The organism is Amycolatopsis sp. NPDC114484 (genome assembly GCF_055633755.1).
This window is the reverse complement of the sequence record NZ_JBVKDQ010000002.1, coordinates 473,315-698,065: the sequence shown is the minus strand read 5'-3', so window position 1 is coordinate 698,065 and position 224,751 is coordinate 473,315. Positions and strand designations below refer to the sequence as shown.

The following is a 224,751-nucleotide window of genomic DNA, read 5'->3' as shown; positions in this document are numbered from 1 at the left end:
CCGTCCGGACCTCCCACGGTCACCCAGACCCTGTACCTGCGCGGGATGGACGGCGACACCTTGCCCGGGGGCGGCAAGCGGAGCGTGTCGATGACCGACAGCCTCGGCGAGACCATCCCCGACAGCAAGCCGGTGCCCGGTTTCAAGCGGGAATCCCAGACCTACCTCGACGGCAAGCTCATCGCCACCACGATCGACGACCCGTGGATCTCCGCGCCGAGCGCGACGAACGCCGACGGCACCCAAGCCTTCTACACCGGCACCGGAACCACCCGCACCCGCACGTGGATCGCCGCGGCCAACAACTGGCGCACCACCCGCACGAGCACCAGCTTCGGGAACTACGGGCTGGCCACCCAGGTCGAAAAAGACGGCGACATCGCCGATCCGAACCAGGCCACGTGCACCCGCAGCACCTACAGCCAGAACACCGCGGCGTGGCTGATCAACTACGTCAGCCAGGTCCAGACGAGCGCCGGCACCTGCGCCACGCCCGCCGGCAGCGCCACCATCGTGTCCGACACCCGGTCCTATTTCGACCGCCAGCCGTTCGGTGCCGTGCCCACGGCGGGCAACGTCACCCAGACCGACACGGTCGACTCCTGGCCGGCCGACGGCGCGGAACACTTCCTGTCCCCGGCCACTCGCACCGACTTCGATAATTACGGCCGCGCCGTGTCCGCGACCGACGCGCTGGGCCTGACCACCACGACGGCCTTCACTCCGGCCACCGGCGGCCCCGTCACCCAGATCGTGACCACCACCCCGCAGGTCAGCGGCACCGATACGACCAAGTTCACCTCGACCCGGTACCTGGACCCGATCACCGGCGCGATCGCCGCCGCGGTCGACCACAGCGGGCTGCGCACCGACGCGGCGTACGACGCTCTCGGCCGGCTCACCGGCGTGTGGCCGCCGGGACACAGCAAGAGCGCCAACGCTCCGGCCAAAACCACCTACGCCTACACGGTCAGCAACACCGGCCCCAGTGTCGTCGCCACGAACACGCTGCTGTCCAGCAGCAAATACGCGACGAGCTACGCGCTGGTCGACGGACTGGGCCGCACCGTGCAAACACAGGCCCCGACGTCGTATTCGCAAGGCGGGCGCGTCGTCACGGACTCCTACTATGGCTCGCACGGCCAGGTGTGGAAAACCCACGACGCCTACTGGAACGGCGATTCCGGGCCCGTCGGCACCCTGTTGACGGTCACGGACAACACCGTCCCGAGCACGACGGTGTCCACGTTCGACAGTGCCGGACGCGCGACAGCGTCGGCTTACCAGCTGTACGGCGTCGAGCAATGGCGCGCCACCACCGCCTACGACGGCGACCGCACCACCTCGATCCCGCCCCGCGGCGGCACGGCCAGCAGCGTCGTCACCAACGGCCTGGGGCAGAAAGTCCAGCTGGCGCAATACAAAGACCCCGCCCACACCAACCCCGGCGATCCGGCCGATGTCACCAGCTACGCCTACACTCCCTCCGGTCAACTGGCCTCGACCACCGACTCCACCGGGCACAACACCTGGAAGACCGGCTACGACCTGCTCGGCCGGAAAACGTCCGCCACGGACCCGGACACCGGCCTCAGCCAGTACACCTACGACAACGGCGGACGGATGCTGACCAGCACCGACGCCAGCGGCCGCACCCTGGCCTACACCTACGACAACCTCGGCCGCAAAACCGCCGAATACCAGGGTTCCCCCAGCGGAACCAAGCTGGCGTCGTGGACGTACGACACGCTGCTGAAGGACAAGCCCACCAGCTCCCGCCGCTACGCCGACGGCAAGACCTACACCAACACCATCGGCTCCTACGACAACGCCGGCCGGGTCGCCAGTTCCTGGTTCACCGTCCCGCTCGCCGAAACCGGATTCGGCGGCAACTACTCGTTCTCCTGGCGTTACGACCCGCTCAGCGATGTCCTGCGTTCCTTCGGCAGCCCGGCGCAAGGCGGTTTGCCCGACGAGTCCATGCTGACCGGCTACGACGCGCTGGACCAGCCCGTCACCTTGCAGGACGCGGCAGACAACGGCACCGGCACCCTGCTGGTCTCCGAGACCGACTACAACCCCTACGGGCAGGTGCTGCGCACCAACTACCAGGACCCGACCCTGCCCAACCAGATCGCGGTCACCCACACCTACGCCGACGGCACCAACCGGCTGGCTACGACCCTGGCCGAACGCGCGACCAAGACGAACTTCATGATCGCCAACCGGTTCTACGGCTACGACCCGGCCGGCAACAACACTTCCATCGCCGACACTCCCCAAGACGCCCAGTCCGACACCCAGTGCTTCAGCTACGACTATCTCCAGCGCCTCACCGAGGCGTTCACTCCCGCCGCGGGCGGCTGCGCCACCACCCCGAGCGCCACGGGCCTGGGCGGGGCCGCGCCGTACTGGACCTCGTGGACGTACGACTCCACCGGCAACCGCCTCACCCAAACCCAGCACGGCGCCGCCGGGGACACGACGTCGAAATCGACCTACCCCAACGCCGGACAGCCGCAACCGCACGCGATCCAGGCACTGGACACCACCGGCCCCAACGGCAGCAGCCACTCCGCCTACACCTACGACCCCTCCGGCCGCACCCTCACCCAAGGCCCCGCCGGCGCGGGACAGACCTTCACCTACGACGCCGAAGGCCACATCGCCACCGCCACCGACGCCAGCGGCAAGGTCTCCAGCTACACCTACGACGCCGACGGCAACCTCCTGCTCACCAAGGACCCGACCGGCACCACCCTGAAACTCAACGACCTGGAACTGTTCCGCGGCACCGGAACCTCCACCACGGTCGGGACCAGGTTCTACACGTTCAACGGCGCACCCGTCGCCGAACGCGACGCCAACGCCGGCCTGACGTGGTCGATGACCGACACCCAGAACACCGCCTACGCCACCGTCAAAGCCGACACCCTCGCCGTCACCCAACGCTGGCAGGACCCCTACGGCGTCTCCCGCGGCCCGGCCCCCTCCCTCTGGCCGGACAAACACGGCTACCTGGGCGGATACCGCAACACCACCGGCCTGACCCACCTCGGCGCCCGCGAGTACGACCCGGCGCTCGGCCGCTTCACCACCGTCGACCCGGTGCTCAAGACCGACGACCCGCAGCAGATGAACGGCTACTCCTACGCCAACGACAACCCGGTCGGACTGACCGACCCCTCCGGCCTCTGCCCCGGCGTCCCCGACGGCGCGTGCCGCCGGCCCGACGGCTCGATCGGCGGCGGCGACGCTTGCCGCAACGGCGGCTGGAGCTGCGACGTGCCAACCAACAACACTTGTGGTTGCCGGGCGGCCCAGCAGCACCCTGCCAACCACGGCGCTCCCGCGTCGTCCGGCGGGCACCGCCAGGCCGCGCCCAAGCAGCACGGCGCCTCAGGCGGCGGTGGGTCCGACGGCGGTGGCGAGAAGAAGAGCGAGGGAAACTGGTTCACGAACGCACTGAGTGACATCGGGGAAACCCTCTATGAGGCCTCCGGGTTGAAGGACGTCGTGGACGGCTGCTTCCGCGATCCCGAAGTCGTCGGGTGCATCAAGGGCGTGCTCGAGGTCGGGGTGGTGCTCGTCCCCGGCGGCGCCGCGGTCAGAGGCACCGAAGTCGCCGTCGCCGGCGGTGTTCGCCTCATCGAAGGCGAGGTCAGTGCGGAAAGCCGTGCTGTCGCCGAAGACCTCGTGGTGGGTTGCAACAGTTTCGCCGGATCCACCTCGGTCCTCATGGCGGACGGAACGATGAAACCGATCGAGCAGGTGAAGGTGGGCGACAAGGTCCGCAACGCCCAACCCGACAACTCCAAGACCGAGATCCACACCGTCACGGCCCTGCACATCACCGACACCGACCGCGACTTCGTCGACGTCGCCATCGCCACTCCCAGCGGCCCGAAGAAGATCACCAGCACCGCGCACCACCGCTGGTGGGACGCCACCACCCATAGCTGGACCGACGCCGCCGATCTCCGTCCAGGCGACCTCCTCGACGTGCCTGGCAACGGCCACGCCGCTGTCCAGACCATCAACCGCTATACCAGCAGTTTCCGCACCTACAACCTCACCATCGCCACCACCCACACCTACTACGTGCTCGCTGGCAACGTGCCGGTGCTCGTGCATAACTGCGGGGGACCGGTTACTCTTTCTGATGCGCAACGCGACTTGCATGTGGTTCCCCGGCACGCGCCCGGCTCGCCGGCCGACGGAAGTAAATTCAGCGAATCGATCGATACTGAAGACTACGAAGCGATCGCTAACGAGGCGGTCAGCGGCTCACCTCATCCCACTAGGTTCGACCCTAAGACTGGAAATCATGCACACGAACACGATTTCGGCCCGGAAAGAGTTGTCGGCGAGAACGGCGAGACCCGAGTTCGCGTGTGGGTGGATTCGGCCGGAAATGTCCAAACCGTGCACCCGATAAGGTGACTTATGGATATCTTTTATCATCTGGAAAGCGGACAACTAGGCTGGGAGCACAGATGTGACATAGAGAAGGCTGCCCGTGGCGAACTTCTGTGGTCCTACTTTCCTGGTTCCGTGGGAATGCGTGAAGGAGATTCATCCTGGGTGACGGAGTTTGCCTCAGTGCCGCTCCTGCATTTCGCGCTTTCCATCACGGGAATCTGTGAAGCTCTGTTGAAAGCCGAGGTTTCTGACGCGGAATATGTTTTCACGGAAACAGACGAAAGCTTGCGGTTTCAGCGGCAGAAAGGGTTGCTTGCGGTGACGGCCAGTTTTAGCGAATCGGTAATTTCTTGTTCTGTCGAGTCTTTTAGGTGTGCTGTTAAAGAATTTGCCGAAGCGGTACTCGAAGATTTGACTTCAAGGTATCCGGCATTGGCTCATGTCGGTGTCGGACGTGAATTGTTGAAAGAGGCTGGCGCGTTGTAGTGGAAGCGGGAGAGTGTGTTGCTTCATGTTTGGCGGGGCAGGCGATATGCCGGGATGCGAGTTTTTCCAGCGTGCCGGGGATGCTGCGTCCACTCGGTCAAGGCGAAGCTTCGGGATCATTGGGTAGCCGGATCGGAGGCGTCGACCTTGCGTAGCTGCCGCTAGCGCGTCCGCAGGTATTTCATCCCGTATCCGGGGGACCGGCTGCTCGGAGAGCCGAGCGACACGCAGCGGATTGTGGTCGAGGTGGCTCCTGGTCGTTTGTTGGTCTGGTTACGTTGCTGCTTGGTTGGTATGAGCAAGCCTACCGGCGAGCGGATTGCGCTGCCGCCGGATGCAACACTGATCCGGTGCAGGCTGCGGGTCCGCCGACGGCAGCGCAAAGGTGGAACAGGTCACCGTGCCGGTGCTTGGTGGGCACCGTGTGACCGAACGATCGGTATGCGGCACGAGCGGATGCTGACGGTTCAGCCGTGCGCGGATCGAAATCTTGTCTCCAAGAGACATGCAAGTGCGGTTCGCAGCGCTCAGGCTGCCAGCGTGCTTGCCCAGGTTCGACCTGACACTCCACAAAGCTTCCGACTCGGGGACCCGATACTGCCGTAGACGGCTTTCGGAAACGGGGGAAACTACTCAGTCATCGGCGATCGGGCACCGATAACCTGGGCACTGTGAAGGTTTCGCACGGTATGGTGCTGCTCGGTTGCGCGGCCTTGGTCGCGTCCTTCTGGCTCGTGCCCTCGGTCGAGGGCGACGCCGAGACGGACCGGCAGTCGGACACGCTCGCCGACGCGATCGGCTATCCGCGCCAGGCGGACGCCGCCGGGTTCGCCCGCGCCGCGCTCGCCACGCCGCTGGGGCGCAGCAACGGTTTCGGCGTCCTGGGGGCCACGGACCTGCCCCACGACCACCCCCGGGATCCGATGGCCCGGCTGGTCTGGAGGATCCACCACGAGACGCCGAACTCGGACTGGAACCTTGGCTCGACTGCCTTCGACGCCTGCTATCGCGTCGAGTTCGACTACTACGGGACGTCGTCGGGACCGTCGCGGATCACCTGCCCGGCGAACGCCGCCGCGATCACCCCGCCGCCGTTGCCGAGGCGGGACATCCCGCCGGGATTCGCTCCGGCGCTCGAGGCCTTCCTGGGGCACCTGCCGGCCGCAGCCAGCCCGCAGGAGGTCCGCGCGGCGCTGTCCTCCGGGATGCCCGCGCCCCCGGTGGATCCCGAGACCCACCTGGCCGGGATCCCGCCGGAGGTCTTCGTTCAGGTGCGCGGATCCGACGTCGGCGTGGCCCTGTTCGCCCGGACCGGCGCCGAGGGCACGGACTGCATGATGGGCCGCCGGGCCGGTGGCAAGGTGCGGGTGTGGGCGCTCAGCGCCCGGGATCAGCGGATGGAGCTTCCATGCAGCGCTGAAGCCGCTCTGGCCGCCTCCTAGCGGGCACCGCACGGCACAGCCCACGCATGATGACGCAGGCCGAGGTGATCGATTCGTCTCTGGCTGGTGCGTGTACCGCGTCAGAACTTGGTGACGGTGTGCTGACCTGCGGATTGGCCTGCCGGTCCATGTCCGGGATGATCGTCGACTATGCGTTTTCGGCTGATGTATCTGATCATGGTCCGGCTGGTCGGCTGGCTTGGCGTGATTACGCGTCGTGATGCGGCGGTGGCCGCTGAACTGCTGATACTTCGGCACGAAGTTGCGGTGTTGCGTCGGCAGGTCGGTCGGCCGCAGTTGATGTGGTCGGATCGGGCGCTGCTGGCCGCGCTGGCGCGGCTGCTGCCCAGAAACGTGAGGCTCCGCCGGATCGTCGCTCCGGCCACGTTGTTGGCTTGGCATCGCTGTCTGGTCGCGCGGAAGTGGCGGTATCCGAGTAGGGCTGGCCGTCCTGCAGTCAGCGAGGAGTTGCGCGAGATCGTGGTGAGGCTTGGGCGGGAGAATCCCCGCTGGGGCTATCGGCGGGTTCATGGCGAACTGGTGCGGCTGGGCTGTCGTCTCAGCGAGGCCACTGTTCGACGGATCTTGCGTGCACACCGGATCGGCCCGGCACCGCGTGAGGCCGATACCGCGTGGCGGGCCTTTCTGCGGGCACAGGCGAGTGGGCTGCTGGCCTGCGACTTCTTCCACGTCGACACGATTTTCTTGCGTCGGCTGTACGTACTGTTCGTGATGGAGATCCGGACCCGCAGGGTGCACGTTCTCGGCGTCACTGCCCATCCGGCCGGCGACTGGGTCGCGCAGGCCGCCCGCAACCTGGCCGGGGGCCTCGGAGAGCGGATCAGTGCGTTCCGATTCCTCATCCGGGACCGGGACACGAAGTTCACGGCGGCCTTCGACGGGGTGTTCCAGAGCGCGGGCGTGGAGATCGTCAGGACTCCGCCGCGGACGCCGAGGGCGAATTGTTATGCCGAGCGGTTCGTGCGTACCGCTCGTGCTGAGTGCACGGACCGGCTTTTGATCTACAACGAGCGGCACGCGCACGCTGTCCTGGCGGAGTACGTCGGCCACTACAACGGCCACCGCCCGCATCAGTCGCGGGCCCAACGAGCTCCCAACGACGACAAGTACCAGTCTGCGCTGCAGGACCTAAATGTTGAGATCCGCCGTCGGAGTGTGCTGGGCGGTGTGATCAACGAGTATCGAAGAGTTGCCTGAGCCAGCCGGTATTACCGCTGTTCATCGGCCCGCATCTGGTTTTGAAGCGGTGCAGGCACGCTGGACATTCAATCACCGAACCCGGACTTAGAGACGTTTGAAGATCGAGGTAGTCCGGTTGCTCAAGCTCTGTGAACTCGATGACTTCGGCTACCTTGCTCGAGTGAGCACACTCGGCGGCGAACTTTTTTAATTCAGAAGCATGAACGACTTGAACAAGCACTGCCTGTGATGCGGAGTCGAGTCTTACGGGGATTCTCGCCCGGCCGGTTGGCTGGATGCGCAACTCTCCAGATTCATCAGTGGAGCACATGTATAGTGGGTTTGTAGTTACCAGTACAGCGTACGCGCATGGATATTCGTAGCCAAACTTCTCCTGAATTTCGTCTGCGATGCCGCGCGCACTTGCTGCGGCTTGCCGAATTGAATCGTAGGCCCAGTCTTTTGAATTCTCCTTATCTCGCATGGCCTGCGTTATTCCGTAACCCCAAGTGCACGGTTTTCCGAATATGTCAGCTTGCACGCTGGAAGCTGCCTCTTGAATGGATGTCGCCCACTTCAGTTTGCGATTGGACTGAATTTTCGGTTCTGCGAGAAATGAGGTTAGTATTGTGTACGTGTCGTCGATTCGCTTTTCGTCGTCGGTGTCAAATTCCTCTGGTCGAACGAAGATAACCCATGGAGTAATTCCTTCTTTGCACTCTATTACATAATAGAGCCTCATGTGCACATCTTCAATTTGAAATGATTTCCAGGTTGCCACGACGTCCGCTTCGCGGACTTTGTGGTCCCAGCGGTCTACGTAGTTCATCCCCTGCTCGACGGTCGATGCATTGGCCCTACGAAGCGCCTCCGCGACCGTCATCTCAAGAGGATAGCCTTTCTTCTGTATCCACTTGAGTACGGCTTCTATCTCGGTGCTAGAAATGATGCCCCCTAAGGTTCGAAGGTATAAATCTTCGCGGACATAAGCGTGGGCGTAGTGGCTCCCCCGCGTTACTGGGTCCTGCGGCACCACCGATCAGGGGTTGGCCCACACAGCTGACCATGATCAACGTGTGGCGGCACCTGCCTTCGGGCAGCCCTCCAGCGACATCTAGACGTGATTTTGGCGGGTTCGGCTCCGCGGGGCCCGAGCGGAAGAATGGCTGGACCTGGTAGACGGCGGGACGTTTCTTGGCGTCTGTTCCCGGGAAGAGGCATTAAGGACTCGGCTTGCCGGAGATCCTGCGGAAAGCGGCCGCCTATTTCGCGCAGGAGATGGGTCGTTGACCCGCAGCTACCGGTTCATCTCCGCTCACCGCGACACGTATGGCGTCGCCCGGCTGTGCCGCGCCGGGTTCTACGAGTCGTCGGCCCGCGAGCAACGGGCCAGGCAGGACGAGCGGCTGGCTGGGGAGATCGCCGGGATCCCCGCGGCCAACCGGGGCGCTTACGGCAGCCCGCGGGTCACCGCCGAGCTGCGCCGACGCGGCGAGGCGGTCAACCACAAGCGCGTCGAACGGATCATGCGCGAGCGCGGGCTCGCCGGGCTCGCCCGACACCGGCCCCGTCGCTGACCAGACCGGACAAGGCCGCACCTGCACCGGAGCTGATCGGGCGCGCGTTCACCGCCGACGCGCCGGGCCGGCGGCTGGTCGGGGACATCACCTACCTGCCCACGCAGGAAGGCTGGCTCTATCTCGCGACCGTGCTCGACCTGCGCACTCGCGAAATCGTGGGCCACGCCCTCGCGCCGCACATGCGCGCCGACCTCGTCTGCGACGCGATCACCCTCGCCGCCCGTCATGGTTTGATCAATGCAGGAGCGGTGTTCCACTCCGACCGCGGCACCCAATACGCCTCGACAGAATTCCGCCGCACCCTGACCGCACACGGCATCTGGCCCTCCATGGGACGGACCGAATCCTGCTACGACAACGCCGCCGCCGAATCCTTCGTCGCCACCCTCAAAACCGAAATCGGCACTCGCTCCTGGACCACCCGCAACCACGCACGCGAAGCCGTTTTCGCCTACTACAACCACCACTGCCTGCACTCCACCCTCGGCTACCGCACACCCCGCGAAGCCCGCCTGAGCTATCGTCACCACCACTCCCACGCAGCATGAAAACCGGTGTCCGATCCCCGGGGGAAACCTCACCCGTCGGACTACCCCGGGATCCGCTCGCTTCAAAGCTGGAGTTTCGGCGGCGTTGCCGGTGCGCAGAGCTCCCTCCGAATGACCTGCTGGCAGAGGGGTGCCCCAGCAAGGCGGGAGTCCTCACGGCGTCCTAGAGGGGTCTTGGCGGGCTCTGGCCGCGAACCAGATTGCGAGGACCTGCGGATATGCTGAGCAAGACTCAAATGTTGATAACATATGAGCTTAACATGCGTGGCCTCGAAGATGTTTCGGACCCCCCTGAAAAAGGGGATCCGACCGTCGTATACTCTCTTCATCAGCAAGTCCGAGTGGCGGAATGGCAGACGCGCTAGCTTGAGGTGCTAGTGTCCTTAACGGACGTGGGGGTTCAAGTCCCCCCTCGGACACCAAAACGGTCACGTTTGAACCCCGGTCCCGGTTGGGTCCGGGGCCCGTCGTATCGGCGGGAAGTGGGCCGTTCGGGCGCTGTATGGCGTCCATGGGCCGCACCAGTTCCAGGTTGGCGCGCTGCGCGCCGGTAGATCGTCCTCGGCCTCTGGTGGGCCGTGAACGGGTTTCGATCTTCGCGTCTTCGCTGTCCTTTGGCTCGGCCAGCCATGCGGCAAGGTCGGGCGCGAGGAGGTGGGCGAAACCCTCGGTGAGGTCCGCACCATGCACCTGGTCATCAATGATCCAGAAGCGGGCGAAGACGGCTTGGTTGAGCTGTCGGCGTACATCGGGCGGAGCGCTGAGGTACAGCCGATGCGCGTTGGCGCAGAGCAGTAGCGCCTCCTCGACCACCTTCATGACGGCCTCAATCTCGGTCGAGCACTGGTCGATGATCTGCTGTGCCTGGGCAAGCTCGCGGATGATGCGTTCCTGCTCAGACTTCAGATGGTCGAGCGAGATCGCGTCGGCGTAACGCATCTCGATCAGCTTGAGCTGTTGGTTTTGGAGTTCCTTCTTGCGTTTCTCCTGTCGTTCGAGTTCGGTCCGGTTGCTGTGCTGCCGCCGCACCAGCTCAGCCATGACCTGTTCGCGGATGGCCGCGATGCGGGGTTCGGTGAGCTGGACGCGGGACCAGTAGTCCGCGACGGACACCTCTACGTCAGCGATCAGGACCGTTGACTGTGTGCAGTCCTCCTTCTTGGCGCGGCCGAGGCAGTAGAAGTACGGGTAGACCGTGCCCCAGCGATTCTTGGCGTTCATGACGCCGAACCGTCCATGGCATCGGCCGCAGAAGATCGAGCCCTTGAGGTAGTGCGGGTGCTTCTGGACCTTCTCCCGCGCCGCAGCGCGAGCGGTCCGGACGGCCTGCACCTGCTCGAAGGTCACCGTGTCAATGAGCGCCGGATGCCGGCCCTCGTACCAGACACCCTCGTACCTGACGAAGCCGGTGTAGTAGCGATTGACGAGCATCTTGTCGATGTGCTGGTAGCGCAGTGGGCGTTCCGCGAGCTTCTTCGTGGCCGGGATGCGGAGCCCTCGACGGTTGAGTTCGTCGGTGAGCTGGCGCATGGTCCAGTCCCCGGTGGCGTAGGCGCTGAACATCCATTGGATGAGCGGTGCACGCTCCGTATCGACGGCGACCGTGCGAATCTCGCGGCCGTCGATACGTTCACGGACGTTGCGGTAGCCGAGAGGCGCGTGGCCCGGCGTACCGCCGGACTTGGCCTTCTGTCGCATACCCTTCTTGGCTTCCGAGGCCAGATTGGCGGAGTAGAACTCGGCGATGCTGGCCATGATCCCGTGCAGAAGCTTGCCCGAGGGCGTCTCGTCGATGTTCTCCTTGGAAGAGACGAACTGTGCCCCGGCCTTACGAACGGCCATGTTGATGAGCACGTCGTCTTCTCGGTTGCGGGCGAGCCGGTCAACCTTGTCCACGATGACGTAGTTGATGACGCCCAGTTCGCGAATGAAGCTGAGCATCGCTTGTAGCTCGGGACGGTCGGTCGTCTTGGCGGACTCGGCGGCGTCTACGAACTCGGCCACGATGACCGCGCCGAGCTGTTCGGCCTTCCTCTCGTTGGCTTCGCGTTGGGCCGCGATGGACAGGCCCTCTTCGTCGTAGCCGGTTTCGGTCTGCGCCTTGGTCGAGACGCGCAGGTAGCTGACGGCGAACTTGGTGTCTTCTGGGAAGGGCTGAGTCGGGTCGAGGAGTATGCGCATAGCGCCGTCCCTTCACGGGTGGTTGGTGAGCTGAGATGAGCGGGTACAAGACCGGCTCCTTTCGGGTTGTCGAAATAGGGAGGAGCGCATCCGATGGACTGGAGGGCCGCGTTCACGGCGTTTGTGTTGGCGGGTCATGCGGCAAGCTCCATGTCGGAGTCTTTGACGGCAGCGCTGACGGCAATACAGCCGAGAATCCACGCTCTTGAGCGGTACTGAGCGATCTTTCGCACAGAGGTCAGGCGGTCGTTTTGCTGTGAAGAATCGAACTGTAAATCAGACGACTTATGTCTTCGGGGGTTCGACTCCCTCTCCCAGCACCATGAACTTACATCTGTTAGACGAGCGCGAAGGCGCTCGTTTGCTTTTTTAGTAAATTGCGATCGGGGCGCTTGACGGCAACTTTGACGGCAATACACCCCACCTTCGCCGAGCTTCAGCGAGTCGAAGAGGAGGCCCAATGCTGCCCGACGGTCTTCCGAATCGGCGTGCTGGTAGATTTCCTGCGTTACCGATATGTGGGAATGGCCTAGGACTGCTTGAATGTCGCGGTCTGGTACGCCTAGCTTTTTAAGGAGCGTTGCTGTGGTGTGGCGGGCATGGTGAATCTTGATCGGCCGCACCCCTGCGCGCTCGCAGAGGCGTAGAAAGGTACGGTATAGACGTTCTGGCCGTATGGGTTCACCATTATCGTCGGTGAAGACCAACTCATGCCGCCTCTCCGATTGCTTCAGCAGCAACTCGCGCGCCCAAGGAATGAGGGGCAGATTGCGTTCACCAGCGGTCGTTTTGACAGGACCAAACAGTAGCTTGCCACCCACTCGTTGGAGCTGTTGCCTGATACGAATCTCGTCTCTTTCAAAGTCAATATCTTGCCAGCGGAGCCCCAGTAGCTCACCACGCCGGAGGCCGAGTAGGAGCAAAAATGCGAACGCCGGAAAGAGCTGGTCTGAGCGAGCCGCTTCCAGGAATTTGGTTGCTTCGTCTGCGGTCCAGGGTTCGATCTTCTTACGGATGTCGGGGCGGAGTTCGACTAGCTGTGCGACGTTCCGCGCTACAAGCTCTTCGCGCATGGCCCGGCTCAATGCCGCGCTCAGCACGGCTCGCATAGAGTGGACTTTACGCCTGGACTGGCCTTGGCTTTCGACTAGCGCGAACTGGTCATTGATGAAGGTCTGAACTCGCGGTACCGACAGCTTTGATAGAAGGATGCCGCCGAGAGAAGGCTTGAGGTAGAGCCTCGAGACGGACTCGTACTGCTGGTAGGTCTTTGGGCGGCGATTTGGCTGGACTACTTCTTCAAGCCAGTAATCGAGGTAATCACCTAGATGCCACTGGCGATCAGGCAAGGAACTGCCACGGTCGGCTTGCGCCTTTGCCGCGATGAGCTTCCTGTGCACTTCCTGGCGGGTACGACCGTAGAAGCGCGCTCGCTTCCTTCTGCCGGTAATGGTATTGAGGGAGATAGCAGCCTCCCAGCGACCATCCTGTCGCTTGTAGATGCTGCCCTCTCCGTTGGCGCTACGGCGAGCCATCACGCCATCTCCGCAGCCTGGCGCTTTTCGATCAACTCTCGAATCGCGCTAGACGGAATCAGCCGACGTCTGCCGAGCTTGATACTTGCTAGTTCACGCGACCGAATGAGCTGGTTCAGCATCCATTTTCCGACTCGCAACTCGGCGCACGCTTCTGCAACGGTGAGCAGTTCGTCGGCACCATCGGCCGCGGTGCGGAAGTAGGTTGGTAGGTAACTGTTGGACATAGACATCCCTCCTTAGAATGTTGTTGGATAGAAATCGGACTGCATTGCCGGGCCATGCCTGAAGTAGCTACGAACGGGACGAGTCAGATTACTCAAGCTAACTGGGCGAGTTGGTGCGTCAATAAGCCGTAGGTGGCGGAGACGGATTTTCATGGCGACTTCGGAAACGTTGAACATCGCTGCGAGCGCTGCCGGACTCTGGATGCCGCTAGCCCAGGCTTGCTTAAGCCAGTTACGCGGCATCAAGAGGCAGGCGGCGAAGTAGTCGCAGATTTGCTCGGTCATGCGATGACGTTCCTCGTCGTTCGCGCTAAGCCCTTTGTAGATTTCCTTGATAAACGGGTGGTCGAGAACGTGCTTGAACTCGTGGCTCAACGTGAAGCGTCGGCGCTTCTCGCTTTCGTCGCGGTTGACGACGATCAGCCATCGGCCATGGCTCCATTGCGAGAAGCCAGAGATACCTCCAAGACTCATGTTTGGCTCTACTTTGACTTCGACACGTGGGAGTTCGGCGATGAGACCGACATCCACGGTCGGCTCGCGCTGGCCGAGAAGCTCCAGCAGTAGAATCGCTTGGCGCTCGGCGATGCTTCGCGCTTCGTGGATTTCGAGCGGGCGCATTGGCATGAGCGCGCGTAGTTGACGAATGATTGATGTGTGCATATGGTGTCCTTTCTTACTTGTCAGGCGGTAGGCCGTTGTACTTGTCTATGATGTTCTGAATCTGTTCGGTGGCTTCGTTTAGGTTTTCGCCTTTGAGCCCGGTCGTCGCGCGCAGGTATGGTGCGATACTCGGCAGGCCATTAGGAGGCGTTACGCCGATGTAAGCGAAGGCGTCAGCCTCATTGAGTTCCAGAACCCTCACAAGCCGCTGTACGTGATCCGCTTGCGGACTCTCGACATCATCCTTGAAAAGTCGAATCGCTGTTGTGAGCGGCATGTCTGCCGCAAGAGCGCATTGACGATAGCTGATACCGAGCGCCTGTCGCCCTTGTTCTAGGTATTGACCGAGCGTTGTCGGTCGATTTATTGATTCCATTCAGGTGCTCCCCTTATGAAAAATACTATAGTTCAAACGTACCGAATTCGGTACAGTTTAATTGACAACATCAACTACTTTTCGGCGCGTGTCTCTGGTAGCTCGCGTATATTTCGCAACAACTCGCTTGCTCGTCCCGTGCTGACGTGCAGCGCCTTCCGCAGCTGGTCGCGCGTGATCGGCTTGCCGTGTTCAGCGCGGTGAGCGTCGTCAGCCGCGAGAGCGGCTTCAAGGAGGTCGTCCCCGCCGGCCTCGGCCTCGTCCTGGTGCTCGTGCAGCTCGGTACCGGGTGACGGGGCTCCGTCCTCGTCGTCCTGGCCGTGCAGGACGGCCAGGTGCGAGAGCAGGCCGAGGACTGCGGGCGGGACGGCCCCGACGAGCACGACGATCGGCCACGTCACGGTGAGCACTTTGGCGGCGATCAGGTGCCAGGCAGCATTGCCGATGAGCGATAGCCCGATAGCCCCGATCGCGTTCCAGCGGGCGAAGCGGCGGGCCGCCGTTGAGCCGGTGGCTTTCGACAGCCACACGCGGGTGGCTGTCATGGCGTAGGCGTCGACCGTGAACGGCAACAGCGCCGCCAGCGCTCCCGGCCAGCCGGTCGCTGCCGCGAGCGAGCGCAGGCCCGAGAAGCTGCTGACGGCCGCAGCGCAGGCGGTCACGGCCATACCCGCGATCACCCACCAGTCGCGGGGACGTGACCTACTCATGAGCGGCCTCGCTGAGTTCCGCAGTGATCCAACCCACGGCTTCGTCGTGCAGCACCACGGCAAACAGCTCGTCGGCTGGTGCGGGGAGCTTGGCAATAACACTGGCCATCACATCGCGCCGTTCTGGGGTCGGCACCGTGACCAGGACGCGCGGCACGACATCGTCAGGGCCGAGCTGCCCAAGGGCTACGAAGTCGATGTAGGCGAGGAACTTGCCGCGCAAGGTCGGTACGGCCTCGGTGGCGAGATCGACCTCAACCCACCAGTGGTCGGTGAACTCGCCTGCGGAGACCGACAGGTAAGCGTCAGGCTTCATCCACCCGCCGGCCCCGTTCGGCCACCACGCGGCGGGCTCGGCCTGGAAGTCGTCAAGCGCGAAGCTCTCGCCTCGGGATCGCTCGACCAGTTGCACGTATAGCTCGCTCGTCATGAGCGTGTGCGCCACGAAGCGATCCCCGATCGGCCCCGGCCGTCGGATGCGCTCCTTGGTCTGCGACAGGTTGCGGCGCAGCCGAAGTAGCCGCTCGCCGGTGGTGTCCAGGGCGTAGGTGAGCTGTCCCGAACCGCGGAGGCTTCCACCAACGCGACGGGCAAGCGGCATGAGCGCCTGGGCGTCGACCAGCCGCTTGAGCACCCGCCACCGGACGACCGACCGACTCTTGCCGGTCAGGTCCGCAAAGTGCAGCCGTTCGATCTGGATGCCCGTCGCCAGCCGGAGCCGGTTAACCGTGCCGAGGATTGACCACTCGCGGTCGGTCAGCGATTCGGCCAAGGCCATGACGCGGGCCGTGCCGAGCCGCTGGTTCTGTGGGAGGCGAGGAGTAGTCATACCTCGTCCCCCGTGGGGACGAGGTGTTTCGCTGGCGCTGGAGAACGGAAACGGGGCTTTGACAGGGAGAAACGGGAAGTGAGGTGCAAGGCGAAACCAACAGCGATACCAACGGCACGAACCGCGCCCGCGAACCAACCGCGCCGCGCCATCATGACGTACCCCCGCGCCGGGTGCGCCCGATCTTGCCCGCCGCCGGAGTCTCGATGCGGGATCGGAGCGCGGCTTCCACGTCGGTCCGAGCCACGCCGAAGCGTTGGCGACTCTGCTGAGCGAGTACAGCCGGATCGTGGTTCGGCTCGCTGAGCGGATAGGTGAGCCCGGTCGTTGGCGGACGGGTCTGGCCGTTGATGCTCGGTCGGATGGCGATCTCGTGGGCAGACAGACCCATGAGGTCGGCAGCGGTGAGCGCCGGAGCGAAGCGCTTCTCCAGCGTCCGGGCGTCGTCGTGGTCGAGCTGGAACGTGACTTGCGAGCGGGCGGTGCCGAGCACGGCGGCTTGTACCTGGCGGGGAAGCTGGTCGAGGTATTGGTGCGCCAGCGTCAGCCCGAGGCCGAGCCCGCGCGCCTGGGCCAGCATGTCGGCCAACTCGCCGTCTGTGCCGAGCCGCAGCACGTCTTGGAACTCGTCCAGATAGGCCCACGCCGGTCGGCGCTTCTCGGCCGAGACAGCAGCACGGGCCAAGGTGGTTTGCCAGAGCGCGGCCATGAGCAGGGAACCGAGCAGGTGCGCGGTTTCAGTGCCGACCGTGCCCTTGCTGAGCGCGACCAGCACAACGCGGCGCTTGGTGAATACGTCGGTCAGGTCGATGCCGCTGCTCTGGCCGAGCATCAGACGGAGTGATGTGCGGGTGGTCAGGCTGCGGAGCTTGTTCATGCTGGGGCCGATCACCTGCGCGCGTTCGCCTTCGCTCATACGCTCGTAGGCCGCCCAGAAGGAGCGCACTGAGTCGGGCACGGTGGTCTGCGCGGTGACGAACTTGCGGAAGGTCGGATTGAGCAGCAGCTCGGGAACCTCGGTCAGCGCGAATGCCGAGCCGTCATGGGCACGGGTGTGGGTTAGCGTCAGCAGGCAAGTACGAAGTACGTCACTCGTCCTCGGTCCCCAGGACGAACGCCAGAGTTCCGAGAAGACGTGTACGACGTGATCGACAACTAGCTCCCGTTCCTGCTCGTTGTGGCCCACCTGGAGGACGTTGAACCCGATCGGGAAGTCGGTGGCGGACGGGTCGAGGACGATCACGTCCTTCGTCCTGGCGTCCGGTACGCGGGCCAAGACGTCAGCAACAAGATCACTCTTGGGGTCCATGAGCACCAGGCCGTCACCGCGCGCGATGTCCTGGAGCGTGGCATTGGCGATGAGCGTGGACTTGCCGACGCCGGTCGGCCCGATCAGGTGCAGGTGGCGAAGCCGGTCGCTGGTAGTGAGAGCCAAGGGGCGGTCCTGGACGCCGGGGAAGTTGCTGGCCGCGAGCACCAGCCCAGAGCGGGCCATGTCCTGTGGCGGTGGCAACTGCCGGGCGCGGCCGAGTTCCAGCCCCGGTAGATGCAGGTTACCGAGCGGGAAGCCGAGGAGTCCGGCGGTTTCCTCGGTATTGAGGCGCATCGGCCAGACGGTGAGCGGTACGGCCCGCCGGTAGAGGCGTTCGGTCACCGTGGACAGCGGCAACAGCCGCGGGAGGACCGAGACGCCCGGAGCGTCCAGCATCTTGAAGGCGTTGGTCACTCGAACAAGCAGATTCCCGGCCCGAGCGCGCGAGGGTGCCGACACGGCTACGCGAGCCACGGCGTTGAAGACCGGAGCGGCGTTCTTGGCGCGCACCGCGCGGGCCAACTCGCCCGCCTCCTCCTTGGTCGGCAGGGAGACGCGGCCACCCGACAGCAGCCATTGCACGCGCACCAATTCGCCATTTGCGAAGGGATGTAGACCGGAGAGCAGCGAGGTGACGGCAGCCTGAGCGCGGTCAGACGCCAAGGGGCGCTGCGAACTGGTCAGCTTGAACTCTCTCGCCGCGCGCACCGCCGGCCGCGCCGCGAGGTATTCAGGTGAGAGGTCGGCACGTACACCGGGAAGCGCGGAGCGGAGCCGGGCGAGCGTGCTCGTCTCGTGCGATCGGCTCGTAAGCAGGTAGAAGGCGATGCCGCCCCGTGTGGCTTCGATCTCGATGCCGATCGGCCAGTGCTGGGAGTCGGCCGCGACGGACCCGAGCCACCCACTGACCTGCTCGGCCGTGAGGCCGGAAGGCAGCCGCAGTTGGTAAGCGACCAGCCGACGACGCCACGTCAGGGCGTCGAGCCAGCGTGCGCCGATGATCAGGCCGAGGATCGAGAGGCCACCAGCAGCGGAGAGCAGGGCCAGCATCATGACGGCCGCTCCTGGTCAGCTTCTGCAGCCGGGGGCGCAGCAGAGTCTGCTTCGGTGATTGCGCTCAGGCGGTGCAGGGCGAAGGCAATGAGAGCGTCAGCGAAGCGCGCAACGTCGAGTTGGGCGCGGCGTTCGCCAATGACGCGAAGTTTCTTTCTTGGTTTGTTCATAGGGAGCCTTTCCGTTGGTTAGGGCTGCCGAAAGCAGCCGAGCTTGCGAAAACACGGATGCACTCCCTTCTTGTTGTTATGGAGCTGATGGGCGGCGCGGTCGAGCCGTCAAAATTACAGCCGCCGCGCCGCCAGATGGATAGCTGTCAATTCCGCAGCATGTGAGGTCGCAGTCAGCGGCGGCGGATACCGTGGAAGATGAACCAGTACACGGCTCCGAGAGCCACGAAGGTGATGAGGATGGGGACGAGCGGCGCGAGCAGTTCGTAGGCTGCTCGCGCCACCCCGGCCACCAGGAGCACCAGCAGCAGCGCACCGAACACGCCGGTCAGGAGCTTGCTGAACATCCCTGGACGGTGCATGGCCTCCCCTAGTACTCGTAGGTTTCGAGGTCGAGCGCGCGCAGCTCCTCAAGGAGATGCCGGCGGCGGGACCGGTGAGGAACTGTTGCCTCGGGTTCGGCGAAGCGCAGGCGCCGCCACGACTTCATCACGGCCTGGTAGCGGCGGCCGTGGGCTCCTCGGTAGGGCTGGTGGCGGCTCATCTGTTGCGCGCCTTGTGCCGCTGCACCAGAAGCAGGTCACGCTCTTCCTGCGTCAGTCCGTCGTCGGGTACGTCCCCGACCCACTTGCTCCAGGCCCAGCGACCCGCAATGCGGAACGCGATGACCAGCAGAATGAGCGCGCCGATCGTGAGCAGGTTCTGAAGCTGCTCCGGCGTCATCTGACCGCTCATGTCAGCTCCTTCGGGTCGGGCGGGTCGTCCGGCACGGCGGGGAGCTTGGCGGCTGCCAACTCACGGGCGGCGATTCGCTGCTTGGCCGCGTCCATTTCCCGTTCGCCCTGCGCGATGAGCCGGAAGAGCTTCACGACCGGCGGGGCGGCCAGCGCTGCCAGCACGATCAGGCCGAGCGTCAGGAGGGCGTCGTACATGGTGAAGGTCATGAGGTGATCCCCTTTCGGAGGTGGTGAAGGCGGGCAAGTTGCTCCATCTCGGCCCGCGATTGTTCGTAGTGGGCGGTGGTGCGCTGGATCGCCCTCGCCGCCGAGTTGCAGACCTGTCGCAGCTCCCACCAGTGGCAGAACCACGACCAAGCGGCCCCGGCGACGAGCGCCAGGACGACCAGGCCGAGAACGCCGAGGAGGACTTCGCCGGTCAGGACGATCAGAAGGTGGCCGTAGCGCTCCAGGAAGGCGGCGACGTAGGCGAGGATGACTGTCCCGATGAGAAGCACAGCGATGAACTGCATCAGCGCTCCTCGGAGTCGGGCGATTGCTCGGCGACGCCGGCCAGGCCGAGAGCCCACATCACGCAGGTGGCCTCGATGTCCGCCAGCAGGCCCGCGAGCTTGTCATCCAGCGCGGTGACTCGTTCGTCCAGCAGCTCCGGGTCGATATCGGCCACGTCAGTACCGCCTATACATGCCGCGCTGCTCGTTGATGACGCACATGACGTGACCGATCTCAACCTCCATGAGGAGGTTGTTCAGGGTCTCGTCGCCGCGCGCCAGCAACCGCCGCTGTCGGTCGAGGGCCGTCAGGTTGGTCATGGCCTGGTCGGCGAAGGCGGCGAGGCCGTCACCCTTCGCCAGCCCGATGCTGGTGGCTCGCCGCACGGCGGCGAGGTCGCGGGCCAGCGCCCGGCCGCCAGGCGTGAGCAAGGTCGGCGGGCTGCTGCCGTAGTAGTCGAGTTCGCTCATGGCTGCTCCCTTCGCGCCACCGGTCGGGCTGACCGGGGCTGGTGCAAGGAGGCTGCCTGAGCTGGGCGGTAAGAGTCTGTGGACAGAAGTGGCAGAGAGTTGGCATCATCGAGGTACGTACCGAGACACGAGGGTCCTCCGTCCGGTGCGGTACAGGTGGTCTGATTTCGCTCCGTAGACCCTCGCTTGACCGGGCCGGAGTCAGCCGCATCTGCGTTTGATACCGAGACCGGACCGCGCGCGGCCTCCCTGAACCACGGGGGACCGCCGTGAGGGACGCAGACGCCACCACCCCAGAGACCATCGCGCTCCAGCTTGATAGGGCGCTCAGAAAGCGTCGGGGCGTGCGCGCTATCGCGCTACATACCTATGCCAGCGAATTGGCGCTCCTGCTCTGCCCGGAGATTAATGACAGTGATCGAGCCAATGCAGCCGAAAAGCTGATTCGGCGTGCCTGCGCGACTCTCGGTCAGCCGGTCGGCCAGGTGCTCGAAATCCTCTGCGCTCTCGCTCCCGGTAGCGATTGGCAGACACTCAGTCTTCGCCGAGAAAAGGCAGGCGCACATCTAGGCAAGTACGGCGTTCAAGCCGACACGCTGCGACGCGGCTATATCTGGGATGATCTCATGCTTGAGCTGGCGATTGCAGTTCGTGGCCTCATGGGAGAACCAGCGGCGTACACCTTGAACCAAGGCTCTGACCTGCCGTCCGCCACTAGGAGCGATAAAGAAAGTAGCCCGGCGGCTTGATCTGCAATCCAGCCCTCGGGTTACTTGCCGACCTATTATTTCTCCGGGTCGGCGGGCGGATAGGCGAAGTCTTCACCTATGACTAGGGAATACCCTGAGCACCTTGTGGTTCGGGTGGCTTAGGCTTTCGATCTCGATCCCCAGCTTCTGTCTGATGTCTGCAGACACCACTCGCAGGGCCTTCTTCCCGTATTGGGGCAGGTCAGGAGCGTACACGCACTTCGGATTGCGCTGATGCCAATACCGCCATGCGCCACGGATCAGAAACGAGTGATACGCGCCTGCGGCCAGAAGAAACTCGGCCGCTGTCGTGTACTCCTTGGTGAGGTTAAGAGGTGCGTCCTTCCATCCGGTCCCTCCGACACGTCGGCGGATCGCGGCATCGCAGAACCAGTGGTCCAGCTTCTTCTCGACCAAGAGATACATGACCAAATCGGTATCGGTCGGAAGGAGCGCACGCAGTGTCTCTGCTGCCTGCTGAGCCATCGGCGTCACGCCGAACTCAAGGAGGCGTCGCCTGTAGTCATCGTCCATCTGCCGCTCACTTTCCGGGCAGACCATCCACCCTCGCGCGAGCAACAAAGAAGATTGCGGCTCAGGCGAGAGTGGAGGTTGCCTAAAACAATGAGCAGGCAAAGGGTATTAAAACATAAATGGGAAGTTTGATCAATGTTTGGACCATCGTAAAACATCCCACCTTGACTTCGCTATTCGTGCTTACTACCGCCGCATCTGCGCCAGAAGGCTAACCAGCTCCTCATACTCCCGGCTGCCGGTCAGCCTGCGTAGCTTCTCCCGATCCTCGGCGTTCCCGTGCCGCTGGATGTAGCGGCACATGGGCAGCGCTGCCGCGAGCAGCGACGCGGCCAAGAAGACGGCTCGGTCTTCGACCTGCGCCTTTGCCATACTGATCTCCTCAGTCTCGTTTGTCGTCGCCTGCGCGTATCTACAGCGCTTCCAAGCCCTGACGTACGCGCCGTAGAAGCTCCTGATCCACCTGCGGCGCCGGCGTCCGGTCGATTGGCGCAGCCTTCGACCGCACCCGCTTGGGGAGGCCGTGCTCGGTCAGCTCGTACACCGGTGGTTCCAGCTCGCACCACACCACCCGGCCGCCGTTCGTCGGGTAGGAGTTCCAGCGGGAACACAGCGCCGTCACGCCGTCGGCCCACGTCGGCGGCTGGTCATGGCGGTCAACCACCTCGACAATGACGCCGGTCTCCAGCAGGACCAGGCGCACCCGGATGAGGGCGAGGTCGGCCAGCTCTACCCAACGGGCCGACGGGTCGGGCACGCCGGTCAGCTTCACGGCCTGCGTGATCAGCTCAGTCAGCACCGCTTCGGCGGGCTCTATCAGCTCCGTACGCTGCCACTCCATCAGGGTGTAGTGGAGGAACATCACTCCGACGCTCGCCGCCGTGGACGTGGCGGCCAAGGTCAGATCGGCTATCGCCTGGGGCCGGGGCCGCTCAGTCATTGGCTGCGGGTCGGGGATGGTCGGTGCGTCCTTCGGTTGCGGCCGGGAGCGCAACTCGTCCGCCGTCACCGTCATGGAGAACGCCTCCTTCAACGACCATTGCGGCCGTACTCTGGGTTCGCTGTTGGATGTGTCCGGCCAGTCGCATCAGCCGCAGCGCGAAGGTGATTTGGTCTTCGCGGGAGATGTCGTCACAGAGAACCCCGGCGACGAAGGCCCCAGCGTCGCCCGTGATGTCCTTGAGCTGCCGGACGATGCCCATGTTCAGATCGCGGGGGTCCATCACGTCTCGCCCGGTGTCAGCACGAGCGCGTTGGCGTCCAATTCCAGGCGCTCGACCATGTGACTGCGAAGCAGCCGATGGGATGACAAATGATCCATAGACGGGACGACCACGTGCCGCGCCTCAGCCCGCTTGAGTTCCTGAATCAGCTCCTCGAACGCTGCGCGCGAGCCGTCCTGGTACTCGAAAAACGTCGTGGCGTAGCAGAAGCCCTCGGTCTCGGCGTAGCGCTTCATCTCCTCGACGGTGCACGCAAGGTCGTCGTCCGGCACGTCGTCAGGGGCGCGCAGGTAGCCGTACATCAAGGGCTTCACGGGTGTTCTCCGTACGCTTGATGAGCAGACCGGCGACGGGTTCGTACCTCGGCAGGCGTCCAGGCGTCGCCGGTCTGCTCGGCTTTCTCGGGGTCGCGTCAGAGCGCGAGGTTGTGCTCAGCGAGTACCGCTCGCTGGCAAGGGAAGGCGTAGCCGCACACGGCGCACAGGTCGCGGTCGTTGGTGTGCTCGTTCAGAACCACAGTGGCGAGCTGGCGAAGCGCCTCGATCTCACGACTAACGTCCGGGTCGGTGGCCGTTCCGACCATGCCGACTCACCCCGCCGCCGGAGCGAAGAACGTCAGCAGCCGGTCACGGATGAGTGCCGCGGACTGCTCGGGAGGCCGCTTGTTCACGTCCACCCGTAGCACGTCGAAGCCCGCTTGAATCAGCCGCTCGGTGGCCTGTCGGTAGAAGTGCGCCTCAGCGTGTGAGCTACCCGGCGAGAGCTGGAAGCGGTTATGCGGACCGCGCTCGCTGAGCCGCTCCGCGATGACCTCGGGGTCGGCTTCGAGGATGACGGCCAGGTCGGGCCGGTCAGCCTCGGCGTTCACTCGCCAGAGGAAGACCGGATCAATGCCGTCGAAGCGCTGCATCACCAGACCTGACGGGATGTACCGATCACTCAGCACGACGCGGCCGGCCTCGGTGTTGGGCCGGACTTCGGCCTCAACGTGGTGGTAGCGGTCGGCCGCGTACAAGCAGGCCAACGTGTGACCGGTGGTTGTCTCGGTCAGCTCGCGGCACAATGCGCCGATGGGGCCGGAGGACGGCTCAGCCGTCACGTGCACGTCTTCGCCAGCAGCAACGAGCAGTTGGGCGAGGTGCTGGACGATCGTGGATTTCCCGGCACCGCTCGGCCCGTCGACGCTGACGAACAGGCCGCGTTGATGATCAGAAAAGGGTCGGAGGTTCATTCCCGCCCCCTCTTCGTGGCCGCCAGCTCGATAGCTGTCATGTCCTCGGGGGTGAGCTTGATCCCCTGGGCGGCCAGGTTCTCGTGGAGGTGCGCGCTGCTGCTGGTGCCGGGGATCGGCGTGATGACCGGGGACTGATGCAGGAGCCAGGCAAGCGCCAGTTGGGCGGGTGTCGCGCCGTAGTCCGCTGCGACCTGACCCAGGGTGCCCGGTGTGGTGAGCGCTCCGGACGCGACCGGCGCGTACGGCACGAAGGTGATGCCAGCCGTCTCGCAGTGCCGGAGCACGTCTTCTGATGCCCGATCGGTGAGGTTGTACTTGTTACTCACCGCCGCGATGGCGGTAAGAGCGCCGGCCGCGCAGAGCTGTTCCAAGGTCACCTTAGACAGCCCGATGTGGCCGATCTTCCCCTCAGCCTGCATGTCCCGCAGCACGCCGAGCTGGTCTTCCAAAGGGACGGCGGGGTCGATGCGGTGGAGGTAGTACAGGTCGATCCGTTCGAGCTGGAGCCGCCGGAGACTCATCTCGACGCACTGGCGCAGGTACTCCGGCCGCCCACACGGTGCCCACCGGTTGGGACCTTGGCGAGTGAGACCGCCCTTGGTGGCGATGACCAAGCCGTCGGGGTAAGGATGCAACGCCTTCCGGATGTACTTCTCCGCAGTGAACGGACCGTAGGCGTCGGCGGTGTCGATGTGCGTCACGCCCGCGTCGACAGCATCGCGGAGTACCTGCATGGCCTGTTCCGGGTTGTCCGGTGCTGCCCAATGGCCAGGGCCGGTGAGTTGCATGGAGCCGAAGCCGATGCGCCTGCCGCTAGAAGAGAGCATCTTCATCGCCCCCTCCTGGTTTCTGGCCGCGCAGCTCTTCGAGCGTCGCGGCCTTGGTGGCCAGCAGCACGAACAACCGGGCCGCGACCAGCGCGTCATAGGTCGCGCGGTGCGGGCTCAGACCATCCGGCAGTCCCTCGGCCAACTTGAACGCCTCGACCAGGTTCCCGAGCCGGTAGCTGTCCATCCCCGGCACCAGCCGCCGCGCCAGCTTGAGCGTGTCGAAGACCTCGGGCGGCTCCCAGCCGGTCATCTTGCGCTGAAGAACCCCCACGTCAACGTGCGCGTTGTGCGCGACGATCGCCGGGTGGCTCAGCGCCATGAGGACATCGAGCTTGACGGCCTCGAACGTCGGGCACTCGGCCACGTCCTTGTTGGTCAGGCCGTGGATGCGGGTGGCGAAGTGCTTGATCGGCGCGTCCGGCTTGACCAGCCAGCTCACCGGCTCCCCGATGATGCCATCGACCACGGGCACGGCGGCCAGCTCCACCAGGTCGGGCGGCTGCTGGCCGTTGCCCTCGACGTCCACGACCACGAAGCTCAGGCTCGTCCAGTCAGTCATTGTGCTTCTCGCCCTTCCAGCCGATGTCGGCACGACCATGCCGACGTTCACGGTGCGGGTGGCGCACGTCGTGCACCTGGAAGCCGAGGGCGTGTTGCAGGTAGTAACGCGGCTGCTCGGTCGGAAGTCCCGACACCACGGCCGCCCGCTCGGTGATGTCCACGACCACAAGACCACGAGCCTCGGGCAGAGTTGCGGCGACCTCCCGCAACTGCTCGGGTGACGGCTGACGGTGCGCGTTGGCACAGAGTTCGAGCTGACTGAGCGGGCAGATGTCGCACAGCTCGCGCCCGATGCCGTAGTGCCCGTTGTAGTCGGGCAGACCGTGCGCGTAGGCGACCGCACAACTGGTCTTGCGGAACAGAGGTGTCGTGTTGTCGAACGCGGCCAAGACGCGCTGCTCCAGCGTCTCGGGCACAATCTTCCGGCGCGCGGTGTCGTCGTACGGCTCCGGCAGGCCGTTGGCCTTGTAGTACTCGGCGATCTCGCCCCGGTAGAACAGACCCGTGAACACCGTGGCGTCGGCGTGCTGGGCCAGCCGGTAGGCGGCGTCCAGGTGTTCCGCTGAGTCGTTGAGACCAGGAACCAACGGACGCCAGTAGAGAACTGTCCGGTACCGGCGACGCGCCGGCCTGCTCATGAGCTTGAGCGAGTCAGCCGCCACGTGCGACGGGTAAGGCTCGACGTCCTTATTGTCGATGCCGCTGTACGTGAACAGCAGCGTCAGCTTGATGTGCTGGAGCTGGTTCAGGCGCTCGACGTCCTCGGGCTTCATCTTGTGTCGTGTGATCACGAGCACGTGATTCGTCAGGCCCCGCGCGTCGAGGTCTTCCAGCACGGCGAAGGTATGCGGCCGGACAACCGGCAAGAACGGGTCGGTCGCCCTGTTGAAGACCTGCACCGGGGTCACGTGCGGCTGGAAGTACCGGTGAGTCACCAGCTCCTCGACGGCCTGGGCGTCGGACATGAGCGCCCGCGGCACCCGCTGATCCCAGAGGCCGTAGGTGTGTCGGATGCAGTACGCGCAGTCCAGCGGGCATCCCTGGATGTGGTTCAGGCTCAGCCCGCTCTTGCGGTACTCCACAACTTCGCGGGCACGTTCCGGAAGCTTGTCGATCTGATCCCTGCTCAGCAGGGCAACACGGGTCGCCACTGGCTACTCCCAAGTCCCTTGTGGGCGGACGCGGTTCGGCGTCCCCATCCGGAGAGTAGAGAGGAAAGACCGTGGTGAATAGAAAGTTTCTTGATATTTCTCGAAACGCCACGAACGGGTGATCGGCGCGGAAACTGCGAGACAGCCCTAGCGAGTCCTATTCATCAACATCCAGCCTGATGCCAGACCTCCTAACCTGGTCCATAAATGAGGCGTACCCGCTACTATTGCGTTTCGAGTTAACGAAGGAACGCATACTGGTTTGGCCGTTGCCGTGCGTGCGACCAAGGACGACTGCCTGATAGTGGAGCAATATGGCGGGTATATCTAATAGCTGAAGCTTGTTGTCCTGTAGCCAGATACGCTCTTTGTCCTTAATGAATGCGCGCATCGCTGAGACCATGTGTTCGTCAATGCTCTCCCAAAATTCTCTGTCGCTCATCAGGTTGCCCGGCGCAAGACCGTGCTGAGCGCTGTGTATGCTATTGGATATAGAAACGGCTACGATGCCATACTCGTCCGGGTGGGTTTCCAGTAAAAGCCGCAATTGCTCGCGAGCCTTCTTGAAGTTCCGCTTGAACTGGCTAGGTGACGAGATGCGCTTACATTCGATATTGTATATAGTTCCCTCTAAGCTGATCTGAAGATCAGGGTTAGGACCCTTCAATTGAGCATCTATCCCCGTGGCAAGGAAGTCGCACAAGAGGGATAGCTCGAACTGCGTATTCCTTGCATCATTGTTGAACGAGTCTTCTTTCAGTGGGTCCAGCGGCCCCTGGGAGATGGCCTTGATCTTCTCGGCCAGTAGGCGACCATTCATGTCCTTGATGTAATTGAATATCAAGTAGAGTTCGCCTAGCTCTGCCGCAATCGGATGGACGCTAGTGTAGGGCTTTGGCTTGTCGAGCCATTCGTGTAGTCGCGCCGCATCATCGGACACAGCAACCATCTCTTCAATGATTTCGTAAGCTTGAAACAATCTGTTGTGAGGGCTGATCGCCGCCTTGAGGCCCAACCGAGCAATCAAATCCTTATAGATCGCCCGGCCGCTCAACAGTGCTTCGTACTCCACTTTGAGTTGGCTTGCCATATCTGTAAATATAACACCTTTGTCCGTCTACTGGATATTCTCCGAGCGCTTGCCAATAACTACGCTATTCCTCGCTTGGAGCAAGATCATCAATCACGCGGTTAATGATCGCTCGTGCACTCCGGCCATAGCTGGCGACAGCAGCCAGGTTGTCGAAGATGCCGCCATACAGGGCCAGTTCCTGGGGCTGGGCAAGGTTCAGCTCAGCCGAGAAGGTCTCGACCATCACGCGGTCGGCGTCCAGAATCCAGAAGCCGTGAGCAGGCGCGACGACGTAGGCCGTCTCGAATCCGATGATTCCCAGCTTCACGTTCGGTAGGGCAGTCAGGGAGACGAGGCGGTCAAGCTGTCCGAGCATGATCTCCAGCGGGCACAGCCGGTAGCGCAGGGCGGCCTCAGTCAGCACGAAGTGAAACCGCTTGTCCGGCCGGTACAGAATGTCTTGGCGCTGCACACGGGCGGCGACCGCTTCGTCAATGTCGTTACGCACCTTGAACACGGTGATGCTCTGGGCGAAGCGGTACCGGGCATACTCGGCGGTCTGGAGCAGCCCGGGGATGAACGTGGACTCGAACGCCCGGAACAGCCGTGTCTTCGCGTCGAGGTCGGCAATCTCCTGCTGATGCGGCTTCAGGCCGACGCGGAGCTGACGTTGCCACTCGGCGTGCTGAACTTCGAGGGTGTGCAGCGAGGCAAGGAGTGCTTCGGCCTCGTCCTCGCTGTTCGTTCCTCGCGTCCAGTCACGGATGTCGTCATCGGTCGGCGTCTGCCTACCGTTCTCCAGCTTGCTGACCTTAGAAGGCGGCCACGACAACGACTCCGCGAGCTGTCGGCCGCTGAGACCAGCAGCCGAGCGCAGCTCGCGGAGTCGCTTGCCGAGCGCGTCACGCGCTTCGTGAACGCTAGTGACGCCTGTCGTTCGTTTCGGTGGCAAAGTCGTCCCGTCGTACGGCGAGGTGCCAGGCCGCATCTCGCCAGTAGTTGTGCTTCACGATCTCGGCGGGGTCTTCGATCAGTTCGCCGCCCAGGAAGTTCTCGTCGTCATCGAAGTGCATCCGCACCAGCTTGGACGAGTCGAACAACCAGTAGTCGTAGTCCGGCAGGTCTGCCGCGTCGTCGCGGGCCAGGTATCGAGTGACCTCCCCGACCGCGTTGGTGAAGCCCGAGCAGTAGATGCCGAACCGGCTGTAGTCGGTGAGCGGAAGGCTCACGACTCGGACCCGCGAGAACTGCCGGCCCGCCGCGGTGGCCTCCTGGATCATGCTCAGCCAGTTCTGGAACCAACCCATGTCGACCGGCACACCAGCTGTGAACTGGTCGAGTGCCTTGGCCTCGTTCGCGGACTTGTAGAGGTCGCGCGTCTCCAGCCGGTAGGCGGTGTGCTCGAACGTGCGGAAGAGCTTGCCGAACTCCGGGCCGGGCTCGATCATGCGGCTCAGCTCTGGCCCTCCTGCTCCAGGTAGCGACGGGCGTACATCTTGAGCACGTCCTCCGGGATCTCGATCAGGGTCTCGTGATCGGGCACGTCGCCGACGTCGGCGAGCGCCTGGCGGTCCGTGACCTTCCAGCCCTGGGCGATGTAGGTGACGCGGTCGGTGCGGTCCGTGGCGAACAGGGTAGGCGACTGCCCCTCCTGCGAGTTGGGGTCCTTACCGAGGAACCGAGCGCGCATGGTGACCTCCGTTGCGAGAAACTTGGCGAACCGTTCTCGACCATCGTGGCGTAGGGCGTGCCGACCGTCAACGGCGCGCAGAGGGCGAGCGCCGGGGCAGGGCACCGCGCTACTTCCCAATGCAACAAACGCGGCCAATCAGATGGACGCGCGTTGGCGTTGGTCACAGGAATCCCTATTCGCCGAATCGATTGCCGCTACTTGAATTGGGGGAGGCCGACACCAATCAGGATCGTAGTCGTATTGCGAGAAGGATTGGTTTGCTTTGTTGTTGTGCAATTCTGCTTATCTGCTGGAGCTATGAATGCACGAGTCTTGTAGACCAGTATTGAGAATTTTGCATCGCCGTCCTTGAGGTCCGCATGAGTACTATGCTTACTCGCTACGCCCAAGAAATATTGATCATATAGCGGGTTGGAATCTGTCTTGTCTGATAGGTTCAGTCCAGCTTTTTGCGCTGCGTTTCTAGCTATATCAGTTGCCGCAGCCCTATCGCCCGGTACGTCATAGATGGCGCTGTACCACGGGCTGTAATTGTCAGGGCCTCGCCCCGCATCCCCCGTGCTGCATTGTTTTGTAGCGCCCGCCGCCGTTAGCGCAGATTCAAGGGTCCCGGCATCGTCGTTAGCGTAGTTGTGAGTTAGCCAGAAGAATCCAATTCCAATGACTAGTGCCACAATCGCCAATACGGCGACGACGCCAATCACTACGCGCTTAACGCTAATCTTTTTGATTGGCTTGGTTTGAGCTGAGTTCAAAGTGGTTTCTCGCTTTTAGTTGATCTCACTATAAATCAGCCGCCAGTAAATGACAAGGAATTCGTACTAGATTAACAGTGGTAGAGATAGTGTCGGCCTTGATTTTAATTACAATTATGTTATTCTCCCCTGACGACCCGCCCCCTTATTTGAAAGGGATTGGCGGGTTCGCTCATTTCGGAACGAGAGAGAAGGTGATGGCCTATGCGTGTCCAAACGCATAGCCGAATCAGAGCGTTCTTGCTCTGCATGGCGATGCTGCTCAGCAGTGCTAGCCTCGCGGTCTTCGGGCCGGCGAGTCCCGCACACGCCGATGCGGACTGCATGACGCACGGCGGGGTCTACATGGTGTTCGTGCGAGGTTCCGGCGAGCACCTCAACGACCTGCGGGCTCACGAGTTCTACTTCGATGTCCGCAATACGCTGAACAGACCACCGCGACTGGTCAATACGAACTGGGCCGAACTCGGCAACGAAGACGGCGACGTGCTGATCGACATGGGCGTCGACCCGAGCAGCTACGGGGGCGCTCCGCCCAAGCCAAACGACAGCGGCGAATACCCTGCCGTAGGCTTTGCCGACTGGGGCATCTTCACCGGTATGGACGGCTATTACAGAAGCGTCTGGACCGGCGTCAACGAACTGACCGGATACCTCAACGACCGCGCAAGTCGTTGCCCGAAGGAGTCCATCGTTGTAGGCGGATACTCCCAGGGCGCTGAGGTCGTCGGTTACTCGATGATGAGTATCAGCGATTACACGCGAAGCCACATCGGTTACGTGGCGCTGTATGGCGACCCGCGGGCTACTGCCTGCAGCTCGGGCGACGGCGTCAACGTGCCATGGCGTCGCGGTAGCGCGAAGTGCGCTCTGGGATCGCTGGGTACACGAAACCCCTACGTGCCGAGTTCGCTCACCAGCCGGACGGGAAGTTGGTGCGATGCCGGGGATGGTGTATGCACGGGCAAGGTCGGGTACCTCCCGCCCAGTCCGGCAAGTACTCACGGCAGTGCTTACCAAGGCACCTGGATCGCGGACTCGGAAAACGAGATCGCTAACAAGGCGCTGGATCGGCTCAACGAGTTGAACCCGGATTCACCCCCGGTCTCACTGCCGAGCTACACCATCACACCCCCGGACGATTCGCCAGATTCACCGGCGGCAGCTCCGCCCCCGCCGACCATCACCAAGGTCAAGCGGACGCTCGCGCCCGACGGGACGACACACGAGGTGTACGCCGCCACCAACTCAACGGTGACGGAAGCCTGGTGGCATCCTGGCGGGGACGGCGTTCACACTGACGAGATCATCCATATCTCGCAGGAGAACATCGTCGGCTTCGACAAGGTGAATGAGCCGGACGGGGTGACTCAGTCGCTCTACACGGCGGTGCCTGATGGAGTCTGGGAGACGTGGTGGAGGCCAGGACAAGGAGCCCACCACAACAAGATCGTCACGGGCCTGAACGGTGTCCGGCAGGTCATCGCCAACCCGACCACGATCAATGGGCAATACACCCACCGCATCTACCTCCTAGCCCAAGACGGGCCGTACGAGGTCTGGTGGCGGGACGGTGGAGACGGCATCCACATCAGTCTGCTGAACAACATCGGCGGGCCGGTGACGATGACCAAATCCACCGGACCCGACGGTGTGGACCAGCTCTACGTGGCCACGCCGACGTGGGTGTACGAGCTATGGTGGTGGCCCGGTCAGGGCGTCCATAGCGGGACGATCATCAACATCACGCAGGGCGACATCCGCTCGCTGAGCAAGGGTGCGAACCTGAGCGATGGCGGGCAGTTGCTCTACACCGGCACCAGTACAATCGCCTGGCAGAGCTACTGGAACAGCACCAACGGCACGCCCGTGTCCCAGGGCACCATCGCAACAGGTCAGACCAACGCCATTCAGATCGAGAAGGACGTCTACAACGGCGTCCATGAGCTGTACCTGGCCACGTCCGACCACGTACAGGAGTACTGGTGGAACGGGCCGAACAGCGGTGGCGGTGAGCTGATTCGGATCACCCAGAACAACATCATGAGCTTCGACAAGAGCGACGACGGCGCAACCCAGCAGGTCTACACCGCGTCGGGCAACCTCGTGTACGAGACGTGGTGGGCTGCGGGCGTCAGCCCCAGCTCTAGTGTTCTGTTCAAGGTTGATCGCTAGAACGCCGCCTGCATGACAGGCTGAGTGCGCAGGCTGGCCGGGCGATACGTCGCCGCCAGCGACGACGCCCGGCCAGCGTGCCGAAACTTCTCCCGTGACTGGCCCGCTCTCCAAAGCCGCAATGCTGGCTTGTGAGGGTGGGCTTTTTGAATGCTCAAAATTATTAGATCAACAGTTGACCCGTACCCGCCGCCCTGAGCCTCAGCTCGGGCGACGGGTACTTTGCTCAGTAGGTCAGCGCCTGGCACTGCTCCTTGGAAGCGGTCAGGAGCCTACGAATGAGCGAAGCGAACCTTCCTTCCTCGACGCTCGGTTCCAACGTCATGGACTCGAACGAGATGCCGTGCCGGATGGTCAGCCACTCGTCACCACCCTCGACCTGGTTGATGAAGCACAGGTCGCGGTAGTAGAACGCGGTGCCAATCGCCCAGTTGCCGTGTCCGATGTTCTGTTCCAGCTCCTCGATGCTGTAGCAGCCGACGAAGCTGTTCCGAGTGAACGGCGGGTCGTCCGCGGAGCTGATCCACGGGTTCTCGATGCCGAGCTTGAACCACTGCTCGCGCAGCGCCTCGTCCAGTTCGGCGACGACGCGAACTTCCTGAGCACCCTCTTGCGTCTCAACCTGCTGCAAGGCGTAGCGGTACGCCTCCATCCAGTCGGTGAATACCTCCGGATCGCTCGTCCAGCGTGAAGCGCTGTCGGTCCAGAGCTGGACGCGGTAGCACTCGCTGTTGAACAGCAGGTCGGTGAGGTCCTGCGGGGCCGAGGTGTCGTCACCGTGGCGGTTCGGCGGCCCAACGATGAGCGCCGGTCCCACGATCACGTCGTGATTCCGGAACGCCGAGTTGTGCACCCACACGAGCGTCGTGGCTCGGTGGTTGACGCGCATCCGGTCGAGCTTGCCGGACTCGTTGAGGTACATCCCGGCCGGCGGCCGTTCGAGACCGACGATCTGGAGGTTGCCTCCCACGATCTGCTGGTAGGCGTCGATGTCGCTCGTTTCGAGCTGCTGGAGCCGGGCCGGTTGGCCCGGATCGACAGGTATGACGATGGCTGTTATCACTGCGCATCGCTCGCTTCTGGACCGTTGGGCTTTTGCCTGGTGGGCGGTCCGTTTCCACACCAGGCCGCTCCCCGCATGGGTCGGGGAAGGGTCTGGTGTGCAGGTGAGTTGTGGAGCGGAGGGCGGTCGAAGATGACCGCCGCTCCGCCCCGGTGCAGCGTGGGCTTCCGTCCTTACTTGGAAGCCTCACCACTACGTCGCCGCGTCGAGGTGGTCTCGGCGGCGGTGTCGGCCGTCGGGTCTTCCGACCCGAACAGGCCTTGAATTGCGCCGCGCCTGGCGGCTGCTTCGCGCTCGATCTCATCGAGAGCGGCCTTGGCGCGGGCGGCGAAGTCGGGCTCCGCCTTCTTGGTGGCGACGTACAGCTCGACCGCTCGGATAGCGGCGTCTCCCAGGGAGATGCCGTCGAGCTGCGCGACAAGGGCGAACTGCGCGTGCAGCGAGTCGGGCACCTTGATGCCCAGAGTCTTCACACTGCCGCCATTGCGGGGTTCCGTGGTCACGGAAGCCTCCTCGGTGTTGGTGCGACCGGCCATCCCCATATTTGGGATGACGACGACGGCCGCATGGCACCGGGGAGGTGTCACGGCTTACGCGGCGGGCCTGCGCTCCTTGGCTCGCTGTGCGCGAAGGCGCTGCTCGGCCATATCCGCGTACGACGGATTCAGCTCGACGCCGATCCAGTCGCGGCCGTGCTTCTCGGCCGCCAGTGCCGTCGTGCCGGTGCCCATGAACGGATCGAGCACGACACCGGGCACGCCCTCTGCACCGCACATGCAGGTTGGCTCCAACTCGCCAACGGCCAGTAGGCGGCCGTCCTGGCGCTCCAATGCGCGGTGCCATGGTTCGCCGCAGACGGAGCAAACCCGCTCCGGGCAGGTGGCCAGCAAGGGACGTTCGGCAAATGCGAGCGGGAAGGCCGCGAAGTGGCCGCCTCGGAATCCGGCGGTCGGCAGTGTCCAGACGTCGCCGGGGTTCTTGCCGAGCGGGTGCCCGGATAGGCCAGAGGCTTTCAGACGAGAGAGCCCGCGGTTGTCGTTGAGTGTCCAGCCCTTGCGGTTGGCTGCGCCGATGCCGGCGGGCGGGTAGGTACGGGATGGGCTACCTATCGACTGCCGTTTGCCGGTAACGAGAGGCTGGCGGATGGGGTCGAGGTCGAAGTAGTAGCGCGGTGACCGCGTGAAGAAGTAGACCCGCTCGTGCGTCGTGGTCAGCCGGTCGCTCACGCTGGACGGCATGGGGTTGGTCTTGGCCCAGATGACCTCATTGCGCAGTACCCATCCGTCGCGGACCAGAGCTAACGCGACGCGGGCCGGGCCAAGAAGCAAGCTCTTGGGCGTCGCACCCTCGGCCGGACGACGGGCGTAGCTGTCGCCCAGGTTGAGCCAGAGGGAGCCAGTTGGACGGAGAACGCGGGCCAGGTCGCGGGCGACGAGCCGAAGGCCGTTCACCCAACCCTCGACGTCTGGTTCGGCTCCGAGCTGCTGCTCGTGGCCGTAGTCGCGGACGCCGTAGTACGGCGGGCTGGTGATGATGGTGTCCACCGACGCGGCCGGTAGTTCGGCCAAGCGCTCTCGGACATCCCCGATGAGGATCGTGTTGCGAGGGAGATTCGTGGCGTCCGTTGACTGCGGGCCGCTTTGAAGATCACCTCCTTGTGTAGGTGGTTGCATGGGCGTGTTCTCTGTTTAGTTGTTGAGGGGTGCCCCGACGTCCCGATGAGGACGCCGGGGCGTGGCCGGGCCGCGAGGCCCTGGCCGTGGGTGCCGATACCGCTCTAGCCTTGAACAGCGTGTTCGCGGACGTACCTGGCGAGGACAGGGTTCAAGTTGAGTCCCCTTTGGGACACGCGCATTAACCCTACGGGGTGGGCGGATGGTCACAGCGACCATCCGCTCTTTTGCGTTATAGACCAGCTCCAGGCCGATCTCCTCGTACAACTCCTGCAGCCGGGCCGGGCTCGCGCTGATCACCTGCCGACCGGCATCCGCCAGCGAGTCGACCAGCGCCTCGACGTCCGCTCTCCCCAGTTCCGAACCGGCTGGTGTCCTCGCCAGCTCCTCTGCTGCCGCGTCGCGTTCCTCCCTCGCGCGGTTCAGCGGTTCGATCAGCGCTTCCAGGTCCGCACCGGCCTCGATCGCCTGCGTAAGCCTCGCCAATCGAGTCTTCGCTTGAGTCAGCCGCCGCTGAGCGTCCGCGGTGCGCTGCGGGTTGACGTTCACATCACCAGCAACACCGAGCATCGCCTCCACAGTTGCGTCACGCTGGTCTTCTGAGAACGCGTGATGGATGTAGCTGTTCAGCGGCTCCATCAACGCCGCTTCCGGCAGATAGATGTTCTTCGGGTGATCAACTAAAGCCGGTGATCCGGGAACGAGCGTCCGCGCAGCACACCGGTAGTAGATTCGCGTGTCCCGCGGCGTCCCCTCCATCTTGCGTTTGCAGTGATCGCACCGGACTCGCCCGCGAAACGCGTACGTCCACTTCGTGGTCTTCGGTCCTCGCTCCAGCTTCCGCCGCGCTTCGAGGCCGCCTGCCGCGCGAGACCGACGAGAGAGCTGGACCTCCGTGAAGTCCTCCACCGAGATGATCTCTGGATGCGCCGGTTTGCGTGACCGGACAACCCGATCGGCCGAAGCGCGCCGGAAGCGCGTCACGTGCCCAGCCGCGACGTCGTCCGGATCGAGCAGCATCTCCTGCCGCGCCCACCGACCGAAGAACGCGTACCCGGTGTACCGCGGATTCTCCAGAATCGACCGGATGGTGCTGCCCTGCCACCCGTCCGCGAGACGATGCCTGTTCTGCTCAGGCCGACGCGCTGAAGGACACGGAATCCCGTCGCGATTCAACCCGTTCGCGATCGCCCGGTCGCCGTTGCCGTTCAGGTACTCCGCAAAGATCCGCCGGACAACGGCGGCCGTCTCCTCTTCGATCGCGAGGACGCGCAGCCGGAAGCCCTCTGCCGCTTTGCGCGGGTTCGGGTGAGGACCGGCGTCGACCACGACATATCCGTAGGGAGCCCGCCCGCCCTGGTGGCGCCCCTCGTTGACCACCTGCGCATCCATCGCCGCACGCACCCGGGCTTGCACGTGCTGCCGCTCGGATTCGCTCATCCCGCCGAGCACGCTCATCAGCATCTTGTGCGACGGGTTCCGCGGATCGAACTTCCCGCCGAGTTCGGGCACCCACAGATCAACCCCATACGCCGCGAACCGTGGCGCGATCAGCGAGAACTGGTTCCCGAACCAGCACCGTGTCCCTTCGCCGACGACGACTGCGTTCCAGTCACGTCGCGGATCTTTCAGCGCCGCAAGCAGCTTGCTCGCTTCTCCGCGGCGCTCCCACGGCACTGAACGCGACTGACCGATGTCGAAGAACTCGGCGGTGACGTGCCCGCCCAGTGGCTCCACGAACTTCCGCGCGTTGCCGAGCTGCCACCCGAGCGACGTCTCCGGATCTTGATTGTCCTCAGTCGAGCAGCGGCCGTAGAACGCCAATCCTCCGATGCCTTCGTCGGGCGCGTCGGCGACCTGGACGCCCAGGATGTCATCCAACGTCGCCCACGGGTCTGTCACGAAATCAGCTGTCATGGTCGTCCCCCTGCCTCCGGTCCAGGACCGGGACCTCGTGAAATTCGATCAGTATCGCGAGCAGCACACGCGCTACGCCCGGCGTCACGTCCAGCGGTTTATTGGACAGTCTAACCCGGATCGGTGCATCATCCGGCACAGCGCGCTTCACGATTCCACCGTCCCGCGACCGCTGTCTCCACCTTGTGAGACCAGCTCGACGGATGCCCTGATTTCAGCTGTTTGGTACCCACGGACCTGCCTAACGCGCCCGTCCTCGGCTTGCACGCGCCCGCGCGTGCCCTGGCAACCAAGGTCTGCCATTAGCTGTGCGAACTCCTTCGCGTCCACCGCCAACGCCTCGACCAGCTCAGCTGTCGGGATGAACTCCCGCTCGTCGCCGTCCAGGTACCCAGCGAGAGACGCGAGCGGCTCCGGCAGCACGGCAGCCTCCGCCCGACCAAGAACCTTCAACGTGTTTTCCAGGGCCAAGTCCGCCCCAGCCGCGTGCCCGGTCAGCGTCCCTGCCGCCTCGCGCAACTCCCGACCACGGCGACAGATCGTCTGCCAATCCTCATTCGGCATGTAGTACGTCCGCACAGTCAGCGCCAGCACATCACCGCCAGCCTGCGCATCCCCGTCAGGCCGAAGAATCCCAACTCCCTTGTGCGACGCCAGCAACCGACTGCTGTCATACCCGCGCGTGTTCATCTGCTCGCCAAGCACGATGTTGCTGTCCCGCCAGTCCATCACCCGCAACGCAAACCGCGACCCAAGCACCGCGCGCAGCCCGGACGGAATCGTCTTCGAATCCGGCCGCTGCGTCGCCAAAACCAGCACAATCCCGGCCGCCGGTCCCTTCTTTGCCAGCCACGTCAACAACTCACCGACGTACTCACCAGCCGTCAACGTCTTGCCCTCGACCTTGACCGGCGTCCGGTCCTCCAGCGGAACCTGGACTTCGTCCACGAAAATCGCCGTAATCGGCATATCCAACGCCCGGTCCCGCGACATCGCCGGCGTCACCTTCGACTCCGGACACGTCTCGTCGTCCAGCTCCCGCATCCGCCGGAACCGCCCCTGCACCTCACTGACCAGCTCCACCAGCCACCCGACCAGTGCCAACACATGCTCCGGCTCATCACCCGACATGAACCGATGCGCCACACGCCCAGCCGCGTCCCAGTCCTTGCCAGCCTTGAAATCCGCCACATAGAGCCGCGTGAACGGGTCAAGCACCAGCCCCGCCGCAGCCAACCGCGCGGCGAATGTCTTGCCCTGCCTAGGAATCGCCCCAACCAGCAACGACGTCCACACCAACGGAAGATCCACCCGCCGGTCCCGAGCATCCCGTCCAAACGGGACCGGCCGCCACGCGTCCCACCGCGCCGCGTCGAGCAACGGCGTCCTCCGCGGAGCCGATGCGTACGGATCCTCATCGGCAACCCAGATCGCGACCCGGCCAGCGTGCCCGCCGTTCCCGCGCACCCGCTCCACGATCAGCTGCACCTCATCGACCGCAAGCGCCGAAGCCAACGCCTCACGGTTCTTGATCACATCTGCGGCCTTCCGCGTAGCCGGAAGATCCACGGTGATCGCCCAGCCGTCGCCCATCCCCGTAGCCCGCTCGACCAGCCGCAACGTCTCGTCCTTGCCGACCAGCTTCGCGTCCCGGAACGCGTCGACCAGCACCTGCGGATCCATCGTCCAGCGCAACGTCCGCGGCCCGGCCAGCACCGCTTTCCGCCCCGGACTTCCTTCGCGCTGCCTCCCGAGCACAGCCAGCGCCACTGCCAGAACTCCAGCAACAACCCAAAGAGCAACGGTGCCGTAGACCAGGTGAACCATCAGCGTGACCGCAGATGCACCGATCGCAACCGCACCGGTGACCTTCCACCGGAACAACGTCAGCGCCCGGATGTCGGCGAACTTGTCCGCCAGCTTCTCGGACTGCTCCGCCGCCTCCCGGAAGTCCCGAACGGTCACCCAAGCTCGCCACCACCGCGCAGCCGCGACCAGCCCACGCGCCACCGCGCCCAGGCAACGGAACGGCGAGCGCACAACTCCCGCGACGAAGTCCTTCGCCGCCTGCCGCGCCTGGTTCCGATCCTTCAACCAAGTCGGCACCCACCGGGATCGCAGCCACCAGGACTCGAACCGCTTCCGCGGCTGCGGCAACGTGTCATCCACCAGTTCGCCGTCGAGTATCGGATCCGCTTTGACCAGCGCGTCGTCAGCCATTGGCCACCTCCGCGCGCAACGTCCGAGCCAACCGCGGCGACAACCCGCGTGAACACCCGGTCTCCTGCCGAATCCACGCCGGCGTGATCTCCACACCCGGAGCCCAAGCCGCCCGCGCCTCGGCGAGGTAGTCCGCGAACAGCTTCCGCCGCCCGCCCTCGACCGGCCGAACGACTCGACGCTCACCAGCAGCCACCAGCACGGCATCGGTCAGCTTGTCCCGAAGATCAGTGACAGCCTCCACCGCCACGAACACCACCAACGGCGGAACGGAGTGCAACACGATCGCCGCAGCCTCACCGGCCATGAACGACGTCCAGGTGTTCATGACATACGTCGCCGCCAGCGTGAACCACTTCGCCCGCCGCACCCACGGCCCAGTCCTAACCTGGTACCGCGCCGTGACCTGCTCCGCCCGGAGAATCGCCAGCAGTACCAACGAAACCGTCGGATCCAGCACCCACGCCGCCAGCCACGGCAACGACCACACCGCCGTATCAGCCGACGCGAAGGTCTGCACGTTCGTCATCGTGAAGCCCAGCCCGAGCACAATCCCGGACCACGCCATCCAGTCGACCTGCCGCCGCACCCGCTCAATCCGCAGCGCTACAACGTCCGGATCCGTCTGATACGCCCGCACTTCCGCAGCCTCGGCCGCGTCCTGCGCAAGCTTCTGCGCCCTGCTCATCGCCGACCACCCCGCTTCGAGGTGTCGACCGTCGTCACGGTCAGCGCCCGAGTCAGCGCGTGCGCCGCAAATAGCGCAGGCAACCCCAACACCGCTAGCAGGACCCACGTCCCGCCCTGGTGAGCGATCACCACCCACTGAACCGCCACGATCAGCACCGCGTTGAACACGACCCGCCCGGCCAACGACACCAGCCGCGCCCCAGACCGCGCCTTCTCCGCCGCCGCCTTCGCCCGGCGGGCACCCGCACGCCACACCCAAAACAGCACCAGCAGCACGCCGACCCCGGCCACGACCTGCGTCGGCGTCACGGTCAGCCCGTTCATCGCGCACCCCCGGCCCGCTCGCCGCGGCGCAGCCAGTGCGGGTGCAACGCTCGCCGGTCGTCGTCGGCCATCCCGCCCCAGACTCCGACCGTCGCCTCCCCGGCAGTCCGCAACTCCAGCTCCAGACACATGTCCCGTACCGGGCAACCACCGCACATCCGGGTAGCGAGTTCCGCATCCGACGACGCGGGTGGCGGGTCACCGTCCGGTGGCCACATACAGAGTCCGTCCCTGGTCACGACGTCGTGTAGCACGTCGGACGGCACCCAACGGAGCGCGTCGAGCCGCCAAGCAATCCCGATCAAGGCGAGTTCGTCCATCACGCCGCACCTCCGCGAAGGACGCGCGTCAGCTCAGTCGACGGGATCCGCAGACCTTCCCGACGACGGACCGCCCGCAGCTTGCGACTCCGGATGGCCCGACCGACCGCGCCCCGCGAGACGCCGAGCAGCCAAGCCGCTTCATCCGGCGTGTGAAAAGTGACATTCGAGTTCATAAGAAAAGGCCAATCTGATGATTTCAATACTATATTGTTGATTTCAGCTGTCCGAAGGGCATAGATATCCGACGCGCCGCGGCACACCCGCTACGCGGCGCGAGAAAAGCGCAATGACGCGCTAATCTCGGCGCTGAGGCGGAGCGCGGAGGAATAGGTGTCGGAGGATTGGGCGGCGGTCGCGAAGGCGATCGACATGCGCGTGCACGAACTCGGCTGGCGACAGCGAGAGCTGGCGGAGCGGTCGCACGTGTCGCAGGCGATCGTGCGCGAGTTGCAGCACCACACGGTCGAGCGCCGACGGAGCGCGCGCACCCTCGAAGCACTGTCCACCACGCTCGGCTGGCACTCGCAGCATCTGCAGGCCGTACTGCAGAACCGCACACCGCCGCACCCCGACGAGCCGGCCGACGACGGCGGCGAACTCTCGACCCGTCTCGACGCGCTGGAGCAGCGCCTGGACGAGATCTTCGACCGGCTGGACGACGTCCAGACCAGCCTGGCGACGGTTGTCGACCACGTGCAGAAGAAGCGCTGACGGCTTGCGCTGTGGGCTGATGAACCAGGTGATTTCCATACCCCGAATTCAAGGCGGAAACGGCGACCGTTCCCATGCATCGCCAGTGCATGACCAGTGCACGACTAATGCAGCTTCCAATTCGGAAACCGCGCGCCGATGAATCCGGCCGACGAATGGACGGGCCGCACCGCATCAGCGCTGCAAGCCGCTCTCCGAATGAGCAATGAGGGTTTTGCCGCGCACCTTGGCGTCGGCGTACGGACCGTCGCGTCCTGGCACCAGAAGCCGGACCTGCGCCCGCGGTCAGAGATGCAACAGGTGCTCGACCGCGCCTACGAGCAAGTTGGTGACGCCGAGCGCGCCCGCTTCGCCGAACTGACCGGTGCCGCACCGGCCGAGACACCCGGAGATCCCCGCCTGGACGACGACCCGAACATCGCGTCCGCGCTCGAATGGATCGACCAGCACGCACACTGGTCGCCCGGAACCGCGCGCCGCGCAGTCGCCGCCAAAGCCGCGCAACTCGACACCCAAGCCCTGCGCGACCGCGCCACCCGCCGCAGCTGGGTCACCCAGCGCGATACCGCCGACGCGCTTGCTGCCTACTACGGCAGCCGAACCGGCGACCACGGCCCGTACACCGCGCGAGTCAGCACCGAACTCGTGAACACTAGCGTCCTGACCTGCGCGAACTGGCTGGATCTCGACTGCGAGCTACGCCCCGCATCGGACCGGTTCAAGGTCGCCACCGCGCAGCCCGAGGCAGACCTGGGTCTCGACGAGCGCGCCGCAACAGCAGCAGTTCACCGGCTCGCCGAGTCGCTGGCCATGAACACCCGCCTCGTGAACGGCCCTCTGTACCGCGCGCTCGCCCTGGACATCGCTGAACACCAACTCGCCGGATCCTTCGGCACCACGCACTTCGTCCACTACGCCCTTACGCTGGACCTCCTGGAAGGCGAGCTGGTCGACGCCATCATCGCCGGCGGACCGCTCAAGCTCCCTTTGCGAGACCGCTACCTCCCCAACCTGGCGTCCGTCCTCGACGTCGGGACCCGGCTCTGCGCCGGCGGCGCACTCGCCCTCACCGCCATTGCCCGTCCGGCCGACCCGTTCCGAGGCGATGCCGACTACGTCCTGCTGGTCCAAGAACGCTCAGGCAACGTCCTGAACGCGGCCCGCCGCCTAGCCGTCATCCCGAAGGGCTTCCACCAGCCCCTCACCGACGTCCGCCGCGACGCGCAGGTCGGCGCGACCCTCCGGCGCGAGATGGAAGAGGAACTGTTCGGCCGCCCAGACATCGACAACACCGTCACCGACTCGCTGACCGCGGACCCGATGCACCCGACGCTCATGTCCGAGCCGATGCGCTGGCTCATGCAAAAACCCGGCCGCCTCCGCATGGAGACGACCGGGTTCGGGCTGAACTTGGTGAGCGGCAACTTCGAGTTCGCCAGCCTAATCGTCATCGAAGACGAAGAGTTCTGGAACCAGTACGGCGGAGTCGTCGCCGCGAACTGGGAATCCTCGACGCTGCGCCAGTATTCGACCACGGACATCGAGCTTCTGACCGAACTGCTGACTGATGTAGCGTGGAGCAACGAAGGATTGTTCGCCATGACGCAAGGACTTCGACGCCTCGCGGAAATCGGCGGAGACCGGGTGCGCCTGCCAACGATCGAGTGGGAGATCAGCGAGTGACCGAGGGCTGGACCAGCGGCAACGCCAACGAAGACGCCGCAGGTAACCGCGGCTGGCTGGTCGGCCACTTCCTCGACCCCTCGCACGGAGTTCGAGCGACGAACGACGTGGAAGTCAAGTGGGCCAACCACCCCGCAGGAGACAAGCGTCCCGAGTGGACAGCCGACGACCAGCGCACCACGCTCGTCATGCTCATCTCCGGCGAGTTCCGCATCGACGTCACCGACGGCACGAAAACCATGGCACGCCAAGGCGATTACGTCATGTGGGGTCCAGGAATCGACCACTCTTGGGAAGCGCTCGCCGACTCCGTCGTGCTGACCGTCCGGTGGCCGTCAGCAACGTAGGTCGATCGGCGGCAGCGATACCCTTGCACCGCCGATCTCCGACAACCGTCGTAAGCCGAGTAAGAACGCGAACAGGCCCTCGTTCGTCCACTTCTCGTCCCTGATCAGCTCGCCGACCAGTTCGCGGTCGAGCGACGAGTACTGCCTCAGGCCAGAGACTTCCCAGTTCGCCTCGACCACGCCACCGAACCGCGGCCAGAACTCCTCGTCCTCGATCACGACGAGCGCCGCGAACTCGTAGTTGCCGCTGACCAGGTTGAACCCGAACCCGGTGCACTCCATCCGCATCCGACCCGGCTCGGCCGTCATCCACCGCATCGGCTCCGACATCCGCGCCGGGTGCATCGGGTCGGCCGCGCGGTGCGCATCAGTCGTGGTGTCGACGTCTTCCCGGCCGAACAACTCTTCTTCCAGCTCACGCCGCAGCGTTGCGCCGATTCGCGCGTCGCCACGGTGGTCCGCCAGCGGCCCGTGGAAGCCCTTCGGGATCACCGCAAGCCGCCCCGAGCCGTTGACCACTTGCCCGGATCGTTCCTGAACGAGCAGGAGATAGTCAGCCTCACCGCGCACGGGATCCGCAGGCCGCGCGATCGCCGTCAGAGCTAGGACTCCACCAGCACAAAGCCGACTGCGCGTGTCGAAAACACCAGCGAGGTCCGGCAGCAGTTCGTTCCGCAACTTGGTCTCACCAGCTGCTAGCTCCCGTTCGAGCAGGTCTGGTCCCAGCGCGTACTCCACGAACGACGCATTGCCGACTGTGCCACCGACACGATCGGCGCACACATCGACATCGAGCAGCCGATAGAGCGGCCGATCGGCAATCCGGACGTCCGCCGTCGCCCCTTCTGCCAGCCGGGCCAAGGCGACGTCCGTTGTCCCCGCTCGCTGCGCCGCGGTAACTCGCGCATCAAGCACGAGCACGTCCCCCTGTGCGTCCAGCGAACAGCGGAGATCCGTCCAGTCAGGTCTGGTCACCACGCTCGTGGTGACCAGACCGCTGCCGACCTCCGCAGTGAAGTAGCAGTGCCCGCCCTCGGGAGCGCCGTAAAACTGTCGAAGCACCTCGGCCTCCTCTGCCCGGCGACCGAGCTGACGCTCACGGCCCGGCTTCGGCCGCGCAGCGCGCCGAGCTGTCCCCATGGCCCAGCCCGCCGACTCGTCCAGCCACGCGAACGCCGACGCAAGCGCAGAGCCTTCCGCTTCGGGCAAGCCTTCCCCGAAGAATGCCCGGACGTCCGCTACCGGTCGCCCGAGCGCTCTTCCCAGTTCCGGCCACTGGTACGGCAACGGGCGATGCCCCCCGGATTCCCAGCGCGCGACTGTCGTCCGATATACGCCGAGCGCCGCAGCCAGCGTCTCTTGGGTGTAACCAGCGTCTTCGCGAGCCAAAATCAGCGCTTCACGTCGCTCCGCCATCGCCGCACCTCACCCCGTCCGACCAACCAAGTTGGACGATAGCAAATGCAGACGCAGGTTATCGGCACAAGTGCTACAGCCTTGCCACACGAGCGCCGTGGTCTCGCACCGACCGTACGCATTGAATGATTTCAACAGACCACATGATGTCGCGGAGAAGTTGGATGCCAGTTGACGCGGAACGTTGTGACACCGCATGCGGCGGTCGCCTCTGGCCTGAACGGGGCAACTTCGGCGGTCTAGTGAGCGCGAGTCTGGGACACGTCACAGCCGTCACAACCGTGATTCGCCCAGCTCAAAGCCGCTTTCGTGGCGTCACGCCGCTCAGCAGCCACTCGGCACTCCGTGACAGCTCTGAGATGCGCCAACCACAGGGACGGGGATCGTCATGCAAGCGCTGATCTTCATCGACCTCGATCACGTCCACCCGGTCGTCGACGGCGTGTGGCACCGCGCCCTCCTCGACGCTGTCCCCGACCCCGGAGAAGACGTGACCATGCTGTGCGGCCTCACCGCGCCGGCCGGTTTCAAGTCACGCGACAGCCGCGACCCCAACTGCGTTCTCGTCACGTGCGTCCACTGCGACTACCATTACCGCCGCGCCCACGGCTTCCCAATCCCGCCGAATCATCCTGCGCTGTCGCGGTAGCACCGGAGAGACCCGAACCGCGATGCCCCCGACTCCTCGAACGCGCATCCTCGGAGCCAGTCTCCGAAACGCGCGCATCGACGCCAACTTTGGACTCCGCGAGCTGGCACGCCGAATCGGGGTTGCGCCCGCGATGCTGTCCAGCTGGGAACAAGCGCGCCGCACACCAAGCCTCGCGGACGTCGCTGGCATCCTCGGCGCAATCGGAGCCGTAGGCGGAGTAAGGCGCGACATTCTCCGTATTGCCAAGGGAACAGCAGAACAGTGCTGGGTGGTCCGCGGCGCGCCGGGATCTCCGGCTCGGACGATAGCACTGGCGGCGCACACCGAGCCCGCACAGTCGATCGTTACGTGGGACCCATTCGCGATCCCGGAGGTGCTTCAAATCGTACATACGCGCCCGGATACACCGCCTGGTCTACTGGAGGTATTCGTAACCGACCAAGCTCTCTGTGACGGGAATAATAGCTCAAGCGAAGCCCTAGGTTCGTCAGCCCGCGCCACCAAAGCGTCACGATCATTCGCACTTCACGTAGTCCCTGCCGATCTCGCCTGGCAAGTCGGCCTCACGACGGCATTCGACCGATACTCCATGAAGAGCAAAGAAACGGTCGTCTACTGCGGGCTAAGAGGTCTTGGCATCTTCACAGTCGACCCGCGCGGGAACTCCAGTCCATTTGATGCAGACATCGAGCTGGTCCGGCAGATCGCGGCCAGCCATGGAAGGATCCTCAGCTTCCCGCCGACGCACGACTCAGCTCTAGCGTCCTAAGGTAGCCGCATCTTCAGCATCGACCTGCGAGGCTTGAGTTCTCGACCGGCACCATCCAGTAGATCAGCGAGCCACTGGCACCCCGGAAGGGGCTACGCAGCCAAGGCGCTTCACCAGCTCCTCTTTTGATCCTGCGCAGATCGTTGCAACCAAAGATTTGCCCGCTCCCGGGAGCCCACTGCACTCGCGACGCTCGCCCCAACTCGACGACCGGTCCCGCAGCGGAGTCGTGCGGCACCACGACCTTGCGAACCTCGAACTCGCGCGGCCCTGGGGCCACCCACTCCCGGAGGTGCTGCTCGCACCATGAGCACCTGCCAGACGGAATACGCGGCCACTCGGTCGCCCGCATAGACCCACAGCCTGTCGCCGCCCACCAGTTCGGCTTTCGTCCACTGCTCCAGCTCCACAACGACCGTCGCCAACACACCGTTCTGCCGCATGCCGACCAGCAGGACATCCGCAAGTCCAAACTCGCCGATCGGCCGCAGCCTGAGCTTCAGAGACATACAAACCCGCCGAGACCGGCCACGACAAGCGCCTTCAGCAACGGCGGTTCAATTCGAAACTTCAAAGTCATCAGGCGAGTATCCCAATAGTTTCGATATTACATAATCCGCATCACCGGCACTGTGCATATCAAAGTTCGACGGGTCAACCTGAAGGTCTTCCTTGAATATGTCCTCAACCGATCTTGCTGCTGAAACTCGACCCGAATCGTTCCCAGTCAGTCCAGCGGCAGCATCGACCACTTGAACATGCACTTGATCTTTCTTTTCGCCTTCGTCTAGCCTGCGTATTCCAACATAAGCAGTAGGCCTCTTAAGCCACTCATCACCTCCAGAATTAAGTACAACAACAATACATACAGCTTTCTTGGCAATCGGAACACGACTACCCGGAATAATTGTGGCGACGAGTTCCGCGTCCTCGATTTCTTGCGAAATCGCTCGAACTACCGCGTTCATGACGCCATCGCGACTAAGTTCTAGCTTGAATTTTGACTGGTACTTGTTATAATCCTCTGCCCCCTTGGCGGACGACAGCAGAAAATCATCAACCGAGAAATTTATCCCCGAAACTGAAGAGCGGAGACGTACGGTTCCAATTCGCTCCTGCGTTGACAGATTTAACTCACGCTCGATGTTAAAGTTACGGAACGGCGCACCCGAACCGAAAAGCGTTACCTTCTTATTAAGTGCATGCAAGTTGGCTTCCGCGGCTCCGTCGGTTCCTCCGTAGATATCCAATGTGACAAGATTATTGACGTCTGCCTGGTACAATACTCTTTTTCTTTCCACGAGATCAAATGCTCTCCTCTCTGCATCAGAGCATGCCCCTCGGATTATCCTGCGAAACTCCGCTTCGAGCCTGACATTACTTTCGACCCCTCCTTCGCCCATCATATTCATACCGACGACACTCCCGCTCTCGCGGATTTCTCGATTGAGCGCGCGCTCAGCTGCATTAATGAATCTTCTCGCGGGAACAGCAACTTCAGGCGTAACATAATAGGATACGAGTTCCACAGATTGGCCAAAGACTTTGTCGGGGATATTGCCTAACCTTGATATTGCGTCGTCACGGTCCGATGAGGTTTCAAATGCTATTCCTCCGTGAATCCTATCTGAGCCAATCAGAAGATCTAGGACTAACTTAGGCAACCGCTTCGTCGTCAACAGGCCTCGTGCCGCATTCTCCGCCCTTTCGTGCTGCAGCATTTCCCTGGCGCAGTTCACGGGAGCCCAGACGCCGACACCGAATCGCGCAAACCTGAACGACCCCAGGAGCGGCGCCATTACTCCGTGGAGCATTGCAGATGCAATCGCTGGAACAGGGAGGAATCCAAATGCTCTCGCAGTTCTTCCGAGCACCAGTAGAAGCGACTTTCTTTCGATTCTTGGAATAATAACCGAAGCTTGCTCATTAGATTTTTCAAACAACAAGCCTTTATTATGAAGTGATATCAATGCGGACTCGTCAAGTCCTTCGCAAGGACCGTACTTAAATCGGGCATGGGATAGCAACGCATCCCCCCATGCTGTACGGGCATTGTGAGGTCCGCCAGTTTCTGCAAGCTCAATCAATGAAGCAACAATCGCTAATTCGCAATCTGGAAGCAGAAGAACTTCTCGTGCCTGCGCTGGCTCTTCATCTAGAACGCTTGGCGTATCTTCCGCAATCTGAGCTAAGGCGAATAGGGTTTCCGAGCGAGTTGATCCATCTGTTTCAATATCGTTCATTAATTTTTGAAACGCTGCCTTTGAGGATTCTTCCCTCTCCAGAGGGCTCAACGACTTCCAGATCGCCCGCCGCGTTTGCTCGTGAAACCAGTGCTGACCACCCGATACCGTGTCAAAAATACCCGCACTTACCAGTATTCGGGATATGTGTGACCACGAATATACATCTAGACCAAGGTAGCGCACACATTGCTCCTCGGAAATCTTGAGAGGTAAAGATGCAAGTAGTGATACGTGCTTTGCGACTTCAACTGGAAGATTTGAGTGAGATAGTCGAATCTCCCGCTCAGCAATCTCTTGAATAGGGATGTCATAGAATGGTCGGTTCTGTTTAATTGCCCGAATCGCGCCTCTCACGTAAAGTGGATAACCCCCGGTTGCGCGATACACTCGATCCGAGTAAGAACTTTCAACGCCAGACATGGAAAGCCAACTGGAAACTGCATCGACAGTCAGGCCACCAAGGGCAAATTCTTGAACCGATGAGTTCAGCAGTTCAACCAGGCGTTCCCGCCCTGTACGCATCGTGGTCGACAGGCCAAACCTTATGCATACCGGTCCAGACGCAGTGCGCGTAGTGTCACAGAGCTGCCCGAAGTCTCCGCCCTGCAAGTCTTCCACATCATCCAAAAATATGTACAGCCGCCCGCCATCGCATATATCCGCAATCTCAGAAGCCACCGCAAGAAGAGCTTCGACCAGGTCTTTATCTGACGCGCCGTTGAGGCGCGTTTTTAAAGATTCTAGCTTAGTTTCAGACTCCTGAAATTTTTTAAAGTAGTCAGCAACCGATTTTCCAACATCGTCTCCCAGTCGCGCCTTAACGTAGTTGAAAGCCTCTTTTGCGAGAACCTCTCTCAACCCCGAGAAGTGCTCCTTGAGCATGCCGCGAGCCGAAGCAATAAGTCTCTCTTTAATTCGTTTGAAATTCCCCTCATCCTCCATGAGCACTGCGATCTGCATCTGCAACTGATCAAATAGGCAGCGCTGAAGAGAGCCTGGCGATTTTCCAAGCGACTCGACCTCGGGCGCAGAGAAACCCAGGGCAAGGACTTCTGATCTAGCAGCTTCGAGAAAAGTGGACTTACCTACGCCCGACCGACCGGTTATCACAATGACACTTGCATCAGAACGAGCAAGATTAGCTAAATCTTCGGAGCGTCCGAAAATTTCCAACTGTGCTCGACGGTTTTCGGCCGCCGACTGCCCGCTGGACGCATCATGCGAGGGGGCATCACCTGCGAATTGATCACCGTTCATGCTTAAGGATCGCCCCACGACGGCATGTCGTTTCACTGTGACAGGGCCCGGGAAGTGGGGCTCACGTCACAGGCGCAGCACTCTGTGATGCTTACCTTGTGGGAAGGGGGTCTCTAGCCTAAGAAAGCCTCGCAACCGACCAGTCGACCCGGTCGCCGGCGAAGGCACTCACCTGCGGAGGCAGTGCCCACTCCCGCTCGGGATCTAGATCGATGTCCCTGATGCGGAAGTACACGCTCGTTGCCTATTTTCGTGGTCGTACCCCAGGCCAAGAGCAAGGTCCTAGTAAAGCTGGGCTAGCTTCCCCGGCTGCAGTCCGGCGAGCGCAGCGCCGATCTCCCCGAGCGAGTCGATCAACGCCTAGGCCTCGGCCTCACACAGCCCGGCGGATTCTGCGGCGTTCGCCAACTGAGCTTGCGCCACCACTCTGTCCGCTTTGGGGCCCTGGTTGATGCTCTCCACAGCCGCCACAGGGCCGATTCCGGTTGCAATGGCAGCCAGCGATCGCAGCCGGAAACCGTCCGACGCCTTCCGCGGATTCGGATGCGGCCCGCCGTCGACCACCACGTACCCGTATGGTGCGCGGCCGCCTTGATGACGGCCCTCGTTGATCACCTGCGTGTCCATCGCCGCCCGAACCCGGGCTTGCACGTGCTGCCGCTCCGACTCGCTCATCAGCATCTTGCGCGATGGATTCCGATGACCAAACATTCCGCCCAGTTCCGGTGCTCACAGATCCACTTCGCACGCCGTGAACCGCGACGCGGCCAGCGCGAACACATCAGCAACCAAAGGTTATTTCCCGATTAGTTTTTTGGAACCGGAACTCGGATATATTCAGATGAATCGCACGTCCGAATTGGCCGCCTGCTCCAACGAGCGCGGAGCATTTCTTCCCATTTATCACCACCCCTTGAATCTAGCCTCTTCACTGCGAATTGCATATTTGTGATATTTTTATCGAAATCTCTCTCAAAAGATTTAGCCACAAGTAAATCGTAAACCGAACTGAAGAGGTGTCTAAATAGGTTATGCATCAACCTCAGCTCCCATAGGCTGAGATTCTTTAGTCGAGGCATTTTTTGTTCCGACACACTCTGGCGATCCTCTTTCAGCGGGTACTCCCAGCCGCCATGGGCAAGCGAGTTCCGTAGTTCAATAAAAGGAATCACATGATTTTCGATTGCTTCCCGCAGCTCTTTTCGACGCGCTCTGGCAGTAGGCGTCAACTCGCTGGGCACTAGACCTAAGCGAACACCTCCGCGATTAGCGAAGCCTTCATCAATGAGTCGATACCACATATTCTGCAGAGATGACTGCCCAAGTACGCGGGAACGAGATTCAAATGCGACGGAATCCTCATGGAAAACCAACTCCATGAGCCTACTCTCAAACAGTGCCGCTAGATTGCACGCGACCAGCTTCAGTTGCACTTTGGCCTCAACGTCATGGCCGCTCCTGATAAGCTCCCGACAGTATCGGCTAGAAATGGAAAAACCAACCTCCAGCGCACTGGAATTACTATGGTGATAGTTCCAAACTTTAAAGTTCTTACCCAACACTCACGCTCGCATAAAATTGCCCGGGTCGGCGCAAAATAGGAAGAAGCATGGTCCTATTCTCCGCCGACCCGGGAATCGAACCCGAGAACTCCCCGCTGCCGGGGCGTGTTTAACCTTTACACCAATCGGCCAACCATCGAGTCTCGTTTCGATAACCACTGATCAGGCGGTCATCCAGAAACCACGAAGGTCCTTGGATCATAGCAGTAGACAACGGGAAGTGCGACCGCAAAGCTCATAGCCCAGTACTTCATGGGCAAGCCCGACGGTGCCGCGAAGGCTTGCGGCGGCGGCGCCCGGCTTCAAAGCGCGCACGCGGGTCGGATGCTCCTCGCGATCGTAGCGCGGCTGGCCCCCGCGACGTCGGAGCATGCCACCGTCGACCGAGTGTCCGAAGGAGGCGCGGAACTCTGCAGCGGTCGAGGCGAGCACTACTCGCGGGCGGGTGCTGCGGCGCGTGGCTGTGACACGATCTTGATGCCTTGCTCAACTGGGTAACTGCAAGCGTGTGGACAGTGTGCAACTCGCCCCTCGGACACCAAACCTGGTGAATATTCTCCAAGTTTCGCAGCAGCCGATCACCCGGCACGAGGGTGGTCGGCTTGGCTCGTTGAACAGCCTGTTCCCGGTGTCGGGCGGGTGGTGGGCATGACCGCGGTTGTCCCGCCGCTCATCCCTGGAGCGGACGCCCACGGCCGCCTCGCGCGCCTGGCTCCGCCCGTTGAGCGGCTTCCCGCTGCCGACGGTCCCGGCTCCGTCGCGTCACGCGGATCTCGCCTATGCGCTGTCCCAGCTCGACGGGTCCGGGCGGCTTTCCGTGACTTCGGTGCTCGGTCAGCTCAGGTGGCGAACCTAGGTCCGGCTTGATGCCACCGTCGTCGGTACCTCGATCGTGTTCCGGCCCGGCAGGCACGGTCCGTTCGGACTCGACCCCAAACGTAAGGTCGTCGTTCCGCACCTCCTGCGCCGGCCCTGCCGTCTGCGTCCTGGCGACCAAGCGCTCCTCGTGGCTGACGTCCGGGAGAACGTCTTGGTCGTCCATCCGATGGCCGCGCTCGACAAGCTCGTCCTCGCCCGGCACGCCGCGCTGATCGGAGGCGACGGCGATGACGACTGGCCAAGCCGAACTCGACGCAGCCCGGATCCTGCTGGCGAAAATGGGCGTCACCCCCGCCGATCTGCTCGACGACCCGGCACCTGCGGCCGAGATGCCGACCGTCTCCGCCTACATCCCGATCGTTGCCCGCTCCGTCTCATCTACAACCGCGCGCTCCTACGCTCCCTACTGGGCTCAGGCGGAAGCGGCCTGGAGCGACCGGCGAATCGTCGAACCCACCCCTTTGGAGATCAAACAACTCGCCGAGGAGACGCGGGCGAACGCGCTGGTGCGGAGCAATTCCCGGGGCGGCCGCTCCGCGATGGAGAACTTCGTCGCCGCCACGCGATGCCTCTACCGGCACGCCGTCGACGACGGACTCCTCACCGAACTGCAGGACCCGGCACTCAAGGTCACGAAACCCCGGCGGCTGCCGTCTCCGCGGCGCGCGCTCATCCCAGGCGAGCTGACCGAGATCAACGCTGTGACCATCGAGACCGGCGACGACCCCGATCTCGACGGTGTCCTGCTGCGGCTGCACACCGAGACCGCTTCCCGTCGAGGCGGAGCGCTCGCGCTCCGCCCTCAAGACCTCGATCCCACGGAGTGCCTCGTCTACCTGCGAGAGAAAGAAGGCAGCAGCCGCTACCAGCCCATCTCCCCAACTCTGATGCGGCTGCTGCGCGAACACGCAGACGAACGAGGACCCACCCACCCCCATGGGCCGCTCCTGCGCTACCGCAACGGCACGCCCATCACCAAACGCCGTTACGACCATCTGTGGAAGCGCCTCGGCCGTCACCTTCCGTTCGTGCGCAGCCAGAACATCTCCGCCCACTGGCTGCGCCACACCACCCTCACCTGGGTCGAACGCCGCTTCGGCGTCGCCCACGCCTACACCGGGCATTTCGACTCCTCCGACAACTCCACCGTCACCTACATCAAAGCCGCCATCCACGACGTCGCCACAGCTCTGTCCGCGCCGACCGGTTAACCGCACATCCCCTGGAGCACCAGCACCTCCCGGGAGCCGCACAATGAGCCGCACGCCACGGTGGACCCCGTCGCTGGCGGTGCAAATGCGCCTGCGTCGCGCTCGGTGCCGCCTACGCCTCCTAGCGGCACGGCCGCACCTTCGCACTCCGCTTCGGAACCGACCCGACCACCGCAGCGATCTGGCCGTTGATCGTCGACGGCCTCCTCGTCATCGCGACAGTCGACCTCTGGAAACGCACCGCCGACGGACGGCGTGGGCTGCCTTCGCTTTCGGGATTTCGCTTTCGCTGTGCGCCAACATCGGCGCCGCCGAGACCCTCACCGTTCTCAGTGTCATCGTCGCTGCAAGCCCGCCTGTCGCGCTGCTCCTTGCTGTGGAGCTGTTCAACCAGGCCCTGCGACGCAGCTCCGCGCCGCAGGATGAGACATCCGAGACCACTGAGAACAGTCCGGACATCGAGTCCCAGGCCGCGCGGCCGACTGCGGAACAACGGATATGGCGAGGTGTCTCCGGTGTTGACCACCGTCTCGCACCAGTCGGCGGCGGCGCGCACTCGGGTGATGGCGTCGAGGATGGTGTTCTCGGCGGTGTCGTCGTACTCCACGACGTGCAGCCGCGGCACGGCGCGCTGCATCCGAGTGGAGAAGGAGGTGCAGATGCCCAGCAGTTCCAGGATTTCCCGTGGTGCCTCGGACGGAGTGGGGTGCCGGACGCGGCCCGCCCTGGCCGTGTCAAGTCGCTCGCGGTGCTCATCGCGTCGATCTTCGTAATGCGACAGTTCCGCGCGGTGGAGTGTGTGCCGGGTGGAGGGATTGCGCACCACTTGCATGGCGACTTCGGGGGTCCGCAGGATCGCGGTGACGGCCTCGGCCGCATCTTCGTTGGTCGGCAGCAGCTCGCGCACACGCTCCATTCGCTCCTGGGCGGTGACGGGCCGCTCCGGTTTGAGTGCGGTGGCGCGCAGTGCCTCGCTGGTGGTCCAATGGGCGGATCCGGAGGGCGGGTTCTTGATCTTGCGGAAGCGGTCGGGTTGCGGTGCGAGGATCTGGTGGATCTTCCAGGACTCGGTGAGCAGGCGTTTCTCGGCCGGCCACCGCGTGCGCGACCGCGCGATACCCCTTGAGTGTGGAGGATGCGAGCCCGAGTTCGTCGGCGTAGGCGTCCAGGACGATGTTGACGTGCCCGTCGCTTTTGCCGTGGTCGTAGGGAAGTTGCTCAGCAGCAGGTCGCCGAGTTCGAACTGCGCTGCAGTCTTTCGCCGGACCAGTTCGCGGCCCCTGGCGACGAACTGATTCCATGCACGTTGGGTGAATCCGCTGGACAGGGTCATATGCTTCGCCTCCCGCTGGCCACTTCGCCAGCGGGCGAAGACGTCACCCGGAGCCGTGCACGGTTCGCGGATGCCGCGCACCCGCACCAACGACAGGACCAGTTGTCGGCCCCGATCCACAGGCACCCGTTTGGCGGGGCCCGCTAAGTCTGTGGCCCTTTAGTGCCGCCGGACCGGACCCGATGGCAAGAGGATCGGCCACGTCCCCGACCCCAGTTATGTGGCTGCGCGCGCGGCTTGAGGATGCAGGGCCGTCCGTTCAGAGTCGGCACAATGTCGGTGATTTCTTCCGTCAGCTGTCCAAGACGCGGTGCTTGACGAAGTTTCGAGAGGTGCAGGCGCTCAGCACCAGTTGAGCTGGCGCGCTTCGGTGATGCGGAGTCCGTTGGTGTCGACCACGTATTCGGACTTGTTGCGGGCGAGGAGCCGGGCCGGTTTCACGAGTGCGGTCCATGTTCGTCCGCGTGGCCGGCCTCCGATCCGGTGCTCGGCGTAAGCACGGGCGATGTCGGGGTCGTCGGTCCAGGACCAGTCGGTGCGTCGTTCGGCGACGGTGCCGCGGTAGAGGCGTATCGGTTGTTCCGGCCGGGCAGCAGGATGCCCGGCGGAGGTGTATCCGGCGGAGGCGAACAGTGCTCGCCAGATGTCGTGTCCGAGTTGTCGGTCGGGGTACTCGGCCATGGCCCAGACTTCTCCGATGACGCGGGTGAGGTCTGTAGCGGCGAGCAGGTTGTGCACGTGTGCGAAGGCGATCAACATTGGGGCCTTCGCATCGGGGGAGTTGGATCAAGAGTGTGTCCAGCTCGGCAGAGGTGAGCTGCGTTCTGCGGTTGAGGAGTTCAGCGGCGAGCGTCTGTACGTCGAACGTGACGGGAATCGGCGAGGGCGGGCCGATGACGGCGCCGCGGGAATTCATGTGGGGATCATGGCTGATGCCGGGCCCTGGCCGAGCGCGGGGTGTCCGAAGGATCCTGCGCTCGCCCCGATCGTCGACTGTTCGCCAGCCGTCGAAACGCCGAGTGCGGACGATCCCCGCAGGTTGCGCCGGCCCGTCGTCGTGGCCGAGGCAGTGCACCCCACACGCACCGGAGTCACGACCGCGGTCTACAACAACTTCCGCACCCTGGGCGGCGCGGTCGCAGGTGCTCTGGCCGCCTCCATCCTCAGCGGCTTCACTCTCGCCGACCACAGCACGCCCGGCGCCGCGGCCTGCCGCACCCTGTGGATCGTCACCGCGCTGCTGTGCCTTGCCGCCGCTGCCGCCGCAGCCTGCGCCCGCCGCAGGGGAATGACACGACGGCCGTGCCAGGCAGGGATGCCTCGGGCACCGCACAGAGCGCGCGAGCGCGGGTGGTAGGCCTTCGGAATTCCCCGTGCACCCGACCGGCTGCCGGGCCTGCCCTCGGGTCGCGGACTCGCCGAGCCGGGATTTCTCCATCGTGAGGCCGCGGCCGTCTCTCGTAGACTCCGAACAGATGCCGCATCCCCCGACTGTCGCGGCCCGCGAAGACAGGAACGGAGTCCCGCGCATGACCGGCGAGCGCATCTACGACGCCTTCGACGAGACCGCCCGGCAGATCGCCGAGCAGGTGACCGCCTGGCGGCAGCACCTCCACCGGAACCCCGAACTGTCCAACCGGGAACTGCGCACCGCCGCGATGATCTCCGATCACCTGCGCTCGCTCGGTGTGGACGAAGTGCGCACCGGCATCGCCGGGCACGGTGTCGTCGGCGTTCTGCGCGGAGGCCGGCCCGGTGCGAACGTGATCGCACTGCGTGCCGACATCGACGCGCTGCCAGTCGCGGACGAGTCCGGCGTGCCGTTCGCCTCGACCGTCGTGGACAACGACTACCCCGGCGGCCCGTTCCCGGTTTCGCACGCCTGCGGACACGACTGCCACACCGCGGCGCTCATGGGAGCCGCCACGGTCCTGGCCACGCATCGCGACCGGCTTCCGGGCACTGCGCTGTTCGTGTTCCAGCCCGCCGAGGAAGGGCCGCCGGTCGACGAAACCGGCGGCGCCCGTGCCATGCTCGCCGCCGGAGCCTGCGACGACCCCGTGCCGACGATGGCCTTCGGTTTCCACGTCACGCCATTTCCGAAGGGCGTCATCGGCTACCGCACCGGCAACCAGTTCGGTGCTTCCTCTCTGCTCAAGATCACCCTCACCGGCCTGCAGGTGCACGGGTCGACCCCGTGGATGGGCATCGACACCATGCCCGCCGCCGGCGCGATCCTCACCGGCATCGGCCAGCTCTACCGCCAGGTCAGCGCCTTCGACCCGGTGACAGTGACGATCGGGCACATCGAGGACGTCGGGCGGTTCAACATTGTCGGCGAGACCACGACTCTGTGGGGCACTATCCGCTGTGCCGTCGAAACTGACATGCCGGACGTCCAGCAGCGCCTGACCATCCTCGCCGAGCACACCGCGCAGGCGTACAACTGCACCGCGACCGTCGAGTATCTCCAGGACGTGCCCGCTGTGCACAACACTCCGGAGTGGGTCGAAGCAGGCGTGCCCACCTTCGAAAGGGTCGTTGGCGCCGACAACGTCGTAGCCACCAGCGCCACCCTCGGCTATGACGACGTATCCGAATTCGTCAACCGCTTCGGCGGCCTCTACGTCACGCTCGGCGTCCAGGACGTCGAACTCGACGATGCGGGCAACCCCCGCCCGATCGAGGGAGGCCGCGGCCTGGCGATGAACCACAACCCGCGTTTCTACGCCGACGACGACACATTGGTCGACGGCGTCCGTCTGCACTGCCACGTTGCCTACGACCACCTCACCGGAATGCTGACACCGCAGCACATCGGCACGAAATGAATGCGCGGTCGAGACCGGCGGTGAGCCCCGGCCGCGGAAGTCTGCTCGGGTTCGACGAACCAGTCGTCGCCGTGAGTGCCCCGGCTTGTCTTCGCCGTCGATGCCGCCCGATTGCGATGCATCTTCGCTACCCGCGGGCGGTTGCGGTCGAGGGATGTCTTGCCGGCCGCGACGTTGTCTGAGCGCAGCTAGCCCGTGGGCCGGACGGAGAACGATCGACATCGACAGGTCGGCGGCAGCTAGCGCGATCGAGCCGATTCGGTGTCCCCGCAAGTCCCGTGTCCGCCGGGTTTTCGCAGCCAGTCTTCGCACCTGAGGCGACGGAGACGCTCACCGGACTGGCCAGGCCTCGGACAGTTGCAGATGGGCGAGGCTGGTCGAGGCGCGCGGCTTGCCCCGGACGACGACGGGCCGGCGGTGGGCGTCCAGTTCGCCGCCGACCTCGGGCAGGAAGCGCGCCTGCCGTCGTTCGCCGCGCAGTTCGAACATGCTGCGCCGTGGCCAGGTTCGGTGCCGCCGGCGTCGTCGAGTCGCGGGCGGTCAGCTGTTCCCGAGAGCGAGCCGGCCCGAGTTGTAGTCGTCGACCAGAGCCAGCACCGTTTCGCGGGCGCAGGCTTTGTTGGTGCCGAGGAATCCGTTCGGGCCGCGTTTGATCCAGCCGGCGACGTAGGTCGCGGGCAGCGGTTCGCCGCTCGACGGCTCTACGACGCGGCCGGCGGTGTTCGGGACGGTCCCGGAAGCCTGGTCGAACGGCAGGTCCGGGACCGGCTGGCCGCGGTAGCCGACGGCGGTGAGGACCAGCCCGGCGGCGACCGTCTCGAGTTCTCCGGTCGGTTTGCTCCGGGTGCTGCCGTCGGCCGCGACGACCAGTTCGGTGCGCTCGAACTCAACGCCTTCGACCTGGTTTTCGCCGATGATCCGGGTGGGGGAGAGCCGGTAGCGCAGGTGAATCCGGCGGGCCTGCGTCGCGGGCCGGTCGAGGGTGTGCAGCAACTGGAGCTTGCGGTCGCTGGCAGGTTCCAGTTCGTCGGGCCGGACGAGCACGTCGACGCCGGGGGTGCTGCGCAGCCCGAGCAATTCGGGCAGGGTGAATGCCGATTGCGCGGGGCCGCGGCGGGCGACGACGGAGACTTCGCCGATCCGGCTGTGCCGCAAGGCGTCGCGGGCGGCCGGGGCGAGGTCGGTGTCGGCGAGGGCGCCGGGGCCGACGGTGAGGATGCGGGCTACGTCGAGGGCGACGTTGCCGTTGCCGATCACGACGGCCTGTTCGCAGGAGAGATCGAAGGCGCGGTCGGCGAAATCGGGGTGGCCGTTGTACCAGGCGACGAACTCGGTGGCGGATGCCGTTCCCGGCAGGTCGGTGCCGGGAAGGTCCAGGCGCCGGTCGGTAGCCGCGCCGACAGCGTAGACGACCGCATGGTGGTGCTTCAGCAGGTCGGCGTGAGCGAGATCGGCGCCGATCTCGACGTCGAGCACCAGGGCAAGCCGGTCCTGGGCGAGGATGCGGTCGAACTGGTCGCTGATCCGGCGGGTCCGCCGGTGGTCGGGGGCGACGCCGTAGCGGGCCAGGCCGTAGGGCTGCGCGAGCCGCTCGAACATGGTCACCCTGGCACCGGGGACGGTGAGGAGACTCCACTCTTGACGAAGCGGGCATCGCCCGCATCAAGGCAGACGGCTCGGCCCGGTTCGACTTCTCCTCGGGCAGCCTCTGGCCCGGTACGCATAGCGCGGCTGGTTGGGTCCAGGGCGGAAGCAGTGCGCAGAACCCCACGACACCATGATCGCAGGGTTCTGCGCCTCGAACGCCGAGGACGAAGGCGCGGCGCCGATATCCGGAAGCGACGGGTGGGCAACTGACTCGTCAGGCTCGGTGCAGCTGCCGGACCTTGTCTGCGTGATCGCTTGCGATGTCCGGGTCGGCGTAGATGTGCACTGAGCAGATCAGAACACCGCGAAAGGTGAAGACGTTGCAGAATCGGCCGGTGGAGACTTGGCCGTCAGGCCAGGGCGTGCCGTCGGCGAGCGTGCCCCATTCGCGGCCTTCGACGATGACGCGGTCGTCCGCGACCATGATGTCCAAGCCGTCGACGTCGTGCTGGATGCTGCCCAGGCCGGTCCAGAGCCTGCGGGCGAACTCGCTCAGGTCGTCCTTGCCGTGTCCGTAACCGAACTTCGGGAAGAACAGCTCCACGTCCTCGGTGTAGAGGTCGAGCAGGGCTGGGTCGCAGTCGTCGACCATCTGGAAGTAGGTGCGGACGATGGCCGCTCGCTGGGCAGCCAGGTTTTCCTTTTCGGTCGGGGCGTGCGAGGCAGACGTAGCCATGGGAGCTCCTGAGCGTATTCAGCGGTCGATGGATTCGGTGCGGACGAGTCGCGGATGCTCCGAAGGCGTGGGCTGGTGATCGCGTGCGCCGCGGCGCAGGTACGGGCTGGCGAGGGCGGGCAGGATCGCGAGGATCGCCAGCCCGGCCAGGGCAGTGCCGAGGATGATCGGCGCGCGGAGGCCATGCTCGGGGATGAGCGCCGATCCGGACGCTGAGCCGATCATGACTCCGAGGGTGATGAAGGATCCGTGGACGGTGTTGACCAGTGGCGCTGTGCTGCCGGCTCGTTGGACGCGCACGGCCATCGCCGGGTTCATGGTGACCCCGACGAGGCCGATGCCCAGCATGAAGGCGAGCGCCGGCGCCGGGATGCCGGCGAAGATCGCGAACCCGGCTAGGAAGAGCGCGTTCAGGCCGGTTCCGACGAGCAGCGTGGAGATGGTGTGCTTGTCGGCCAGCCGTCCCACGACAACGTTCCCGACCAGAGTCGCGGCCCCGTAGGCGAGCAGGAGCAGCGGAACGACGTCTTCGGAGAATCCGGTGATCTGGGTGAGGGTCGGGGTGAAGAAGCTGAAAGCCGAGAACGTCGCGCCGATGATGAGGGTGCTGGAGACGAGCGCGAGGAGGAACTGCGGCCTGCGCAGTACTGCGACCTCCGAGCTCGGCGCAGCCTGGGTCAGGGCGTCGGCGCTGGCGGATGCCGCGGGTTTGCGCAGGACCGCGTGGGTCAGGGCGGTGGCGGCCAGAGTGATGAGCGAGATCGTCCAGAACGCGGACTGCCAGCCGAACCGACCTCCGACGAAGGTCGCCAGCGGCAGGGCGAGCAGGGTGCCGAGCATCAGTCCGTTCATCACGACTGCGACCGCCCGGCCGCGCGCCTGCTCGCCGACCAGCCGCACGCTCATCGACACGGCGATGCCGAAGAATGCCTGCGAGGCGGCCCCGCTGACGATCCGGGCGACCACCATCATCGGATAGCCAGAGGCCAGCGCGGCGATGACATTGCCGGCCAGGGACAGTGCGAAGACGATCATCAGCGCCGCCCTCGGAGGGACCTTCAGCAGGGCGATAGTGAGGATCGGTCCTCCGACGGCCATCGCCGCGGCGAAGACGGTCACTAGATAGCCGATCTGCTCGATCCCGGTGCCGAGTCCTTCCGCGAGTTGCGGCATGAGGCCCGCGACGGCGAACTCGCTGGTCACCATGGCGAAGACACCAGCGGCCAGGACGTACACCGCGAACGGGACCGTCTTCTCGGTGACGGTAGTGGTGGTGGGCACCAGACTGCCTTTCTGTACTTTAATATCCAAAATTAGCGCAGGAGAACCGCCCGCTGCGAGCGAACGGGTGGCGCGATCAGTGAAGGAGGGCGTGCAGCCCGGAAAGGGCTACCCTCCTCAGCGTTTCGGGGTCCGCGCCGGTCTGTGCGGTGACGCGCAGACCCGAGATCACAGTGCTGACGAGCATTGCCCCGTCGTTCGGGTCCAGGTCGTCGGCGATTGAGCCGTCGGTCTGTCCCGCGCGGATGGCTCCGGCTAGCAGAGAGGTCCTCTTGTGCAGGTCGTGGTTGAGAATGCGGGCGACGCGCTTGTCGCGTGTACGCAGGTCCGGACTCATGAAGCTCTGCACGACCATGCATCCGGCCGCGTGCCCGTGCTCCGATGCCTGCACTTCCTCGTCGATGACGACGTCGATCAACGCGTGAAGCCGTGCCGCACCTGACAATGCCTCGTCGGTGAGGATTGCCGCTTGGCGCTGCCCTGTCGCTTCGACGTAGTGCTCCAGGGTGCGGACGAAGAGTTCGTCCTTCGAGGTAAAGGCGTTGTAGAGACTGCTGCGCCGCAGGCCTGCCGCCTCGCAGAGTTGCTCGGTCGAGGTCTCGGCAAAGCCGTGCATTCGGAACTGGCGTGCCGCGGCGTCGAGTACTGCGGTCTCGTCGAACGTGCGCGGCCTGGCCATGCGGTGACCATAGCATGTTTTGGATTTACAAGTACAGAAGTCTGTCGCGCGCTGGCGGGAGGTTTTTTTGCTGGCGCGTGGTCGCTGATGCTGGGAGCGACGGAGGTCGCCGCGTCGTCGAGAGGCGGGTTCTCCGCAGCGTGGACGACGAGCATCGTGGCGGCTGAACCTTGCTTGGGCTGGAGGTTGAACGGGCCGCGGCCGGAGGCCCGTGTCGTGGCGAGGTCGGCGTCCTTCATGCACGGCTCGTCAACGAGTTCCGCCGGCTGTGCGTGTGGTGGGGGTGCTTCGCACTGATCCGCTGCAGATGTGCGACATGGGCGTGGGACTCGACGTGCCTGCCGCGTCTGTGTGGTCGGGCAACAGCGGCCTTGGCGGGGGACGGGCAGGTCTGCGGGTCACTCATGCCGAAAGGCGGGTGCGGGGTCAACGGTCCAGGGCCTGCGGCGTCCACGCGAGTGCATCGTTGCGTCGGACCAGCGGCACCGTTGGCTGAAGGCCGAGAGCATCCGGCATCGTCGGTGCTCGCGGGCGAGCGGGGGCTCAGGTCGGATGCGCCGGGCTGGCCCACCGGTGATGGCCTTGGCCAGGTAGAGCGGACCTTCGCTCGGTCCCCGGTCCGATAGCGGCAACGCGACGAGCCTGCATAGAGCTCGGCGATGACCGGAAACGTCATCTTCTCTTTCATTCCTGCGAAATCAACGCAAGGAGTAATGCGTAAGCCTGATGAAGGATGCCGCCAAAAAAAGCGACGAGATCTAGGGAGGGGGGATTGGTTGGATGCCTTTTTTGCTCGGAGTGCGGGAATGCTTGTAGTGGATCCCGAAGCGAGCGGCGAGGTCGTCGACCAGTTCGGAACCGAAGCCGGACTGCTCCCGTCGTTCGGCGTGCCGATCGCACGCGAGCGCGAGCACCCCGGCGGTGCCGCAGCACGAACCGTTGTTGTCCCAGAATCCCGGGCGGATCCGGCGCGGAAGGCCGGACTGGGTGACGGTGTGCCAGCACCGATCGGCGAGAGCGGCCCATGCCGGGTCGCCGGTGATCGCGCCGAGCAGCCGAAAGGCCTGGGCGTCGCCGGCGGGGCCGTTGCACCAGCCGTAGCTGTAGCGCTCGATCAGGTCCGGGCTGTAGCGCTCGATCAGGTCCGGCAGGTGCTGGGGGTGCGGAACGAGGAAACCGCTCGGTCCCGCCTCGTTGCGTGCCACCACGTCAGCGGCGCCGGCCAGTGCCAGGTCGATCAGATCGCGGCGGCCGGTGGCGCTCCCGATCGTGGCCAATGCGACGACGATGCCGAGAGTTCCGTGGGCCAGGTGGTGCGATCGCGCCGGGCTGGGCCGGACTGCCCAGTTCACGCCGCCGGGAGTCGGATCGGCGGAGCGGAGATAGGGTTCGACGGCGAGGACGGCCAAGTCGTGATCACCGCAGGGCAGTGCGCCCAGGCCGATGCCGGCGTTGCCCGCCAGCAGTTCGAACATGTCGCCCCACCGCTGCCCGTCGAAGCGGGAACGCACCCGGTGCAGTGCGCTCCTCGCGGCGGTCGTCGCGGAGGTGTCGTTCAGCAGAGTGCCGACGGCGTGGAGGGCGAATGCCATGCCGGTCAAGCCGAAGTAGAGGGAGCAGGCCTTTTCGCGATCGACCGCGGCCGCGAGGGCGCGCGAGCCTCGCTGGGCGGCGTCGCCGTAGCGGTCGTCGCCGAAGTGGCGCTGGGCTTCCAGCAATGCGAGCACGATTCCTGCCGCTCCGCTGCAGAGGAACGGGTCCAGTTCGTCATCGGTCGCGGTGGTTCCCCAGGCCAGGCCCGAATCGGTGGTCCGCGCGGTGCTCAGCAGCCAGTCCAGCGCGCCTGCGGCAAGGCCTTCGGCTACCGCGCCACGCGAGGCGCCGAGTGGCTCAATGTGCGCACGTCGCATCGTTGCACAGTAGCCTCGATCCACTGACGGCCCGAGTGTCTGCTGGTGATCGCAGGCGGGAGAGCGCCCTTGGGTCGCGGAAATTGTTGTCGGGGCGGCGGGTGACACGCACTGGAGCTTCCGCCACCGGACGGACAGTCTCGTGTCGCCGACGTCGACGGCGATCCTCCCGCTGCCTCGAGGAGTGCTTACCGGCTGCGGGCGGGCGGAATGTTCCGAAAGACCCTCGTCAGGGCTAGGTCGCGAGAAGCCGCGCCTCACCGGGTTTGGGCTGGACTGGTTGATCGAGCACGTGCGGGGCACTCGACAAAGATACGAACACAACTGCCGAAATTGTCGCCGCGCTGCGTGGTGCATCGCTGGCAAGCCAAGGACCGGCCCTGCCGAAATTGAAGGTTTTTGGCGTCACGCGGTTCGAAGTGCTCAGTATGGTCAGCTTGCGACTCGGATACGCATTAGTCCTGCGGGGCGGGCGGATGGTCGCAGAGACCATCCGCTATTGCGTTATAGGGGAGTTTCAGGCCGGTCTCCGCGTACAGCTCCTGAAACCGGGCCGGGCTCGCGCTGGCCACCTGCTGCTCGGGATCCGCCAGTGAGGCGAGTAGCGTTTCCGGTTGGAAGCGTTAAGCGGTCCGAGGCGGAGGGCCACACAGCCTGGGTCAGGCGCTGATCATCGTCACCACGCCGGACGTCACGATCAGGCCCACGATCGCCCGGTCGAACACCGCGCGCGGGACGCGGCCGATGAGGCGGCCGCCGAGGATGTTTCCGGCCAGGGCGGCTGCGACCAGGATCGGGAGCCGGGTGCTCAGGTCGGTGGTGTCGAACTGGCCCGCGGTGATCAGGAGGAGCAGGGACAGGCAGTTGGTCACCACGAAATAGCCCGCGAGGTCGCCGACGAAGGTTCTTGGTGGGACCTTCGCGGAGGCGAGCAGGACGGCTGGTGGAGCGCCGTTGAGGGAAGTCGTGGTCGAGAGGTAACCGCCTAATAGGCCGGCGATGGTTTGCTTGATTGTGGTCGCTGGGTGGGCTTCTCGGGTCGGGCGGAGCAGCAGGCGCAGGCCGGACAGTACGACCACGGTGCCTGCCAGGATGCGGAGGGCGTGCGGCTCTAGCAGGTGCAGGGTGAGTGCGCCGGCGGCGGCACCGGGGAGGCTCGCGGCGCCTAGAACGGCTACGCGGCGCCAGGCGATGTGGTGTCGTTCGCGGTGGAGCACTGCGAGCCTGGTGATCATGGTGGCGATCAGGTTGATCACGACCACTTGCGGCAGCGGGAATCCGATGAGCAGCAGCAGGGGAGTGCCGACCAGTGAGGCGCCGAATCCGGTCAGGCCGCCGATGAAGCCCGCGAAGGCGACGGCCAGTGCGCCGAGGATCATGTGGCCGCCTGGAGGGTGTCGGAGAGGGCTGGGTCGATAGATGTCGCCTGGAGGGTGTCGGAGAGGGTCACGCGACCACCGCCTGGCCTACCAACGCCAGGGACAGTACGGCGAGGATGCCGAGCACGATCCGGCGGACATCGCCGCGGCCGTGGCGGTACAGCCAGGTTCCGGCGGCGATCCCGGTCAGGGCGATGGGGAGGAAGAGCGCGGTTTGCCGGAGGACGTCGGTGGTGAGCAGGCCGCCCGCGCCGGCGGTGCCGACTGTCATCAGGTCGGCGGCCAGGAAGAAGACGACCAGGCTCGCGCGGTTGACCGCCATCGGCAGCGGGGACGCCAGGTACATCAGGACTACTGGCGGGCCGCCCATTCCGCAGGCGCCGTTCAGGACTCCGAAGGCGGTTCCCATGCCGGCGCAGGCGATGCGGCCGGGCATGCGCCGGGTTCGGTGGCTGAAGGCCAGGGCCAGCGCCGAAAGTCCGACTACCAGTCCGACGGTCAGTCTCGTCGCGCGTTCGGGCAGTGCGGCTAGGAACCAGATGCCGGTCGGCAGGCCAAGGAGCGCGCCAGTCAGGAGCCAGCGTATGGACGGGCGGTGGGCGTCCGGCCAGGCTTTCGGCAGCAGGGTCACGCTGGAGGCCACTTCCAGCAGGAGTGTGCTCGGGACCACGGCGGGCGGTGGGAGCACCAGGCAGAGGCAGCTCACCCAGACCAAGGAAGCGCCGAAACCGGAGTAGCCGCGGATCAGGCCTCCGGCCAGCAGGGCGGCGACGGCGAAGGCCATGGCCGCCGGGGGCAGCTGCCAGAAGGTCATCAACGGGCCGGGGGAACGAGGGCCCTGGACGGGTGCGGCATCAGACCTCCACGACGCGGGCGGATCGGTTTACCTTGCGGCACGTCTGGTCGTGGCGGTAGGTCCAGAATCGTGGCATCGCGAGGTGCCAGCCGGGCCGGGCTGGTCTGGACAGGCGACGACCGGCTCGTCGGAGTGCAGCTGGGTGGAAGTGCCGCCTGTCGAGGACCGGCTCGTCGGGGGTTGCGTGGTCGGGGGATCAGGTGTGGGGCGGCTGGGCGGAAGTGCGACCAGCCGAGGACCGGCTCGTCGGGCGCGGTGAGAGGAACCCGGCGCGGGCCAGCCGGGCGGGACTGCCGAGAACCGGCAGGCCAGCCGCCCGGGCTGGACCGACAAACGGGGGTCAGGGCGAAGCGACCCCGGCCTCGCCGCGGGAGGAGTCCGTCTCGGCGGTCGCCGCGGGTCCGGCGGGACGGCGTTTCCGGACCTGGTACGCGATCAGGATCAGCGCCAAGGTCACCGCGCTCAGCCAGAACTGCGAGCGGGTCGACGGGAGGAACGCCATGGCCAGGATGACCGCCGCCATCAAGGCGATCGTCGCGTAGCTGAGCCACGGGAACAGCCACATCTTCAGGCTCAGCGCGCCGGGATCGGTGTTCTGCAGCCGCTTCCGCAGCCGGACCTGGGCCAGTGCGATGGCGAGGTACACGAAGAGGGCGACCGCTCCGTAGGAGTTCACCAGGAACTGGAAGATCAGGTTCGGCGAGGTGTAGGCGGCGATGACCGACACGTAGCCGATGACCGTCCCGGCGATGATGGCTCGGCGGGGGACGCCGCTGCGGGACAGCTTCGTGAACATCTTCGGGGCGTCGCCGTTGCGGGTCAGGGCGAACAGCATCCGCGAGGACGTGTACAGCGCGGAGTTGAGGCAGGACAGCACCGCGGTCAGCACGATGGCGTTCATGATCGTTGCCACGGCGGGGATGCCCAGGACGTCCAACACCGCGGCGTACGGGCTGACGGCGGTGTCGGGGGCGTTCCAGGCCTTGACCGTGACCACCACGAAGACCGAGCCGACGTAGAAGAGCACCACGCGGAACACGATGGAGCGCATGGCCTTGGCGATCGCACGGCGAGGTTCGGCGGATTCGGCGGCGGCGATGGTGACGATCTCCGCGCCGGTGTAGAAGCCGACGCAGGGGACGACCGCCGCCAGCACCGCGCCGAAGCCCATGGGGGCGAAGCCGCCGTGGGAGACGAGGTTGCTGACGCCTCCGTGGGAACCCGGCCAGATCCCGAACAGGTACAGGGCGCCGACCACCAGGAAGACCAGGATCGCGATGACCTTGATGGACGAGAACCAGTACTCGAACTCGCCGTAGGACCGCGCGGAGACCAGGTTCGTGGCGGTCAGCAGCAGGAGCAGGCCGAGGCTGAGCACCCACAGGGGCACGTTCGGCAGCCACAGCTGCAGGATCCGGCCGCCCGCCACCGCTTCCACGGCCACGACGATCACGAAGAAGTACCAGTACATCCAGCCGACGGTGAAGCCCGCCCGGTTGCCCATCGCCTCCCTGGCGTAGACGTAGAACGAGCCGAGCGCGGGCCGCGCGACGGTCATTTCGGCCAGCATCCGCATGATGAGCACGGTGATCAGGCCGGCGATGAAGAACGAGACCACCGCCGCGGGCCCGGCCGACTGGATGACCACGCCGCTTCCGACGAACAGGCCGGCGCCGATCACGCCGCCCAGTGCGATCAGATTCATGTGGCGTTGCTTGAGGCCCGGTTTGAGACCGCTCTGGGCGGCGGTTTCCGGTGCAGAACCCACGTCTCCTCCTTCCGGCGGCGCCGGGGGGACCTCGATGTCCCCGCGCCGGCCGCCGCCGCGATGTCGCTGAGAGCTGCTGTGTGGTTCCCGTCACCGTAAGAAGGAACAGGCCCCGCCGCGAGAGCCAGATGCTAGCCATGCTCCGGTACCAGAACGGCCTGATCCCGGACAGCAGGACGGGCGCCGGGCCCCCTCGGAACAAAGGGGTACCCAGCGCCCGTCGAACCCATCCGTCAGGGCTGGATCGCCTTCTCCACGTCGGTGAGCATGCCGTCGACGCCGTGCAGCAGCTCGTCCAGCACGTCCGTGTCGGCCACCAGCGGCGGCGAGATCATCAGCATCGTCGCGCCCCGGTCGTCGCCGCGGAGGATGACTCCGGTGCGGCGGAACGACTCCGGCAGGACCTCCCGCAGGACCGTCAGCGACTCCTGGTCGGTCAGCTCGCGGCCGCCGTCGCGGTCGGCCGTCAGCTCGATCGCGTAGAAGAAACCGGTGCCCCGGACGTCCTTGACGCACCGGTGCGCGTCCTTCAGCGACTCCAAAGCCGCGCGCAGCTTCGGGCCCTCTTCCAGAACGTGCTCGGGCACCTTCTCGTCGCGCATCGCGCTGATGTTGGCGACCGCGATGGCCGTCGAGACCGGGTGGCCGCCCCAGGTCGCGCCGTGGGTGAAGACGCCGCCCTTCGGGGAGTCGTACAGCTCGGTGACCAGCTGCTCGCGCACGATCACGCCGCCGAGCGGGGCGTAGCCCGAGGTGGAGCCCTTGGCGAAGGTGATCAGGTCCGGGACTACGCCGGTCAGGCCGTGGCCGAAGAAGTGGCCGAGGCGGCCGAACGAGCAGATGACCTCGTCGGACACCAGCAGGATGCCGTACTTGTCGCACAGCGCCCGCAGCGCCGGCCAGTAGCCCTCCGGCGGGACCAGCGCGCCCCGGCCGTTCTGGACCGGCTCGGCGAAGACCGCGGCGACCGTCTCCGGGCCTTCCTCGAGGATGACCGCCTCGATGGCGCGGACGCAGTCCAGCTGGTCGGCAGGGCCGCAGTCGCCGGTGAAGCCGAGGGTGTTCGGCACGTGCCGGATGCCCGGCAGCAGCGGGCCGAACGGCTCCTTGATCTTGGGCAGGCCGGTGACCGACAACGCGCCCATGGTCGTTCCGTGGTAGGCCATTTCGCGGCTGATGATCTTCGTCCGCTCCGGGGCGCCCTGGCTGCGGTGGTACTGCCGGACGAACTTCAGCGCGGTCTCCACCGCCTCCGAACCGGAGTTCACGAAGAACGTGGTGCCGAGGTCGCCGGGGGCGAGGTCGGCGATGATCCGGGCGGCTTCGATCGACGGCGGGTGCGCCGAGCCCCAGTTGCTGGCGTAGGCGAGGGTGCCGACCTGCTCGGCCGCGGCCTTGGCGATGTCCGCGCGGCCGTGGCCCATGTTGACGCAGAACAGCCCGGCGAGACCGTCGAGGTGACGGCGGCCCTCGGTGTCGATCAGATAGCTGCCCTCGCCGCGGACGAACACCGGGAATTCGCTCTGCCAGGTGTCCTTGCGCGTGAAGTGCGGCCCGAGGTGTCGGCGGGCAGTGGCCCGCAGCTCCGTGACGTTCACCTGGCGACCTCCTGAGTGTGCGAGAACGGGAATGTGTCGACGATCGCAATCTTTCTGGCCCCCGCCCAGAGCCAGAAAGCGGCCGATCACCGGTGCCAGATCGGGAGCCGGACGCGAAAGAACCGGCCGGGCGCGGGGCCCGGCCGGTTCTCGGCTCGCGAGGAAGCGATTACACGTAGTCCTGGTACTTCTCCAGGAACCGCACCGGCTTCGACAGCGCGTCGCGGCGGAACGGGTCGCCCAGCTCGCGGGTGCACATGATCTCGACGACCGTGGTGCGGCCCTCGTTCATCTGCGCGTCCACGGCCTTCTTCAGCGCCGGGCCGACGTCCTCGAGCTTGTCCACGACGATGCCGTCCGCGCCCATCGCCTGCGCGATCCCGGCGAAGCTCTCGCTTTCCAGTTCGCCGGCGACGAAACGGCGGTCGTAGAAGTCGACCTGGTTCTTCTTTTCCGCGCCCCACTGGCGGTTGTGGAACACCACTGCGGTGACCGGGATGTCGTGCCGCACCGCGGTCATGACCTCGCCCATGCTCATGCCCCACGCGCCGTCACCGGCGTACGCGATCGCCGGACGGTCCATCGCGGCGGCCTTGGCGCCGATGATGGTCGGCAGCGCGTAACCGCAGTTGCCGAAGGACATCGGCGCGAAGAACGACCTGGGCTCCTCGAAGCGCAGGTAGCTGTGCGCCACCGAGTTGATGTTGCCGATGTCGGTGGAGACCATCACGCGCGGCGGCATGGCCTTCTCCAGTTCGCGCAAGACCTGGCGCGGGTGCAGCCAGTTGCCCTCCTCGCCCTCCTGCTCGGCGATCATGTCGAGGGAGTAGGGGTCCTTCTCGTGGGTCCACGCGGTGAGTTCCTCCTCCCACGCGTCCTTCTCGGCCTTGATGCGCCCGGCGCGTTCGTCGCGGGTGGCGTCGCTGGCGAGCGTGCGGTCGGCGAGGCGCTCGGTCAGCGCCGCGGCGGCGGCCTTCGCGTCGCCGCAGATGCCGACGGTGATCTTCTTGACCAGGCCGAGCATCTTGTGATCCGCGTCGATCTGGATGATCTTCGCGTTCTTGGGCCAGTAGTCCATGCCGTGCTGGGGCAGGGTGCCGAACGGCCCGAGCCGCGTGCCGAGCGCGATCACCACGTCCGCCTGCGAGATCAGCTTCATCGCGGCCTTGGAGCCCTGGTAGCCGAGCGGGCCGCACCACTGCGGGTGGCTGGCCGGGAAGCTGTCGTTGTGCTGGTAGCTGTTGACGACCGGCGCGCCGAGCCGCTCGGCGAGCGCCTTGGCCTCCTCGACGCCGTCGGACATGACGACCCCGCCGCCGGAGATGATCACCGGGAATTCGGCGGTGGCCAGCAGTTCGGCGGCCTGGGCGAGGCTCTTGTCGCCGCCGGGGCCGCGGTCGAGCCGCTGCGGCTCGGGGATCTCGGTCTCGATCTCGCCGTAGAAGTAGTCGCGCGGGATGTTCAGCTGGGTCGGGCCGATCTCCGCGAGCGCCCGGTCGAAGGCCCGCGCGGTGTACTCGGCCATCCGCTTCGGGTTGTTGACGTGCGCCTGGTACTTGGTGAACTCCTGGAACATCGGCAGCTGGTTGGCTTCCTGGAAGCCGCCGAGGCCGGTGCCCATCGTGCCCGCCTCCGGCGTGATCATCACGACCGGGCTGTGCGCCCAGAACGCCGCGGCGATCGCGGTCACGCAGTTGCTGATGCCCGGGCCGTTCTGCCCGATGACCACGCCGTGCCGTCCGCTGACCCGGGCGTAGCCGTCCGCCATGTGCGCGGCGCCCTGTTCGTGCACGACCGGGACGAGCCGGATGCCGGCCGGCGCGAAGATGTCCATCGCGTCCATGAACGCCGAGCCCATGATGCCGAAGATGTCGGTGACGCCGTTGGCCACCATCGTCTCGACGAAGGCCTCCGACGGGGTCATCTTCGCCGGCCCGCTGACGACGGTGCGGCCGTCGCCCGTCTTCCTCTCCGCCATGGTTGAACTCCTTCGACGCTGAAAGTCTTGGTTTTCGGTACGTGAGGTTCGTGAAAGCTGAACTTGATGGACGATAGGACGCCGCGTGCGGGAGGTCAACCGGCAGTTGATGGAAAACGAGACAGGATGTGCTAGTTTTCGGAACGTGAGTGAGTTGCGGAAGACCAGCGCCGTGGAACTCGTGCGCGAGCCGGACGGCGCGGGCCTCGACGGGGACACCCCGACCATGCGGCTGTTCTCGCTGCTCGAGCTGATCGCGGCGAAGGACCAGCTGGTGACGCTGCAGGGCCTGGTCGAGGAGACCGGCCTGCCGAAGCCGACCCTGCACCGGATGCTGCAGCAGCTGGAGGGCGCGGGGCTGCTCGTGCGCCAGGCCGACGGGCGGCATTACGGCACCGGCGACCGGCTGCGCCGCCTCGCGGAGAACCTGCTGCTCAACGCCACGCATCACGGCGCGCGGCGCGCGGTGCTCAACCACCTGGTCGACGAGCTGGGGGAGAGCTGCAACATCACCGCGCTGTCCGGCAGCGAGATCGTCTACCTCGACCGCGTAGAAACGCCCGAACCGCTGCGGTTCTACCTGCGGCCCGGTTCGCGCGTGCCGATCCACTGCTCGGCCAGCGGCAAGATCATCCTCTCCCAGATGAGCCCGGCGCAGCGGCGCAAGCTCCTGGCGCACGCTCCGCTCAAGCAGTACACGGCCAAGACGGTCACCGATCTCGACGCCCTGGAGGAGGAGTTCGCCCGCATCCGGCGCGACGGATTCGCCCTGGACGACGAGGAATTCCTGCCCGGGCTCGTGTGCGTGGCCGTGCTGGTGCCCAGCCGCACCGGCCGGTCCAACCTGGCGGTGGCGGTGCAGGCCCCGGTCATGCGGCTGACGGCCGACAAGGCTTTGCAGGCGCTCCCCGCGTTGCAGCGGGCCGCCGAAGCGATCAAGGAGGTCGAGGCCGAGGGGTCGGCCGACGACGCCGACAGCATCCCGTCCTGATGGAGGTCTCCCGATGAACCCGTTGAGCGGCAACGGTCCTGACGCCCGGATCGCCGTGCGCGACGCGTTCGGCCTCGATTCGAACCTGGTGGTCCCGGGCTTTTCCGCACCGGACGAGCACGTGCCCGAGGTCGACCCGGCCTACCGGTTCAACCCGGACGTGACGCTCGCGTTGCTGGCCGGGTTCGCGCACAACCGGCGGGTGCTCGTGCAGGGATTGCACGGCACCGGCAAGTCCACGCACATCGAACAGGTCGCGGCTCGGCTGAATTGGCCGTGCCTGCGGGTGAATCTCGACGGTCACATCAGCAGGCTCGACCTCGTCGGCAAGGACGCGGTGGTGCTGCGCGAAGGCAAGCAGGTCACCGAATTCCGCGAAGGGATCCTGCCGTGGTCGCTGCGGCGGCCGACCGCGCTGATCCTCGACGAGTACGACGCGGGACGGCCGGACGTCATGTTCGTCATCCAGCGGCTGCTCGAACGGGACGGCAAATTCACCCTGATCGACAGCAACACCGTGCTGCGCCCGCACCCGGGTTTCCGGCTGTTCGCCACCGCCAACACCGTGGGGCTGGGCAATCTCAACGGCCTCTACCACGGGGTGCAGCGGCTCAACCACGCGCAGATCGACCGGTGGAACATCGTCGCGGCGCTGGATTACCTCGCGCCGGAAGAGGAAGCGGCGATCGTGCGGGCGCGGGTGCCGCGAATGGACGGGCCGTTGGTCGAGGCGATGGTGGCGGTCGCCGGGCTGACCCGCGAAGGGTTCCGGGCGGGTGACCTGTCCGCGCTGATGTCTCCGCGCACGGTTATCACCTGGGCGGAGAACTGCGAGATCTTCGGCGATCCGGCGCTCGCGTTCCGGTTGACCTTCCTCAACAAATGCGACGAGGCTGAACGTCCGGTCGTCGCCGAGTGCTTCCAGCGTTGCTTCGACCAGGAGCTGGCCGCGGCGTGAGCACGCCCGAGACCCGGCGGCGCCAGCAGGTCGAGGAGTTGTCCGCGGCGGCGATCCGGGCGGTCAGCGGGTCGCCGGACGCGCGTTTCCGGGGCGGGCGCTTGCATCGCGGCGCCCGTCCGGTGCCGATGCCCGCCCCGCATTTGCGCGCCGACGACGAGGATTTGCCGTCCTTTCGCGGCGCGGCGGACGGGATGGCGTTGCACCTGAGCCGGTCCGATCGGGAGCTGCACCAGCGGTTGCGGCCGGACGGCGGCGTCGAGCGGCTGCTGTTCGAGCTGCTGGAGCAGTTCCGGGTGGAGTCCCTGGTCCCGGCCGGTTTTCCGGGCGTGACGGCGAATTTGCGGCGACGGCACGAACGGTGGTCGCTGTCGGCGCACCACAATGGACTGACCGAGACGGCGCGCGGCGTGTTGATTTACACCGTGGCGCAGGTGGCGCGGGCTCGGATCACCGGCGAGCCGGTCGTGGAGGAAACCGAGGATCTGATCGAGGCGACGCGGGCGGCGATCGCGCCGATGGTCGGTGCGCAATTGGCCGGGCTTCGGCGGAACCGGGCCGATCAGGCCGCGTTCGCCGAGCACGCGCGGGCGCTGGCCGAAGCGGTCGCCGCGTTGCTGGAGCCGAAGAAGTCCGAAGACCCGGAAGACGAAGCAGAAACTGCGGCGTACGCCTTGCTGCTGGATTTCGACGACGAAACCGGCAGTGAGGAAGGCGGTATCGCGGGCCTCGGTGACCACAAAGGACCGGTGGCGGCCGGGCAGTACCGGGTTTTCACCACCGCTTACGACCGCGAGGATCGGGCGGGACCGTTGGTGCGGCCGGAATTGCTGCGGGAACTGCGCGAACGGCTTGACGCGCGGGTGGCGAAGCAGGGCGTCAACGTGGCTCGGCTCGCGCGGGAACTCACGGCGGTGCTCGCGGAACCGGTGCGGTCCGGGTGGGACGGTGCGCAGGAAGAAGGCCAGATCGACGGCCGGGCCCTCGCGCGGTTGATCGCGACGCCCGCGGACCGTCGGGTGTTCCGGGTCGAGCGGACGGAGCCGGTCGCGGACGTGCTGGTGACGTTCCTGATCGATTGCTCGGGTTCGATGAAGGCGCACCGGGAAACCGTTGCGGTGCTGGTCGATCTCTTCGCTCGCGCGCTCGATCTCGCCGGTGCCAGTTGCGAAATCCTCGGCTTCACCACGGGTGCGTGGCACGGCGGCCGAGCCCGGCGGGACTGGATGCGCGCCGGGCGGCCGGAACAGCCGGGGCGGCTCAATGAGCGCCGGCATCTGGTGTTCAAGGACGCTGCGACCCCGTGGCGGCGCGCTCGGCGGGACGTCGCGGCGTTGCTGAAGGCCGATCTGTTCCGCGAGGGCATCGACGGCGAGGCGTTGGCGTGGGCGGCTGAACGGGCACGGGCGTGCGAGGCTCGTCGGCGGCTGGTTTTCGTGTTGTCGGACGGAAGCCCGATGGACGGCGCGACTGTACTGGCCAATGAGGAGCGTTACCTCGACCGCCATCTCGTTCAGGTGGCCGACGGACTGGAGCGGAGCGAGACGGAGGTGTACGGCATCGGGGTCGGGCTCGATCTCAGTGCGTACTACCGCCGCAGCGTGGCGCTGGACGCCGCGGAAGGCACGGGGTTCCGTGCCTTCCGCGAGATCCTCGATCTGATGGCGCGCCGCTAACCGGCTGGTTGAGCGACCGGCGAGACCGCCGGTTCGTTGGGCTCCCAAGCGATCGGAGAGCGTCGCTTGCCAGGTGCGAGCAGGCTCCAGCCGAACACGATCACCAGGTTCACGCCCATCGACACCAGGCCGGTGTTGAGGCCGCCGAGCGTGACGCCGGTGGCGTAGAGGACGACCGCGGTCACCACCCCGACCACCATGCCCGTCGCGATCGCGGCGGTGCGGACCCGCCGTGCGAACAGGATCGCCAGCCAGCCCGGCACGACCTGGGCCAGCAGGTTGTAGGTCAGGTTCAGCACGGTGAGCATGAGCGTCGAGGCGGTCAGCGTGAGCACGGCGGCGAGCACCAGGAACACCGCCACCGCCACGACCGTCCAGCGCCGTTGCGCGGCGGGGCGGACGTTCGGGGCGAGGTTCCGGCTGACCATGCCGCCGATCGCCAACGCCGTCGCCGACAGCACCAGGACTCCGGACAAAGCGGCGCCGGCGGCCACGAGACCCAGAACCGGTTCCGGCAGAAGGCCTTTCGCCGTCTCCATGAACACGGTGTTCGGGTTCTTCAGCCCGGGGTGCTGTTTCAGCCCGTAATAGGCGGCGAAGACGAGGAACGGGTAGATCAGCATGTACAGCGGCATCCACACCGTCGAACTCTTCACCGCCCGCTCCGAACGCGCCGGGAACACGTACGCGCCGCCGAAACCGAGGTAGAAGACCACACTCTGGAACAGGATCGTGGTCATCGCGAACCACAGATCCTGGCCGCCCATCGTGGTTTGCGCCCTGGCCAGCGCCTCCGGCCCGGTCACCCCGGAGGTCCCGCCTGCGACCAGCACCGCGGCGAGGCCGACGAGCACGACCCCGAGCAGCATGAACGCGTCCTTGAGGATCGACACGAACGCGGGGGAGCGGATGCCGGACACGGCGATGTAGGCGAACGCGATGATCCCGGCCAGCAGCACGCACTGCACGGGCGTGAGTTTCAGCCCGAGGTTGCTCAGCACCACCTGCAGGCCGATGAACTGGTACTGGCCCCACGGCACGAGCGCGATCAGCATCGTCACGCACGTGATCAGCTCCAGCGTCCGGCTGCCGTAGTGGCGGCCGAAGACGTCCGGGACGGTCATCGCGTCGTGTTTGCGCGCCGCGCGCCAGACCAGCGGGGCGAGGAAGTAGCCCAGCGAATAGGCGAGCAGGATGTAGCCGAGGAACCAGATTCCGTAGCTCGCGCCGTGCGCGTAGATCCCGCTCGGGAAGCCGATCATCGTGCCGATGCTGTACACCTCGCCGACGGCCAGGAAGTACAGCAGCCACGGCGGGAACGAGCGGCCGCCGACCAGGAACTCCGAGATCCCGCCGCCGCGCGACGAGCGGCCCGCCCACAGCGCGAGCAGGATCGACAGGCCCATGACGACGGTGACAATGAGAATCAGCATTTCTGGTCCTCTTTCGCGGCGGGCTTGTCGGCCGGGTAGTGCCGGCGGTCGAAGAAGCGCCAGCTGATCCACAGGCACAGAGTGGTCAGCGGGAAGCAGAGGAACATCCAGAAGAACACCAGCGGGAACCCGGCGACCGTCGCGGGCGAGCCCGCCACCAGCGGGATCCCGCCGAGGATCGCGACCGCGGGGATGCCGAGCCCGATGCACAGGCTCGGCCAGCTGCGGATCATCGGACGCCTCCGGTCGCCACGGGATCGCGTTGCCAGACGAGCCGTCCGCCGATCACGGTGGCGTCGACGGTCAGGTCGCGGATCCGGTTCGGGTCCACTGTGGTCGGATCCTCGGACAGCACGATGAGATCCGCGAGTTTGCCGATTTCGAGGCTGCCCTTGCTCTCTTCCTCGCCCGCCAGGTAGGCCGCGTCGATCGTGTAGCCGCGCAGCGCGGCTTCGACGTCGATCGCCTGTTCCGGGCCCAGCAGCTGGCCGCTGCTCGTTTGCCGGGCGACGGCGCACCAGATGCCCTCCAGCGGCGGCACCGGCGTGACCGGTGTGTCGGAGTGGAGTCCGAAGTGGATTCCGCGGGAGCGCGCCGACGCGAGCGGGCTGATCCGGCGGGCGCGTTCCGGGCCGAGGAAGACGTCCCGGTGCCGGTCGCCCCAGTAGTAGACGTGCTTGATGAAGAACGACGCGGCGATGTCGTTTTCGGCCATCCTGTCGAGCTGGTCCTCGCGGGCCGTCTGGCAGTGTTCGATCCGGTGGCGGCGTCCGGTGCCCTCGGGCGCGCCGAGGCGGGCGTAGCCGTCGATGATGGCGTCGATCGCCGCGTCGCCGTTGCCGTGCACGGCGACCTGCCAGCCCGCGGCGTCGAGCGCGGCGATGCGGCGGGAGAGCTCGTCCGGTTCGAGCAGCATCATGCCGTGGTCGTCGGGGTCGCAGGTGTAGCCCTCGGCCAGGCAGCCGGTGCGGCCCTGGATCGAACCGTCGGCGACGATCTTGATGCCGTTCATGGTGAAACCGTCCGGATTGGACGGATCCGGCGACTCAGGCGTGCCTTCGGCGAGGCCCGGCAGGAGGGTGTGGAAGAGGTAGCCGTGGATGCGGGTGCGCAGTTTTCCGGCGCGGGTCAGCATCCGGTACGCGGCGAGCTCCTGTTCGCCGCCGATCAAGCCGATTCCGGTGTCGTGCACCGAAGTCACGCCGTTGCGCAGGTACTCGGCGTCGGCCAGCTGGAGCGCGTTGGCCAGCTCGTCGGGGCCTTGCGAGGGCATCGCGGAGTTGACGAGGAAGGCCGCGGTCTCGATGAGGAGGCCGGTCGGTTCGCCGCGTTCGTCGCGGGCGATGACGCCGCCGGGCGGGTCGGGAGTGGCGGCGGTGATGCCGACGGCTCGCAGCGCGGCGGAATTCGCCACGGAGAAGTGGCCGGTCACGTGGGTGAGCAGGACCGGGTTGCGCGGCGAGGCCGGGTCCAGGTCGTGCCGGGTGGGGTGCCGGTTGTCGGCGAGAAGCGTGTCGTCGTACCGGAAACCCTTGATCCATTCGCCGGGGCCGAAATCGCGCGCGGCCTGCCGGACGCGGCCGGCGATGTCGCTGATCCGGTCGTTGGGCGGGCTTCCGGCGTCGACCGGGGCGGCCAGCGCCATCCCGAAGAACGACGGATGGTTGTGCGACTCCACGAAACCCGGGACGACCGTGCGGCCGGCCAGGTCGAGCACTGTCGTTTCGGGACCGGCGAGGGCGGCGATCGCGCGGTCGTCGCCGACCGCGGTGATCCGGCCGTCGCGGGCGGCGAGCGCGGACGCGCGCGTCCCGCCTCGGTCCAGGGTGAGCACCGTGCCCCCGAGCACCACCAGGTCGGGAGCCGGACGAGCGGATACCGCGGGTTCGCCCACGATGGGACCTCCTTGTCCACGTGTCCTGCCCCCAAGACAGTGCCGGGGGAGCTGGCCCGCGAACAGGTCCAGAAAGCTGCGCGCGAGTGGTGCCAGCGCAGGGCCGGCACCGGGCCGGCACCGGGCCGGTCAGGCGTCCAGCAGCTCCCGGCAGACGTCGCCGAGCAGCCGGATCCCGGGGTCGATCGCCGACGGCGGGGTGGCGGAGAAGCCGATGCGGAAGTGGTTGCGCGGCGGGTCTTCGCCGAGGAAGAAGATGTCGCCGGGTTCGATGAGGATTCCCAGTTCCTCCGCGCGCTCCACCAGGACCCGGCAGTCCAGTCCGGCCGGTCCGGTCATCCAGAGGCTGACGCCGCCGGGCGGGTACGGGCCTTGCGCCCACGGCAGGTATTCGGTGACCGCGGCGCAGGTGGCGGTCCATTTTCGCATCAGTTTCGTGCGGTAGCGGCGCAGGGAGCGGTGGTACTCGCCGCTTTCGATGAGCAGCGCCAGCGCCCGTTGCAGCTGGCCGGGCGGGTGGCGCAGGACGTACCGGCGGGCCTCTCGCAGCGCGCGCACCAGCTCGCGCGGGCCGACCAGGTAGCCGAGGCGGAGCCCGGGGGAGAGGAACTTGGAGAACGTGCCGAGGTAGACAGCGTCGCCGGTGTTGTCGAGTGCCTTCAGCGCCGGGGTGGGGCTGCCCTGGTAGCGGAATTCGCTGTCGTAGTCGTCTTCTACGACGACCGTGCCGGAAGCCGCGGCCTGGGCGAGGAGCTGGCGGCGGCGGCCGATGCTGAGTGTCGCGTTGGTCGGGTGCTGGTGGCTCGGGGTGAGGTAGAGAAGGTCGACGCCGTCCAGCGACTCCGGTGGTCGCAGGCCCCGGGAGTCGACGTCGATTCCGGCCACGCGGGCGCCGGTGCGGAGGAAGATGTGCCGGGCGTCGAGGTAGCCGGGGTTTTCGATGGCCACGACCTGGTCCGGGCCGAGCAGCACGCGGCCGAGCAGGTCGAGGCCCTGCTGCGAGCCGACGGTGATCAGCACTTCGTCCGGATCGGCTTCGATGCCCCGCGTGGTCAGCAGTTGGCGGCACACCATTTCGACCAGCATCGGGTCGTCAGAACCGACGCTGTCCTGCAGGCTATGGAACACGTGCGGCCGGTAGAGGGCGTCGCGGAGACAGCGCGTCCAGGACCGCGCCGGGAACGCGGTGATGTCGACCTGCCCGGCGAGGAACGGGTACGGATAGCTCGCCCAGTCGGTGCGTTTCTCGATGTGGGCGACGCCGGCGTCCGGGAACCGGCGGACGCGGCCGGCCCAGTCGATGCGCGATTCGGTGTCCCGTGCCTCGACGGCGCAGTGCGGGCGCATCTCGCCGTTGACGAACAATCCGCTGCGCTCGCGGCTTTCCACGTAGCCCTCGGCGACCAGCTCCTGGTAGGCGAGGTTGATCGTGTTCCGGGAAACGCCCAGTTCGACGGCCAGTTCCCGCGAGCTGGGCAGCCGGCGGGCCGGGTCGAACGTGCCGATGGCGATCCCGTGCTCGATCGCTCGCCGGACCTGGCGGTACAGCGGTTCGTCCGACGAGCGGTCGATCTCGATCAACGTGCGTGGCAAGTGCGCTCTCCCAAGTGGCCGGCGTGCAGCGGGGTGGGCTGAAACGTAACTCGCAGTGGCCGGTTTTCCCACCCCGCGCCACGCCGACGAGGCTCAGGCCAGCGCGTCGGCGACGTCGGTGACCGGGAGGCCGTGCGCCGTGGCCACCGGCTCGTACGTCAGCTTGCCGTCGACCGTGTTCACGCCGCCGCGGAGCTCGGGCGTGTCCTGCACGGCGGTGCGCAGGCCCTTGTTCGCGATCTCCAGCGCGTAGGGGAGCGTGACGTTGGTGAGCGCGTGCGTGGAGGTGTGCGGGACCGCGCCGGGCATGTTGGCCACGCAGTAGAACACCGATTCGTGCACCCGGAAGGTCGGGTCGGCGTGGGTCGTCGGGCGCGAGTCCTCGAAGCAGCCGCCCTGGTCGATCGAGATGTCCACCAGCACGCTGCCCGGCTTCATCCGGGAGACCGTCTCGTTGGAGACCAGGCTCGGGGCCTTCGCGCCGGGGACGAGCACCGCGCCGATCACCAGGTCGGCTTCCAGTACCGCCTGCTCGATCGCGTACGAGTTGGCGGCGGCGGTGCGGATGCGGCCCTGGTACATCCGGTCGGCGGCGCGGAGCTTGTCGACGTTCTTGTCGAACAGCACGACGTCGCCCCAGGTCCCGGCCGCGACGGCGACCGCGTTCATCCCGGCGACGCCCGCGCCCAGCACGACCACGCGGGCCGGCGGAACCCCGGAGACGCCGCCGATCAGCACGCCGCGCCCGCCGTTGACGCGCATCAACGTCTGCGCGCCGACCTGCGGGGCCAGCCGCCCGGCCACCTCGCTCATCGGGAACAGCAGGGGAAGGGAGCCGTTCGGCAGCTGGACGGTTTCGTAGGCCACCGACGTGGTGCCCGCGTCGAGCAGGGCCTTGGTGCAGGGCTCGCTCGCGGCGAGGTGCAGGTAGGTGAAGAGCAGCTGGTCCGAGCGCAGCCGGTGGTACTCCTCGGCGACCGGCTCCTTGACCTTCAGCACCATGTCCGCGGTGCCCCAGACGTCGTCCGCGTGGTCGAGCAGCTTCGCGCCGGCCGCGGCGTAGTCCTCGTCTCGGATGGACGAGCCCTCGCCCGCGCCGCGCTCCACGAAGACCTCGTGGCCGGCCGAGGTGAACTCGTGTACTCCGGCCGGCGTCGCCGCCACCCGGTATTCGTGGTTCTTGACCTCGCGAGGCACACCGATCTTCATCGCCCTGCTCCCATCTGCCGTGTGTGGTCCGACCGAGAGTGCGGGAGGACTGGCCACCGCGAAAGTGCCAGAAACCGCTCGGTCGGCGGGTCCAGGACGCGGGGCTTCTGGACCTGTCATCGGGGACTGTTCTGGCTCTGTCCCTTGGGGCCAGCGCTCGCCATCCTCACGGGGAGCACTGCCGTCCGCGAGGGAGTTTGCGAGATGACCATGGCCCCTCTGGCCGAGACCTGGCGGGAGCGCGTCGGCGATGCCCGCCCGCGGATCGCGCTCGCCGACGGCGCCGACCCGCGTGCCGTCACCGCGGCTGCGCGCCTGGTCGACCGCGGCGAGATCGAACCGGTGCTGGTCGGGTCTTCGGCGGAGATCGCTTCTGTCGCGGCAGAGCTTGGTTTTTCGGTACCGCCTTTTCTGGACACTGCTGAGCTGGCGGCCGACGACGCTGTCCTCGCGCGGCTGGCGACGGCGTTTCCCGGCCGGGCGGAGACAGTTCGCGACGATCCCGTCGCCCTCTCCGCCGCGCTTCTCGCGCTCGGCCGGGTGGACGCGTGCCTCGCCGGTGCGACGCGGCCGACGTCCGATGTCCTCCGGGCCGGGCTGCGGATCGTCGGCCTCGCTTCCGGCGTGCGGACTTTGAGCAGTTGTTTCCTGATGCTGTTGCAGGACGGCCGGTCGCTCACTTTCGCCGACTGCGCGGTGGTGCCGGAGCCGGATGCGGACGCGCTGGCCGACATCGCCGTCGGCGCGGCGTCGACGCACCGCGCGCTGACCGGAACCGAGCCGGTCGTGGCGATGCTGTCGTTCAGCACCCAAGGCAGCGCTAAGCATTCGGCGGTGGACAAGGTTCGGCAGGCCACTTCGCTGGTGCGGGAACGGTTGCCTGGCGTGGATGTCGACGGCGAATTGCAATTCGACGCTGCTGTCGTGGATGCCGTCGGGGTGGCTAAGGCGCCGTCGTCGACTGTCGCCGGGCGGGCGAATGTGTTGGTGTTCCCCAATCTCGACGCGGGGAACATCGCTTACAAGATCGCCGAACGGCTGGGCGGAGCGACCGCGCTGGGGCCGATTCTGCAAGGCGTCGCAGCGCCTCTGCACGACCTTTCGCGCGGTTGCAGCGCGGCCGACATCGAGACGATGGCCTTGATCAGCGCGGTGCACGCGGTGACCGGGCGGGAAGTGGAGGGGGTCCGATGACGCGAGGTGTGGAGCTGGTCGTGCTGGACATGGCTGGCACGACGGTCCGTGACGATGGTGCTGTCGAGGCAGCGTTTTCGGCGGCGTTGGAGGCGGTCGGGGTGCCTGCGGACTCGCCGGAGCGGGGAGACGTGGACGCCTACGTTCGCGACACGATGGGGCAGTCGAAGATCGAGGTCTTCCGGGCGCTGTTTCCTGCGGAGGGGGTTGCGGAGAAGGCGAATCGGGTGTTCGAGACTGCGTTTGCTGAGCAGGCTATTGAGGTTGCGGCGCCGCTTCCTGGTGCGGAGGAAGCGATCGACAAGTTGCGTGCGCAGGGGCGCCGGGTTTGCCTGAGCACGGGGTTCTCGGCGGTCACTCGCGATGCGCTGCTGCGGCGGCTCGGGTGGACGGAGCTGGCGGATCTGGTGGTGTGTCCGTCGGATGCTGGTGGCCGGGGGAGGCCGTTCCCGGACATGGTGCTGACTGCGGTGCTGCGGTTGGGGATCACCGATGTGCGCGCGGTCGCGGTGGCGGGGGATACCGGATTCGACATGCTGACCGGACGACGAGCGGGGGCCTCGGTGGCGGCTGGGGTGCTGACCGGGGCGCATGACGAGGCGACGTTGCGGGCGCATGGGGCTACGCATGTGCTGGGGTCGGTGGCTGAGTTGCCGGCGGTTCTTGAGCGGTAGAAATGCGAGGCCTCGCTGCAGTCAGGCGGGCGGAGCCACCGCGGTAGCGATCAACGCCCGAGCCGCGATCTCGATCCTCTCCTCGTCCCCAGTGACGATCCGGTCCAGGCACAGCCCCCTCAGGCCCGAGATCAGCAGACTCGCCCGCGCGGCCGCGTCCGGTTCGGCGTAGCCCAGTTTCCGGTACACCGGCACCAGCGGGTCCACCATCGCGGTGATCGTTTCCCGGGCGACTTCCAGGTACCGCTCCGGTTGCGTCGGGGCCAAAGCCAGCACCTGGAACAGGATGTGGATCGGCCGTTGCTGGCGGCCTCGGGTGATCGCTTGCCACAGGGCGTGCGCGGCGGCGGCGAGGGACTCTTCGTCGTGCACGGAGCGGAAGAGTTCGGTGACGTCCGGGCGGCTCGCGGCGATCGCTTCGGTGATCAGGTTTTCCCGGCTGCCGAAGTAGTACAGCAGCATGCGCTTGCTCGTCCCCAGCGCTTCGCCCATCGGGGCGAGCGACAGGTCCGCGATGCCGTGCGTCGCGAGGTAGCCGACGGCTTGCTGCAGGAGTTCGGCGCGGCGGCCGGTTCCGGAGTCCACCCCTTGACTGTACCGATCGGTACGCCGTACGGTCCATGTACCGATCGGTACAAGGCGGAGGAGGGGCGGATGGCGGGCAAGGTGGCGATCGTCGGCGGCGGGATCGGCGGGCTGACTTTCGCGCTCGCGTTGCGGCAGCGCGGGATCGGGGCGGAGGTGTACGAGCGGTCGCCCGAACTGCGGGAGGTCGGGGCGGCGGTGGCGCTGGCCGCCAACGGGTCCCGGGTGCTGGAGCGGCTCGGGTTGCGGGACGAGCTGGCGGCGTGTTCCGCGGTGCCGACGGAGCTGGTCTACCGGCATTGGCGGGACGGGCGGCGGGTGGTCGCGCATCCGATCGGGGACGGCTACGAAAAACGCTTCGCCGGGCCGTATTTCGGGGTGCACCGGGCGGATCTGCAGCGGATCCTGGCTGCCGCGTGCGGGAATGTCCATCTTGGACGGCAGGTGACCGGAGTGGTCTCGGACGGATCGCGGTATCGGCTCGAATTCGCGGACGGGGCCAGCGAAACCGCTGAGGTGGTGGTGGGCGCGGACGGCGTGCATTCGACGGTTCGCGCGCGGGTGGACGGCGCGCCGCTCGCCCGGTACTCGGGTTCGAGCGCGTTTCGCGGGCTGGTGCCGGTGGAGCGGCTGCCGTCGCTGCCGGACGCGGGGGCGATGCAGTTCTGGCTGGGACCGGGCGGGCATCTGCTGCACTACGCGATCGGCGACGGGTCGGTGGTGAATTTCCTTGCGGTGCTGGACGAACCGCGCGCTTGGGAAGGTGCGTCGTGGACGGAGGACATTCCCCGGGAGCGCATCGAGTCAGCCTTCGAGGGCTGGCATCCGGCGGTGCGCGAGATGGTCGGTGCGACGACGTTGTATCAGCGGTGGGGGTTGTTCGCCCAGCATCCGCTCAACCGCTGGCATCGCGGCGGGGTAGTGCTCCTCGGCGACGCCGCGCACGCGATGCTGCCGCACCACGGGCAGGGCGCGAACCAGACGATCGAGGACGCCGTGACGCTCGCGGAGTGCCTGGCGCGGGATTCCCGTGACGCGGCACTGGCCCGATACGAGAAGCTGCGGCGGCCGCGGACTCGGGCGGTTCAGCGGAGTTCCTGGGTGGCGAACGCGCTCTTGCATTTGCCGGACGGTCCGGCGGCGGACGCGAGGGATGCGGCGCTGGGGCGGATCGGGGAGACGGTGGAGTGGATCCATGGCCATGACGCGTTGGCGGCGGCGGGGCGCGGTTAGGCGGATCCCTTTTCCGCGAGGGCTTTGAATTCGGCGCTGGTCAGGACGTCCGCGGTGGACTGGGCGAGGACGACCAGCGTGGCGGCGTGCACCTCGGCGGCGGACATCGCGCCGTGGCCCAGGTCGGGGTGGTCGTAGGTGGCGCACGCGTCGGAGAGGACCGCCGTGCGGAAGTCGCGGAACATCGCGTCGCGGATGGTGGCGTGGACGCAGTCCCCGGTGGTGACTCCGGTGGCGATCAGAGTGTCCACGCCTCGTCCGCGGAGCTGCATTTCGAAATCGGTGCCGTAGAAGGCGCTGTAGCGGTGTTTGGGGATCAGCGGTTCGTCGGGACGGCGGTCCACTTCGGAGTACAAAGCGGCGCCGGGGGTTCCTTCGATGAGGGCTTGGCCTTGGGCGATCGGCGGGTACAGATCGGCGAACCGGCCCATGTCGGAGCCGTCGGGACGGTGGACGTGCGCGGTGAAGAACACCGCGACGCCGGCGTCGCGGCAGAACCGGACGGTGTCGTTGAGGACGGGGATCATCGCGCGTCCGGCCGGGGATTCCAGCGGGGCGCCCGGAGCCAGGAAGTCGTGCTGCAGGTCGATGACGACCAGCGCGGTGCGGGCCGGATCGACGGTGGACAAGCGGTAACCCATGGAACGCTCCCTCCGCGGAGGTCCATGAAGTATCACGGTTTAACGCCGGTCGTCAAGAAAACGACAGAAAGCTTCAGGCGTCTTCGATCTGCGCGGCGACGGTGCGCAGCGACGCGATCAGCGCCTGGGTGGCCGGGTTCAGCCTGCGCCCGGCGGCGAGCGTGAGGCCGACGCTGTGGCCGATGTTCTCCAGCGGCGTCGGCAGGGTGACCAGCCGCGGGTCGTCCATGCCGAGCAGGCCGGGCAGGGCGGCGACCATGGCGGTTTCGGTGAGCAGCTGCCGCACGGTCAAGAAGGACGTCGCCTCGACGCGGTTGGCGGGCAGGTCGAGGCCGTGCTGGGCGAACAGGCTTTCCAGCTCCTGGCGCAGCATCGTCTCGGTGCCGGGCACGATCCACGGGAAGCCGGCGAGATCCTCCAGCGAGACGTTCTCGCGCGCGGCGAGCGGGTGGTGCGCGCCGGCGACGACGCGGATCGACTCCTGGTACAGCGCCTGCCGCCGGGTGCCTTCCGTGCCGGGGCCGCTCAGCCTGCCGACGATCACGTCCACCCGGCCCGCGGTCAGCTCCACGAGCAGCGATTCGGGCGTTCCCTCCCGGACCACGACGGTGACCAGCGGGTGGTCTTCTTTCAGATGCGCGATGGCGCGTGGCAGCAACAGGTTCGAACCGGCGAGGTGGATGCCCGCGACGACCCGGCCGCGCGTCGCGTCGGCGATCTCGACGACGTGCCGGGCGGCGTGCGTGAGCTGGGCGAGCACGGCGCGCGCGTGCTCGGTGAACGCGGTCCCGAACTCGGTCGGCGTGATGCCGCGCGGGCCGCGTTCGTAGAGCGGCACGCCGAGGATGGCTTCGAGATCGTGCAGGCCGCGCGTGACGACCGGCTGCGTGACGTGCAGCGCGGCTGCCGCGCCGACGACGCTGCCCTGCTCGGTGAGGGTGTCCACCAGCACGAGGTGCCTGAGCTTGAGGCGGCCGTCGAGCAGGCGGGGCATCTCCATTCCGGCGACATTACTGTCCGGGATGGCTTCCGGCGTCACGAGAGGGCGAGCCGGACCAGGGCGCGGCTGAGCGCGGAGCCGGGGTCGGCCAGGTCGAGGAAGACGTCGAAATGGTTCCGGCCGGGCACGACGGTCGAAGAAGAGGCGACGGGCCAATGCGCGTGGAAAGCCTTGCTCTGCCGGTGGAATCCGGCGGCTTCGTGTTCGGCGACCGCCACGTGGACGGGCGCGGTGCCCGGCGGGGCCAAGATCGGGCTGAGGGCTTCCGCGCGGGTCGTGTCGAGGGTCAGCCAGGTGTTGGCGAAGGAGTCGACCAGCGGGCGGAGGTCGAAGAGGCCGCTGATCGCCATCGCGCCTTTGACCACGTCCTCGGGCAGTCCGGCGGCGCGTTGCCATCCGCCGACGGCGGTCATGGCTGTCAGGTGGCCTCCGGCCGAGCTGCCGACGACGTGGATGCGGTCCGGGTCGAGGCCGTGCTCGGCGCCGTGGCGGTGCACCCAGGTGACAGCGGCGCGGACCTGGCACACGATCTCTTCCAAGGGCGCGGCTGGAGCGAGCGTGTAGTCGGGCGCGACGGTGGCGATTCCGGCGTCGGCCAGAACCCTTGCCATGAACGCGGTGTCGTGCCGCGAGAGCATTCGCCAGTACCCGCCGTGGATAGCGAGGACGACGGGGCGCGACTGTCCTGGCGAGATGCCCCAGACGTCCAGCCGCTCGTCGCTGAGAGGGTCGAAAGCCAGACCGGCGTGGCCGTCCAGGCCGGCTGTCGCGGATTCGGAGGCGGAGCGGTAGCGGGCCATCACGGCGTCGAACTCGGCTTCGGTGACGGTGGCTTGGGCGCTGTAGTCCCGATCGATGTCCGGATGGCTCACGGGCCTTCCTTCCTGCGCGAACGGCTGAGTGATCCATTGTGGGCGGCAGCGGCCATGCCCGGCCAATGCTCATTCCGGCGGCAGCTATGCCGGTACAGGCATGGGCGACAGCTATGCCCGGCTGGTCATGGCAGCGGCGGCAAAGAGCATTGGCCAGGCATTCCTGGCGTCCCTACGGTCAGTTCCATGGCTGCGGAACTCCACAACGTCGTCGGCGGGACCCGGGTCGCCGGGCGGCGCACCTTCGAGAAGATCGACCCGGTCGACGGGTCGCTCGTCGCGCACGTCCACGAGGCCGGGCCGGACGTGGTCGACGCCGCGGTCGCTGCGGCGCGCGCCGCGCTGGACGGGCCGTGGGGACGCGCGTCGGTGGCGGAGCGCACCGCCTTGCTGCGCCGGATCGCCGACCGGATCGAGGAGCGGTTCGAGGATTTCGCCGCCGCCGAGGTCCGCGACACCGGAAAGCCGGAACACCTGGCTCGCGACCTGGACGTCGCGCGGGCGGCGACGAACTTCCGTTCCTTCGCCGACACCATCGCGGCGGCCGGTCTCGATTCCTTTCTGACCGACCTGCCGAACGGCCGGAAGGCGCTGAACTACGCGGTGCCCAAGCCGCTGGGCGTGGTCGCGGTGATCGTGCCGTGGAACCTGCCGCTGCTGCTGTTGACCTGGAAGGTCGCGCCCGCGCTGGCGTGCGGGAACGCGGTGGTGGTCAAACCGTCGGAGGAGACGCCGTCGACGGCGACGCTGCTTGCCGAGGTGATCGCGGAGGCGGGTGCGCCGACCGGGGTGTATAACGTCGTTCACGGCTTCGGACCGGACTCCGCCGGGGAGTACCTCACCACGCACCGCGGCATCGACGGCGTGACGTTCACCGGCGAATCCCGGACCGGCTCGGCGATCATGCGCGCGGTCGCCCCGTCGGTGCGGCCGGTTTCCTTTGAACTGGGAGGAAAGAACGCGGCGGTGGTGTTCGCGGACTGCGACCTCGAGAAGACTCTCGACGGCCTCGCCCGGTCGGTTTTCCTGAACACCGGGCAGGTGTGCCTGTGCACGGAGCGGGTTTACGTCGAGCGGTCCGTGTTCGACGCGGTCGCCGGCGGGCTCGCCGAGCGGGCGGCGGCGTTGCGGCTGGGCCGTCCGGACGCTCCTGACACCACGACCGGGCCGTTGATCTCCCAGCAGCACCGGAAGAAAGTCCAGTCCTATGTGGACCTCGCGGTCGCCGAAGGCGCGACGGTGCTGACCGGCGGTTCGGTCCCGGACCTCGGGCCGGAACTCGCGGGCGGTTCCTGGATCGAACCGACGTTGTGGACCGGGCTGGACAACTCCGCGCGGGTGGTGCGCGAGGAGGTCTTCGGCCCGGTCGCGGCGCTGATCCCGTTCGACACCGAGGACGAGGCTGTCCGGCTGGCGAACGACACCGACTACGGGCTCGCCGCCGCCGTGTGGACGTCGAACCTGGAGCGCGGCCACCGCGTCGCGCAGCAGATGCGGGTCGGGATGGCCTGGGTCAACACGTGGTACCTGCGCGATCTCCGCTCGCCGTTCGGCGGCGCCGGGCTTTCCGGCATCGGCCGGGAGGGCGGCCTGCACTCGATGCACTTCTACACCCAGCCGACGAATGTGAGCGTGCAGCTGTGACCATCGAGGACTCTGCGGCGCTGCTCGACCAGGCGACCGCCACCGGACAGGCGATTCCGCAGCTCACCAGCGAGGAGCCGATGAGCCTGGAGACCGCTTACGCCGTGCAGCACGCGGGAATCGCGTTGCGCGAGCGGCGCGGGGAGCGGCTGGCGGGCGTCAAACTGGGCTTCACGAGCAAGGCGAAGGCCGAGCAGATGGGCGTCTCCGACGTCATCATCGGTTCGCTGACCGACCGCATGCGGATCGAGGACGGCGGAACGTTCGACGTCAGCCGCGGCGTGCATCCGCGAGTCGAACCCGAGGTCGCGTTCCGGCTCGGTCCGGACGCGGAGTTGATCGCCGTCGCACCCGCGCTGGAGATCATCGACAGCCGGTACCGGGACTTCCGGTTCAGCCTGGCCGACGTCGTCGCCGACAACACCTCGGCGTCCGCCTTCGTGGTCGGGCCGTGGACGCCGATCGGCCAGGTGGAGGCGCTGGCTGTCGAGCTGCTCTTCGACGGCGAGGTCGTCGCGACCGGCTCGACCGCCGACATCCTCGGCGACCCGCTGCGGGCGCTCCCCGCGGCGCAGCGGATGGCTGCCGCGTACGGACACCGTCTTCTCGACGGGCAGGTGCTTCTGGCCGGGGCGGCGACCGCGGCCGTGGCGCTGAAAGCGGGAACGCATGTCGAGGCGCGGGTCGCCGGCCTCGGTTCGGTTTCCGTGCGGACTAAGGAGGATTGAGCGTGGCGCAAGCCCATGTCGTCGCCGGGAAGGCGGCGCCGCGCGGGCGGTTCCCGCACGTCAAGGTGGTCGGGGACCTGGTGTTCGTCTCCGGCACCAGCAGCAGGCGGCCGGACAACACCTTCGCCGGCGCGGAGGCCGACGAGTTCGGGGTGACCGCTTTGGACATCCGGGCGCAGACGCGCGCGGTGCTCGAGAACATCCGCGACATCCTGGCCGCGGCCGGCGCGGGGCTCGAAGATCTCGCGCAGCTGACCGTGTTCCTGGTCAACATGAACGACTTCGGCGGGTACAACGAGGTCTACGGCGAGTTCTTCGACGAGACCGGCCCGGCGCGCACGACCGTCGCGGTGCACCAGCTGCCGCATCCGCATCTGCTCATCGAGATCCAGGCGATCGCCCGGATCCCCGGCAAGGAGGAACGATGACCGCCATCCCGCCCGTGTTCGATTTCGCCGCGTGGATCACCGAACACGAGGACGAGCTGAAGCCGCCGGTCAACAACAAGCAGATGTGGGCCCCGATGGGCGATTTCATCGTGCAGGTCGTCGGCGGGCCGAACCAGCGCACCGACTACCACCTCGACCCGTACGAGGAGTGGTTCTACCAGTACAAGGGCGACATGCACGTCAACCTGATGACCGAGGACGGCCCGCGGCGGGTCGACATCCGCGAGGGCGAGATGTGGATGCTGCCGCGCAATGTGCACCACTCGCCGCAGCGTCCGCAGGAGGGGTCGATCGGGATCGTGATCGAGCGCATCCGGGAGGAAGGGACGCTCGAGAAGTTCGTGTGGTTCTGCCTGGAGTGCGACGCGAAGGTGCACGAGGTCGAGCTGCAGGTGCGCGACATCGTCGACGATCTGCCGCCGGTGTTCGAGCAGTTCTACGCGTCCGAGGAAGCCCGGACCTGCGGGGTGTGCGGGACGCTGCACCCGGGGAAGGGCTGAGCGTGCGCGCGATCGACGTCCACAGCCATTTCGTCCCGCACGGCTGGCCCGACCTCGGCGAGGGAATGCCGTGGCTGCGCGCGGAAACCGAGCGCGAGGCCATGATCATGGTCGGTTCGGAGGAGTTCCGCCGGATCCGGTCCGACTGCTGGGACGCGTCCGTGCGCCTGCGCGACATGGACGCCGACGGGGTCCAGGCGCAGGTCGTCTCGCCGACGCCGGTCTTCTTCGGCTACGAGACCAGCGCGGGCCACGGCGAGAAGATCGCGCGGGTCTTCAACGATCTCGCGCTGGAGATCTGCGCGCCCGCGCCGGACCGGCTGATCCCGTTCTGCCAGGTTCCGTTGCAGGACACCGACGCCGCCTGTCGCGAACTGGACCGCGCGATGGCGGCCGGGCACCGGGGCGTGGAGATCGGCAACCACGTCGGCGACCGCGACCTCGACGACGCGGGGGTCGTGACGTTCCTGCAGCACGCGGCGTCGCTCGGCGTGCCGGTGTTCGTGCACCCGTGGGACATGCCGCTCGCGCCGCGGCTGGACCGCTGGATGGCGCGGTGGCTGACCGGGATGCCCGCGGAGACGCACCTGTCGATCATCGCGATGATTCTGGGCGGGGTGTTCGACCGGGTGCCCGACAGCTTGCGGATCTGTTTCGCGCATGGCGGCGGGTCGTTCGCGTTCTGGCTGGGGCGGTTGGAGAACGCTTGGCATCAGCGGGCGGACATTATCGCCACCTCGGAATTGCCGCCGTCGGAGTATGTGGGGCGGTTCAGCGTCGATTCGGTGGTGTTCACTGAGGAGGCGCTGCGGAATCTGGTCGATACGCTGGGGGTGGGGCAGGTGATGGTGGGGAGCGATTACCCGTATCCGCTGGGGGAGCGTCCGGCCGGCGGGGTGGTGCGGCGGGCGGAGTTCCTCGACGAGACGGGGCGGGAGTTGTTGTTGCGGGGGAACGCGCAGCGGTTCCTGGGTTAGGGCAGCTGCTTGGCGAGATGACAATGAGTGCAAGTCGCTCCCTGTCCGCGAGGGTGTTTCCCGGTTCGGCATAATCCGCTGGCATGTCCGCGAAGAGCAAGCGAAGCGCCAGGAAACGCAGGCGAAGGAGTTGGTGTTCTGCTTGCCCGGCGACGAACCGGGTCTTCAGGGGAAACAGCAATCGGACAACTGGAAGGCGCGACGGAAGGCCGGACTGGAATCAGCTGGTCAGCCTGTTGTCCGTGATAGTGGCGACCGGTGCCGTTCTGACGAGTTATTTCTCGGCCCAAGCGAGCGACGAGTCCGCCAAGGCAAGTCAGCGGCAGGCTGACCTCGCGGAACGAGGTCAGCTCGAAGAGCGGTTCAATCATGCCGTCCAGCAGTTGGGAGACGCAGCCAGTATCGATGTCCGGCAAGGCGGAATCCACTCATTCGAGAGTCTTCCGCGGGATTCGCCGCGGCATCACGAGGCGATCATCAAGCAGCTCTCTTCGTTCGTGCGGGAACATTCGCCGGTGGCTGGCTGCGGCGGCAAACCCGTCCCGAACGACATCCGGGAGGCGGTCGGGGTGATCGGCAGGCACAACATCCCGCCCGGCACCAGCGCCTACGATTACTCGTTCGACCTCCGCTTCACCTGTCTCTCCGGGATCGATATAGTGGGATTGAACTTCGGGCGCGGCTATTTCGCCGGTTCCTACTTCCTGCAGGCAAATCTGGATGATTTGCTCGCGATGCAAGCTAATTTCACCTGCTCGGTTATTGTCGCATCTTCGCTGAAAGGTTCGGTCCTGGCCAGAACACGGTTCGCCGAAGCAATCTTGAAAGGCGACGACCTAACTGGAGCTGTTCTTCCTGTGGCTGACTTGAAGTATTCGCTTCGAGCCGGTAATCGGCTCGATCCGAGACAGCCGGAGGATGCTATTAACGTCACCGATCGGCCGGAGCCTTTCTGTGTGACCGCAGGGAAACATCCGGGCATTGCGCGGGGCTGACCCGGATCACAAACCGGGGCCGGCCAACCCGAGGTGGTCCCGCAGAGTAGTCCCGCTGTAGTCCTCCCGGAACACCCCTCGTTCCTGCAGCCGGGGCACCACCTGGTCGGCGAATTCGTCCAGCCCTCCCGGTGTCACGTGCGGGACCAGGATGAACCCGTCCGACGCGTCGGCCTGCACGAGTTCGTTCATCGTGGCCGCGACGGTCTCGGCGGAGCCGATGAAGTTCTGCCGTCCGGTGACCTCGATGATCAGCTCCCGGCTCGACAGCTGCTTCGCTTCCGCCAGCTGGCGCCATTCGTTCGCGGTCGCGATCGGGTCGCGGTGCATGCGGACGCTCGCGCGGCCCTTCGAGATCAGGTCGCCGACCGCCGGGTCGAAGGACGGGAGCGGGCCGTTCGGGTCGTGGTCGCTGAGGTCGGTGTTCCAGAGCTGTTCGAGGAACTTGATCGCGGTCTGTTCGCTGACCTGCTGCAACCGGACCTCGTGGGCGAGTTCGTGTGCTTCGGCGTCGGTGTCGCCCAGAACGAAGGTGGCGGCGGGCAGGATGACCAGCTCGTGCGGAGCGCGGCCGTATTTCGCCAGGCGGCCCTTAACATCTGAGTAGAAGGCTTGGCCTGCTTCGAGGGTGCCGTGGCGGGTGAAGATGGCGTCGGCGGTTGCGGCGGCGAATTCGCGGCCTTCTTCGGAGTCTCCGGCTTGGATGGTGACTGGGCGGCCCTGCGGGCTGCGCGGGACCGGGAAGCGGCCGGAGATGGCGAAGTGGTCGTCGTGGTGGGCGAAGTCGCCGCCGTCGGCCAGGAAGCGGCCGGATTCCTTGTCCGCGACGAGTTCGTCGCCGCGCCAGGAGTCGAAGAGTTCCCATGCCGTCCGGAGGAAGGTTTCGGCTCGGGAGTAGCGCTGGTCTTGCGGCAGGAAACCGCCCCGGCGGAAGTTTTCGCCGGTGAAGGCGTCCCAGGAGGTGACGACGTTCCACGCGGCCCGGCCGGCGGAAAGGTGGTCCAGCGAGGCGAATTGGCGGGCTACCTCGAACGGCTCGTTGAACGTGGAGTTGATGGTTCCGGCCAGGCCCAGGCGGTCGGTGACAGCGGCCAGCGCGGAAAGCACGGCGAAGGTGTCGGGGCGGCCGACGACGTCCAGGTCGTAGATCTCGCCGTTCTGTTCCCGCAGCCGCAGGCCTTCGGCGAGGAAGAAGAAGTCGAACTTCGCGCGTTCGGCGGTCTGGGCCAGCTTGACGAACGAGCTGAACTCGATGTGGCTGCCCGCTTCGGGATCGCTCCACACGGTGGTGTTGTTGACCCCGGGGAAATGCGCGGCGAGGTGGATTTGCTTGGCAGTCATGGAAATTCTCCCGGGAATCAGGCGGCGTAGCGGTTGGCCGGGCGGGGCAGGCCCAGCAGCCCGCGCAGGGTCGGGGCCTCGTATCCGGTGCGGAACGCGCCCCGGTCGCGCAGTTCGGGGACCACGGCGCGGGTGATGGCGGTCAGGTCGTGCGGCAGGGCGCCGGGGCGCAGCCGGAAACCGGTCAGGCCGGCGGTGTGCCAGTCGAGCAGGAGGTCGGCCAGCTGGGCCGGGGTGCCGGTGAAGACGTGCGCGTCCGAGGTGAACTCGGCGCGGTCGTCCAGACGGGCTTTGCGCTCGGCCGCGGCTCGCTCGGTTTCGTCCAGGAAGACCACGAGATCGGCGAAAACCTGAAGGGGCGCACCGATTTCGTCGATGATCGACGCCGCGTGCGCGCGGTCGTTCGGGGTCACGTACACGAGGTCGGCCTGCCGGGCGGCGAGGCGGTAGGCGTCGGGGCCGTGCGCCAGTGCGGCGACGATCGGCTGGCCCTGCGGCGGACGCGGAGTGATGGACGGGCCTTTGACAGAGAACCAGCGGCCCTCGAAATCGATGTAGTGCAGTTTGTTCCGGTCGATGAACCGGCCGGTGGCGACGTCGCGGATCTCGGCGTCGTCCTCCCAGCTGTCCCACAGCCGGCGCAGCACCTCGACGTAGTCGGCGGCTTCTTCGAACAGGTCGGCGACCTCGGGCGGCGTGCGGCGGCCGAAGTGCTGGAATTCCTCCGGGCTCCCGGAAACCTGCACGCGGACCCCGGCGCGGCCGGTGCTGACGTAGTCGAGCGTCGCGATCGCCTTCGACAGGTGGAACGGCTCCGTGTGGGTGACCACGGCGGTCGGGATCAGGCCGATGCGCGACGTCAGCGGCGCGATCCGCGAGGCGAGCAGCACGGCGTCCAGCCGGGTCTGGGCGCGGTCGGCGCGAGCGGCCGGTTCCGCGGGGTCGCGCAGGGAGAGGAAATCCTCGAAGGTGACGAAGTCCAGGTGCGCGGCTTCGGCTTCCTGGACCAGCCCGGTCCAGTACCCGGCGGTGAGCAGGTCGGCCGGGCGGGCGTCCGGTTCGCGCCACGCGGCCGGATGCCAGCCCGCGCCTTCCAGCGCGACGGCGAGCCGTGGTCCGGTGTGCCCTGTCATGCTGCGTCCTTTCCCCGTGGATGCCAGCAGTGTGGCGCGGGATCCGGGACTGGGTCGACGGTAACCAGCGTCTGGGACAGTCGGCGGGAGCGGGAATAAACCGGTTGCCCGCCGTCGCACCGACGCGGTTTGCTCGACATTGATGAAACGGATGCACGCGGACGAAGCGGAAATCGACGACCACCTGGTGCGCCGCCTCGTCTCGGCCCAGTTTCCGCGGTGGGCGGGGCTGACGGTCTCGCGGGTCGCCTCGTCGGGGACGGAAAACGCGATGTTCCGGCTCGGCGACGACTTGGTGGTCCGGTTGCCGCGGCTGGAACGCTGGGCCGCCGAGATCGGCCGCGAACAGCGTTGGCTGCGCTGGCTCGCGCCTCGGCTGCCGGTCGCGGTGCCGGAAGTGCTCGCCGAGGGGCGGCCTGGCGAGGGCTTCGAGTGGGACTGGTCGGTGCTGCGCTGGTTGCCCGGGGGCAACCCGGATTTCGGCGACGCTCAGGTGGCGCGCGACCTGGGCACGTTCGTGAAAGCGTTGCGCGGCCTGGATATTTCCGGTGCGCCGGAGGTCAGCCGGGGCCGTCCGCTGCGCACGCGCGACGCGCCGACCCGGGCGGCGATCGCGCAGCTCGGCGGTGACCCGGCGTATGTCGCGGCGTGGGAGAAGGCTCTGGCGGCACCGGAGCGGGCCGGGGGACCGGTGTGGCTGCACGCGGATCTGTCGCCGGGGAATGTGCTGGTCGACGGCAACGGGCTGAGCGCGGTGCTGGATTTCGCGGGGGTCGGGATCGGCGATCCGGCGGTGGACGTGATCCCGGCGTGGAACACGTTCGCGGCGGCTGAGCGGGAGGTGTTCCGCGAGGCGGTGGAGGTGGACGACGCGACGTGGGAGCGCGGTCGCGGCTGGGCGTTGTCGATCGCGCTGATCCAGCTGCCGTATTACCGGGAGACGAATCCGGTGCTGGCGGCCAATTCGCGGCGCACCATCGAGGCCGTGCTGTCCGACGGCTAGTCCAGGTCGATCCGGATCGTCAGCAAATCGGTGCCGAACGCCTGGACCGCGGTGCTGTTCAAGCGCGGCAACGACTTCAGCCGCGCCCGGGCGTCGTCGTCCGGGACCAGGTGCGCAGTCCCGCGCAGCCACCGGCCGCGCAGGCGCAACCGGACGCGCGGATCGGCCTGGATGTTGCGCACGTACTGCGACCGCTCGCCGAACTCGGACACCAGCCAGAATTCCTGTCCGACGCGGCGGCCGCCGATCGGGGTCTGCCGGGGGAGACCCGAGCTGCGGCCGGTGGTTTCGAGCAGCGTCTGGCCGGGCAGCCGCGACAGCACGGGGTTGCCGAGCTTGCGCTGGAACGTCGTCACGAGCTGGTGCTGGAGGTCGCCGGGCCGCGTCTGGCCCGCGACCTTCCGCAAGCGGGCGGGGATGACCAGCTCGTGGATCGGCACGGCCAGGGCCCACAGCTGGCGGGCCGGGAACCGGTCGTAGCTGACTTCGGTGGTCCAGCAGACCCGGTCCGCGTCGAGGTGCACGATGTTGCGCGTCGTCATCAGCGGCGACGGCGCTTCGAGCACCACCCGATCCGGCGTGGCCGAGGCGATCGTCCAGCCCAGCACCCGGTCGGGGGCCAGGCGAGTGGTCAGGCCCAGGCCGAGCCACCCAGTGCGCAGGAAGGCCCGCAGCGACGGCGGACCTTCCTCCCAGACCGCGCGGGCCCACTGCAGTGCGTCGCGCTGGTCTCCGTCAGGACGGGCAATGTCCACTGTGGACGTGAAATCCGGCACCCTGTCACGCTAGCACCCGGAGCGGTCAGGACGCCGGTTTCCAGCCCAGTTCCGGACCCAGCCGGGTGGCGAGATCGGTGAGAATCTGAACGTAGTCCTCGTGCTCGAAGGTGAACGGCAATGCGAAAGCGACCTCGTCGATCTCGCGGAAGGCGGGGTGCCGGTACAGCTGCTCGGCGATTTCGGCGGAAGTGCCGACGTAGTCGCGCGAGAACAGCAACCCGCCCGGGCCCTGCGGGGTTTTCGTGCGCGGCAGGCGTTTTGCCGCGTAATCCTCGTACTTCGCTCGCTGCTCCGCCGTGGCGCTGTCGGTCGGAATCACCACCAGGCCTTGCGAAACCCGGGCCCGTGCTCCGTCCGGATGGTGCGACCGGAACGCCCGCACGTGCGAGAGCTGGATCTTCTCGAAGTCTGTCGAACCCTCTTCGGCCCGGACGACGCTGCTGGTCAGGTAGTTCATCCCGGCTTGTCCGGCCCAGGTCGCCGAACGGGTGCTCGCCCCGCCGTACCACAGGCGGCCGGCCAGTCCGGGCGAATGCGGCTGCACGCGGTCGGAGAACGACTCGATGCCTTCGACGCCGCTGAAAGTCGAGGCGGGCTCGCCGCGGACCAGCGACAACAGCCGCGACACCCGGCCGTAGCCGAAGTCCTCGCGGTCGCCGGTGTCCGGGTAGAGCGCACCCCGCACGTCCTCGTAGTGCGTCGGCGGGCTGACGCTGACGCCCGGGTTGAGCCGTCCGCCGGACAGCACGTCGACGGTCGCGAGGTCCTCGGCGAGCCGCAGCGGGTTTTCCCAGCCGAGCGGGATCACCGCGGTGCCCAGCTCGATCCGGCTGGTGCGCTGGGTGGCCGCGGCGAGCACCGCGACCGGCGACGAGATGCCGTACTGCAGGTGCCGGTGGCGCACCCAGGCGCTGTCGAACCCGAGCTGCTCGCCGAGTTCGAGCACCCGCAGCGTGGATTCGTGGCCCGGCCGCGGGTCGTCGCCGTCGAACAGGCCGATCGTCAGGAAACCCAGTTTGCGCAGCGATTGCGTTTCGGTCGGCACGGCGAGTCCTTCCTCGGGTGAGCTAAGCCGGAATAACCGCGGACCGGCCCAGGTTGTTCCGGCTCGCTGATACGGTCGCGGCTCCGGTCGCACGACAATGGGGGAACTTCGCCATGCGCGCTTTGTCCATCACTCGCTACGGCGGTCCCGAGGTCCTCGAAGAGATCGAGGTGCCCGAGCCCGTCCCGGGTCCGGGCGAAGTGACCATCACGGTCTCGCACGCGTCCGTCGGGCTGATCGACGCGCTGATCCGGCGCGGCACGCTCGCGGAGTACGACTACGCGCCGAAGCCGCCGCTCGTGCCCGGGCTGGAGGTGGCGGGCACGATCCGCGCGGCCGGTCCGGACAGCGGCTTCTCGGTCGGGGACGAGGTCGTCACGCTCACGCTGCCCGGAATGGGCGGTTACGCCGACGTCAAGCTCGCGCCCGCCGGCCTCGTCGTTCCGCTGGCCGGCACCGGAGTGGAGCGTGCGCAGGCGGTCGCCGGCCTGGCGAACACCGTGACGGCCTACCTTTCGCTCACCGAGGCAGTGCGGCTGCCGAAGGACGCGCGGGTGCTCGTGCACGGTGCGCTCGGCGGCCTCGCCTCGGTGTATCCCGAGGTGGCGCGGCTGCTCGGCGCGCGCGAGGTCGTCGGCACGGTCCGGCGGCCCGAGCAGGTCGAGGCGGCGAAGCAGCTGGGCTTCGACCGCGTCGTGCTGTCCGGGGAGCTCGGCGAGCTGGGCGAGGAGCGGTTCGAGATCATCGTCGACCCGGTGGGCGGCGACCTGCGGATCGCGTCGCTGGACCTGCTCGCGCCGATGGGCCGGATGCTGGTCGTCGGCAGCGCGGGCAGCGAGACCGCGCCGCTGGTGGACTCGAACGCCGTGTGGGGCAAGAACATCGGCGTGATCGGCTTCAACGTGGGCGGTTTCCTGGCCGCGGACACCGCGCCCGCTCGCCCAGCTGCGGACGCCGTGCTGCCGCTGTACACCGACGGCCGGATCCGGCTGCCGGTCACCGTCTTGCCGATGGAGCAGGCGCGCGAGGCGCACCGCCGGATGGACGCGGGCGAAGCCGTCGGACGGCTGGTGCTCGCCAACTCCTGACCTCACGCCCGCACCTGCTCGCCGCCGGGAATCGCGGCCAGCAGGTCGCGGGTGTACTGCTCGCGCGGCCGCAGCAGGACGTCGTCGGCCGGGCCCAGTTCGAGCAGTTCGCCCTGGCGCATCACGCCGACCTGGTCGGCGATTTCCCGCACTACGGCCAGGTCGTGGGTGATGAACAGGTACGTCAGGCCGAGTTCGTCCTGCAGTTCCCCGAGCAGGTTCAGGATCTGCGCCTGCACCGAAACGTCCAAAGCGGACACCGGCTCGTCCAGCACGACGAGATCCGGGCGCAGCGCCAGCGCACGGGCGATCGCCGCGCGCTGGCGCTGGCCGCCGGACAGTTCGGCGGGCTTGCGGCGCAGCACCGACGACGGCAGCGCGACCTGGTCCGCCAGTTCGGCCACGCGTTCGGCCCGGCCGCCGGCGCGGAACGCGCGCAGCGGTTCGCCGATCACGTCGGCGATGGAAAACCGCGGGTTCAGCGAGGAGTACGGGTTCTGGTAGACGAGCTGGAACCGGCGCCGGAGCCTGCGCAGTTCGGCGGCGGACAGCCGGGTGACGTCCTGGCCGTCGAAGCTGACCGTGCCCGCGGTCGGGGTTTCCAGGCCGACCGCCATCCGCGCCGTGGTCGTCTTGCCGGAGCCGGATTCGCCGACCAGCGCCAGGGTCCGGCCGCGGGTGAGCTGGAACGACACGTCGTCCACGGCTCGCACCGAACCGGCCCGGGACGAGGCGAAGGTCTTCGAGACCGAATCGACGGACAGCAAGACTTCCGGGCCTTCCGCGCGGCGGGGCCGGAGCGGTTCACGGCTGAGGCTCGGTGCGGCCGCGAGAAGCCGTTGCGTGTACTCCTGCGTCGGGGCGGCGAGAAGTCCTCGGGTGGGTCCTTCCTCGACCAGTTGTCCCTCGGACAGCACGGCGATTCGAGCGGCCCGGTCCGCAGCGACCCCAAGGTCGTGCGTGATCAGCAGGATCGCGGTGCCGTCGTCGGCGGCCAGTTCCGCCAGGTGGTCGAGGATCTCCTTCTGCACGGTCACGTCGAGTGCGCTGGTCGGCTCGTCGGCGATGATCAGCCGCGGCTTCCCCGCCAGCGCGATAGCGATCAGCGCCCGTTGCCGGAGACCGCCGGACAACTCGTGCGGATACTGCCGCGCGCGCAGTTCCGGCCGGTCGACGCCAGCCCTCCGCAGCAGTTCCACCGCACGGGCGGCGGCCTCGCTGCGGGCGGCCAGGCGGTGGATCAGCAGCACCTCGGCCACCTGTTCGCCGATCCGCCGGACCGGGTTGAGCGACACCGTCGGATCCTGCGGCACGAGGGCGATCCCGGTGCCGCGCACCTGTCGCCAGTCCTTTTCGGACAGGGTGGTCAGGTCGCGTCCGTCGAAGGTGATCCGGCCGCGCCGCACCAGCCCGCCGCGCGGCAGCAGCCCGATCGCGGCGTGCGCGGTGGTGCTCTTCCCGGAACCCGATTCGCCGACCACCGCGACGATCTCGCCCGCGCCGACCCGCAGGCTCACGTCCCGCACGGCGGGCACCACACCGCCCGAGGTGCGGTACGACACCGCCAGCTCGCTGATCTCCAGCACTTGTCAGCTCCGTTCGCCGTCGAGAGCCCGGGACACGCGGTTCGCGGCCAGCACGACGGCCGCGACGGTCAACCCCGGGAAGGTGGTCATCCACCAAGCGGTGGCCAGGAAATTGCGTCCTCCCGCGACGAGCGCGCCCCATTCCGGCGTGGGCGGGCTCGCGCCGAACCCGAGGAAACTGAGCGCGGACACCTCGAGCACCGCGGTCCCGACCGTCACCGTGGCCAGCACCAGCACCGGCCCCAGCGCGTTGGGCAGCACGTGCCGCCCCAGCACTCCGGCCCAGCGCACGCCGGACGCCCGGGCGGCTTCCACGAACACGCCGGACCGCACCCGCAGCACCTCGGCGCGCATCAGCCGGGCGAACGCGGCGAGGTTCGCGACCCCGACCGCGATCGCGACGTTCGTGGTGCCGAACCCGAGCGCGGTCACCAGCGCCAGCGAGAGCAGGATCGCCGGAACCGCCTGGAGGACGTCGACGATCCGCATCACCACCGCGTCGAGCCAGCCGCCGCGGAACCCGGCGAGCAGCCCTAACGCGGACCCGGCGGCGAAGGCGACGAGCACCGCGAGCACGGTGGCGCGCAGGGACAACCCGGCCCCGTGCACGACGCGGGCGAACACGTCGCGGCCGGTCTCGTCGGTGCCGAACAGATGTCCCAGCGACGGACCCTGGAGCCGTTCGGACGGGACGCCGGTGATCGGGTCCTGGCCGGTGAACAGCGACGGCGCGAAGGCCGCGACCAGCACCGCGGCGAGCAGGAGCCCGGAGACGAGCAAGCCCGGCCGGCGCACGAGGAACCGTTGGGGCAGCACAGCTTCAGACATGCGCGGGCACCTCCTTGCGCACCGAGACCCGCGGGTCGAGCAGCGGGTACACGAGGTCGACGACCAGGTTGAGCACCACGAAGAAGAACGCGGCGAGCACGATCACCGCCTGTACCACCGGCACGTCCTGTGCGGTCACCGCCGACGCGGTGACCCGGCCGAGACCGTCGCGCGAGAACACGGTTTCGGTCACCACCGAACCGGCCAGCAGGTTGCCCGCGACCACGCCCACCAGCGTGAGCGCGGGCAGTCCGGCGTTGCGCAGAGCGTGTCCGAAGTGGACTCGACGGCGGCTCGCGCCCTTCGCCCGCACCACCTCGATGTACGGCTCGGCGAGCTGCGTTTGCAGGCTCTTCGCCAGCACCTGCCCGATGATCGCGCCGGTAGGCAGGGCGAGCGTGACCGCCGGGAGGACCAGCGACGCGAAACCGGTCGACCCGAGCGCCGGGAACAGCCTCAGCTGGAACGAGAACAGCTGGATCAGCAGCAGCCCGACCCAGAACGTCGGCAGCGAAGTGCCCAGCGGCGGCAGGGAAAGCAACAGCTGGCTCACCCAGCGGGTGCGGGCGAACGTGCCGAGCACCGCGATCCCGCCGCCGAAGACGATCGCGAGCACCAGCGCCAATCCGGAGACGGCGAGCGTCGGCGGCAGCGCGGCGAGGACCTGGTGCGTCGCGTCGTCGCCGGTGGCGACCGAGGTGCCGAAGTCGCCGTGCAGCGCGGCGAGGAGGTGCTTGCCGTACTGCACGAGGACCGGATCGTTCAGCCCGTACTCGGCGCGCAGGGCGGCGATCTGCTCCGGCGACGCGCTGGGACCGCCCTCGGCCGAGCCGAGTTTGGTCAGCACCGCGTCGCCGGGCAGCAGGTACAGAATGACGAACGACAGCGTGAACGCCGCCCACAGCACCACTACGGCCTGCAGGATGCGGCGAAGCAGCGGAAACCCTTTCACGAGCCGGAAACCCAGGCGTCGAACAGCTGCAGCCGCGAGGAAGCCTCGAAGCCGACGTCATGCGCGTTCGGGCCGACGCCGAGCACCTGCGTCAGCTCGAACACCGGGATCGAGTAAGCCTGCTCCACAATGGTCCGCTGGGCTTTTTCCGCTGCGGGCTTGCGCTTCGCGGCATCGACGGTGGCCGACTGCTCGGTCAGCGACGCGTCGAGAGGGTTGTCCGCGGGCAGCTTGCTCCGGTTGTTCGTCTTCGAGGAGAACTGCTGGCGAAGGATGTCCGGGTCGGCGCGGGTGACGTTGTACCAGAGGAAGTCGTAGTCACCGGCCTGCTGCAGGCGGGTCACCTCGGCGTTGGTGTGCAGCTCGATCTTCAGGTCGAAGCCGATCTTGCGCAGCTGCTGCTGGAGCAGCTCCAGCACGCTCTGGTTCTGGTTGAACACCGCGGAGAACAGCACGGACGCGGACAGCCGCTGCCCGTGCTTCGTCCGGATGCCGTCCGGTCCGGGGACCCAGCCGTCGGACTGCAGCAGCGCCTGCGCGCCGGACGGATCGTAGGCGAGTTCCTTCGACAGATCGGTGTACAGCGGCGTCGCGGAGCCGAGAATGCTGGTGGCGGGCTTGTAGTTCGGGGTGAGCACGGTGCTCGTGACCTCGGGCCGGTTCACGCCCTTCGACACCGCCTGGCGCACCTTCTGGTCGGTGAGGACGCCGCGGGTCACGTTCGCGTGCAGGTTGAACACGATGCCCGGGTTCGGCCGCACCGGTTCGGTGAACCCGCTGCCGGAGAACTGCGGTTCGTCCACCGGCTGCACGTCGGTGATCGCGTCGAGCTGGCCGGAGGTCAGGCTGCCGGACCGCACGCCCGGCTCCGGCACCACGCGGAAGTCGATCTTGTCGGCGTAGGCCTCGCCCTGGTGCCGCCACAACGGAGAACCCCAGCGGTAGCCGGTGCGCTTGCTGAGCACGATGTTCTGGTTCGGCTTCAGGCTGGTGAACACGAACGGACCGGAGCCGATCAGTCCGGTGCCCTGGCAGCGCTGCTCGGCGGTGTGCCGGAACGCCGCCGGCGCGAGCACGCCGAGCGACATCGTGGAGCTGGCCTGTAGGAACTGGGCGCTGGGCTGGCTGAAGTCGAGCCGGACGGTCGCCGGGTCGACGACCGTCGCGCCGCGGTAGGCGGCGAGGTAGCTGGACCCGAGCAGCGCCTTCGCGCCGAGCGCCTTGATGCCGTCGAAGCTGGTCTTCACCGCGGCGGCGTCCACTGGGGAGCCGTCGGAGAAGGTCGCGCCGGAACGGAGGTGGAAGGTGAAGCTCGTCGAATCGGGGCTGACCGTCCAGCGGTCGGCGAGCCAGGGCGTGATCGCACCGGTTTTCGGATCCTGGTCGGTGAGCGAATCGACCAGCTGACGGCCGACGTTGACCGAGGCGTTGGTGCTGACCTGCTGCGGGTCGACGCAGTCCGGATTGGACGAGATGCCCAGCCGCAGCGTGCCGCCCGGGCGCGGGGGACCGGCGTCCTGCGGGCTCGCGCCGCCCGCCGTGCCGCAGGCGGCGAGCAGCAGCGGCAGGGCCAGCGCGAGAGCGAAACGGGACCGCGCGCGGGCAGGACGGCCGGGTCTGTGCGGGGTGTGGCGGGGCACGGAGTTCCTCCAGCGGGGACGGATCGGATGCCTCCAGCTCAACCGTTCACGGCGGTTCGCTGAAGCCCGTCCCAGCAGGTGAACCGCTGTCCCGCGATCCGGCCGGGAGACCGGATTCCGGTTGACGCGCAAGGGAAAGCGTGGCCCGCGCCCGCGTGATAACCGGCGCGGTTTTGTTCGGCGAGCGAGTCCGGAGGGCGGGAGCGCGCGGCGGTGTGCTGCGGAAAACCGGTTGCGCCGCGGAGGACACTTGCGGACATGGCGGGGTGGGGTGGGAGCGGGCCGGCTTGGGTCCGCCTGCAAGCGGTGGCTGTGTCCGGTTCAACCTGTGAAGGGCTTTTGCTTGCCGCGCTGCCCTTGTTAGCCGTCTCGATCACCACCGATCCGCGTGCGGTGTCGTTGGTGAACGTCGCCGGGCAGGCGCCGTGGCTGCTGCTTTCGCTGTTCGCCGGAGTGGTGATCGACCGGGTCCGGCGGACGACCGTGCTGGCCTACGCGTACGCGGTGCAGATCGTCGCCGCGCTCGCCTTGGCGTTGCTGGGTTCCACCGGTTCGCTGAGCCTTCCCGCGTTGCTGGCGGTGGCTTTCGTGCTCACCACGGCACAGGTCTTCGGCGACGGCGCGGCGGGCTCGGTGGTCCCCGAGGTCGTCGGGCCGGATCAGCTCAACATGGCCAATTCCCGGCTGCAGGTGATCGATCGCGGCATGGTCCAGTTCGTGGTGCCGCCCGCGACCGGGCTGCTGATCGGGATCAGCGCGGGACTGCCCGCGTGGCTGGCGGCCGTCGCCGCGCTCGTCGCGTTGCTGCTCGCGCGCGGGATCCCGTCCGCGAAGCCGGTGCGCTCGCCCGCGCATCCGCTGAAGGACGTCACGGCGGGGCTGCGCTATCTGGTCGGGACGCCGTTGCTGCGGTCGATCACCGTCACGGTCGCGCTGGGGTCGTTCGCGGCGGCCGCGGGCAACTCGATGCTCGTCCTCTACGCCACGAAGGAACTGCACCTCGCGCCGTTCGGCTACGGCGTGCTGCTGGCCTGTCTAGCCGTCGGGTGGGTCGCGTCGTCGTTCTTCGTGGACCGGTTCGTCCGGCGGTTCGGCTACTCGACGTCGATGCGGATCGCCCAGGCCTGCGCGGTGCTGAGCCAGCTGCTGATCGCGATCGTGCCCCCGTGGCCGGTTCTGGTCGGCGCGGTGCTGATCTTCCTGACCGGGACGACGTTGATCTGGAACGTGTGCTCGCAGTCGAGCCGCCAGCGGTTCACGCCGTCGGAGCTGCTCGGCCGGGTGCTGACGAGCCATCGGGCGCTGGCCTGGGGATTGACTCCGTTGGGCGCCCTCGCCGGCGGGTCCGTGGCGGTGCATTGGAGCCTGCGCGGGGTGTGGGTGATGGCGGCGGCGGTGCAGTTTCTGGGGACGGCGTTCGTGTGGCGGCAGCTGTCCCCGGCGGCGTTCCGGGACGCCGAGGCCGCGATGGCGCGCTGAGCGTCAGGCGCGCTTCGGCAGTTTCCAGCCGGGGCGCGGGAAGTGGCAGGTGTACCCGTTGGGGTAGTGCTGCAGGTAGTCCTGGTGCTCGGGTTCCGCCTCCCAGAAGTCGCCGGCGGGGGTGACTTCGGTGACGACTTTGCCGGGCCAGAGGCCGGAGGCGTCGACGTCGGCGATGGTGTCTTCGGCGATCTGTTTCTGTTCGTCGGTGGTGTAGAAGATGGCGGAGCGGTAGCTGGCGCCGATGTCGTTGCCTTGGCGGTTTTTGGTGCTGGGGTCGTGGACCTGGAAGAAGAATTCGAGCAGGGCGCGGAAGTCGGTCTGTTCCGGGTCGTAGGTGACTTCGATGGTTTCGGCGTGGGTGCCGTGGTTGCGGTAGGTGGCGTGGGGGATGTCGCCGCCGCTGTAGCCGACGCGGGTGCCGGTCACGCCGGGCTGGTGGCGGAACAGCTCCTCCATGCCCCAGAAACACCCGCCGGCCAGAATCGCCTTTTCTTCCGCCATGTCGCCTCCTCCGTGCTCGAACCGCTTTGCCCGCCATGCTAGTCGCCGGGCAGCAGTCCCAGGACGAGGGCGAGCGGCGGCCACGCGTCCCGCCCGCGCCGGGTGCACGCGAAGGCCCGCAGCCGGACGTCGGGGCCGGTCAGCGGCAGGACGGTGACGTCGGGCCGGGTCGGCCACGATTCGGGCAGCAGGCCGACTCCGCCGCCCGCGGCGATCAGGTCCTGCACCAGGTCGAGGTTGTCCGCGCGGTGGGTGAACCGCGGCGAGAACCCGGCCATGGACGCCAGCGTCCCGACGACTGTCTCGTCCGCGCCGTTGCGGGAGTTGCCGATCCAGTCGTGCTCGCGGAACGCGGCGACCACGGCCAGGGCTCCGGTGCCCCGCACCCGGTTCGCCTCCGGGGTCGGCACGGCGAGACCCCACGGCTCGGCCCACAGCGGACGGACGGCGAGTGAGGGATCCGCGGTCGAGGGTGCGAGGTCGTAGTCGTAGGTGAGCGCGAGGTCGATGTCGTCGGTCCGGAGCTGCGCCAGCGCTTCCGCGGGCTCGTGCTCGCTGATCACCACGCGGACCCGCGGATGCCGCTGCGCGAGAAGGTCCGCGACGGGGAGCACGGCGTGGCGCACCCCGGTCCCGAACCCGGCGACGCGCACGGTTCCGGCCGGCTCGGCTTCGGGATCGAGATCGACGCGGGCGGCCTCGACCGCGGCCAGGACCGTCACGGCGTGCTCGGCGAGCCGCCGCCCGGCGGGAGTGAGCCGTACGCGACGGCCGTCCGGTTCGAGCAGCGCGACGCCGGTTTCCTTGGCCAGAACCGAGATCTGCTGCGAGACGGTCGACGTTGTGGTTTCGAGCACGTCGGCGACCGCGCGCATCGAGCCGAGCCGCGACAGTTCGAGAAGGAACTGCAGCCTGCGAGTCTCCATCCGCCTATTGTTCAGGATATCCGGACGGTACGTCCAGGATTGGCACGTGGACACGAACGGTCCCCATGAGTTTTCCTGGACCGCGTGCTTCCCTCCACTCCCCGCGCCGGGGTCGCCCTGGCCGTTGGTGCCATGCTGTCCGTCCAGCTCGGACTGGCGGTTTCGGTCAACATCGCGAACCAGATCGGGCCGACCGGCGTCGCGTGGCTGCGGCTCGCGTGGGCCGGAGTACTGCTTCTGGTGCTCGTGCGGCCCCGGCCGTCGGCGTTTCGTCGCCCGGCGTTGCTGACGTGCGTGGTGCTCGGCTTCGCCACGGCCGGGATGACGATCCTGTTCATGGTCGCTGCGACCCGGTTGCCGCTGGGCACGGCGAGCGCACTGGAATTCCTCGGCCCGCTGACCGTCGCGATCGTGCGCGGACGCGGCGGAAACCGGGTCTGGCCGGTGCTGGCGGCGGCCGGAGTGGTGCTGCTGACGCAACCGTGGCAGGGCGGGACCGACCTGATCGGTCTCGGGTGCGCGCTCGCGGCAGCGGTCTGCTGGGGTGCCTACATCGTGCTGACGCAACGAGTCGGCGACGAGGTGTCGGGCCTGCGCGGGCTGGCGGCGTCGATGCCGGTGGCCGGTCTGGTCGCCACCGTGGTGCACGCCCCGGCGGTGGCCGACCAGCTGTCGTGGCCGCTGGTGCTCGCCGGGCTCGGCCTCGCGGTGCTCGTGCCGGTGGTGCCGTTCAGCCTGGAAATGCTGGCGTTGCGGCGGTTGACGGCATCGGCGTTCGGGACGCTGATGAGCCTGGAACCGGCGATCGCGCTGGTGCTCGGGTTGATCGTGCTGCACCAGGTGCCGAATCCCGCCGCGGTGGCCGGGATCGCGTTCGTGGTGGCCGCGGGTGTCGGCGCGGAACGGACGGGGGCGCGGGAGCCGGTGAAGACCAGCGTTTAGGGGCGCGGCGTGCGTTCGACGATGTGCTGCAGCGCTTCGACGTGCCCGAGGAATCTTCGCCGCCCGTCGTCGGTGGCGCGGACGGACGTTTTCGGGACCCGGCCGAGGTATTTCCGCTGCTGCTCGACGTGGCCGTCGGTGCGGAGCGTCGCGAGTTGCTTGGACAGCGCCGAATCCGAGAGCGAGACGGCGTCCCGCAGGAAGGCGAAGTCGCACCAGTCCACAGCGGACAGCACGGACATGATGGCCAGCCGGGTGGGGTCGGACAGCAGCCGGTCGAGCCCCGGCGGGGGTGTGGCGGTCATCGATCCCCTCGGCGGCGGGCGACGGCGAGCAGCGCCTGCGAGAGCGCGAACAGCAGGGTGAACGCGATCCCGAAGAGCACCCCGGCGACTGTATACGGGTAGTCGCGCAGCCCGGCCGCGTCGGCGAGAGCGGCGGCCGCTTCGGCGCCGTAGCGGGAAATCAGCCAAGCCCCGACGCCGCCGAGCACCGCGACGACCCCGAAGACCCACGGCACGAACTCCTGCCGCTGCTGCACCCCGCGCGCGTGGCTGAGCGGGGCGGCGCGCAGCCGTGCCCCGAGCGCGAGCGCGATCACCAGCAGCCCGAGCACGAGCACCGCGACGAACTTGCCGTCGTCGAGGCCGGCGAAGTCGTTCACCGCGGTGAAACCCGCGGTGACAAGGAAAACCAGCAGGTAGACCCACCAGGGCAGCCGCGCGGCGCGGCGTGCGCGGTCCTGGTGGGACTGGACGGTGGCGAGCGCTTCGGCAGCGCGTTCTTCCTCGGTCATGAGCCCCTCCTCGACTACTTGCCTACTCGGAATGTAGCTACTTCTTTCCGGGGCGGCAAGTAGTCGGCCGCGGCCGCGTTCTACGCTGGCGGCATGCAGGTGGAGATCTGGAGCGATGTCGTGTGCCCGTGGTGCTACCTCGGGAAGGCGCGGTTCGAGAAGGCGCTGGCCGGGTTCGAGCACCGGGACGAGGTGACCGTGACGTACCGGTCGTTCGAACTGGACCCCGGGAAGACCGGGACCGAGCCGTTGCTGGACATGCTCACCGCGAAGTACGGGCCGCAGGCCGGCGAGATGGAGCAGCGGGTGGCCGGGCTCGCGGAGGCGGAAGGGCTCGGCTACCGGACGGACCGGGAAATCGGCAACACCTTCGACGCGCACCGTTTGCTGCACCTGGCGCGCGAGAAGGGGCTGGAGCACGAGATGGTGTCGGCGTTGTTCCGCGCGAATTTCGCCGAGGCCCGGGCGGTGTTCACTTCGGACGTGCTGGCCGATGTCGCCGAGGAGGCCGGATTGCCGCGCGCGGAGGCGGAAGCGGTGCTGGCCGATCCGGCGCGGTACGCGGACGCGGTCCGGGCCGAGGAGCGCGAGGCCGCGGAGCTGGGTGCGGGCGGGGTGCCGTTTTTCGTGCTGGGACGGCGGTTCGGGGTTTCCGGCGGGCAGTCGGTGGAGGTTTTCGCGCAGGCGCTGGAACAGGCTTGGGCGGCTTCTGCCGGGTGACGGCGGCTGCTACGGCTGCCTGGGTGCTTCGTCCGGCGGCCTGTTCGACTGCCAGGGCACTTCGTTCGGCGGCGACTACAGCTGCCTGGGTGCTTTGTTTGGCGGCTGGTTCGGCTGCCGGGGCGCTTCGGTTTCGGCGGCGTCCGGGCGAGCACCGCTGAGGCTGGGTTTCCCAGGCCGTTCGTCCTGCGGCCGGGCGGCGTCAGCGAGCCCGTTCGCCCAGCCCGGCAGCCGGGCGTGACCGGCTGCCGGGCCGGGCGACTACTCGGACCAGGTGCTGAGGCGGTTGAGCAGCCGTTCGAGGACCTGCGGGTCCGCGGTGACCGGTTCGCCGGAGACGGGCTCGTCCACCAGCGTGCGCCGGTCGCCCCGGCGCGGCAGGCGGACCTGGCCCGCCGAAATCCCGCCGGGCAGCGCCAGTTCGCACCACGTGGTGCGGCCGCCGCGTTCTCCTTGGCGCACGCCGATCCGCTCGTCGCGCGGCGGTGTCGGGGCGACGAGATCGTCGTCCACCTCGACGACGAGCCGGTCGCCGCGCAGCTGGAGCCGGACGGTCACGAAAGCGGGCGCGGACGGGCTGCTCTGGTCGACGACGTCGCCGACGAGCCGCACGGCGGCGTTCGTGACCTGGTCCAGCATCGGCATCAGGGACCAGTCGGTCAGGATCAGGCGGACGAACAGCTCGGTGCACGGGACCGCGCTCGGCTGCGCCACCAGCCGGAGGTCGTCCACCTGGGTAGTGCGCGTGCTCAAGCGTCACCTTCCTCCTCGGCGAGCGGTCCGATCGGCCGGGACCGTGCGGGCATCATGCCACCGCCGCCGGGCCGGGCTGCGGCGGGAGGGCGGTGTACGGGAGAACCGCAGGTCACAGGTCCGGGGCCAGTTTTCGGGCGCGAGCGGCGCTCTTGTCCCGCCGCTGTCCACTGTGGAACTCCTATGCTGGCCGGATGTCGGCAGACTCGGCCCGGTGGGCGATCCAGGACCTGATCATGACCTACGCGGCGTGCGTCGACGCGGGCGATCTGGCCGGAGTGGGCGAGTTGTTCCGCGAAGGAACTCTGCACAGCGGCGGCGGCCGGACCGGGCGGGAGGCCGTGGAGAGCTGGTTCCGCGACATCCTCATCCTGCATCCGGACGGCACCCCGAGGACGCGGCACGTGACGACGAACGTCCGGATCACGGCTGACGAGGACACTGCTTCGGCGCACAGCTACTTCACCGTTTTCCAAGCGGCGGCGGACTTTCCGCTGCAGCCCATCGCGGCCGGGCACTACGACGACCGGTTCGTCCGGCGCGGGGACGAGTGGCGGTTCGCGGAGCGGACGCCGGTGCTGCAGATGACCGGGGATCTGACGCGGCATCTCCGGCTGGACGTCGTGCGGGCGGCCAGTTCCGGGCGGTGACCGGCGATCGCCGGGCGACGGTGTGCGCGGTGCCCGGTGGTCCAGACCTAGGCTCCCGCAGCCGTCCGTGAGGGGAACCCTGAGGGAATCAGAGACCCTCACGGACCACGCTGAGGCGTCCTCGCCGGACCCGGCGGGTCAGTCCTGCTTGCTGAGCTTCCGCCGCAACCCCCGCCCGGCGGCCAGCGTCGGGAACGCCAGCAACGCGCCCGCCCCGAGCGGGATTCCCTGTTGCCACGCGGGCGCTCCCAGCGCGGCGGGCGCGGCCTGCGGGTCGTGGTCGCTGACGCCGCCCCACCGCGACGGCGGCAGGACGATCACCCGGGCCTTGCCGATGACGTCGTCCACCGGGACGGTCCCGTTCACCCCGCCGCCGCCCTGGCAGCGGGAGTCGCACGAGTTTTCGCGGTTGTCGCCCATCACCCAGAGGCTGCCCTTCGGGACGGTGACCGGAGGGAAGGTCTGCCGCACCGACGGCGGCTGGTCGAGCCAGTGGACGTAGGGCTCGTCGAGGGGTTTGCCGTCCACCAGGACGCGGCCCTTCGGATCGCAGCACTGGACGGTCTGCCCGCCGACGGCGATGACGCGTTTGACGAAGTCGCGCTCGTCCGGCGGCGCGAAGCCGACGAGCGAACCGAGGCCGCGCAACGCCTTCGTGAAGACGTTGCCCGATTCCTGCGGGGCGATCTCGTTCGCGGTCCACGGCCGCGGGCCGCGGAAGACGATGACGTCGCCGGGGGCGGGGTCGGTGAAATCGTAGATGACGCGGTCGACGACGACCCGGTCGCCGAAGCAGCCGTCGCAGCCGTGCAGCGTCGTCTCCATCGACGCCGACGGGATCAGGAACACCTTCGCGACGAACTGCTGGATCAGGATCGTCAGCACCAGCGCGATCCCGATCAGGATCGGCAGCTCCTGCCAGAACGGACGCTTGCGCCGGCCCTTCCTGGGCGGCTCGTCCGCGCCGGGACTCTCGGATCCGGGCTCGCCGGGGGCGGGGACTTGGGGGATCGGGTCGGCCACGTCGCCAGGCTACCCAGAACCGCCCGCCGGACGGCGGACCGCGGGCGGCCACGATCGGGGGGTCGTGCCGGTGACCGGGACGGCAACCGGAGGTTTCGCCCGCGGGGAAGGAAAACGGGCCGGAATCGGGGGAGCGGTCCGGAATCCGGCCGGGGAGGCGGCCCGGGGGCGGGATCCGGTGGGAGCCGCGGCACCGGGGGCGAGGTGAGGTGGGAGCTGCGGTGCCGGGGGCGAGGTGAGGTGGGAGACGCGGCGCCGGGGCGAGGTGAAGTGGGAACTGCGGCGCCGGGGCGAGGTGAAGAGGAGGTGAAGCGGCGCAGGGGGTTTGGTGCGTCAGGCAGGGCGCGCGGAGGTTCGGCGGACGTGACGCGGCATGCGGTGGGAGCCGGAGGCGCATCGCGGAGACCGGACAAGCTGCGGACCGGTCGTGGGTTCAGCGTCCTGGCTGCGATCGCGCGGCTGGCGCGAGGGACATCCGCGCGGAGGCAGCGGCGCGTCGTCGCAGCTGCCGCCGGAATTCTCCTTTCGCCTGTCCAGACGACCGCGACGGCAACGAATCGGTGACACCGCGGTGACGGTGCTTCTGCTAAACCCGCTTGATGGCAGAACACGCTCGTCCGCAACGCCGGGCTGCCCCCGAACCGCCGACCGCCGAAGCGGTCGACGGGGTCCTCCGCCAGCCTGGTGAATCGCTCGACCCGCGGATCCGGGCGTCGCTGGAGCCGCGTTTCGACCAGGATTTCAGCCGGGTGCGGGTGCACACCGACCACGCGGCCGCCGAATCCGCCGACGCCCTCGCGGCGCAGGCCTACACAGTGGGCGACCACATCGTCTTCAGCTCCGGCCAGTACGCCCCGGAAACCCTTGCGGGCCGCCGCCTCCTCGCGCACGAGCTGACCCACGTCGCGCAGCAATCCGGCTTGCCCGAGCCGGTGCGCCCGGTGCTCGGCGGTCCGCACGACCGCGCCGAGCACGAAGCGGCCTCCGTCGCGGCGGGAACCGGCGCACGGCTGACGGCGGATCGGGTCCCGGTGATCCGCCGTCAGCAGGCTTCCGCGCCGAAACAGCGGAAACCGACTCAGCAACAGTACGACGATCAGCTCGCCGCGAAATTCGAAGGAATGCTCGCGAAGGGGGCGGCCGAAGCTCAACAGGCGGTCGAAGAGCTGAACGGCTACAGCATGCGCGACATCGCCGCCGTCCTCAAACTGATGCGCGCGCACGGGAAAATCGCCGAACTCCGGAAATACGCCTCCGTCCGGCCGCTGATCGAGGTCGCGAGCAAAGCGACCGAGGACCCCGCCAGCGTCGCCGACGACGACATGGCCAAGATCGACAAACCGAGGTGGCTGGATTTCCGGCTTCATTTCCACACGGTGGAGAACAGTTTCCTGCCCGCGCTGGAATCCGCGTGCCGGGACGTGGGCTGCCGCCCGCTCGACCTGCTGTCCTGCATGATGGCCGAAGGAGGCGTCGGACCCGGCGGCGTGAACCCGGATTCGCATGCGGTCGGCTTGATCCAGTTCATGCCCGACACGCTGAAAAGGCTCGGCTACCCGGGAAGCTGGCGGGATTTCGCCGAGCTTTCGGCCACTGAGCAGATGGAATACGTCCGAAAGTTCCTGTTGCCCGGAAAGGGCGCCTTCACCAGCGCGGGCCGCATCTACCAGTTCATGTTCCTGCCGTCGACGATGGGTTCCGCGAAGGACCGCGGGGGTGTCATCGCGGCGGCCGACGACGCGGACGAAAAACTGAAGAGGGCTTACGCGAAAAACAAGGGACTCGACACGAACAACGACGGCACGATCACCATTGAGGAACTAGAGGCCCGCGCGCGGCAGCACCGGGGTGCCGCGCAACACTTGCTGGGCGCTCTCCAGGCTCGCCCCCAGCCTCAGCCCTGACCGGTCTTCGGCCGCTGCTTTCACTGCGAGGCGGGAGCGCCGCGCCGATCAACCGCTGTCAGCTGCTGAACGAACTCCGCGACCCGATGACTCCACGTATACCGGCTGCGCACAAGCTCATAAGCGTTTTCCTGGATCGTCTCCGCCAAAGCCGGACTGCTCTCCAGGCGGCGCAACTGTTCGGCCAGCGCTTCGGGAGAACGCGGCGCGGCAAGCAGCCCGTTGACCCCGTCGTGCACCAGCGCGGCGAGCGGGCCGACCGCGGTGGCGATGACGGGCACCCGGCTCGCCCACGCTTCGAGCAGGACCGTCGGGAAGGCGTCGTTCGGGCTGGTCGGGCACAGCACGAGCGATCTGGCGCTGCGCAGGGCCCGGAATTTCGCGTCGCCGCCGAGGTTCCCGGCGAAGGCGACGTGGTCCGCGATCCCGAGTTTCCGGGCGAGGGCTTCGTATCCGGGACGCGCGGCTCCGTCGCCGATCACCAGGAGACGGGCGCTAGGCGCGGATCGGGCGAGGTGGATGCGCAGGGCATACAGGAGTTGATCCAGGCCCTTCCACGCGTGGGCCGGGGCGAGGCGGGCCAGGAAAGCGGCGGTGTAAGGGCGGCCTGCCACGGCGAAATCGGCTAATGCTCCGGGGGCGATCGCGTTCTCCAGTACCCCCACTTTGCCGCCGTAGCGGGGACGGAAACCGTCGGCGACGTACTCGGACACGCCAAGGATCAGGTTCGCCCGCCGGAGCATGAAGCCCTCGGCGCCGGCATAGGCGCGGGCGACGGTGTTGAAGACCGGGTGACCGTCCTTGGCCAGGGCGGCAGCGTGATAGGTCACGACGACGGGGGTGCGTCCGGCGACCATCGTCGCGGCGTCGGCCAACCCGGGCACTGGGGTGTGCACGTTCAGGTAATCGGCCTGTTCGGTGCGCAGGATGCGGCGGATCTGCATCGGCCAGCGCGGGTCGAGCGGGGTGTTGGAGAGTTTGGCGAGCGCGGGGAGCCGGTAGACCGGGAAGCCGTCGCCGGAGAAGGCGCGGGTGCTGGCGGTGATGACGACGGGCCGCCATCCGGGGACTTCCCGCAGCGCGGCGGCGAGGCTGCGCACGTAGGTTTGCACACCGCCGACGTCCGGCGGGTAGTACGGCGTCACGAAGACGACGGTTCGTTCTCGGCTCACGGAGGCTCCTGTCCTCATTGGTCCGGTTGGCCCGGCGCGCGCGGATGTGATGGTGTGTGTCCGGGGACATGGGGGAATTCGAGGAGGCGCAGGATGTCCGGGATCCGGATGCCGTGGGCGGCGGCGCGGTGCCGCGCGTGCGGCCACGACCGCAGCGAGCACCGGCATTTGCGCGGCGGCACCGACTGCGGACGGTGCGGCTGCCGGCGGTTCAGGTGGCTGAGGAAGGGCTGACCCGGGTCAGGCGGCATGGAGCAGGGGGCTCAGGTCGCGGGCCCGGCGCGCGTAAGGGGGGAGTACTTCCCGCAGGTGCCGCCGGTAGTCCTCGCGGTGGCCGATGAGGCTGTCGAGGAGCGTGGGCAACGTGGTGTCCCGGATCTCGCCGATGCCGACGACCCACTGTTCCAGCCCGAGGTCGCGCATGATGCCCGCGGTTTTGTGCTCGTACTCGACCGCGAGGCACGGGACGTGCGCGGTGAGGGCGAAGATGACGGAGTGGAAGCGGGTGCCGACCACGAGGTCGGCCTCGGCGTAGAGGGCGCGGGCGTCGCGGTGGTCGAAGGTGTCGTCGCCGAGGACGCGCAGCCGGGGGTGGTCGAGGCCGGCGGCGAGGCGGGTGTTGACCCTGCGGTCGTCGTCGCCCTGGAATGCGCACGTCACTTGGGGGACCAGGACGACGTGGTAGCCGCGCCCGAGCAGGTGGCGGATGCCCGCGGTCAGGGCGTGTTCGTACCGGTTCTGCCCGGCCTCGTCGAGCCACTGGCGGGCGGTGACCATGGCGATCCGGGCGTCGGCGGGGATGCCGAGAACGGTCCGCCAATCGCGGTCGGAGCGGGTTTCGAAGGCGAACGCGCTGTCGACGCTCCTAGTGAGCAGACGCGACGGCAGCCCGATTTCGGTGAGCCGGTCCCAGCTGATGTCCTCGCGGACGAGGACCGCGTCGGCGCGGCCCAGGACGTGGCGGACCAGCACGCGCTGGACGAGGCGCGGGAACGGGCCGAAGGACTGCGGACCGGTCACGACCCGGACGCCGAACCGCTCGGCGAGCCACAGCGGCAGCAGCAGGAAGAGGATGTTCAGGTCGGAAGCGAAGTTCGGGCGTCCGTTGAGGTAACCACCGCCGAGGGAGACGACGAGGTCGGCGTTCACGAGGGCGTGCAGTTCGCGGCGAGGCTCGGCGGGCAGCAGCCGGGCGACGGCGAGCAGCGGCCGGCGCGGAAGCCGGGCGGCGGCGAGGACCGCGAGGACGACGACGGGCAACAGGCTCAGTTTGCGCAGGATCCGCCGGTGCCGGGGGATGTTCTCCTCGCCCGAGTAGCGGCGGAACGAACCGAGGTTGGGCACGCCCTCGAACTCCGGCCACCGCGCGGGGTGCTCGAACCCGGCGATCGCGATCCGCGCGCCGGGCAGTGCGCGGCGGATCTGGTCGAGCAGGACGCTGAGCAGGGCGGCGTCGCCGCGGTTGCCGCGTTCGAACGCGTTGACGACGAGGACGCGGGTCATCGGCGGGCCTCCTGGCGAGGGGTGCGGGGCGGGGAGGGTGCGGGGCATGAGCGGGCCTCCTGGCGGGGCCGTCCGGGTCGAGCGGAGAAGGTGCTGCGCCGCGGCGCCGGGGCGGCAGGAGGGGTTCACGGCTGAACCTCCTGGTAGTGCCGCTCGAGCCGGTCGAGGAAGGTGCTGAGGCTGTGGCAACAGGCGAGCCCGGCCGATCGCGCCCCCATGGCCCGGCGCAGTGCCGGGTCGCCGAGGAGCCGGGAGAGCGCGTCGGCGAGGGCGCGGCTTTCCCCCGGCGGGACGAGCACCCCGTTGTGGCCCTGGCGGACCAGTTCGGGGATGCCGCCGACGTCGGTGGCAGCGACCGCCCGCCCGACGCAGAGGGCTTCCAGCGCGACCGTCGGGAAGTTCTCCGGCCACACCGACGGGATCACCACCACCGAAGCGGCGCGGTAGGCCGCCGCCAGTTCGGGCCCGTCGAGCCATCCGGCGAACCGGACGCGGTCGGCCAAACCGTGTTCGCTGACGGACTTTTCCAATCCGGCCCGTTGCTTGCCGTCGCCGGCGAGCGTCAGCCGGGCGCCTGGCAGGCGGCGGGCGACGGTCGCGAACGCGTCCACGAGCACGTGCGGGCCTTTCACCGGTTCGAGCCGTCCGACGAACAGCGCGTGGGCGGCGTCGGGGACCGGTTCGGCTGCCCGCAGGGGCACGCCGTTCGGGACGACGTGGATCGGTGTCCGCGGCAGATCGTGGAGGATGGCGTCGGCGAGGAACCGGCTCGGGGTGAGCACGCGGTCGACGGTGCGCAGGCGGCGCAGGTAGGCGGGTCGTTGCAGGAACCGCAAATAAGCCAGCCGTGCAGTGTCCGTCATGGACAGTCGGGAGCGGCCTTCGGTGCGGCTGCGCAGGTTCCACGACAGCAGCTGTCCGGTCCAGTCCTCCGGGCCGTGCACGGTGAGCACTCGCGGGTAGGCCGCCGACGCGCTGAGCACGGCCGGGCTGAACTCGCCGATGGTGTGCAGGTGCACCACATCAGGCCCGAAAGACCGCAGCGCGGCGGTCACCTGCCGGTACGCGGGCCGATGCCAGAAGTAGCCGGCGAAGCGGCGGGCGGCGCCGCCGCGGATGGCGGGCACCAAAACGTCGGCGAAGACTTCCCGGTCGCTGACGGCGGGGTCGTCGAGCAGATGGTCGGTCGCCACGACGAGGACCTGGTGGCCGCGTTGGCGCAGCCCGTCGGCGACGAGGCGGACGCTACGCTCCGCGCCGCCGGCTTCGAAGCCGACGTTGACGATGTGCGCGATCTTCATCCGAACCTCCCTTGTCGTTCGGAGGCAAGCGGAACCCGCGCAGGGCCAGCGCGGCGACCGCGACGAGGCCGGACGCGAGATTGCCGACGCCCCAGGCCGCCGCGATCCAGACGAGGCTGTGCTGCGCCCCGAGCGCGGCGAGGCCGACGGTGACCGCCGCGTAGACCAGATTCGACAGGTTCATCGCCGGCAGCTGGCGGGTCACCTTGAGCAGAAACCCGGACCACGTGTTGAAAGCGACCGCGAAAGCGGAGACCGCGAGGACGACGAGGCAGTTCCGGGCGTCGGCGGCGTAGCTCGCGCCGAACAGCGTCAGCACGGGTTTCGCCAGGGCGGCGGTGATGCTGACGGCGGGCACCACGATCGCGAGGATGAGCAGCGCCGAGCGTTTCGCGAGATGCTTGAGGTCTTCCTGTTCGTGCGAGCCTTCGGCGAACAGCGCCTCGCCCACGGCGAACGGCACGGCGTTGACGAAGTTGGCGATCTGGAACGCCACGAAGTAGGCAGCCGACGCTTCCGGCCCGAGCGAACGCAGCACGAGCAGCGGAATCACCAGCAGGGGCACCAGATTCAGGCAGCTGGACGCGTAGTTGCCGAGCGAGTACGACAGCGTCGAGCGCAGCGTCGCCGGGTAGAGGCGAGGCCGCACCGGGATGCGCAGGCGCCGCCGGATCACGACGACGCTGGCGACGGCGGCGACCGCGGAGGCCACCGTGCTGGACAGGAAGATGCCGATCGCGCCCGCGCCGACGAAAACGACCGGCAGGCCGATTTTGACCACGCTCATCAGGACGCCGTTGAGGAGCATGTTGTACTTCGCCGCGCGCAGGGCGACGAACACCGAGTCGGTCAGCAGGTTCTGCGCGACGGCCATCGCCAGCAGCGCGAACAGCACGACCGCCGGGAACGACCCGCTGAGGAACGACAGCCCGGGCGAGACCAGCGGTGCGAGGAGAGCGAATCCGGCCCCGAGCACGGTGCCGGTGACGGCCACCGAGGTGAGCGCGGAGCTGACGTGCGCGGTGCGGGACGACGTCGTGGGCAGGTGCCGGACGAGGCTGGAGCTGAGCCCGAGCCCGCTGAAATAGCTCAGCAGGGTCACCGCCGAGAGCAGCGAACTCGCCCAGCCCACCTCGGCCGGCGGGTACAGCCGGGCCACGACGATCCAGAACACGAATCCGGACCCGGCGCCGAGCGCGGTCGTGGCCATGAGGAAGAACGAGTTGCGCACCAGCGGGTCGGATTTCAGCCGGGCGGCGAAGGACGGCACGGGACCGGCGAGTGCGGTCATGCCGGGACCTCGGCCTGGCCGAGTGCCGCGAGGTAGCGCTCTTCGAGGCGCTGGACGTGGTGCGGCCAGGAGAACTGTGCGGCGGCGAAACCGGTCGAGTAGCGGCCCATGGCTTCGCGGCGCGCGGGATCGGCAGCGAGGGAGCGCAGGGTCGTGCGCAGGATGTCCGCGTCGCGGGGGATCAGCGCGACCTGGGTCCGGTCGAGTCCGTAGGAGGCGTAGCCCGGGTCGTCGGTGGTGACGACCGGGAGGCCCGAGGCCATGGCTTCTTGGACAGTCAGGGGGAATCCTTCCGCGGTGGAGGGCAGGGCGAAGACGTCGCAAGCGCGGTAGAGGCCGCTGAGCTCGCCGGGGCTCAGCGCCCCGAGGTGGTGGACCGCGGGATCGGCGGGGACGTGCTGGGGCGGTTCGCCGGCGAAGACCAGGTCGTAGTCGTGGTGGCGGGCAGCGAGCAGCAGGTCGTATCCCTTCTTCGGCACCGGACGTCCGACGAACAGCACCAGGACCCGGTCGCCGGGCAGCCGCCAGCGTTTCCGCAACAGGCCGATTTCTCCCCTCGTAGCGGGGCGGTACCGGGTGGTGTCGACGCCGTTGGGGAGCAGTTCCGCGTCGCTGCCCCGAAACCGGCGGACGAAGGCACCGACCGAATCGTTGACCACGAAGACCTCTTGGCTGGCGCGGAACAGCCGCCGCCCGACGGTCCGGTACACCGCGTGCTGGACGGCCCGCACGAGCGCCGACGGGTGCTCGACGAGCGCGACGTGCTGGGTCAGGAAAAGCGGGGTGCCGGTCCGCGCGGCTCGCCGCCCCGCGCTCCAGGAGGACTGGTAAAGCGTGTCGTGAAGGTGGACGACATCCGCCCACCGCACCCATTCCCGGACGGCGCGCGACAGCCGGGGCCCGAACACCGGGAACGGCACCCCGGTCCGGTCTTCGACCCGGTTGAACGCGGGAACGCGCACGACGCGGACACCGTCGTCGGGGACCGGCGAAGCAGCGGGCACCGCGCTCGTCAGCACGGTGACTTCGGCGCCGCGCGCGGCCAGTGTCCGGGCCTGCTGGGCGGCGACGTTCTCGATTCCCCCGATGTGCGGCGGGTAGTAGTGCGAGACGAGAAGGATCCGGAGCGGATGGGAAGACGTCATCGGTACACACTCGTTCCGTTGCTGCTGTAGACCTTGTTTTTGGTGGCGTCGAGAAACCGCAGCGGATAGTTGTAGGTGACGAGATCGCCTTGGTAGAACACGGTGACCTCGTCTTTGCGGACAGTCGGATAGCCGAGCAGGACGAACGAGCCCGGCTGCACGAGCGTCGGATAGATGTCGTCGCCCGGGTGGCCGTCGATCAGCGTTTGGAGCCGGCTGAGCGTGTAGCGGTCGGATTGGATTCGCTGCGCGGCGGTGTGCTGTTCGAGCCAGGCGATGGCGGCGCGTTCCTGCGGGTGCGCGTAGTAGATGTCGTAGTACTGCCCGGCGTTGTCGAGGTGCAGCTGCGCGGGATAGCCGCCGAACAGCCGGGGCAGCGCGCCGGTGAGGTCGAGGAACAGCAGCAGCGCCACGACGGTCGCGGCGGGCGTTCGCCACCGTTTTCTGAGCCACGACAGCGCCCAGACCGACCCCATCGCGATGAAGGGGGCGAATCCGAACAGTCCTTGCTGGAACGTGCGCAGGAGCCCGTAGTCCACCGAGAGCTGCGGCACGACGATCTCGGCGGCGAGCACGCCCAAGCCGCCGGCGGCGAGCACGAACAGGTCGTGCGTCGGCCGGAACAGCGTCGCGGTGGCGATGAGCGTTCCGGCCAGCCCGAGGATCAACAGCACCTGCAGCGCATCCGCGCACAGGGTGCGGAGCAGGCCGTTGACGCGGGGGACGTCGAGGCCGAGCCGGTCGAGGGCGGAACCGGCCGCGGTGAGCGGCAGATTGTCTGCGGGGGCGACCTGGGTGGTCGCCGCGGACAACGCCGTGGGCGGTTCGCCGCCGGTACGCGCCCGGGTGGAATCGGCGTAGTCGCGCAGCCGTTGCTGCGGGCTGACCCGGGCGGAGCTGAAGATGCTGTAGGCGGTGTCGGAGGAACCGCGTTGCACCTGGTCTGGATGGAGCAGGTCCTGGGCGGTGGCCACGGCGGTGTGCTGGAGCTGATGCCAGGTGCCGGTGACCGGTCCGGTCCACAGCGCTGAGCAGAGGACCGCGATGGCGATCATCGGCCAGGCGACGAAGTCGGTCGCTTCCTTCGGCGCGCGTTCGGCGAGCCGGCGGCGCAACGGCGGGATCGCCCGGATGACGCCGCTGGCGAGCTTGCCCAGCGTCAGGACGCCGATCAGCACATAGGTGGTGGAGTAGTGCGACAGCACGATTCCGGCGAACAGGACGGTGAACGCGATCCGGCGTGCGCGGCGCGGCGTAGTGCGGTCGCTCAGCGCCAGGACCGCGCAGCCCAGCAGGAGGAACGCGATCTCCTGACGGCCGAGGAAGGGCATGTCGGTGAAAAACGTGGGGAACGCGAGGAAGTAGATCGCGGCGAGGAGCGCGACCCGTTTCGACGTGAGATTGCGCGTCGTGCGGTACACCGCGACCGGCGCCGCGGCGAACAGCGCCGGCAGCACGACCTTGAAGATCGCCAAGCCGGGCAACGCGGTCAGCTGGGCCAGCGACGTCGGCAGGAGAGTGATGCTCAGGCAGGCGTTGTACGCGTCGGGATAGCCGGAGATGTCCCAGTAGCCCTTGGTCGAGGTCAGCTGGAAGAGCAGGTACTCGCGCTGGATGTCGTGCCCGCTGACATACCAGCCGCGTAAAGACGTCAGCAGCAGCAAGGCCGTTGCCGCGCAAAGGATTCCGAACGCGATGACCCCGTCGCCGTAACGGCCCGCCTGGAGGACGAGGAGCCCGAGCAGCGCCGCGATGAGGACCAGCGCGATCAGGCTCGTCGCGCCGGTGAACCCGTTGTTCAGGCGGACGGCCCCGGCGATCGCGACCACCAGCGCAAGAACCCCGAGAACAGCGATGGGCGCGACGTCGCGCACCGGCATCAACCGCAGCGCGCGCACGGGAGGCGAGGCACCGGTGAGGCGTCGGTCCAAGAACGCGAGCGCCGCCGCGGTCAGGGCCTGGGCCACGGTGAGGGATACGGTCGTCAACGGGCGCGAGACGCCGAACCAGGGGAGCACGGTGTTGACGGCCAGCGCGGCCACCATCGCGGCCAGCACCGCGAAACCGAGGCCCAGCAACCATTGGGCTTCGCGGGTGGAGACGATCCTGGTGGAGATCCGGCGGCACAGCCAGGCCGGAGCGCCGAACAGCAGCCAGAAACCCGCGACGGCCGCCAGCACGGCCGGTCGCCACGGGCTCAGTTCCACGGCACCGGCGACGAGCACCGACGCGAGCACGACGGTGCGCTGACTGGGTCTCGTCACGGCAGTACCTCGGCATAGACGTCCTCGACCTGTTGTGCCACTTCGGCCCAGGCGAACTTCCGGGCTGCCGCCGCGCTGGCCGCGGCGGTCCGTTGCCGGAAGTCCTCGTCCGCGGCGAATTCGTCGATCGCCGCGGCCAAGGCGGCGGGATCGGCCGGGGCCAGGGCGCCGATGCCGCGCAGGAGTTCGGTGTTCCCCGGAACGTCGGTCGCGAGCACTGGCAACCCCGCGGCCATGGCTTCGAGCGCGGCGAGCGACATCCCTTCGCGATCCGAGGGCAGTACGAACAGATCGGCTTGTTCGTACCGCTGCAGCAGCGAAGCACCGTGCAGCCGGCCGTGGAACCGCACTCCCGGAATCCCTTGCTGCCGCACAGTTCCTTCGAGCTGCTGCCGCTGTTCCCCGTCCCCGGCGACGTCGAGTTCGACTGGCCGGCGCACCAGCGCCAGCGCGTGCAGGAGCCGGGCGAGGTTCTTCTGCGGGCTGAGCCGTCCGACGAACAGCAAGCGCAGCACCGGTTCCCGCCGCGCGCGTGGCGGCAGGAAGAACTCGGCGGACACTCCGTTCGGCACCGTGAAAATCCGCGCCGGGTCCACCCGGTAGGCGGCGCGGACGAATTCCCGCTGCGCCTCGGTCAGCACCAGCACCCCGGCCGCCGCCCGCAGAACGCGGCTGAAAACATGCCTTTTGTAGTGCGGCAACAGCCATCCCAGTTTCCCGGACTGGTCGACGTCCAGGTGGAAATGGAGCAGGAACGCTTGACGGCGCGCGGCCGCGGCGAGCGCGACCTGCTCGGGCAGCACCGCGTGTGCGGCATGCAGATGCCACACCGAAGTCTTCGGTGTGCGCAGCAACGCGGGAACGAGACTGGCGGACACCGGTGTGTGGGCGACGTCGAGCGCGGGAGTGCGGATGGTGTCGACGTTGTGCACCCGCTCGCGCCGAGGCGAGTCGCGGGCGCCGACGGTCGTGGTGAGCACGGTGACGTCGTGCTGGCGCGCCTGGTGCCGGGCCAGCTGCTGCACCACCGCTTCCATCCCGCCCAGATGCGGCGGGTAGTAGGGCGTGATCTGGACGATCCGGCGGGGCGTCACGGTCTGCCTCTGGTGGCGGAAGCGTTGCCCGGCAACCGGAAACGGAGGCTCTCCGTGCCGCCGGCGACGTTCACCGCGATCGCGTCCACGACGTGCCCCGGCGGGACCGGCAGGCGGAAGTCCAGCGTGGTGAACTGGCCGGGCTCGAGGGTCACGCGCCGCGACACCCCGGCGAGCCGGTCCGCGGACGAGGTCTCCAGCGCGGCCGCCACGGTGTAGTCCGCGTGCTCGGGACCGTGGCGCACGAGCGCGACCTCGGCGGTGACAGTTCCGTCCCGGAACGCGGGCGTGCCGACGAAATACAGCTCGGTGTAGGTCTCGGGCTGCTCGGTGAAGGATTGCCGGAACAGCACCCGCGCGGCGGGCCACACCAGGACCGTCACGACCCCGAGCACCACCACCGCCGAAACCGCGCCGGCGAACTTCAGCCAGCCGCGGCCGTTTCCCCGGTCTTCCCCCGCGGAGTCGTCCACGCTCAGTCCGCCATCGCCAGGACGCATTCGGCCTCGCCGGCGCAGAGCACGTTCGACGGCCCGCGGACGGTACGCGCCCGATGCGCGACCAGCTGCGACAGGTTGCGGAATCCGTCGCGCACGGCGTGCAGTTTCACTTCTCCGCCGCGGATCCGGTACTCGATCGGCGTTTCGCCGCAGCGGAAACCGCGGAGGTAGGCGTCGTTCTTGATCTCCTGCGAGAACGGCATCCCGCCGGACCGGATGTCGAGGTGCTGCCACACGTGCCGGCGGAACACCCACATCCCGGACTGCGAGTCCCGGAAGGGGGAACGGAAGAAGAGCCGGCTGATCAGCGTCAGCACCCGGTTGCCGATCCGGTGCGAGGGCTTCATCGCCTCGCGGTTGCCGAGGCCGAGCCGGTTGGTGGAAAGGAAATCGAGCCGCCGGTCCGCCATCGTGCACAGCAATCCGGGCAGGTGGTCGAACGGATAGGTGCAGTCCGCGTCGCCGGTCGCGATCACGTCGCCGGTCGCGGCGGCGAAACCGGCGTGATAGGCGTGCCCGTACCCGCGCAGCGGCTGCACGATCACCCGCGCGCCGAGCGCGGCGGCCACCTCCCCGGTCCCGTCGGTCGAGGCGTTGTCGACCACGATCACCTCGGTCTCGTAGCCGAGGGAAGCGAGCCCGGAACGGGGGATCGCGGCCAGCACGCGGGGCATGTTGACCCGTTCGTTCAGCGCGGGGATGACGATGGACAGCGTCCGCGGGCGCGGTCTTTCGCCGCAGGCGCCGCGGCTGGCGACCCGGAGGCGGCAGCAGGGCCCGGCGGCCGGGCGGGAAGCGATGTCGTCCGACGGCGAGGAGCTGGAACGCTCGATGTTCGACGTCATGGAAGAACCTCGGTTCTTGTCTTGTGCTCGGCGGGGGAAGAGAGCAGAAGAGCGGCGGGCGGGGTCCGAGGCGGGAAGCACCGATTGCCCGGCCTCGTCAGGCCGGGTGGTCGGCGTCCGCCGGCGGAGAGCCTGCCGGCGACGGGTCGGGGGGCGGGGTTCTGTTGTGGTGGAGGCGGGCGGTGCGAACGGCCTGGCGGCCGTGCGAGCGCGCTGCGGCGCCCGGCCTCGTATCTGTATCGATGCCGAGGGCCTGGGCGCTACGTGCGTTTAGCGAATTTTTCGTTCGCTCGATCGGACCAGCGCCGAATACGGCCGCGATAATAAACGGTCGTCGCAGGTAATGGTGACCGGCCCGGAAAAAACCGAAAGGGATTCGCGTGCGGTTTCACTCGTTCGGCGCAGTCCGGAAAATGCGGGTAACCGGGCCGGAAAGGCGGCCTTGAGCCGTATGCCCGCTATGTCCGCATGTCGTTCCCGCCTGTTTGGACGCGGGTATATGCCTTGCCGTGCAACGGTAATCGGACGCGACTAATTTCCGAACGACCCGTGCCTGCCCGCACCCTCGGCGAATCGCGCGGCCCCCGCTAGGGTATCCGCGTTCAGGGACTGAATCCCGTGCCGGAATTCGTTTTCCAATGCGGATTCCTCGGTCTTGGACTCGCTTTCCAGCAATGCCGCCCGGTCCTCCCGCAGGCAGGTCTGCGGAAACGCGGCGATTTCCCGCGCCAGTGCGATCGCGGCGGGCAGCGCCTGCCCGGAAGGCACGACGCGATTCGCCAGTCCGATCCGGTGCGCCTCTTCCGCGCCGACCGGCCGTCCGGTCAGCACGAGATCCATGGCGTGGCTCCGCCCGATCAGCCGCGGCAGCCGGACGGTGCCGCCGTCGATGAGCGGAACGCCCCAGCGGCGGCAGAACACGCCGAACACCGCGGTCTCGTCCGCGATCCGGAGGTCCGCCCAGATCGCCAGCTCCAGTCCGCCCGCGACGGCGTGCCCGGACACCGCCGCGAGCACCGGCTTGCGCAACCGCAGGCGCGTCGGGCCCATCGGGCCGTCGCCGTCCGGCTCGGTGCGGTTGCCGCGGCCTTCGCTCACCGCTTTGAGGTCCGCGCCCGCGCAGAAGGTCCCGCCGACGCCGTGGAGCACCGCGACCGAGGCGTCCGAAGCGTCGAATTCCCGGAAGGCGTCGGCCAGTGCCTCGGCAGTGGCGCGGTCGACGGCGTTGCGGCGCTCCGGCCGGTTGATGCCGATGGTGGTGACCGGACCGTCGTGCTCGACCAGCACAGTGCTCACGCGGGGCCTCCTGCGGAAGAAGCGGTTGTCCGGGCAGCATGCCACGCCCCGTAGGCTCCGGCACCGGGGTCGGCACGGAGACCGGCACGGGAAGGGAACCGCGGAATGGACGCCGAAAGCCTGGCCGCGTTCGGGTTCGAGCTGGGAGTGCTCAAGCGGGTCCGCCGCGCGGGCTGGTGGCAGGCGGGGGTCCGCGACCCCGAGTCGGTGGCCGAGCACAGCCTCCGGGCGGCACAGCTGGCCGCGCTGCTCGCCGCCGAGGAAGGCGCGGTCCCCGAGCGCGCGGCGTTTCTCGCGCTGTGGCACGACACCCAGGAGACCCGCACCGGCGACCTGCCGCACACGGCCGCGCCGTACTTGGCGAAGCCGGAACCCCGGGCGATCACGGCGGACCAGACCGCGGGCCTGCCGAGCGCCTCGGCGGAAACCGTGCAGGCGGCGGTAGACGAGTACGAAACTCGCGAGTCGCCCGAGGCACGGTGCGCGAAAGACGCCGACAAACTCGAGATGCTTTTCCAGGCCCTCGAATACCAGGCTGCCGGAGTCTCCACAGTGGACGAATGGCTCGCGTCGGCGCAGGCCGGGCTCTTCACCGAAACCGCCCGGCGCGTCGCCGCGGCCGCGCTGGCGACGTCGCCGCTCGCCTGGCGGTCTCGTTAGAGATCACCCACATGGGCGCACTTCTGGTTTAAAGCTGTCCTCTCTGGGAAAGATCCAATGTACGACCGTCTCGGGAGGCACAGGATGAACCGGAAACTCACGGCAATGCTGGCCAGTATCGCGGCGATGGCGGCAACGATCGGATTCGCGGCGAGCGCGGAGGCTGCGGGACCGCCGTGCGGCGCGCAGGCGAAGGCGTGCCTGAAGCTGTCGGCGAACACGGCGTGGCTGATGGACAACGGCAAGGTCACCCGCGGCGGCGTGCGCGTCACCGTCGGCAAGCCCGCGTACCCGACGCCGGTAGGCACGTTCCGCGTGCAGTACAAGGATCTTCACCACTACAGCAAGCAGTTCCACGGCCCGATGCCGTACTCGGTCTTCTTCACCAGCACCGGGGTGGCGTTCCATCAGGGCAGTCTGAAGGTCCAGTCGCACGGCTGCGTCCACCTGTCCCACGCCGACGCGGTGGCGTTCTTCAACACGCTGCAGCCGGGCGACGTGGTCCAGGTCGTGCGGTAATCACCCGACGGGGATCGGCCGCCGCAGCGCTTGCCGGCGCAGACGGCCGAACCCGCGCGGGTTGTTGAGCCCGAACACGGCCACGGTCCGGCCGTCGCGGTGATAGGTGGCGAGGAAGGACTCGTCGTCCGGACCGCCGTCGGCGAAGCGCACCTCGTCGCCGGGGGAGGGATGCCCGGCGAGCTGCAGGGTTCCCGCGTACTGATCGGACCAGACGTAACCGCTCGGCTCGTACTCCCGGACCACCTGTCCGGCCAGCAGGTTGGCGACCGCGACGGAGGCCTGCTCGGTGGCGTTCGTCCAGTGCTCGTGCCGGACGCCTGCCGGTCCGTATGCCGCGACGTCGCCCGCGGCGACCACGTTCGGCAGTGAAGTGACCAGACCGGTGTTGGTGCGCACGCCGCTGCCGATCTCCAGCCCGGAGCTGTCGAGCCACTCGGCCGCCGGGACCATGCCGATCCCGGCGACGACCACGTCAGCGGGCAGATTCTCGCCGGTTTCCAGCCGCACCCCGGTGACCCGGCCGGAGAGCGTGGACAGCCCGGCGACCGAAGCGCCGCAGCGGAGAGCGACGCCGTTCCGGCCGTGCAGGCGCGCGCAGATCGAGCCGAGTTCCGGGCCCAGGACGCGCGCCAGGGGCGTCGGCAACGCCTCCAGCACCGTGACGTCCAGGCTCAAGCTGGAGCACGTTGAAGCCACCTCGGCCCCGATGAACCCGCCGCCGACGATCAGGACTCGCGCGCCGGGGACCAGTTCCTCCCGAAGGGCGAGAGCGTCGTCCAGGGTGCGCAGAACATGAACTCCCGCAACGGATTCCGTCCTCGGCAAGGCTCGCGCGCGTCCACCGGTCGCGAGGACGACGCCGTCAGCTTCGAGTTCGCCACCGGAGAGGACAAGGCGGCCAGTGGCCGGGTCGAGCCGTTCCGCGCGAGTGCCGAGCCGGACGTCCAGGGAGGCGAGATCGTCGGCGTCGAGCAGTTCGAGCGACTCGCGCGACGCGGTTCCGGCGAGGAAGGCTTTCGACAGCGGCGGCCGGTCGTAGGGGAGATGCGGCTCTTCGCCGATGAGCACCACGCGACCGTCGAACCCCTGTGCGCGCAGCTCCTGCGCGGCGCGGGCACCGGCGAGCGAAGCGCCGACGATCGCGACCGTTTTCACGCAGCGTCCTCGGCGGCGTCGGCGAGCACGTAGATCACGCCCTCGTCGATCTGCACGTCGTACGTGCGCACCGGCTGCTTGGCCGGCAGGCAGGACGGCAGGCCGGTGCGCAGGTCGAACAGCGCCGCGTGCAGCGGGCACTCCACGAAACAGCCTTCGAGCCAGCCGTCGGCCAGCGACGCGTCCTGGTGGGTGCAGGTGTCCCCGATCGCGTACAGCTCGCCGTCGGCGTTGAAGACGGCGATGGGCTCGGGCCCCGCGATCCGGACGGACTCGCCCGGGGGCAGTTCGTCCACTGTGCACGCGCGCAGCATTTGATTCCTCCGAAGCTGGGGATTGTTGCGTATTGAGGAACACCCGACGTGATACGCAACAGAGTCTGAGTGTGTCGGAGGGGCGCCGTCAAGAGGTTCCGGGGTGGAGTTTTTCGGAGCGCGGTTCCGGGTGAAAGCCGTGGTCGAAGGCGGTTCCGGCGAACGGGTGCGGTGCCGGGAAGGGTGCTTGACAGCGCCCCGGCTGAGCCTCATCTTGTTCCGTAGAGGGCAACAAGACGCGTAATACGCAACATCGAGACTGTTCGAGAGGAGCCCTGCCGGTGACCGCTATCGACCTCCCGCAGAGCCTGCTGCCGACTCTGCCCGGGGCGCACTACACCGACCCGGCGGTCTTCGCCCGGGAGCAGGAGCGGATCTTCGAAGCGGGCTGGTTCTGCGCGGTGCGCAGCGCCGACCTGCCGTCGCCCGGCTCGTTCGAGACCGTGCAGATCGGCCGCGAAAGCGTGCTGATCGCGCGCGGGCGCGACGGCGCTCTGCGCGCGTTCCTGAACGTGTGCCGCCATCGCGGCGCGCGGCTGTGCACCGACGAGAAGGGCTCGGTGAAACGCGCTTTCCAGTGCATGTACCACGCTTGGACCTACGGTCTCGACGGAAAGCTCGTCGCCGCACCGAATCTCACCGGGATGCCCGACGTCGACCGTGTCGAGTACGGCCTGACGAGCGCGCAGCTGCGCGAATGGCTCGGCTACGCCTGGGTTTGCCTCGCCGAGGACGCACCGTCCTTTGCGGACACCGTGCAGGCCGACGTGAGCGAACGGCTCGGCGGGCCGGGCGAAATCGAGGCGTACGGCATCGAGAATCTGGCGCTGGGCCGCCGCATCGAGTACGACGTGCGCGCGAACTGGAAGCAGATCATCGAGAATTTCATGGAGTGCTACCACTGCGCGACGATCCACCCGGAACTCACCGAGGTGCTCCCGGAGTTCGCGGACGGCTACGCCGCGCAGTATTTCGTCGGCCACGGCGCGGAATTCGGCTCGGACGTCACCGGGTTCACCGTGGACGGCGGCGACGGCGTGGCGCGGTTGCCGGGCGTCGGCGAGCACCAGGACCGGCGGTACTACGCGATCACGATCCGGCCGCAGGTGTTCGTGAACCTGGTGCCGGACCACGTGATCGTGCACCGGATGTTCCCGCTGGCCCCGGACCGCACCCTGGTCCGCTGCGACTGGCTGTACCTGCCGGAGGTGGTCGAGTCGGGCGCGGACCTGGACCGTTCGGTGGAGCTGTTCCACCGGGTGAACCAGCAGGATTTCGAGGCGTGCGAACGGTGCCAGCAGGCGATGGGCTCACGCGCGTACGCCCGCGGCGGCGTGCTGGTCCCGAGCGAACACCACATCGGCGAGTTCCACGACTGGGTGCGCTCGAAGGCCGGGGACTCGTGAGTCCCTAGATCAGCGCGCGGATCGCCTTCTCGAACCCGGTCACGTGGTCGAGCGTCAGCGCGGAAGCCTTCTTCGCGTCCCCCTCGACGATCGCCGTCAGCAGAGGCGAATGCTCGTCCACGTGGCCGGCCATGCCGCGCAGCCGGGGGAGGAACACGCACCAGATCCGGGTCGCGAGGTTGTCGTAATGGACCAGCGTGTCCTCGAAGAACGGATTGTGCACGCAGTGGTAGATCGCGCGGTGGAGTTCGAGGTCGGTGCGCAGAAGGTCGGCGTTTTCCCTTGGCGTGGCCGAATCCAGCTGATCGCGCAGCTGGACCAGCCGGGCCCGGTCCTCGTCGGTCGCGCGCGTGGCGGCGGACGCGGCGGCCGTGGGTTCGAGGGTGCGCCGGACCTCGGAGATGTGCGCGAGGTCGGAGATGTTGACGTCCGTGGCGAACGTGCCGCGGCGCGGGTACGCCACCACCAGGCGTTCGGTCTCGAGGCGTTTCAGCGCTTCGCGGATCGGCGTGCGGCCCATGCCGAGCGCGCTGCCCGCCCATTCCTCGTTGATCGGGTCGCCCGGCTTGAGGTCGAGCATGACGAGACGGTCGCGCAGGAACTCGTAGGCGCGTTCGGCCAGCGACGGGGCGGTGGCCGGGATGACGTGGTTGACCGGGGTGCTCACCCGCCCTACTCTACAGCGAAGATTGATATATCAGTAGTCGACCAGTTGTCCGATACGGGAGGCCAGCGGGAATGACCACGACGGACCAGCCGCGTCCCCCGGGCGCGGACCTCCCGGACCACCCGGATTTCCTGTGGCGGGACTCGGAACCGCGGCGCGCGTACGACGTCGTCGTGGTGGGCGGCGGCGGGCACGGCCTCGCGACCGCCTACTACCTCGCCAAGGTGCACGGCATCACGAACGTCGCGGTGCTGGAGAAGGGCTGGCTCGCCGGCGGGAACATGGCCCGCAACACGACGATCATCCGGTCCAACTACCTGTGGGACGAAAGCTCCGGCATCTACGAGCACTCGCTGAAGCTGTGGGAGGGCCTCGAAGAAGACCTCGGCTACCCGATCCTGTTCAGCCAGCGCGGCGTGCTCAACCTCGCGCACAGCCTGCAGGACGTCCGCGACAGCGTGCGGCGGGTGAACGCCAACCGGCTCAACGGGATCGACGCGGAATGGGTCGACGCGGACGGGGTCAAGGAACTCTGCCCGATCGTGAACACCTCGCCGGACGTGCGCTACCCGGTGCTCGGCGCGACCTACCAGCCGCGCGCCGGAATCGCCAAACACGACTACGTGGCTTGGGGTTTCGCCCGCGCGGCCGCCGGGCTGGGCGTCGACCTGATCCAGAACTGCGAGGTCACCGGCCTCGACACGCGCGACGGCAAGGTCGTCGCGGTCGAGACGAGCCGGGGCCGGATCGCCGCCGGGAAGGTCGCGTTGTGCGCGGCCGGGCACAGTTCGGTGCTGGCGAAGATGGCCGGGATCGACCTGCCGCTGGTGTCGCATCCGCTGCAGGCGCTCGTGTCGGAACTGCTCGAACCGGTGCACCCGACGGTGGTGATGTCGAACGCCGTGCACGTCTACGTTTCCCAGGCGCACAAGGGAGAACTCGTGATGGGCGCGGGCATCGACTCCTACGCCGGCTACGGCCAGCGCGGGGCGTTCCACATCATCGAGGACCAGATGGCCGCCGCGCTGGAGCTGTTCCCGGTGTTCGCGCGGGCACACCTGCTGCGGACCTGGGCGGGCATCGTGGACGTGACCCCGGACGCCTCGCCGATCGTCGGGCTGACCCCGGTGGAGAACCTGTACCTCAACTGCGGCTGGGGAACCGGGGGGTTCAAGGCCACGCCGGGCGTCGGCGACTGCTTCGCGCACACCGTCGCGAAGGGCAAACCGCACCCGTACGCCGAACCCTTCACCCTCGACCGGTTCACCACCGGCGCGCTCGTCGACGAGCACGGCGCCGCCGCCGTCGCGCATTAGGAGCCACTGTGCAGCTGATTCCCTGCCCCTGGTGCGGTCCCCGCGAGGAGACCGAATTCCACTACGGCGGCCAAGCCCACGTCGCGTACCCGCGGGAACCGGCGGCGCTGTCCGACGAGGAGTGGGCGAAGTACGTCTTCTTCCGCGCCAATCCGAGCGGTCCGCTCGCCGAGCGCTGGACGCACAGCGCGGGCTGCCGCCGCTGGTTCAACGCCGTCCGCGACACCCGCACCCACGAACTCGCGGCGGTCTACCGCCTCGACGAACCCCGGCCGGTGATCCCATGACCTTCCGCCTCCCCAGCGGCGGCCACCTCGACCGCGACACCCTGCTGCAGTTCACCTTCGACGGCCGCGTCCTCACTGGACACCCCGGCGACACGCTGGCGTCCGCGCTGCTCGCCCACGGCGTGCACCAGGTCGCGAGGAGCGTCAAGCTCGGCCGCCCGCGCGGCATCATGGCGGCGGGCGTCGAAGAGCCGAACGCGGTGGTACAGCTGGAAAAGCCGTTCCCCGAGCCGATGCGGACCGCCACCACCGTCGAGCTGTTCGACGGTCTCGTCGCGCGCAGCCTCTCCGGGCAAGGCCGGCTGGCGACCGAGCCGGATCCGGCTCGGTACGACGCGAAGCACCTGCACTGCGACGTGCTGGTCGTCGGCGCGGGCCCGGCCGGTCTGGTCGCGGCTCGCACGGCGGCGCGGGCGGGGGCCCGGGTCGTACTCGTGGACGACCAGCCCGAGCCCGGCGGTTCGCTGCTCGGCTCGAACGAATACCTCGACCTCAAGCCCGCCGTCGAATGGGCCCGCGCGCTCGCCGACGAACTCCGCGCGACCCCGGACGTGCACGTGCTCGACCGGACCACCGCGTTCGGGGCCTACGACGACGGTTTCGTCCTCGCCGTGCAACACCGGACATCCGGCGCGGCCCGCCAGCGGGTGTGGCGCATCCGCGCGCGGCAGACCGTCCTCGCGACCGGCGCGCACGAACGCCCGATCGTGTTCCCGGACAACGACCGTCCCGGCATCCTCCTCGCCAGCGCCGCGCGGACGTACCTGCACCGGTACGGCGTCCTGCCCGGCCGCCGCGCAGTGGTGTTCACGATGGACGATTCCGCCTACGCCACCGCGATCGACCTCGCCGACGCCGGGGCGGAAGTCCCGGCTGTGGTCGACGTTCGGCAGGCGGCACCGGAAAACTTGGCCGCAGCGTGTGCGGAACGGGGGATCGAGGTCCGCACTGGTGCCGCGGTCACCGCGACCGAAGGAACCGAGCGCATCACCGGCGTCCGCGTCGGCGGGGAATTGATTCCGTGCGACACCCTCCTGGTCTCGGGCGGCTGGACACCGGCGGTCCACCTGTTCAGCCAGCAGCGCGGTCCGTTGCGCTACGAACCCGCGCTCGGCGCGTACCTCCCGGACGGAGACCTCCCGACGGCCCGGGTGGCAGGCAGCGCGAACGGCACCTTCGACTTCGCCGGTTGCGTGCGAGAAGGCCGAGCGGCGGCGGGGAAAGCCCTTGCCGGAGCCGGATTCGCGGCACCAGCGGACATCCCGCTCCCGGTCTCCGACGCACCGCCGCGCGAGCTGGCCCCCGCCGTCGAATGGCAGATCCCCGGCGCGGAGTCCGATGTGGACACCCGCTTCGTGGACCTGCAGCGCGACGCCACGGTCTCCGACGTGCTCCGCGCGACCGGCGCGGGCCTCGCCTCGCTGGAGCACGTCAAGCGCTACACCACCATCGGCACCGCGCACGACCAGGGCAAAACCTCCGGCATGCTCGCCGCCGGGATCACTGCGGAAGCCCTTGGCGTCGACCTAGCGGACCGTCGCCCGACCACCTACCGCCCGCCGTACACGCCCGTCGCCTTCGCCGCGCTGGCCGGGCGGAACCGCGGCGAACTGCACGACCCGGTCCGCGTCACCGCGCTGCACCCTTGGCACGTCGAGCACGGTGCCGAGTTCGAGAACGTCGGCCAGTGGAAGCGCCCGTGGTACTACCCGCGACCCGGCGAGGATCTCCACGCGGCGGTACGGCGGGAGTGCCTGGCCGCGCGCACCGACGTGGCGATGATGGACGGCTCCACGCTCGGCAAGATCGACGTCCAAGGCCCGGACGCCGCCGAATTCCTCGACCTGCTCTACACGAACCTGATGAGCACGCTGAAGGTCGGCCGGATCCGCTACGGCGTGATGTGCGGCGTCGACGGCATGGTCATCGACGACGGCACCGTCATCCGCGTGGCCGAGGACCGCTTCCTCGTCACCACGACCACCGGCAACGCCGCGATGGTGCTGGACTGGATGGAGGAGTGGCTGCAAACCGAGTGGCCGCACCTGCGCGTGTTCGCCACCTCGGTCACCGAGCACTGGGCCACCGTCGCGCTCGTCGGCCCGCGTTCGCGCGAGATCCTGGCCGGGCTCGCGCCGGAGCTGGACGTCAGCAACGACGCGTTCGGCTTCATGACCTGGCGCGACGCCGAGGTGGCGGGGATCGCGGCGCGGGTGTGCCGGATCAGCTTCTCCGGCGAGCTGGCGTACGAGATCAACGTCCCGTCCTGGTACGGCCTGGCGCTCTGGGAAGCGTTGGCGGAGCGGGGAAGCACGCCGTACGGCACCGAAACCATGCACGTCCTGCGCGCGGAGAAGGGCTACCCGATCATCGGCCAGGACACCGACGGCACGGTCACCCCGCAAGACCTCGGCATGAGCTGGGCGGTATCCAAGAAGAAGGCCGACTTCCTCGGCAAACGGTCCTTCTCCCGAGCGGAAAACCTGCGCCCGGACCGCAAGCAGTTCGTCGGCCTGCTGCCGGTCGATCCCACTGTGCTGCTGCCGGAGGGCGCGCAGATCATCGAGACCGCGCACGTCCCGCGCCCGCCGGTGCGCATGCTCGGCCACGTCACCTCCAGCTACCCGAGCGCCGCGCTGGACCGCACCTTCGCGCTCGCCCTCGTCCGCTCGGGACGGGAACGAATCGGGGAGACGCTGTACGTCCCGGTCGGCGACGAGGTGGTTCCGGTGACGGTGACCGAATCCGTGCTCTACGACAAGGAGGGGACCCGCCGTGACGGTTGAAACCCTGTCTCCGCTCGCGGAGCACGCGGGCCTGCTCGCCAGCAGTGCCCCAGCCCTGCTCGCCGAAGAACGCCCGTTCGTCTCGCAGTTGAACGTCCGCATCCGCGAAGGCCACGACGCCGCGGCTGCAGTGCTCGGCACCGCGCTGCCGGAGCCGTGCCGCTTCACCAGCGGTATCGGCGACGTCCTGTGGCTCGGACCGGACGAGTACCTAGTGCTCGGCGCTCCGGAAGGCACCGAAGAAGCACTGCGAGAAGCGATCACCGTCGGCGCGGTCACCGACGTGTCCGCGCAGCGCACCACCGTGCAGCTTGCCGGACCAGCGGCCCGCGACGTCCTGGCGCACGGCTGCGCGATCGACCTCCATCCGAAAGCCGCGCCGCCGGGCACCTGTGTTCAGACGTTGCTGGCCCGCACCGGGATCGTCCTGCTGGTGCGGGAAGCGGGCGAGTTCACCGTGCTCGTGCGCCAGTCTTTCGCTCCCTACTTCGCCGCCTGGCTCGCCGACGCGGCGCTCGAATACCGAGAGGAGGAGTCTTGACCCAGTTCACCCTGACCCTGCACTGCCCCGAGCGCTCCGGGATCGTGCACGCCGTGACGACGTTCCTCGTAGGCAACGGCTGCGACATCGTCGAGCACCAGCAGTTCGACGACAACGTGCACGGGGAACTGTTCCTGCGCACCGAATTCACCTGCTCGGGACCGGCCACAGTGGACGATCTCACCCGCGAGTTCGACCTCGTCGCCCGGGATTACGCCATGCGGTACCGGTTCTCCGACCGCACTCCGGACCGGTTGCTGGTGATGGTGTCGAAGGCCGGGCACTGCCTCAACGACCTCCTCTTCCGGTGGCGCGCGGGCGCGCTCGGCGCGGAAATCGCGCTCGTGGCGTCGAATCACGAGGACCTCCGCCCGATGGCCGAAGCCGCCGGACTGCCGTTCGAGCACATCCCGGTGACCCCGGCGACCAAGCCGGAAGCCGAGCAGCGGCTGCTGGACCTGGTGCGGGAGCACGACATCGACGTCGTCGTGCTGGCCCGGTACATGCAGGTCCTCTCCGACGAGCTGTGCCAGAAGCTGCAGGGCCGCGCGATCAACATCCACCACTCGTTCCTGCCCGGCTTCAAGGGCGCGAAGCCGTACGCGCAGGCCTACGACCGGGGCGTCAAGTACGTCGGCGCGACCGCGCACTACGTGACCCCCGAACTCGACGAAGGCCCGATCATCGAACAAGAGGTGCAGCGGGTCGACCACTCGCACTCGCCGCGCGCGCTCGCCACCGTCGGCCGCGACGCCGAAGCGCTCGCCCTTTCCCGCGCGGTGCGCTGGCACTGCGAGCGGCGCGTTCTGCTCAACGGCACCCGGACCGTCGTCTTCCGCTGACCTATCCCAGGGAGTTCTCATGACCCGTGTCGTGATCATCGGCGCCGGAATCGTGGGCGCGAACCTCGCCGACGAGCTGACCCTGCGCGGCTGGACCGACGTCACCGTGCTCGACCAGGGCCCGCTGCCGCTGACCGGCGGTTCGACCTCGCACGCGCCGGGGCTGGTGTTCCAGACCAACCCGTCGAAGGCGATGACCGAGTTCGCCGGCTACACCGTCGCGAAACTGCTCGACCTCGGCTGTTTCGAGCAGGTCGGCGGCATGGAGGCGGCCAGCACCGCGGCGCGCTGGGAGGACCTGAAACGCAAGCACGGCTGGGCGACGTCGTGGGGCGTCGAGGCGCGGCTGATCGACCCGGACGAATGCGTCCGCCGCTGGCCGATGCTCGATCAGGACCAGATCTACGGAGCGCTGTACGTCCCGACCGACGGGCTCGCCGTCGCCTCGCGCGCGGTGGCCGAGCTGGCGAAACGGGCTGAGTCGCGGGGCGCGCGGTTCGTCGGCTCGACCCGGGTGACCGGCGTCCAGCAGGCGCACGGCCACGTCACCGGTGTCGAGACTGCCGACGGCGTGATCCCGGCCGACATCGTGGTGTCCTGCGCCGGATTCTGGGGCCGCGAGATCGGCGAGATGGTCGGCATGACCGTGCCGCTGCTGCCGCTGGCGCACCAGTACGCGAAGACCGGCCAGCTCGCCGAACTGGCCGGAGCCGACCCGGTGCGCCCGGCGCTGCCGATCCTGCGCCACCAGGACCAGGACCTCTACTTCCGCCAGCACGGCGACCGGCTCGGCATCGGCTCGTACGCGCACCGCCCGATGCCGGTGGACAAATTCGCCGAACCCGGCATCGACGGCACGGCGTCCGCGATGCCGTCGATGCTGCCGTTCACCGAGGACGATTTCGCGCCGTCGTGGGAGGAAAGCAAGCTCCTGCTGCCCGCGCTCGGGCAGACGAAGGCGGAGGAGGGCTTCAACGGCATCTTCTCTTTCACCCCGGACGGCGGCTCGCTGGTCGGCGAATCCTCGGACGTGCGCGGATTCTGGATCGCCGAGGCCATCTGGGTCACGCATTCCGCGGGCATCGCGAAGGCGGTCGCGGAGTCTATTGTGGACGGTCGCGCCGAGACCGATCTGCACGAACTGGACGTGCACCGGTTCGAGGACGTCCAGCTGGCCCCGGAATACATCCGGGAAACCGCCCAGCAGAACTTCGTGGAGATCTACGACGTGCTGCACCCGCTGCAGCCCAGGCTTTCGCCACGAGACCTGCGGGTGAGCCCGTTCCACGCCCGCCAGCGCGAGCTGGGCGCGGTGTTCCTGGAGGCGGGCGGCTGGGAACGGCCGCACTGGTTCGAGGCCAACGCGTCGCTGCTGAAAGACCTGCCGCACGACTTCCTCCCGCCCGCTCGCGACGCCTGGGCCGGGCAGTTCCACTCGCCGATCGTGGCGGCCGAGGCCTGGCACACCCGGAACCGCGTCGCTATGTACGACATGACCCCGCTCAAACGCGTCGAGGTGAGTGGCCCGGGTTCCCTGGAGTTCCTGCAGGGGCTCACGACGAACCAGCTGGCGAAGTCGGTCGGCTCGGTGACGTACACGCTGATGCTCGACGACGCCGGGGGAGTCCGCAGCGACATCACGGTGGCACGGCTGGAACCGGAGCTGTTCCAGGTCGGCATCAACGGCAACATCGACGTCGCGTACCTGCGCGGCCGCGCCCCCGAAGGCGTCCGGGTCGAGGACACCACCGGCGGCACCTGCTGCGTCGGCGTGTGGGGCCCGCTCGCCCGCGACCTCGTGCAACCGCTGTCGGCGGAAGACCTTTCGCACACCGGGCTCAAGTACTTCCGCGGCCGCCGGGCCCGGATCGCCGGGGTGCCGGTGACCGTCCTGCGGCTGTCCTATGTGGGCGAACTCGGCTGGGAGATCTACACCTCCGCGGACAACGGCCAGCGCCTGTGGGACGCGCTGTGGCGCGCCGGGCAGCCCCTGGGCGTCATCGCGGCCGGGCGCGGCGCGTTCAACAGCCTCCGGCTGGAGAAGGGCTACCGGCTGTGGGGCACCGACATGACCACCGAACACGACCCGTACGAAGCCGGGGTCGGGTTCGCGGTGCGCCCGGCGAAGGGCGAGTTCACCGGCCGGTCAGCCATCGACGGCCGCAGCGAAGAGACTTCGGCGCGGCGGCTGCGCTGTCTCACGGTGGACGACGGCCGGACTGTCGTACTGGGCAAGGAACCGGTGTTCGTGGACGGCGCCCCGGCGGGTTACGTCACGAGCGCGGCCTACGGCTACACAATCGGCCGTCCCATCGCGTACGCCTGGCTGCCGGGCTCGGTGGAGATCGGCAACGCAGTGGAGATCGGGTACTTCGGCCGCCGAGTCCCCGCGACAGTCGCCGCGGAACCGCTGGTCGACCCCGCGATGGAGCGCATCCGGCGCTGAGTGGAAGGAGACCCGCCGTGCGGGACCAGATCGTGAGCGACTTCCTGAACACCCTCGCCCGGCCCGCGATCCCGGCTCCGGCCGGGGCGACCGTCGCGGCCCTCGCCCTCGCGCAAGCCGCGGCATTGCTGAGCCGGGCCGCCGGCGGCGACGCCGAAGCGGATCACCTCACCCGGCATGCGTTGCGGCTGGCCGAGATCGACGCCCACGCCGTCACCCACGACGTGCCGGACCGCGCCCAGCCCGCCGCGGATGTGGTTGCCGCCGCGGGGGAGGTGGTCCGAGTGGCGGAACGGCTTCTGTCCACTGTGGACCCCGCGGCCCTGGTGGACGTCTCCGCGGCAGCGGAAATGGCAGGTTCCTCAGCGAGGACGGCGGCCGTCGCGGTCGAGTCGCGAAACGGTTTCGCAGTCGGTGCGGACGCGGTGGCCGAGCGGGCGGCACGAGTGACGGAGGCGGTGCGCTCGGGCGCGCACAGCGGGGTCTGAAAGCGGCGGCGGCCGGGGAATGGCAAGATCTGCGGTGTTCTTCAGGAGACCCAGTTCCCCAGGACACCGCAGACACCGCAGTGAGGATCGCCGCATGGCTGTGCCGCCCCTGCTCACGCTGAACAACTCCGTCACCGTCCCGCAGCTCGGACTCGGCATGTACCGGGTCCGGCCCGACCAGGTCGCGAAGGTCGTCGCGACCGCGTTCGAAGCCGGCTACCGCAGCATCGACACCGCCGCGATGTACGGCAACGAGGCCGAGGTCGGCACCGCGGTCCGGGAATCCGGGCTGCCGCGCGAGGACGTCTTCGTCACCACGAAGGTCTGGAACACCGACCACGGCTACGACAACACGCTGCGCGCGTTCGACCGCAGCGCCGAGGCACTCGGGGTCGGCCCGGTCGACCTGTACCTGATCCATTGGCCGGAACCGGAACTGGACCGCTACGTCGAGACCTGGCGCGCGCTGGAACTGCTGCTCAACGAGGGCCGCGTCCGGGCGATCGGCGTGTCGAACTTCGGCATCGACCACCTGCGGCGGCTGCTCGACGAGACCGACGTCGTGCCGGTGGTCAACCAGGTCGAACTGCACCCGTGGCAGCAGCGGGCCCCGCTGCGCGCGTTCCACGCCGAGCACGGCATCGCGACCGAAGCGTGGAGCCCGCTGGCCCGCGGCAGGCACCTGAACGACCGGGTGATCACGTCGCTGGCCGCGAAGTACGGAAAGACGCCCGCTCAGCTCGTGCTGCGCTGGCATCTGCAGCTGGGGATCATCGCGATCCCGAAATCCGCGACGCCCTCGAGGATCCGCGAGAACGCGGCGCTGTTCGACTTCGAACTCGCCGAGGACGATCTGCTGGCCGTGGCCGAACTCGACTCGTGACCGGAGATCGCTCTTCTGCCGCACCGCCGAACGCGGTGCCTGGCCGTCATCCCAGCCAGGGACCGAAAACACAGCACCGCCCCAGCCCCGACCGGGACTGAGGCGGTGCTGAGTACGAGAGATCAGGAGGCGCGAATGCCCGCCGCCGCGAAGTCGGCCAGCTGCGCCGGTTCCTTGAGGAACGTGCGGAAGCTCTGCGTGCCGCGCTGCTGGACCTCGTCGATCGACGCGCCGGACAGGCCGACGAACGGGTAGTCCGCGGGCGGGCCGGAGCCGATCGGCATCGCCGGGGAGCCGATGACGTCCGGCTTCGCCTTCTGCAGCTGGGAGACCCAGTACGACGATTCGGGGATCCAGCCGTCGGGCAGGCCGCCGATGGAGTCGAGCGAGGACTTGCCGGTGAGCGCGTTGAGCACGTCGGAGGCGGGCTTGCTCTGCACGGCCACGTGCACGCAGCTGCCGTGCACCTGGGTGAGGTCCTGGTTCCAGCGCGCCGCCGCGGTCTCGACCGGCTTGGCGATCTGCGGGGTCACCACGATCCGGATGTCGGTGCGGCCGCCGTTGCAGCTGGCGGCCTGCGCCTCGGCGCGGTTGTTGAGCACGCTGTCGGCCCAGTTCCAGCCGACGACGCCGAGCGTCGCCAGCACCACGAGCCCGAGTGCCACGAGAGGCCACTTCGCGATCCGCCTGCGGGGAGCCTTCTTGGCGACGATCCGGTGCGATCCGGTCGTCTCACCGCGGCCGACGGGCCGCTTCGGCGGATCGAGGGGGTGCGGCACCGGCTCCTCGGGCAGGTTGTGACGCCCCATCGTTGTCCTTTCGTGATGTGCACAACACGCTCTGTCATGCAACCAAACCGTTATCACTCTATCAGGCCAGCGACCTGCGGTGAATACTGTTACGCAGAGTCGTCAGCTCAGCAGCCGGGCGGCTCCGGCACGGGTTCCGGCGGCTTCGCCGGGTCGGCGAGCAGGTCGCGGCAGAGGCCGATCAGGCGGGCCCGCAGCGGCGCGGCCCGCTCGGCGAATCCGGCCTGGGCGCGGGCGTAGGAGGCCCGCCCTTCGGCGGTCTCGATCGGCACCGGCCGGTAGCCGTAGTCCGCTAGATCGTACGGGCTGGCCCGCATGTCCAGTTCACGGACGTCCGCGGCGAGCGCGAAACAGTCGCCGACCAGTTCGGCGGGCACGAACGGATCGAGCTTGTAAGCCCATTTGAACAAGTCCATGTTGGCGTGCAGACAGCCCGGCTGCTCCAGCGCGACCTGCGATTCCCGCGTCGGCGCGAGCGTGTTGCGGGGCCGCGCCGGGCCGGTGAAGAACCGGAACGCGTCGTAGTGCCCGCACCGGATGTCCATCGATTCCACGACCTCGTCGGTCCCGGCCGACCCGAGCCGCAGCGGCACCTGGGCGTGCCGCACCGAGTCCGCGGGCTCGCGGTAGACCATGGCCCATTCGTGCAGCCCGAAGCAGCTCAGCCGCGGCGACCGGGACGCCGTGGCCGACAGCAGCTTCAGCACGAACTCGGCGGTGCGCGCCCGGCGGCCGGTGAACGCCGCCGGGTCGAGCATCACCCCGGCGTCGGTCTCGACGTAGGCCGGACGGTCGAGGAACCGCCGCGCGGACGCGCCCGCGAGCACCACGCCCGGACCCGGCTGCCAGCGTTCGAGATGCCCCGGCCGGTGCGAGTAGTAGGTGAACAGGAAGTCCAGCACGGGATGTTTCTCGTCCCGCGCCCGGCGCTCCTGGTGCGGCCCGGTCCACGCGCGCATCCGCTCGGCGTGCGCTCGCTCCCGGGCCTGCCAGTCCGCCTCGGCGAGCACGACGACCGCACTCATGCCGCGACGTGGGTGCCGTCGCGCACGGTTCCCACGTATTCCTCGACGAGGTCCTCCAGCGCCACCACGCCGACGGCCGCGCCGGAAGCGTCGAGCGCCCGCGCGAGGTGGCTGCCTTCCTTGCGCATGGCCGAAAGCGCGACGTCGAGCCGCGCGTCCGACCGGAGTTCGGTCAACGCCCGGGTCTTGTCGTCCGGCACCACCGTGCCGGGGTCCTGGCCGACGAGGTCGAGGACGTCCTTCACGTGGATGTAGCCGGTGAGCGAACCGTCCTCTGTGCACACCGGGAACCGCGAGAACCCGGTGGTGGACACCGCTCGCTCGACGTCGCCGAGCGTCGGCCCGCAGGGGAGCGTCGTGAGTTCCGAGGTCGGCACCAGCACGTCCGCGACGGTCTTGGCGACCGACGAGAGCGTCTGGGAAAGCCGCTGGTGCTCGGACTGGTCGAGCAGCCCCTCCTGGCGCGATTCGCTGAGCAGCTCGGCCAGTTCGTCGGAGCTGTACGCGGTCTCCAGCTCGTCCTTCGGCTCCACCTTCATCAGGCGCAGCAAGGAGTTCGCGACGAAGTTGAGGAACGCGATGACCGGGTTCGCCACCTTCACCCACGCCACGTGCGCCGGCACGAGCCACAGCGCCAGCCGCTCCGGCTCGGCGATCGCGAGGTTCTTCGGCACCATCTCGCCGATCAGCACGTGCAGCATGGTGATGAACGCCAGCGCGATCGCGAACGAGATCGGGTGCAGCAGCTGGTCGGGCAGCCCGAGCAGGTCGAAGAACCCGGACAGCCGGTGCGCGACCGCGGGCTCGCCCAGCCGGCCGAGCAGCAGCGAGCAGATGGTGATCCCGAGCTGTGCCCCGGCGAGCATCTGGGAGACGTGCTTGCTCGCGTTGATGACGGTCTGCGCGCGCGTCTTTCCCTGCTCCAGCAACGCTTCCAGCCGGTCGCGGCGCGAGGAGATCAGGGTGAATTCCGCGCCCACGAAGAACGCGTTGGCCAGCAGCAGGACCACGACCAGTGCGATGTTCAGCCAGTCGCTCACGCGGTCACCTCGCGTTCGGCCGGGAGCACCTGGACCTCGGCGACGCGGTGCCGGTCCATGCTGGTGACCGCGAGCCGCCAGCCGTCGACCTCGACGGCGTCGCCCTCGGCCGGGATGGCCCCGAGCCGCTCCAGGATCAGCCCGGCGATGGTTTCGTAGTCGCCCTCGGGCATCCGGAAGCCGGTGATGTCGCGGACCTCGTCCGCGCGCAGCTGCCCGGACACGAGCCAGCGGTCCGCGCCGAGCTGCTGCGCGGCCGGGGCCTCGCGGTCGTCGTGCTCGTCGCGGACGTCGCCGATGATCTCCTCGACCACGTCCTCCAGCGTGACCAGCCCGGCGGTGCCGCCGTACTCGTCGACCACGATCGCGAGCTGGTAGCGCGAATCGCGCAGCCGGTTCAGCAGATCGTCGCCGGGCAGTGATTCCGGCACTGTCGGCACCGGGCGCATCGCCGAGCGGATCCGCGTGGTCGCGCGATCGGCGGCGGGGACGGCGAACGCCTGTTTGACGTGCACCGCGCCCTGGACGTCGTCGAGATCCTCGGTGTACACCGGGAACCGCGAGAACCCGGTGCGCCGGGAGATGTCGATGAGGTCGTCGATCGTGTCGTCCACGGTGAGCGATTCGACCTGCACGCGCGGGGTCATCAGCTCGTCCGCGGTGCGGTCGCCGAAGCGCAGCGAGCGGTCCAGCAGCTCCGCGGTGGAGGTGTCGAGCTTCCCGCTTTCCGCGCTGGAGCGGACGATCGAGCCCAGCTCCTGCGGCGACCGCGCGGAACGGAGCTCCTCCTGCGGTTCGATGCCGAACTTGCGGACGAGGAAGTTGGCGCTGTTGTTCATCAGCGTGATGAGCCAGCGGAACAGCGCGGAGAACCGGGCGTGGTAGCCGGAAACCGCGCGCGCGGTCGGCAGCGGCCGGGCGATCGCGATGTTCTTCGGCACCATCTCGCCGAGGATCATCGACAGGAACGTCGCCAGCACCAGCGCGACCGCCACCGCGACGCCGGACGCCGCCGAAGCGGGCAGGCCCATGGCGTCGAGCAGCGGGCGGACCAGGTCGCCGATGAGCGGCTCGGCCAGGAAACCGGTGATCAGCGTGGTGAGCGTGATCGCGACCTGCGCGCCGGACAGCTGGAAGCTCAGCGTGCGGTGCGCCTTCTGCACGGTGCGCGAACGCTTGTCACCGACCTGGCGGACGTCCGCGTCGACGGTGCTGCGCTCGAGCGCGGTCAGCGAGAACTCGGCGGCCACGGCGAGGCCGGTGCCGATCGTGAGGAGAAGGAAGAGCAGCACGCCGAGCACGGAAAGCAGGACGTGGATCACGGCGCACCGTCCGGGACGGCGGAACGGACGGCGGGCGGGAAGCCGGGTCGGACGGGACCCGGCCCGGTACTGTCACCGGGCGATGGCGCAGCGCGCACGGATGGAAGTCACTCCTCGGCATAACGGGTTTGTAGTGCGACGATGCCGACAATCGTACCGGGTCCGGGCGGCCGCGCCGCGACAGGACGCGAACCCGGCGCCGGATTTTTCCTCTCGCCGGGGCGCGGACGGCGGCTCAGCCAGCGGCGACGCGGTGCCCGGCTCGGCCGGTGAGTCGCGGACAACACCGTCGCGCCAGGCACCTGCACTGTCCACTGTGGCGTTTCAGCGCGGCCGTCGCCCCAGCAAAGCCACGAGTCGGTCAGGAGCCGCGGCGGTGCGGCCCACCGCGACCGGCGGGTCGAACAGCCCGAGCCCCTGCCAGTCGTCGAGCATCGGGCGCAGCACGTCGAGCAGCCGTCCGGCGAGGGGCCCGGCACCGGATTCGGCCGGCCCAGCGCGGTGGCGAGGTCCCAGCCGTGGACGGCGAGGTCGAGCGTCATCTGCCAGCCGTAGTCCTCGGCGGGCACCAGTCCGAACGAGACGTGCACGGTGCGGCGCAGCGCGCCGGGGGAGAGCCACGCTTCGCGGGCGGCGGCGGAAGCTTTCTCCCAGACCGGGACGGGATCGTCGCCGAGGACGTCGCCGTCGTAGCGGGTGCCGACCTCGTCGAGCGTCGCCCCGGCGAGCAGGTGCGGTACCCAGAGTTGTTCGACCGCCAGATGGTTCACCAGATCGCGCACTGACCAGTCGGTGCACGGCGTGCCGCGGCCCCAGTCGCCGGAGCCGGCCGAGTGCACGGCTGCGTCGAACACGTCCAGTGCGCTGCCGTGGGCGGCGAGGAGATCCACGGGGCACATTGAACACGAACCCGGCGGATCGCGCGGGAAGCTAACTCCGCGCGCCTGGCCGGTGCCGCCGCACGGTCTCCTCGACCAGGTCCAGCACCGGGCCGAGGTCGTCGCCGGGAAGCCCCATCGCGAGGTGCGAGACGAGCCCTTCCAGGACGAGTTCGAGGAACGCGGTCAGCACGCTGACGTCGACGTCGTCGCGCAGGTTGCCGGCCTTGCGCTGCCATTCGAGACGGTCGCGGGTCGCCTCGGTCAGCTGCTGCGAGCGCTCCGCCCACCGGCCGCGGAACTCCGGGTCGGTGCGCAGCCGCCGGGACACCTCGAGCCGGGTGCCGAGCCAGTCCGCCGGGTGCTCGCTGTTCCCGGCCAGCAGGTCGCGCATGACCTGGACCAGGCCCTGTTCGGCGACGACGTCGGCCATCCGCACCGCGTCGTCCTCGGCGAGGGCGAGGAAGAGCGACTCCTTGTCGCGGAAGTGGTGGAAGATCGCCCCGCGCGAGAGCCCGGTGGCTTCTTCGAGGCGGCGAACCGTGGCACCCTCGTAGCCGTAGCGTGCGAAACACACGCGCGAGCCGTCGAGGATCTGGCGCCGGCGTGCGTCGAGGTGATCCTGGCTGACCCGTGGCATCCTGAAATCCTGACATCGAGGACCGGGTTCTCGCAATCCGTACGTACGTACTGTGACGTGACGGCGGAACGCATGCGCGGCGTCACACTGCCGGGTTCCCGGCTGACACGACCGGGCCGGTTGACTACGCTGTGCACATTACGACTGCACGGCACGACTGGCATCTCACGACGTGAGCACCGGGAAAGGGAGCGGCCTTGGTCATCGGCGAGTCGGGCCGTGCGCGGGGCGGTTTCGCCATGGACGCGGCGGAGCTGACCGCCGTCATCCGCCTGTGGGAGGACCAGCTCGGCAAGATCGACGCCGACGGCCGCGCGATCGACGAGATCCTCGAGGTCTTCGCCGCTCCCGGCACCGACCCGGCGAGCGCGGAGTACGCCGCCGCCGGCGCGGATTCCCTGCGCACGCTGCGCGATCAGAACGAGGCGCTGCGCCGGTACGCCGCCGGATACCTCGACAAGCTGCGCACCGCGCGGGACCGGACGGCCGCGGCGGACCAGGCCGGCGCCGACCTCGGCCGTGGCCGGTAAGCGGACGACCCCGGCTGCGCACGAAGGGAACCAGGTGGACGGCAAGCAGATCTTCGACAACTTCCGCGGCGGTGACACGTCCGGTCTGCGGGCTGCCGCGGCGAAGGTCCAGGAGCTTTCGGCGGCCTACCTGGAGCGCGCACAGAGCGTGAAAGACCTGCAGGAGCGGATGGCGCGCTCGTGGACCGGCGACTCCGCGGACGCGGCGAAGGCGGGCGCGGGACCGGTCGAGGCCGGGTTCCGGGAGTCGGCGGACCCCCTCGACCTCACCAGCGCGTCGATGGACACCCAGGCGGGCAGCTTCGAAAGCTCCCGGCACGCGGTCGTCGACGTGCCGCCCCGGCCGGAGCGGCCGCAGCCGTGGGCCGGGCCGTTGCGGGCGGTGCTGCCCGCGTCGGCCGCGCCGGTGTCCTTTCAGGACGGAATCGACCGCTTCCACGGCGCGAACGAGAACAACGTCCGGGTGATGGAGCAGTACCACGGCGTCACCGCGAACACGAAACGCGTGCTGCCGCGGCAATACGGCCCGATCGTCCCGGACGGCACCTCCGTGCACCTGACCTCTTCGGACAGCACGGCCACGCAGGCCGCGGCGAGCCACGACCGGAACGGCCCAGGCGCAGCGGTGCTGCCGGCCCCGGTGAGCGAACCGTCCCAGCGCGGCTCGGGCGCGGCGTTCGGCGGTGCCCCTGCCGCACCGGGCGGCCCGGGCGACGGCCTGCACTGGCGGCCGGACTACCTCCTCGAGTCCGATCCGGAGGGCGCTTTCGGCGCGGGCGGTTCGGCGGCCCTGCCGGTTCTCGGCGACGAGGAGGAGTAGCCGGTGGCCGATCCGGCGGGACGAGTGGACGTCCCGGTCGAAGCGCTCGCGGCGCTGGCCGAACGCGAGCAGGTGGGCCGGCTGCACGTGACGCTGCGGCCGGATCCGGCGTGGCTGTCGGAAACCGAACGCGACGAAGCGGCCAATCGGGTGGACGACGCGCTCGCGCTGGCGGGCCTGGTGGACTCGCGCGGCCGGGCCACTGTGGACTTCCTCGACTGGCTCCCGCTGCTCGTGCGCCCGGTGATCGAGTACTACGGCTGGGTCGCGACCGGCGAGCGAACCTACGGGGTGCTCGCCGCGGCGAGCGGATTGCAGGCGGTGCTCGCGGTGTCGGACGGCGAGCACGTCGGCGTCCAGGAGATCGACCGCGAACGCGTGCTGGAAACGCTGGTCGAGCAGTTGCCCTCGGTCGGCCCGGGCGGCGGGCACGTGCGCACCGTGCGCGTCGCGGACCTGACCGAAGCCGCGCGCCGCGGCGAGGACGCTTTTCCGTTGGACCCGGTATTGTCGGACGTGCTAACCCTGGTGCAGCGTCCGGTTCACGGCAGCGGAGAGCTGTACGCGGGACGGCGCGACGACGTCGGCCGGTACGTCCGGCTGGAAGAACCATTGCACTACGCGGACACGGACTGGGGCCGGTACCTGAGCTACACCGTCGGGGCCGGGCCGGACGCGGAAATCCGGATCGGGCCGGCCGGCCCGGCCGAGCTGTGCGGTGCGCTGCGGGCTCTGGAGCGCACCCTGAACTGAGGGGAACGCCGTTGCGCTATCCGGAAATCGAGCCGTACGACAGCGGCCTGCTGGACGTGGGCGACGGCCACCGGGTGTACTGGGAAACCTGCGGCAACCCCGACGGCAAACCCGTCGCGGTCCTGCACGGCGGCCCGGGAACCGGCTGCAGCGAAGGAATGCGGCAATTCTTCGACCCCGCGCGCTACCGGATCGTCCTGCTGGACCAACGGGGCTGCGGCCGCAGCACCCCGCACGCGGGCGACACCGTCGAAGCGCTGAAGGCGAATACGGCAAGCCACCTGATCAGCGACTTCGAACTGCTGCGAGAACAACTAGGAATCAAACGCTGGCAACTCTTCGGCGGCTCATGGGGCTGCGTACTGGGCCTGGCTTACGCCGAACGCCATCCCGACCGAGTGACGGAAATCGTCATGATGGGCCTGGCCACCGACCGTCAGATCGAAATTAACCTGCTGACCGGCGGCCTGGGCGGAATGTTCCCGGAGGCTTTCACCCGATTCCGTGGAGGATTACCGGAAAACGACCGAGACGGCGACCTGGCAGCGGCCTATTACCGCCTGCTCACCGACCCGGACCCGAGCGTGCACGAGCCCGCCTCCCGAGCCTGGTGCGACTGGGAAGCCGCCATGATGCCCGGCGTCCCGCCCTCCCCGAAATTCGAAGACCCCCGTTTCCGCCTGGCCTTCGCCCGCCTGGTGACGCACTATTTCTCCCAAGGCTGCTTCCTGGAAGACGGCGCAATCCTCCGCGACGCAGGCAAACTGGCCGGAATCCCGGTAGTCCTGGTGCAAGGCGTACTGGACCTGAGCAACCTGGTCGGCACCCCCTGGCTGCTGGAACGCGCAATCCCGGCCGCAGAACTAATCCTGATAGGCGGCGCAGGCCACACCACCGCAGCCCCCGCCATGGAAAACGCGCTTATCGCCGCCACAGAGAAATTCGCCACCCGTCCGTGAGGGCCACCCTGAGGGAATCAGATTCCCTCAGGGTTCCCCTCACGGACGTCCCGCTCGCCCCCGCCCACCGGAATGCACCCCAATGCCACATTGGGGCGCTAGCCCTCCCCACCGCCGCCAAACCGCACCAATGCACCCAACCAGCTATGCACCCACACCACCCCCGCACCCCGATACGAAGCCAAAATGCGGTCTGAGGGTGCTTGTCAAGGCATCTTTCCCGCCTTGACAAGCACCCTCAGACCGTCATCACAATCAAGCTTCGGGGTGCCCCACGCAAGCAACCGAGGCGCAATGTCGCCGCCAGGCGACGAGCCCCCCGCACACCCCCTAAGGAATCATCAACACAGGCGCCCCCACCACCCCATGCGACTCAGCAGCACGACCCTCCCGAACCACCTCCGCCTGCCGCAACGCGGTAACCCGAGGCGGAACCCGATCCAAATGCCACTCCGCCAACACCAACGCCACCTTCGCCTGCATCTCCGTCCGCAACCGCAAGAACGAATCAGCCGGATCCGCCCCGACCTCCCCGAGCAACAACCACCAGGCCCAAGCCGCGGCCCCGGCATTGGCGATGAAGTCCGGAATCACCGCCACCCCCCGCGCAGACAACGCAGCCTCAGCCTCCGGAGTAGTAGCCGCATTAGCCGCCTCAACCACGACCTTGGCCTTGACGAGATTCTCGTTGTCCACCCGCAACGCATAAGAAATAGCCGCAGGCACAAACACATCCGCCTCGACCGACACCACCGCCTCCCGCGGCAATGTCTGAACCCCCTCCGGCAACCGCCCCCGGTCCACCTCCCCGAACCGGTCCCGCAACTCGAGCAGCACCGGCACATCCAACCCTTCCGGGTCGTACAACGTGCCCGCGGCGTCAGCGACCGCGACGACCTTCATCCCCGCCTCATGCAGGTACCAAGCCGCCCCGCCGCCCATCGTCCCGATCCCCTGAATCGCGACTGTCGTCTCCTGAACCCCCCAGCCCCACGTATTCGCCGCACCAAGGCAGGCCTGCGCGACCCCGTACCCGCCGATCACGTCCCCGAGCAACTGCCCGCCCGGCACCGGAGCGTTGAGCCCGGCCTGAACCCGCCGAAGCGTCCGCGCCGGATCGGCCGACCGGCGGATCGCGGCGTGGTACGACTGCTCCAGCCCCAGCGTCGCGAAAACCTCGTCGATGAGGTGCTGCGGCACGCCGAGGTCCTCGGCGGTCACCCAGCTGGCGTCCAGCCACGGGCGCAGGAACTCGCAGAAGCGGGTGAGCACGCCGGTCGCGCGCGGGTCCTTCGGGTCGAAGTCGATGCCGCCCTTCGCGCCGCCGACCGGGAGGTTGAACGCGGCCGTCTTGTTCGCCATGCCTCGCGCGAGGTCGGCCACCTCGTCGACCGTGCAGCCGGCGCGCATTCGCGTGCCGCCCGTGGCGACGCCGGAGACCAGGCTGTGCACGACCAGGTAGCCGCGCGCACCCGTGACCGGGTCCGTCCACGTGAGCTTCATCAGCGGTTCGGCGATCCGCGTGTCCATCGAGCCACTCACCTCCTCCAGTCCTGGGCGGCGCGGTTCGCCGCCTGCTTTCGAGGGTGGGGCCGGAGCCTGGGGCGCGTCTATTTACCGAATGTGCACGAAGTTGTTTAGGGTTCGTACATGGAGCTTTCGTTGCACCGCTTGAGGATGCTCCGCGAACTGCACCGCAGGGGCACGGTCACCGCGGCTGCCGCGGCGCTGCATTACACCGCTTCGGCGGTGTCGCAGCAACTCGCGCAGCTGGAACGCGACGTCGGCGCGAAGCTGTTCGAGCGGCTCGGCCGCCGGGTGCAGCTGACCGAACTCGGCATTCTGCTCACCGAACACGCCGAGGAAATCCTGGGATCGGTCGAGCGCGCGACGCTCGCGCTGGAGGAGGCGCAGGGGTCGATGTCCGCGCGGCTCACGGCGGGCGTCTGGGCGTCCGTCGCGTCCGGTTTGCTCCCGACCGCGCTCACCGCGTTGGCTGCGGACTACCCGGGAATCCAAGTGCGGACGAAGGAACTGGCCCCGGAGTCGACCGCGGACGCGGTCCGGGACGGCACCCTGGACCTGTCGTTCGTCATCGACTACTCCGATGCCCCGATGGAGTGGAGCGACGGGCTGGAACGCGCGGTCGTGGCGGTGGAGCGGCTGCACGCGGCGGTCCCGGCGGGCGCGCTGCCGTCGGCGACGGTCCCGCTCGACGCGCTGGCGGAGCACCCGTGGATCCTGGCGAGCCCCAAGTCCCATTTCGGCCGTGCGATCCGGATTGCCTGCCAGCGGCACGGTTTCCAGCCGAAAATCAATCACGAGGTCGAGGAACAGTCGACCGCGATGGCGATGGTGGGCGCCGGGCTCGGCGTCACCCTGGTGTCCGATCTGGGCCTGCGGCTGCTGCGCCCGCCGGGGATCGACGTCGTGGCGCTCGCCCCGCCGCTGCTGCGGACGGTGTCGATCGCCTACCGCCGCACCGAGATCCGGCGCCCGGCGCTGCACCTCGTGGTCGCCGCGGTGCAGGAGGCCGCGGCCGAACTGGGGCTGGGCACCGAACCCGCGCTGCCGTGAGCGGGGCGCCCCGGATGGAGCAGTGCGCGCCAGTCTGATCTTTTCGGTGAACTCCCAGGTCAACGCAGATTACGGGTTCCTTATCGATTGCCGCGGGGAGTTCGCGGCCCTGTTTTTGTCCGACCCCGCGTGTAGCGTCGCGAAGCGACGAGGTCCGGCCCGCGGACCTCCTGATGCGGACGGCCACAAATGACTGCAGTGCACGATTTTCCGGACAGATCCGGGAGTGCGGCGAACCTGACCGCGCGGGTGCTCGCCGACCGCGCGGAGGGGGAGCAGTACGTCGCGTCGGTGTGTTTCAAGCACGGCCCGCCGAGACTGCTCGGGGTGGAACTGGAGTTCACCGTGCACCACGCCGGCGATCCGGTCCGCCCGCTCGACCCCGATGTCCTGGCCACGGCGCTCGGTCCGCACACCCCGCGGACGCTGCGCCCCGACAGCCCCGCGATCCCGCTCCCGGCCGGTGCGCCGGTGAGCCTGGAGCCCGGGTGCCAGGTGGAGATCTCCGCTCCGCCGCAGGCCTCGCTGCGTGCGCTGCACGCGGCTGTGGAGGCCGATCTCGCTCATCTCACCGGTCTTCTCGCCCGCCACGGCCTCGAACTGGGCGCCGCGGGCATCGACGAACACCGTCCGCCCCGGCGCGTTCTGCGCACCCCCCGCTACGCCGCCATGGAACGCCGGTTCGCCCCGATCGGGGCCGGCGGCATCACCATGATGTGCAGCACCGCGGGCCTGCAGATCTGCGTGGACGCGGGCGAACCCCACGAGGTCGCCGCGCGCTGGGCGGCCGCGCACGCGATGGGCCCGCCGTTGCTGGCGCTGTTCGCGAATTCCCGGGTGCACGCCGGATCCGACACCGGATTCGCCTCGGCGCGCTGGCTCGCGGTGCTGGAGACCGAACCGGTCCGCACCCAGTCGCCCGAACCCGGCGAGGACCCGGCGCGCGAATGGGCCCGCCGGATGATGGACACGCCGCTGATGGTGTTCCCGCGCGGCGAACGGCCGTGGGACGCGCCGGAGGGGCTCACCTTCGCCGAGTGGATCGGCGGCCGGGGCGCGGCCACCGTGCTGCGCCGTCCGACTGTCGCGGACCTCGACTACCACCTCACCACGATGTTCACCCCGGTGCGGCCGCAGGGCTATCTCGAGCTGAGGTACCTGGACGGGCAGCCGCCGGGGGAATGGCTGCCGCCGGTAGCGCTGGTCACCGCGCTGCTGGCGAATCAGTCCACTGTGGACAAGGTGCGCGAGGTGTGCGCGCCGGCGGCGGGCCGGTGGGCCGACGCCGCGCGGTGCGGAATGGCCGACGCGCAACTCGCGGCGGTCGCCCGGGAACTGGTGGAGCTGGGCATCGCCGGGCTTCCGTCCGCCGGGCTTCCCGACGGCACCGTGGACCGGCTGGCCGCCGGGCTGCGCGCCCGGGCCGCCGGAGTCCCGCGCCAGGACCGATGAGCAGGGCCGAGATCACCGCCGGGCGACGCGCCCGGCACACCCGGACTCGAGGAGTCAGGAGCGATGAGCACCATCCCCGAACAGAACCCGTTGCTGGAGCTGAGCCCGCAAGACCTGCGGGCGCGCACGGCCGCCGCCCTCACCCGGGCGCGCGAGCGCAGCGTGGCCCTCACCGACGCGGTCGACGACGAGGACCTCGTGCGGCAGCATTCGAAACTGATGTCGCCGCTGGTGTGGGACCTCGCGCACATCGGCAGCCAGGAAGAGCTGTGGCTGGTCCGCGACGTCGGCGGCCGGGAGCCGCTGCGGCCGGACATCGACGACCTCTACGACGCCTTCCAGCACGCCCGCGCGGACCGTCCGGCGCTGCCGCTGCTCGGCCCGGCCGAGGCCCGCGCGTACGTGAAGGAAGTTCGCGACAAGGCGTTCGACGTCTTGGAAACCGCGCCGCTGGACGGACGGCGGCTCACCGAGAGCGCGTTCGCGTTCGGCATGGTCACCCAGCACGAGCAGCAGCACGACGAGACCATGCTGGCCACTCACCAGCTGCGCAAGGGCGAACCGGTGCTGCACGCCCCGGAGCCGCCGCGCGCGCCCGCCCGCGAACTGCCCGCCGAGGTGCTCGTGCCCGGCGGCCGGTTCACCATGGGCACCACCGCCGAACCGTGGGCGCTGGACAACGAACGCCCGGCGCACGAGATCGACGTGCCCGCCTTCGTCCTCGACACCGCCCCGGTCACCTGCGGGGCGTACGTCGAATTCCTGGAAGCCGGCGGTTACCAGCAGCGGCGGTTCTGGAGCGAGCCCGGCTGGGCGTACCTGCGGGAGCACGACATCACCGCGCCCCGGTTCTGGCGTCGCGAACCGGACGGCTGGTGGCGCACCCGCTTCGGCGTGCACGAGCGCGTCCCGGAGAAAGAACCGGTCGTGCACGTTTCGTACTACGAGGCGGAGGCGTACGCGCGCTGGGCGGGCAAGCGGCTGCCGACCGAGGCGGAGTGGGAGAAGGCCGCCCGGCACGACCCGGCGAGCGGGCGGTCGCGGCGATTCCCGTGGGGCGACGAGGAACCGACCGCCGAGCACGCCAACCTCGGGCAGCGCCACCTGCGCGCGGCCGAGGCGGGCGCGTATCCGGCCGGCGCGTCGCCGCTGGGCGTGCATCAGCTGATCGGCGACGTCTGGGAGTGGACGAGCACGGATTTCCACGGCTACCCGGGCTTCGCGGCGTTCCCGTACCGGGAGTACTCGGAGGTCTTCTTCGGACCGGAGTACAAGATCCTGCGCGGCGGCTCGTTCGGCACCGACGCGGCGGCGATCCGGGGCACGTTCCGCAACTGGGACTACCCGATCCGGCGGCAGATCTTCTCCGGCTTCCGGTGCGCGCGCGATCCGCGCCCGGGCGAGGCGGGCTAGCCGGATGTGCCGTCATCTCGCCTATCTGGGCGCGCCGGTGTCCCCGGCGGAGCTGATGTTCGCCGCGCCGCACGCGCTGCTCGTGCAGTCGTACGCGCCGCTCGACATGCGCGGCGGCGGTTCGGTGAACGCCGACGGCTTCGGCCTCGGCTGGTACCCGGAACCGGGCGCGCCGCCGCAGCGGTACCGCCGCCGCGAGCCGTTGTGGACCGACCAGACGCTGCCCGCGCTGGCCGCTTCGGTGCGCACCACGGCGTTCGTCGCGGCGGTGCGCAACGGCACCACCGGAATGCCGGTCACCGAGGCGGCCGCCGCGCCGTTCCTGGAGGACCGCTGGCTGTTCAGCCACAACGGCGTGGTGCGCGGCTGGCCCGGTTCGATGCGCGGGCTCGCCGGGCGGCTGGACGTCACGGAGCTGTTCACGCTCGAAGCGCCCACGGATTCGGCGCTGCTGTGGGCATTGCTGCGGGCTCGGCTGCGTGCGGGGGAGGAGCCGCTCGAAGCGGTGACCGCCCTCGTGCGCGAGGTCGAGGCGGTCGCTCCCGGCTCCCGGCTGAACCTTCTGCTCACCGACGGCGAACTGCTCGTCGGCACCGCCTGGACGCACGCGTTGTCCGTGCGCCGCACGGAAACCGGCGTGGTGCTGGCGTCCGAGCCGTGCGATCCGGACCCGGCCTGGACCGCCGTGCCCGACCACCACGCCGTGCGCGTCACCGCCGCCGGCGTCGACGTCCTTCCCCTGACCCTGGAACGGAGCACCGCCCGATGACCGAAGCGGACCTGGAGAGCCATCGCCGCGACGTGACCGCCGAACTGCGCGCGGACGTGCGCGAGGGGCTCACCGCCGACCAGAAGTGGTTGCCGCCCAAGTGGTTCTACGACGCCGAAGGCAGCAAGCTGTTCGAGAAGATCACCGCGCTGCCGGAGTACTACCCGACCCGCAGCGAGCGCGAGGTGCTCGCGCAGCGGGCGGCCGAGATCGCCGAACGCACCGGCGCGCACACGCTCGTCGAGCTGGGTTCGGGGTCGAGCGAGAAGACCCGGCTGCTGCTCGACGCGCTCACCGCGCACGGCACGCTGGAAGCGTTCGTGCCGATGGACGTGTCGGAATCCGCGCTCGCCGAGGCCGCCGCGGCGATCACGGCGGACTACCCGAAGCTCGAGGTGCGCGGGGTGGTCGGCGACTTCACCCAGCACCTGCGGCTGCTGCCCGGCACCGCGCCGCGGGTAGTCGCCTTCCTCGGCGGCACGATCGGCAATTTCCTGCCCGGCGAACGCGCCGAGTTCCTGCGCTCGGTGCGGGACGTGCTCGGCGAAGGGGAGTGGCTGCTGCTCGGCACCGACCTGGTGAAGGACCAGGAAACGCTGGAGCGGGCCTACGACGACGCGGCAGGCGTCACCGCGGCGTTCAACCGCAACGTGCTGCGCGTGATCAACGCCGAACTGGGCGCGGACTTCGACCCGGACGAGTTCGACCACGTCGCGCACTGGGACGCCGGGCACGAGTGGATCGAAATGCGGCTGCGCGCCCGGAGCCGGACGGAGGTGCGCGTCCCCGGCGCGGACCTGGTCGTGCCGTTCGCCGAGGGCGAGCACATCCGCACCGAGGTGTCGGCGAAGTTCCGGCCGGACGGCGTCGAGGCGGAACTGAACGCCGCCGGGTTCGCGCTGGAACAATGGTGGACAGACTCACAGCGGCGGTTCGGGGTGAGTTTGGCAAGATCAGTGCGTGCGTAACCCTCTCGCGGCGCTCGCCCGCAAGCTCGGCACCCAGCCCCGGCTGATGGGCGCCTCGCGCGTCATCGTCGCGGCCGACCGGCAGCTGCACCGGTGGTTCGGCGGCCGGATCAGCCTGGTCGGCCTGGCCGGCCTGCCGTCGCTGCGGCTCACCACCACCGGAAGGCGCAGCGGCCTGCCGAGGAGCACGAACTTGCTGTACTACCCGCACGGCAGCGAGTTCGTGCTCACCGGCTCCAACTGGGGCCGCCCGCAGAACCCGGCGTGGACGCACAACCTCCGCGAGAACCCGCGCGCGACCGTGGCGCTGAGCGGTCGCGAGATCGAGGTCAAGGCGCGGGAGCTGGAAGGCGCGGAGTACGACCGGATGTGGGCGGAACTGCTCGAATTCTGGCCGGGCTACGAAATGGAACGGGACGAGGCGCGGCGGGACTTCCCGGTGTTCGTGCTGTCCCGCTGCTGACCGCTCCAGGGGCACGGGCCACGTCGCTTGGACGCTTCCCGGCTCGTGTCCCCCTGGGGCGCGGAGCCGCCCGGGTTCGCTCTTGTCCTTCTGGGGCGCGGAGCCGCCCAGGTTCAGCGGGAGTCATGGCGCTGGGCGAACTGCCTTCCGATCCAGCCCGTCGCCGAGGACCGTCCCCGAGCCGCGTTGTCGCTCGTCCGAACCCGCACTTCCTCCTTTTGGCCGGTGCCCGGCTTGGCCGGATTATGCCAGTCTCGGTGACGCCCCGTAATCAGGCGGGTGCGCAAACAGGGGAGATTCCACGTGCGCGGATCGAGAAGAGCACGAACCGGAGCACTGGTCGCGGCGATCGCGACCGCGCTGACCGGGCTGGCCGGAACCGCCGTCGCGGCGCCGGCCGAGCAGGCGGCGCAGGCACGACCGGCCAAACCCGCGGAGATCGCGCGCACCGCGCCGGTCAAGTGGGAGGACTGCACCAAAGAACAGCTGCGCGGCGTCCCTGCCGACCAAGTGAAGCTGTACAGCTGCTCGCGCTACCGCGTGCCGATAGACCACGACGACGAGTCGCTCGGCACCATCGACATCGCGCTGATGAAGCGCGCCGCCAAGGTCCCCGGGCAGCGGATCGGGTCGCTGTTCCTCAACCCGGGCGGCCCGGGCGGGTCCGGCCTCCGGATGCCGATCGCGGGCGACCGCTACTTCCGCCCGCAGGTGATGGACCGCTTCGACCTCGTCGGGTTCGATCCGCGCGGCGTCGGTGCCAGCAACCCGCTGCGCTGCTTCACCACGGCCGAGGACGCCCAGGACGTCCAGAGCCAGCTGCTGCCGGTTCCGTTGTCGCGCAAGGAGATCTCCGGCACGCTCGCCGGGTACCGCGACTACGGCCAGTTCTGCCGCCGCAACGCGGGCGCGCTGCTCGACCACATGTCCACCCGCGACGTCGTGCGGGACCTTGACCAGCTGCGCGCCGCGGTCGGCGACAAGCAGCTGACCTACACCGGGTTCTCCTACGGCACCCTCGTCGGGTCCACCTACGCCGCGATGTTCCCGAAGCAGACGCGCGCGATCGTGATCGACGGGAACGTCGACCCGCAACTGCGCACCAACGACGGCGTCACCTACGACCTCGCGCGGGCGCAGGGCTTCGAGATCGCGCTCGACGGCTTCCTCAAGCGCTGCGCCCAGGCGGGCGACAAGTGCGCGTTCAGCGCGGGCGACCCGCGGGCGAAGTTCGACGAGCTGCGCGAGCACGTGCGCACCGACCCGATCACGCTGCCCGGCGGCCAGAAGGTGGACCTGGGCACGCTGATCGGCGCGGCGTCGAGCGCGATGTATTCGCCGGACTCGTTCGGCGAGCTGGCCGAGGGCTTGCAGCAGGCGTACTCGGTGCTGCACCCGTCGTTGCAGGCCCAGTCCGCGCGGATGGGAACCCTCTCCGCGGGCCGCGGCGGTCTGCTCGACCTCGCCCCGGACAGCCCGTACACCGGCGACGACTCGTATTTCGCGGTGAACTGCGCGGACAAGCCGATGCGGATCAAGCAGGAGCAGGTGCCGGGGATCGCGGGCAAGGCGGACCGGGAATCGCCGACGTTCGGCCGCTACCAGGTGTTCTCCGACATCGCCGCCTGCCCGGTGTGGCCGGCCGCGAAGACGTCCGACCCGTACCGCGGGCCGTGGCGGGCGAACACCGCGACGCCGGTGCTGGTGGTCAGCAACTTCTACGACCCGGCCACGCGGTACCGGTTCGGCCGGCGGATGGCCGAGGAGCTGGGCAACTCCCGGCTGCTGTCGGTCGACGCGTTCGGCCACTGCATCCTCGGCAGCGCGCGGGGCGTGGACGACGCGACCGCCGCGTACCTGATCGACCTGAAGGTGCCCGCCGACGGCCAGGTGTTCCAGCCGGACCGCCAGCCCTTCACTCCGCCCGCGAAGGGCTGATCGGTTGATCTTCGGCCCGGAACCCGGCATAACGGCACAACCCTCTTGTCAGCGCTCGGCGGATCGGTGAAAGTGTCCGCCAGAAGTTCACCTGAGGGGAGTTGACGTGCGGCGCTGGGCGGGCGGGTTCGGCGCGGCCGCGGTCCTCGCCGGGACCGCGGTGCTCGCGAGTTGCTCGGGCTCGCCCGCCCAGGCCGGTCCGGTCCAGGTTTCGCGCTCGGCCTGCGGCGACGGCTGGACCGCGCCGCCGGCCGGGCCGCAGACCCTCCAGGTCCGCAACGACGCCGCCGTCACGATGGAAATCGATCTCGTCGACCCGGCCACCGGCACGGTCTTCGGGGAGCTGGAAGGCGTCGGCCCGGGCACGACGCGCGCGTTGCCGGTGAACTTCGCGAACGGCGCGTACGCCCTGCGGTGCGCGCCCGAAGACGGCACGCCGTTCGTCGGCCCGACGGTCCAGGTCACCGGCGGCGCGGACCGTCCGGGACCGGCGGTGGTGCCGGTGACCAACGCCGATCTGCTCGGGCCGCTCAAGCAGTACCACGGCTACGTCGCCGACGGCCTCGGCACGCTCACCGGCCAGACCGCCGCGCTGGCGCGAGCCGTCCGTTCGGGGAATCGCGGTGCGGCACAACAGGCTTGGCTCACCGCGCACCTCACTTACGAACGGCTCGGCGCCGCCTACGACGCCTTCGGCGATTCGGACGGGGCGATCAACGGCACCACCGCCGGACTGCCCTCCGGAGCCGCCGATCCGGGCTTCACCGGCTTCCACCGGCTCGAAAACGGCTTGTGGCACAACGAACCGATGCCCGCTTTGAGCCCGGTCGCCGACCAGCTCGACCAAGCCGTCCAGAAGCTGCGCACGTCGTTCGCCGACGCCCAGATCGACCAGAACGACCTCGGCCTGCGCGCGCACGAGATCATGGAGAACACCCTCCAGTTCGAGCTGACCGGCCGCACCGACTACGGCAGCGGCTCGAACCTCGCGACCGCGGGCGCGAACCTCACCGGCACCCGCGCGGTGCTCGATGTGTTGCGCCCGTTGCTGACCACCCGGTTCCCCGGTTTGAAAGACCTCGACGCGTGGATCGCTCGCACTGATCGCGATCTCCAAGCGGTCGCCGGAAAACCGTTGTCCGCCCTCGACCGGAAGCAGCGGCAGCGGATCAACGCCGACGTCTCCGAGCTGACCGAACGCCTGGCTCCGGTCGCCGCGATCGCGGAGCCGAGGAGGACCTCGTGACCCTGGGGCGGCGCGCGTTCCTGCGCGGGGCGGCCGCCGCCGGCGCGGGTGCGGGCTTGGCCGGGTTGTCCGGAAGCGCGAGGGCGGCCGGGGGAGCGGTGCCGTTCCACGGTCCCCGGCAGGCTGCCGTGCTGGCGGAACCCGCGAGACATTCGGTCGTCGCCGCGTTCGACGTCGTCGCGGAGAATCGCGCTGAACTCACCGAGCTGCTCAAAGAACTCACCGCCCGCGCGAGGTTCCTCACCAGCGGCGGCGCGCCCGCGTCGGTCGGGATCACCGGACCGCCCGCGGATTCCGGCGTCCTCGGTCCGGAAGTCCCGCAAGGACAGTTGTCAGTGCTCGTCGGCGCCGGCGCGTCGCTGTTCGACGACCGGTACGGGCTCGCCGCGCGCAAACCGCCGAAGCTCAAGCAGATGCCGATGTTCCCGGACGACGCGCTCGATCCGCAGTGGTGCCACGGAGATCTGAGCCTCGTGCTCAACGCCGCCGAACCGGACACCGTGCTGCACGCGGTGCGCGACATCGCCCGCGCGACCCGGGGCGGAATGCAGCTGCGCTGGAAGATCGACGGGTTCAGCTCGCCGCCGCGTCCGGCCGGGACGCCGCGCAACCTGCTCGGTTTCAAGGACGGCACGGCGAATCCGGGACCGTCCGAAGCGGACAGTCTCGTGTGGACGGACGACGGCGGCAGCTGCCAGGTCATCCGGCTCATCCGGATGCTGGTCGAGTTCTGGGACCGGGTGTCGCTGTCGGAGCAGGAGAACATGATCGGCCGCCGCCGCGACACCGGCGCGCCGCTCGACGGCGCGGCCGAGCAGGACGCTCCGCGCTACGCCGAGGACCCGATCGGCACCGTTGTCCCGCTCACCAGCCACATCCGCCTCGCGAATCCGCGCACCCCGCAGACGGAGGGCCAGCGGATCCTGCGCCGCGCGGTCAACTACGACCGCGGCGTGGACTCCAACGGCAACCTCGACATGGGCCTCGTCTTCACCTGTTACCAGCGCGACCTCGAGCAGCAGTTCGAGGCCGTGCAGAAGCGGCTCGCCGGGGAGCCGCTCACCGACTACGTCTCGCCGTTCGGGGGCGGGTATTTCCACCTGTTCCCGGGCGTGACGGATCCGGCCGACCACTACGGCCGGGCAGTGCTGGGCTGAGCGGAAGGAGTTCTGCAGTGAAGCGGACCAGGAAGCGGGCCACCGCGGCGGCGGCGCTGGCGGCGACCGCGGCGCTGGCCGCGGCGTGCGCGAGCAGCGCGGCGTCGACCTCGGCGCCGGCGCACGCGATCGCCGCCGAGACGTTCACGACGTCCACGCCGATCAAGCACGTCGTGGTGATCTTCGGCGAGAACATCTCCTTCGACCACTACTTCGGCACGTATCCGAACGCCACCAACGAAAACGGCACCCCGTTCCACGCCGCGCCCGGCACCCCGAAGGTCAACGGCCTCACCCCGGACCTGCTGCAGCACAACCCGAACGCCTACAACCCGAAGCGCCTCAGCCCGGACCAGGCGCTCACCTGCGACCAGGCGCACGACTACAAGAAGGAACAGGCCGCGTTCAACGGCGGCATGATGGACAAGTTCGTCGAGTACACCGAGAAGGACAAGTGCACCGGGCAGCCGGTGCTGTTCGGCGAGCCCGGCCTGGTGATGAACTACTTCGACGGCAACACCGTCACCGCGATGTGGAACTACGCCCAGCATTACGCGCTGAACGACAACTCCTTCAATACTGTTTTCGGCCCGTCCAGCCCTGGCGCGATCAACCTCGTCTCCGGCCAGACGCACGGCCTGCAGCCGGTGGATTCGGTCACCGGCGAGCCGAAGGTCGACCCGCACACGGCGGCCTCGCCGGATTCCCGCGGCGTCGGCACCATGATCACCGACCCGGACCCGGCGTTCGACGACTGCTCGGACAAGAACCACACCGCGAAGGACAACCTCGGCGCGTTCCAGGGCCGCAACGTCGGCGACCTGCTGAACGCGCGCGGCGTCACCTGGGGCTGGTTCGAGGGCGGCTTCCGGCCCACCGGCGAGGCGAACGGGTACGCGGTCTGCGGGACGAAGCACCCGAACGTGGGCGGCCAGGCGTCCGTCGACTACAGCCCGCACCACGAACCGTTCCAGTACTACCAGTCGACCGCGAACCGGAAGCACCTTCCGCCGACCTCGCTGCACGCGGTGGGCCAGCACGACCAGGCGAACCACCAGTACGACGTCCGCGACTTCAACGACGCCCTCGCCGCGGGCGCCATGCCCGCGGTGAGCTTCCTGAAGGCGCCGGAATACCAGGACGGGCACGCGGGCTACTCGGATCCGTTGGACGAGCAGGCTTTCGTGGCCGAGGAGATCAACCGGATCCAGGCGTCGCCGCAGTGGAAGAACACCGCGATCGTGCTGGCGTACGACGATTCCGACGGCTGGTACGACCACGTCGCGCCGAAGATCCTCAACGGCTCGCACGACTCGGCGCAGGACGCTTCGGTGTGCACGTCGAAGCCGGTGAAGCTGGGCGGGTTCGCGGACCGTTGCGGATACGGCCCGCGGCTGCCGCTGCTGGTGATTTCGCCGTACAGCAAGGTGAATCATGTCGACCACACGATGACTGATCAGACTTCGGTGCTGCGGTTCATCGAGGACAACTGGCATCTCGGGCGCATCGGCGGCGGGTCTTTCGACGCGATGGCGGCTCCGTTGACCGGGATGTTCGACTTCTCGCACCCGAAGGCGAAACCGCTGAAACTGGACCCGAAGACGGGCGCGGTGGTGAGCTAACCGCGCAGGAATTCGTCGAGCAGATCGCCGAACAGGCCCGGTTGTTCGAGGTTGACCGGGTGCCCGGCATCCGGCACGCGGATCCAGCGCGTGCCGGGCGCTTCGCGGTCGAGGAGTTCGGCGTTCCGCAGGATGTCGGAGGAATCCAGGTCGCCGGTGATCACGAGCGTGCGGGCCTGGATCTCGGCGACCCGGTCGACCGCGCGGAGTTCCTCGGCGGTCGCCGGCGCGGAGTGCTCGCGCGCGATGTTGTCCCACACCATCGCACGGCACGCCTCCCGCACCGCCGGATCGACCTGCTCCGGCCTCCGGTGCGGGCCGTCGACCCACGCTCGGAGCAGGCAGCCGACGACCTGCTCGCGGCTGGCGGCCGAGCGCATCTCCTGTTCGAGGCCCAGGACGTAGGGATCGCGGAACTCCATCCCGCTGAGCCCGGGGGGAGGAGAGGACCAGCGCGCCGACGCGATCCGGATAAGCGAGCGCGAAGTCGGCGAACACCCTGCTGCCGAACGAACAGCCGACCAGGACCGGCCGGTCGACATCGAGGGCGTCGAGCAGTTTTCCGGTGTCTTCGTAGTGGGAGAACGCGGATTCCGGTCTGGAGGAACCGCCGTGGCCGCGTCCGTCGTACCGGATCACGCGAAAGCGTTCGGCGAACCGAATGAACTGCACGTCCCACATCGCGCGGGTCATCGCGCCCGCGTGCAGGAACACCACCGGGCGGCCGGAACCGCGCTCCTCGTAAGCGAGTTCGCCGTCGCCGAGATCGACCGTGCCGATCGTCATTCCGCGCCCCCCCCGGCGGAAAAGACCCTCCGCCGAGCGTAGCGCGGAAACGCCGAAGCCCGCCCCCGCGCGAACGCGGAAGCGGGCTTCGGAGCGGTTCAGACCGTCAGGACTGCGTCATCTTCCGCAGCACGTACTGCAGGATGCCGCCGTTGCGGTAGTAGTCCGCCTCGCCCGGGGTGTCGATCCGGACGACCGCGTCGAACTCCACCTTCGAGCCGTCTTCCTTCGTGGCCGTCACGTGGACCGTCCGCGGCGTCTCGCCGTCGTTCAGCTTCGTGATGCCCTCGATGTCGAACGTCTCGGTGCCGTCCAGCTTCAGCGACGACGCCGACTCGCCCGCCGGGAACTGCAGCGGGATGACGCCCATGCCGATCAGGTTGGAGCGGTGGATGCGCTCGAACGACTCGGTGATCACCGCGCGCACGCCCAGCAGCGAGGTGCCCTTCGCCGCCCAGTCGCGCGAGGAACCGGAGCCGTACTCCTTGCCGCCCAACACGACCAGCGGGGTGCCCGCCGCCGCGTAGTTCTGGGCCGCGTCGTAGATGAACGCCTGCGGCGCGCCTTCCTGGGTGAAGTCGCGGGTGTAGCCGCCCTGCACGTCGTCCAGCAGCTGGTTGCGCAGCCGGATGTTCGCGAAGGTGCCGCGGATCATGACCTCGTGGTTGCCGCGGCGCGAGCCGTAGGAGTTGAAGTCCTTGCGGTCGATGCCGTGCTCGACCAGGTACTGCGCGGCCGGGGTGCCCGGCTTGATCGCGCCGGCCGGGGAGATGTGGTCGGTGGTGACCGAGTCGCCCAGCTTCGCCAGCACCCGGGCGCCGGAGATGTCCTGCACCGGGGCCGGTTCGGCGGCCATGCCGTCGAAGTACGGGGGCTTCCGGACGTAGGTGGACTCGGCGTCCCATTCGAAGGTCTTGCCGGTCGGCGTCGGCAGCGACTTCCAGCGCTCGCCGCCGTCGAACACGTCGGCGTAGTCCTTCTTGAACATCTCCTGCGTGATCGCGGAGTCGATGGTCTCCTGGATCTCCTGCGGCGAGGGCCAGATGTCCTTCAGGAACACGTCGTTGCCGTCGCCGTCCTGGCCGAGCGGCTGCGTCGCGAAGTCGAAGTCCATCGTCCCGGCCAGCGCGTAGGCGATGACCAGCGGCGGGGACGCCAGGTAGTTCATCTTGACGTCCGGGTTGATCCGGCCCTCGAAGTTCCGGTTGCCCGAGAGCACCGAGACCGCGGTGAGGTCGTTCTCCTGGATCGCGGCGGAGATCTCGTCCGACAGCGGGCCCGAGTTGCCGATGCAGGTGGTGCAGCCGTAGCCGACCAGGTGGTAGCCCAGCTTCTCGAGGTACGGCCAGAGGCCGGCCTTGTCGTAGTAGTCGGTGACGACCTGCGAGCCCGGGGCCATCGACGTCTTGACCCACGGCTTGACCGACAGGCCCTTGTCGACCGCGTTGCGCGCGAGCAGCGCCGCGCCCAGCATGACCGACGGGTTGGAGGTGTTGGTGCACGAGGTGATCGAGGCGATCACCACGGCGCCGTGGTCGAGCACGAACTCGCCGCGGTCGGCGGTGGAGACCTTGACCGGCTTGGTCGGCCGCCCGGTGGCCCCGTTCGCCGCGGACTGCACCGGCACCGCGGTCTCGTCCTGGAACGACAGCGCGGCCGGGTCGGAGGCCGGGAAGGTCTCCTCGACGGTCTCGTCGACGTTCGTGTGCGGGGTGGGCTGCTCGTCCTCGGCGTAGTCGTGCACCGACTTGCGGAACGAGGACTTCGCGTCGGTCAGCTCGATGCGGTCCTGCGGGCGCTTCGGGCCGGCGATCGACGGGACGACCGTCGACAGGTCCAGCTCGAGGTACTCCGAGTACTGCGCCTCGTGCGACGGGTCGTGCCAGAGGCCCTGCTCCTTGGCGTACGCCTCGACCAGCGCGACCTGCTCGGCCGAGCGGCCGGTGAGCTTGAGGTAGCGGACGGTCTCGTCGTCGATCGGGAAGATCGCCGCGGTGGAGCCGAACTCCGGGCTCATGTTGCCGATGGTGGCGCGGTTGGCCAGCGGCACCTGGGCGACGCTCTCGCCGTAGAACTCGACGAACTTGCCGACCACGCCGTGCCGGCGCAGCATCTCGGTGATCGTGAGCACGACGTCGGTCGCGGTCACGCCGGCCGGGATCTCGCCGGTCAGCTTGAAGCCGACGACGCGCGGGATCAGCATCGACACCGGCTGGCCCAGCATGGCCGCCTCGGCCTCGATGCCGCCGACGCCCCAGCCCAGCACGCCAAGGCCGTTGACCATGGTGGTGTGCGAGTCGGTGCCGACGCAGGAGTCGGGGTAGGCCTGGCCGCCCCGGGCCATGACCGTGCGGGCCAGGTGCTCGATGTTGACCTGGTGCACGATGCCGGTGCCCGGCGGGACGACCTTGAACTCGTCGAAGGCGCCCTGGCCCCAGCGCAGGAACTGGTAGCGCTCGCGGTTGCGCTCGTACTCGATCTCCACGTTGCGCTCGAAGGCGTCCGCGCGGCCGAACACGTCGATGATCACCGAGTGGTCGATGACCATCTCGGCCGGGGCGAGCGGGTTGACCTTGTCCGGGTCGCCGCCGAGGGCGGTCACGGCCTCGCGCATGGTGGCCAGGTCGACCACGCAGGGCACGCCGGTGAAGTCCTGCATGATCACCCGGGCGGGCGTGAACTGGATCTCGATCGACGGGTCCGCGTTCGGATCCCAGCCGCCGAGCGCGCGGATGTGGTCGGCGGTGATGTTCGCGCCGTCCTCGGTGCGCAGCAGGTTCTCGAGGAGGATCTTCAGGCTGTAGGGCAGCCGGGCGGCGCCTTCGACCTTGTCCAGGCGGAAGATCTCGTACGAGTTCTCTTCCACCTGCAAGGTGTCCTTGGCGCCGAAGCTGTCCTTGCTAGGTGCAGTCACGTCTAACTCCAGTGGCATGGATTCCACGCCGCCGCCGGCGTGTCCTCCCGGGTCAGTTCGGTGTCGGTTTCCGGGTCGTCGGGATCGACCCAGGCGAGTCTTGCGCACCCCCACCGTAGAACCGGAACCGGGAGGGCACACCTCGTCCATCGGTCCAAACAGTACGCGTGTCCTGTATTTCGTTCAAGGCGACACGCGGAGTGACGTGCGCCATCCGGACACGCCGCTCCGGCAGGTCCCCCGAACAGGGGAAATGATCTCCGCGGTGTGTAAGTTCTCGCTGAGGCTTGTGATAGTGGTGTGACTGCAGTGGTACGCGGTGTGTTCGCGGACCCTGCGGCCGGTGAGCGGAGGTGGCGGGGCTTGATGGTCCGACGGGGACGGTCCGGGTCGGCGGACGCGCTGGTGCGCGGCGCCGGAGCCCGGCGCGGCCTGACGGTTGCGACGGTCGCCCTGGTGGCGCTGCTCGGCGCGGCGGGCACCGGGCTCGCGGTGCCTCCGCCGCCGCCGAACCCGAGCGATTCGGCGATCACCGACGCCAAGGGCGACGCGAACGCGAAAGCGGGCGAGGTCGGGCGGCTCACCAACCAGCTCGCGCAGGCCGAGCAGAAGCTCAGCTCGCTGCAGGACAATGTCGAGCTGAAGCAGGAACAGGCCATGAAGGCCCTGGTCGACCTGCAGACCGCGCAGGACGAGGCCACCCAGGCGCAGAACGACGCGAAGTCCGCGCGCCAGGAGGCGGACGCGGCCGTCGGCGCGATCGAGAAGGCCCGCGCGGACGCGAAGAAGTTCGCCGCCGCCAGCTTCGAGCAGGGCAGCACGATCGGGTCCGTCTCGGCGTACCTGACGTCGGACAGCCCGAAGGACCTGCTCGCCCGTGCCCAGCTGCTCAACGCCATCGGCGGCTCGCGGCTGAACGCGATGGACCGGCTCCAGCAGGCCCAGACCGACAAGGCCAACAAGGATTCCGCCGCGCGCAAGGCCTTGGAGCTCGCGCAGCAGAAGCAGGACGCGGCCACCCGGGCGAAGGGCGCCGCGGACGCCGCGCAGTCCGCCGCCGTGTCCGCGCAGCAGGCCCAGGCCGCGCAGAACACACAGCTGGAAGCCAACAAGAGCTCCGTCGAGCAGCAGCTGTACGCCGCGCAGGCGAAGGTCAACGGCCTGCAGGGGCAGCGCCAGCGCTACCAGGACTGGCTCGCGCAGAAGCAGCGCGAGGACGAGGAGCGCGCGCGGCAGGCGGCGCTGCGGGCGGCCGCGGCGAACAACAACAATGACGACGACGGCGGCGATGACAACGGCGGCGGAAGCCGCGGGCGTCCGTCTCCGGCGGCGGGCGGTTCGATCGAAGCCGTGATCGCGCGGGCGCTGTCCAAAGTGGGCATGCCGTACGCGTGGGGCGGCGGCAACGGCAGCGGCCCGACCCGCGGCATCCGCGACGGCGGCGTGGCCGACCGGTACGGCGACTACCGCAAGATCGGCTTCGACTGCTCCGGCCTGATGATCTACGCCTTCGCCGGCGTGCAGGGGCTGTCGCACTTCAGCGGCTATCAGTACACCTCGGGCCGCCGCGTGCCGCTGTCGCAGATGCGCCGCGGCGACATGCTCTTCTGGGGCGGCTCGGGCGGCATCCACCACGTCGCGCTGTACCTGGGCAACGGGCAGATGGTCGAGGCCCCGCAGTCGGGTTCGCACGTGCGCGTGGCTCCGGTCCGCTACGGCGGGATCATGCCGTACGCGACGCGCCTCATCGGCTGAGCGGGCTCCACACGTAGGGCGTCGTTTCGGTGACCGCGGTGAAGCCCAGCCGTTCGAGGATCGGACGGCTCGTGGGCAGCGCGTCGACCTGCAGGTAAGCCACTCCGCGCGCCCGCGCCGTGCCGACCCGGTGCGCCACGAGTGCGCGGTAGAGGCCGCGGCCGCGCCATTCGGGCAGCGTCGCGCCGCCCCACAGCCCGGCGAACCCGGTGCCCGGCACCAGTTCCAGCCGGGACGCGGCGACGAACCGGCCGTCCGCTTCGGCGACGACGTGCGTGGTGGTCCCGGAATCGGCGCGGGCCCGGGCGAGCAGATCGGCGGCGACCGCGGCCTCCTCGTGACCGAACACCGCCGCCGAGAGCGTGGCGATGCGCAGCAGGTCGTCGTGGCCGTCGGCTTCGCGCACGACGATGTCGGCGGACGGCGGGGCCGAGGCCGCGACCGCGTCCAGCGGCGCGATCAGGACGGTCTCGGTTTCCTCCGGGGTGAATCCGGCGGCCAGCAAGCGTTCGGGAAGCTCCGCGGGACGGTCGTGGCTGCGGGTCTTCCACTCGAACTCCTCGCCGCGGGCGGCGAAGAACGCGCGCTGGCGGGCGATCAGGTCGTCGAGCGCGTCGCCGGTCACGCCGAGGTCGGGCGGGCCGGAGACGAAGCCCCGGCGGCCGCCGGTGAGGCGGGCGAGCGGGCCGTCGACAGTGAGCTGTTGTCCGGGTTCGGCCTGGGTCAGCTCGGCTTGGCGGACTTCGCGGTCGTAAGCGGCGAGCAGCCGCGCGGCGTCGGGCACGTCGGCAACCTAACCCGCGCGACCCCGGAGCGCGCGCGGGTTTTCGCGGCGGGCACGCTGGGGCTATGACTGAACGCCCCCGGTTCGCGGGGATCGTGCTGGCCGGCGGGGCCGCGCGCCGGCTGTCCGGAGTGGACAAGCCGGAGCTGCGGGTCGGCGGGATCTCGTTGCTGGGCCGGGCGGTCGAGGCTCTGGCCGGGGCGGATCCGGTCGTGGTCTGCGGGCCGAGGCGGCCGGGATACGACGCGGTGGTCTGGACCCGCGAAGACGTTCCCGGTGCGGGGCCGGTCGCCGCGCTCGCCGCGGGGCTGGAGTCCGTCGGGGACGCCGAAATCGTCGTGTTGCTCGCCGCTGACCTGCCCGGCATCCGGCGCTCCACAGTGGACCGGCTGCGGTCCACTGTGGTCAAGGAAGACGGTGCCGTGCTGGTCGACGCGGCGGGGGAGCGGCAATGGCTGGTGAGCGCTTGGCGCACCGCGGCTCTGCGCGAGGCGATGCCGGAGCGTCCGGAGAACGCGTCGCTGCGCCGGACGCTCGGCGGGCTGCGGATCGCGGAGGTCGCGGCGGAACCCGGCGAGAGCGACGACATCGACACGCCGGAGGACCTGGAAAAGCATCGCTGACAGGGGCTTCACAGCTGTCACACCGGCGATGCGATTGGCTACCGTCGCGGGAAGTTCTCGACCCAGTAGGGTCGCGGACGAGCACGCAGACGTGGAAACCCCTGGAGGAAGAGTGACCGAGCCCGGCTTCGCCGAGGGAGCGAACGGGCAGCAGCCCGGCACCCCGGCGCGGGACGCCCAGCTGCTGGAACGCACCGTGTTCGAGGTGAAGCGCGTCATCGTCGGACAGGACCGGCTGGTGGAGCGCATGCTCGTCGGGCTGCTGGCGAGGGGGCACCTGCTGCTCGAAGGCGTGCCCGGGGTCGCGAAGACGCTGGCGGTCGAGACGTTCGCGCGCGTCGTCGGCGGCTCGTTCTCCCGCGTGCAGTTCACCCCCGACCTGGTGCCCGCCGACATCCTCGGCACGCGCATCTACCGCCAGGGCGCCGAGCGCTTCGACGTCGAACTCGGCCCGGTCGTCGCGAACTTCGTGCTCGCCGACGAGATCAACCGCGCCCCGGCGAAGGTGCAGTCGGCGATGCTGGAGGTGATGGCCGAGCGGCACGTGTCGATCGGCGGCAAGACCTTCCCGATGCCCGATCCGTTCCTCGTGCTGGCCACGCAGAACCCGATCGAGAACGAGGGCGTGTACCCGCTGCCGGAGGCCCAGCGCGACCGGTTCCTGTTCAAGATCCTCGTCGAGTACCCCTCCGCCGAGGAAGAGCGCGAGATCATCTACCGGATGGGCGTCACGCCGCCGGAACCGCACGAGGTGCTGAGCCCGGCCGAGCTGGTCCGGCTGCAGGGCGTCGCGTCGCAGGTGTTCGTGCACCACGCGCTGGTCGACTACGTCGTGCGGCTCGTGCTCACCACGCGCACCCCGAACGACCACGGCCTCTCCGACGTCGCGGGCTGGGTGTCCTACGGCGCCTCGCCGCGTGCGAGCCTCGGCATCATCGCCGGGGCGCGGGCGCTTGCGCTCGTGCGCGGCCGGGACTACGTGCTGCCGCAAGACGTGGTCGACGTCGTGCCGGACGTGCTGCGCCACCGGCTCGTGCTGTCCTACGACGCGCTGGCCGACGGCGTGCCGGTGGACCACATCGTCACCCGCGTGCTGCAGACCGTGCCGCTGCCGCAGGTTTCGGCCCGGCCGCAGGGCGGCGCCGGCCCGGTGCCGGCGGGCGCGCCCGTCAGGTAGCGGCGTGGCTGGCACATCCTCGAAACACCCGGGCGAACGCCCGGCCTGGGCGCCGCCGGTCCTGCGCGGCGACCGGATGGAAGCGGGACTGCGCACCCTCGAACTCGAAGTGCGCCGCCGCCTCGACGGGCTGCTCCAGGGCAACCACCTCGGGCTCGTCCCCGGGCCCGGCTCGGAGCCCGGCGAGGCCCGGCCCTACCAGCCCGGCGACGACGTGCGCCGGATGGACTGGGCGGTCACCGCCCGCACCACGACGCCGCACATCCGCGAGACGGTGGCGGACCGCGAGCTGGAGACGTGGGTCGTCGCGGACATGTCGGCGAGCCTCGACTTCGGCACCGCGCTCTGCGAGAAACGCGACCTGGTGGTCTGCGCGACCGCTGCGGTCGCGCACCTGACCGGTGGCGGCGGAAACCGGATCGGCGCGCTCGTGTCCAACGGCGAAGGCATCACCCGGCTCCCGGCGCGCGGAGGGCTTCCGCACGCCCGCGGTCTGGTGCGGCGGCTCGCCGAGACGCCCCGTGCCGCCGAAGGCGTGCGCGGCGATCTCGCCGAGGCGCTGGAAAAGCTGCGCCGTCCGCCGCGGCGGCGAGGACTGGCGGTGGTGATCTCCGACTTCCTCGGCCCGATGGACTGGGAGCGGCCGTTGCGCGCGCTCTCCGGACGGCACGAGCTGATCGCCATCGAGATCATCGACCCGCGCGACGTGGACCTGCCGGACGTCGGCACCGTCGTGCTGGCCGACCCGGAGACCGGACGGCAGCGCGAGGTGCACGCTTCGGCGTTGCTGCGCAAGGAATTCGGCGCGGCGGCGAACGCGCACCGGCAGGCGGTCGCGGCCGGTCTGCGCCGGGCCGGGGCGGCGCATCTGGTGCTGCGCACCGATTCCGACTGGATCGCGGACATGGTGCGGTTCGTGGTCGCTCGCAAGCGTCGCTGGTCCGGGGGTGTCGCATGAGCGCCGTCCCCCTTCACGCGGCCGCCGCCCGGGCAACCAGTAAGGAGGCGACGGCATGAGCCTCGCCGGTTTCAGTTCGCCGTGGTGGTTCCTGCTGCTGCTCGCGGTCGCCGCGGTGGCGGGCGCGTATGTGCTGTCGCAGCGGCAGCGCCGTCGCCGGGTGATGCGGTTCGCGAATCTCGAGCTGCTGGAGAAGGTCGCGCCCAAGGCGCAGGGCTGGATCCGGCACGTGCCCGCGGTGCTGATCGTGCTGTCGCTGCTGTTCCTGACGGTTTCGCTGGCGGGCCCGACGGCCGAGCAGAAAGTGCCGCGCAACCGGGCGACGGTCATGCTGGTGATCGACGTGTCGCTGTCGATGGAAGCCACCGACGTCGCGCCGACGCGGCTGAAGGCGGCGCAGGACGCGGCGAAACAGTTCGCGCAGAACATGACGCCGGGCGTCAACCTGGGCCTGATCTCGTTCGCCGGAACCGCGACGGTCCTCGTCAACCCGACGACGGACCGGGCGGGCGTGTCGAAGGCGATCGACAACCTGAAGCTCGCCCAGTCCACCGCCACCGGCGAGGGCATTTACGCGGCGATGCAGTCGATCCAGAGCTTCTCCGCGGTGGTCGGCGGCGCGGACGGCCCGCCGCCCGCGCGGATCGTGCTGATGAGCGACGGCAAGCAGACGGTGCCGGAAGACCTGTACGCCCCGCGCGGCGCGTACACCGCGGCGCAGGCGGCGAAGCAGGCGCAGATGCCGATCTCGTCGATCTCGTTCGGCACCGAGCACGGCTCGGTCGACATCGAGGGCAAGCAGCAGGACGTCCGCGTGGACGACGAATCGCTGCGCGAGATCGCCCGGCTGTCCGGCGGCGAGTTCTACAAGGCGGCGAGCGCGGACGAGCTGAAACGCGTGTACGCCGACTTGGGCGAGCAGATCGGGTACGAGCTGAAGAACGCCGACGCGAGCAAGCCGTGGGCGGTGCTGGGCACGATCATCCTGATGGCCGGAGCCGCGACCGCGCTGCTGTTCGGCCAGAGACTGCCGTAGGTCCGCGACCGAGGCGGCTTCTCGGGACCGGTCCCGAGAAGCCGCCTTTACGGTGTCTGCCTTGGACGCTCAAGGCAAGGGAGACCGGACAGACATGCGGTTGCCATTCAGGAAGAAGCCGGTGCCCGAACCCGCCGGCGGTCGGCTTCGCGCGGCCGGCAACGTCTTTCACTGCGTCGTCCAAGTCGGCGACACGAGCAGCCGGCGGATGGTGTCCAGCGAAGTCCTGGACCGGCTCCTCCTGGCCACGAAACAGCCCGCACTGGACGCGCTGGACCGGCGGTTCGGGACCGAGGCGTGGTGTACTCGAATCAGCACGAACGCGAGCCTCGAAGGACCGGGCGCTTATTTCGCCTTGGACGTGACCGTTCAGCCCGGCGAGACGATGGGCAGCATGAGCGAACTCGTCAACGACGAGTTCTCGCGCCGCTGGGCTGCCGCCGCCCAGCGGTTCCTGAGCTGAGACCCGCTGATCTCACGGCGTCGCGAAGCCGTTCTGCCGCCACCCCTCGTAGACGACGATGGCCGCGGTGTTGGCCAGGTTCAGCGACCGGTTGTTCGGCAGCATCGGCAACCGCAGCCGCTCGGTGACCTCCGGCGCGTGCTGAACCTCCTCCGGCAACCCGGCGGACTCCGGCCCGAACATCAGCACATCCCCAGGCGCGTAAGAAACATCCGTGTACAGCCGCGTCGCGGTCGCACTGAACGCATACACCTTCGACGGCAACAGGGCTTCCCACGCAGCGGCCAGATCAGCGTGCACGTGGACCCGCGCGAGGTCGTGGTAGTCGAGCCCGGCGCGGCGAAGCTGCTTGTCCTCCAAGGTGAACCCCAACGGCTCCACCAGATGCAGTTCGCACCCGGTATTCGCCGCGAGCCGGATCGCGTTGCCGGTGTTGGGCGGGATTTCGGGGCGGTAGAACAGCACTCGGAACACGGCCGCCCTCACACTGCCTCGGGGAGATACTGCGCGTAGGCCCCGCGCACCTCCGGCGGCGGTTCGGCCTTGCGGTAGTTCTCGGTGTCGACGAACACGTACCGCAGCCGGATCTCGGTCGTCACCGTGCCGTCGCGGCGGACCTCCAGCTCGAACTGCATCGACGTGGTGCCCAGGTGCACGAGGTACACCGCGACCACCAGCTCGTCGTCGAAGCGGCACGGCGCGAAATACCGCAGATTCGACTCGGCGACCACGACGTCGACCCCGGTGGCGAGCAGGGCGTCGTGCGAGCCGAAGAGCGCTCTCTCCACCTCGAACGCCGCCATGTCCGCGTAGGCCAGGTAGTGCGCGTTGAAGACGATGCCCTGGGCATCGCATTCGTGGTAGCGCACGCGGAGGGGCATTTCGGCGAGAGGTCGGCGTTCGGTCACGCGACCAATCTAGCGATCAGCCGTGCAGTGCGCGGTAGGTGTCGGCGGCGCCGCGGTGCAGTGGGACTGGCTGGGTGCCGATGAGTGTGCGTACGTCGAGGAATTGCGTCCCGACGGCTTGTGCGGGCACGAGTTCGGCGGCGCGTCCGGCGAGCACCCGGACGACTGCGGCGGCGACGTCGAAGGGCAGCTTCGGGGAGCAGACCAGCAAGTTCGCGACGCCGATCGTCGGCAGGGAGCCGACCCCGCGGTACGCGCCGGCGGGCACCTGCACCTGCTCGTACAGCGGCCCGTACGCCTTGCGCAGCTGGGGGAGCACCGACGTCAGCGGGAGCAGCGCGAGCGGCGTCGTGCGGTTGAGGTCGGCGAGCGCGGGCGTCGGGATCCCGCCGGACCACAGGAACGCGTCGATCCGGCGGTCGTGCAGCGCGGCGACCGCGTCGTTCAACGGCAGGTGCTGCGCCTGCACCGGGACGCCGTTCGCGGCGAAGACCCGTTCGCCCAGCTGCGCGGCGCCGGAGCGGCTCGCGCCGACCGAGATCGGGCGTCCGGCGAGCGCGCGGAGGTCGGTGATGTGGTCCTCGGCGCGGACGACGAGCTGCAGATAGTTCTCGTAGACGCGGCCGAGTGCTTGCAGCGGAACGGGTTTCCCGAACGGCGTGCCGCCGGTGATCGCCGATTGCGCCACGTCGGCGAGCGCCAGGCCGAAGTCGGCCGTGCCGTCGAGGACGCGTTGAACGTTCTCGACGCTCGCCTCGGTGGGGAGCGCGCTGCAGTGCAGCCGCGGTTCGGCGCGCGACAGTTCGGCGGCCAGAACCTCGGCGAAGGCCAGATAGAAGCCGCCGGGTTCGCCGGACGCGATGGTGATCTTCCGGTCCGGGCCGCGGTAGGTGTCGTCACAAGCGGCGAGTGCGAGGGCGAGGCCGCCGAGGATCGCCGCGCGGCGAGTGACGGTCACGGCGTCACCTCGGCGGGCAGCGTGATCCGGACTTGCAAGCCGTGCGGTTCGACCGCGCGCAGCTCCAGAACCCCGCCCCGGGCGCGGGTTTGCTCCCGGGCGATGGCGAGTCCGAGACCGGTTCCGCGCGGCGCGCCGTCGCCGCCCGCCCGCCAGAACCGTTCGGTCGCCTGGGCGAGATCCTCCGGCGGGAGGCCGGGACCGTCGTCGGTGACGATCAGCGTGACAGTGTCCGAAGTGGATTCCCAAGCGGCGGTGATGGTCGCTCCCTGACCGGCGTGGTGGACGGCGTTGTCCAGCAGGACGTCGAGAATCTGCGCGAGTTCGCCCTCCGGCGTCCGCACCAGCAGCGGTTCGGTGTGGCCCGCGCACGGCACGAGGGTCGCGCCCGCTTCGTCGGCGGACAACCGCCACGCGTCGACCCGTTCCGCCACGACCGCCGCCAGGTCGGCGGGCTCGTCGTCCGCGCGTGCGGCCAGCCGGGTCGCGGTGCTTTCCGCGGTCGCGAGAGCGAGCAGGCCGTCCAGAATCCGTTCCAGCCGTTCGACTTCCGCCACCGTGGCGTCGTAGGCGGGACGGTTTTCGACCTCGGTGCCGAGCAGGTCGAGCCGAAGGCGCAGCGCGGCCATCGGGTTGCGCAGCTGATGCGAGGTGTCCGCGACGAGCCGCTGCTGCTGGTTCGCCGACTCGACGACCGCGTCGGACATCCGGTTCACCGACGCCGCGAGCGATCGCAGTTCGCGCGGCCCGGAGCGTTCCGGCACCTGCGCGCGGCGTCCGCCCGCCACCGCCAGCACGCCGGTTTCCAGCTCCACCAACGGCCGCACCATCCACCGCGACAGCAGGACCGCGAGCAGCACGAACAGCGCCGCGACGACCATCGCCCCGGCCGCGATGGCGCTCCACGCGGCTCCGACGTCCTCGGCCGCAGCCGTCACCGAAGCCCGCAGCAGGACGACCCCGGACACCCGTGTCCCGGTGCCGACCGGGCGGGCGAACAGCACCGGAGCGCCCGACCACGGCCGGATCCGCTCGACCGGCGCTTCCGGCTCGTTCCGCAGCGTCGCCTCGATGACGGACCGCGCGTCGGGATCGCTGCTGGTCAGGCCGCCGGTTTCGACGAGCGGCCGCCGCTGCGCGTCGACGATCAGCACGCCTTCGCTGTATAACGACGAATACTGCCGGGCGTCGGCGTTCAACGCGGTCGTGTCGCCGGAATCGACGGCCTGTTGCGCGAGCACCACGAAGCGGTCGACGTCGCTGCTGCGCGAGATCACCAGCTGCTGCGTCCGCTGATCGGCGGTCGCGGACAGCAACGGCACGGCGAACGCCGCCACGACGGCGAGCGCGAGCGTGACAAGAACAGCCAGCAGGCGAGTGCGCACCGATCAGCTCCGGCCGAGCCGGTAGCCGAAGCCCCGGATCGTGGTAAGCAGGCCGGGCCGGTCGAGCTTCGCGCGCAGCTGCGTCATGTGGACGTCGAGGGAGCGCGACACGGCGAGGTACGCGTCGCCCCACACCTCGTCCATCAGCTGCTGCCGGCTGACCGCGGTGCCCGGCCGGGCGGCGAGGACCGCGAGGACCGCGAACTCCTTCGTGGTCAGCCCGATGTCCCGGCCGCCGACCACCACCCGGCGCGCGCCGAGATCGATCTCGACGTCCTCGATCTGCACCACCGGGTCCTTCGGCGCGGGGGAGGAGCTGCCCGCCCGCCGCGCCACCGCGTCCATCCGGGCGAGCAATTCGGCCATCCGCACCGGTTTCGCCAGGTAGTCGTCCGCGCCGAAGCGCAGCGCGCGGACGACGGAGCGCTCGTCGTCGCGCGCGGTCAGCACGATCACCGGCACCGGCGACACCTGGCGGATCTTGCGCAGCACGTCCAGCCCGTCGAGGTCCGGCAGGCCGAGGTCGAGAAGCAGCAGGTCCGCGTCCCGGTGCCGGGTGAGGGCGTCCGAGCCGCGGCCGACCGCGGTGACGGAGTGGCCGTGCGCCTGCAGCGTTTCGGCGAGTGCCCGGGCGACCCCGGTGTCGTCCTCCACGAGCAGCACGCGCACGGCCGTCCTCCCGGTCAGTCCTCGCCGCGTTCGAGAGCGGACGAACGCGAAGTTTCCCGCATTGTCGCGTACACGACGAGCGACACGAGGACGCAACCCGCGACGTACCAGAAGAAGAGCGATTCGTGACCCGCCTTCTTCAGCGCCTGGGCGATCAGCTCGGCGGTCCCGCCGAAGATCGCGACGGTGAGCGCGTAGGGCAGGCCGACGCCGATCGCGCGGATCCGCGTCGGGAACAGCTCGGCCTTCACGATCGCGTTGATCGAGGTGTAGCCGGTCACGATCACCAGCGCGCCGAGCAGCAGCAGGAAGGCGAGGAACGGCTGGCTGGTGCGCGCCATCAGCGTCATGATCGGCACGGTCAGCAGGGTGCCCGCGATGCCGAAGAACATCAGCAGCTTCCGGCGGCCGATCCGGTCCGACAGCTTCCCGGCGAGCGGCTGCAGGATCGCGAAGATCAGCAGCGCGAGGAACATGATCACGGTGACCGTGCGCCGCGGGATGTGCGCGGTGTTCTCCAGGAACTTCTGCGTGTAGGTGGCGTAGGTGTAGAACGCGACCGTGCCGCCGAGCGTCAGTCCGACGACGAGCAGGATCTCCCGCGGGTACTTCACGAGCTGGCGCAGCGTGCCGCGCTCGTTGTCTGCACCTGCCGCGCTTGCGGTGTTTTCCTTGACCCGCTGGTAACTCTCCGACTCGTCCATCGACCGCCGCAGCGCCATCACGATCACCGCGGCGAGCGCGCCGACGACGAACGCGATCCGCCAGCCCCAGTCGCCCATCTGCTTGTCGGAAAGCACGCTCTGCAGGATCAGCTGCAGTCCCAGCGCGAGCAGCTGCCCGCCGACGAGGGTCACGTACTGGAAGCTGGAGTAGAACCCGCGCTTGCCGGGAGTGGCCACTTCCGACAGGTACGTCGCCGAGGTGGAGTACTCGCCGCCGACCGAAAGCCCTTGCAGCAGCCGCGAAAAGACCAACAGGATCGGGGCCGCGATGCCGATCGTCGAATAGCCCGGCGTCACCGCGATCAGCAGCGAACCGCACGCCATCATCGAGACCGAGAGCACGAGCGCGGACCGGCGCCCGTAGCGGTCGGCGAAGCGGCCGAGCAGCCAGCCGCCGAGCGGGCGCATGAGGAATCCGACGGCGAACACCGCCGCGGTGTTGAGGAACTGCGCCGTGGCATCGCCGCCAGGGAAGAACGCCTTCGCGAAGTAGACGGTGAACGCCGAATAGGCGTACCAGTCGTACCACTCGACGAGGTTTCCGATCGAGCCGCGCAGCACGTTGCCGACCACGCGCCGCTCGTCCCGCGCCGAGCCGGCGTCCTGGATCCGGGTAGTCATCCTTGACCTCCTGTGTCGCGACTCACGGTGACCAACCGGGCAGTAACCATCAAGGTCGAGGCGCGGTTCCTTACCGTCGCTTAGGACGGGAGTGCCGGGTGCGCCGCCGGTCAGCGCAGCCGATAGCCTCACGCTGGCGCAACCGCGATGACGACGAGGAGAACGCAGTGGGACGGTCGGTCTTGGTCACCGGCGGCAACCGGGGCATCGGGCTGGCGATCGCCCGCGACCTCGCGGAGCAGGGCCACCGGGTCGCGGTGACGCACCGCGGGTCCGGCGCGCCGGAGGGGCTTTTCGGGGTGCGGGCGGACGTCACCGACGCCGAGCAGGTGGACACGGCCTTCAAGCTCGTGGAGGAGCACCAGGGGCCGGTCGAGGTCCTGGTGTCCAACGCCGGGCTCACCGACGACACCCTGCTCATGCGGATGTCGGAGGAGCAGTTCGAGCGGGTGCTGAACGCGAACCTCACCGGGGCGTTCCGCGTCGCCAAGCGGGCCTCGCGCGGCATGCTGCGCGCCCGCTGGGGCCGGTTCGTGTTCATCTCGTCCGTGGTCGGCCTTTCCGGTTCGGCCGGGCAGGCGAACTACGCCGCCTCGAAGGCGGGCCTGGTCGGCTTCGCGCGTTCGCTCGCGCGGGAGCTGGGCTCGCGCAACATCACCGCGAACGTGGTCGCGCCCGGCTTCGTGCACACCGACATGACCGACGCGCTGCCCGAGGACCGGCGCAAGGAGATCCTCGCCAGCGTCCCGTCCGGCCGCTACGCCGAACCGGCCGAGATCGCCGCCGCGGTGCGGTACCTGTCGTCGGACGAGGCGGGCTACGTCAACGGCGCGGTGCTGCCCGTCGACGGCGGCCTCGGCCTCGGCCACTGACCTTCCCGAGAAGAACACCCACGACCTGGAGGACGTGTTGCCCGGATTGCTCGAAGGCAAGCGGCTGCTGATCACCGGCGTCATCACCGACGCCTCGCTCGCGTTCCACGCGGCCCGCATCGCCCAGCAGGAGGGCGCGAAGGTCGTGCTCACCGGCTTCGGGCGGATGTCGCTGGTGGAGCGCATCGCCAAGCGGCTGCCCGAGCCCGCCCCGGTGCTCGAGCTGGACGTGACCGACCAGGAGCACCTCGACTCGCTCGCCGACCGCGTCCGCGAGCACGTCGACGGCCTCGACGGCGTGCTGCACTCGATCGGCTTCGCGCCGCAGAGCTGCCTCGGCGCGCCGTTCCTGGACGCGCCCAGCGACGACGTGAAGGTCGCGGTGGACGTCTCGGCGTTCTCGTTCAAGTCGCTCGCGGTGGCGACGCTGCCGCTGCTCGGCCGCGGCTCCTCGATCGTCGGCATGGACTTCGACGCGCGCGTCGCGTGGCCGGTCTACAACTGGATGGGCGTGGCGAAGGCCGCGCTGGAGTCGGTGAACCGGTACCTGGCCAAGGAACTCGGCCCGCAGGGCATCCGGGTCAACCTGGTCAGCGCGGGCCCGATGAAGACGATGGCCGCGAAGTCGATCCCCGGCTTCGGCGAACTCGAAGCCGGCTGGGGCGACCGCGCGCCGCTCGGCTGGGACTCCGCGGACCCGGAGCCGACCGCCAAGACGGTGTGCGCCGTGCTGTCCGACTGGCTGCCGGCCACGACCGGTTCGATGATCATGGTCGACGGCGGAGTGCACGCGCTCGGCATCTGATCCGGTGACGAAAATGGCCCCGCGGGAATGCTCCTGCGGGGCCATTTCCTTTTTACGCGGCCACCAGTTGCGGGGCGGTGTCGCGCTGGTGCAGGCGCAGCGCGAAGGTGAGCGCCGCCAGGGCGAGCGCCCCGAGTGCGACGCTCACCCAGGCCACGCTGGAGAAGCCCATCCCCGCGCTGATCGTCGTGCCGCCCAGCCACGGTCCGACCGTGTTGCCGACGTTGAACGCGGACGTCGTGCTGGCGCCGACGAGCGTCGAGGTCCCGCCCGCTGCGGCGTAAGCCCGCACATTGAGCGCTGGGTTCGCCGCGAATCCGGCCGCGCCGAGGACCAGGACGGCGGCCACCGCGACGACGGCGTTGGTAGCGAAGGCGAGCGCGACGAGAGCGGCGAGGGCGAGGCCGAGGCTGCCGTAAAGCGTCGCGAACGGATACGTGTCAGCGAGCTTGCCGCCGGCGAAAATCCCGATCACCGCACCGCCGCCGAAGAGCGCGAGCACCACCGGAACGCCGGACTCGGGCAGGCCCGCGACGGAGACCAGCAGGGGAGCGAGGTAGCTGAACGTCGCGAACACCATCGCCTGCAGCAGCGCGATCACGCCGAGCGCGAGCCACAACCGGCTGCGGCGGAATACCTGTAGTTCTTCCGCGATCCGCGGTGCTTCGGTTTCCTTGGTGGTGCGGGGAACCGACAGGAGAACCGCGACGGCAGCGACGACGGTCAGCGCGGCGACTGCCCAGAACGCGCTTCGCCAGCCTGCGTGCTGTCCAAGCAGGGTGCCTGCCGGGACGCCGACGACGTTCGCGACGGTGAGTCCGCCGACTAGGACTGCGAGGGCTTGTCCGCGTCGGGCTTCGGGGACGAGGTTGACGGTGGTTGCGGCGGCTACGGCCCAGAATCCGGCGCAGGCTACTGCGCTGATGATGCGGGTGGTGAAGAGGAGGCCGTAGCCGTCGGCGATCGCGCCGATGATGTGTGCGGCGCTGAAGACGATTAGCAGTCCGAGGAGCGTGGTTCGTCGGGGGAGGCGGATCGTGCCGACTGCTAGCAGGGGTGCGCCGAGGACCATGCCGATGGCGAAGGCGGAGATCAGTAGGCCTGCGTCGGGGATCGTTACCCCGAGGTCGGCGGCCATTCCGGGGAGGAGGCCGGTGATCATGAATTCGGAGGTGCCCAGGGCGAAGATGCTTAGGCCGAGGATGAGGACGGCTGGGGGCACGGGGGGCTCGCTTTCTGAAATGTGTGGTACAAAACTTGGGTGGGGTCTGGGGTGTGTGGGGGCTCGTCGCCTGGCGGCGACATTGCGCCCCGTTGCGTGCGTGGGGCACCCCGAAGCTTGATTGTGCTGACGGTTTGAGGGTGCTTGTCAAGGCGGGAAAGATGCCTTGACAAGCACCCTCAAACCGCAGGGCGGCTTCGTATCGGGGTGCGGGGGTGGTGTGGGTGCGTCGACAGTCGGGTGCAGTGGCGGCGGTTCGGCGTCGGGGCTAGCGCCCCGACGCGGCGGTGCTCGGGCGGGTGGTCGGTGAAGGACCCCCTGAGGGACCCTGATTCCCTCAAGGAGCCCCTCACGACCGGGTGCGGGCCGTGAGGGGAACCCTGACGGAATCAGAGTCCCTCAGGGTTCCCCTCACGGACCAGTCAGCGGGTGGGGCGGCGGATTGGTGGTGCGAGGGCGATTTTTCGGCGTCAGCGGCGGGCGACTGCGCTCGCCGCGATCTCGGCTACCGACGTCAGTGCGTTGTGTTCGGCTCCGCGTCGCGACATTGTTCGGATTCCGGAAATGGTGGCGTGGATGAAGGTTGCGATGTCGGTGGCGTCGCGGTCGCGGGTGACGCTGCCGTCCGCTTGTCCGGTGCGGGCGAAGTGCGTCAATGCCGACAGGTGGGCTTCGGTGTCGGCGTTCACTTGTGCGGCGACTTCTGGATCGGTGGTACCGAATTCGGCGATGGCGTTCACCATCAGGCAGCCGCGTCTGCCGTTTTCTAGTTCGTCGTCGATTGTCGAGGCCAGGAGCAGGCGAATGGCGCCGAGGCCGTCGGGGGCGCTGTCCAGCAGGGTTTCCCGTAGGCGGATGCCGCGGTGCGAGTAGTGGTCGAGCACGCGTCGGAACAGTTCGTGTTTGCTGGAGAACGTGTTGTAGATACTGCTGCGCCCCAGTCCGGTGGCGGCGCACAGTTCCTCGGTCGACGTCGACTCGTATCCTCGCGCCCAGAAGGCGTTCATCGCGCCTTCGAGCGCTTCGGTCTCGTCGAACTCGCGTGGCCTCGGCATGCTGACCACGCTAACACATTTTGGACAGAGCGATACACAACCGGGCCGCCGAGGCGTGTGGAGCGCCACAGGGGCAGGATGAGCACCGTGGGTTACGACGCGTTGCTATGGCTTTCGTTCGGCGGTCCGGAGGGGCCCGACGAGGTGATGCCGTTCCTGGAGAACGTCACCCGGGGCCGGGGCGTGCCTCGTGAGCGGTTGCTCGAGGTGGCCGAGCACTACCAGCATTTCGGCGGGGTCTCGCCGATCAACCGGCTCAACCGCGCCGCGATCGCTGCGGTCGAGAAGCAGCTGGCGGCCGAGAACATCGAACTCCCGGTGCACTTCGGCAACCGCAACTGGGCGCCGATGGTCGAAGACACGCTGGCCGGGATGAAGGACGCGGGTGTCCGCCGCGCCCTGGTGTTCCCGACGAGCGCGTACGGCGGCTACTCCGCGTGCCGCCAGTACGACGAGGACATCGAACGGGCCCGCACCGCAGTCGGCGACGACGCGCCGGAATTGGTCAAGCTGCGCCAATTCTTCGACCACCCGCTGTTCATCGCCACGATCGCCGACGCGGTCCGCGCAGCCCACGCGAAACTCGGCGACCGCCCCGGCACGCGCACGGTCTTCACCGCCCACTCGATCCCGGAAAGCGCCGACCTGGCCTCCGGCCCACCGTCGGAAGGCGGCCGCCGCTACTCGAGCCAGATCGCCGAAGCCGCCCGTCTCGTGGCCGCCGAAGCCGGAATCGCCGAGTACGACGTCGTCTGGCAGTCGCGCTCCGGCCCGCCCCAGATCCCGTGGCTGGAACCGGACATCGTCGACCACATCGACGCACTGCACGCCCAGGGCGTGGACTCGGTAGTGGTCAGCCCGATCGGCTTCGTCGCGGACCACCTGGAAGTAATCTGGGACCTGGACAACGAAGCCGCAGACCGAGCCGCCGAACACGGCATGGCCTTCGCCCGCGCCGCGACGCCGGACGCGGACCCGAGGTTCGCCGAAATGGTGGTCGAACTGGTCCGCGAACACCTGGCCGACGCCCCCGCAAGGAAACTCTCGCCTTTCCCCACGGCCGGTTGCACCGTCAACGGCGCCCCCTGCGCAGTCTCCTGCTGCGAACCAATCCGCCGCCCCACCCGCTGACTGGTCCGTGAGGGGAACCCTGAGGGACCCTGATTCCGTCAGGGTTCCCCTCACGGCCCGCACCCGGTCGCCCGCCCCTCCGCCGCGTCGGGGCGCTAGCCCCGACGCCGAACCGCCGCCACTGCACCCGACTGTCGACGCACCCACACCACCCCCGCACCCCGATACGAAGCCGCCCTGCGGTTTGAGGGTGCTTGTCAAGGCATCTTTCCCGCCTTGACAAGCACCCTCAAACCGTCAGCACAATCAAGCTTCGGGGTGCCCCACGCACGCAACGGGGCGCAATGTCGCCGCCAGGCGACGAGCCCACACGCACCCCCCCAGACCCATCAAGCCTGCCGATCCCCCTGCTCAGCAAACACCCGCACCGCCTCATTAACCGACGCGGTCCGAGCCCCCCGAACCGCCTCCGCCAACGGCCGCAGCGCCTCCGCCCGCCGATTCACCGCCGAAGCCGACAACGCCCCACCCGGATCATCCGCCTGCGCAACAGCCAGAATCGCCGAAATCTCCTCCGCCCGCTGCAGCACCCGCAACGCCCGCCCCGGCGTCCCCGCAGGCCACTCGACCTGCGGCCGAGCCCGCAAATGCGCCGACAGCTCCGCCCGCACCCCAGGCCGGTCGCTGGCCACGTCCAACGCCTGCAACGCCCCCGCACTGGCCCGGATCGCGTCGGTCAACCCGTACTCGGCATCCGGCAACGGCTGATACTCCAACGAAACCGGCGCGGGAAGCGAATACACCGTCCACCGCATCAACCCCTCGGCGATCGGCTCCGGCACCAACCCGAACCCCAGCCCGCCCAAAACGACCGCTTCGCCGCAACGCAACGCCGCATCGGCGAACGGCCCCCCGCCGCCCAAGCCGCGCACGTCACCAGGCACTGGCAGTACAAGCTGGACACTCCCAGCGCCCTGCGCCCGCAACGCGAGCAGCAGTTGCACCGGAGTGGCTGCCCGATGAAACGCGAGCGGAAGGTCGAACGCGTCAGCCGCGGCGGGATCCGCCGCGACCACGTCGTGGGCCTCGGCCCAGTCCTGCAAGGCGTCGAGGACGTCGTCGGACGCCGCGGCCCCGTTCAGCCACGCGGAGGACCAGACGGCGAGGGTCGCACTGGGTCGGCACACGACTGCTGATTTTACCGGTTCCTCCCGGCTACGCCGATCCCCGCCCGGCTGGAGCCGCTCCACGTCGACGGATGCCGGAACGGTCAGTAGCGTCGAAGGGGTGAACGCTGTTCCCGACGCTCTTCCCCGTACTGCCGGCGAGCTTCGCGCCGCCGGGTACGCCCCGCGCCCGATCGCGCGCGAGATCCACGACAACCTGCTCGCCGCGCTGCGCGAGGGCCGCGACGCCTGGCCCGGCATCGTCGGCTTCTCCCGCACCGTGCTGCCCCAGCTCGAACGCGCCCTGCTCGCCGGCCACGACGTCGTCCTGCTCGGCGAACGCGGCCAGGGCAAGACCCGCCTGCTGCGCACCCTGTCCGGCCTGCTCGACGAGTGGACCCCGGTCATCGAGGGTTCCGAGCTGGGCGAACACCCGCTCGACCCGATCACGCCCGGCTCGATCCGCCGCGCCGCCGAACTCGGCGACGACCTGCCGGTGGCCTGGCGGCACCGCAGCGAGCGCTACACCGAAAAGCTGGCCACGCCGGACACGAGCGTGGGCGACCTGATCGGCGACGTCGACCCGGTTAAGGTGGCCGAAGGCCGCAGCCTCGGCGACCCGGAGACCATCCACTTCGGACTCGTGCCGCGCGCGCACCGCGGCATCGTCGCGATCAACGAGCTGCCCGACCTCGCCGAGCGGATCCAGGTCGCGCTGCTGAACGTCATGGAGGAACGCGACATCCAGGTCCGCGGCTACACGCTGCGGCTGCCGCTGGACGTCCTCCTCGTCGCGACCGCCAACCCCGAGGACTACACCAACCGCGGCCGGATCATCACGCCGCTGAAGGACCGTTTCGGCGCGGAGATCCGCACGCACTACCCGCTGGACGTCGAGTCCGAGGTCGCCGTCGTGCGCCAGGAGGCGAACCTGGTCGCGGAGGTCGGCGAGCCGCTGCTGGAGGTGCTGGCCCGGTTCGTGCGCAACCTGCGCGAATCGCCGGTGATCGACCAGCGCTCGGGCGTGTCCGCCCGGTTCGCAGTGGCAGCGGCCGAGACCGTCGCGGCGGCCGCGCTGCGCCGGGCCGCGGTGACGGGGGAGGACCCGGCGGTCGCGCGGCCGGTCGACCTCGAAGCCGTGCCCGCCGTGCTGCGCGGCAAGGTCGAGTTCGAGCCCGGCGAGGAGGGCCGCGAGGTCGAGCACCTCGTGCACCTGATGCGCCGCGCGATCGCGGAAACCGCCCGCGAACGGTTCGCCGGGCTGGACTTGCGCCCGCTGTCCGACGCGGTCGCCGACGGCCACCTGGTCGCCACCGGCGAGCGCGTCCCCGGCGCGGAAGTGCTCGCGGCGCTGCCGGAACTGCCGGTGCTGCACGAGGTCGCCCAGCGGGCCGGAGTGTCCGCGGACGAGCCGGCGGGCCGGATCGCGGCGGCGGTCGAACTGGCCCTGGAGTCGCTGTTCCTCGCCCGCAGGCTGGCGAAGGACTCCGACGACGGCACGACGGTGTACGGCGAATAATGCCGCTGCTACCGGAGGGATACTCCTACGGCCCGTGGCACGACGGGCCGGATCCGCTGGCCCCGCCCGCGGACCTGCGGGACGCGCTGGACGAGATCGGCCGCGAGGTCATGGGCGGCTCGTCCCCGCGGTCGGCGCTGGAAGAACTCCTGCGCCGCGGCACCGAACGCACCGCTGGCCTTGACGAGCTGACCCGCCAGCTGTGGCAGCGCCGTTCGCAGATCCAGCGGCGGCACCGCCTGGACGGCACGCTCCAGGAAGTCCAGCAACTGCTGCAGGAAGCACTCCAAGCCGAGCGCCGGGAACTGTTCCCGGACCCCGACGACGAGGCCCGCTTCCGCGAAGCGCAACTGGACGCGTTGCCGCCCGGCGCCGCCGCGGCCGTCCGCGAGCTGAACGAGTACGACTGGCGCTCGGACGAAGCACGGCAGAAGTACGACCAGATCCGCGACCTCCTCGGCCGCGAACTGCTGGACGCGCGGTTCCAGGGCATGAAACAGGCGATGCGGGACGCCGGCCCCGAGGACGTCGAGCGGATCAACCAGATGCTCGGCGACCTCAACGCGCTGCTGTCCGCGCACGCCCAAGGCGCGAGCGACATCGGCGAACGGTTCGACGAGTTCATGCGGCGGCACGGCGAGTTCTTCCCGGAGAACCCGCGGAACGTCGACGAGCTGATCGACGTGCTGGCCGCCCGTTCCGCAGCCGCGCAGCGGATGCTGAACTCGATGTCCGAGGAACAACGCGCCGAGCTGGCCGAGCTGTCGCAGCAAGCCTTCGGCGACCCGAGGCTGGCGCAGCAACTGTCCGCTTTGGACTCCCAGCTGCGGGCTTTGCGGCCAGGGGAGGACTGGACGTCGTCCTCGCGCTTCCGCGGCCAAGATCCGCTCGGCCTGGGCGAAGGCGCGCAGGCGATGGCCGATCTGGCGGAACTGGACGCTCTGGCCGAACAACTGGGCCAGTCGTATCCCGGTGCCCGTTTGGAAGACATCGACCTGGAAGCGCTGGAACGCCAACTCGGTCCGGACGCGGGCGTCGACGCCCGCCGCCTGTCCGAACTGGAACGAGAACTGCGTCAGCAGGGACTCTTCGAACGCGCGGCGGACGGCACCTTGCGTTTGTCTCCCAAGGCATTGCGCCGCCTGGGCGAGACCGCACTGTCCGATGTGGTCAATTCGCTGCGCGGCAAAACCGGAGAGCGCGAGACCGAATCTGCGGGCGCGGCAGGCGAACCGACCGGTTCGAGCCGTCCCTGGCGGTTCGGTGACATGCAACCGTGGGACGTCCCGCGGACCGTGCGCAACGCCGTATTGCGTTCCACCGCGGTCGGCGCGGGGAGCGTCCGCCTCGATGTCGAGGACGTCGAGGTCATCGAGACCGAACATCGCTCGCGAGCCGCGGTGGCGCTGCTGGTCGACACGTCGTGGTCGATGGTCCAAGAAGGCCGCTGGCTGCCGATGAAGCGCACCGCGCTGGCCCTGCACCAGTTGATCAGCACCAGATTCCGCAACGACGCGCTGCAGCTGATCACCTTCGGCCGCTACGCGATGCCCGTGGAACTGCCCGAACTGGTCGGCCTGGAAGGCACCTGGGAGCAAGGCACCAACGCCCACCACGCACTCCTGCTGGCCGGACGGCACCTGAGCCGGCACCCGGACGCCCAGCCGGTGGTCCTCATGGTCACCGACGGCGAGCCCACCGCCCATCTGGAACCCGACGGCGAAGCGGAATTCTCGTACCCGCCGGAACCGGCGACCATCTACAAGACACTGTCCGAAGTGGACAGAATCGCCAAACTGGGCGCCTCCGTCACCGTCTTCCGCCTCGGCGACGACCCGCGGCTGGAAGCGTTCGTGGACACCATCGCCCGCCGCTCCGGCGGCCGGGTGATCGCTCCGGACCTGGACGGCCTGGGCGCGGCAGTAGTGGGGGACTACCTCCGCACGCGCCGCCGCTGACCGCTCGGACGAAGGTCCGTGAAGGGAACCCCGAGGGAATCAGATTCCCTCGGGGTTCCCTGGAGTCATGGGGTTGTTGCCACACCGCTGGTCCAAGTCGCTGACCGGGGGACCAGGGCGCGGAGATCGCCCACCACCGCACGATCGCCCTGGGCACCGGCCTGTCCCGGCACAACGCGACCGAACTCGCACGAGTCTCGGACGAAAGCGCCAGACCCTCGGCTGGCACACCCCAGCCGAGGCCCTCACGTCGCAACCACCACGTGAATCCGCCTTCCCCTCACGGGTTTACCGGCGGCGCACCATGATCCGCGCACCGTCGCCGGGCACGAGCGTGATGTGCCGGGTCTTGACCCGCTCCGGGCGGGGATCGGGCGCGCTGACCCGGTACCGCGCGAACAGCTCCCGCAGCACGATCGTCGCTTCCAGCAACGAGAATCCCGCCCCGAGACAGCGCCGCGCGCCGCCGCCGAACGGGAACCAGCTGCCGGTGGGCGGACCGCTGCCGAGGAACCGCGCCGGGTCGAACACCTCCGGCGACGGATGGTGCACCGGGTCCGCGTGGATCAGCGAAATCGACGGCAGCACCATGTGCCCGGCCGGGACCGTATACGGGCCGACCCGCATGTCCTTCGTGAGCTTCCGCGAAACCTCGGAGATGATCGGCCGCAGCCGCATCGCTTCCTTGGCCACCGCCTCCAGGTACTTCTCGTCGCCCTCGTCAGCGGCGCGGGTGGTTTCCGCGGCGGTGGCGGGATCCCGGGCGAGCTCGTGCAGCGCCCATGCCAGCGCGGTCGCGGTGGTCTCGTGTCCGGCCAGCAGCAACGTGATCAGCTGGTCGCGCAGTTCGAGGTCGCTGAGCCGATCGTCGCCGGGCACGGTCAGCAGCCGGGACAGCACGTCGGTCCGCTCCGCCAGATCCGGCGCCGTCCGCCGCTCGGCGATCTCCGCGTACAGCAGCTGGTCGACCCGCTCCTGCCGCTCCCGGTTCCGCCGCCACGGCCCGAACCTCTGCAGCGCCGGACTGTGCCACCCGAAAAGGTCCAGCGCGCTGATGTCGATGACCCGCTCCAGCGCCACCCGCAATTCCGCCAGCCGGGGCCCGTCGGTCACCCCGAAAACGACCCGCAGGATCACTTCCAGCGTCAGCGCCCGCATCCGGTCGTGCACCCGGAAGGCCCGGTCCCGCGGCCACCGTTCCAGCTCCGCGACCGTCAGCTCGGTGACCATGTCGCGATACCCGCGCATCGCCGCCCCGCCGAACGCGGGCATCAGCAGCTTCCGGGCCCGGCGGTGCTCCTCCTCGTCGGTGAGCAGCACCGAATGCGCGCCCAGCATCGGTTTCAGCACCATGTTCCCCTCGCCGGCGTGGAACGTCTCGACCGGACCGGCGAAGATCTCGCGGACCAGGTCGAGGTCCCCGACCAGCACGACCGACCGCTCCGGGTACAGCCGCAGCCGCACGACGTCTCCGTAGCGCCGTCGCAGCAGCGGCAGCAGGGAGTCGCGGAAAGCGCCGAAAAGGACGGTCTGGACCGCCATCGGCAGCCGGGGGCCGGGAGGGAGAGCGGAACGGGCGCGGATCGGCGTGCGCAGAGCCATGCTTCGTTCGTACTCGCGCCGGACCCTGGTGTCCACCAGACTTGACCCTCACGCGGCGTGAGGCGTGATCGTGGTTTCTCGCAAGGGCCGTTCGGCCGAAGAGGCAGGGGAGAGCGATGGACTACCGGGTGGGCGAGGTGGCGGCGCTGGCCGGCGTCACCGTGCGCACGCTGCACCATTACGACGAGATCGGGCTGCTGTCGCCGGGCGGGCGGACCGTGTCCGGCTACCGGCGCTACGACGAGGCCGATCTCGACCGGCTGCAGCGGATCCTGCTCTACCGGGAGCTCGGCTTTCCCCTGGAGACGATCGCGTCCCTGCTCGCGGAGCCGGAAGCCGACGCCGACGCGCACCTGAAACGGCAGCGCGAGCTGCTGGTGGCGAAGGCGGACCGGATCGCGCGCATGGTCGCCGGCGTCGATCGATTACTGGAGGCGAGAGCCATGGGCAACACGTTGACGCCCGAGGAGAAGTTCGAAGTGTTCGGCGGGTTCCAGCCGCCGGAGGGCTACGCGGAGGAAGCCGTGCGCCGATGGGGCGGCTGCGCGGAGTGGAAGCAGACCCAGCTGCCGGAGACCAAGGCGCAGTGGGCCGAGGCGGAGCGGCGGCGGAAGGACTGGGCGAGCAGGCTGGTCGCGCTCGTCGACAAGGGCGAGCCCGCGGACAGCCCGGCGGCCGGGCAGCTCGCCGAGGAGCACCGGGCGATGCTGGCCGCGGTGATGGGGGAGTGCGGGTACGCGATGCAGCAGAAGATCGCGGACCTGTACGCGGACGAGCCCGCGCAGCTGGAGTTCCTCGTCCGGGAGGACGAGCAGCGGCCCGGCATCGGGGCCTACGTGCGCGACGCCGTCCGGGCGAACGCCGCGCGGCAGTCGGCTTGACCGGTCCGGTGGGAGGGACGGCACCGCTGTCCCTCCCACCGGGTGGGAAAGCGGACGGACGTCACGCTTACAGTCGGAGGTATGCAGACTTGGTCATCCGTCGCCGTGCCCCGGCTGCCCGGCACGCCCCGCCCCCTCCGGCTTCACGACACCGCGACCGGGCAGGTCCGCCCGACGGCACCCGGCGCCGCTGCCCGGATGTACGTCTGCGGCATCACCCCCTATGACGCCACCCACCTCGGCCACGCCGCCACCTACCTCGCGTTCGACCTGGTCAACCGGGTGTGGCGGGACAACGGCCACGAGGTGCACTACGTCCAGAACGTCACCGACATCGACGAGCCGCTGCTGGAGCGCGCGCAGCGCGATTCGGACGACTGGATCGTGCTCGGCATGCGCGAGACGGCGCTGTTCCGCGAGGACATGGAGGCGCTGCGGGTGCTGCCGCCGCGCCAGTTCGTCGGCGCGGTCGAGGCGATCCCGGAGATCGTCGAGGTGATCGCGAAGCTGCTCGCCGACGGCAGCGCCTACCGCGCGGACGACGCCGAGTTCCCGGACGTCTACTTCGACCACAACGCGACCGGCCGGTTCGGCTACGAGTCGAACTACGACGCCGAGACCATGGCGAAGTTCTTCGCCGAGCGCGGCGGGGACCCGGACCGTCCCGGCAAGCGGCACCCGCTGGACGCGCTGCTGTGGCGCGTCGCGCGCGAGGGCGAGCCGTCGTGGGAGTCGGAGCTGGGCGCCGGACGGCCGGGCTGGCACATCGAATGCAGCGCGATCGCGGTGAACCGGCTCGGGCTCGGCTTCGACGTGCAGGGCGGCGGGTCCGACCTGATCTTCCCGCACCACGAGTACAGCGCGGCGCACGCCGAGGCGGTCGCCGCCGACCATCCGTTCGCCCGGCACTACGTGCACGCCGGGATGATCGGGCTCGACGGCGAGAAAATGTCGAAGTCCCGCGGCAACCTGGTCTTCGTGTCGCGGCTGCGCGCCGACGGCGTCGACCCGGCGGCGATCCGGCTCGCCCTGTTCGCCGGGCACTACCGCGAGGACCGGGCGTGGACCGGCCAGCTGCTGGTCGACGCGCAGGAGCGGCTGGCCCGCTGGCGCGAAGCGGTCGCGCTGCCGGCCGGACCCGACGCGGGGGACACCGTGGCGCGGCTGCGCGACCACCTCTCCGACGACCTGAACACGCCGAAGGCGCTCACCGCGATCGACGCCTGGGTCACCTCGGCGCTGCGCCGCGACGGCACCGACCAAGCGGCCCCGGGCTTGATCAAGGAGGCCGTGGACGCCTTGCTGGGCATCGTTCTCTGAGCCGTCCGAAGCTGGACAGCGGGCCGAGCCACCATCGGCTCGGCCCGCTGTCACGGCACTTAACTGTATAACGACCTATACATCCTGGCGTTGGCCATCCGCCAGCGCCAAGTGGTCGCCTTCCCAGCGGCGGCGCAACCACCGATCATGCGAAGCGAGGACGACCGCGCCCGGCGCGCTGTCGAGCGCTTCGGACAGTTCCTCGGCCAGGCTGAGTGACAGGTGGTTGGTCGGCTCGTCCAGCAACAGCACGTCCGGCGGCTCCGCGAGCAGCACGGCCAGCGCCAACCGGCGACGCTGACCCACTGACAGCTCGCCGACCGGACGGTCGTGCTCCCTCGGCGGCAGCAACCCGAGCGTGGACAACGAAGGCGCCGCGTCGCCGGCTGCGGCGTGGTACACCTCCTGCGCGGTCCGCTTCGGCCGAGCGAACGTGACGTCCTGCTCCAGCAACCCCACTCGCACGCCGGGTCCGAAGCGGACAGTCCCGGCCGACGGTGTGAGCTGACCGGCCAGCACCGAGAGCAGTGTGGATTTGCCCGCCCCGTTGCCGCCGGTCACGAGGAGCCGCGCGCTGCGGTCCACGTCCAGCTCGTCCAGCTTCACCCGGCCCGGAACCGCGATGCCGCGCAACGACACCGCCGGGCCTTCGCCGCCGGTGTCCGCGGTTAGGGTGGCCCGAAACCGAAGCGGCGCAGGCGGTTTGCGGACTTGCTCGCGCTCCAGTGTGTCCAGCTTGAGCTGTGCGTTGCGGACCCGACGGGAAATCTGCTTCTGCACGCGGCCGGTCTTGAAGTCGTAGAGCATCTTCGCGTTGTCGCGCGGCGCGCGGTTGTGTGCGACGCGACGCGCGGTGCCGTGCACGGATTCCCGCAGCTGCTTGAGTTCCTCCTGTTCTTCGGTGAACCGCTGCTCCCACCGTGCTCGTTCGGCTTTTTTCTGGCCGAGATAGTCGGTGTAGCTGCCGCCGTAGCGCGTCGCGCCGCCGACGCGGCGGTCCGCCGGAACCGGATCCAGGTCCACGATGTCCGTGCAGACCGCGTCGAGGAACACGCGATCGTGCGAGGACAGCACGACGACGCCGGTCAGCTCCGCGAGATGGCGCTCGAGGAATTCCATCGCGTTGTCGTCGAGGTGGTTGGTCGGCTCGTCGAGCAGCAGGATGCGCGGCCGCCGCACCAGCAGCGCGGCGAGCCCGAGCCGCGACCGCTGCCCGCCCGACAGCGTGTGCAGCCGCCGGTCGTGCTTGATGTCGCCGAGCCCGAGACCGGTGAGGACGAGGTCCGCGCGCCGGTCCGCGTCCCACAGGTCGTGTGCCTGCGCCCATTCCAGGACGTGGCCGTATTCGCTGAGCACGTCCGGGTCGTCGGGGCGTTCGGCGAGCACGGCGGCCAGCTTGTCGAGCGTCGCCGCGGCGGTGCGGATCTCGGCGAGTGCCTCGTCGAGAACGTCGGAAACCGTCGCGGTGCCGGCGAACGGCAGCTCCTGGAAGAGAAAGCCGAGGTCGCCGTGCCGCACGACGTCGCCGGCGCGCGGGACTTCAAGCCCGGCGAGCAGCCGGAGCAAGGTGGATTTCCCGACCCCGTTCTCGCCGACGAGACCGATCCGCCTCCCGGGCGACGCGACGAGCGAGACGCCGTTGAGGACGGTGCGGGCGCCGTAGCCGAAGACGAGGTCGGAGGCGTGCAGGACAGTAGACATGAGTGGGCACCGGGCCTTTGCGGTGGAAGCGAAATCCCCGACGGGCAACGCGCGGCGTCCCGGGAGCAGGGCTCGACCGGGAGCGGCCTCGATGCGGGGAGGGCTCGGTTCAGCTGTCCATGATGGCCGGGAGCGTAACGCGGGGGTGGCGGGGGAGCGCAAACGGTTTTTCGGGCGGCCGTTCCCGCCGGTCAGGGTGCTCGCGGCGGCAAGGCCGGATGGTCGGTGGGGTAGATGCCGACGGCGAAGCCGTAGGTGGTGTCTCCGGACCGGGGCAGCCGGTCGAACTCTTCGACGAGCTCGGCCATCCGGTCCCAGAACCGCGAGGCCTGGTCTGCGGAGATGCGTGCCTTCCGGATGAAACCCCGCAGCTTTCCCGCCTCGAACGCCGCGGCGGATTCGCGTGCCGCGACCTCGAAGTCGTTGAAATCCCTCGCGTTCCCCATGGCCGGTCCCGGCTCGACGAAGAACATGCGTGCGGTGCGGCCGTAGAACCGTTCCTCGACGGCGCGGACCCGGCGCGTGCGAACGACCTTGAGCAGGCCGTTGACCGCGAGCACGTGCACGTGATGCGCGACCGTGCTTTTGGGGCGCCGCACCGCGGCCGCGAGTTCGCTCACGGTCGCCGATCGCTCGTGCAGCAACTGCAGGATCGAGGTGCGCAACGGGTGTCCGATCGCCTTGACCTGCGCGGGTTCGGTCAATGCCAGCCGATCGGCGAGTTCGTAGTCGGGCGGGTTGTTCGCCATGGCTGAACAGACTAGCGTTGCCGAACGTTCCACATAACTGGTTCGTTTGCTGAGGGGATTTCAGGCATGGCCGAGATCGTGCTGTACCACCACATCCAGGGCTTGACCGACGGCGTGCGCGGCTTCGCCGAAGAACTGCGCCAGGACGGGCACACCGTGCACACTCCCGATCTGTTCGGGGGCCGGACGTTCGCCAGCATCGAAGACGGCTTCGCCTTCGCCCGCGAGGCTGGACTCGAGCAGGTGCGGGAACGCGGGATCGCCGAGGCGGAGGCGCTGGGGCAGGAACTCGTGTACGCCGGGTTCTCCTTCGGCGTCACCGTCGCACAGCGCCTCGCGCAGACCCGGCCGGGAGCGCGCGGCGCGCTGTTCTTCGACTCCTGCCTGCCGGTCAAGGAGTTCGGAACGACGTGGCCGGAGGGGGTTCCGGTGCAGATCCACGGCAAGGAGAACGACGAGTTCTTCGAGGAGGACCTGCCGTCCGCCCGCGAACTCGTCAGCTCCGCCGCGAACGCGGAGTTGTTCGTCTATCCCGGCGACCAGCACCTCTTCGCCGACTCCTCGCTGGCCGCGTACGACCCGAAGGCTGCCGGAGTGCTCCTGGACCGCGTGCGCGCCTTCCTCGCCTCGCTGTAGCCGGGCGGCTTGACGCCCGGACCTCCGCCTGCAACTCTGAAAGAACAGTTTCGAAAGAAACCCTTCAGAGTTTGGACGGACGGCTCATGACGGAAGTGCCCCCGCAGTTGCCCCCGCGAAAGCGGATCGACGACGTCGAGCTGCTGCGCGCGCTCGCGCACCCGCTGCGCTCGGCGCTGGTGCACCACCTGATGGCGGTCGGCCCGTCGACTGCCAGCGAATGCGCCGACGCGGTCGGCTCGACGGCGTCGAACTGCAGCTGGCATCTGCGCAAGCTGGCGGAACACGGCCTCGTCGAGCGGGCCGAGGGCGGCGACGGACGGGAGCGGCCGTGGCGGGCCCGCCACGTCGGGCTGGTGCTCGGCCGCCCGGGCGGCGATCCGGCCCTCACCGCAGCGCAGCTCGCGGTCACCGGCACCGAATTGGCCGAGGAGCAGGAGCTGACCCAGCGGTATCTCGACACCGTCGAGCAGCTGGACGAGGACTGGCGCGAGACCGGCGGATTCTTCTCCTACGGGCTGAACGCGACGCCCGAAGAGGTCAACGCGCTGACCAAGGCGATCGACGACCTGATCCGGCCGTACGTCAGCACTATCCGCGAGGACGCCCCCGCCGACGCCCGCGCGGTCTTCCTCTCGATGCGTGCCTTCCGCCGGATCGGGCACGACGGGAAACCGGCATGAGACGGCTGCTGGCGGCACCGGGATTCGCCCGGCTCTGGGTCTCGGCGTTCTTCGGCGAGACCGCGGAGTGGATGCTGCAGGTCGCGCTGCCGGTGTACCTGTTCGTGCGCACCGGTTCGGCGGTCACGACCGCGTTGAGCATCGTCCTCGGGCTGTTGCCGGCGGTGCTGCTGAGCCCGGTCGCCGGGGTCGTCGCCGACCGATGGGACCGCCGGGTCGTGCTGGCCGTGGTGTGCGCCGGGCAGGCGCTCGTGGTGCTGCCGTTGCTGATCGGCGGCGAGCTGCCGGTCGCGGCGGTCTACGCGGTGATGGCGGGGCAAGCGGGACTGGCCTCGGTGTTCGAACCGGCGCGCAGTGCGCTGGTGCCGGAGTTGGTCGGGGTGGAGGACGTCACCTCGGCGAACGGGCTGATGAGCGTGAACGGCAGCGTCGCGCGGCTCGCGGGCGGCTGGGCCGGGGGAGCGCTGCTGGGGTGGGGCGGGCTGGATCGCGTGATCGTCGGCTACCTCGTCGCGCTCGCGGTGGCGGGGATGCTGCTCGCGTTCCCGTTCCGGCGGGTCACGGTGCGGAAGACCGCGCCCGAGCAGACGGATTGGCTCGCCGGGGTCCGCGATCTGGCGGGCAGGCGGCTCCGCCCGACGAGCGTGTCGGCGCTGCTGACCTCGCTCGCGCAGGGCATGTTCCTGGTGCTGTTCGTGGTGTTCGTGCTCGACCTCCTCCGCGGCAGCGAGGCCGACGCCGGGCTGTTGCGCGGGGTGCAGGCGATCGGCGGGCTGGCGGCCGGGTTCGCGGTGGCGACGCTGGCGCGCCGGGTCGCGCCGGTCCTGTTGCAGGGCTGGGGACTGGTCGCCGCGGGGCTGATGTCGCTGGCGATCTGGAACCTGCCGGGCGCGACGACGGTGCTCGGGGTGTACGTCGGGCTGTTCATGGCCGTCGGCGCGCCCGCCGTGGTGGCCGGTGCCGGGCTGCTCTCGCACGTGCAGGCGGAGACCGGCCCGGACCGGGCCGGGCGGGTGCTGAGCACGGTGTACGCGCTGATGGCCGCGGGCACGGCGGCCGGTTCGCTGCTGGCCGGCGCGCTCGTCGCGGTGACCGGTCCGACAGTGCTGCTGAACGTGCAGGCAGGCCTCCACGTGAGCGCCGGCCTGGTCGTTCTGGGGTGGGGGAATGGGCGGTTCCGGCGCTCCCGGGCGCGGAAAGTCGTTACGGTGGACAAGTGCCGTCTCTCTTCGCCACCAGCGACCTCCACGTGACCCACGAGGGCAACGGCCCGATCGTCGACGAGGTCGTGCCCGACGATCCCGGCGACTGGCTGCTCGTCGCCGGGGACGTCGCCGAGTCCGCCAAGGTCATCCGGGAGACGCTCGCGAGGCTGCGCGAGCGGTTCGCGAAGGTCGTGTGGGTCCCGGGCAACCACGAGCTGTGGACCACGCCGAACGACGAATGCCAGCTGCGCGGGCAGGCCCGCTACGAGTTCCTGGTCGAGCAGTGCCGCGAGATCGGCGTGCTCACCCCCGAGGACGAGTTCCCGGTGTGGGACTTCGGACCGGAGCCGCTGACGATCGCGCCGCTTTTCGTGTTCTACGACTACAGCTGGCGCACCCCGGCGACCGAGGGCAAGACCCGCGAAGAAGCGCTCGCGCACGCCCGCGAAATCGGCGTCGTGTGCACCGACGAGTACTACCTGCACCCGGATCCGTACGAATCGCGCGCGGCCTGGTGCGAGCAACGGCTCAAGGTCAGCCGCGACCGGCTGGACGCGATCCCGGCGGACCGCCGCACGATCCTGATGTCGCACTGGCCGCTGCACCGGCACCCGACGAACCCGTTGTACTACCCCGATTTCGCGCTCTGGTGCGGCACCACGCAGACCGAGGACTGGCACCTGCGCTACCGCGCCGAGCTGGCCGTGTACGGGCATCTGCACATCCCGCGCACGACGTCCGCGGACGGGGTGCGGTTCGAAGAAGTGTCGCTCGGCTATCCGCGGGAGTGGCGGAAGCGGGCCCGGGGCGCGGTTCCGGTGCGGAAGCTGCTCACCGCCTGAGCACAGCGGGACGCGATCGGCGCGTTCGCGTCCCGGCTGTGCTCGGGCGCGGGTCAGTCGAACGAGAGACGGCAGGCCGTCGCCGCGACCTGTGCCGGAACGTAGTCGCGGCGGAGGATCCAGTAGCAGTCCTCGAACGTGCTGGCGTCGCACGCGTCGTGCGCGAGCCAGGGCTCGACGTCGTACTCGCCCACCGCGTAGTCCATGCAGGCGCCCAAATCATTCGACGTCACCGGCGAAACCGGTGCCGCCGACGCTGTCGCCGCCGACGCGGTGATCGCGCCCGCCGCGAGCACTGCCGCCGCTAAAGCCTTGCCGAACATTCTCGTACCTCCTGGTCCGCGCGACGTCGCTCGCGCCAGGCCAGTCAACGAGACGTGCTCGGGCAGGCACCAGAGCAGCGCGGCGTGATCAGTCAACGGCGCAGGCGCCGTCATCCCGCCGGGCGGCTCAGTTCACTGTTCGTAGACCGGGAACTACTGTGCGTTCGCTCTCTCGTGGGCGGGATCGCACCCGCCCGCGAGCGGGTCAGCGGAGGCCGAACCCGCCGTCCTGCCCGGGCCGGCGCCGGCGCAGGTAGCGTTCGAACTCGGCGGCGATCTTGTCGCCCGAGACCTCTTCCATGGAGAAGTCGGTCTCGGCGTCGCCGCGTTCCTCGAGGCCGCGCACGTACTCGCTGATTTCCTCGTCCTCGTCGGCCATCTCGCTGACCGTCTGCTGCCATTCCTCGGCCTGCTCCGGCAGCGCGCCGAGCGGGATCTCGACGTCGAGGACGTCCTCCAGCTTGTGCAGCAGCGCCAGCGTGGCCTTCGGCGACGGCGGGTGCGAGACGTAGTGCGGCACCGCGGCCCAGATCGACACCGCCGGGATGCCGGCCTGTACGCAGTAGTCCTGCAGGATGCCGACGATCCCGGTCGGGCCCTGGTAGTTGCTCACCTCGAGCCGGTACTTGCTCGCGGTGTCCTTGTCGTAGGCCGTCCCGGTCACCGGGACCGGACGGGTGTGCGCGGTGTCGGCCAGCAGGGCGCCGAGCGCCACCACCATCGACACGTCGAGTTCCTGGACGTGCTCCACGATCTCCGCGCAGAACTTCCGCCAGCGCATGTTCGGCTCCGGGCCCTGCACCAGCACGAGGTCGCGGTCGAAGCCCTCGGGACGGCACACCGACAGCCGCGTGGTCGGCCATTCGACCCGCCGGGTGATGCCGTCGACCATCTTCACCGTGGGGCGGCTGACCTGGAAGTCGTAGTAGTCGTCCGGCTCGAGCTCGGCCAGCGGTGTCGCGTCCCAGGTGAGCTGGAGGTGCTCGATCGCCTGACTGGCCGCGTCGCCGGCATCATTCCAGCCCTCGAAGGCCAAAATCATGATCGGGCGTTGGGCATCGGCGCGGTCCTGCTCCGGGTCGCCGGGCCGCGGGGTGTCGTCGACAGGCTCACTCACCTGACCAGCCTACGGCCTCCGGCACCTACGCTGCGCAGCGTGTCCGCCCCCGCGTGTCACGGAGCGGGTGTGGCCCCGCTCACGGCGGCCCGCGTGGGACGCTGGAGGGGAGCGCGCCCGGCCGGAGCGGCGCACCGGGCAAGGAGAAACTGTGACTGCACCGTCCTCTTCGGACGGACTGGCGGCTGTCCTCTGGGACATGGACGGCACCCTCGTCGATTCCGAGAAACTGTGGGACGTCGCGCTGTACGAGGCCGCCGAGGCGCTCGGCGGCACGCTTTCGGAGGAAATCCGGATGACGCTCGTGGGGTCCAACATGGACGCCACCGCCACCGTGCTGCTCGAGCAGACCGGCCGCCCGGTCACTCCGGAGGCGGTCGCGGAAACGGGGGAGTGGATCCGCCGCCGCACCGCCGGGCTGTTCGACGACGCGCTGCCGTGGCGTCCGGGCGCGCGCGAGGCGCTGGCCGCGGTCCGCGCGGCCGGGCTCAAGTCCGCGCTGGTCACCTCCACCGAACGGGCGCTGACCGAACTCGCGCTCGACACGATCGGGCGGGACTTCTTCGACGTCACGGTCTGCGGGGACGAGGTCGACGGCCAGAACAAGCCCCTCCCGCGGCCGTACCTGAAGGCCGCCGAACTGCTCGGCGTGGCACCGGAGCGGTGCGTCGCGGTCGAGGATTCGCCGCCGGGCGCGGAATCGGCCGAAAGCGCTGGCTGCACGGTGCTCGTCGTGCCCAACGACGTGGCCGTCCCGGACGGTCCGCGCCGGGTCTTCCGCACGTCGCTGGCCGGCGTCGGCGTGCCCGAACTGGCCGCGCTGCTGCCGTCGCTGTGACCTCGGCGGCATCCGGGTCACCCGGAACGGCGCGGACGAGCGCGGGATGAAAGGATCCGGCCTCGTGAAGACCTTCGATGAGCTGTTCGCGGAGCTTGCCGAGCGCGCGCGTACCCGTCCCGACGGGTCCGGCACCGTCGCCGCACTGGACGCCGGGGTGCACGCACAGGGCAAGAAGGTGCTCGAAGAGGCGGGCGAGGTGTGGATCGCCGCCGAGCACGAGTCCGACGACCGGCTGTCGGAGGAGATCTCGCAACTGCTGTACCGGGTGCAGGTGCTCATGCTCGGCCGGGGAATCTCGACCGAGGACGTGTACCGCTACCTGTGACGCGCTCGCGCACCGGAGACCGAGGAGAAGAGCGAATGCTGCGTGTTGCCGTGCCGAACAAGGGAGCCCTCGCCGCCGCGTCGGCGGAGATGCTTTCCGAGGCGGGCTACCGCAAGCGACATGACGGCAAGGACCTGACCGTCCTCGACCCGGTCAACGAGGTCGAGTTCTTCTTCCTCCGCCCCAAGGACATCGCCATCTACGTCGGTTCCGGCGACCTGGACCTGGGGATCACCGGACGCGACCTCGCGCTCGATTCGGGGGCGCCGGTCGACGAGGTGCTCGCGCTCGGCTTCGGGGCGTCGACGTTCCGGTACGCCGCACCCGCCGGCCGCGACTGGAAACCGGCTGATCTGCACGGGAAGCGGCTCGCCACTTCGTATCCGCGGCTGGTCCGCGACGACCTCGCCCGGCACGGGGTCGAGGCCGAGGTGATCCGCCTCGACGGGGCGGTCGAGATCTCGATCCAGCTCGGGGTCGCGGACGCGATCGCGGACGTGGTCGAGTCCGGAAGGTCGTTGCGGCAGCACAATCTGGTGGCGTTCGGGGAGCCGATCTGCGCGTCCGAGGCGGTGTTGCTGCAGCGGGCCGGGAGCGAGGGGTCGCGGGCTAAGTCGCAGCTGGCGGCTCGGTTGCAGGGTGTGGTGTTCGCGCAGCACTACATGATGCTGGATTATGACTGCCCGCGGGAGATTCTCGAGCGGGCCATTTCGATCACGCCGGGGCTGGAGTCGCCGACTGTGGCTCCGTTGGCGGACGAGAAGTGGGTCGCGGTGCGGGCGATGGTGCCGCGCAAGGAAGTCAACCGGATCATGGACGAGCTGGCGGAGACCGGGGCGAAGGCGGTGCTGGCGTCGGATATTCGGTCCTGCCGGTTGTAGTCGGGTATCGGTTCTGTTGGCTGTAAAGGGTCACCAGGCTGTGTTTTTGGCGTCGGCTTCGCCGCCGCGGGCGGGATCGCTTTTAGCGATCCCGCGGTTCGGTCCAGCTGGTCTGAAGTGGACAGTGTTTAGCGCGGGCGGTTCGGGCGCTTGGGCATCAGGTCGTACAGCTTCTTGCGCGCGCCGTTGTCGTTGACGTTGCGGGCGACCGCGACCTCGGAAATGAAGTCCTCGAACACGAACTCGTCGTCGGCGGGGACTTCAGTGGGGCCGGGGTTCTGCGCGAGGTAGCTGTCCAGGGTTTCGGCGATCTCCCGGAACGACACGGCTTGGATGGTTTCCGGGGCGAAGGTGGTCACCGGGACGCCGTGGGCGGCGGCCTCGTTCATCACCACGCCCAGCGGGACGTGCGAGAGCATGGGGACGCCGAAGGAGTACATCTCCTGCAGCGAGGCCGCGGCGTAGTGCGAGATGGGGCGGCGGTACAAACCCGGGACGATGCCGAACCACGCGATGGGGGCGCGGCCGGTGGTCTGTTCCACGTAGCGGACCTGTTCCGACAGCAGGCGCAGGGCTCGGATGCTCGTTTTGTCCGGCTGGACCGGGACCAGGATGCCGTGCGAGGCGGCAAGGGCGTTGTTCGTCAGGACGTCCTGGGCGGGCGGGCAGTCGATGATCACGTGGTCGTAGTGGGCGAACTGGATCACCCTCGCCAGCTGCCAGCCGGGCACGCGGAACTGGTCCAGCCTGCGGATCAGGTCGAACATCCCCGGCGACGTCGGGATCACGTCCAACGCGCCGCCGCGGCCCAGGTTGCTGCGCGGATGCGGCACCGCCAGCTGCTCGATCGGGCCCTTCCACAGCTTCGTCAGCGCCTTCGCCAGGCTCGGCGCGTCCGCCGGGACCTCGTCCATGCCGAGCATCTCGGTGGTCGCGTGCCCCTGCGGGTCGAGGTCGACGAGCAGCACCCGCCTGCCGCGTTCGGCGAGGGCCGCGGCCGCGCCCACGCTCAGCGAGGTTTTGCCCACCCCGCCCTTCTGGTTGACCACCGAGGTGATCTGCATGCCGGAGCGCTCCCTTGTCGGTCGTTCCGCGAAGGCTATCGGACTCGTGCGCCGCGGCGCGCTCATCCGCCCCCGGCCTGTCGCGGACGCACCAGCAAAGCCTGCGCGCCGGTGCCGACCGGACCGGAACGATCGTGCAGCGTACTGGTCGCGGTGCCCACGCCGTGCGGCCCGACCAGGGTCACCGCGTCGAGGCCGATCCACTCGCCCTCGGGGATCCGGCGCAGGTGCACGGTGAGTTCCGAGTTGATGAACCACCACTGGCCCGTCGGCAGGAAGTGCGACACCCCGTTGCCGGAGTCGGCGATCGCGAACAGCCGTTGCAGGCCCGTGGGTTCCTCGCCGTCGACCAGCGGATACCGCTGCCGTCCCCACACCGCGGCCGGGCCGGGAGCGGAGATCGCGCCGCGGACCGAACGCCATTCGATCGCGTGCAGGTACCCGCCCTGCCAGTCGTCCGGGAAGGCCGCCTCGCTGCCCGCTTCGGCGGCGGGCAGCAGCGGACCGCCGTCGGTGGCGATGCCGGCGGTGTCCGACGTCGCGATCCGCCACCCCGACGCCCGCGCGACCGTCCGGCCGTTCGCGGACAGCTCGGACTGGACCAATTCGACCGTCCGGCCCGGCCGTTCGATCCACGACCTCTGCTCCAGCTGGCCCACCGGAGCCGGGCCGAGGATCTCGACCGTCACCCGCGCCAGCTGCGCCGGATGCTTCGACTCCAGCCGTTCGAGCCCGCGCACCAGCAACGCCGACGGCGGGCCGAAATGCTGCGCACCCGGATCCCACGGGCCGGTGGTGTGCTCAGTCGCCTCGTACCGCTCGTCGCCGAGCGGGAGGAAGAACGCGTCGCCCATCAGTCGGCCCGGTCCAATACCGTCTCCTCGCCCGGATCGGGCTCCGGCCAGCCCGGATACTCCGGCGGGGTGCCGCCGAACTCCGGGCAGTGCGCCTGGTGATCGCACCACGAGCACAGCTTGCCCTTGTTCGGCCGGAAATCGCCGGTCTTGCCCGCCTTCAGGATGGCCTGCCAGATCGCTTCCAAGGTGCGCTCGAACCGGACCAGCTCGGCCTCGTCCGGCGTGTAGGCCAGCGACTGGCCGTCCGTGAGGTACATCAGCTTCAGCTGCCGCGGGACGACCCCGCGCAACCGCCACAGCACCAGCGCGTAGAACTTCATCTGGAACAAGGCCTTCGCCTCGCCGATTTCCCGCGGGGCGGCGCCGGTTTTGTAGTCCACGACCCGGATTTCGCCGGTCGGCGCGACATCCACCCGGTCGATGTACCCGCGCAGCAGCACCCCCGAGCCCAGCTCGATCTCCACGTGCAGCTCGCACGCCTCCGGCTCCAGCCTGCGCGGATCCTCCAGCTCGAAGTACGAGTCGAGCAGTTTTTCGGCCGAAGCCAGCCACTTGTCGGTCTCGCCCGGTTCGCCGTCCGCGAACAGCTCTGTCCACTCCGGACTGTCGGCGGACAGCTCCGTCCACGTCGGCGCCAGCAGCTCTTTCGCGCGCGGAGCGACGCGTTCTGCGGCGGGGAGGGCGAAAAGCCGCTCCAAAACCGCGTGGACGAGCGTGCCGCGCAGCTGCGCCCGAGTGGGCACCTCCGGCAGCCGGTCGACCGCGCGGAACCGGTAGAGCAGCGGGCACTGCTTGAAGTCGCTCGCCCGGGACGGCGACAACGCGGGCCGCCTCCTGGCGGGCGCGCCGGCCTCGGGAGGGGTGGTGACCGTGGCGGTGTCGGACATGGGGCAGAGCGTAACGCCGGGGTACGACAATTGTGTTGGCCCCGGCTTCGCCGGGGCGGCGAGATCGCCGTCAAGCTGGCGTCTGACCCGAACGGCGCGCCCGGCCGGGGGGCCGTGCACGCCGTTCGGGTCAGACGCCAGCGCGATCTCGCGTGGTGGGCGAGTCGGGAGAGGTGGGAGAGGGGGAGAGGTGGGTTGTGCTTTTTCGGGGGAGCGGAGCGCCGCCGATGGGGGCGGAGGGAATGAGTCTTGCGTGCTGCGAGCTGAGGGGGGGCACCGGTGCGGTCGTTGATCAGGTGGGGAAGGACGGGCGGGGAGGCGGGAGAATCTGGGAAGCCGCGGCATGGCGGGGAGGAGCGCTGAACCGGGCGCGGCTCGGGCGACACCACTCGTCCGGGGCTACCGGGTCACCGGCTTCCCACATGCCGACCCCTACGCTGTCCGGCATGGCCGCGACCAGTCAGCACGGTGCCGGGCCCTCCCGGCGCGCCGGCGGGGACGGCGGGCTGCTGCTGTTCCGGGTCGGCGGGGTGCCCGTTTTGCTCGCCCCGTCGTGGTGGATCGGGTCGCTGATCATCGTGGTGCTCTACGCGCCGCTGGTCGGACGGCTGCTGCCGGACGTTTCCACGCCGACCGCCTGGCTGCTCGCCGCCGCGTTCGCGGTGCTGCTCGGGCTTTCCGTGCTCGCGCACGAACTGGGGCACTGTCTCGTCGCGCTGCGGCTCGGGATTCCGGTCCGGCGGTTGCGGCTCTTCCTTCTCGGCGGACTGTCCGAAGTGGCCCGTACGCCGCGACGGCCGGGACAGGAAGGGCTTGTCGCCGCGGCGGGTCCGGCGGTTTCGCTGGTGCTGGGCGGATTCTGTTCGCTGCTGCTGTTCGCGGTGCCGCCGGACGGCGCGGTGTGGCTGCTGGTCGCCGAGTGCGCGGTGGCCAACTTCGCGGTCGGGTTGTTCAACCTGCTGCCGGGATTGCCGCTGGACGGCGGACGGCTCGTGCGCGCCGGGGTCTGGGCGATGACCGGGTTGCGGGCAAAGGGAACGACGGCCGCGGTCGCCGGCGGCGCGCTGGTCGCGACCGGGCTGATCGTCTGGGCGCTTCTCGGGCTGGCGATGCAGAGCCCGGACCGCTGGCTGCGGCTCGGCGTGTGCGTCGTGACGGCGTGGTTCGTGATCCTCGGCGCGCGGTCCGAACTGGCAGCGGAAGCCCGGCGCGGCTGGCCTGCCGGGCTGGAACTGTCCGATTTGGTGCGTCCGGTGCTGCAGCTGCCCGCGGAAAGCCCGGTCTCCGACGCGTTGGCCGCGTCGGCGGGACGGGGCGTCGTGCTGGTGCGCGCGGACGGCGTCGCGGCGGGATTGCTGGACGAGCAAGCCGCGCAGCAGCTGGCGAGCATCAGTCCGCACGCGCCCGCCGAACAGGCCGCCGAGCCGATCCGCGCGGAGACCGTGCTGCTCGCGTCGGAACCGGGGGAGGAGATCGCCGAGCGCGTGCGCGAGACGCCTGCCTGGCAGTTCCTCGTGGTCGACGACGAGGGCCGTCCGGCAGGCGTGTTGCGCCGGGAGGACCTGCGGACCGCGCTGATGCAGGGCCGTCGCGCTCAGTGAGGCACCCGCGCACGACGGGCGCGGGACGACCTGCGAGGATTCGACGTCGGCGTTCCGGGTTTGCAGTGGAGGAAGAAGTTGTCGGTCAGCGGACCGTTTCGTGCAGGTGACCGGGTTCAGCTGACGGACTCGAAAGGCAGGCACTACACCCTCACGCTCGCCGACGGCGGCGAGTACCACACGCACCGCGGCGCCCTCGCGCACGACGACCTCATCGGCCGTCCCGAGGGCAGCGTGGTCACTTCGGCGGGCGGCAGCACGTATCTCGCGCTGCGGCCGTTGCTGCCGGACTACGTGCTGTCGATGCCGCGCGGCGCGCAGGTGATCTACCCCAAGGACGCCGCGCAGATCGTGATGTGGGGCGACATCTTCCCGGGCGCGCGCGTCCTCGAAGCCGGCGCCGGTTCGGGTGCGCTCACGTGCTCGCTGCTGCGCGCTGTCGGTCCGGCGGGACAGGTGTTCTCCTACGAGATCCGCGACGACCACGCCGAGCACGCCGAGCGCAACGTCGTGAAGTTCTTCGGCGAGAAGCCGGACAACTGGACGCTCACCGTCGCCGATCTGGCCACGCACACCGGCGAGGTCGACCGGGTCGTGCTGGACATGCTCGCGCCGTGGGACCAGTTGCCGAACGTCGCCGCGCACCTCGTGCCCGGCGGGGTGCTGACCGTCTACGTCGCCACGGTCACCCAGCTGTCCCGCGTCACGGAATCGCTGCGGGAACAGCAGTGCTGGACCGAGCCGGAGTCGTGGGAGACGCTGATGCGGCCTTGGCACGTCGTCGGCCTCGCGGTGCGGCCGGACCACCGGATGGTCGCGCACACCGCTTTCCTGCTCACCGCCCGCCGTCTCGCCGACGGCACAGTGTCGCCGCGTGTTTCACGACGGCCCAGCAAGGGCAAAGGCTAACCAGGGACGCACCAACGACCGTTCTCGCGCCGCAGCGGGAACGGCGTGTCCTTGTGCCCGCCAGCGCCTTCGACCCGCACAGTCACGGTGGCGTCGTCGCCCGCGATCACCGGCTGTCCAGGGAGTGAGACGCGAAGCGGGCCCGCGGCGTCCCATTTCGCCTGGAGTTCCTTCAGCGCCGCCGCAGTTTGCGGTTTGCAGGTGAGAGTGCCGAATTCAGCGGAGTCGGCGCGCGTGATCGCGTCGACGAGAGTGTGCGCCAGCGCGGCGATCGCGGCCTGATCCGCCGCGGGCGCGGGAGTCGCCGGCGCGCTCGTTCGCGGCGGAGGCGGGGGAACGGGCGGTTCCGTGGTGGTGCGGGCGGGCCCCGGCAGGCTGATCAAGACCAGGCCGAGGACACCGCCCGCGACAACGACTGCGAGCAGGACGAGTGCCGTGCTGAGCCGGCGTCTCACCTAGTGGTCCGTGCTGACCTTCCCGAGGCACCAGGCCCCGCCCTGGCGCAGGGCGGTGAGGGTGCCGTCGGCGGTCTTGCTGGACGTGGTGACGTGGTACTTCACCGTGGCCTGGTCGCCGCTTTCCTGCGGGCTGCTGGTCAGCTCGAAGTGGATGCCCGAGGGCATCTTGTCGGTCGGCTTCTGGCCTTTGGTGAGGCTGGTGCAGAGCATCGAGTACAGCCCGTCGGTGTCGGAACTGTTGTACGCCGCGGAAGCGGCCTCGAACAGCTCGCCCGACGTGGCCTTCGCACCGGACGCGGCCGGGTAGTTGCCGCTGCTCGAACCCGACGACGACGAACTCGACGGGGACGACGACGAACTGCCGCTCGGGCCGCTGGACTGCGGTCCGGCGGCCGGGGCCGAGGACGACGCGGCCGGGGCCGCGGTCTTGTTGTCCTTGCTGTCGCCGTTGAGCCAGATGACGAGGCCGGTCGCGCCGCCGAGGACGACCACCGCGGCGACCGCGATGCCGACGATCAGGCCGGTCTTCTTCTTTTTCGGCGGCTCCTCGCCGAACCCGCCGAACTGGCCTCCCGGCTGCTGCCCGAACGGCCCGCCGGGCTGTCCGAACTGCCCGGGCTGCTGTCCGAACTGGTCGGCCTGCTGCCCGTACTGCCCGAACTGGTCCGGCTGCTGCCCGTACTGCTGGGGACCGCTCGGCTGCTGGTATCCGCCCTGGTAGGGGCCGCCCTGGCCGGGTGCGCCGGGACCGCCGGGGCCGGGAGCGGAGGGGAATCCGCCGGACTGCGGGCCCTGCGGCGGCTGCCCGCCCTGGTTCCATCCGCCCTGCTGAGGCTGCCCGTACGGCTGCTGGCCGCCGGGCTGCTGCCCGTACGGGTTCGGCTGCTGTCCGTAGCCGCCGGGCTGCTGCGGCGGATAAGTCATCTCGGTTCCCCCTGCCGTGCGAACGAAAGTCCTGGCCACGTGCGGAGCGTGGCCACCCGGGGATGCTAGCCAGCCGCGCGCGTTCACGCGCAGCCAACCCGCAAGTCGGGTTCGCGGGTAGTGCGGCAGGGCATCCGCGGGGCGTTCAGTTCCGCGTTGCGGAAACCGGCGCGGTGCGGATTCCCCTCCGCGGCACCGAATCGGCCGCTTGCGCTGCGCTCGCGGCCGTGCTGGCCCCGAGAAAAAGCGCGACGCGCCGGTCTTGTGATGCGGAAAGGCCTTTTCTTGTCGGTGATCGCCGGTACCGTGGAATGAAAAGCACTCCGAGGAGGTGCCCGATGCATCATGACCTTCCCGGAGGTCGGCGCGAGGAGGCCGACCCTTCAGCAACCGGCGGAGCAGGGCAGACATCAGAGGAACAAGCCCGGCAGATCCGTTTTCTCGAGGAAGAAGTGGCGCTGCTGCGCCGCAGGCTCACCGATTCCCCGCGACAGAACCGCGTTCTCGAACAACGCCTTGCCGAGGCGTCGGAACGGGTGAGTCAGCTCACCGAGCGGAACACGAAACTCGTCGAAACCCTGCGCGAGGCGCGGGGTCAGCTGCTCGCCCTCCGCGAAGAGGTCGACCGGCTGGCCCAGCCGCCGAGCGGCTACGGGGTGTTCGTCGAGGCGTACGAGGACAACACGGTGGACGTCTACACCGCGGGGCGCAAGATGCGCGTCTCGGTGTCGCCCGCGGTGGAGGTCTCGTCGCTGCGGCGCGGGCAGGCGTTGCGGCTCAACGAGGCGCTCACAGTCGTCGAAGGCGGCGATTTCGAGCGCACCGGCGAGGTGTGCGCGCTGCGCGAAGTGCTCGCACCGGACGTCGAGGGCGGCAGCACGCGCGCTCTCGTCGTCGGCCACGCGGACGAGGAGCGGGTCGTCCTGCTCTCCGATCCGCTCTCCGAGCAGCCGCTCAAACCGGGCGATTCGCTGCTGGTGGACTCGAAGGCGGGCTACGCCTACGAGCGGGTGCCGAAGGCCGAGGTCGAGGACCTCGTGCTGGAGGAGGTGCCGGACGTCCGCTACGAGGACATCGGCGGCCTGACCCGGCAGATCGAGCAGATCCGCGACGCCGTGGAGCTGCCGTTCCTGCACGCGGACCTCTACCAGCAGTACCAGCTGCGCCCGCCCAAGGGCGTCCTGCTGTACGGCCCGCCGGGCTGCGGGAAGACGCTCATCGCCAAGGCGGTGGCGAACTCCCTGGCGAAGAAGGTGGCCGAGGCCCGCGGCGACAACGCGGACGGCAAGTCCTACTTCCTCAACATCAAGGGTCCGGAGCTGCTGAACAAGTTCGTCGGCGAGACCGAGCGGTCGATCCGGCTGATCTTCCAGCGGGCGCGGGAAAAGGCCTCCGAGGGCACCCCGGTCATCGTGTTCTTCGACGAGATGGACTCGATCTTCCGCACCCGCGGCTCGGGCGTGTCCTCCGACGTGGAGACCACGATCGTGCCGCAGCTGCTGTCGGAGATCGACGGCGTCGAGGGACTGGAGAACGTCATCGTCATCGGCGCCTCCAACCGCGAGGACATGATCGACCCGGCGATCCTGCGGCCGGGCCGGCTCGACGTGAAGATCAAGATCGAACGGCCCGACGCCGAGGGCGCGAAGGACATCTTCTCGAAGTACCTGGCCGAGGGCCTGCCGATCCACGCCGACGACCTGGCGGAGTTCGGCGGGGACTCCAAGGCGACGTTCGACGCGATGATCCAGCACACCGTCGAGCGGATGTACGAGGAGAGCGACGAGAACCGGTTCCTGGAGGTCACCTACGCCAACGGGGACAAGGAAGTCCTGTACTTCCGCGACTTCAACTCGGGCGCGATGATCCAGAACATCGTGGACCGGGCGAAGAAGTCGGCGATCAAGTCGGTGCTGGAGACCCAGCAGCCCGGCCTGCGCGTGCAGCACCTGCTGGACGCGATCGTCGACGAGTTCGCGGAGAACGAGGACCTGCCCAACACCACCAACCCGGACGACTGGGCCCGGATCTCCGGCAAGAAGGGCGAGCGGATCGTCTACATCCGCACGCTCGTCACCGGCAAGAACCAGGAATCGGGGCGGGCGATCGACACCGCCACGAACACCGGTCAGTACCTGTAACCGCAACGCGAAACCTGTGGGGCCGCCGGAACTCCGGCGGCCCCACAGGCCGTTTCAGACCCGTTCCAGGACCGGTTGCCGCGCCCGGGAAAGCCTCCCGTGCGACGCCAGGATCCCGAGCACCACGAGCAGCGCTCCGACGGGTTCGTTCCAGTGCACCGGCTCGTCGAGGACCAGCACGCCGAGCAGCACCCCGACCACTGGAGTGAGGTAGGTCACAGCGGAGGCGTTGGCGGCGCCCCAGGCAGCGGCGATGGCGGTGTTCCAGGTGTAAGCCACGCCGGTGCCGAGCACGCCGAGCGCGAGCATGGACAGGACCACAGCGAGATTCAGGTGCACCGGCTGCGCCGCGATCGCCGGTGTCGCGGCGAGAAGAACGACGGTGGCGAAACCGGTCTGCCCGAACGCGACGACGACCGGGTCGGGATTGCGGGGCGACACGAACTTCCGCAGATAGACGAAGGCCATGCCGTAGCAGGTGGTCGCGCCGAGGCAGGCCAGTTGCGCGAGGACTTCGTGGCTGAGGTCGATCCCGCGCCAGACGCCGACGAGGGTGAGCACGCCCGCGAAGCCGATCAGCAGACCGGCGGTTTTCGGCCGGGTGAGCCGCTCGGCGGGCAGGGCGGCCGCGGCGAACAGCATGGTCAGCAGGGGAGTGGTGGCGTTGAAGATGCTGGCGAGCCCGGACGCCACGTACTGCTCGGCCCACGAGTACAGCAGAAACGGGCCCACGCAGAACAGCACCGAAACCACCGCGAGATGCGCCCACAACGCGGGATCGCGGGGGAGCGATCGCCTGCGCAGCACCAGGAACGCGCCCAGTGTCAACGCGCCCAGGGCGACCCGGGCCAATGCCACCTGAGCCGGCGACAGCCCCTCCAGGCCCACCTTGATGAACAGAAAACTCGCGCCCCACGCGACGGCGAGCGCGACGAACCGCGCGGCGATGCCGAACCTCACTGAACCTCCGAAACGACCGACGGGCTGCTGCGGCCAGTCAACGTCCGCGCCACGCCCGGAGTCCAGCAGGTTTCGGTCACCGCGCTCGACGTCAGTGTATAACGCCCTATACTGCGCCGCGTGAGCACAGACAACGCCCGCCCGCGTCCGCCCGTCACCGAGGCCGACGTCCTGGCCTGGCTCGAGACGACCGCCGCCGCCGTCCAAGCGGGGGAGCTGAACGCGAACGACCTGATCGACCTCCTGGGGGAGCTGCGCCGCGCGTCCGCGGCCTGCGCCGACGCCTCCGACTGGGCGCTCCTCGCCGCCCGCGAGGAAGGAGCCAGCCTCCGCCAAATCGCCCCGGTCTTCGGCAAAGGCTACGTCCGCGCACCCGCCGCCCGACTCGAAAAACTCCACCGCCAAGCCCAAAACTCCGGCCAATGGCTCGCCATCCTCCGGCACAAACAAAGTGTATAACGACCTATACATTAGGCGATGGGAAAACGCTCCGCGTCCCCTCGCCTAAACTCGCGCGACCATTTCCGAATACCGCTGAAGACAAGAGGATCCCGATGGACCGCATCGCGGTGGGGCTGGCCGCGCTCGGCCGTCCGGCATATATCAATCTGGGGCGGGACTTGCCCGAAGTGCGGGACGTCCCGTCGATGCGGGCCGCGACCCACGAGGTGCTCGACGCCGCTTACGCGGCGGGAATCCGGTGGGTCGATGTCGCGCGGTCTTACGGCCGTTCGGAGGAATTTCTCGGCAGCTGGCTGGTCGAACGCGGTCACCAGGACGTCACCGTGTCCAGCAAGTGGGGCTACCGCTACGTCGGCGACTGGCGGCTTGACGCGGACGTCCACGAAGTCAAGGAACACACGCTGCCGCGGTTCCGCGAACAGTGGGCGCAGACGCGGGACCTCCTGGCCGGGCACGTGGATCTGTACCAGGTTCATTCGCTCACTGTGGACAGTCCACTTTTGACTGATCAGGCCCTGATCGACGCTCTGGCCGGGCTTTCCGGCGATGGCGTCGAGGTCGGCTTCTCCACCTCCGGCCCGGCGCAGGCGGACGTCGTGCGCCGGGCGTTCGAGCTGGAATCGGGCGGACAGCCGGTGTTCTCGTCGGTCCAGTCGACCTGGAACGTGTTCGAGCCGTCGGCCGGCCCAGCGCTGGCGGAGGCGCGTGCGGCCGGGAAGCGGGTGCTGGTCAAGGAAACCCTCGCGAACGGACGGCTCGTCGCGGAGGCTCCGGAGCCGCTGCGGCGGATCGCGGAGGCGCACGGCGTCGGCCCGGACGCGGTCGCGGTGGCGGCGGTGCTCGGGCAGGAGTGGGCTCCGGTGGCGGTGCTGGGTCCGTCGAGCCCGGCGCAGCTGGCCGCGAACCTCGCCGCGACGCGGGTGCGGCTGAGCGACGAAGACCGCGCTGTGCTGGGACAACTCGCGCAGGACGCGCGGGAGTACTGGGCGCATCGATCCCACCTCGGGTGGAGCTGAGCGGCTGCATTACCCTCGGGCCCAGCATTGGCCCGGGGCGGACGGGCAACACTGAGCGCGGAGGGGCAACGTGCGTCGTCGGCAGGTGCCAGCAGTCGCAGTGCTGGTCGGGCTGGGCGCGCTCGCCGGGCTCGCCGGATGCGGCAACCGGCCCAACAATCTCGAGACCTACTACGACGATCCGGCTCCGGACACGAGCGCTCCGGTGGCTCCGCCGGTGTCGCGTCCGGCCGCGCCGCCGGTCGTTTCTTCCGCGGCGGCACCGGATCCGCGGCGCGCGGAGGCGGCGCTGCTGTCCGATCCGGACGTTGCCGAGGAGGGCGTGGCTCCGGGATCGGGCCGCGTTTCGGGGTGTCTGAGCGGGTTGGCCGCGGGTGAGCGCAAGTCGGTGAGCTGGGTGTATCCGAGTGGTTCGGCGTTGACGCACGAGGTCACGGTGTACGCGGACCGGTCGGGCGAGGATGTTGTCTCGGGTGCGCATTGCGCGGGTGTCGAGGTGTCGGTGCCGCCGCAGCCGGGGATCACAGTGCAGCGGGCGTGGTGCGAAGGCTCGACGTGTGCGGTGCTGGTGGCTAAGGGGAATGTCGTGTCGGCGTTGAGCGTCGCGGCGAGCACTCCGGCGCGGGCGCAGGATGCCGCGAAGCGATTGCTGCCCAAGATCGCAGCGAAGCTAACTGCTCAGCCCTAGCCCCCCCAGCTTCTTTAAACCGGACCACAACGCGGGAACGCCGACTTAAAGGCGATCCCGCACGCGACGGCGGAGCCGGCGCCATCAAACACAGCGCTGGAACCACTCTTGGATGCCTGCGCGGCCGTCTGGGATGAAGGGGCGTGTGGGGGTGGGGGCGAAGACCCAGGTGCGGAGTTCGTCCAGGGAAATCCAGTGGCCTTCTACGATTTCTTCTGGCTGTGGGTGGATGGGGCCGTCCCAGCGGACTTCGTAGGCGAAGTTGTGGCAGTGGATCGTGCCGCGGTCGTAGATTTTGGTGAACAGGGGTTGCAGTTCCACTCCGTGGACGCCCAGTTCTTCGGCTAGTTCTCGGCGGGCGCAGTCTTCCGGGGTTTCGCCTGCGGCCACTACTCCGCCTGCCCAGCAGTCCCAGGTGGAGGGGAACGTGTCCTTGTCCGCGGTGCGGAGGTGCACGTAGACCTCGCGGCCGTCGCCCGATCGGACCAAGACGACTCCGGCGGCGTGCCAGAGTCCTTCTGCCCGTACCCGGGAGCGGAGTGCTTCGCCTACCGCGCGGCCCGCGTCGTCATAGAGGGCAACGAGTTCGTCACTGCCTGGCATGGGGGCATCGTCGCACGCGTCGAACCCGTAGGGTGGTGGGCATGCGTCGGATCATGGGAACCGAAGTCGAGTACGGCATCGCCGTGCCCGGGGACGCCACGGCGAACCCGGTGCTCACCTCGACTCAGGTGGTGCTGGCCTACGCCGCGGCTGCGGACATCCCGAGGGCGCGCCGGGCGCGCTGGGACTACGAGGTGGAGTCGCCGTTGCGCGACGCGCGCGGGTTCGATCTGACCGGGCCGGGCGGTCCGGGGCACGACCCGGACGTCGAGGACCTGGGCGCGGCGAACGTCATCCTCACCAACGGTGCGCGGTTGTACGTGGACCACGCGCATCCGGAGTACTCGGCGCCGGAGGTCACGAACGCGCGGGACGCCGTCATCTGGGACAAAGCGGGCGAGCGGGTGATGGAGGAGGCCGCGCTGAAGGCGGCCACCGTGCCGGGGCAGCCGCCGTTGCAGCTGTACAAGAACAACGTGGACGGCAAGGGCGCGAGCTACGGCACGCACGAGAACTACCTCATGCAGCGGTCGACGCCGTTCACCGCGGTGATCGGCGGGCTGACGCCGTTCTTCGCGTCGCGGCAGGTGATGTGCGGTTCGGGCCGGGTGGGGATCGGGCAGCAGAGCGAGGAGGCGGGTTTCCAGCTTTCGCAGCGCTCGGACTACATCGAGGTCGAGGTCGGGCTGGAGACCACGCTCAAGCGCGGGATCATCAACACGCGCGACGAGCCGCACGCGGACGCGGACAAGTACCGGCGGCTGCACGTGATCATCGGGGACGCGAACCTGTCGGAGTACTCGACGTATCTGAAGGTCGGGACGACGGCGCTGGTGCTGGACCTGATCGAGGCCGGGGTGCGGTTCGACGACCTGAAGCTGGACGAGCCGGTGCGGGCGGTGCACAAGATCAGCCACGACCCGACGCTGAAGACGAAGGTCGAGCTGGCGAACGGGAAGAAGTTCACCGGGCTGGACCTGCAGTTCGCCTATCACGAGCTGGCGTCGGCGAATCTCGAGCGCACGGGCGCGGACGAGGCGTCGAAGGAAGTGCTGCGGGTGTGGGGCGAGATCCTGGACGCGCTGGCGCGGGATCCGCAGGAGTGCGCGGACCGGCTGGACTGGCCGGCGAAGCTGCGGCTGCTGGAGGGGTACCGGGAGCGGGACCAGCTGGCGTGGGGCGCGCCGCGGCTGCGGCTGGTGGACCTGCAGTATTCGGATGTCCGGCTGGCCAAGGGCCTGTACAACCGGCTGGTCACGCGGGGGTCGATGAAGCGGCTGGTCACCGAGGAGGAGGTGCAGGCGGCGATCACGACCCCGCCGTCGGACACGCGCGCCTACTTCCGGGGCCGGGCGCTGGAGAAGTACGCGTCGTCGATCGCGGCGGCGTCGTGGGATTCGGTGATTTTCGACGTGGGCCGGGAGTCGCTGGTGCGGATCCCGACGCTGGAGCCGTTGCGGGGGACGAAGGCGCACGTCGGGAAGCTGCTGGACGCGGCGGCGACGGCGGAGGAGCTGGTGGAGGCGATCACCGGTTCGGACTAGCGCGATCCCGGCGTTTCGGGCCGCTGGAAGGCCCTTTTCGTCGGTACCGCTGGGTAGGCTAGGGAACATCGGCCAGACCGGGAGGCGAGATGGCGCAGGAGAAGATCGAGAAGCACGGCGGCGGCGATTCCGACGAGGAGTTCGACGACGCCGGCGGGGCGGGCCAGGAGCGGCGGGAGAAGCTCGGCGAGGACGTGGACACGATCCTCGACGAGATCGACGACGTGCTGGAGGAGAACGCCGAGGACTTCGTCCGCGCTTACGTGCAGAAGGGCGGCGAGTAGCCGTCTGCCCGTCGCGGCCGTCCCGGATGCGGGGCGGTGCGGCGGGCGCGCTGGGCCGGAGGTTTCGCGCGGCGGCGCCGGGGGCAGGTTTGCCGGTGGCGTTGCCGGGCACGGGATAGATGGGAACCGAGAGCACGTATGGACAACACCTCCTCTGGGGCGGGTTTTTCCGGACCCGGACTGCCGTCGGCCTACTTTTCGCCGACGACGTCGTCGTTCGCGGATTTCGTGCGCGCGACCGCGCCGGAGCTGCTGCCCGCGCGGCGGGTGCCCGCGGGTGAGCTGGACGTGCCGCACGGCACGACGATCGTCGCGGTCGCGTTCGCCGGCGGGGTGCTGATCGCCGGGGACCGGCGGGCGACGTCGGGGAATCTGATCGCGAGCCGGGACATCGAGAAGGTGCACGTCACGGACGAGTACTCGGCGGTGGGCATCGCGGGGACCGCGGGGCTGGCCGTGGAGATGGTCCGGCTGTACGCGGTGGAGCTGGCGCATTACGAGAAGATCGAGGGCGTTTCGCTTTCCCTGGACGGCAAGACGAACAAGCTGGCCGGGATGGTGAAGGCGAACCTGGAGATGGCGATGGCGGGCCTCGCGGTCGTGCCGTTGTTCGTCGGGTACGACCTGGAGGCCGAGGACGCGAAGCACGCGGGCCGGATCGTGTCGTACGACGCGGCGGGCGGGCGGTACGAGGAGCACGCCGGGTACGCGAGCGTCGGTTCGGGTTCGCTGTTCGCGAAGTCGTCGCTGAAGAAGCTGTACGACCCGGACGCGGACGCCGACGCGGCGGTGCGGACGGCGCTGGAGGCGTTGTACGACGCGGCGGACGACGACACCGCGAGCGGCGGGCCGGATCTGGTGCGGCGGATTTTCCCGAACGTCATCACCGTCACCGCGGAGGACGGCGCGGTGCTGCTGCCCGCGGAGCGGACGGGCGCGGTGGCCGAGGCGGTGGTGGCCGGGCGCGCGGAGCGCAATCACCACCGGCCGGTCTGAGGCCGCCGATGTCCGCTGAATCAATGACTGCCGAGTTTTCGGAGAACGTGGAGCCGACACCGTGACGATGCCGTTGTATGCCTCTCCCGAGCAGCTGATGCGGGAGCGTTCCGAGCTGGCGCGCAAGGGGATCGCGCGGGGCCGGAGCGTGGTGGTGCTGAAGTACGCGGGCGGCGTGCTGTTCGTGGCGGAGAACCCGTCGGCGACGCTGCACAAGGTTTCCGAGATCTACGACCGGATCGGGTTCGCCGCGGTGGGCCGGTATTCGGAGTTCGAGAACCTGCGGGTGGCTGGGATCCGGCACGCGGATCTGAAGGGCTACCAGTACGACCGCCGCGACGTGAGCGCGCGGGCGCTGGCGAACGCTTACGCGGCGACGCTGGGCAGCATTTTCACCGAGCAGCTGAAGCCGTTCGAGGTCGAGGTGTGCGTGGCCGAGGTCGGGGCGACCGCGGCGGAGGACCAGTTGTACCGGTTGACGTTCGACGGGTCGATTTTCGACGAGTCGCCGTTCGTGGTGATGGGGGGAACGACGGAGCCGATCAGCACGAAGCTGAAGGACGTCGTGGATCCGGAGCACGATCTGCGCACGGCGCTGGCGACGGCGATCGAGGGGTTGCGGGCGACCGCGGCGTCGTCGAACGGGAACGGGTCGGCGGCCGAGGCGGAGATCAAGCTCGAGGTCGCGGTGCTGGACCGGGCGAAGCCGCGGCGGGCGTTCCGGCGGTTGTCGGGGGCGGCGCTGGAGGCGTTGCTGCCGGCGAAGGAGGAGCCTGCCGAGAAGCCGGACGATTCCGGCGAGGGCGACTCGGACAAGGGTTCGGACAACGGCGAGGGTTCGGCCGAGAAGGAATGACGTGACCGACTGTGGGCCGCCGGACAGTTCCGGCGGCCCACAGTCGTTTTTCGGGATACTGGCGGGGTGACGTGTGCGCTGGTGACCCCGTGGTGGCGTCGTCGCGCCGCCGGGGACAGTTCCGCTGAGGGCGGCGTGGTTCCGACGGCGATTCTCGACTGGCGCGATCCGCTCGTGCGGTCCTTGGTGCGGGAGACGGCGTCCGAGGACCGGCTTGCCGGGTTGCGGGCCGCGCACCGGTTGATCGCCGGGTCGGTGCGGCCGGTGTACTCGGTGCAGGAGCGGCGGCCGATCTCGCGGACGCTGCGGCGCGGGCGGGGTTCGTGCAGTCAGCGGCTGGCGATTCTGGAGGGAGTCGCGCGGGCGCAAGGGATCGCGACGCGGGTGCGGGGTCTGCTCGTGGACGGCCGGTTCTGGTATCCGCGGTTTCCCCGGTTGAAGTTCCTGGTGCCGTCGCGGGTCGTGGTGGCGTGGCCGGAGTTCCGGATCGCCGGCGCCTGGGTTCCGGTCGGGGAGTTGTTCGGGCCGTTGACCGAGCTGGCGGCGAATCCGGGATTCTCCAACGACAGCGGGGAAACGCTGTTCGACGCGGTGTCCCGGACCGCGATCGACTGGGACGGGTTCACCTGCGACGTCGGCGGAGCGTGCGACCTGTCGGCGACTGTGCTGGTCGATCTGGGTCGGTTCGATTCGCGCGACGAGTTGTTCCGGCGGCACGGGCAAACGCTGTCCGGGCCGTTGACGAGGCTTGTCGAGCCGGTGCTCAGCCGGTGGGCGCCGAGTCAGAGAGCGTCCAGCCGCTGACGCAGGTGGGCGCGTTCCGGTTCGGTTCCCGCGCTCGCCAGCGCTTCCTGGTAGGCCGCTGCCGCTTCGTCGTCGCGGCCGAGGCGGTGCAGCAGGTCTCCGCGAGCGGCGGCATACGGGTGGTAGCCCCGCAGCCGCGGCTCGTCGGCCAAGCCGTCCAGGAGTTTCAGCCCGGCCTCGGGTCCGTCGCGCATCGCCACCGCGGCCGCGCGGTTGAGCGCGACGACCGGCGTCGGCGTGAGCGTCAGCAGGATGTCGTACAGCGCAACGATCTGCGGCCAGTCGGTGCGGGCGACGTCCGGTGCTTCGGCGTGGAGCGTGGCGATCGCCGACTGCACTCCGTACGGTCCGGGCGGTCCGCCGGTGAGCGCGACGGGCACGAGCGCGCAGCCCTCGTCGATCAGCGCCGCGTCCCAGGACGTGCGGTCCTGGTCTTCCAGCAGGACGAACTCGCCGTCCGGTCCGGTGCGGGCGGCGCGGCGGGCGTGGACGAGCAGCAGAAGGGCCAGCAGCCCGGTGATTTCGCGTTCGGCGGGCAGGAGGCGGTGCAGGATCCGCGCCAGCCGGATGGCCTCCTCGGCCAGGTCCGGACGCTGGATGTCCGGACCGGAACTGGCCGCGTAGCCCTCGGTGAACAGCGAGTACAGCACCTGCAGCACGCCGGGCAGCCGCTCGCGCAGCTCGTCGCCGGAGGGGACGCGGAACGGGATGCGGTGGTCGCGGATCCGGTTCTTGGCCCGCACGATCCGCTTCGCCATCGTCGCGGTCGGCACGAGGAACGCCCGCGCGACCTCCGGCGTCGTGAGCCCGGCCAGACAGCGCAGCGTGAGCGCGAGCCGGTCCTCGGCGGCCAGCGCGGGATGCGCGCAGGTGAAGAACAGCTGGAGCCGGTCGTCGGGCAGGTCGCCGTCGGCCCCGGGCAGCGGGGGAGGGTCGCTGCGGTCGGATTCCGCTTGCAGGACCGCGAGTTTCGCCGCGTACGCCTGGTCCCGGCGGAGCCGGTCGACCGCCTTGCGGCGAGCGGTCGTCATCAGCCACGCGCCGGGTTTGGGCGGGACGCCGTCGATCGGCCAGCGCACCAGCGCGGCCTCCACCGCTTCGGCGGCCACCTCCTCGGCGAGGTCGAGATCGCCGAAACGGCGGACGAGCGCGCCGAGCAGGCGGCCGTGCTCCTCGCGGAACACGGCCGCCACGGACGCTCGCGCGTCAGGCATCGAAATCGGCGATCGGGCGGACCACGACCGAACCGTCGCGGGAACCGGGGCAGCGGGCCGCCCAGTCGAGCGCCGCGTCGAGGTCCGGCACGTCCAGCACGTAGAACCCGCCGAGCAGCTCGCGGGTCTCGGCGAACGGGCCGTCGGTGGTGATCGAACGCTCGCCGTCCGCCCCGACCCGCACCTTCGTCGCGGTCACGAGGTCGGCGAGCGATTCCCCGCTGACGAACACCCCGGCGTCGCGGACTTCCTGGTCGTAGGCCATCCAGTCGGCCGGTTCGCAGCCGGCGGCCCCGCCCTGCTCAGTGGCCGCGGAAGCGTGGATCAGCAGCAGGTACTTCATGTTCGGGCTCCTTCGTCGGTCAGTGCGGCCGTGGTGCCGCACTGACCTCACCACGAACGGCGCCCGCCCGGATGGACAGGGCCCGGAAGATATTTTTCCGGGCGATCCGTTCAGGAGGCGGCAGGAGCGCTGCGGAAGTTCTGATCGGCGAAGGCGAGCATGTACGGAAGCGTCGCGCGGGCGGTGTGCCAGGTGTGGTTGAACCCGCGTTCGGCGTGCACCACGACCTCCTGGCCGCGCCGTTGCAGCGACCCGGCGATGCGGTGCGCGGTCGCGACGTCGGTCGGCGCGCCGGTGCCGACGGTGAGCATCACGGCGAGCTTCTGCGGGAACGGCATCGTCGGGATGTAGCGGCGCGGGGTGTTCGCCGCGATCGCGGACTGGTTGCCGCCGAGGACGCCGACCGAATCGTTCAGGTCGTCGTACGGCAGCGAGATCAGCAGCGTGCCGAACTCGTCGAGGTGGTGCAGCCCGATGTTCAGCGCGCCGAAGCCGCCGCCGGACATGCCGCCGAGCGCGCGGTGGCCGCGGTCGGCGAACGTGCGGTAGTGCTGGTCGACCGACGGCACGATGCTGCTGGCGAGATACGTCTCCAGCTGCGGCCCGCCCGGGACGTTCAGGCATTCCCAGTCGGTGCTCGGCCGGTTGGCGGTGAGGTCGACGCTCACGATGATCATCGGCTGGATGACATGCGCGTCCTCGAGGCTCTTCAGCGTCTGCGGCGCGGAGCCGGAGGTGAGCCAGTCGCGCGGCCCGCCGTAGGGGTAGCCGTGGATGAGGTAGACGACCGGGTAGCGCTTGGCCGCGTTCGCCGGGTCGTGGTAGCCGGACGGGAGGACCACGTAGTTCTCGCCGTTCGCGACGCCGTGCGCCGGGTCGGGCACGTTCAGCACCTCGGTGCTGCCGTTCGAGCTGGCCGGGGCCGCGGGACGGCCGGCCGCGGGGGAGCTGCCGCTGTTGCCGCCGGTGGAGCTGTCCGCGGTGCTGGGGTCCGAGTCCTCGGCCGGATCGTCGCTCGTGCTGCGCAGCAGGGTGCCCGCGACGTTCATCGCGCCGGTGCCGCGCTGCAGCAGCCTGCCGAGGTCGCTGGGCGTTCGGACGTAGCCGACGTAGCTGTTCACCGCGGTGACCGCGGCGATCAGGAACAGCGCGATCGCGCCGCTGGTGCCCCAGCGGCGCGCGCGGCGGCGATGCGCGAGTGCGATGGTGACGGCGAGGACCGCGGCGGCGGCGCCGGCGAACGTGAGCCACAGCAAGGGGGATTCGAGCGGCCCGAGGTCCCTCGCCTGGGAGGTGACCGACGGGGGCAGGACCGGGTCGACAGCCTGCGGGAGCAGCCGCGTCATCCGCGGCCCGCCGCGAACGGGCAGCTCGGACCGCGGGTGGAAAAGCGCACTGAAGAGACCCCTGCCGTGAACTGGTGCGGACACGACTGTCCGCACCTCGAAGATCACGCTAGGGACGGTTCGCTGTGGATTCGTTGAGAGAAGGTAAAGAAACGATCAAGGATTGTTGCGCGGACGGCGAGCGGACGGTAAGCGCGCAGGTCAGAGCCGGGAATGCGGGGTACACAGTGGTGAAGAACTCGATGCCCGGCCGAACGCTCCCGGAGGGACCTTAGGGCAGCGCGCGGCCAGGAGCCACCGCCCGGTTCGCCGCGGTCCCGCCTCCCGGTCAGGAATCGCTGTCCGGGTTGCGGTAGACGGTCAGCGCGCTCGGCCGCGACCGGAACCGGAACTCCCGCCCGAGCGGCCCCACCTCGCCGTCGGTGGCGACCCGGCGGTTCCCGTCGAGCAGCCGGACGTGCAGCTCCGGCAGGTCCCGCTGCCGGTAGACGTGGCTCGCGTGCAGGCTGTTGGTGAGGCTCGCGAGCACGAACCGCAGCCGCGACCAGCGCACGTCCGCCCGCACGTACCGGACGTCGAGCAGGCCGGTGTCGAGCGCCGGGCGCCGCGACGGCGCGAACCCCTTCGGCGCGTACGTCCCGTTGCCGACGAAGATCAGCCACACCTGCGTCGGCTTCCCGTTCAGCTGCACCCGCAGCGGTTTCGCGTGCCGCATGACGCGCACGAGCGCGATCGCCGCGGACGGCCACTTCGGGAACCGGGACTGCAGTTTTTCCCGCAGCCGCACCATTTCCGGGTACCCGCCGAGGCTGGCGGTGTTGACGAACCAGCGGTGCGCGGGCTCGCCGGAGCCGTCGATCTCGACCTCCGCCAGGTCGATGCCGACCGCGTGCCCGCCCTCGGTCGCCTCGTCCGCGTCCGGCATCGAACGGACCCCGACGTCGCGGGCGAAGTGGTTGAGCGTCCCGGCCGGGATCAGCGCGAGCGGCAGCCCGCGTTCGGCCGCGACCGACGCCACCGCCGCGACCGTGCCGTCCCCGCCCGCCACCCCGAGCGCGCGGACCGAGCCGTGCGCTTCGATCTCGTCGGCGAGCTGCTCGCGCAGATCCCGCGACGGGTCCGGATAGACCAGCGACGCCTTCGGCCAGGCGTAGCGCACGTCTTCGGTCGGGTCCTGGCCGTTGACGCCCGAATGCGGGTTCACCAGCGCGAGCATGTCCTCGCCGTCGCGCATCTCGGGCGCTTGCGCCGAATGGGCGGTGCGGGCGCGCGCGTCCGGGTGCAGCGGCCACCAATGCCGGGTCAGCACCGCGACCCCGGTCCCGATCGCCAGCCCCGCCGCGACGTCGCTCGGCCAGTGCACCCCGGTGTGGACCCGCGAGTACGCGACCGCCCCGGCGAGCGGGAAGAGCGCCAGCCCGGCGCGCGGCGACTCCATCGCCACCGCGGTCGCGAACGCGGCGGCCGAAGCCGAATGCCCGGACGGGAACGACGACGACGTCGGCCGTTTGCGCAGCTGACGGTGCGCGGGAACCTCTTCCTCGGCCGGACGGCGGCGCGGGAACGACGGCTTCGCGACCAGGTTCGCCGCGGCGCTCGCCCCCGCGATGGCGGCGATCCCGCGCAGCGCGCCCCGCCGGGCCGGGCCCTTCCGGACCGCGAGCACGGCCGCCACGCCCCACCAGAGCCGCGATTTGTCCGCACTCCGGGACAACGCGGTGATCACGTCGTCGGCGCGCGTGCGCGGCAGTGCCGCACTGCGCCGCATCAGCGCCCGATCCCGCCGTCCGACCTGCCGGAATGCCCGGCCGACCTGCTGGAACACTCTTGTCCACCTCCGCTGGCCGGGCCGGGCCCGTCTCCGGCCCCGGCGACCGGTTTCCGCCGCATTGTCACCACTTGCAACGTACCGACCGCGTGTCGCCGCCCGAACGGCGCACCTTCGGCGGGGGTCCAGCGCCTACTCTGGTGGGATGCAGCGGCGGATCTTTGGCATCGAGACCGAGTTCGGGGTCACGTGCACCTTTCACGGCCAGCGCAGGCTCTCGCCCGACGAGGTCGCGCGCTATCTCTTCCGGCGGGTCGTCTCGTGGGGGCGCTCGTCCAACGTGTTCCTGTCCAACGGCTCCAGGCTCTACCTCGACGTGGGCTCGCACCCGGAGTACGCGACGGCCGAGTGCGACGACCTGACCCAGCTCGTCACGCACGACAAAGCCGGCGAGCGGATCCTCGAGGACCTCCTCGTGGACGCCGAGCGCAGGCTCGCCGACGAGGGCATCGGCGGCGACATCTTCCTGTTCAAGAACAACACCGACTCGGCGGGCAACTCCTACGGCTGCCACGAGAACTACCTGGTCACCCGGGCCGGCGAGTTCTCCCGGATCGCCGACGTGCTGCTGCCCTTCCTCGTCACCCGCCAGCTCATCTGCGGGGCGGGCAAGGTCCTGCAGACCCCGCGCGGCGCGGTGTACTGCCTCTCCCAGCGAGCCGAGCACATCTGGGAAGGCGTCTCCAGCGCCACCACCCGGTCCCGGCCGATCATCAACACCCGCGACGAACCCCACGCCGACGCCGAACGCTACCGGCGCCTGCACGTCATCGTCGGCGACTCCAACATGGCCGAGCCCACCACGATGCTGAAGGTCGGGTCGGCGCACCTGGTGCTCGAGATGATCGAGGCCGGGGTCCAGTTCCGCGACTTCACGCTGGACAACCCGATCCGCGCGATCCGGGAGATCAGCCACGACCTGACGGGGCGTCGGCAGGTCCGGTTGGCTGGCGGTCGGGAGGCTTCCGCGCTGGACATTCAGCGGGAGTACCACGCCCGGGCTGTGCAGCATCTGAAGGAGAACGGGTCCACGCCTGCCAACGAGCGGGTCGTGGAGCTGTGGGGGCGCGCGCTGGAGGCGGTCGAGGAGCAGGACTTCAGCAAGATCGACACCGAGATCGACTGGGCGATCAAGCATCGGCTGGTCGAGCGGTACCGGGCCAAGCACGACCTGGACCTGTCCAGTCCGCGGGTGGCGCAGCTGGATCTGGCGTACCACGACATTCGCCGCGGGCGCGGGATTTTCGACCTGCTGCAGCGGAAGGGGCTCGTGCGGCGGGTGACCGACGACGGGGAGATCGAGGCCGCGAAGGATACTCCGCCGCAGACCACCCGGGCCAAGTTGCGCGGCGACTTTATCGCGGCGGCGCAGGCTGCTGGGCGGGACTTCACGGTGGACTGGGTGCATTTGAAGCTGAACGACCAGGCGCAGCGGACCGTGTTGTGCAAGGACCCGTTCCGGTCTGTGGATGAGCGGGTGGAGAGGTTGATCGGGTCGCTGTAGGGGTTGTTGGGTTGGGCGGTTTGGCGCGAACTGTGTTTGATGGCGCCGGCTTCGCCGTCGCGTGCGGGATCGCCTTTAAGTCGGCGTGGGGGGGGGGAGGGGGTTTGACGGTAGGGGTGGTTCCAACTGGCCCCCCACCCCCCCCCACAATCCCGCCTTCTTTTTTTGCGGGTTGGTTTCGGCGTGGTTGGGGT

219 protein-coding genes, 2 tRNA genes and 2 pseudogenes (1 of these 223 running past the window's edge) are annotated in these 224,751 nt (G+C 68.6%); 94 read left to right on the top strand and 129 right to left on the bottom strand.

The window, feature by feature from the left end; all coding sequences use genetic code 11:
• From ACZ7SW_RS09300 to ACZ7SW_RS09285, 4 genes are all read left to right on the top strand, one after another.
• Positions 1-4,443, top strand: the 3' portion of a protein-coding gene (locus ACZ7SW_RS09300) for an RHS repeat-associated core domain-containing protein (RefSeq protein WP_470229886.1). Its footprint begins 2,328 nt before the window's first position; 4,443 of the gene's 6,771 nt are visible here — the last part of the coding sequence; the start codon falls outside the window, past its left edge; its stop codon occupies positions 4,441-4,443.
• Between the two features lie 3 nt (positions 4,444-4,446).
• On the top strand, positions 4,447-4,908 hold the full coding sequence (locus ACZ7SW_RS09295) for a hypothetical protein (protein WP_470229885.1): 462 nt from the start codon (positions 4,447-4,449) through the stop codon (positions 4,906-4,908).
• A 671-nt stretch (positions 4,909-5,579) separates the two neighbouring features.
• On the top strand, positions 5,580-6,350 hold the full coding sequence (locus ACZ7SW_RS09290; protein WP_470229884.1) for a hypothetical protein: 771 nt from the start codon (positions 5,580-5,582) through the stop codon (positions 6,348-6,350).
• 150 nt (positions 6,351-6,500) lie between these two features.
• Positions 6,501-7,568, top strand: a complete 1,068-nt coding sequence (locus tag ACZ7SW_RS09285) for an integrase core domain-containing protein (RefSeq protein WP_470229883.1) — start codon at positions 6,501-6,503, stop codon at positions 7,566-7,568.
• Here ACZ7SW_RS09285 and ACZ7SW_RS09280 read toward each other — a convergent pair.
• Positions 7,543-8,433 carry a hypothetical protein gene (locus ACZ7SW_RS09280; RefSeq protein ID WP_470229882.1) on the bottom strand — a complete coding sequence of 297 codons (891 nt, stop codon included), beginning with the start codon at positions 8,431-8,433 and terminating at the stop codon, positions 7,543-7,545. The genes ACZ7SW_RS09285 and ACZ7SW_RS09280 overlap by 26 nt on opposite strands.
• A gap of 403 nt (positions 8,434-8,836) precedes the next feature.
• On the opposite strand from ACZ7SW_RS09280, the gene ACZ7SW_RS09275 reads away from it, so the two are divergent.
• The 4 genes from ACZ7SW_RS09275 (at position 8,837) to ACZ7SW_RS09260 (ending at position 10,818) form a co-directional block, all read left to right on the top strand.
• Positions 8,837-9,127 (top strand): IS3 family transposase, encoded by a 291-nt coding sequence (locus ACZ7SW_RS09275; protein WP_470229881.1) that lies wholly within the window; start codon positions 8,837-8,839, stop codon positions 9,125-9,127.
• Complete coding sequence (locus ACZ7SW_RS09270) at positions 9,124-9,678, top strand: IS3 family transposase (protein WP_470229936.1); 555 nt, start codon at positions 9,124-9,126, stop codon at positions 9,676-9,678. The genes ACZ7SW_RS09275 and ACZ7SW_RS09270 overlap by 4 nt, the downstream gene beginning before the upstream one ends.
• A 335-nt stretch (positions 9,679-10,013) precedes the next feature.
• Positions 10,014-10,100: transfer RNA gene (locus tag ACZ7SW_RS09265), tRNA-Leu, on the top strand.
• Positions 10,101-10,584: 484 nt separating this feature from the next.
• The gene (locus tag ACZ7SW_RS09260; protein WP_470229880.1) at positions 10,585-10,818 is read left to right on the top strand and encodes a hypothetical protein; all 234 of its coding nucleotides are present in this window, start codon (positions 10,585-10,587) and stop codon (positions 10,816-10,818) included.
• A gap of 18 nt (positions 10,819-10,836) precedes the next feature.
• Here ACZ7SW_RS09260 and ACZ7SW_RS09255 read toward each other — a convergent pair.
• The 8 genes and pseudogenes from ACZ7SW_RS09255 to ACZ7SW_RS09220 form a co-directional block, all read right to left on the bottom strand.
• Positions 10,837-11,859, bottom strand: a pseudogene (locus tag ACZ7SW_RS09255) (recombinase family protein); the annotation flags it as partial.
• A gap of 134 nt (positions 11,860-11,993) precedes the next feature.
• Complete coding sequence (locus ACZ7SW_RS09250) at positions 11,994-13,394, bottom strand: tyrosine-type recombinase/integrase (RefSeq protein WP_470229879.1); 1,401 nt, start codon at positions 13,392-13,394, stop codon at positions 11,994-11,996.
• Complete coding sequence (locus tag ACZ7SW_RS09245; protein ID WP_470229878.1) at positions 13,394-13,621, bottom strand: helix-turn-helix domain-containing protein; 228 nt, start codon at positions 13,619-13,621, stop codon at positions 13,394-13,396. The genes ACZ7SW_RS09250 and ACZ7SW_RS09245 overlap by 1 nt, the downstream gene beginning before the upstream one ends.
• Before the next feature lie 12 nt (positions 13,622-13,633).
• On the bottom strand, positions 13,634-14,284 hold the full coding sequence (locus tag ACZ7SW_RS09240; RefSeq protein ID WP_470229877.1) for an ImmA/IrrE family metallo-endopeptidase: 651 nt from the start codon (positions 14,282-14,284) through the stop codon (positions 13,634-13,636).
• A 13-nt stretch (positions 14,285-14,297) separates the two neighbouring features.
• Positions 14,298-14,660: a hypothetical protein gene (locus ACZ7SW_RS09235; RefSeq protein ID WP_470229876.1), complete on the bottom strand. Its 363-nt coding sequence runs from the start codon at positions 14,658-14,660 to the stop codon at positions 14,298-14,300.
• A 74-nt stretch (positions 14,661-14,734) separates the two neighbouring features.
• Positions 14,735-15,328, bottom strand: coding sequence for a DUF2637 domain-containing protein (locus ACZ7SW_RS09230; protein ID WP_470229875.1), 594 nt, complete (start codon positions 15,326-15,328; stop codon positions 14,735-14,737).
• Positions 15,329-15,362: 34 nt separating this feature from the next.
• Positions 15,363-16,148, bottom strand: coding sequence for a replication-relaxation family protein (locus tag ACZ7SW_RS09225; RefSeq protein WP_470229874.1), 786 nt, complete (start codon positions 16,146-16,148; stop codon positions 15,363-15,365).
• 202 nt (positions 16,149-16,350) lie between these two features.
• Positions 16,351-18,564, bottom strand: a complete 2,214-nt coding sequence (locus tag ACZ7SW_RS09220) for a type IV secretory system conjugative DNA transfer family protein (protein ID WP_470229873.1) — start codon at positions 18,562-18,564, stop codon at positions 16,351-16,353.
• Positions 18,565-18,635: 71 nt separating this feature from the next.
• Here ACZ7SW_RS09220 and ACZ7SW_RS09215 point away from each other — a divergent pair, with 71 nt between their 5' ends.
• Positions 18,636-18,899: a hypothetical protein gene (locus tag ACZ7SW_RS09215; RefSeq protein WP_470229872.1), complete on the top strand. Its 264-nt coding sequence runs from the start codon at positions 18,636-18,638 to the stop codon at positions 18,897-18,899.
• A gap of 8 nt (positions 18,900-18,907) precedes the next feature.
• Here the strand turns inward: ACZ7SW_RS09215 and ACZ7SW_RS09210 are convergent, their stop codons facing one another.
• From ACZ7SW_RS09210 to ACZ7SW_RS09180, 7 genes are read right to left on the bottom strand one after another with little or no spacing between them, the layout of a single operon-like run.
• Positions 18,908-19,081, bottom strand: coding sequence for a hypothetical protein (locus ACZ7SW_RS09210; RefSeq protein WP_470229871.1), 174 nt, complete (start codon positions 19,079-19,081; stop codon positions 18,908-18,910).
• Between the two features lie 23 nt (positions 19,082-19,104).
• Positions 19,105-19,278 carry a hypothetical protein gene (locus ACZ7SW_RS09205; RefSeq protein WP_470229870.1) on the bottom strand — a complete coding sequence of 58 codons (174 nt, stop codon included), beginning with the start codon at positions 19,276-19,278 and terminating at the stop codon, positions 19,105-19,107.
• Complete coding sequence (locus ACZ7SW_RS09200) at positions 19,275-19,469, bottom strand: hypothetical protein (protein WP_470229869.1); 195 nt, start codon at positions 19,467-19,469, stop codon at positions 19,275-19,277. Before ACZ7SW_RS09200 ends, ACZ7SW_RS09205 begins: the two co-directional genes overlap by 4 nt.
• Positions 19,466-19,678 carry a hypothetical protein gene (locus tag ACZ7SW_RS09195; RefSeq protein ID WP_470229868.1) on the bottom strand — a complete coding sequence of 71 codons (213 nt, stop codon included), beginning with the start codon at positions 19,676-19,678 and terminating at the stop codon, positions 19,466-19,468. Before ACZ7SW_RS09195 ends, ACZ7SW_RS09200 begins: the two co-directional genes overlap by 4 nt.
• Entirely contained in the window at positions 19,675-19,983 is a 309-nt protein-coding gene (locus ACZ7SW_RS09190) for a hypothetical protein (RefSeq protein ID WP_470229867.1), read from the bottom strand. Before ACZ7SW_RS09190 ends, ACZ7SW_RS09195 begins: the two co-directional genes overlap by 4 nt.
• On the bottom strand, positions 19,983-20,138 hold the full coding sequence (locus ACZ7SW_RS09185; RefSeq protein ID WP_470229866.1) for a hypothetical protein: 156 nt from the start codon (positions 20,136-20,138) through the stop codon (positions 19,983-19,985). The genes ACZ7SW_RS09190 and ACZ7SW_RS09185 overlap by 1 nt, the downstream gene beginning before the upstream one ends.
• A gap of 1 nt (position 20,139) precedes the next feature.
• Positions 20,140-20,433, bottom strand: coding sequence for a hypothetical protein (locus ACZ7SW_RS09180; protein WP_470229865.1), 294 nt, complete (start codon positions 20,431-20,433; stop codon positions 20,140-20,142).
• A gap of 344 nt (positions 20,434-20,777) precedes the next feature.
• On the opposite strand from ACZ7SW_RS09180, the gene ACZ7SW_RS09175 reads away from it, so the two are divergent.
• Positions 20,778-21,182, top strand: coding sequence for a hypothetical protein (locus tag ACZ7SW_RS09175; RefSeq protein WP_470229864.1), 405 nt, complete (start codon positions 20,778-20,780; stop codon positions 21,180-21,182).
• A 72-nt stretch (positions 21,183-21,254) separates the two neighbouring features.
• On the opposite strand, the gene ACZ7SW_RS09170 is transcribed toward ACZ7SW_RS09175, so the two are convergent.
• From ACZ7SW_RS09170 to ACZ7SW_RS09105, 14 genes are all read right to left on the bottom strand, one after another.
• On the bottom strand, positions 21,255-21,716 hold the full coding sequence (locus tag ACZ7SW_RS09170; protein WP_470229863.1) for a hypothetical protein: 462 nt from the start codon (positions 21,714-21,716) through the stop codon (positions 21,255-21,257).
• A gap of 186 nt (positions 21,717-21,902) precedes the next feature.
• A complete protein-coding gene (locus ACZ7SW_RS09165; RefSeq protein WP_470229862.1) occupies positions 21,903-22,088 on the bottom strand; it encodes a hypothetical protein in 186 nt (61 codons plus the stop codon).
• A gap of 40 nt (positions 22,089-22,128) precedes the next feature.
• Positions 22,129-22,731 carry an ATP-binding protein gene (locus ACZ7SW_RS09160; RefSeq protein ID WP_470229861.1) on the bottom strand — a complete coding sequence of 201 codons (603 nt, stop codon included), beginning with the start codon at positions 22,729-22,731 and terminating at the stop codon, positions 22,129-22,131.
• 207 nt (positions 22,732-22,938) lie between these two features.
• A complete protein-coding gene (locus tag ACZ7SW_RS09155; protein WP_470229860.1) occupies positions 22,939-23,253 on the bottom strand; it encodes a recombinase family protein in 315 nt (104 codons plus the stop codon).
• Between the two features lie 98 nt (positions 23,254-23,351).
• On the bottom strand, positions 23,352-23,522 hold the full coding sequence (locus ACZ7SW_RS09150) for a hypothetical protein (RefSeq protein WP_470229859.1): 171 nt from the start codon (positions 23,520-23,522) through the stop codon (positions 23,352-23,354).
• 6 nt (positions 23,523-23,528) lie between these two features.
• The gene (tmk, locus tag ACZ7SW_RS09145; protein WP_470229858.1) at positions 23,529-24,170 is read right to left on the bottom strand and encodes a dTMP kinase; all 642 of its coding nucleotides are present in this window, start codon (positions 24,168-24,170) and stop codon (positions 23,529-23,531) included.
• A complete protein-coding gene (locus ACZ7SW_RS09140; protein WP_470229857.1) occupies positions 24,167-25,006 on the bottom strand; it encodes an aldo/keto reductase in 840 nt (279 codons plus the stop codon). Before ACZ7SW_RS09140 ends, tmk begins: the two co-directional genes overlap by 4 nt.
• The gene (locus ACZ7SW_RS09135; protein WP_470229856.1) at positions 24,987-25,562 is read right to left on the bottom strand and encodes a 3'-5' exonuclease; all 576 of its coding nucleotides are present in this window, start codon (positions 25,560-25,562) and stop codon (positions 24,987-24,989) included. The genes ACZ7SW_RS09140 and ACZ7SW_RS09135 overlap by 20 nt, the downstream gene beginning before the upstream one ends.
• Positions 25,555-26,715 (bottom strand): radical SAM protein, encoded by a 1,161-nt coding sequence (locus tag ACZ7SW_RS09130; protein ID WP_470229855.1) that lies wholly within the window; start codon positions 26,713-26,715, stop codon positions 25,555-25,557. The genes ACZ7SW_RS09135 and ACZ7SW_RS09130 overlap by 8 nt, the downstream gene beginning before the upstream one ends.
• A gap of 157 nt (positions 26,716-26,872) precedes the next feature.
• Positions 26,873-27,805, bottom strand: coding sequence for a hypothetical protein (locus ACZ7SW_RS09125; RefSeq protein WP_470229854.1), 933 nt, complete (start codon positions 27,803-27,805; stop codon positions 26,873-26,875).
• 64 nt (positions 27,806-27,869) lie between these two features.
• A complete protein-coding gene (locus ACZ7SW_RS09120) occupies positions 27,870-28,775 on the bottom strand; it encodes a helix-turn-helix domain-containing protein (RefSeq protein WP_470229853.1) in 906 nt (301 codons plus the stop codon).
• Positions 28,708-29,235 carry a DUF6879 family protein gene (locus ACZ7SW_RS09115; protein WP_470229852.1) on the bottom strand — a complete coding sequence of 176 codons (528 nt, stop codon included), beginning with the start codon at positions 29,233-29,235 and terminating at the stop codon, positions 28,708-28,710. The genes ACZ7SW_RS09120 and ACZ7SW_RS09115 overlap by 68 nt, the downstream gene beginning before the upstream one ends.
• Before the next feature lie 5 nt (positions 29,236-29,240).
• Complete coding sequence (locus tag ACZ7SW_RS09110) at positions 29,241-29,477, bottom strand: hypothetical protein (RefSeq protein WP_470229851.1); 237 nt, start codon at positions 29,475-29,477, stop codon at positions 29,241-29,243.
• A gap of 197 nt (positions 29,478-29,674) precedes the next feature.
• Positions 29,675-30,235 (bottom strand): hypothetical protein, encoded by a 561-nt coding sequence (locus ACZ7SW_RS09105; protein WP_470229850.1) that lies wholly within the window; start codon positions 30,233-30,235, stop codon positions 29,675-29,677.
• A gap of 249 nt (positions 30,236-30,484) precedes the next feature.
• On the opposite strand from ACZ7SW_RS09105, the gene ACZ7SW_RS09100 reads away from it, so the two are divergent.
• Complete coding sequence (locus tag ACZ7SW_RS09100; protein ID WP_470229849.1) at positions 30,485-32,410, top strand: cutinase family protein; 1,926 nt, start codon at positions 30,485-30,487, stop codon at positions 32,408-32,410.
• A gap of 226 nt (positions 32,411-32,636) precedes the next feature.
• On the opposite strand, the gene ACZ7SW_RS09095 is transcribed toward ACZ7SW_RS09100, so the two are convergent.
• From ACZ7SW_RS09095 to ACZ7SW_RS09055, 9 genes are all read right to left on the bottom strand, one after another.
• Positions 32,637-33,473 (bottom strand): DUF3846 domain-containing protein, encoded by an 837-nt coding sequence (locus ACZ7SW_RS09095; protein WP_470229848.1) that lies wholly within the window; start codon positions 33,471-33,473, stop codon positions 32,637-32,639.
• A gap of 173 nt (positions 33,474-33,646) precedes the next feature.
• Complete coding sequence (locus ACZ7SW_RS09090; protein WP_470229847.1) at positions 33,647-33,976, bottom strand: hypothetical protein; 330 nt, start codon at positions 33,974-33,976, stop codon at positions 33,647-33,649.
• Between the two features lie 87 nt (positions 33,977-34,063).
• Positions 34,064-35,017: a DNA-methyltransferase gene (locus ACZ7SW_RS09085; RefSeq protein ID WP_470229846.1), complete on the bottom strand. Its 954-nt coding sequence runs from the start codon at positions 35,015-35,017 to the stop codon at positions 34,064-34,066.
• A 144-nt stretch (positions 35,018-35,161) separates the two neighbouring features.
• The gene (locus ACZ7SW_RS09080; RefSeq protein ID WP_470229845.1) at positions 35,162-37,063 is read right to left on the bottom strand and encodes a recombinase family protein; all 1,902 of its coding nucleotides are present in this window, start codon (positions 37,061-37,063) and stop codon (positions 35,162-35,164) included.
• Positions 37,064-37,210: 147 nt separating this feature from the next.
• On the bottom strand, positions 37,211-39,283 hold the full coding sequence (locus tag ACZ7SW_RS09075; protein ID WP_470229844.1) for a cell division protein FtsK: 2,073 nt from the start codon (positions 39,281-39,283) through the stop codon (positions 37,211-37,213).
• Positions 39,276-39,971, bottom strand: coding sequence for a hypothetical protein (locus ACZ7SW_RS09070; RefSeq protein ID WP_470229843.1), 696 nt, complete (start codon positions 39,969-39,971; stop codon positions 39,276-39,278). Before ACZ7SW_RS09070 ends, ACZ7SW_RS09075 begins: the two co-directional genes overlap by 8 nt.
• Positions 39,968-40,297, bottom strand: a complete 330-nt coding sequence (locus tag ACZ7SW_RS09065; RefSeq protein WP_470229842.1) for a hypothetical protein — start codon at positions 40,295-40,297, stop codon at positions 39,968-39,970. The genes ACZ7SW_RS09070 and ACZ7SW_RS09065 overlap by 4 nt, the downstream gene beginning before the upstream one ends.
• Positions 40,294-40,617: a WhiB family transcriptional regulator gene (locus ACZ7SW_RS09060; RefSeq protein ID WP_470229841.1), complete on the bottom strand. Its 324-nt coding sequence runs from the start codon at positions 40,615-40,617 to the stop codon at positions 40,294-40,296. The genes ACZ7SW_RS09065 and ACZ7SW_RS09060 overlap by 4 nt, the downstream gene beginning before the upstream one ends.
• Complete coding sequence (locus ACZ7SW_RS09055) at positions 40,617-40,793, bottom strand: helix-turn-helix domain-containing protein (RefSeq protein WP_470229840.1); 177 nt, start codon at positions 40,791-40,793, stop codon at positions 40,617-40,619. Before ACZ7SW_RS09055 ends, ACZ7SW_RS09060 begins: the two co-directional genes overlap by 1 nt.
• A 157-nt stretch (positions 40,794-40,950) precedes the next feature.
• Here ACZ7SW_RS09055 and ACZ7SW_RS09050 point away from each other — a divergent pair, with 157 nt between their 5' ends.
• The 3 genes from ACZ7SW_RS09050 (at position 40,951) to ACZ7SW_RS09040 (ending at position 43,361) form a co-directional block, all read left to right on the top strand.
• Complete coding sequence (locus ACZ7SW_RS09050; protein ID WP_470229839.1) at positions 40,951-41,331, top strand: XRE family transcriptional regulator; 381 nt, start codon at positions 40,951-40,953, stop codon at positions 41,329-41,331.
• 198 nt (positions 41,332-41,529) lie between these two features.
• The gene (locus tag ACZ7SW_RS09045; RefSeq protein WP_470229838.1) at positions 41,530-43,014 is read left to right on the top strand and encodes a transcriptional regulator; all 1,485 of its coding nucleotides are present in this window, start codon (positions 41,530-41,532) and stop codon (positions 43,012-43,014) included.
• A complete protein-coding gene (locus tag ACZ7SW_RS09040; protein ID WP_470229837.1) occupies positions 43,011-43,361 on the top strand; it encodes a signal peptidase I in 351 nt (116 codons plus the stop codon). Before ACZ7SW_RS09045 ends, ACZ7SW_RS09040 begins: the two co-directional genes overlap by 4 nt.
• Here ACZ7SW_RS09040 and ACZ7SW_RS09035 read toward each other — a convergent pair.
• A complete protein-coding gene (locus tag ACZ7SW_RS09035) occupies positions 43,350-44,777 on the bottom strand; it encodes a helix-turn-helix transcriptional regulator (RefSeq protein WP_470229836.1) in 1,428 nt (475 codons plus the stop codon). The genes ACZ7SW_RS09040 and ACZ7SW_RS09035 overlap by 12 nt on opposite strands.
• 388 nt (positions 44,778-45,165) lie before the next feature.
• On the opposite strand from ACZ7SW_RS09035, the gene ACZ7SW_RS09030 reads away from it, so the two are divergent.
• Positions 45,166-45,426, top strand: a complete 261-nt coding sequence (locus ACZ7SW_RS09030) for an HC3 family zinc finger protein (protein WP_470229835.1) — start codon at positions 45,166-45,168, stop codon at positions 45,424-45,426.
• 22 nt (positions 45,427-45,448) lie between these two features.
• Complete coding sequence (locus tag ACZ7SW_RS09025) at positions 45,449-46,198, top strand: helix-turn-helix domain-containing protein (protein WP_470229834.1); 750 nt, start codon at positions 45,449-45,451, stop codon at positions 46,196-46,198.
• Positions 46,199-46,755: 557 nt separating this feature from the next.
• Here ACZ7SW_RS09025 and ACZ7SW_RS09020 read toward each other — a convergent pair.
• The 4 genes from ACZ7SW_RS09020 to ACZ7SW_RS09005 form a co-directional block, all read right to left on the bottom strand.
• The gene (locus tag ACZ7SW_RS09020) at positions 46,756-49,701 is read right to left on the bottom strand and encodes an ATP-binding protein (protein ID WP_470229833.1); all 2,946 of its coding nucleotides are present in this window, start codon (positions 49,699-49,701) and stop codon (positions 46,756-46,758) included.
• A 360-nt stretch (positions 49,702-50,061) separates the two neighbouring features.
• Positions 50,062-50,382, bottom strand: coding sequence for a hypothetical protein (locus ACZ7SW_RS09015; protein WP_470229832.1), 321 nt, complete (start codon positions 50,380-50,382; stop codon positions 50,062-50,064).
• A gap of 125 nt (positions 50,383-50,507) precedes the next feature.
• Entirely contained in the window at positions 50,508-51,080 is a 573-nt protein-coding gene (locus ACZ7SW_RS09010; protein ID WP_470229831.1) for a hypothetical protein, read from the bottom strand.
• Between the two features lie 243 nt (positions 51,081-51,323).
• Positions 51,324-51,394, bottom strand: a tRNA-OTHER gene (locus ACZ7SW_RS09005).
• A 975-nt stretch (positions 51,395-52,369) separates the two neighbouring features.
• Between ACZ7SW_RS09005 and ACZ7SW_RS09000 the strand changes: the two genes are divergently transcribed.
• Complete coding sequence (locus tag ACZ7SW_RS09000; RefSeq protein ID WP_470229830.1) at positions 52,370-53,353, top strand: tyrosine-type recombinase/integrase; 984 nt, start codon at positions 52,370-52,372, stop codon at positions 53,351-53,353.
• 121 nt (positions 53,354-53,474) lie between these two features.
• Here ACZ7SW_RS09000 and ACZ7SW_RS08995 read toward each other — a convergent pair whose 3' ends face one another.
• On the bottom strand, positions 53,475-54,686 hold the full coding sequence (locus ACZ7SW_RS08995) for a DUF6192 family protein (protein ID WP_470229829.1): 1,212 nt from the start codon (positions 54,684-54,686) through the stop codon (positions 53,475-53,477).
• Positions 54,687-55,028: 342 nt separating this feature from the next.
• Positions 55,029-55,445 carry a hypothetical protein gene (locus tag ACZ7SW_RS08990; RefSeq protein ID WP_470229828.1) on the bottom strand — a complete coding sequence of 139 codons (417 nt, stop codon included), beginning with the start codon at positions 55,443-55,445 and terminating at the stop codon, positions 55,029-55,031.
• A 770-nt stretch (positions 55,446-56,215) separates the two neighbouring features.
• On the opposite strand from ACZ7SW_RS08990, the gene ACZ7SW_RS08985 reads away from it, so the two are divergent.
• Positions 56,216-57,517: a M20 metallopeptidase family protein gene (locus ACZ7SW_RS08985; protein ID WP_470229827.1), complete on the top strand. Its 1,302-nt coding sequence runs from the start codon at positions 56,216-56,218 to the stop codon at positions 57,515-57,517.
• 330 nt (positions 57,518-57,847) lie between these two features.
• Here ACZ7SW_RS08985 and ACZ7SW_RS08980 read toward each other — a convergent pair whose 3' ends face one another.
• From ACZ7SW_RS08980 to xsc, 11 genes are all read right to left on the bottom strand, one after another.
• Entirely contained in the window at positions 57,848-58,006 is a 159-nt protein-coding gene (locus ACZ7SW_RS08980; protein WP_470229826.1) for a hypothetical protein, read from the bottom strand.
• A gap of 51 nt (positions 58,007-58,057) precedes the next feature.
• Complete coding sequence (locus tag ACZ7SW_RS08975) at positions 58,058-59,122, bottom strand: ferredoxin--NADP reductase domain-containing protein (protein WP_470229825.1); 1,065 nt, start codon at positions 59,120-59,122, stop codon at positions 58,058-58,060.
• A gap of 256 nt (positions 59,123-59,378) precedes the next feature.
• The gene (locus ACZ7SW_RS08970) at positions 59,379-59,840 is read right to left on the bottom strand and encodes a nuclear transport factor 2 family protein (protein ID WP_470229824.1); all 462 of its coding nucleotides are present in this window, start codon (positions 59,838-59,840) and stop codon (positions 59,379-59,381) included.
• 18 nt (positions 59,841-59,858) lie between these two features.
• On the bottom strand, positions 59,859-61,121 hold the full coding sequence (locus tag ACZ7SW_RS08965) for an MFS transporter (protein ID WP_470229823.1): 1,263 nt from the start codon (positions 61,119-61,121) through the stop codon (positions 59,859-59,861).
• A gap of 76 nt (positions 61,122-61,197) precedes the next feature.
• On the bottom strand, positions 61,198-61,800 hold the full coding sequence (locus ACZ7SW_RS08960) for a TetR/AcrR family transcriptional regulator (RefSeq protein WP_470229822.1): 603 nt from the start codon (positions 61,798-61,800) through the stop codon (positions 61,198-61,200).
• Between the two features lie 758 nt (positions 61,801-62,558).
• The gene (locus tag ACZ7SW_RS08955) at positions 62,559-63,710 is read right to left on the bottom strand and encodes a lanthionine synthetase LanC family protein (protein ID WP_470229821.1); all 1,152 of its coding nucleotides are present in this window, start codon (positions 63,708-63,710) and stop codon (positions 62,559-62,561) included.
• 659 nt (positions 63,711-64,369) lie between these two features.
• Positions 64,370-65,089 carry a sulfite exporter TauE/SafE family protein gene (locus ACZ7SW_RS08950; protein WP_470229820.1) on the bottom strand — a complete coding sequence of 240 codons (720 nt, stop codon included), beginning with the start codon at positions 65,087-65,089 and terminating at the stop codon, positions 64,370-64,372.
• A gap of 67 nt (positions 65,090-65,156) precedes the next feature.
• The gene (locus tag ACZ7SW_RS08945) at positions 65,157-65,903 is read right to left on the bottom strand and encodes a sulfite exporter TauE/SafE family protein (RefSeq protein WP_470229819.1); all 747 of its coding nucleotides are present in this window, start codon (positions 65,901-65,903) and stop codon (positions 65,157-65,159) included.
• Positions 65,904-66,285: 382 nt separating this feature from the next.
• Positions 66,286-67,650, bottom strand: coding sequence for an amino acid permease (locus ACZ7SW_RS08940; RefSeq protein WP_470229935.1), 1,365 nt, complete (start codon positions 67,648-67,650; stop codon positions 66,286-66,288).
• Between the two features lie 296 nt (positions 67,651-67,946).
• Positions 67,947-69,311, bottom strand: coding sequence for an aspartate aminotransferase family protein (locus tag ACZ7SW_RS08935; protein ID WP_470229818.1), 1,365 nt, complete (start codon positions 69,309-69,311; stop codon positions 67,947-67,949).
• A 169-nt stretch (positions 69,312-69,480) separates the two neighbouring features.
• Positions 69,481-71,289 (bottom strand): sulfoacetaldehyde acetyltransferase, encoded by a 1,809-nt coding sequence (xsc, locus tag ACZ7SW_RS08930; protein ID WP_470229817.1) that lies wholly within the window; start codon positions 71,287-71,289, stop codon positions 69,481-69,483.
• Positions 71,290-71,434: 145 nt separating this feature from the next.
• Between xsc and ACZ7SW_RS08925 the strand changes: the two genes are divergently transcribed.
• From ACZ7SW_RS08925 to ACZ7SW_RS08915, 3 genes are read left to right on the top strand one after another with little or no spacing between them, the layout of a single operon-like run.
• Positions 71,435-72,280, top strand: a complete 846-nt coding sequence (locus ACZ7SW_RS08925) for an IclR family transcriptional regulator (RefSeq protein WP_116199134.1) — start codon at positions 71,435-71,437, stop codon at positions 72,278-72,280.
• 13 nt (positions 72,281-72,293) lie between these two features.
• The gene (locus ACZ7SW_RS08920) at positions 72,294-73,238 is read left to right on the top strand and encodes an AAA family ATPase (protein ID WP_470229816.1); all 945 of its coding nucleotides are present in this window, start codon (positions 72,294-72,296) and stop codon (positions 73,236-73,238) included.
• A complete protein-coding gene (locus ACZ7SW_RS08915; protein ID WP_470229815.1) occupies positions 73,235-74,914 on the top strand; it encodes a cobaltochelatase CobT-related protein in 1,680 nt (559 codons plus the stop codon). The genes ACZ7SW_RS08920 and ACZ7SW_RS08915 overlap by 4 nt, the downstream gene beginning before the upstream one ends.
• On the opposite strand, the gene ACZ7SW_RS08910 is transcribed toward ACZ7SW_RS08915, so the two are convergent.
• The 5 genes from ACZ7SW_RS08910 to ald form a co-directional block, all read right to left on the bottom strand.
• Positions 74,911-76,347 (bottom strand): sodium:solute symporter family protein, encoded by a 1,437-nt coding sequence (locus tag ACZ7SW_RS08910; protein WP_470229814.1) that lies wholly within the window; start codon positions 76,345-76,347, stop codon positions 74,911-74,913. The two genes, ACZ7SW_RS08915 and ACZ7SW_RS08910, sit on opposite strands and share 4 nt — an antisense overlap.
• Complete coding sequence (locus ACZ7SW_RS08905; RefSeq protein ID WP_470229813.1) at positions 76,341-76,580, bottom strand: DUF3311 domain-containing protein; 240 nt, start codon at positions 76,578-76,580, stop codon at positions 76,341-76,343. Before ACZ7SW_RS08905 ends, ACZ7SW_RS08910 begins: the two co-directional genes overlap by 7 nt.
• Positions 76,577-78,241 (bottom strand): amidohydrolase, encoded by a 1,665-nt coding sequence (locus ACZ7SW_RS08900; RefSeq protein WP_470229812.1) that lies wholly within the window; start codon positions 78,239-78,241, stop codon positions 76,577-76,579. The genes ACZ7SW_RS08905 and ACZ7SW_RS08900 overlap by 4 nt, the downstream gene beginning before the upstream one ends.
• A gap of 129 nt (positions 78,242-78,370) precedes the next feature.
• Complete coding sequence (gene pdxR, locus ACZ7SW_RS08895) at positions 78,371-79,834, bottom strand: MocR-like pyridoxine biosynthesis transcription factor PdxR (RefSeq protein WP_470229811.1); 1,464 nt, start codon at positions 79,832-79,834, stop codon at positions 78,371-78,373.
• 93 nt (positions 79,835-79,927) lie between these two features.
• Positions 79,928-81,043 carry an alanine dehydrogenase gene (gene ald, locus ACZ7SW_RS08890; protein WP_470229810.1) on the bottom strand — a complete coding sequence of 372 codons (1,116 nt, stop codon included), beginning with the start codon at positions 81,041-81,043 and terminating at the stop codon, positions 79,928-79,930.
• Positions 81,044-81,247: 204 nt separating this feature from the next.
• Between ald and ACZ7SW_RS08885 the strand changes: the two genes are divergently transcribed.
• Both ACZ7SW_RS08885 and ACZ7SW_RS08880 read left to right on the top strand, forming a co-directional pair.
• A complete protein-coding gene (locus tag ACZ7SW_RS08885; RefSeq protein ID WP_470229809.1) occupies positions 81,248-82,237 on the top strand; it encodes a phosphotransacetylase in 990 nt (329 codons plus the stop codon).
• Between the two features lie 8 nt (positions 82,238-82,245).
• Positions 82,246-82,911, top strand: a complete 666-nt coding sequence (locus ACZ7SW_RS08880; protein ID WP_470229808.1) for a phosphonatase-like hydrolase — start codon at positions 82,246-82,248, stop codon at positions 82,909-82,911.
• A gap of 21 nt (positions 82,912-82,932) precedes the next feature.
• Here ACZ7SW_RS08880 and ACZ7SW_RS08875 read toward each other — a convergent pair whose 3' ends face one another.
• Complete coding sequence (locus tag ACZ7SW_RS08875) at positions 82,933-83,496, bottom strand: TetR family transcriptional regulator (protein WP_470229807.1); 564 nt, start codon at positions 83,494-83,496, stop codon at positions 82,933-82,935.
• Positions 83,497-83,565: 69 nt separating this feature from the next.
• On the opposite strand from ACZ7SW_RS08875, the gene ACZ7SW_RS08870 reads away from it, so the two are divergent.
• The gene (locus ACZ7SW_RS08870) at positions 83,566-84,729 is read left to right on the top strand and encodes an FAD-dependent monooxygenase (RefSeq protein WP_470229806.1); all 1,164 of its coding nucleotides are present in this window, start codon (positions 83,566-83,568) and stop codon (positions 84,727-84,729) included.
• On the opposite strand, the gene ACZ7SW_RS08865 is transcribed toward ACZ7SW_RS08870, so the two are convergent.
• From ACZ7SW_RS08865 to ACZ7SW_RS08855, 3 genes are all read right to left on the bottom strand, one after another.
• Positions 84,726-85,370, bottom strand: a complete 645-nt coding sequence (locus ACZ7SW_RS08865) for a cysteine hydrolase family protein (RefSeq protein WP_470229805.1) — start codon at positions 85,368-85,370, stop codon at positions 84,726-84,728. The two genes, ACZ7SW_RS08870 and ACZ7SW_RS08865, sit on opposite strands and share 4 nt — an antisense overlap.
• Positions 85,371-85,443: 73 nt before the next feature.
• Positions 85,444-86,370, bottom strand: a complete 927-nt coding sequence (locus ACZ7SW_RS08860) for a LysR substrate-binding domain-containing protein (RefSeq protein ID WP_470229804.1) — start codon at positions 86,368-86,370, stop codon at positions 85,444-85,446.
• A gap of 35 nt (positions 86,371-86,405) precedes the next feature.
• A complete protein-coding gene (locus ACZ7SW_RS08855) occupies positions 86,406-87,242 on the bottom strand; it encodes an alpha/beta hydrolase (protein WP_470229803.1) in 837 nt (278 codons plus the stop codon).
• A gap of 186 nt (positions 87,243-87,428) precedes the next feature.
• On the opposite strand from ACZ7SW_RS08855, the gene ACZ7SW_RS08850 reads away from it, so the two are divergent.
• The 6 genes from ACZ7SW_RS08850 to ACZ7SW_RS08825 all read left to right on the top strand — a co-directional run bounded on the left by ACZ7SW_RS08850 (position 87,429) and on the right by ACZ7SW_RS08825 (position 92,535).
• Complete coding sequence (locus ACZ7SW_RS08850; protein WP_470229802.1) at positions 87,429-88,886, top strand: 2-hydroxymuconic semialdehyde dehydrogenase; 1,458 nt, start codon at positions 87,429-87,431, stop codon at positions 88,884-88,886.
• Positions 88,883-89,614, top strand: coding sequence for a 2-keto-4-pentenoate hydratase (locus ACZ7SW_RS08845; protein WP_470229801.1), 732 nt, complete (start codon positions 88,883-88,885; stop codon positions 89,612-89,614). Before ACZ7SW_RS08850 ends, ACZ7SW_RS08845 begins: the two co-directional genes overlap by 4 nt.
• A gap of 2 nt (positions 89,615-89,616) precedes the next feature.
• Positions 89,617-90,042: a RidA family protein gene (locus tag ACZ7SW_RS08840; RefSeq protein ID WP_470229800.1), complete on the top strand. Its 426-nt coding sequence runs from the start codon at positions 89,617-89,619 to the stop codon at positions 90,040-90,042.
• Positions 90,039-90,563: a 3-hydroxyanthranilate 3,4-dioxygenase gene (locus ACZ7SW_RS08835; RefSeq protein WP_470229799.1), complete on the top strand. Its 525-nt coding sequence runs from the start codon at positions 90,039-90,041 to the stop codon at positions 90,561-90,563. Before ACZ7SW_RS08840 ends, ACZ7SW_RS08835 begins: the two co-directional genes overlap by 4 nt.
• A gap of 2 nt (positions 90,564-90,565) precedes the next feature.
• Positions 90,566-91,540 (top strand): amidohydrolase family protein, encoded by a 975-nt coding sequence (locus ACZ7SW_RS08830; protein ID WP_470229798.1) that lies wholly within the window; start codon positions 90,566-90,568, stop codon positions 91,538-91,540.
• 242 nt (positions 91,541-91,782) lie between these two features.
• The gene (locus ACZ7SW_RS08825) at positions 91,783-92,535 is read left to right on the top strand and encodes a pentapeptide repeat-containing protein (protein ID WP_470229797.1); all 753 of its coding nucleotides are present in this window, start codon (positions 91,783-91,785) and stop codon (positions 92,533-92,535) included.
• Between the two features lie 6 nt (positions 92,536-92,541).
• Here ACZ7SW_RS08825 and ACZ7SW_RS08820 read toward each other — a convergent pair whose 3' ends face one another.
• Complete coding sequence (locus ACZ7SW_RS08820) at positions 92,542-93,876, bottom strand: NtaA/DmoA family FMN-dependent monooxygenase (protein WP_470229796.1); 1,335 nt, start codon at positions 93,874-93,876, stop codon at positions 92,542-92,544.
• Positions 93,877-93,893: 17 nt separating this feature from the next.
• The gene (locus ACZ7SW_RS08815; protein WP_470229795.1) at positions 93,894-95,009 is read right to left on the bottom strand and encodes an LLM class flavin-dependent oxidoreductase; all 1,116 of its coding nucleotides are present in this window, start codon (positions 95,007-95,009) and stop codon (positions 93,894-93,896) included.
• Positions 95,010-95,151: 142 nt separating this feature from the next.
• On the opposite strand from ACZ7SW_RS08815, the gene ACZ7SW_RS08810 reads away from it, so the two are divergent.
• Positions 95,152-96,012 carry an aminoglycoside phosphotransferase family protein gene (locus tag ACZ7SW_RS08810; RefSeq protein WP_470229794.1) on the top strand — a complete coding sequence of 287 codons (861 nt, stop codon included), beginning with the start codon at positions 95,152-95,154 and terminating at the stop codon, positions 96,010-96,012.
• Here ACZ7SW_RS08810 and ACZ7SW_RS08805 read toward each other — a convergent pair.
• Together ACZ7SW_RS08805 and ACZ7SW_RS08800 are read right to left on the bottom strand one after the other, a co-directional pair.
• Positions 96,009-96,788, bottom strand: coding sequence for a nitroreductase/quinone reductase family protein (locus tag ACZ7SW_RS08805; protein ID WP_470229793.1), 780 nt, complete (start codon positions 96,786-96,788; stop codon positions 96,009-96,011). The genes ACZ7SW_RS08810 and ACZ7SW_RS08805 overlap by 4 nt on opposite strands.
• 25 nt (positions 96,789-96,813) lie before the next feature.
• Positions 96,814-97,836: an LLM class flavin-dependent oxidoreductase gene (locus tag ACZ7SW_RS08800; RefSeq protein WP_470229792.1), complete on the bottom strand. Its 1,023-nt coding sequence runs from the start codon at positions 97,834-97,836 to the stop codon at positions 96,814-96,816.
• Between the two features lie 113 nt (positions 97,837-97,949).
• On the opposite strand from ACZ7SW_RS08800, the gene ACZ7SW_RS08795 reads away from it, so the two are divergent.
• Positions 97,950-98,924, top strand: coding sequence for a quinone oxidoreductase family protein (locus tag ACZ7SW_RS08795; RefSeq protein WP_470229791.1), 975 nt, complete (start codon positions 97,950-97,952; stop codon positions 98,922-98,924).
• 2 nt (positions 98,925-98,926) lie between these two features.
• On the opposite strand, the gene ACZ7SW_RS08790 is transcribed toward ACZ7SW_RS08795, so the two are convergent.
• Genes ACZ7SW_RS08790 through ACZ7SW_RS08775 form a run of 4 tightly spaced genes read right to left on the bottom strand, consistent with a single transcriptional unit; the run spans position 98,927 to position 103,864 of the window.
• Positions 98,927-100,510, bottom strand: coding sequence for a dipeptide ABC transporter ATP-binding protein (locus tag ACZ7SW_RS08790; protein WP_470229790.1), 1,584 nt, complete (start codon positions 100,508-100,510; stop codon positions 98,927-98,929).
• Positions 100,511-100,513: 3 nt separating this feature from the next.
• A complete protein-coding gene (locus ACZ7SW_RS08785) occupies positions 100,514-101,338 on the bottom strand; it encodes an ABC transporter permease (RefSeq protein WP_470229789.1) in 825 nt (274 codons plus the stop codon).
• A complete protein-coding gene (locus ACZ7SW_RS08780) occupies positions 101,331-102,290 on the bottom strand; it encodes an ABC transporter permease (RefSeq protein WP_470229788.1) in 960 nt (319 codons plus the stop codon). The genes ACZ7SW_RS08785 and ACZ7SW_RS08780 overlap by 8 nt, the downstream gene beginning before the upstream one ends.
• The gene (locus ACZ7SW_RS08775) at positions 102,287-103,864 is read right to left on the bottom strand and encodes an ABC transporter substrate-binding protein (RefSeq protein ID WP_470229934.1); all 1,578 of its coding nucleotides are present in this window, start codon (positions 103,862-103,864) and stop codon (positions 102,287-102,289) included. Before ACZ7SW_RS08775 ends, ACZ7SW_RS08780 begins: the two co-directional genes overlap by 4 nt.
• A gap of 324 nt (positions 103,865-104,188) precedes the next feature.
• On the opposite strand from ACZ7SW_RS08775, the gene ACZ7SW_RS08770 reads away from it, so the two are divergent.
• Positions 104,189-105,409, top strand: a complete 1,221-nt coding sequence (locus ACZ7SW_RS08770; RefSeq protein ID WP_470229787.1) for an MFS transporter — start codon at positions 104,189-104,191, stop codon at positions 105,407-105,409.
• A 3-nt stretch (positions 105,410-105,412) separates the two neighbouring features.
• On the opposite strand, the gene msrA is transcribed toward ACZ7SW_RS08770, so the two are convergent.
• Both msrA and ACZ7SW_RS08760 read right to left on the bottom strand, forming a co-directional pair.
• Positions 105,413-105,913: a peptide-methionine (S)-S-oxide reductase MsrA gene (msrA, locus tag ACZ7SW_RS08765; RefSeq protein ID WP_470229786.1), complete on the bottom strand. Its 501-nt coding sequence runs from the start codon at positions 105,911-105,913 to the stop codon at positions 105,413-105,415.
• Positions 105,914-105,951: 38 nt separating this feature from the next.
• The gene (locus ACZ7SW_RS08760; protein ID WP_470229785.1) at positions 105,952-106,839 is read right to left on the bottom strand and encodes a LysR family transcriptional regulator; all 888 of its coding nucleotides are present in this window, start codon (positions 106,837-106,839) and stop codon (positions 105,952-105,954) included.
• A gap of 84 nt (positions 106,840-106,923) precedes the next feature.
• Between ACZ7SW_RS08760 and ACZ7SW_RS08755 the strand changes: the two genes are divergently transcribed.
• Entirely contained in the window at positions 106,924-107,781 is an 858-nt protein-coding gene (locus ACZ7SW_RS08755) for an EamA family transporter (protein WP_470229784.1), read from the top strand.
• On the opposite strand, the gene ACZ7SW_RS08750 is transcribed toward ACZ7SW_RS08755, so the two are convergent.
• Positions 107,778-108,086 carry a winged helix-turn-helix domain-containing protein gene (locus ACZ7SW_RS08750; RefSeq protein WP_470229783.1) on the bottom strand — a complete coding sequence of 103 codons (309 nt, stop codon included), beginning with the start codon at positions 108,084-108,086 and terminating at the stop codon, positions 107,778-107,780. The two genes, ACZ7SW_RS08755 and ACZ7SW_RS08750, sit on opposite strands and share 4 nt — an antisense overlap.
• Entirely contained in the window at positions 108,083-108,577 is a 495-nt protein-coding gene (locus ACZ7SW_RS08745) for a hypothetical protein (protein ID WP_470229782.1), read from the bottom strand. Before ACZ7SW_RS08745 ends, ACZ7SW_RS08750 begins: the two co-directional genes overlap by 4 nt.
• A gap of 93 nt (positions 108,578-108,670) precedes the next feature.
• On the opposite strand from ACZ7SW_RS08745, the gene ACZ7SW_RS08740 reads away from it, so the two are divergent.
• Positions 108,671-109,297, top strand: a complete 627-nt coding sequence (locus ACZ7SW_RS08740; RefSeq protein WP_470229781.1) for a DsbA family oxidoreductase — start codon at positions 108,671-108,673, stop codon at positions 109,295-109,297.
• Between the two features lie 261 nt (positions 109,298-109,558).
• Here the strand turns inward: ACZ7SW_RS08740 and ACZ7SW_RS08735 are convergent, their stop codons facing one another.
• Entirely contained in the window at positions 109,559-110,050 is a 492-nt protein-coding gene (locus tag ACZ7SW_RS08735) for an ATP-binding protein (RefSeq protein WP_470229780.1), read from the bottom strand.
• A 194-nt stretch (positions 110,051-110,244) separates the two neighbouring features.
• On the opposite strand from ACZ7SW_RS08735, the gene ACZ7SW_RS08730 reads away from it, so the two are divergent.
• Positions 110,245-110,700, top strand: coding sequence for a nuclear transport factor 2 family protein (locus ACZ7SW_RS08730; RefSeq protein ID WP_470229779.1), 456 nt, complete (start codon positions 110,245-110,247; stop codon positions 110,698-110,700).
• Positions 110,701-110,838: 138 nt separating this feature from the next.
• On the opposite strand, the gene lepB is transcribed toward ACZ7SW_RS08730, so the two are convergent.
• Positions 110,839-111,723 (bottom strand): signal peptidase I, encoded by an 885-nt coding sequence (gene lepB, locus ACZ7SW_RS08725; RefSeq protein WP_470229778.1) that lies wholly within the window; start codon positions 111,721-111,723, stop codon positions 110,839-110,841.
• 599 nt (positions 111,724-112,322) lie between these two features.
• Here lepB and ACZ7SW_RS08720 point away from each other — a divergent pair.
• Positions 112,323-113,627: an eCIS core domain-containing protein gene (locus tag ACZ7SW_RS08720; protein ID WP_470229777.1), complete on the top strand. Its 1,305-nt coding sequence runs from the start codon at positions 112,323-112,325 to the stop codon at positions 113,625-113,627.
• 20 nt (positions 113,628-113,647) lie between these two features.
• Here the strand turns inward: ACZ7SW_RS08720 and ACZ7SW_RS08715 are convergent, their stop codons facing one another.
• The 10 genes from ACZ7SW_RS08715 to ACZ7SW_RS08670 form a co-directional block, all read right to left on the bottom strand.
• Positions 113,648-114,799: a glycosyltransferase family 4 protein gene (locus tag ACZ7SW_RS08715; RefSeq protein ID WP_470229776.1), complete on the bottom strand. Its 1,152-nt coding sequence runs from the start codon at positions 114,797-114,799 to the stop codon at positions 113,648-113,650.
• Positions 114,800-115,039: 240 nt separating this feature from the next.
• Entirely contained in the window at positions 115,040-116,302 is a 1,263-nt protein-coding gene (locus tag ACZ7SW_RS08710) for a polysaccharide pyruvyl transferase family protein (RefSeq protein WP_470229775.1), read from the bottom strand.
• 125 nt (positions 116,303-116,427) lie between these two features.
• The gene (locus ACZ7SW_RS08705; RefSeq protein WP_470229774.1) at positions 116,428-117,603 is read right to left on the bottom strand and encodes a glycosyltransferase family 4 protein; all 1,176 of its coding nucleotides are present in this window, start codon (positions 117,601-117,603) and stop codon (positions 116,428-116,430) included.
• Positions 117,548-118,894, bottom strand: coding sequence for an oligosaccharide flippase family protein (locus ACZ7SW_RS08700; RefSeq protein ID WP_470229773.1), 1,347 nt, complete (start codon positions 118,892-118,894; stop codon positions 117,548-117,550). The genes ACZ7SW_RS08705 and ACZ7SW_RS08700 overlap by 56 nt, the downstream gene beginning before the upstream one ends.
• Complete coding sequence (locus ACZ7SW_RS08695; RefSeq protein ID WP_470229772.1) at positions 118,891-120,039, bottom strand: glycosyltransferase family 4 protein; 1,149 nt, start codon at positions 120,037-120,039, stop codon at positions 118,891-118,893. The genes ACZ7SW_RS08700 and ACZ7SW_RS08695 overlap by 4 nt, the downstream gene beginning before the upstream one ends.
• Positions 120,036-122,303, bottom strand: coding sequence for a DUF2206 domain-containing protein (locus ACZ7SW_RS08690; protein ID WP_470229771.1), 2,268 nt, complete (start codon positions 122,301-122,303; stop codon positions 120,036-120,038). Before ACZ7SW_RS08690 ends, ACZ7SW_RS08695 begins: the two co-directional genes overlap by 4 nt.
• Positions 122,300-123,397, bottom strand: coding sequence for a glycosyltransferase family 4 protein (locus tag ACZ7SW_RS08685; RefSeq protein ID WP_470229770.1), 1,098 nt, complete (start codon positions 123,395-123,397; stop codon positions 122,300-122,302). The genes ACZ7SW_RS08690 and ACZ7SW_RS08685 overlap by 4 nt, the downstream gene beginning before the upstream one ends.
• A complete protein-coding gene (locus tag ACZ7SW_RS08680) occupies positions 123,394-123,870 on the bottom strand; it encodes a hypothetical protein (RefSeq protein ID WP_470229769.1) in 477 nt (158 codons plus the stop codon). The genes ACZ7SW_RS08685 and ACZ7SW_RS08680 overlap by 4 nt, the downstream gene beginning before the upstream one ends.
• Before the next feature lie 2 nt (positions 123,871-123,872).
• On the bottom strand, positions 123,873-124,742 hold the full coding sequence (locus tag ACZ7SW_RS08675) for a glycosyltransferase family 2 protein (RefSeq protein ID WP_470229768.1): 870 nt from the start codon (positions 124,740-124,742) through the stop codon (positions 123,873-123,875).
• Between the two features lie 531 nt (positions 124,743-125,273).
• Complete coding sequence (locus tag ACZ7SW_RS08670; RefSeq protein ID WP_470229767.1) at positions 125,274-126,038, bottom strand: crotonase/enoyl-CoA hydratase family protein; 765 nt, start codon at positions 126,036-126,038, stop codon at positions 125,274-125,276.
• 105 nt (positions 126,039-126,143) lie between these two features.
• Between ACZ7SW_RS08670 and ACZ7SW_RS08665 the strand changes: the two genes are divergently transcribed.
• Both ACZ7SW_RS08665 and ACZ7SW_RS08660 read left to right on the top strand, forming a co-directional pair.
• A complete protein-coding gene (locus tag ACZ7SW_RS08665) occupies positions 126,144-126,698 on the top strand; it encodes an HD domain-containing protein (protein WP_470229766.1) in 555 nt (184 codons plus the stop codon).
• 84 nt (positions 126,699-126,782) lie between these two features.
• The gene (locus tag ACZ7SW_RS08660) at positions 126,783-127,217 is read left to right on the top strand and encodes a L,D-transpeptidase (RefSeq protein WP_470229765.1); all 435 of its coding nucleotides are present in this window, start codon (positions 126,783-126,785) and stop codon (positions 127,215-127,217) included.
• On the opposite strand, the gene ACZ7SW_RS08655 is transcribed toward ACZ7SW_RS08660, so the two are convergent.
• Both ACZ7SW_RS08655 and ACZ7SW_RS08650 read right to left on the bottom strand, forming a co-directional pair.
• Positions 127,218-128,375, bottom strand: a complete 1,158-nt coding sequence (locus ACZ7SW_RS08655; protein WP_470229764.1) for an NAD(P)/FAD-dependent oxidoreductase — start codon at positions 128,373-128,375, stop codon at positions 127,218-127,220.
• Complete coding sequence (locus tag ACZ7SW_RS08650; protein WP_470229763.1) at positions 128,372-128,689, bottom strand: bifunctional 3-phenylpropionate/cinnamic acid dioxygenase ferredoxin subunit; 318 nt, start codon at positions 128,687-128,689, stop codon at positions 128,372-128,374. The genes ACZ7SW_RS08655 and ACZ7SW_RS08650 overlap by 4 nt, the downstream gene beginning before the upstream one ends.
• Positions 128,690-128,970: 281 nt before the next feature.
• Between ACZ7SW_RS08650 and ACZ7SW_RS08645 the strand changes: the two genes are divergently transcribed.
• Complete coding sequence (locus tag ACZ7SW_RS08645; RefSeq protein WP_470229762.1) at positions 128,971-130,095, top strand: aromatic ring-hydroxylating oxygenase subunit alpha; 1,125 nt, start codon at positions 128,971-128,973, stop codon at positions 130,093-130,095.
• Between the two features lie 4 nt (positions 130,096-130,099).
• Here ACZ7SW_RS08645 and ACZ7SW_RS08640 read toward each other — a convergent pair whose 3' ends face one another.
• Positions 130,100-130,762, bottom strand: coding sequence for a GntR family transcriptional regulator (locus ACZ7SW_RS08640; RefSeq protein ID WP_470229761.1), 663 nt, complete (start codon positions 130,760-130,762; stop codon positions 130,100-130,102).
• 71 nt (positions 130,763-130,833) lie between these two features.
• Here ACZ7SW_RS08640 and ACZ7SW_RS08635 point away from each other — a divergent pair, with 71 nt between their 5' ends.
• From ACZ7SW_RS08635 to ACZ7SW_RS08600, 8 genes are all read left to right on the top strand, one after another.
• Positions 130,834-132,078, top strand: a complete 1,245-nt coding sequence (locus tag ACZ7SW_RS08635) for a sarcosine oxidase subunit beta family protein (RefSeq protein WP_470229760.1) — start codon at positions 130,834-130,836, stop codon at positions 132,076-132,078.
• An 8-nt stretch (positions 132,079-132,086) separates the two neighbouring features.
• Positions 132,087-132,365, top strand: a complete 279-nt coding sequence (locus tag ACZ7SW_RS08630; RefSeq protein WP_470229759.1) for a sarcosine oxidase subunit delta — start codon at positions 132,087-132,089, stop codon at positions 132,363-132,365.
• Complete coding sequence (locus ACZ7SW_RS08625) at positions 132,362-135,151, top strand: FAD-dependent oxidoreductase (RefSeq protein ID WP_470229758.1); 2,790 nt, start codon at positions 132,362-132,364, stop codon at positions 135,149-135,151. Before ACZ7SW_RS08630 ends, ACZ7SW_RS08625 begins: the two co-directional genes overlap by 4 nt.
• Positions 135,141-135,692, top strand: coding sequence for a sarcosine oxidase subunit gamma (locus ACZ7SW_RS08620; protein WP_470229757.1), 552 nt, complete (start codon positions 135,141-135,143; stop codon positions 135,690-135,692). The genes ACZ7SW_RS08625 and ACZ7SW_RS08620 overlap by 11 nt, the downstream gene beginning before the upstream one ends.
• Positions 135,689-136,534: a formyltetrahydrofolate deformylase gene (gene purU, locus ACZ7SW_RS08615; RefSeq protein WP_470229756.1), complete on the top strand. Its 846-nt coding sequence runs from the start codon at positions 135,689-135,691 to the stop codon at positions 136,532-136,534. Before ACZ7SW_RS08620 ends, purU begins: the two co-directional genes overlap by 4 nt.
• Before the next feature lie 19 nt (positions 136,535-136,553).
• Complete coding sequence (locus tag ACZ7SW_RS08610) at positions 136,554-138,980, top strand: GcvT family protein (RefSeq protein ID WP_470229755.1); 2,427 nt, start codon at positions 136,554-136,556, stop codon at positions 138,978-138,980.
• 17 nt (positions 138,981-138,997) lie between these two features.
• The gene (locus ACZ7SW_RS08605) at positions 138,998-139,468 is read left to right on the top strand and encodes a hypothetical protein (protein WP_470229754.1); all 471 of its coding nucleotides are present in this window, start codon (positions 138,998-139,000) and stop codon (positions 139,466-139,468) included.
• Positions 139,469-139,562: 94 nt separating this feature from the next.
• Positions 139,563-140,351, top strand: a complete 789-nt coding sequence (locus tag ACZ7SW_RS08600) for an aldo/keto reductase (RefSeq protein WP_470229753.1) — start codon at positions 139,563-139,565, stop codon at positions 140,349-140,351.
• A 122-nt stretch (positions 140,352-140,473) separates the two neighbouring features.
• Here the strand turns inward: ACZ7SW_RS08600 and ACZ7SW_RS08595 are convergent, their stop codons facing one another.
• The 6 genes from ACZ7SW_RS08595 to ACZ7SW_RS08570 all read right to left on the bottom strand — a co-directional run bounded on the left by ACZ7SW_RS08595 (position 140,474) and on the right by ACZ7SW_RS08570 (position 146,065).
• Positions 140,474-141,160 carry a hypothetical protein gene (locus tag ACZ7SW_RS08595; protein WP_470229752.1) on the bottom strand — a complete coding sequence of 229 codons (687 nt, stop codon included), beginning with the start codon at positions 141,158-141,160 and terminating at the stop codon, positions 140,474-140,476.
• Positions 141,161-141,267: 107 nt separating this feature from the next.
• Positions 141,268-142,185 carry a 3-methyladenine DNA glycosylase gene (locus ACZ7SW_RS08590; RefSeq protein ID WP_470229751.1) on the bottom strand — a complete coding sequence of 306 codons (918 nt, stop codon included), beginning with the start codon at positions 142,183-142,185 and terminating at the stop codon, positions 141,268-141,270.
• The gene (locus ACZ7SW_RS08585; protein ID WP_470229750.1) at positions 142,182-143,225 is read right to left on the bottom strand and encodes a hemolysin family protein; all 1,044 of its coding nucleotides are present in this window, start codon (positions 143,223-143,225) and stop codon (positions 142,182-142,184) included. Before ACZ7SW_RS08585 ends, ACZ7SW_RS08590 begins: the two co-directional genes overlap by 4 nt.
• Positions 143,222-144,544, bottom strand: coding sequence for a hemolysin family protein (locus tag ACZ7SW_RS08580; RefSeq protein WP_470229933.1), 1,323 nt, complete (start codon positions 144,542-144,544; stop codon positions 143,222-143,224). The genes ACZ7SW_RS08585 and ACZ7SW_RS08580 overlap by 4 nt, the downstream gene beginning before the upstream one ends.
• 110 nt (positions 144,545-144,654) lie before the next feature.
• Entirely contained in the window at positions 144,655-145,437 is a 783-nt protein-coding gene (locus tag ACZ7SW_RS08575; protein ID WP_470229749.1) for a TIGR03086 family metal-binding protein, read from the bottom strand.
• A gap of 40 nt (positions 145,438-145,477) precedes the next feature.
• The gene (locus ACZ7SW_RS08570) at positions 145,478-146,065 is read right to left on the bottom strand and encodes a TetR/AcrR family transcriptional regulator (RefSeq protein WP_037814298.1); all 588 of its coding nucleotides are present in this window, start codon (positions 146,063-146,065) and stop codon (positions 145,478-145,480) included.
• A 197-nt stretch (positions 146,066-146,262) separates the two neighbouring features.
• Here ACZ7SW_RS08570 and ACZ7SW_RS08565 point away from each other — a divergent pair, with 197 nt between their 5' ends.
• Genes ACZ7SW_RS08565 through pip form a run of 4 tightly spaced genes read left to right on the top strand, consistent with a single transcriptional unit; the run spans position 146,263 to position 149,127 of the window.
• Complete coding sequence (locus ACZ7SW_RS08565) at positions 146,263-146,595, top strand: hypothetical protein (protein ID WP_470229748.1); 333 nt, start codon at positions 146,263-146,265, stop codon at positions 146,593-146,595.
• 34 nt (positions 146,596-146,629) lie between these two features.
• Complete coding sequence (locus tag ACZ7SW_RS08560; RefSeq protein WP_470229747.1) at positions 146,630-147,415, top strand: WXG100 family type VII secretion target; 786 nt, start codon at positions 146,630-146,632, stop codon at positions 147,413-147,415.
• Positions 147,416-147,439: 24 nt separating this feature from the next.
• The gene (locus tag ACZ7SW_RS08555) at positions 147,440-148,168 is read left to right on the top strand and encodes an ESX secretion-associated protein EspG (RefSeq protein ID WP_470229932.1); all 729 of its coding nucleotides are present in this window, start codon (positions 147,440-147,442) and stop codon (positions 148,166-148,168) included.
• A gap of 11 nt (positions 148,169-148,179) precedes the next feature.
• The gene (gene pip, locus ACZ7SW_RS08550; protein WP_470229746.1) at positions 148,180-149,127 is read left to right on the top strand and encodes a prolyl aminopeptidase; all 948 of its coding nucleotides are present in this window, start codon (positions 148,180-148,182) and stop codon (positions 149,125-149,127) included.
• Positions 149,128-149,457: 330 nt separating this feature from the next.
• Here pip and ACZ7SW_RS08545 read toward each other — a convergent pair whose 3' ends face one another.
• Complete coding sequence (locus ACZ7SW_RS08545; protein WP_470229745.1) at positions 149,458-150,657, bottom strand: Glu/Leu/Phe/Val dehydrogenase dimerization domain-containing protein; 1,200 nt, start codon at positions 150,655-150,657, stop codon at positions 149,458-149,460.
• Positions 150,658-150,777: 120 nt separating this feature from the next.
• Here ACZ7SW_RS08545 and ACZ7SW_RS08540 point away from each other — a divergent pair, with 120 nt between their 5' ends.
• The 10 genes from ACZ7SW_RS08540 (at position 150,778) to ACZ7SW_RS08495 (ending at position 162,732) form a co-directional block, all read left to right on the top strand.
• Positions 150,778-151,704 (top strand): LysR family transcriptional regulator, encoded by a 927-nt coding sequence (locus tag ACZ7SW_RS08540; protein WP_470229744.1) that lies wholly within the window; start codon positions 150,778-150,780, stop codon positions 151,702-151,704.
• Between the two features lie 189 nt (positions 151,705-151,893).
• The gene (locus ACZ7SW_RS08535) at positions 151,894-153,156 is read left to right on the top strand and encodes a glutamate-cysteine ligase family protein (protein ID WP_470229743.1); all 1,263 of its coding nucleotides are present in this window, start codon (positions 151,894-151,896) and stop codon (positions 153,154-153,156) included.
• 63 nt (positions 153,157-153,219) lie between these two features.
• A complete protein-coding gene (gene egtB / locus ACZ7SW_RS08530) occupies positions 153,220-154,569 on the top strand; it encodes an ergothioneine biosynthesis protein EgtB (protein ID WP_470229742.1) in 1,350 nt (449 codons plus the stop codon).
• A gap of 4 nt (positions 154,570-154,573) precedes the next feature.
• Positions 154,574-155,338 (top strand): ergothioneine biosynthesis protein EgtC, encoded by a 765-nt coding sequence (gene egtC / locus ACZ7SW_RS08525; protein WP_470229741.1) that lies wholly within the window; start codon positions 154,574-154,576, stop codon positions 155,336-155,338.
• Positions 155,335-156,306, top strand: coding sequence for an L-histidine N(alpha)-methyltransferase (gene egtD, locus ACZ7SW_RS08520; RefSeq protein ID WP_470229740.1), 972 nt, complete (start codon positions 155,335-155,337; stop codon positions 156,304-156,306). The genes egtC and egtD overlap by 4 nt, the downstream gene beginning before the upstream one ends.
• Complete coding sequence (locus ACZ7SW_RS08515; RefSeq protein ID WP_470229739.1) at positions 156,299-156,769, top strand: nitroreductase family deazaflavin-dependent oxidoreductase; 471 nt, start codon at positions 156,299-156,301, stop codon at positions 156,767-156,769. The genes egtD and ACZ7SW_RS08515 overlap by 8 nt, the downstream gene beginning before the upstream one ends.
• A 303-nt stretch (positions 156,770-157,072) precedes the next feature.
• On the top strand, positions 157,073-158,707 hold the full coding sequence (locus ACZ7SW_RS08510; protein WP_470229738.1) for an alpha/beta hydrolase: 1,635 nt from the start codon (positions 157,073-157,075) through the stop codon (positions 158,705-158,707).
• Between the two features lie 106 nt (positions 158,708-158,813).
• Positions 158,814-159,953 carry an EfeM/EfeO family lipoprotein gene (locus ACZ7SW_RS08505; RefSeq protein ID WP_470229737.1) on the top strand — a complete coding sequence of 380 codons (1,140 nt, stop codon included), beginning with the start codon at positions 158,814-158,816 and terminating at the stop codon, positions 159,951-159,953.
• Positions 159,950-161,110, top strand: a complete 1,161-nt coding sequence (locus ACZ7SW_RS08500) for a Dyp-type peroxidase (RefSeq protein WP_470229736.1) — start codon at positions 159,950-159,952, stop codon at positions 161,108-161,110. The genes ACZ7SW_RS08505 and ACZ7SW_RS08500 overlap by 4 nt, the downstream gene beginning before the upstream one ends.
• Positions 161,111-161,127: 17 nt before the next feature.
• On the top strand, positions 161,128-162,732 hold the full coding sequence (locus tag ACZ7SW_RS08495; RefSeq protein WP_470229735.1) for a phospholipase C: 1,605 nt from the start codon (positions 161,128-161,130) through the stop codon (positions 162,730-162,732).
• Here ACZ7SW_RS08495 and ACZ7SW_RS08490 read toward each other — a convergent pair.
• The 3 genes and pseudogenes from ACZ7SW_RS08490 to acnA form a co-directional block, all read right to left on the bottom strand.
• Complete coding sequence (locus tag ACZ7SW_RS08490; RefSeq protein WP_470229734.1) at positions 162,729-163,154, bottom strand: alpha/beta fold hydrolase; 426 nt, start codon at positions 163,152-163,154, stop codon at positions 162,729-162,731. The two genes, ACZ7SW_RS08495 and ACZ7SW_RS08490, sit on opposite strands and share 4 nt — an antisense overlap.
• A gap of 73 nt (positions 163,155-163,227) precedes the next feature.
• Positions 163,228-163,413: pseudogene (locus tag ACZ7SW_RS08485) on the bottom strand (alpha/beta fold hydrolase); the annotation flags it as partial.
• A 211-nt stretch (positions 163,414-163,624) separates the two neighbouring features.
• Positions 163,625-166,450 carry an aconitate hydratase AcnA gene (acnA, locus tag ACZ7SW_RS08480; protein WP_470229733.1) on the bottom strand — a complete coding sequence of 942 codons (2,826 nt, stop codon included), beginning with the start codon at positions 166,448-166,450 and terminating at the stop codon, positions 163,625-163,627.
• A gap of 348 nt (positions 166,451-166,798) precedes the next feature.
• On the opposite strand from acnA, the gene ACZ7SW_RS08475 reads away from it, so the two are divergent.
• Complete coding sequence (locus ACZ7SW_RS08475; protein ID WP_470229732.1) at positions 166,799-168,187, top strand: NlpC/P60 family protein; 1,389 nt, start codon at positions 166,799-166,801, stop codon at positions 168,185-168,187.
• Here ACZ7SW_RS08475 and ACZ7SW_RS08470 read toward each other — a convergent pair.
• Positions 168,177-168,971, bottom strand: a complete 795-nt coding sequence (locus ACZ7SW_RS08470) for a GNAT family N-acetyltransferase (RefSeq protein ID WP_470229731.1) — start codon at positions 168,969-168,971, stop codon at positions 168,177-168,179. The two genes, ACZ7SW_RS08475 and ACZ7SW_RS08470, sit on opposite strands and share 11 nt — an antisense overlap.
• A gap of 65 nt (positions 168,972-169,036) precedes the next feature.
• On the opposite strand from ACZ7SW_RS08470, the gene mobA reads away from it, so the two are divergent.
• The 5 genes from mobA to ACZ7SW_RS08445 all read left to right on the top strand — a co-directional run bounded on the left by mobA (position 169,037) and on the right by ACZ7SW_RS08445 (position 173,228).
• Complete coding sequence (gene mobA, locus ACZ7SW_RS08465) at positions 169,037-169,594, top strand: molybdenum cofactor guanylyltransferase (protein WP_470229730.1); 558 nt, start codon at positions 169,037-169,039, stop codon at positions 169,592-169,594.
• A gap of 112 nt (positions 169,595-169,706) precedes the next feature.
• Positions 169,707-170,771: an AAA family ATPase gene (locus tag ACZ7SW_RS08460; protein ID WP_470229729.1), complete on the top strand. Its 1,065-nt coding sequence runs from the start codon at positions 169,707-169,709 to the stop codon at positions 170,769-170,771.
• Between the two features lie 76 nt (positions 170,772-170,847).
• Positions 170,848-171,729 (top strand): DUF58 domain-containing protein, encoded by an 882-nt coding sequence (locus ACZ7SW_RS08455; RefSeq protein WP_470229931.1) that lies wholly within the window; start codon positions 170,848-170,850, stop codon positions 171,727-171,729.
• Positions 171,730-171,784: 55 nt separating this feature from the next.
• Entirely contained in the window at positions 171,785-172,765 is a 981-nt protein-coding gene (locus tag ACZ7SW_RS08450; RefSeq protein WP_470229728.1) for a VWA domain-containing protein, read from the top strand.
• Between the two features lie 121 nt (positions 172,766-172,886).
• Positions 172,887-173,228: a hypothetical protein gene (locus tag ACZ7SW_RS08445; RefSeq protein ID WP_470229727.1), complete on the top strand. Its 342-nt coding sequence runs from the start codon at positions 172,887-172,889 to the stop codon at positions 173,226-173,228.
• 12 nt (positions 173,229-173,240) lie between these two features.
• On the opposite strand, the gene ACZ7SW_RS08440 is transcribed toward ACZ7SW_RS08445, so the two are convergent.
• The 6 genes from ACZ7SW_RS08440 to ACZ7SW_RS08415 are packed head-to-tail and all read right to left on the bottom strand — an operon-like array spanning position 173,241 to position 178,494.
• Positions 173,241-173,702, bottom strand: a complete 462-nt coding sequence (locus tag ACZ7SW_RS08440) for a tRNA (cytidine(34)-2'-O)-methyltransferase (RefSeq protein WP_470229726.1) — start codon at positions 173,700-173,702, stop codon at positions 173,241-173,243.
• An 8-nt stretch (positions 173,703-173,710) separates the two neighbouring features.
• On the bottom strand, positions 173,711-174,136 hold the full coding sequence (locus ACZ7SW_RS08435; RefSeq protein WP_470229725.1) for an acyl-CoA thioesterase: 426 nt from the start codon (positions 174,134-174,136) through the stop codon (positions 173,711-173,713).
• A 16-nt stretch (positions 174,137-174,152) separates the two neighbouring features.
• Positions 174,153-175,094 (bottom strand): TAXI family TRAP transporter solute-binding subunit, encoded by a 942-nt coding sequence (locus ACZ7SW_RS08430; protein WP_470229724.1) that lies wholly within the window; start codon positions 175,092-175,094, stop codon positions 174,153-174,155.
• Positions 175,091-176,479, bottom strand: coding sequence for a sensor histidine kinase (locus ACZ7SW_RS08425; RefSeq protein ID WP_470229723.1), 1,389 nt, complete (start codon positions 176,477-176,479; stop codon positions 175,091-175,093). Before ACZ7SW_RS08425 ends, ACZ7SW_RS08430 begins: the two co-directional genes overlap by 4 nt.
• Before the next feature lie 3 nt (positions 176,480-176,482).
• Positions 176,483-177,148 (bottom strand): response regulator transcription factor, encoded by a 666-nt coding sequence (locus ACZ7SW_RS08420; protein WP_037806515.1) that lies wholly within the window; start codon positions 177,146-177,148, stop codon positions 176,483-176,485.
• 14 nt (positions 177,149-177,162) lie between these two features.
• Positions 177,163-178,494, bottom strand: coding sequence for an MFS transporter (locus tag ACZ7SW_RS08415; RefSeq protein WP_470229722.1), 1,332 nt, complete (start codon positions 178,492-178,494; stop codon positions 177,163-177,165).
• 167 nt (positions 178,495-178,661) lie between these two features.
• Here ACZ7SW_RS08415 and fabG point away from each other — a divergent pair, with 167 nt between their 5' ends.
• Positions 178,662-179,366 (top strand): 3-oxoacyl-ACP reductase FabG, encoded by a 705-nt coding sequence (gene fabG, locus ACZ7SW_RS08410; protein WP_470229721.1) that lies wholly within the window; start codon positions 178,662-178,664, stop codon positions 179,364-179,366.
• 37 nt (positions 179,367-179,403) lie between these two features.
• The gene (gene fabI / locus ACZ7SW_RS08405; RefSeq protein ID WP_470229720.1) at positions 179,404-180,171 is read left to right on the top strand and encodes an enoyl-ACP reductase FabI; all 768 of its coding nucleotides are present in this window, start codon (positions 179,404-179,406) and stop codon (positions 180,169-180,171) included.
• Between the two features lie 52 nt (positions 180,172-180,223).
• On the opposite strand, the gene ACZ7SW_RS08400 is transcribed toward fabI, so the two are convergent.
• Entirely contained in the window at positions 180,224-181,393 is a 1,170-nt protein-coding gene (locus tag ACZ7SW_RS08400; protein ID WP_470229719.1) for a Cmx/CmrA family chloramphenicol efflux MFS transporter, read from the bottom strand.
• 470 nt (positions 181,394-181,863) lie between these two features.
• The gene (locus ACZ7SW_RS08395) at positions 181,864-182,448 is read right to left on the bottom strand and encodes a TetR/AcrR family transcriptional regulator (protein WP_470229930.1); all 585 of its coding nucleotides are present in this window, start codon (positions 182,446-182,448) and stop codon (positions 181,864-181,866) included.
• Positions 182,449-182,535: 87 nt separating this feature from the next.
• Here ACZ7SW_RS08395 and ACZ7SW_RS08390 point away from each other — a divergent pair, with 87 nt between their 5' ends.
• Positions 182,536-183,579 carry a ferrochelatase gene (locus ACZ7SW_RS08390; protein WP_470229929.1) on the top strand — a complete coding sequence of 348 codons (1,044 nt, stop codon included), beginning with the start codon at positions 182,536-182,538 and terminating at the stop codon, positions 183,577-183,579.
• Between the two features lie 329 nt (positions 183,580-183,908).
• Here ACZ7SW_RS08390 and ACZ7SW_RS08385 read toward each other — a convergent pair whose 3' ends face one another.
• Positions 183,909-184,706: a hypothetical protein gene (locus tag ACZ7SW_RS08385; RefSeq protein ID WP_470229718.1), complete on the bottom strand. Its 798-nt coding sequence runs from the start codon at positions 184,704-184,706 to the stop codon at positions 183,909-183,911.
• A 100-nt stretch (positions 184,707-184,806) separates the two neighbouring features.
• Here ACZ7SW_RS08385 and ACZ7SW_RS08380 point away from each other — a divergent pair, with 100 nt between their 5' ends.
• Together ACZ7SW_RS08380 and ACZ7SW_RS08375 are read left to right on the top strand one after the other, a co-directional pair.
• The gene (locus ACZ7SW_RS08380) at positions 184,807-186,204 is read left to right on the top strand and encodes an ATP-binding protein (RefSeq protein ID WP_470229717.1); all 1,398 of its coding nucleotides are present in this window, start codon (positions 184,807-184,809) and stop codon (positions 186,202-186,204) included.
• On the top strand, positions 186,204-188,162 hold the full coding sequence (locus tag ACZ7SW_RS08375; RefSeq protein WP_470229716.1) for a hypothetical protein: 1,959 nt from the start codon (positions 186,204-186,206) through the stop codon (positions 188,160-188,162). Before ACZ7SW_RS08380 ends, ACZ7SW_RS08375 begins: the two co-directional genes overlap by 1 nt.
• Positions 188,163-188,450: 288 nt before the next feature.
• On the opposite strand, the gene ACZ7SW_RS08370 is transcribed toward ACZ7SW_RS08375, so the two are convergent.
• Positions 188,451-189,764 carry a cytochrome P450 gene (locus ACZ7SW_RS08370; RefSeq protein ID WP_470229928.1) on the bottom strand — a complete coding sequence of 438 codons (1,314 nt, stop codon included), beginning with the start codon at positions 189,762-189,764 and terminating at the stop codon, positions 188,451-188,453.
• Positions 189,765-189,880: 116 nt separating this feature from the next.
• Between ACZ7SW_RS08370 and ACZ7SW_RS08365 the strand changes: the two genes are divergently transcribed.
• Positions 189,881-190,645: a MerR family transcriptional regulator gene (locus ACZ7SW_RS08365; protein WP_470229715.1), complete on the top strand. Its 765-nt coding sequence runs from the start codon at positions 189,881-189,883 to the stop codon at positions 190,643-190,645.
• A gap of 81 nt (positions 190,646-190,726) precedes the next feature.
• A complete protein-coding gene (gene mshC, locus ACZ7SW_RS08360) occupies positions 190,727-191,965 on the top strand; it encodes a cysteine--1-D-myo-inosityl 2-amino-2-deoxy-alpha-D-glucopyranoside ligase (RefSeq protein WP_470229714.1) in 1,239 nt (412 codons plus the stop codon).
• A gap of 75 nt (positions 191,966-192,040) precedes the next feature.
• Here mshC and ACZ7SW_RS08355 read toward each other — a convergent pair whose 3' ends face one another.
• Together ACZ7SW_RS08355 and ACZ7SW_RS08350 are read right to left on the bottom strand one after the other, a co-directional pair.
• The gene (locus ACZ7SW_RS08355; RefSeq protein WP_470229713.1) at positions 192,041-193,666 is read right to left on the bottom strand and encodes an ABC-F family ATP-binding cassette domain-containing protein; all 1,626 of its coding nucleotides are present in this window, start codon (positions 193,664-193,666) and stop codon (positions 192,041-192,043) included.
• A gap of 191 nt (positions 193,667-193,857) precedes the next feature.
• Positions 193,858-194,415, bottom strand: a complete 558-nt coding sequence (locus tag ACZ7SW_RS08350) for an ArsR/SmtB family transcription factor (protein WP_470229712.1) — start codon at positions 194,413-194,415, stop codon at positions 193,858-193,860.
• A gap of 66 nt (positions 194,416-194,481) precedes the next feature.
• Between ACZ7SW_RS08350 and ACZ7SW_RS08345 the strand changes: the two genes are divergently transcribed.
• From ACZ7SW_RS08345 to ACZ7SW_RS08330, 4 genes are all read left to right on the top strand, one after another.
• Complete coding sequence (locus ACZ7SW_RS08345; protein WP_470229711.1) at positions 194,482-195,051, top strand: dienelactone hydrolase family protein; 570 nt, start codon at positions 194,482-194,484, stop codon at positions 195,049-195,051.
• A gap of 86 nt (positions 195,052-195,137) precedes the next feature.
• Positions 195,138-195,734, top strand: coding sequence for an ArsR/SmtB family transcription factor (locus ACZ7SW_RS08340; RefSeq protein ID WP_470229710.1), 597 nt, complete (start codon positions 195,138-195,140; stop codon positions 195,732-195,734).
• Entirely contained in the window at positions 195,731-196,987 is a 1,257-nt protein-coding gene (locus ACZ7SW_RS08335; protein WP_470229709.1) for an MFS transporter, read from the top strand. Before ACZ7SW_RS08340 ends, ACZ7SW_RS08335 begins: the two co-directional genes overlap by 4 nt.
• Positions 196,951-197,781 (top strand): metallophosphoesterase family protein, encoded by an 831-nt coding sequence (locus ACZ7SW_RS08330; RefSeq protein ID WP_470229708.1) that lies wholly within the window; start codon positions 196,951-196,953, stop codon positions 197,779-197,781. Before ACZ7SW_RS08335 ends, ACZ7SW_RS08330 begins: the two co-directional genes overlap by 37 nt.
• Positions 197,782-197,834: 53 nt before the next feature.
• On the opposite strand, the gene ACZ7SW_RS08325 is transcribed toward ACZ7SW_RS08330, so the two are convergent.
• Together ACZ7SW_RS08325 and ACZ7SW_RS08320 are read right to left on the bottom strand one after the other, a co-directional pair.
• Positions 197,835-198,104 (bottom strand): hypothetical protein, encoded by a 270-nt coding sequence (locus tag ACZ7SW_RS08325; protein WP_470229707.1) that lies wholly within the window; start codon positions 198,102-198,104, stop codon positions 197,835-197,837.
• Positions 198,105-198,309: 205 nt separating this feature from the next.
• The gene (locus tag ACZ7SW_RS08320; protein ID WP_470229706.1) at positions 198,310-199,221 is read right to left on the bottom strand and encodes a PAC2 family protein; all 912 of its coding nucleotides are present in this window, start codon (positions 199,219-199,221) and stop codon (positions 198,310-198,312) included.
• Between the two features lie 151 nt (positions 199,222-199,372).
• Here ACZ7SW_RS08320 and ACZ7SW_RS08315 point away from each other — a divergent pair, with 151 nt between their 5' ends.
• The 3 genes from ACZ7SW_RS08315 to hisG all read left to right on the top strand — a co-directional run bounded on the left by ACZ7SW_RS08315 (position 199,373) and on the right by hisG (position 201,268).
• Positions 199,373-200,059, top strand: coding sequence for an HAD family hydrolase (locus tag ACZ7SW_RS08315; protein ID WP_470229705.1), 687 nt, complete (start codon positions 199,373-199,375; stop codon positions 200,057-200,059).
• A gap of 64 nt (positions 200,060-200,123) precedes the next feature.
• Positions 200,124-200,387, top strand: a complete 264-nt coding sequence (locus ACZ7SW_RS08310; protein WP_027927607.1) for a phosphoribosyl-ATP diphosphatase — start codon at positions 200,124-200,126, stop codon at positions 200,385-200,387.
• A 35-nt stretch (positions 200,388-200,422) separates the two neighbouring features.
• The gene (gene hisG, locus ACZ7SW_RS08305; protein ID WP_470229704.1) at positions 200,423-201,268 is read left to right on the top strand and encodes an ATP phosphoribosyltransferase; all 846 of its coding nucleotides are present in this window, start codon (positions 200,423-200,425) and stop codon (positions 201,266-201,268) included.
• Between the two features lie 128 nt (positions 201,269-201,396).
• On the opposite strand, the gene ACZ7SW_RS08300 is transcribed toward hisG, so the two are convergent.
• From ACZ7SW_RS08300 to ACZ7SW_RS08290, 3 genes are all read right to left on the bottom strand, one after another.
• Positions 201,397-202,332: a ParA family protein gene (locus ACZ7SW_RS08300; protein ID WP_470229703.1), complete on the bottom strand. Its 936-nt coding sequence runs from the start codon at positions 202,330-202,332 to the stop codon at positions 201,397-201,399.
• Between the two features lie 62 nt (positions 202,333-202,394).
• Positions 202,395-203,186 carry a thioesterase family protein gene (locus ACZ7SW_RS08295; protein ID WP_470229702.1) on the bottom strand — a complete coding sequence of 264 codons (792 nt, stop codon included), beginning with the start codon at positions 203,184-203,186 and terminating at the stop codon, positions 202,395-202,397.
• Positions 203,186-204,076, bottom strand: a complete 891-nt coding sequence (locus tag ACZ7SW_RS08290; RefSeq protein WP_470229701.1) for a RecB family exonuclease — start codon at positions 204,074-204,076, stop codon at positions 203,186-203,188. Before ACZ7SW_RS08290 ends, ACZ7SW_RS08295 begins: the two co-directional genes overlap by 1 nt.
• 446 nt (positions 204,077-204,522) lie before the next feature.
• Here ACZ7SW_RS08290 and ACZ7SW_RS08285 point away from each other — a divergent pair, with 446 nt between their 5' ends.
• The gene (locus tag ACZ7SW_RS08285; protein WP_470229700.1) at positions 204,523-205,677 is read left to right on the top strand and encodes a M50 family metallopeptidase; all 1,155 of its coding nucleotides are present in this window, start codon (positions 204,523-204,525) and stop codon (positions 205,675-205,677) included.
• Between the two features lie 78 nt (positions 205,678-205,755).
• Positions 205,756-206,586, top strand: a complete 831-nt coding sequence (locus ACZ7SW_RS08280; protein WP_037806487.1) for a tRNA (adenine-N1)-methyltransferase — start codon at positions 205,756-205,758, stop codon at positions 206,584-206,586.
• Here ACZ7SW_RS08280 and ACZ7SW_RS08275 read toward each other — a convergent pair.
• On the bottom strand, positions 206,583-207,041 hold the full coding sequence (locus ACZ7SW_RS08275; RefSeq protein WP_470229699.1) for a hypothetical protein: 459 nt from the start codon (positions 207,039-207,041) through the stop codon (positions 206,583-206,585). The genes ACZ7SW_RS08280 and ACZ7SW_RS08275 overlap by 4 nt on opposite strands.
• Complete coding sequence (locus ACZ7SW_RS08270) at positions 207,042-207,968, bottom strand: hypothetical protein (protein ID WP_470229698.1); 927 nt, start codon at positions 207,966-207,968, stop codon at positions 207,042-207,044.
• Between the two features lie 338 nt (positions 207,969-208,306).
• Here ACZ7SW_RS08270 and arc point away from each other — a divergent pair, with 338 nt between their 5' ends.
• The gene (gene arc / locus ACZ7SW_RS08265) at positions 208,307-210,109 is read left to right on the top strand and encodes a proteasome ATPase (protein ID WP_470229697.1); all 1,803 of its coding nucleotides are present in this window, start codon (positions 208,307-208,309) and stop codon (positions 210,107-210,109) included.
• 54 nt (positions 210,110-210,163) lie between these two features.
• Here the strand turns inward: arc and ACZ7SW_RS08260 are convergent, their stop codons facing one another.
• Entirely contained in the window at positions 210,164-211,069 is a 906-nt protein-coding gene (locus tag ACZ7SW_RS08260) for a DMT family transporter (protein ID WP_470229696.1), read from the bottom strand.
• Between the two features lie 120 nt (positions 211,070-211,189).
• Between ACZ7SW_RS08260 and ACZ7SW_RS08255 the strand changes: the two genes are divergently transcribed.
• The 3 genes from ACZ7SW_RS08255 (at position 211,190) to ACZ7SW_RS08245 (ending at position 213,235) form a co-directional block, all read left to right on the top strand.
• Entirely contained in the window at positions 211,190-211,528 is a 339-nt protein-coding gene (locus ACZ7SW_RS08255; protein ID WP_470229695.1) for a hypothetical protein, read from the top strand.
• A 95-nt stretch (positions 211,529-211,623) separates the two neighbouring features.
• Positions 211,624-212,547: an aldo/keto reductase gene (locus ACZ7SW_RS08250; RefSeq protein WP_470229694.1), complete on the top strand. Its 924-nt coding sequence runs from the start codon at positions 211,624-211,626 to the stop codon at positions 212,545-212,547.
• A 70-nt stretch (positions 212,548-212,617) separates the two neighbouring features.
• On the top strand, positions 212,618-213,235 hold the full coding sequence (locus ACZ7SW_RS08245; protein WP_470229693.1) for a hypothetical protein: 618 nt from the start codon (positions 212,618-212,620) through the stop codon (positions 213,233-213,235).
• Between the two features lie 84 nt (positions 213,236-213,319).
• Here the strand turns inward: ACZ7SW_RS08245 and ACZ7SW_RS08240 are convergent, their stop codons facing one another.
• Positions 213,320-213,838: an NUDIX hydrolase gene (locus ACZ7SW_RS08240; protein WP_470229692.1), complete on the bottom strand. Its 519-nt coding sequence runs from the start codon at positions 213,836-213,838 to the stop codon at positions 213,320-213,322.
• Between the two features lie 41 nt (positions 213,839-213,879).
• Between ACZ7SW_RS08240 and dop the strand changes: the two genes are divergently transcribed.
• The 5 genes from dop to ACZ7SW_RS08215 all read left to right on the top strand — a co-directional run bounded on the left by dop (position 213,880) and on the right by ACZ7SW_RS08215 (position 218,322).
• Entirely contained in the window at positions 213,880-215,382 is a 1,503-nt protein-coding gene (gene dop, locus ACZ7SW_RS08235; RefSeq protein ID WP_470229691.1) for a depupylase/deamidase Dop, read from the top strand.
• A gap of 89 nt (positions 215,383-215,471) precedes the next feature.
• Complete coding sequence (locus ACZ7SW_RS08230) at positions 215,472-215,666, top strand: ubiquitin-like protein Pup (RefSeq protein WP_037806475.1); 195 nt, start codon at positions 215,472-215,474, stop codon at positions 215,664-215,666.
• Between the two features lie 138 nt (positions 215,667-215,804).
• Complete coding sequence (gene prcB / locus ACZ7SW_RS08225) at positions 215,805-216,662, top strand: proteasome subunit beta (RefSeq protein ID WP_470229690.1); 858 nt, start codon at positions 215,805-215,807, stop codon at positions 216,660-216,662.
• 61 nt (positions 216,663-216,723) lie between these two features.
• Complete coding sequence (gene prcA / locus ACZ7SW_RS08220; protein WP_470229689.1) at positions 216,724-217,518, top strand: proteasome subunit alpha; 795 nt, start codon at positions 216,724-216,726, stop codon at positions 217,516-217,518.
• A gap of 66 nt (positions 217,519-217,584) precedes the next feature.
• On the top strand, positions 217,585-218,322 hold the full coding sequence (locus tag ACZ7SW_RS08215; protein WP_470229688.1) for a transglutaminase domain-containing protein: 738 nt from the start codon (positions 217,585-217,587) through the stop codon (positions 218,320-218,322).
• Here the strand turns inward: ACZ7SW_RS08215 and ACZ7SW_RS08210 are convergent.
• From ACZ7SW_RS08210 to ACZ7SW_RS08195, 4 genes are all read right to left on the bottom strand, one after another.
• Entirely contained in the window at positions 218,301-219,536 is a 1,236-nt protein-coding gene (locus ACZ7SW_RS08210; protein WP_470229687.1) for an RNA polymerase sigma factor, read from the bottom strand. The genes ACZ7SW_RS08215 and ACZ7SW_RS08210 overlap by 22 nt on opposite strands.
• Entirely contained in the window at positions 219,529-219,879 is a 351-nt protein-coding gene (locus ACZ7SW_RS08205) for a YciI family protein (protein ID WP_470229686.1), read from the bottom strand. The genes ACZ7SW_RS08210 and ACZ7SW_RS08205 overlap by 8 nt, the downstream gene beginning before the upstream one ends.
• A gap of 110 nt (positions 219,880-219,989) precedes the next feature.
• Positions 219,990-221,225, bottom strand: a complete 1,236-nt coding sequence (locus ACZ7SW_RS08200) for an alpha/beta hydrolase (RefSeq protein ID WP_470229685.1) — start codon at positions 221,223-221,225, stop codon at positions 219,990-219,992.
• Between the two features lie 328 nt (positions 221,226-221,553).
• The gene (locus ACZ7SW_RS08195) at positions 221,554-222,993 is read right to left on the bottom strand and encodes a phosphatase PAP2 family protein (RefSeq protein ID WP_470229927.1); all 1,440 of its coding nucleotides are present in this window, start codon (positions 222,991-222,993) and stop codon (positions 221,554-221,556) included.
• A gap of 205 nt (positions 222,994-223,198) precedes the next feature.
• On the opposite strand from ACZ7SW_RS08195, the gene pafA reads away from it, so the two are divergent.
• A complete protein-coding gene (gene pafA / locus ACZ7SW_RS08190) occupies positions 223,199-224,557 on the top strand; it encodes a Pup--protein ligase (protein WP_037806466.1) in 1,359 nt (452 codons plus the stop codon).
• Positions 224,558-224,751 lie beyond the last annotated feature (194 nt).

What these genes read in the sequence shown, in the direction of transcription:
- ACZ7SW_RS09295 (WP_470229885.1), top strand. Translation starts at nt 4,447, where the DNA reads ATGGATATCTTTTATCATCTGGAAAGCGGACAACTAGGCTGGGAGCAC.
- ACZ7SW_RS09285 (WP_470229883.1), top strand. Translation starts at nt 6,501, where the DNA reads ATGCGTTTTCGGCTGATGTATCTGATCATGGTCCGGCTGGTCGGCTGG.
- ACZ7SW_RS09280 (WP_470229882.1), bottom strand. Translation starts at nt 8,433, where the DNA reads ATGACGGTCGCGGAGGCGCTTCGTAGGGCCAATGCATCGACCGTCGAG.
- ACZ7SW_RS09260 (WP_470229880.1), top strand. Translation starts at nt 10,585, where the DNA reads ATGGTCGAGCGAGATCGCGTCGGCGTAACGCATCTCGATCAGCTTGAG.
- ACZ7SW_RS09250 (WP_470229879.1), bottom strand. Translation starts at nt 13,394, where the DNA reads ATGGCTCGCCGTAGCGCCAACGGAGAGGGCAGCATCTACAAGCGACAG.
- ACZ7SW_RS09245 (WP_470229878.1), bottom strand. Translation starts at nt 13,621, where the DNA reads ATGTCCAACAGTTACCTACCAACCTACTTCCGCACCGCGGCCGATGGT.
- ACZ7SW_RS09240 (WP_470229877.1), bottom strand. Translation starts at nt 14,284, where the DNA reads ATGCACACATCAATCATTCGTCAACTACGCGCGCTCATGCCAATGCGC.
- ACZ7SW_RS09235 (WP_470229876.1), bottom strand. Translation starts at nt 14,660, where the DNA reads ATGGAATCAATAAATCGACCGACAACGCTCGGTCAATACCTAGAACAA.
- ACZ7SW_RS09230 (WP_470229875.1), bottom strand. Translation starts at nt 15,328, where the DNA reads ATGGCCGTGACCGCCTGCGCTGCGGCCGTCAGCAGCTTCTCGGGCCTG.
- ACZ7SW_RS09225 (WP_470229874.1), bottom strand. Translation starts at nt 16,148, where the DNA reads ATGGCCTTGGCCGAATCGCTGACCGACCGCGAGTGGTCAATCCTCGGC.
- ACZ7SW_RS09220 (WP_470229873.1), bottom strand. Translation starts at nt 18,564, where the DNA reads ATGATGCTGGCCCTGCTCTCCGCTGCTGGTGGCCTCTCGATCCTCGGC.
- ACZ7SW_RS09210 (WP_470229871.1), bottom strand. Translation starts at nt 19,081, where the DNA reads ATGTTCAGCAAGCTCCTGACCGGCGTGTTCGGTGCGCTGCTGCTGGTG.
- ACZ7SW_RS09205 (WP_470229870.1), bottom strand. Translation starts at nt 19,278, where the DNA reads ATGAGCCGCCACCAGCCCTACCGAGGAGCCCACGGCCGCCGCTACCAG.
- ACZ7SW_RS09200 (WP_470229869.1), bottom strand. Translation starts at nt 19,469, where the DNA reads ATGAGCGGTCAGATGACGCCGGAGCAGCTTCAGAACCTGCTCACGATC.
- ACZ7SW_RS09195 (WP_470229868.1), bottom strand. Translation starts at nt 19,678, where the DNA reads ATGACCTTCACCATGTACGACGCCCTCCTGACGCTCGGCCTGATCGTG.
- ACZ7SW_RS09190 (WP_470229867.1), bottom strand. Translation starts at nt 19,983, where the DNA reads ATGCAGTTCATCGCTGTGCTTCTCATCGGGACAGTCATCCTCGCCTAC.
- ACZ7SW_RS09180 (WP_470229865.1), bottom strand. Translation starts at nt 20,433, where the DNA reads ATGAGCGAACTCGACTACTACGGCAGCAGCCCGCCGACCTTGCTCACG.
- ACZ7SW_RS09170 (WP_470229863.1), bottom strand. Translation starts at nt 21,716, where the DNA reads ATGGACGATGACTACAGGCGACGCCTCCTTGAGTTCGGCGTGACGCCG.
- ACZ7SW_RS09165 (WP_470229862.1), bottom strand. Translation starts at nt 22,088, where the DNA reads ATGGCAAAGGCGCAGGTCGAAGACCGAGCCGTCTTCTTGGCCGCGTCG.
- ACZ7SW_RS09160 (WP_470229861.1), bottom strand. Translation starts at nt 22,731, where the DNA reads ATGACGGTGACGGCGGACGAGTTGCGCTCCCGGCCGCAACCGAAGGAC.
- ACZ7SW_RS09150 (WP_470229859.1), bottom strand. Translation starts at nt 23,522, where the DNA reads ATGGTCGGAACGGCCACCGACCCGGACGTTAGTCGTGAGATCGAGGCG.
- tmk (WP_470229858.1), bottom strand. Translation starts at nt 24,170, where the DNA reads ATGAACCTCCGACCCTTTTCTGATCATCAACGCGGCCTGTTCGTCAGC.
- ACZ7SW_RS09140 (WP_470229857.1), bottom strand. Translation starts at nt 25,006, where the DNA reads ATGAAGATGCTCTCTTCTAGCGGCAGGCGCATCGGCTTCGGCTCCATG.
- ACZ7SW_RS09135 (WP_470229856.1), bottom strand. Translation starts at nt 25,562, where the DNA reads ATGACTGACTGGACGAGCCTGAGCTTCGTGGTCGTGGACGTCGAGGGC.
- ACZ7SW_RS09125 (WP_470229854.1), bottom strand. Translation starts at nt 27,805, where the DNA reads ATGGCAAGCCAACTCAAAGTGGAGTACGAAGCACTGTTGAGCGGCCGG.
- ACZ7SW_RS09120 (WP_470229853.1), bottom strand. Translation starts at nt 28,775, where the DNA reads ATGCGGCCTGGCACCTCGCCGTACGACGGGACGACTTTGCCACCGAAA.
- ACZ7SW_RS09115 (WP_470229852.1), bottom strand. Translation starts at nt 29,235, where the DNA reads ATGATCGAGCCCGGCCCGGAGTTCGGCAAGCTCTTCCGCACGTTCGAG.
- ACZ7SW_RS09110 (WP_470229851.1), bottom strand. Translation starts at nt 29,477, where the DNA reads ATGCGCGCTCGGTTCCTCGGTAAGGACCCCAACTCGCAGGAGGGGCAG.
- ACZ7SW_RS09100 (WP_470229849.1), top strand. Translation starts at nt 30,485, where the DNA reads ATGGCGATGCTGCTCAGCAGTGCTAGCCTCGCGGTCTTCGGGCCGGCG.
- ACZ7SW_RS09080 (WP_470229845.1), bottom strand. Translation starts at nt 37,063, where the DNA reads ATGACAGCTGATTTCGTGACAGACCCGTGGGCGACGTTGGATGACATC.
- ACZ7SW_RS09075 (WP_470229844.1), bottom strand. Translation starts at nt 39,283, where the DNA reads ATGGCTGACGACGCGCTGGTCAAAGCGGATCCGATACTCGACGGCGAA.
- ACZ7SW_RS09070 (WP_470229843.1), bottom strand. Translation starts at nt 39,971, where the DNA reads ATGAGCAGGGCGCAGAAGCTTGCGCAGGACGCGGCCGAGGCTGCGGAA.
- ACZ7SW_RS09065 (WP_470229842.1), bottom strand. Translation starts at nt 40,297, where the DNA reads ATGAACGGGCTGACCGTGACGCCGACGCAGGTCGTGGCCGGGGTCGGC.
- ACZ7SW_RS09060 (WP_470229841.1), bottom strand. Translation starts at nt 40,617, where the DNA reads ATGGACGAACTCGCCTTGATCGGGATTGCTTGGCGGCTCGACGCGCTC.
- ACZ7SW_RS09055 (WP_470229840.1), bottom strand. Translation starts at nt 40,793, where the DNA reads ATGAACTCGAATGTCACTTTTCACACGCCGGATGAAGCGGCTTGGCTG.
- ACZ7SW_RS09045 (WP_470229838.1), top strand. Translation starts at nt 41,530, where the DNA reads ATGAGCAATGAGGGTTTTGCCGCGCACCTTGGCGTCGGCGTACGGACC.
- ACZ7SW_RS09035 (WP_470229836.1), bottom strand. Translation starts at nt 44,777, where the DNA reads ATGGCGGAGCGACGTGAAGCGCTGATTTTGGCTCGCGAAGACGCTGGT.
- ACZ7SW_RS09030 (WP_470229835.1), top strand. Translation starts at nt 45,166, where the DNA reads ATGCAAGCGCTGATCTTCATCGACCTCGATCACGTCCACCCGGTCGTC.
- ACZ7SW_RS09025 (WP_470229834.1), top strand. Translation starts at nt 45,449, where the DNA reads ATGCCCCCGACTCCTCGAACGCGCATCCTCGGAGCCAGTCTCCGAAAC.
- ACZ7SW_RS09020 (WP_470229833.1), bottom strand. Translation starts at nt 49,701, where the DNA reads ATGAACGGTGATCAATTCGCAGGTGATGCCCCCTCGCATGATGCGTCC.
- ACZ7SW_RS09015 (WP_470229832.1), bottom strand. Translation starts at nt 50,382, where the DNA reads ATGCTGATGAGCGAGTCGGAGCGGCAGCACGTGCAAGCCCGGGTTCGG.
- ACZ7SW_RS09010 (WP_470229831.1), bottom strand. Translation starts at nt 51,080, where the DNA reads ATGGAGTTGGTTTTCCATGAGGATTCCGTCGCATTTGAATCTCGTTCC.
- ACZ7SW_RS09000 (WP_470229830.1), top strand. Translation starts at nt 52,370, where the DNA reads ATGACGACTGGCCAAGCCGAACTCGACGCAGCCCGGATCCTGCTGGCG.
- ACZ7SW_RS08995 (WP_470229829.1), bottom strand. Translation starts at nt 54,686, where the DNA reads ATGACCCTGTCCAGCGGATTCACCCAACGTGCATGGAATCAGTTCGTC.
- ACZ7SW_RS08990 (WP_470229828.1), bottom strand. Translation starts at nt 55,445, where the DNA reads ATGTTGATCGCCTTCGCACACGTGCACAACCTGCTCGCCGCTACAGAC.
- ACZ7SW_RS08985 (WP_470229827.1), top strand. Translation starts at nt 56,216, where the DNA reads ATGACCGGCGAGCGCATCTACGACGCCTTCGACGAGACCGCCCGGCAG.
- ACZ7SW_RS08980 (WP_470229826.1), bottom strand. Translation starts at nt 58,006, where the DNA reads ATGTTCGAACTGCGCGGCGAACGACGGCAGGCGCGCTTCCTGCCCGAG.
- ACZ7SW_RS08970 (WP_470229824.1), bottom strand. Translation starts at nt 59,840, where the DNA reads ATGGCTACGTCTGCCTCGCACGCCCCGACCGAAAAGGAAAACCTGGCT.
- ACZ7SW_RS08960 (WP_470229822.1), bottom strand. Translation starts at nt 61,800, where the DNA reads ATGGCCAGGCCGCGCACGTTCGACGAGACCGCAGTACTCGACGCCGCG.
- ACZ7SW_RS08955 (WP_470229821.1), bottom strand. Translation starts at nt 63,710, where the DNA reads ATGCGACGTGCGCACATTGAGCCACTCGGCGCCTCGCGTGGCGCGGTA.
- ACZ7SW_RS08950 (WP_470229820.1), bottom strand. Translation starts at nt 65,089, where the DNA reads ATGATCCTCGGCGCACTGGCCGTCGCCTTCGCGGGCTTCATCGGCGGC.
- ACZ7SW_RS08945 (WP_470229819.1), bottom strand. Translation starts at nt 65,903, where the DNA reads ATGACCTTCTGGCAGCTGCCCCCGGCGGCCATGGCCTTCGCCGTCGCC.
- ACZ7SW_RS08940 (WP_470229935.1), bottom strand. Translation starts at nt 67,650, where the DNA reads ATGAATCTGATCGCACTGGGCGGCGTGATCGGCGCCGGCCTGTTCGTC.
- xsc (WP_470229817.1), bottom strand. Translation starts at nt 71,289, where the DNA reads ATGGCGGAGAGGAAGACGGGCGACGGCCGCACCGTCGTCAGCGGGCCG.
- ACZ7SW_RS08920 (WP_470229816.1), top strand. Translation starts at nt 72,294, where the DNA reads ATGAACCCGTTGAGCGGCAACGGTCCTGACGCCCGGATCGCCGTGCGC.
- ACZ7SW_RS08910 (WP_470229814.1), bottom strand. Translation starts at nt 76,347, where the DNA reads ATGCTGATTCTCATTGTCACCGTCGTCATGGGCCTGTCGATCCTGCTC.
- ACZ7SW_RS08905 (WP_470229813.1), bottom strand. Translation starts at nt 76,580, where the DNA reads ATGATCCGCAGCTGGCCGAGCCTGTGCATCGGGCTCGGCATCCCCGCG.
- ald (WP_470229810.1), bottom strand. Translation starts at nt 81,043, where the DNA reads ATGAAGATCGGTGTGCCTCGCGAGGTCAAGAACCACGAATACCGGGTG.
- ACZ7SW_RS08885 (WP_470229809.1), top strand. Translation starts at nt 81,248, where the DNA reads ATGACCATGGCCCCTCTGGCCGAGACCTGGCGGGAGCGCGTCGGCGAT.
- ACZ7SW_RS08870 (WP_470229806.1), top strand. Translation starts at nt 83,566, where the DNA reads ATGGCGGGCAAGGTGGCGATCGTCGGCGGCGGGATCGGCGGGCTGACT.
- ACZ7SW_RS08865 (WP_470229805.1), bottom strand. Translation starts at nt 85,370, where the DNA reads ATGGGTTACCGCTTGTCCACCGTCGATCCGGCCCGCACCGCGCTGGTC.
- ACZ7SW_RS08860 (WP_470229804.1), bottom strand. Translation starts at nt 86,370, where the DNA reads ATGGAGATGCCCCGCCTGCTCGACGGCCGCCTCAAGCTCAGGCACCTC.
- ACZ7SW_RS08850 (WP_470229802.1), top strand. Translation starts at nt 87,429, where the DNA reads ATGGCTGCGGAACTCCACAACGTCGTCGGCGGGACCCGGGTCGCCGGG.
- ACZ7SW_RS08835 (WP_470229799.1), top strand. Translation starts at nt 90,039, where the DNA reads ATGACCGCCATCCCGCCCGTGTTCGATTTCGCCGCGTGGATCACCGAA.
- ACZ7SW_RS08820 (WP_470229796.1), bottom strand. Translation starts at nt 93,876, where the DNA reads ATGACTGCCAAGCAAATCCACCTCGCCGCGCATTTCCCCGGGGTCAAC.
- ACZ7SW_RS08815 (WP_470229795.1), bottom strand. Translation starts at nt 95,009, where the DNA reads ATGACAGGGCACACCGGACCACGGCTCGCCGTCGCGCTGGAAGGCGCG.
- ACZ7SW_RS08810 (WP_470229794.1), top strand. Translation starts at nt 95,152, where the DNA reads ATGAAACGGATGCACGCGGACGAAGCGGAAATCGACGACCACCTGGTG.
- ACZ7SW_RS08795 (WP_470229791.1), top strand. Translation starts at nt 97,950, where the DNA reads ATGCGCGCTTTGTCCATCACTCGCTACGGCGGTCCCGAGGTCCTCGAA.
- ACZ7SW_RS08785 (WP_470229789.1), bottom strand. Translation starts at nt 101,338, where the DNA reads ATGTCTGAAGCTGTGCTGCCCCAACGGTTCCTCGTGCGCCGGCCGGGC.
- ACZ7SW_RS08770 (WP_470229787.1), top strand. Translation starts at nt 104,189, where the DNA reads ATGGCGGGGTGGGGTGGGAGCGGGCCGGCTTGGGTCCGCCTGCAAGCG.
- msrA (WP_470229786.1), bottom strand. Translation starts at nt 105,913, where the DNA reads ATGGCGGAAGAAAAGGCGATTCTGGCCGGCGGGTGTTTCTGGGGCATG.
- ACZ7SW_RS08760 (WP_470229785.1), bottom strand. Translation starts at nt 106,839, where the DNA reads ATGGAGACTCGCAGGCTGCAGTTCCTTCTCGAACTGTCGCGGCTCGGC.
- ACZ7SW_RS08750 (WP_470229783.1), bottom strand. Translation starts at nt 108,086, where the DNA reads ATGACCGCCACACCCCCGCCGGGGCTCGACCGGCTGCTGTCCGACCCC.
- ACZ7SW_RS08745 (WP_470229782.1), bottom strand. Translation starts at nt 108,577, where the DNA reads ATGACCGAGGAAGAACGCGCTGCCGAAGCGCTCGCCACCGTCCAGTCC.
- ACZ7SW_RS08740 (WP_470229781.1), top strand. Translation starts at nt 108,671, where the DNA reads ATGCAGGTGGAGATCTGGAGCGATGTCGTGTGCCCGTGGTGCTACCTC.
- ACZ7SW_RS08730 (WP_470229779.1), top strand. Translation starts at nt 110,245, where the DNA reads ATGTCGGCAGACTCGGCCCGGTGGGCGATCCAGGACCTGATCATGACC.
- ACZ7SW_RS08720 (WP_470229777.1), top strand. Translation starts at nt 112,323, where the DNA reads ATGGCAGAACACGCTCGTCCGCAACGCCGGGCTGCCCCCGAACCGCCG.
- ACZ7SW_RS08710 (WP_470229775.1), bottom strand. Translation starts at nt 116,302, where the DNA reads ATGACCCGCGTCCTCGTCGTCAACGCGTTCGAACGCGGCAACCGCGGC.
- ACZ7SW_RS08705 (WP_470229774.1), bottom strand. Translation starts at nt 117,603, where the DNA reads ATGAAGATCGCGCACATCGTCAACGTCGGCTTCGAAGCCGGCGGCGCG.
- ACZ7SW_RS08700 (WP_470229773.1), bottom strand. Translation starts at nt 118,894, where the DNA reads ATGACCGCACTCGCCGGTCCCGTGCCGTCCTTCGCCGCCCGGCTGAAA.
- ACZ7SW_RS08695 (WP_470229772.1), bottom strand. Translation starts at nt 120,039, where the DNA reads ATGACGTCTTCCCATCCGCTCCGGATCCTTCTCGTCTCGCACTACTAC.
- ACZ7SW_RS08675 (WP_470229768.1), bottom strand. Translation starts at nt 124,742, where the DNA reads ATGACGTCGAACATCGAGCGTTCCAGCTCCTCGCCGTCGGACGACATC.
- ACZ7SW_RS08665 (WP_470229766.1), top strand. Translation starts at nt 126,144, where the DNA reads ATGGACGCCGAAAGCCTGGCCGCGTTCGGGTTCGAGCTGGGAGTGCTC.
- ACZ7SW_RS08660 (WP_470229765.1), top strand. Translation starts at nt 126,783, where the DNA reads ATGAACCGGAAACTCACGGCAATGCTGGCCAGTATCGCGGCGATGGCG.
- ACZ7SW_RS08650 (WP_470229763.1), bottom strand. Translation starts at nt 128,689, where the DNA reads ATGCTGCGCGCGTGCACAGTGGACGAACTGCCCCCGGGCGAGTCCGTC.
- ACZ7SW_RS08635 (WP_470229760.1), top strand. Translation starts at nt 130,834, where the DNA reads ATGACCACGACGGACCAGCCGCGTCCCCCGGGCGCGGACCTCCCGGAC.
- ACZ7SW_RS08625 (WP_470229758.1), top strand. Translation starts at nt 132,362, where the DNA reads ATGACCTTCCGCCTCCCCAGCGGCGGCCACCTCGACCGCGACACCCTG.
- ACZ7SW_RS08610 (WP_470229755.1), top strand. Translation starts at nt 136,554, where the DNA reads ATGACCCGTGTCGTGATCATCGGCGCCGGAATCGTGGGCGCGAACCTC.
- ACZ7SW_RS08600 (WP_470229753.1), top strand. Translation starts at nt 139,563, where the DNA reads ATGGCTGTGCCGCCCCTGCTCACGCTGAACAACTCCGTCACCGTCCCG.
- ACZ7SW_RS08595 (WP_470229752.1), bottom strand. Translation starts at nt 141,160, where the DNA reads ATGGGGCGTCACAACCTGCCCGAGGAGCCGGTGCCGCACCCCCTCGAT.
- ACZ7SW_RS08590 (WP_470229751.1), bottom strand. Translation starts at nt 142,185, where the DNA reads ATGAGTGCGGTCGTCGTGCTCGCCGAGGCGGACTGGCAGGCCCGGGAG.
- ACZ7SW_RS08570 (WP_037814298.1), bottom strand. Translation starts at nt 146,065, where the DNA reads ATGCCACGGGTCAGCCAGGATCACCTCGACGCACGCCGGCGCCAGATC.
- ACZ7SW_RS08545 (WP_470229745.1), bottom strand. Translation starts at nt 150,657, where the DNA reads ATGGACACGCGGATCGCCGAACCGCTGATGAAGCTCACGTGGACGGAC.
- ACZ7SW_RS08540 (WP_470229744.1), top strand. Translation starts at nt 150,778, where the DNA reads ATGGAGCTTTCGTTGCACCGCTTGAGGATGCTCCGCGAACTGCACCGC.
- ACZ7SW_RS08535 (WP_470229743.1), top strand. Translation starts at nt 151,894, where the DNA reads ATGACTGCAGTGCACGATTTTCCGGACAGATCCGGGAGTGCGGCGAAC.
- egtB (WP_470229742.1), top strand. Translation starts at nt 153,220, where the DNA reads ATGAGCACCATCCCCGAACAGAACCCGTTGCTGGAGCTGAGCCCGCAA.
- egtC (WP_470229741.1), top strand. Translation starts at nt 154,574, where the DNA reads ATGTGCCGTCATCTCGCCTATCTGGGCGCGCCGGTGTCCCCGGCGGAG.
- egtD (WP_470229740.1), top strand. Translation starts at nt 155,335, where the DNA reads ATGACCGAAGCGGACCTGGAGAGCCATCGCCGCGACGTGACCGCCGAA.
- ACZ7SW_RS08490 (WP_470229734.1), bottom strand. Translation starts at nt 163,154, where the DNA reads ATGGAGTTCCGCGATCCCTACGTCCTGGGCCTCGAACAGGAGATGCGC.
- acnA (WP_470229733.1), bottom strand. Translation starts at nt 166,450, where the DNA reads ATGCCACTGGAGTTAGACGTGACTGCACCTAGCAAGGACAGCTTCGGC.
- ACZ7SW_RS08475 (WP_470229732.1), top strand. Translation starts at nt 166,799, where the DNA reads ATGGTCCGACGGGGACGGTCCGGGTCGGCGGACGCGCTGGTGCGCGGC.
- mobA (WP_470229730.1), top strand. Translation starts at nt 169,037, where the DNA reads ATGACTGAACGCCCCCGGTTCGCGGGGATCGTGCTGGCCGGCGGGGCC.
- ACZ7SW_RS08455 (WP_470229931.1), top strand. Translation starts at nt 170,848, where the DNA reads ATGGAAGCGGGACTGCGCACCCTCGAACTCGAAGTGCGCCGCCGCCTC.
- ACZ7SW_RS08450 (WP_470229728.1), top strand. Translation starts at nt 171,785, where the DNA reads ATGAGCCTCGCCGGTTTCAGTTCGCCGTGGTGGTTCCTGCTGCTGCTC.
- ACZ7SW_RS08415 (WP_470229722.1), bottom strand. Translation starts at nt 178,494, where the DNA reads ATGACTACCCGGATCCAGGACGCCGGCTCGGCGCGGGACGAGCGGCGC.
- ACZ7SW_RS08395 (WP_470229930.1), bottom strand. Translation starts at nt 182,448, where the DNA reads ATGCCGAGGCCACGCGAGTTCGACGAGACCGAAGCGCTCGAAGGCGCG.
- ACZ7SW_RS08375 (WP_470229716.1), top strand. Translation starts at nt 186,204, where the DNA reads ATGCCGCTGCTACCGGAGGGATACTCCTACGGCCCGTGGCACGACGGG.
- ACZ7SW_RS08370 (WP_470229928.1), bottom strand. Translation starts at nt 189,764, where the DNA reads ATGGCTCTGCGCACGCCGATCCGCGCCCGTTCCGCTCTCCCTCCCGGC.
- ACZ7SW_RS08365 (WP_470229715.1), top strand. Translation starts at nt 189,881, where the DNA reads ATGGACTACCGGGTGGGCGAGGTGGCGGCGCTGGCCGGCGTCACCGTG.
- mshC (WP_470229714.1), top strand. Translation starts at nt 190,727, where the DNA reads ATGCAGACTTGGTCATCCGTCGCCGTGCCCCGGCTGCCCGGCACGCCC.
- ACZ7SW_RS08355 (WP_470229713.1), bottom strand. Translation starts at nt 193,666, where the DNA reads ATGTCTACTGTCCTGCACGCCTCCGACCTCGTCTTCGGCTACGGCGCC.
- ACZ7SW_RS08350 (WP_470229712.1), bottom strand. Translation starts at nt 194,415, where the DNA reads ATGGCGAACAACCCGCCCGACTACGAACTCGCCGATCGGCTGGCATTG.
- ACZ7SW_RS08345 (WP_470229711.1), top strand. Translation starts at nt 194,482, where the DNA reads ATGGCCGAGATCGTGCTGTACCACCACATCCAGGGCTTGACCGACGGC.
- ACZ7SW_RS08340 (WP_470229710.1), top strand. Translation starts at nt 195,138, where the DNA reads ATGACGGAAGTGCCCCCGCAGTTGCCCCCGCGAAAGCGGATCGACGAC.
- ACZ7SW_RS08335 (WP_470229709.1), top strand. Translation starts at nt 195,731, where the DNA reads ATGAGACGGCTGCTGGCGGCACCGGGATTCGCCCGGCTCTGGGTCTCG.
- ACZ7SW_RS08325 (WP_470229707.1), bottom strand. Translation starts at nt 198,104, where the DNA reads ATGTTCGGCAAGGCTTTAGCGGCGGCAGTGCTCGCGGCGGGCGCGATC.
- hisG (WP_470229704.1), top strand. Translation starts at nt 200,423, where the DNA reads ATGCTGCGTGTTGCCGTGCCGAACAAGGGAGCCCTCGCCGCCGCGTCG.
- ACZ7SW_RS08300 (WP_470229703.1), bottom strand. Translation starts at nt 202,332, where the DNA reads ATGCAGATCACCTCGGTGGTCAACCAGAAGGGCGGGGTGGGCAAAACC.
- ACZ7SW_RS08295 (WP_470229702.1), bottom strand. Translation starts at nt 203,186, where the DNA reads ATGGGCGACGCGTTCTTCCTCCCGCTCGGCGACGAGCGGTACGAGGCG.
- ACZ7SW_RS08290 (WP_470229701.1), bottom strand. Translation starts at nt 204,076, where the DNA reads ATGTCCGACACCGCCACGGTCACCACCCCTCCCGAGGCCGGCGCGCCC.
- ACZ7SW_RS08285 (WP_470229700.1), top strand. Translation starts at nt 204,523, where the DNA reads ATGGCCGCGACCAGTCAGCACGGTGCCGGGCCCTCCCGGCGCGCCGGC.
- ACZ7SW_RS08270 (WP_470229698.1), bottom strand. Translation starts at nt 207,968, where the DNA reads ATGACTTATCCGCCGCAGCAGCCCGGCGGCTACGGACAGCAGCCGAAC.
- arc (WP_470229697.1), top strand. Translation starts at nt 208,307, where the DNA reads ATGCATCATGACCTTCCCGGAGGTCGGCGCGAGGAGGCCGACCCTTCA.
- ACZ7SW_RS08250 (WP_470229694.1), top strand. Translation starts at nt 211,624, where the DNA reads ATGGACCGCATCGCGGTGGGGCTGGCCGCGCTCGGCCGTCCGGCATAT.
- ACZ7SW_RS08240 (WP_470229692.1), bottom strand. Translation starts at nt 213,838, where the DNA reads ATGCCAGGCAGTGACGAACTCGTTGCCCTCTATGACGACGCGGGCCGC.
- dop (WP_470229691.1), top strand. Translation starts at nt 213,880, where the DNA reads ATGCGTCGGATCATGGGAACCGAAGTCGAGTACGGCATCGCCGTGCCC.
- ACZ7SW_RS08230 (WP_037806475.1), top strand. Translation starts at nt 215,472, where the DNA reads ATGGCGCAGGAGAAGATCGAGAAGCACGGCGGCGGCGATTCCGACGAG.
- prcB (WP_470229690.1), top strand. Translation starts at nt 215,805, where the DNA reads ATGGACAACACCTCCTCTGGGGCGGGTTTTTCCGGACCCGGACTGCCG.
- ACZ7SW_RS08210 (WP_470229687.1), bottom strand. Translation starts at nt 219,536, where the DNA reads ATGCCTGACGCGCGAGCGTCCGTGGCGGCCGTGTTCCGCGAGGAGCAC.
- ACZ7SW_RS08205 (WP_470229686.1), bottom strand. Translation starts at nt 219,879, where the DNA reads ATGAAGTACCTGCTGCTGATCCACGCTTCCGCGGCCACTGAGCAGGGC.
- ACZ7SW_RS08200 (WP_470229685.1), bottom strand. Translation starts at nt 221,225, where the DNA reads ATGACGCGGCTGCTCCCGCAGGCTGTCGACCCGGTCCTGCCCCCGTCG.
- ACZ7SW_RS08195 (WP_470229927.1), bottom strand. Translation starts at nt 222,993, where the DNA reads ATGCGGCGCAGTGCGGCACTGCCGCGCACGCGCGCCGACGACGTGATC.
- pafA (WP_037806466.1), top strand. Translation starts at nt 223,199, where the DNA reads ATGCAGCGGCGGATCTTTGGCATCGAGACCGAGTTCGGGGTCACGTGC.